The organism is Sphingomonas sp. SP1 (assembly GCF_058313395.1).
Genome location: NZ_JBZFLC010000001.1, coordinates 2,153,738 through 2,375,009, shown reverse-complemented (window position 1 = coordinate 2,375,009; position 221,272 = coordinate 2,153,738). Strand labels below are relative to the sequence as shown.

General features: G+C 65.5%; 225 protein-coding genes, 5 tRNA genes and 1 pseudogene (2 of these 231 cut by a window edge). 141 read left to right on the top strand and 90 right to left on the bottom strand.

From position 1 onward, the window contains the following. The 3 genes in view from AC4GYS_RS12035 to AC4GYS_RS12025 are tightly spaced (at most 39 nt apart) and all read right to left on the bottom strand, a layout consistent with a single transcriptional unit that may run on beyond the window. On the bottom strand, positions 1–317 hold the beginning of the coding sequence (locus AC4GYS_RS12035) for an NAD-dependent epimerase/dehydratase family protein (RefSeq protein WP_491109312.1). It extends 589 nt beyond the left edge of the window; only the first 317 of its 906 coding nucleotides appear in the window; its start codon is at positions 315–317; its stop codon lies off the left edge, out of view. Continuing rightward, positions 314–1,348 carry a GTPase ObgE gene (obgE, locus tag AC4GYS_RS12030; protein WP_491109311.1) on the bottom strand — a complete coding sequence of 345 codons (1,035 nt, stop codon included), beginning with the start codon at positions 1,346–1,348 and terminating at the stop codon, positions 314–316. The genes AC4GYS_RS12035 and obgE overlap by 4 nt, the downstream gene beginning before the upstream one ends. A gap of 39 nt (positions 1,349–1,387) precedes the next feature. Beyond that, the gene (locus AC4GYS_RS12025; RefSeq protein WP_491109418.1) at positions 1,388–2,149 is read right to left on the bottom strand and encodes a sulfite exporter TauE/SafE family protein; all 762 of its coding nucleotides are present in this window, start codon (positions 2,147–2,149) and stop codon (positions 1,388–1,390) included. A 208-nt stretch (positions 2,150–2,357) separates the two neighbouring features. Here AC4GYS_RS12025 and epsC point away from each other — a divergent pair, with 208 nt between their 5' ends. Both epsC and AC4GYS_RS12015 read left to right on the top strand, forming a co-directional pair. Further along, positions 2,358–3,011, top strand: a complete 654-nt coding sequence (epsC, locus tag AC4GYS_RS12020) for a serine O-acetyltransferase EpsC (protein WP_491109310.1) — start codon at positions 2,358–2,360, stop codon at positions 3,009–3,011. Then, the gene (locus tag AC4GYS_RS12015) at positions 3,008–3,355 is read left to right on the top strand and encodes a DUF2794 domain-containing protein (protein WP_491109309.1); all 348 of its coding nucleotides are present in this window, start codon (positions 3,008–3,010) and stop codon (positions 3,353–3,355) included. The genes epsC and AC4GYS_RS12015 overlap by 4 nt, the downstream gene beginning before the upstream one ends. Here AC4GYS_RS12015 and AC4GYS_RS12010 read toward each other — a convergent pair. From AC4GYS_RS12010 to lepB, 5 genes are all read right to left on the bottom strand, one after another. Beyond that, a complete protein-coding gene (locus AC4GYS_RS12010; RefSeq protein WP_491109308.1) occupies positions 3,333–4,469 on the bottom strand; it encodes a hypothetical protein in 1,137 nt (378 codons plus the stop codon). The genes AC4GYS_RS12015 and AC4GYS_RS12010 overlap by 23 nt on opposite strands. 167 nt (positions 4,470–4,636) lie before the next feature. Further along, the gene (locus tag AC4GYS_RS12005; protein WP_491109307.1) at positions 4,637–4,942 is read right to left on the bottom strand and encodes a glycine zipper 2TM domain-containing protein; all 306 of its coding nucleotides are present in this window, start codon (positions 4,940–4,942) and stop codon (positions 4,637–4,639) included. A gap of 158 nt (positions 4,943–5,100) precedes the next feature. Further along, positions 5,101–5,994 (bottom strand): GTPase Era, encoded by an 894-nt coding sequence (gene era / locus AC4GYS_RS12000; RefSeq protein ID WP_491109306.1) that lies wholly within the window; start codon positions 5,992–5,994, stop codon positions 5,101–5,103. Further along, positions 5,991–6,656 (bottom strand): ribonuclease III, encoded by a 666-nt coding sequence (gene rnc / locus AC4GYS_RS11995; RefSeq protein ID WP_491109305.1) that lies wholly within the window; start codon positions 6,654–6,656, stop codon positions 5,991–5,993. The genes era and rnc overlap by 4 nt, the downstream gene beginning before the upstream one ends. Beyond that, entirely contained in the window at positions 6,653–7,462 is an 810-nt protein-coding gene (lepB, locus tag AC4GYS_RS11990; RefSeq protein ID WP_491109304.1) for a signal peptidase I, read from the bottom strand. The genes rnc and lepB overlap by 4 nt, the downstream gene beginning before the upstream one ends. 89 nt (positions 7,463–7,551) lie before the next feature. Between lepB and pgi the strand changes: the two genes are divergently transcribed. The 5 genes from pgi to AC4GYS_RS11965 all read left to right on the top strand — a co-directional run bounded on the left by pgi (position 7,552) and on the right by AC4GYS_RS11965 (position 14,605). Continuing rightward, complete coding sequence (gene pgi, locus AC4GYS_RS11985) at positions 7,552–9,057, top strand: glucose-6-phosphate isomerase (RefSeq protein ID WP_491109303.1); 1,506 nt, start codon at positions 7,552–7,554, stop codon at positions 9,055–9,057. Further along, complete coding sequence (gene gorA, locus AC4GYS_RS11980) at positions 9,054–10,400, top strand: glutathione-disulfide reductase (protein ID WP_491109302.1); 1,347 nt, start codon at positions 9,054–9,056, stop codon at positions 10,398–10,400. Before pgi ends, gorA begins: the two co-directional genes overlap by 4 nt. 19 nt (positions 10,401–10,419) lie before the next feature. Then, positions 10,420–12,006, top strand: coding sequence for a phytoene desaturase family protein (locus AC4GYS_RS11975; protein ID WP_491109301.1), 1,587 nt, complete (start codon positions 10,420–10,422; stop codon positions 12,004–12,006). Then, positions 12,003–13,199, top strand: a complete 1,197-nt coding sequence (locus AC4GYS_RS11970) for a CaiB/BaiF CoA transferase family protein (protein WP_491109300.1) — start codon at positions 12,003–12,005, stop codon at positions 13,197–13,199. The genes AC4GYS_RS11975 and AC4GYS_RS11970 overlap by 4 nt, the downstream gene beginning before the upstream one ends. 83 nt (positions 13,200–13,282) lie before the next feature. Then, a complete protein-coding gene (locus AC4GYS_RS11965) occupies positions 13,283–14,605 on the top strand; it encodes a hypothetical protein (protein ID WP_491109299.1) in 1,323 nt (440 codons plus the stop codon). On the opposite strand, the gene AC4GYS_RS11960 is transcribed toward AC4GYS_RS11965, so the two are convergent. Beyond that, a complete protein-coding gene (locus AC4GYS_RS11960; RefSeq protein WP_491109298.1) occupies positions 14,602–15,339 on the bottom strand; it encodes a hypothetical protein in 738 nt (245 codons plus the stop codon). The two genes, AC4GYS_RS11965 and AC4GYS_RS11960, sit on opposite strands and share 4 nt — an antisense overlap. Further along, positions 15,336–16,538, bottom strand: a complete 1,203-nt coding sequence (locus AC4GYS_RS11955; protein WP_491109417.1) for a toxic anion resistance protein — start codon at positions 16,536–16,538, stop codon at positions 15,336–15,338. Before AC4GYS_RS11955 ends, AC4GYS_RS11960 begins: the two co-directional genes overlap by 4 nt. Before the next feature lie 222 nt (positions 16,539–16,760). Between AC4GYS_RS11955 and AC4GYS_RS11950 the strand changes: the two genes are divergently transcribed. From AC4GYS_RS11950 to AC4GYS_RS11940, 3 genes are read left to right on the top strand one after another with little or no spacing between them, the layout of a single operon-like run. Further along, positions 16,761–18,092 carry a pilus assembly protein TadG-related protein gene (locus tag AC4GYS_RS11950; protein ID WP_491109297.1) on the top strand — a complete coding sequence of 444 codons (1,332 nt, stop codon included), beginning with the start codon at positions 16,761–16,763 and terminating at the stop codon, positions 18,090–18,092. Further along, positions 18,089–18,583 (top strand): TadE/TadG family type IV pilus assembly protein, encoded by a 495-nt coding sequence (locus AC4GYS_RS11945; protein ID WP_491109296.1) that lies wholly within the window; start codon positions 18,089–18,091, stop codon positions 18,581–18,583. The genes AC4GYS_RS11950 and AC4GYS_RS11945 overlap by 4 nt, the downstream gene beginning before the upstream one ends. Beyond that, the gene (locus AC4GYS_RS11940) at positions 18,580–19,341 is read left to right on the top strand and encodes a TadE/TadG family type IV pilus assembly protein (RefSeq protein WP_491109295.1); all 762 of its coding nucleotides are present in this window, start codon (positions 18,580–18,582) and stop codon (positions 19,339–19,341) included. The genes AC4GYS_RS11945 and AC4GYS_RS11940 overlap by 4 nt, the downstream gene beginning before the upstream one ends. On the opposite strand, the gene AC4GYS_RS11935 is transcribed toward AC4GYS_RS11940, so the two are convergent. Next, positions 19,338–20,099, bottom strand: a complete 762-nt coding sequence (locus tag AC4GYS_RS11935; protein ID WP_491109294.1) for an enoyl-CoA hydratase-related protein — start codon at positions 20,097–20,099, stop codon at positions 19,338–19,340. The genes AC4GYS_RS11940 and AC4GYS_RS11935 overlap by 4 nt on opposite strands. Positions 20,100–20,160: 61 nt before the next feature. Between AC4GYS_RS11935 and fsa the strand changes: the two genes are divergently transcribed. From fsa to AC4GYS_RS11920, 3 genes are read left to right on the top strand one after another with little or no spacing between them, the layout of a single operon-like run. Further along, positions 20,161–20,814: a fructose-6-phosphate aldolase gene (fsa, locus tag AC4GYS_RS11930; RefSeq protein ID WP_491109293.1), complete on the top strand. Its 654-nt coding sequence runs from the start codon at positions 20,161–20,163 to the stop codon at positions 20,812–20,814. Between the two features lie 52 nt (positions 20,815–20,866). Then, positions 20,867–21,424, top strand: coding sequence for a DUF484 family protein (locus tag AC4GYS_RS11925; protein ID WP_491109292.1), 558 nt, complete (start codon positions 20,867–20,869; stop codon positions 21,422–21,424). Then, positions 21,406–22,332 carry a tyrosine recombinase XerC gene (locus tag AC4GYS_RS11920; protein WP_491109291.1) on the top strand — a complete coding sequence of 309 codons (927 nt, stop codon included), beginning with the start codon at positions 21,406–21,408 and terminating at the stop codon, positions 22,330–22,332. The genes AC4GYS_RS11925 and AC4GYS_RS11920 overlap by 19 nt, the downstream gene beginning before the upstream one ends. A gap of 4 nt (positions 22,333–22,336) precedes the next feature. Here the strand turns inward: AC4GYS_RS11920 and AC4GYS_RS11915 are convergent, their stop codons facing one another. The 3 genes from AC4GYS_RS11915 to rsmI form a co-directional block, all read right to left on the bottom strand. Next, positions 22,337–22,939 carry a DedA family protein gene (locus AC4GYS_RS11915; protein WP_491109290.1) on the bottom strand — a complete coding sequence of 201 codons (603 nt, stop codon included), beginning with the start codon at positions 22,937–22,939 and terminating at the stop codon, positions 22,337–22,339. Positions 22,940–22,942: 3 nt separating this feature from the next. Then, the gene (gene gshB, locus AC4GYS_RS11910) at positions 22,943–23,893 is read right to left on the bottom strand and encodes a glutathione synthase (protein ID WP_491109289.1); all 951 of its coding nucleotides are present in this window, start codon (positions 23,891–23,893) and stop codon (positions 22,943–22,945) included. 84 nt (positions 23,894–23,977) lie between these two features. Then, a complete protein-coding gene (gene rsmI, locus AC4GYS_RS11905) occupies positions 23,978–24,829 on the bottom strand; it encodes a 16S rRNA (cytidine(1402)-2'-O)-methyltransferase (RefSeq protein ID WP_491109288.1) in 852 nt (283 codons plus the stop codon). A 12-nt stretch (positions 24,830–24,841) separates the two neighbouring features. On the opposite strand from rsmI, the gene AC4GYS_RS11900 reads away from it, so the two are divergent. Next, on the top strand, positions 24,842–25,960 hold the full coding sequence (locus tag AC4GYS_RS11900) for a penicillin-binding protein activator (RefSeq protein WP_491109287.1): 1,119 nt from the start codon (positions 24,842–24,844) through the stop codon (positions 25,958–25,960). Positions 25,961–26,069: 109 nt separating this feature from the next. Beyond that, positions 26,070–28,694 (top strand): valine--tRNA ligase, encoded by a 2,625-nt coding sequence (locus AC4GYS_RS11895; RefSeq protein ID WP_491109286.1) that lies wholly within the window; start codon positions 26,070–26,072, stop codon positions 28,692–28,694. On the opposite strand, the gene AC4GYS_RS11890 is transcribed toward AC4GYS_RS11895, so the two are convergent. Genes AC4GYS_RS11890 through AC4GYS_RS11880 form a run of 3 tightly spaced genes read right to left on the bottom strand, consistent with a single transcriptional unit; the run spans position 28,677 to position 30,275 of the window. Further along, complete coding sequence (locus tag AC4GYS_RS11890; RefSeq protein WP_491109285.1) at positions 28,677–28,985, bottom strand: DUF1622 domain-containing protein; 309 nt, start codon at positions 28,983–28,985, stop codon at positions 28,677–28,679. The two genes, AC4GYS_RS11895 and AC4GYS_RS11890, sit on opposite strands and share 18 nt — an antisense overlap. Beyond that, positions 28,985–29,365, bottom strand: coding sequence for a DUF1622 domain-containing protein (locus tag AC4GYS_RS11885; protein ID WP_491109284.1), 381 nt, complete (start codon positions 29,363–29,365; stop codon positions 28,985–28,987). Before AC4GYS_RS11885 ends, AC4GYS_RS11890 begins: the two co-directional genes overlap by 1 nt. A gap of 7 nt (positions 29,366–29,372) precedes the next feature. Beyond that, entirely contained in the window at positions 29,373–30,275 is a 903-nt protein-coding gene (locus tag AC4GYS_RS11880; protein ID WP_491109283.1) for a diacylglycerol/lipid kinase family protein, read from the bottom strand. Between the two features lie 50 nt (positions 30,276–30,325). On the opposite strand from AC4GYS_RS11880, the gene hemB reads away from it, so the two are divergent. Together hemB and AC4GYS_RS11870 are read left to right on the top strand one after the other, a co-directional pair. Further along, positions 30,326–31,321 (top strand): porphobilinogen synthase, encoded by a 996-nt coding sequence (gene hemB / locus AC4GYS_RS11875; RefSeq protein ID WP_491109282.1) that lies wholly within the window; start codon positions 30,326–30,328, stop codon positions 31,319–31,321. Further along, positions 31,314–31,889, top strand: a complete 576-nt coding sequence (locus tag AC4GYS_RS11870) for a GNAT family N-acetyltransferase (protein WP_491109281.1) — start codon at positions 31,314–31,316, stop codon at positions 31,887–31,889. Before hemB ends, AC4GYS_RS11870 begins: the two co-directional genes overlap by 8 nt. Here AC4GYS_RS11870 and AC4GYS_RS11865 read toward each other — a convergent pair. Beyond that, the gene (locus tag AC4GYS_RS11865) at positions 31,886–32,389 is read right to left on the bottom strand and encodes a hypothetical protein (protein ID WP_491109280.1); all 504 of its coding nucleotides are present in this window, start codon (positions 32,387–32,389) and stop codon (positions 31,886–31,888) included. The two genes, AC4GYS_RS11870 and AC4GYS_RS11865, sit on opposite strands and share 4 nt — an antisense overlap. Before the next feature lie 94 nt (positions 32,390–32,483). Here AC4GYS_RS11865 and AC4GYS_RS11860 point away from each other — a divergent pair. Next, positions 32,484–32,560 (top strand) — tRNA-Arg (locus tag AC4GYS_RS11860). A gap of 165 nt (positions 32,561–32,725) precedes the next feature. Here the strand turns inward: AC4GYS_RS11860 and AC4GYS_RS11855 are convergent. Further along, entirely contained in the window at positions 32,726–33,187 is a 462-nt protein-coding gene (locus AC4GYS_RS11855) for an OmpA family protein (RefSeq protein ID WP_491109279.1), read from the bottom strand. Positions 33,188–33,662: 475 nt separating this feature from the next. On the opposite strand from AC4GYS_RS11855, the gene AC4GYS_RS11850 reads away from it, so the two are divergent. The 3 genes from AC4GYS_RS11850 to AC4GYS_RS11840 are packed head-to-tail and all read left to right on the top strand — an operon-like array spanning position 33,663 to position 34,414. Then, complete coding sequence (locus tag AC4GYS_RS11850; RefSeq protein WP_491109278.1) at positions 33,663–33,905, top strand: hypothetical protein; 243 nt, start codon at positions 33,663–33,665, stop codon at positions 33,903–33,905. Positions 33,906–33,941: 36 nt separating this feature from the next. After that, positions 33,942–34,274, top strand: a complete 333-nt coding sequence (locus tag AC4GYS_RS11845; protein WP_491109277.1) for a hypothetical protein — start codon at positions 33,942–33,944, stop codon at positions 34,272–34,274. Positions 34,275–34,291: 17 nt separating this feature from the next. Beyond that, on the top strand, positions 34,292–34,414 hold the full coding sequence (locus AC4GYS_RS11840) for a hypothetical protein (RefSeq protein WP_491109276.1): 123 nt from the start codon (positions 34,292–34,294) through the stop codon (positions 34,412–34,414). A gap of 191 nt (positions 34,415–34,605) precedes the next feature. On the opposite strand, the gene AC4GYS_RS11835 is transcribed toward AC4GYS_RS11840, so the two are convergent. From AC4GYS_RS11835 to AC4GYS_RS11815, 5 genes are read right to left on the bottom strand one after another with little or no spacing between them, the layout of a single operon-like run. Beyond that, entirely contained in the window at positions 34,606–35,862 is a 1,257-nt protein-coding gene (locus tag AC4GYS_RS11835; RefSeq protein WP_491109275.1) for an N-succinylarginine dihydrolase, read from the bottom strand. Further along, positions 35,862–36,875, bottom strand: coding sequence for an arginine N-succinyltransferase (locus tag AC4GYS_RS11830; RefSeq protein WP_491109274.1), 1,014 nt, complete (start codon positions 36,873–36,875; stop codon positions 35,862–35,864). Before AC4GYS_RS11830 ends, AC4GYS_RS11835 begins: the two co-directional genes overlap by 1 nt. After that, positions 36,872–38,080, bottom strand: a complete 1,209-nt coding sequence (locus AC4GYS_RS11825) for a hydrolase (RefSeq protein ID WP_491109416.1) — start codon at positions 38,078–38,080, stop codon at positions 36,872–36,874. The genes AC4GYS_RS11830 and AC4GYS_RS11825 overlap by 4 nt, the downstream gene beginning before the upstream one ends. Positions 38,081–38,129: 49 nt before the next feature. Further along, positions 38,130–38,588, bottom strand: coding sequence for an RNA pyrophosphohydrolase (locus AC4GYS_RS11820; RefSeq protein ID WP_491109415.1), 459 nt, complete (start codon positions 38,586–38,588; stop codon positions 38,130–38,132). A gap of 8 nt (positions 38,589–38,596) precedes the next feature. After that, positions 38,597–39,373 (bottom strand): hypothetical protein, encoded by a 777-nt coding sequence (locus tag AC4GYS_RS11815; RefSeq protein ID WP_491109273.1) that lies wholly within the window; start codon positions 39,371–39,373, stop codon positions 38,597–38,599. A 238-nt stretch (positions 39,374–39,611) separates the two neighbouring features. On the opposite strand from AC4GYS_RS11815, the gene AC4GYS_RS11810 reads away from it, so the two are divergent. From AC4GYS_RS11810 to AC4GYS_RS11780, 7 genes are all read left to right on the top strand, one after another. Further along, complete coding sequence (locus AC4GYS_RS11810; RefSeq protein WP_491109272.1) at positions 39,612–41,585, top strand: 2-oxoacid:acceptor oxidoreductase subunit alpha; 1,974 nt, start codon at positions 39,612–39,614, stop codon at positions 41,583–41,585. 73 nt (positions 41,586–41,658) lie between these two features. Continuing rightward, positions 41,659–42,672 (top strand): 2-oxoacid:ferredoxin oxidoreductase subunit beta, encoded by a 1,014-nt coding sequence (locus AC4GYS_RS11805; protein WP_491109271.1) that lies wholly within the window; start codon positions 41,659–41,661, stop codon positions 42,670–42,672. Between the two features lie 16 nt (positions 42,673–42,688). Next, complete coding sequence (locus AC4GYS_RS11800) at positions 42,689–43,354, top strand: spermidine synthase (protein WP_491109270.1); 666 nt, start codon at positions 42,689–42,691, stop codon at positions 43,352–43,354. After that, positions 43,354–44,382, top strand: coding sequence for a metal-dependent hydrolase (locus AC4GYS_RS11795; protein ID WP_491109269.1), 1,029 nt, complete (start codon positions 43,354–43,356; stop codon positions 44,380–44,382). Before AC4GYS_RS11800 ends, AC4GYS_RS11795 begins: the two co-directional genes overlap by 1 nt. A gap of 16 nt (positions 44,383–44,398) precedes the next feature. Continuing rightward, positions 44,399–45,760, top strand: a complete 1,362-nt coding sequence (locus AC4GYS_RS11790; protein ID WP_491109268.1) for a cryptochrome/photolyase family protein — start codon at positions 44,399–44,401, stop codon at positions 45,758–45,760. 8 nt (positions 45,761–45,768) lie between these two features. Beyond that, positions 45,769–47,019 carry a class I SAM-dependent methyltransferase gene (locus AC4GYS_RS11785; protein ID WP_491109267.1) on the top strand — a complete coding sequence of 417 codons (1,251 nt, stop codon included), beginning with the start codon at positions 45,769–45,771 and terminating at the stop codon, positions 47,017–47,019. Next, positions 47,019–48,167, top strand: coding sequence for a serine hydrolase domain-containing protein (locus tag AC4GYS_RS11780; RefSeq protein ID WP_491109266.1), 1,149 nt, complete (start codon positions 47,019–47,021; stop codon positions 48,165–48,167). The genes AC4GYS_RS11785 and AC4GYS_RS11780 overlap by 1 nt, the downstream gene beginning before the upstream one ends. Here the strand turns inward: AC4GYS_RS11780 and AC4GYS_RS11775 are convergent. Further along, positions 48,164–48,868, bottom strand: a complete 705-nt coding sequence (locus tag AC4GYS_RS11775; protein ID WP_491109265.1) for an SDR family NAD(P)-dependent oxidoreductase — start codon at positions 48,866–48,868, stop codon at positions 48,164–48,166. The genes AC4GYS_RS11780 and AC4GYS_RS11775 overlap by 4 nt on opposite strands. Positions 48,869–48,913: 45 nt before the next feature. Next, the gene (gene purF, locus AC4GYS_RS11770) at positions 48,914–50,365 is read right to left on the bottom strand and encodes an amidophosphoribosyltransferase (protein ID WP_491109264.1); all 1,452 of its coding nucleotides are present in this window, start codon (positions 50,363–50,365) and stop codon (positions 48,914–48,916) included. Positions 50,366–50,600: 235 nt separating this feature from the next. On the opposite strand from purF, the gene AC4GYS_RS11765 reads away from it, so the two are divergent. Next, positions 50,601–51,032, top strand: a complete 432-nt coding sequence (locus AC4GYS_RS11765; RefSeq protein ID WP_491109263.1) for a hypothetical protein — start codon at positions 50,601–50,603, stop codon at positions 51,030–51,032. 71 nt (positions 51,033–51,103) lie between these two features. Beyond that, positions 51,104–52,900 carry an acyl-CoA dehydrogenase C-terminal domain-containing protein gene (locus tag AC4GYS_RS11760; protein ID WP_491109262.1) on the top strand — a complete coding sequence of 599 codons (1,797 nt, stop codon included), beginning with the start codon at positions 51,104–51,106 and terminating at the stop codon, positions 52,898–52,900. A gap of 16 nt (positions 52,901–52,916) precedes the next feature. On the opposite strand, the gene AC4GYS_RS11755 is transcribed toward AC4GYS_RS11760, so the two are convergent. From AC4GYS_RS11755 to AC4GYS_RS11735, 5 genes are all read right to left on the bottom strand, one after another. Next, positions 52,917–55,604, bottom strand: coding sequence for a putative bifunctional diguanylate cyclase/phosphodiesterase (locus AC4GYS_RS11755; RefSeq protein ID WP_491109261.1), 2,688 nt, complete (start codon positions 55,602–55,604; stop codon positions 52,917–52,919). A gap of 77 nt (positions 55,605–55,681) precedes the next feature. Further along, the gene (gene cysK, locus AC4GYS_RS11750; RefSeq protein WP_491109260.1) at positions 55,682–56,614 is read right to left on the bottom strand and encodes a cysteine synthase A; all 933 of its coding nucleotides are present in this window, start codon (positions 56,612–56,614) and stop codon (positions 55,682–55,684) included. Next, positions 56,611–57,909 carry an MFS transporter gene (locus AC4GYS_RS11745; RefSeq protein WP_491109259.1) on the bottom strand — a complete coding sequence of 433 codons (1,299 nt, stop codon included), beginning with the start codon at positions 57,907–57,909 and terminating at the stop codon, positions 56,611–56,613. The genes cysK and AC4GYS_RS11745 overlap by 4 nt, the downstream gene beginning before the upstream one ends. Before the next feature lie 160 nt (positions 57,910–58,069). Continuing rightward, positions 58,070–58,735: a hypothetical protein gene (locus AC4GYS_RS11740; RefSeq protein WP_491109258.1), complete on the bottom strand. Its 666-nt coding sequence runs from the start codon at positions 58,733–58,735 to the stop codon at positions 58,070–58,072. Between the two features lie 84 nt (positions 58,736–58,819). After that, positions 58,820–60,145: a S8 family serine peptidase gene (locus AC4GYS_RS11735; protein ID WP_491109257.1), complete on the bottom strand. Its 1,326-nt coding sequence runs from the start codon at positions 60,143–60,145 to the stop codon at positions 58,820–58,822. Positions 60,146–60,215: 70 nt separating this feature from the next. Here AC4GYS_RS11735 and AC4GYS_RS11730 point away from each other — a divergent pair, with 70 nt between their 5' ends. Further along, positions 60,216–60,716: an RNA polymerase sigma factor gene (locus AC4GYS_RS11730; RefSeq protein WP_491109256.1), complete on the top strand. Its 501-nt coding sequence runs from the start codon at positions 60,216–60,218 to the stop codon at positions 60,714–60,716. Between the two features lies 1 nt (position 60,717). Then, on the top strand, positions 60,718–61,431 hold the full coding sequence (locus AC4GYS_RS11725) for an anti-sigma factor family protein (RefSeq protein WP_491109255.1): 714 nt from the start codon (positions 60,718–60,720) through the stop codon (positions 61,429–61,431). Positions 61,432–61,452: 21 nt separating this feature from the next. Here the strand turns inward: AC4GYS_RS11725 and AC4GYS_RS11720 are convergent, their stop codons facing one another. Next, on the bottom strand, positions 61,453–62,337 hold the full coding sequence (locus AC4GYS_RS11720; RefSeq protein WP_491109254.1) for an alpha/beta fold hydrolase: 885 nt from the start codon (positions 62,335–62,337) through the stop codon (positions 61,453–61,455). Between the two features lie 78 nt (positions 62,338–62,415). Here AC4GYS_RS11720 and radA point away from each other — a divergent pair, with 78 nt between their 5' ends. The 5 genes from radA to AC4GYS_RS11695 all read left to right on the top strand — a co-directional run bounded on the left by radA (position 62,416) and on the right by AC4GYS_RS11695 (position 68,037). Continuing rightward, positions 62,416–63,780, top strand: a complete 1,365-nt coding sequence (gene radA, locus AC4GYS_RS11715; RefSeq protein ID WP_491109253.1) for a DNA repair protein RadA — start codon at positions 62,416–62,418, stop codon at positions 63,778–63,780. An 11-nt stretch (positions 63,781–63,791) separates the two neighbouring features. Further along, entirely contained in the window at positions 63,792–64,301 is a 510-nt protein-coding gene (locus tag AC4GYS_RS11710) for a CvpA family protein (protein ID WP_491109252.1), read from the top strand. After that, positions 64,298–65,605, top strand: a complete 1,308-nt coding sequence (gene cysS / locus AC4GYS_RS11705; RefSeq protein WP_491109251.1) for a cysteine--tRNA ligase — start codon at positions 64,298–64,300, stop codon at positions 65,603–65,605. The genes AC4GYS_RS11710 and cysS overlap by 4 nt, the downstream gene beginning before the upstream one ends. A 160-nt stretch (positions 65,606–65,765) precedes the next feature. Then, complete coding sequence (locus AC4GYS_RS11700; protein ID WP_491109250.1) at positions 65,766–66,182, top strand: iron-sulfur cluster assembly scaffold protein; 417 nt, start codon at positions 65,766–65,768, stop codon at positions 66,180–66,182. 97 nt (positions 66,183–66,279) lie between these two features. After that, positions 66,280–68,037, top strand: a complete 1,758-nt coding sequence (locus tag AC4GYS_RS11695; protein WP_491109249.1) for a monovalent cation:proton antiporter-2 (CPA2) family protein — start codon at positions 66,280–66,282, stop codon at positions 68,035–68,037. On the opposite strand, the gene AC4GYS_RS11690 is transcribed toward AC4GYS_RS11695, so the two are convergent. Both AC4GYS_RS11690 and AC4GYS_RS11685 read right to left on the bottom strand, forming a co-directional pair. Then, positions 68,034–69,104, bottom strand: a complete 1,071-nt coding sequence (locus AC4GYS_RS11690) for a 3-dehydroquinate synthase family protein (RefSeq protein ID WP_491109248.1) — start codon at positions 69,102–69,104, stop codon at positions 68,034–68,036. The two genes, AC4GYS_RS11695 and AC4GYS_RS11690, sit on opposite strands and share 4 nt — an antisense overlap. Next, positions 69,101–69,664: a shikimate kinase gene (locus AC4GYS_RS11685; RefSeq protein WP_491109247.1), complete on the bottom strand. Its 564-nt coding sequence runs from the start codon at positions 69,662–69,664 to the stop codon at positions 69,101–69,103. Before AC4GYS_RS11685 ends, AC4GYS_RS11690 begins: the two co-directional genes overlap by 4 nt. Positions 69,665–69,712: 48 nt before the next feature. On the opposite strand from AC4GYS_RS11685, the gene AC4GYS_RS11680 reads away from it, so the two are divergent. The 5 genes from AC4GYS_RS11680 to AC4GYS_RS11660 all read left to right on the top strand — a co-directional run bounded on the left by AC4GYS_RS11680 (position 69,713) and on the right by AC4GYS_RS11660 (position 75,025). After that, the gene (locus AC4GYS_RS11680; protein WP_491109246.1) at positions 69,713–69,874 is read left to right on the top strand and encodes a hypothetical protein; all 162 of its coding nucleotides are present in this window, start codon (positions 69,713–69,715) and stop codon (positions 69,872–69,874) included. Next, a complete protein-coding gene (locus AC4GYS_RS11675) occupies positions 69,858–71,651 on the top strand; it encodes a hypothetical protein (RefSeq protein ID WP_491109245.1) in 1,794 nt (597 codons plus the stop codon). Before AC4GYS_RS11680 ends, AC4GYS_RS11675 begins: the two co-directional genes overlap by 17 nt. A gap of 38 nt (positions 71,652–71,689) precedes the next feature. Beyond that, entirely contained in the window at positions 71,690–72,538 is an 849-nt protein-coding gene (locus AC4GYS_RS11670; RefSeq protein WP_491109414.1) for a tyrosine-type recombinase/integrase, read from the top strand. A 13-nt stretch (positions 72,539–72,551) separates the two neighbouring features. Beyond that, positions 72,552–73,493, top strand: coding sequence for an acetyl-CoA carboxylase carboxyltransferase subunit alpha (locus tag AC4GYS_RS11665; RefSeq protein WP_491109244.1), 942 nt, complete (start codon positions 72,552–72,554; stop codon positions 73,491–73,493). A 65-nt stretch (positions 73,494–73,558) separates the two neighbouring features. Continuing rightward, positions 73,559–75,025, top strand: a complete 1,467-nt coding sequence (locus AC4GYS_RS11660; protein ID WP_491109243.1) for a M48 family metalloprotease — start codon at positions 73,559–73,561, stop codon at positions 75,023–75,025. Between the two features lie 65 nt (positions 75,026–75,090). Here AC4GYS_RS11660 and AC4GYS_RS11655 read toward each other — a convergent pair whose 3' ends face one another. Both AC4GYS_RS11655 and AC4GYS_RS11650 read right to left on the bottom strand, forming a co-directional pair. Then, positions 75,091–75,279 carry a Flp family type IVb pilin gene (locus tag AC4GYS_RS11655; protein ID WP_491109242.1) on the bottom strand — a complete coding sequence of 63 codons (189 nt, stop codon included), beginning with the start codon at positions 75,277–75,279 and terminating at the stop codon, positions 75,091–75,093. A gap of 96 nt (positions 75,280–75,375) precedes the next feature. Further along, positions 75,376–76,113, bottom strand: a complete 738-nt coding sequence (locus tag AC4GYS_RS11650; protein WP_491109241.1) for a hypothetical protein — start codon at positions 76,111–76,113, stop codon at positions 75,376–75,378. Between the two features lie 47 nt (positions 76,114–76,160). Here AC4GYS_RS11650 and AC4GYS_RS11645 point away from each other — a divergent pair, with 47 nt between their 5' ends. From AC4GYS_RS11645 to AC4GYS_RS11605, 9 genes are all read left to right on the top strand, one after another. Further along, on the top strand, positions 76,161–76,883 hold the full coding sequence (locus AC4GYS_RS11645; protein WP_491109240.1) for a ComF family protein: 723 nt from the start codon (positions 76,161–76,163) through the stop codon (positions 76,881–76,883). 49 nt (positions 76,884–76,932) lie between these two features. Then, positions 76,933–77,187 (top strand): glutaredoxin 3, encoded by a 255-nt coding sequence (grxC, locus tag AC4GYS_RS11640; RefSeq protein WP_491109239.1) that lies wholly within the window; start codon positions 76,933–76,935, stop codon positions 77,185–77,187. After that, complete coding sequence (locus AC4GYS_RS11635) at positions 77,184–78,020, top strand: carbon-nitrogen hydrolase family protein (protein WP_491109238.1); 837 nt, start codon at positions 77,184–77,186, stop codon at positions 78,018–78,020. The genes grxC and AC4GYS_RS11635 overlap by 4 nt, the downstream gene beginning before the upstream one ends. 36 nt (positions 78,021–78,056) lie before the next feature. Continuing rightward, positions 78,057–78,133 (top strand) — tRNA-Arg (locus AC4GYS_RS11630). Positions 78,134–78,151: 18 nt separating this feature from the next. Next, complete coding sequence (locus tag AC4GYS_RS11625) at positions 78,152–78,394, top strand: DUF6356 family protein (protein ID WP_491109237.1); 243 nt, start codon at positions 78,152–78,154, stop codon at positions 78,392–78,394. After that, positions 78,384–79,691 carry an FAD/NAD(P)-binding protein gene (locus tag AC4GYS_RS11620; RefSeq protein WP_491109236.1) on the top strand — a complete coding sequence of 436 codons (1,308 nt, stop codon included), beginning with the start codon at positions 78,384–78,386 and terminating at the stop codon, positions 79,689–79,691. The genes AC4GYS_RS11625 and AC4GYS_RS11620 overlap by 11 nt, the downstream gene beginning before the upstream one ends. Continuing rightward, on the top strand, positions 79,688–80,311 hold the full coding sequence (gene folE, locus AC4GYS_RS11615; protein ID WP_491109235.1) for a GTP cyclohydrolase I FolE: 624 nt from the start codon (positions 79,688–79,690) through the stop codon (positions 80,309–80,311). Before AC4GYS_RS11620 ends, folE begins: the two co-directional genes overlap by 4 nt. A gap of 17 nt (positions 80,312–80,328) precedes the next feature. After that, entirely contained in the window at positions 80,329–80,850 is a 522-nt protein-coding gene (locus tag AC4GYS_RS11610) for a hypothetical protein (protein ID WP_491109234.1), read from the top strand. A 36-nt stretch (positions 80,851–80,886) separates the two neighbouring features. Beyond that, positions 80,887–82,047, top strand: a complete 1,161-nt coding sequence (locus tag AC4GYS_RS11605) for an aromatic ring-hydroxylating oxygenase subunit alpha (protein ID WP_491109233.1) — start codon at positions 80,887–80,889, stop codon at positions 82,045–82,047. On the opposite strand, the gene AC4GYS_RS11600 is transcribed toward AC4GYS_RS11605, so the two are convergent. Next, positions 82,001–83,320: an APC family permease gene (locus tag AC4GYS_RS11600; RefSeq protein WP_491109232.1), complete on the bottom strand. Its 1,320-nt coding sequence runs from the start codon at positions 83,318–83,320 to the stop codon at positions 82,001–82,003. The two genes, AC4GYS_RS11605 and AC4GYS_RS11600, sit on opposite strands and share 47 nt — an antisense overlap. An 83-nt stretch (positions 83,321–83,403) precedes the next feature. On the opposite strand from AC4GYS_RS11600, the gene fabD reads away from it, so the two are divergent. From fabD to AC4GYS_RS11575, 5 genes are all read left to right on the top strand, one after another. Next, on the top strand, positions 83,404–84,342 hold the full coding sequence (fabD, locus tag AC4GYS_RS11595) for an ACP S-malonyltransferase (protein WP_491109231.1): 939 nt from the start codon (positions 83,404–83,406) through the stop codon (positions 84,340–84,342). 104 nt (positions 84,343–84,446) lie between these two features. Then, on the top strand, positions 84,447–85,187 hold the full coding sequence (fabG, locus tag AC4GYS_RS11590) for a 3-oxoacyl-[acyl-carrier-protein] reductase (protein WP_491109230.1): 741 nt from the start codon (positions 84,447–84,449) through the stop codon (positions 85,185–85,187). A 164-nt stretch (positions 85,188–85,351) separates the two neighbouring features. Continuing rightward, a complete protein-coding gene (gene dnaK / locus AC4GYS_RS11585) occupies positions 85,352–87,289 on the top strand; it encodes a molecular chaperone DnaK (RefSeq protein ID WP_491109229.1) in 1,938 nt (645 codons plus the stop codon). A 60-nt stretch (positions 87,290–87,349) separates the two neighbouring features. After that, the gene (dnaJ, locus tag AC4GYS_RS11580; protein ID WP_491109228.1) at positions 87,350–88,468 is read left to right on the top strand and encodes a molecular chaperone DnaJ; all 1,119 of its coding nucleotides are present in this window, start codon (positions 87,350–87,352) and stop codon (positions 88,466–88,468) included. A 59-nt stretch (positions 88,469–88,527) separates the two neighbouring features. Next, on the top strand, positions 88,528–89,415 hold the full coding sequence (locus tag AC4GYS_RS11575; RefSeq protein WP_491109227.1) for an MBL fold metallo-hydrolase: 888 nt from the start codon (positions 88,528–88,530) through the stop codon (positions 89,413–89,415). Here the strand turns inward: AC4GYS_RS11575 and purB are convergent. Beyond that, the gene (gene purB / locus AC4GYS_RS11570; protein WP_491109226.1) at positions 89,412–90,734 is read right to left on the bottom strand and encodes an adenylosuccinate lyase; all 1,323 of its coding nucleotides are present in this window, start codon (positions 90,732–90,734) and stop codon (positions 89,412–89,414) included. The two genes, AC4GYS_RS11575 and purB, sit on opposite strands and share 4 nt — an antisense overlap. Positions 90,735–90,827: 93 nt before the next feature. Further along, entirely contained in the window at positions 90,828–91,538 is a 711-nt protein-coding gene (radC, locus tag AC4GYS_RS11565; RefSeq protein WP_491109225.1) for a RadC family protein, read from the bottom strand. 79 nt (positions 91,539–91,617) lie between these two features. On the opposite strand from radC, the gene AC4GYS_RS11560 reads away from it, so the two are divergent. From AC4GYS_RS11560 to AC4GYS_RS11550, 3 genes are read left to right on the top strand one after another with little or no spacing between them, the layout of a single operon-like run. Further along, positions 91,618–94,842 carry an intermembrane phospholipid transport protein YdbH family protein gene (locus AC4GYS_RS11560; RefSeq protein ID WP_491109224.1) on the top strand — a complete coding sequence of 1,075 codons (3,225 nt, stop codon included), beginning with the start codon at positions 91,618–91,620 and terminating at the stop codon, positions 94,840–94,842. A gap of 6 nt (positions 94,843–94,848) precedes the next feature. Beyond that, positions 94,849–95,067 (top strand): YnbE family lipoprotein, encoded by a 219-nt coding sequence (locus AC4GYS_RS11555; protein WP_491109223.1) that lies wholly within the window; start codon positions 94,849–94,851, stop codon positions 95,065–95,067. Further along, positions 95,064–95,450: a YdbL family probable chaperone protein gene (locus tag AC4GYS_RS11550; RefSeq protein WP_491109222.1), complete on the top strand. Its 387-nt coding sequence runs from the start codon at positions 95,064–95,066 to the stop codon at positions 95,448–95,450. The genes AC4GYS_RS11555 and AC4GYS_RS11550 overlap by 4 nt, the downstream gene beginning before the upstream one ends. Here the strand turns inward: AC4GYS_RS11550 and AC4GYS_RS11545 are convergent. Continuing rightward, positions 95,432–96,145 (bottom strand): polysaccharide deacetylase family protein, encoded by a 714-nt coding sequence (locus tag AC4GYS_RS11545; RefSeq protein WP_491109221.1) that lies wholly within the window; start codon positions 96,143–96,145, stop codon positions 95,432–95,434. The genes AC4GYS_RS11550 and AC4GYS_RS11545 overlap by 19 nt on opposite strands. A 175-nt stretch (positions 96,146–96,320) precedes the next feature. On the opposite strand from AC4GYS_RS11545, the gene AC4GYS_RS11540 reads away from it, so the two are divergent. The 5 genes from AC4GYS_RS11540 to AC4GYS_RS11520 all read left to right on the top strand — a co-directional run bounded on the left by AC4GYS_RS11540 (position 96,321) and on the right by AC4GYS_RS11520 (position 98,856). Further along, on the top strand, positions 96,321–96,647 hold the full coding sequence (locus AC4GYS_RS11540; protein WP_491109220.1) for an AtpZ/AtpI family protein: 327 nt from the start codon (positions 96,321–96,323) through the stop codon (positions 96,645–96,647). Next, on the top strand, positions 96,648–97,439 hold the full coding sequence (locus AC4GYS_RS11535) for a F0F1 ATP synthase subunit A (RefSeq protein WP_491109219.1): 792 nt from the start codon (positions 96,648–96,650) through the stop codon (positions 97,437–97,439). It begins immediately after the preceding gene. Positions 97,440–97,466: 27 nt separating this feature from the next. After that, positions 97,467–97,694 (top strand): F0F1 ATP synthase subunit C, encoded by a 228-nt coding sequence (locus AC4GYS_RS11530; RefSeq protein ID WP_129383163.1) that lies wholly within the window; start codon positions 97,467–97,469, stop codon positions 97,692–97,694. Positions 97,695–97,808: 114 nt separating this feature from the next. Then, positions 97,809–98,303, top strand: a complete 495-nt coding sequence (locus AC4GYS_RS11525) for a F0F1 ATP synthase subunit B family protein (protein WP_491109218.1) — start codon at positions 97,809–97,811, stop codon at positions 98,301–98,303. Continuing rightward, positions 98,296–98,856: a F0F1 ATP synthase subunit B gene (locus AC4GYS_RS11520; protein ID WP_491109217.1), complete on the top strand. Its 561-nt coding sequence runs from the start codon at positions 98,296–98,298 to the stop codon at positions 98,854–98,856. The genes AC4GYS_RS11525 and AC4GYS_RS11520 overlap by 8 nt, the downstream gene beginning before the upstream one ends. A gap of 16 nt (positions 98,857–98,872) precedes the next feature. On the opposite strand, the gene AC4GYS_RS11515 is transcribed toward AC4GYS_RS11520, so the two are convergent. The 5 genes from AC4GYS_RS11515 to AC4GYS_RS11495 all read right to left on the bottom strand — a co-directional run bounded on the left by AC4GYS_RS11515 (position 98,873) and on the right by AC4GYS_RS11495 (position 104,232). Then, positions 98,873–99,676, bottom strand: a complete 804-nt coding sequence (locus AC4GYS_RS11515; protein ID WP_491109216.1) for a hypothetical protein — start codon at positions 99,674–99,676, stop codon at positions 98,873–98,875. 1 nt (position 99,677) lies between these two features. After that, the gene (gene paaZ / locus AC4GYS_RS11510; protein WP_491109215.1) at positions 99,678–101,702 is read right to left on the bottom strand and encodes a phenylacetic acid degradation bifunctional protein PaaZ; all 2,025 of its coding nucleotides are present in this window, start codon (positions 101,700–101,702) and stop codon (positions 99,678–99,680) included. Positions 101,703–101,895: 193 nt separating this feature from the next. Beyond that, positions 101,896–102,273 (bottom strand): hypothetical protein, encoded by a 378-nt coding sequence (locus tag AC4GYS_RS11505; protein WP_491109214.1) that lies wholly within the window; start codon positions 102,271–102,273, stop codon positions 101,896–101,898. 86 nt (positions 102,274–102,359) lie between these two features. Then, positions 102,360–103,139, bottom strand: coding sequence for a 2-(1,2-epoxy-1,2-dihydrophenyl)acetyl-CoA isomerase PaaG (paaG, locus tag AC4GYS_RS11500; protein ID WP_491109213.1), 780 nt, complete (start codon positions 103,137–103,139; stop codon positions 102,360–102,362). A 103-nt stretch (positions 103,140–103,242) separates the two neighbouring features. After that, positions 103,243–104,232 (bottom strand): LLM class flavin-dependent oxidoreductase, encoded by a 990-nt coding sequence (locus AC4GYS_RS11495; protein WP_491109212.1) that lies wholly within the window; start codon positions 104,230–104,232, stop codon positions 103,243–103,245. Between the two features lie 55 nt (positions 104,233–104,287). Between AC4GYS_RS11495 and paaA the strand changes: the two genes are divergently transcribed. From paaA to AC4GYS_RS11435, 12 genes are read left to right on the top strand one after another with little or no spacing between them, the layout of a single operon-like run. Then, the gene (gene paaA / locus AC4GYS_RS11490; RefSeq protein ID WP_491109211.1) at positions 104,288–105,301 is read left to right on the top strand and encodes a 1,2-phenylacetyl-CoA epoxidase subunit PaaA; all 1,014 of its coding nucleotides are present in this window, start codon (positions 104,288–104,290) and stop codon (positions 105,299–105,301) included. 45 nt (positions 105,302–105,346) lie between these two features. Next, on the top strand, positions 105,347–105,628 hold the full coding sequence (gene paaB, locus AC4GYS_RS11485) for a 1,2-phenylacetyl-CoA epoxidase subunit PaaB (RefSeq protein WP_491109210.1): 282 nt from the start codon (positions 105,347–105,349) through the stop codon (positions 105,626–105,628). Beyond that, positions 105,628–106,455 (top strand): 1,2-phenylacetyl-CoA epoxidase subunit PaaC, encoded by an 828-nt coding sequence (gene paaC / locus AC4GYS_RS11480; RefSeq protein ID WP_491109209.1) that lies wholly within the window; start codon positions 105,628–105,630, stop codon positions 106,453–106,455. The genes paaB and paaC overlap by 1 nt, the downstream gene beginning before the upstream one ends. Beyond that, the gene (locus AC4GYS_RS11475) at positions 106,455–107,528 is read left to right on the top strand and encodes a 2Fe-2S iron-sulfur cluster-binding protein (RefSeq protein WP_491109208.1); all 1,074 of its coding nucleotides are present in this window, start codon (positions 106,455–106,457) and stop codon (positions 107,526–107,528) included. Before paaC ends, AC4GYS_RS11475 begins: the two co-directional genes overlap by 1 nt. Positions 107,529–107,547: 19 nt before the next feature. After that, positions 107,548–108,741: an amino acid aminotransferase gene (locus tag AC4GYS_RS11470; RefSeq protein ID WP_491109207.1), complete on the top strand. Its 1,194-nt coding sequence runs from the start codon at positions 107,548–107,550 to the stop codon at positions 108,739–108,741. Next, on the top strand, positions 108,734–110,776 hold the full coding sequence (locus AC4GYS_RS11465; RefSeq protein ID WP_491109206.1) for a transketolase C-terminal domain-containing protein: 2,043 nt from the start codon (positions 108,734–108,736) through the stop codon (positions 110,774–110,776). Before AC4GYS_RS11470 ends, AC4GYS_RS11465 begins: the two co-directional genes overlap by 8 nt. Further along, entirely contained in the window at positions 110,776–110,946 is a 171-nt protein-coding gene (locus AC4GYS_RS11460) for a hypothetical protein (protein WP_491109205.1), read from the top strand. Before AC4GYS_RS11465 ends, AC4GYS_RS11460 begins: the two co-directional genes overlap by 1 nt. Continuing rightward, positions 110,943–112,160, top strand: coding sequence for a dihydrolipoamide acetyltransferase family protein (locus tag AC4GYS_RS11455; protein WP_491109204.1), 1,218 nt, complete (start codon positions 110,943–110,945; stop codon positions 112,158–112,160). Before AC4GYS_RS11460 ends, AC4GYS_RS11455 begins: the two co-directional genes overlap by 4 nt. Before the next feature lie 56 nt (positions 112,161–112,216). Continuing rightward, positions 112,217–113,032, top strand: a complete 816-nt coding sequence (locus tag AC4GYS_RS11450) for an SRPBCC family protein (protein ID WP_491109203.1) — start codon at positions 112,217–112,219, stop codon at positions 113,030–113,032. 11 nt (positions 113,033–113,043) lie between these two features. Then, a complete protein-coding gene (locus AC4GYS_RS11445) occupies positions 113,044–114,270 on the top strand; it encodes a zinc-dependent alcohol dehydrogenase (RefSeq protein WP_491109202.1) in 1,227 nt (408 codons plus the stop codon). 14 nt (positions 114,271–114,284) lie between these two features. Beyond that, on the top strand, positions 114,285–115,058 hold the full coding sequence (locus AC4GYS_RS11440; protein WP_491109201.1) for an SDR family NAD(P)-dependent oxidoreductase: 774 nt from the start codon (positions 114,285–114,287) through the stop codon (positions 115,056–115,058). Positions 115,059–115,112: 54 nt separating this feature from the next. Further along, positions 115,113–116,174, top strand: coding sequence for an AI-2E family transporter (locus AC4GYS_RS11435; RefSeq protein ID WP_491109200.1), 1,062 nt, complete (start codon positions 115,113–115,115; stop codon positions 116,172–116,174). Here the strand turns inward: AC4GYS_RS11435 and chrA are convergent. Together chrA and AC4GYS_RS11425 are read right to left on the bottom strand one after the other, a co-directional pair. Then, complete coding sequence (chrA, locus tag AC4GYS_RS11430; RefSeq protein ID WP_491109413.1) at positions 116,147–117,412, bottom strand: chromate efflux transporter; 1,266 nt, start codon at positions 117,410–117,412, stop codon at positions 116,147–116,149. The two genes, AC4GYS_RS11435 and chrA, sit on opposite strands and share 28 nt — an antisense overlap. Before the next feature lie 37 nt (positions 117,413–117,449). Further along, entirely contained in the window at positions 117,450–119,867 is a 2,418-nt protein-coding gene (locus AC4GYS_RS11425) for a DUF305 domain-containing protein (protein ID WP_491109199.1), read from the bottom strand. A gap of 212 nt (positions 119,868–120,079) precedes the next feature. Between AC4GYS_RS11425 and AC4GYS_RS11420 the strand changes: the two genes are divergently transcribed. The 6 genes from AC4GYS_RS11420 to AC4GYS_RS11395 all read left to right on the top strand — a co-directional run bounded on the left by AC4GYS_RS11420 (position 120,080) and on the right by AC4GYS_RS11395 (position 126,386). Continuing rightward, the gene (locus AC4GYS_RS11420; RefSeq protein WP_491109198.1) at positions 120,080–120,949 is read left to right on the top strand and encodes a hypothetical protein; all 870 of its coding nucleotides are present in this window, start codon (positions 120,080–120,082) and stop codon (positions 120,947–120,949) included. Between the two features lie 61 nt (positions 120,950–121,010). Continuing rightward, positions 121,011–121,895 carry a hypothetical protein gene (locus tag AC4GYS_RS11415; RefSeq protein ID WP_491109197.1) on the top strand — a complete coding sequence of 295 codons (885 nt, stop codon included), beginning with the start codon at positions 121,011–121,013 and terminating at the stop codon, positions 121,893–121,895. Further along, positions 121,892–123,223, top strand: a complete 1,332-nt coding sequence (locus AC4GYS_RS11410) for a hypothetical protein (RefSeq protein WP_491109196.1) — start codon at positions 121,892–121,894, stop codon at positions 123,221–123,223. Before AC4GYS_RS11415 ends, AC4GYS_RS11410 begins: the two co-directional genes overlap by 4 nt. Positions 123,224–123,227: 4 nt before the next feature. Then, positions 123,228–124,862, top strand: coding sequence for a hypothetical protein (locus AC4GYS_RS11405; RefSeq protein WP_491109195.1), 1,635 nt, complete (start codon positions 123,228–123,230; stop codon positions 124,860–124,862). A gap of 46 nt (positions 124,863–124,908) precedes the next feature. Further along, entirely contained in the window at positions 124,909–126,036 is a 1,128-nt protein-coding gene (locus tag AC4GYS_RS11400) for a hypothetical protein (protein ID WP_491109194.1), read from the top strand. Positions 126,037–126,059: 23 nt separating this feature from the next. After that, positions 126,060–126,386 carry a response regulator transcription factor gene (locus tag AC4GYS_RS11395; protein ID WP_491109193.1) on the top strand — a complete coding sequence of 109 codons (327 nt, stop codon included), beginning with the start codon at positions 126,060–126,062 and terminating at the stop codon, positions 126,384–126,386. A gap of 42 nt (positions 126,387–126,428) precedes the next feature. Here the strand turns inward: AC4GYS_RS11395 and AC4GYS_RS11390 are convergent, their stop codons facing one another. After that, positions 126,429–128,027, bottom strand: coding sequence for a hypothetical protein (locus AC4GYS_RS11390; protein WP_491109191.1), 1,599 nt, complete (start codon positions 128,025–128,027; stop codon positions 126,429–126,431). A 53-nt stretch (positions 128,028–128,080) separates the two neighbouring features. Between AC4GYS_RS11390 and AC4GYS_RS11385 the strand changes: the two genes are divergently transcribed. Next, positions 128,081–128,473, top strand: a complete 393-nt coding sequence (locus AC4GYS_RS11385) for a hypothetical protein (protein WP_491109190.1) — start codon at positions 128,081–128,083, stop codon at positions 128,471–128,473. 172 nt (positions 128,474–128,645) lie between these two features. Here AC4GYS_RS11385 and AC4GYS_RS11380 read toward each other — a convergent pair. Beyond that, positions 128,646–128,722, bottom strand: a tRNA-Arg gene (locus AC4GYS_RS11380). A gap of 11 nt (positions 128,723–128,733) precedes the next feature. Beyond that, positions 128,734–129,786 carry an alpha/beta hydrolase gene (locus AC4GYS_RS11375; protein ID WP_491109189.1) on the bottom strand — a complete coding sequence of 351 codons (1,053 nt, stop codon included), beginning with the start codon at positions 129,784–129,786 and terminating at the stop codon, positions 128,734–128,736. Between the two features lie 18 nt (positions 129,787–129,804). Here AC4GYS_RS11375 and phaR point away from each other — a divergent pair, with 18 nt between their 5' ends. The 5 genes from phaR to glmS all read left to right on the top strand — a co-directional run bounded on the left by phaR (position 129,805) and on the right by glmS (position 135,095). Next, on the top strand, positions 129,805–130,341 hold the full coding sequence (gene phaR / locus AC4GYS_RS11370; RefSeq protein ID WP_491109188.1) for a polyhydroxyalkanoate synthesis repressor PhaR: 537 nt from the start codon (positions 129,805–129,807) through the stop codon (positions 130,339–130,341). A 20-nt stretch (positions 130,342–130,361) separates the two neighbouring features. Next, positions 130,362–130,769 (top strand): hypothetical protein, encoded by a 408-nt coding sequence (locus AC4GYS_RS11365; protein WP_491109187.1) that lies wholly within the window; start codon positions 130,362–130,364, stop codon positions 130,767–130,769. A 303-nt stretch (positions 130,770–131,072) separates the two neighbouring features. Further along, positions 131,073–131,819: a hypothetical protein gene (locus AC4GYS_RS11360; RefSeq protein ID WP_491109186.1), complete on the top strand. Its 747-nt coding sequence runs from the start codon at positions 131,073–131,075 to the stop codon at positions 131,817–131,819. A 104-nt stretch (positions 131,820–131,923) separates the two neighbouring features. Then, positions 131,924–133,270 carry a bifunctional UDP-N-acetylglucosamine diphosphorylase/glucosamine-1-phosphate N-acetyltransferase GlmU gene (gene glmU / locus AC4GYS_RS11355; RefSeq protein ID WP_491109185.1) on the top strand — a complete coding sequence of 449 codons (1,347 nt, stop codon included), beginning with the start codon at positions 131,924–131,926 and terminating at the stop codon, positions 133,268–133,270. Between the two features lies 1 nt (position 133,271). After that, complete coding sequence (glmS, locus tag AC4GYS_RS11350) at positions 133,272–135,095, top strand: glutamine--fructose-6-phosphate transaminase (isomerizing) (protein ID WP_491109184.1); 1,824 nt, start codon at positions 133,272–133,274, stop codon at positions 135,093–135,095. 4 nt (positions 135,096–135,099) lie between these two features. On the opposite strand, the gene AC4GYS_RS11345 is transcribed toward glmS, so the two are convergent. Next, entirely contained in the window at positions 135,100–136,020 is a 921-nt protein-coding gene (locus tag AC4GYS_RS11345; RefSeq protein WP_491109183.1) for a LysR family transcriptional regulator, read from the bottom strand. Between the two features lie 121 nt (positions 136,021–136,141). Between AC4GYS_RS11345 and AC4GYS_RS11340 the strand changes: the two genes are divergently transcribed. The 3 genes from AC4GYS_RS11340 (at position 136,142) to AC4GYS_RS11330 (ending at position 138,936) form a co-directional block, all read left to right on the top strand. Next, complete coding sequence (locus AC4GYS_RS11340) at positions 136,142–137,785, top strand: AbgT family transporter (protein ID WP_491109182.1); 1,644 nt, start codon at positions 136,142–136,144, stop codon at positions 137,783–137,785. A 52-nt stretch (positions 137,786–137,837) separates the two neighbouring features. Continuing rightward, positions 137,838–138,488 (top strand): superoxide dismutase family protein, encoded by a 651-nt coding sequence (locus AC4GYS_RS11335; RefSeq protein WP_491109181.1) that lies wholly within the window; start codon positions 137,838–137,840, stop codon positions 138,486–138,488. A gap of 124 nt (positions 138,489–138,612) precedes the next feature. Further along, positions 138,613–138,936, top strand: a complete 324-nt coding sequence (locus AC4GYS_RS11330) for a hypothetical protein (protein ID WP_491109180.1) — start codon at positions 138,613–138,615, stop codon at positions 138,934–138,936. A gap of 2 nt (positions 138,937–138,938) precedes the next feature. On the opposite strand, the gene AC4GYS_RS11325 is transcribed toward AC4GYS_RS11330, so the two are convergent. Beyond that, positions 138,939–139,553: an SOS response-associated peptidase gene (locus AC4GYS_RS11325; RefSeq protein WP_491109179.1), complete on the bottom strand. Its 615-nt coding sequence runs from the start codon at positions 139,551–139,553 to the stop codon at positions 138,939–138,941. A 289-nt stretch (positions 139,554–139,842) separates the two neighbouring features. Beyond that, the gene (locus AC4GYS_RS11320) at positions 139,843–140,400 is read right to left on the bottom strand and encodes a hypothetical protein (protein ID WP_491109178.1); all 558 of its coding nucleotides are present in this window, start codon (positions 140,398–140,400) and stop codon (positions 139,843–139,845) included. 198 nt (positions 140,401–140,598) lie between these two features. Between AC4GYS_RS11320 and AC4GYS_RS11315 the strand changes: the two genes are divergently transcribed. Further along, entirely contained in the window at positions 140,599–141,345 is a 747-nt protein-coding gene (locus AC4GYS_RS11315) for a DUF2726 domain-containing protein (RefSeq protein WP_491109177.1), read from the top strand. 201 nt (positions 141,346–141,546) lie between these two features. On the opposite strand, the gene AC4GYS_RS11310 is transcribed toward AC4GYS_RS11315, so the two are convergent. Continuing rightward, positions 141,547–142,098: a hypothetical protein gene (locus AC4GYS_RS11310; protein WP_491109176.1), complete on the bottom strand. Its 552-nt coding sequence runs from the start codon at positions 142,096–142,098 to the stop codon at positions 141,547–141,549. An 89-nt stretch (positions 142,099–142,187) separates the two neighbouring features. On the opposite strand from AC4GYS_RS11310, the gene AC4GYS_RS11305 reads away from it, so the two are divergent. Together AC4GYS_RS11305 and AC4GYS_RS11300 are read left to right on the top strand one after the other, a co-directional pair. Next, on the top strand, positions 142,188–142,670 hold the full coding sequence (locus AC4GYS_RS11305; protein WP_491109175.1) for a toll/interleukin-1 receptor domain-containing protein: 483 nt from the start codon (positions 142,188–142,190) through the stop codon (positions 142,668–142,670). A gap of 23 nt (positions 142,671–142,693) precedes the next feature. Next, positions 142,694–143,068, top strand: coding sequence for a TIR domain-containing protein (locus AC4GYS_RS11300; protein WP_491109174.1), 375 nt, complete (start codon positions 142,694–142,696; stop codon positions 143,066–143,068). On the opposite strand, the gene AC4GYS_RS11295 is transcribed toward AC4GYS_RS11300, so the two are convergent. From AC4GYS_RS11295 to thpR, 8 genes and pseudogenes are all read right to left on the bottom strand, one after another. Further along, on the bottom strand, positions 143,063–143,533 hold the full coding sequence (locus tag AC4GYS_RS11295; protein ID WP_491109173.1) for a RipA family octameric membrane protein: 471 nt from the start codon (positions 143,531–143,533) through the stop codon (positions 143,063–143,065). The two genes, AC4GYS_RS11300 and AC4GYS_RS11295, sit on opposite strands and share 6 nt — an antisense overlap. A gap of 34 nt (positions 143,534–143,567) precedes the next feature. Continuing rightward, entirely contained in the window at positions 143,568–143,867 is a 300-nt protein-coding gene (locus AC4GYS_RS11290) for a hypothetical protein (protein WP_491109172.1), read from the bottom strand. Positions 143,868–144,054: 187 nt separating this feature from the next. Beyond that, positions 144,055–147,072: pseudogene (uvrA, locus tag AC4GYS_RS11285) on the bottom strand (excinuclease ABC subunit UvrA); the annotation flags it as partial. Positions 147,073–147,150: 78 nt separating this feature from the next. Next, positions 147,151–150,231: a class I SAM-dependent DNA methyltransferase gene (locus AC4GYS_RS11280; protein WP_491109171.1), complete on the bottom strand. Its 3,081-nt coding sequence runs from the start codon at positions 150,229–150,231 to the stop codon at positions 147,151–147,153. A 41-nt stretch (positions 150,232–150,272) separates the two neighbouring features. Beyond that, positions 150,273–151,307 (bottom strand): sensor histidine kinase, encoded by a 1,035-nt coding sequence (locus AC4GYS_RS11275; RefSeq protein ID WP_491109170.1) that lies wholly within the window; start codon positions 151,305–151,307, stop codon positions 150,273–150,275. After that, positions 151,307–151,717, bottom strand: coding sequence for a response regulator (locus AC4GYS_RS11270; protein WP_491109412.1), 411 nt, complete (start codon positions 151,715–151,717; stop codon positions 151,307–151,309). The genes AC4GYS_RS11275 and AC4GYS_RS11270 overlap by 1 nt, the downstream gene beginning before the upstream one ends. A 26-nt stretch (positions 151,718–151,743) precedes the next feature. After that, complete coding sequence (locus tag AC4GYS_RS11265) at positions 151,744–153,231, bottom strand: sensor histidine kinase (protein WP_491109169.1); 1,488 nt, start codon at positions 153,229–153,231, stop codon at positions 151,744–151,746. Positions 153,232–153,382: 151 nt separating this feature from the next. Continuing rightward, positions 153,383–153,937, bottom strand: coding sequence for an RNA 2',3'-cyclic phosphodiesterase (gene thpR, locus AC4GYS_RS11260; RefSeq protein ID WP_491109168.1), 555 nt, complete (start codon positions 153,935–153,937; stop codon positions 153,383–153,385). Between the two features lie 170 nt (positions 153,938–154,107). Between thpR and AC4GYS_RS11255 the strand changes: the two genes are divergently transcribed. Next, the gene (locus AC4GYS_RS11255; RefSeq protein ID WP_491109167.1) at positions 154,108–154,836 is read left to right on the top strand and encodes a Bax inhibitor-1/YccA family protein; all 729 of its coding nucleotides are present in this window, start codon (positions 154,108–154,110) and stop codon (positions 154,834–154,836) included. Between the two features lie 109 nt (positions 154,837–154,945). Here AC4GYS_RS11255 and AC4GYS_RS11250 read toward each other — a convergent pair whose 3' ends face one another. Beyond that, on the bottom strand, positions 154,946–155,485 hold the full coding sequence (locus AC4GYS_RS11250; protein WP_491109166.1) for a hypothetical protein: 540 nt from the start codon (positions 155,483–155,485) through the stop codon (positions 154,946–154,948). A gap of 87 nt (positions 155,486–155,572) precedes the next feature. Here AC4GYS_RS11250 and AC4GYS_RS11245 point away from each other — a divergent pair, with 87 nt between their 5' ends. Continuing rightward, positions 155,573–156,610, top strand: coding sequence for a winged helix-turn-helix domain-containing protein (locus tag AC4GYS_RS11245; RefSeq protein ID WP_491109165.1), 1,038 nt, complete (start codon positions 155,573–155,575; stop codon positions 156,608–156,610). Here AC4GYS_RS11245 and AC4GYS_RS11240 read toward each other — a convergent pair. The 7 genes from AC4GYS_RS11240 to secB all read right to left on the bottom strand — a co-directional run bounded on the left by AC4GYS_RS11240 (position 156,591) and on the right by secB (position 163,996). Beyond that, positions 156,591–157,451, bottom strand: coding sequence for a dienelactone hydrolase family protein (locus AC4GYS_RS11240; RefSeq protein WP_491109164.1), 861 nt, complete (start codon positions 157,449–157,451; stop codon positions 156,591–156,593). The genes AC4GYS_RS11245 and AC4GYS_RS11240 overlap by 20 nt on opposite strands. A 14-nt stretch (positions 157,452–157,465) precedes the next feature. Then, a complete protein-coding gene (locus AC4GYS_RS11235; RefSeq protein WP_491109163.1) occupies positions 157,466–158,098 on the bottom strand; it encodes a glutathione S-transferase family protein in 633 nt (210 codons plus the stop codon). 117 nt (positions 158,099–158,215) lie between these two features. Continuing rightward, entirely contained in the window at positions 158,216–159,919 is a 1,704-nt protein-coding gene (locus AC4GYS_RS11230; protein ID WP_491109162.1) for a M28 family metallopeptidase, read from the bottom strand. 139 nt (positions 159,920–160,058) lie between these two features. Further along, positions 160,059–160,772 carry a DUF4136 domain-containing protein gene (locus AC4GYS_RS11225; RefSeq protein ID WP_491109161.1) on the bottom strand — a complete coding sequence of 238 codons (714 nt, stop codon included), beginning with the start codon at positions 160,770–160,772 and terminating at the stop codon, positions 160,059–160,061. 105 nt (positions 160,773–160,877) lie between these two features. Beyond that, on the bottom strand, positions 160,878–161,888 hold the full coding sequence (trpS, locus tag AC4GYS_RS11220) for a tryptophan--tRNA ligase (protein ID WP_491109160.1): 1,011 nt from the start codon (positions 161,886–161,888) through the stop codon (positions 160,878–160,880). Continuing rightward, on the bottom strand, positions 161,888–163,441 hold the full coding sequence (gene murJ, locus AC4GYS_RS11215; RefSeq protein ID WP_491109159.1) for a murein biosynthesis integral membrane protein MurJ: 1,554 nt from the start codon (positions 163,439–163,441) through the stop codon (positions 161,888–161,890). Before murJ ends, trpS begins: the two co-directional genes overlap by 1 nt. 27 nt (positions 163,442–163,468) lie before the next feature. Continuing rightward, positions 163,469–163,996 carry a protein-export chaperone SecB gene (secB, locus tag AC4GYS_RS11210; RefSeq protein ID WP_491109158.1) on the bottom strand — a complete coding sequence of 176 codons (528 nt, stop codon included), beginning with the start codon at positions 163,994–163,996 and terminating at the stop codon, positions 163,469–163,471. Between the two features lie 201 nt (positions 163,997–164,197). Between secB and AC4GYS_RS11205 the strand changes: the two genes are divergently transcribed. The 4 genes from AC4GYS_RS11205 (at position 164,198) to AC4GYS_RS11190 (ending at position 168,370) form a co-directional block, all read left to right on the top strand. Next, positions 164,198–164,851 (top strand): Tim44/TimA family putative adaptor protein, encoded by a 654-nt coding sequence (locus AC4GYS_RS11205; protein ID WP_491109157.1) that lies wholly within the window; start codon positions 164,198–164,200, stop codon positions 164,849–164,851. Beyond that, on the top strand, positions 164,848–166,074 hold the full coding sequence (gene mltA / locus AC4GYS_RS11200; protein ID WP_491109156.1) for a murein transglycosylase A: 1,227 nt from the start codon (positions 164,848–164,850) through the stop codon (positions 166,072–166,074). The genes AC4GYS_RS11205 and mltA overlap by 4 nt, the downstream gene beginning before the upstream one ends. A 139-nt stretch (positions 166,075–166,213) precedes the next feature. Next, positions 166,214–166,597, top strand: coding sequence for a Smr/MutS family protein (locus tag AC4GYS_RS11195; protein ID WP_491109155.1), 384 nt, complete (start codon positions 166,214–166,216; stop codon positions 166,595–166,597). Positions 166,598–166,684: 87 nt separating this feature from the next. Beyond that, positions 166,685–168,370 (top strand): putative bifunctional diguanylate cyclase/phosphodiesterase, encoded by a 1,686-nt coding sequence (locus tag AC4GYS_RS11190; RefSeq protein WP_491109154.1) that lies wholly within the window; start codon positions 166,685–166,687, stop codon positions 168,368–168,370. Here AC4GYS_RS11190 and dapE read toward each other — a convergent pair. Further along, entirely contained in the window at positions 168,367–169,503 is a 1,137-nt protein-coding gene (gene dapE / locus AC4GYS_RS11185; protein WP_491109153.1) for a succinyl-diaminopimelate desuccinylase, read from the bottom strand. The genes AC4GYS_RS11190 and dapE overlap by 4 nt on opposite strands. Before the next feature lie 29 nt (positions 169,504–169,532). Between dapE and AC4GYS_RS11180 the strand changes: the two genes are divergently transcribed. Further along, positions 169,533–170,000, top strand: coding sequence for a cupin domain-containing protein (locus AC4GYS_RS11180; RefSeq protein ID WP_491109152.1), 468 nt, complete (start codon positions 169,533–169,535; stop codon positions 169,998–170,000). On the opposite strand, the gene AC4GYS_RS11175 is transcribed toward AC4GYS_RS11180, so the two are convergent. From AC4GYS_RS11175 to AC4GYS_RS11140, 8 genes are all read right to left on the bottom strand, one after another. Then, positions 170,001–170,339, bottom strand: a complete 339-nt coding sequence (locus AC4GYS_RS11175) for a hypothetical protein (RefSeq protein WP_491109151.1) — start codon at positions 170,337–170,339, stop codon at positions 170,001–170,003. Positions 170,340–170,406: 67 nt separating this feature from the next. Next, the gene (locus AC4GYS_RS11170; protein ID WP_491109150.1) at positions 170,407–171,081 is read right to left on the bottom strand and encodes a glutathione S-transferase family protein; all 675 of its coding nucleotides are present in this window, start codon (positions 171,079–171,081) and stop codon (positions 170,407–170,409) included. A 15-nt stretch (positions 171,082–171,096) separates the two neighbouring features. Beyond that, positions 171,097–171,732: a ribosome biogenesis GTP-binding protein YihA/YsxC gene (gene yihA, locus AC4GYS_RS11165; RefSeq protein ID WP_491109149.1), complete on the bottom strand. Its 636-nt coding sequence runs from the start codon at positions 171,730–171,732 to the stop codon at positions 171,097–171,099. Next, complete coding sequence (gene yidC, locus AC4GYS_RS11160; RefSeq protein ID WP_491109148.1) at positions 171,732–173,435, bottom strand: membrane protein insertase YidC; 1,704 nt, start codon at positions 173,433–173,435, stop codon at positions 171,732–171,734. The genes yihA and yidC overlap by 1 nt, the downstream gene beginning before the upstream one ends. Then, positions 173,432–173,668 (bottom strand): membrane protein insertion efficiency factor YidD, encoded by a 237-nt coding sequence (gene yidD / locus AC4GYS_RS11155; protein WP_491109147.1) that lies wholly within the window; start codon positions 173,666–173,668, stop codon positions 173,432–173,434. The genes yidC and yidD overlap by 4 nt, the downstream gene beginning before the upstream one ends. Further along, complete coding sequence (gene rnpA, locus AC4GYS_RS11150) at positions 173,665–173,982, bottom strand: ribonuclease P protein component (protein ID WP_491109411.1); 318 nt, start codon at positions 173,980–173,982, stop codon at positions 173,665–173,667. The genes yidD and rnpA overlap by 4 nt, the downstream gene beginning before the upstream one ends. 14 nt (positions 173,983–173,996) lie before the next feature. Next, positions 173,997–174,131 carry a 50S ribosomal protein L34 gene (gene rpmH, locus AC4GYS_RS11145; RefSeq protein ID WP_029942004.1) on the bottom strand — a complete coding sequence of 45 codons (135 nt, stop codon included), beginning with the start codon at positions 174,129–174,131 and terminating at the stop codon, positions 173,997–173,999. A gap of 91 nt (positions 174,132–174,222) precedes the next feature. Further along, positions 174,223–174,657: a hypothetical protein gene (locus AC4GYS_RS11140; protein WP_491109146.1), complete on the bottom strand. Its 435-nt coding sequence runs from the start codon at positions 174,655–174,657 to the stop codon at positions 174,223–174,225. A gap of 146 nt (positions 174,658–174,803) precedes the next feature. Between AC4GYS_RS11140 and AC4GYS_RS11135 the strand changes: the two genes are divergently transcribed. The 6 genes from AC4GYS_RS11135 (at position 174,804) to AC4GYS_RS11110 (ending at position 178,418) form a co-directional block, all read left to right on the top strand. Next, the gene (locus tag AC4GYS_RS11135; RefSeq protein WP_491109145.1) at positions 174,804–176,312 is read left to right on the top strand and encodes a YifB family Mg chelatase-like AAA ATPase; all 1,509 of its coding nucleotides are present in this window, start codon (positions 174,804–174,806) and stop codon (positions 176,310–176,312) included. Between the two features lie 62 nt (positions 176,313–176,374). Then, on the top strand, positions 176,375–176,554 hold the full coding sequence (locus AC4GYS_RS11130; RefSeq protein ID WP_491109144.1) for a hypothetical protein: 180 nt from the start codon (positions 176,375–176,377) through the stop codon (positions 176,552–176,554). 13 nt (positions 176,555–176,567) lie between these two features. Beyond that, positions 176,568–176,651: transfer RNA gene (locus AC4GYS_RS11125), tRNA-Leu, on the top strand. Between the two features lie 43 nt (positions 176,652–176,694). Continuing rightward, positions 176,695–177,033 (top strand): Mpo1-like protein, encoded by a 339-nt coding sequence (locus AC4GYS_RS11120; protein WP_491109143.1) that lies wholly within the window; start codon positions 176,695–176,697, stop codon positions 177,031–177,033. Positions 177,034–177,071: 38 nt separating this feature from the next. Then, entirely contained in the window at positions 177,072–178,277 is a 1,206-nt protein-coding gene (locus AC4GYS_RS11115; protein ID WP_491109142.1) for an AI-2E family transporter, read from the top strand. A 64-nt stretch (positions 178,278–178,341) separates the two neighbouring features. Beyond that, a tRNA-Asp gene (locus tag AC4GYS_RS11110) sits at positions 178,342–178,418 on the top strand. A 58-nt stretch (positions 178,419–178,476) separates the two neighbouring features. On the opposite strand, the gene AC4GYS_RS11105 is transcribed toward AC4GYS_RS11110, so the two are convergent. The 5 genes from AC4GYS_RS11105 to AC4GYS_RS11085 all read right to left on the bottom strand — a co-directional run bounded on the left by AC4GYS_RS11105 (position 178,477) and on the right by AC4GYS_RS11085 (position 181,160). Then, complete coding sequence (locus AC4GYS_RS11105) at positions 178,477–179,643, bottom strand: cell wall hydrolase (RefSeq protein WP_491109141.1); 1,167 nt, start codon at positions 179,641–179,643, stop codon at positions 178,477–178,479. Between the two features lie 50 nt (positions 179,644–179,693). Next, positions 179,694–179,912, bottom strand: coding sequence for a DUF2842 domain-containing protein (locus AC4GYS_RS11100; RefSeq protein ID WP_491109140.1), 219 nt, complete (start codon positions 179,910–179,912; stop codon positions 179,694–179,696). Beyond that, on the bottom strand, positions 179,909–180,499 hold the full coding sequence (locus tag AC4GYS_RS11095) for a 5-formyltetrahydrofolate cyclo-ligase (RefSeq protein ID WP_491109139.1): 591 nt from the start codon (positions 180,497–180,499) through the stop codon (positions 179,909–179,911). The genes AC4GYS_RS11100 and AC4GYS_RS11095 overlap by 4 nt, the downstream gene beginning before the upstream one ends. A gap of 155 nt (positions 180,500–180,654) precedes the next feature. Next, entirely contained in the window at positions 180,655–180,981 is a 327-nt protein-coding gene (locus AC4GYS_RS11090) for a cell division protein ZapA (RefSeq protein WP_491109138.1), read from the bottom strand. A 5-nt stretch (positions 180,982–180,986) separates the two neighbouring features. Further along, positions 180,987–181,160 carry a hypothetical protein gene (locus AC4GYS_RS11085; RefSeq protein WP_491109137.1) on the bottom strand — a complete coding sequence of 58 codons (174 nt, stop codon included), beginning with the start codon at positions 181,158–181,160 and terminating at the stop codon, positions 180,987–180,989. A gap of 126 nt (positions 181,161–181,286) precedes the next feature. Between AC4GYS_RS11085 and tkt the strand changes: the two genes are divergently transcribed. The 30 genes from tkt to AC4GYS_RS10935 all read left to right on the top strand — a co-directional run bounded on the left by tkt (position 181,287) and on the right by AC4GYS_RS10935 (position 209,171). Beyond that, complete coding sequence (gene tkt / locus AC4GYS_RS11080; protein ID WP_491109136.1) at positions 181,287–183,263, top strand: transketolase; 1,977 nt, start codon at positions 181,287–181,289, stop codon at positions 183,261–183,263. After that, positions 183,260–184,267 (top strand): type I glyceraldehyde-3-phosphate dehydrogenase, encoded by a 1,008-nt coding sequence (gene gap, locus AC4GYS_RS11075; RefSeq protein ID WP_491109135.1) that lies wholly within the window; start codon positions 183,260–183,262, stop codon positions 184,265–184,267. The genes tkt and gap overlap by 4 nt, the downstream gene beginning before the upstream one ends. Before the next feature lie 147 nt (positions 184,268–184,414). After that, the gene (locus tag AC4GYS_RS11070; RefSeq protein ID WP_491109134.1) at positions 184,415–185,617 is read left to right on the top strand and encodes a phosphoglycerate kinase; all 1,203 of its coding nucleotides are present in this window, start codon (positions 184,415–184,417) and stop codon (positions 185,615–185,617) included. Positions 185,618–185,634: 17 nt separating this feature from the next. Further along, entirely contained in the window at positions 185,635–186,534 is a 900-nt protein-coding gene (locus AC4GYS_RS11065; RefSeq protein WP_491109133.1) for a fructose bisphosphate aldolase, read from the top strand. 8 nt (positions 186,535–186,542) lie between these two features. Further along, a complete protein-coding gene (gene thiE / locus AC4GYS_RS11060) occupies positions 186,543–187,223 on the top strand; it encodes a thiamine phosphate synthase (protein WP_491109132.1) in 681 nt (226 codons plus the stop codon). A gap of 102 nt (positions 187,224–187,325) precedes the next feature. Next, positions 187,326–188,465, top strand: a complete 1,140-nt coding sequence (locus AC4GYS_RS11055) for a L,D-transpeptidase family protein (RefSeq protein ID WP_491109131.1) — start codon at positions 187,326–187,328, stop codon at positions 188,463–188,465. Between the two features lie 19 nt (positions 188,466–188,484). Then, positions 188,485–189,144, top strand: a complete 660-nt coding sequence (locus AC4GYS_RS11050; RefSeq protein ID WP_491109130.1) for a M23 family metallopeptidase — start codon at positions 188,485–188,487, stop codon at positions 189,142–189,144. Between the two features lie 68 nt (positions 189,145–189,212). Continuing rightward, positions 189,213–189,776 carry an elongation factor P gene (gene efp / locus AC4GYS_RS11045; protein ID WP_491109129.1) on the top strand — a complete coding sequence of 188 codons (564 nt, stop codon included), beginning with the start codon at positions 189,213–189,215 and terminating at the stop codon, positions 189,774–189,776. Next, a complete protein-coding gene (locus AC4GYS_RS11040) occupies positions 189,776–190,588 on the top strand; it encodes an inositol monophosphatase family protein (RefSeq protein WP_491109128.1) in 813 nt (270 codons plus the stop codon). Before efp ends, AC4GYS_RS11040 begins: the two co-directional genes overlap by 1 nt. A gap of 106 nt (positions 190,589–190,694) precedes the next feature. Continuing rightward, positions 190,695–191,072 carry an NADH-quinone oxidoreductase subunit A gene (ndhC, locus tag AC4GYS_RS11035; RefSeq protein ID WP_491109127.1) on the top strand — a complete coding sequence of 126 codons (378 nt, stop codon included), beginning with the start codon at positions 190,695–190,697 and terminating at the stop codon, positions 191,070–191,072. Continuing rightward, on the top strand, positions 191,063–191,644 hold the full coding sequence (locus tag AC4GYS_RS11030) for a NuoB/complex I 20 kDa subunit family protein (protein ID WP_491109126.1): 582 nt from the start codon (positions 191,063–191,065) through the stop codon (positions 191,642–191,644). The genes ndhC and AC4GYS_RS11030 overlap by 10 nt, the downstream gene beginning before the upstream one ends. 1 nt (position 191,645) lies before the next feature. Beyond that, positions 191,646–192,527, top strand: a complete 882-nt coding sequence (locus AC4GYS_RS11025; RefSeq protein WP_491109125.1) for an NADH-quinone oxidoreductase subunit C — start codon at positions 191,646–191,648, stop codon at positions 192,525–192,527. Beyond that, positions 192,527–193,801, top strand: a complete 1,275-nt coding sequence (locus AC4GYS_RS11020) for an NADH-quinone oxidoreductase subunit D (protein WP_491109124.1) — start codon at positions 192,527–192,529, stop codon at positions 193,799–193,801. The genes AC4GYS_RS11025 and AC4GYS_RS11020 overlap by 1 nt, the downstream gene beginning before the upstream one ends. Next, positions 193,798–193,977, top strand: a complete 180-nt coding sequence (locus AC4GYS_RS11015) for a hypothetical protein (protein WP_491109123.1) — start codon at positions 193,798–193,800, stop codon at positions 193,975–193,977. The genes AC4GYS_RS11020 and AC4GYS_RS11015 overlap by 4 nt, the downstream gene beginning before the upstream one ends. Further along, positions 193,970–194,659 (top strand): complex I 24 kDa subunit family protein, encoded by a 690-nt coding sequence (locus AC4GYS_RS11010; protein WP_491109122.1) that lies wholly within the window; start codon positions 193,970–193,972, stop codon positions 194,657–194,659. The genes AC4GYS_RS11015 and AC4GYS_RS11010 overlap by 8 nt, the downstream gene beginning before the upstream one ends. After that, a complete protein-coding gene (locus AC4GYS_RS11005; RefSeq protein WP_491109121.1) occupies positions 194,659–194,826 on the top strand; it encodes a hypothetical protein in 168 nt (55 codons plus the stop codon). The genes AC4GYS_RS11010 and AC4GYS_RS11005 overlap by 1 nt, the downstream gene beginning before the upstream one ends. Then, a complete protein-coding gene (locus tag AC4GYS_RS11000) occupies positions 194,826–194,963 on the top strand; it encodes a hypothetical protein (protein WP_491109120.1) in 138 nt (45 codons plus the stop codon). Before AC4GYS_RS11005 ends, AC4GYS_RS11000 begins: the two co-directional genes overlap by 1 nt. Continuing rightward, a complete protein-coding gene (gene nuoF, locus AC4GYS_RS10995) occupies positions 194,963–196,273 on the top strand; it encodes an NADH-quinone oxidoreductase subunit NuoF (RefSeq protein ID WP_491109119.1) in 1,311 nt (436 codons plus the stop codon). The genes AC4GYS_RS11000 and nuoF overlap by 1 nt, the downstream gene beginning before the upstream one ends. Beyond that, positions 196,273–198,285 carry an NADH-quinone oxidoreductase subunit NuoG gene (nuoG, locus tag AC4GYS_RS10990; protein WP_491109118.1) on the top strand — a complete coding sequence of 671 codons (2,013 nt, stop codon included), beginning with the start codon at positions 196,273–196,275 and terminating at the stop codon, positions 198,283–198,285. Before nuoF ends, nuoG begins: the two co-directional genes overlap by 1 nt. Continuing rightward, entirely contained in the window at positions 198,282–199,328 is a 1,047-nt protein-coding gene (nuoH, locus tag AC4GYS_RS10985) for an NADH-quinone oxidoreductase subunit NuoH (RefSeq protein ID WP_491109117.1), read from the top strand. The genes nuoG and nuoH overlap by 4 nt, the downstream gene beginning before the upstream one ends. A 5-nt stretch (positions 199,329–199,333) precedes the next feature. Beyond that, the gene (nuoI, locus tag AC4GYS_RS10980) at positions 199,334–199,819 is read left to right on the top strand and encodes an NADH-quinone oxidoreductase subunit NuoI (protein ID WP_491109116.1); all 486 of its coding nucleotides are present in this window, start codon (positions 199,334–199,336) and stop codon (positions 199,817–199,819) included. Positions 199,820–199,837: 18 nt separating this feature from the next. Next, on the top strand, positions 199,838–200,449 hold the full coding sequence (locus AC4GYS_RS10975; RefSeq protein WP_491109115.1) for an NADH-quinone oxidoreductase subunit J: 612 nt from the start codon (positions 199,838–199,840) through the stop codon (positions 200,447–200,449). Beyond that, the gene (gene nuoK, locus AC4GYS_RS10970) at positions 200,446–200,751 is read left to right on the top strand and encodes an NADH-quinone oxidoreductase subunit NuoK (protein WP_491109114.1); all 306 of its coding nucleotides are present in this window, start codon (positions 200,446–200,448) and stop codon (positions 200,749–200,751) included. The genes AC4GYS_RS10975 and nuoK overlap by 4 nt, the downstream gene beginning before the upstream one ends. A gap of 2 nt (positions 200,752–200,753) precedes the next feature. Further along, positions 200,754–202,796, top strand: coding sequence for an NADH-quinone oxidoreductase subunit L (gene nuoL, locus AC4GYS_RS10965; protein WP_491109113.1), 2,043 nt, complete (start codon positions 200,754–200,756; stop codon positions 202,794–202,796). Further along, on the top strand, positions 202,796–204,343 hold the full coding sequence (locus tag AC4GYS_RS10960) for an NADH-quinone oxidoreductase subunit M (protein ID WP_491109112.1): 1,548 nt from the start codon (positions 202,796–202,798) through the stop codon (positions 204,341–204,343). The genes nuoL and AC4GYS_RS10960 overlap by 1 nt, the downstream gene beginning before the upstream one ends. After that, positions 204,343–205,773, top strand: coding sequence for an NADH-quinone oxidoreductase subunit NuoN (gene nuoN / locus AC4GYS_RS10955; RefSeq protein ID WP_491109111.1), 1,431 nt, complete (start codon positions 204,343–204,345; stop codon positions 205,771–205,773). Before AC4GYS_RS10960 ends, nuoN begins: the two co-directional genes overlap by 1 nt. Then, positions 205,689–206,471: a biotin--[acetyl-CoA-carboxylase] ligase gene (locus AC4GYS_RS10950; protein WP_491109410.1), complete on the top strand. Its 783-nt coding sequence runs from the start codon at positions 205,689–205,691 to the stop codon at positions 206,469–206,471. Before nuoN ends, AC4GYS_RS10950 begins: the two co-directional genes overlap by 85 nt. Then, positions 206,471–207,253: a type III pantothenate kinase gene (locus AC4GYS_RS10945; protein ID WP_491109110.1), complete on the top strand. Its 783-nt coding sequence runs from the start codon at positions 206,471–206,473 to the stop codon at positions 207,251–207,253. The genes AC4GYS_RS10950 and AC4GYS_RS10945 overlap by 1 nt, the downstream gene beginning before the upstream one ends. A gap of 26 nt (positions 207,254–207,279) precedes the next feature. After that, positions 207,280–208,914, top strand: a complete 1,635-nt coding sequence (locus tag AC4GYS_RS10940) for a ribonuclease J (protein ID WP_491109109.1) — start codon at positions 207,280–207,282, stop codon at positions 208,912–208,914. Continuing rightward, positions 208,911–209,171, top strand: a complete 261-nt coding sequence (locus AC4GYS_RS10935) for a DUF1467 family protein (RefSeq protein WP_491109108.1) — start codon at positions 208,911–208,913, stop codon at positions 209,169–209,171. Before AC4GYS_RS10940 ends, AC4GYS_RS10935 begins: the two co-directional genes overlap by 4 nt. 2 nt (positions 209,172–209,173) lie before the next feature. Here the strand turns inward: AC4GYS_RS10935 and AC4GYS_RS10930 are convergent, their stop codons facing one another. Then, positions 209,174–211,462, bottom strand: a complete 2,289-nt coding sequence (locus AC4GYS_RS10930) for a coiled-coil domain-containing protein (RefSeq protein ID WP_491109107.1) — start codon at positions 211,460–211,462, stop codon at positions 209,174–209,176. 70 nt (positions 211,463–211,532) lie between these two features. Between AC4GYS_RS10930 and AC4GYS_RS10925 the strand changes: the two genes are divergently transcribed. The 3 genes from AC4GYS_RS10925 to AC4GYS_RS10915 all read left to right on the top strand — a co-directional run bounded on the left by AC4GYS_RS10925 (position 211,533) and on the right by AC4GYS_RS10915 (position 215,072). Next, positions 211,533–212,720: a hypothetical protein gene (locus tag AC4GYS_RS10925; RefSeq protein ID WP_491109106.1), complete on the top strand. Its 1,188-nt coding sequence runs from the start codon at positions 211,533–211,535 to the stop codon at positions 212,718–212,720. 125 nt (positions 212,721–212,845) lie between these two features. Beyond that, positions 212,846–213,772 carry a hypothetical protein gene (locus AC4GYS_RS10920; RefSeq protein ID WP_491109105.1) on the top strand — a complete coding sequence of 309 codons (927 nt, stop codon included), beginning with the start codon at positions 212,846–212,848 and terminating at the stop codon, positions 213,770–213,772. Next, the gene (locus AC4GYS_RS10915; RefSeq protein WP_491109104.1) at positions 213,765–215,072 is read left to right on the top strand and encodes a sensor histidine kinase; all 1,308 of its coding nucleotides are present in this window, start codon (positions 213,765–213,767) and stop codon (positions 215,070–215,072) included. Before AC4GYS_RS10920 ends, AC4GYS_RS10915 begins: the two co-directional genes overlap by 8 nt. Positions 215,073–215,108: 36 nt before the next feature. Here the strand turns inward: AC4GYS_RS10915 and AC4GYS_RS10910 are convergent, their stop codons facing one another. Continuing rightward, positions 215,109–216,395: a citrate synthase gene (locus AC4GYS_RS10910; RefSeq protein WP_491109103.1), complete on the bottom strand. Its 1,287-nt coding sequence runs from the start codon at positions 216,393–216,395 to the stop codon at positions 215,109–215,111. Then, positions 216,395–217,798 (bottom strand): glutamate--tRNA ligase, encoded by a 1,404-nt coding sequence (gltX, locus tag AC4GYS_RS10905; RefSeq protein WP_491109102.1) that lies wholly within the window; start codon positions 217,796–217,798, stop codon positions 216,395–216,397. Before gltX ends, AC4GYS_RS10910 begins: the two co-directional genes overlap by 1 nt. A 57-nt stretch (positions 217,799–217,855) precedes the next feature. Between gltX and AC4GYS_RS10900 the strand changes: the two genes are divergently transcribed. After that, positions 217,856–220,057, top strand: coding sequence for a ComEC/Rec2 family competence protein (locus AC4GYS_RS10900; protein WP_491109101.1), 2,202 nt, complete (start codon positions 217,856–217,858; stop codon positions 220,055–220,057). Here AC4GYS_RS10900 and AC4GYS_RS10895 read toward each other — a convergent pair. The 3 genes in view from AC4GYS_RS10895 to lexA are tightly spaced (at most 1 nt apart) and all read right to left on the bottom strand, a layout consistent with a single transcriptional unit that may run on beyond the window. Further along, positions 220,006–220,356 carry a VOC family protein gene (locus AC4GYS_RS10895; RefSeq protein WP_491109100.1) on the bottom strand — a complete coding sequence of 117 codons (351 nt, stop codon included), beginning with the start codon at positions 220,354–220,356 and terminating at the stop codon, positions 220,006–220,008. The genes AC4GYS_RS10900 and AC4GYS_RS10895 overlap by 52 nt on opposite strands. Further along, a complete protein-coding gene (locus AC4GYS_RS10890; RefSeq protein WP_491109099.1) occupies positions 220,349–220,726 on the bottom strand; it encodes a YraN family protein in 378 nt (125 codons plus the stop codon). Before AC4GYS_RS10890 ends, AC4GYS_RS10895 begins: the two co-directional genes overlap by 8 nt. Before the next feature lies 1 nt (position 220,727). After that, positions 220,728–221,272, bottom strand: partial view of a transcriptional repressor LexA gene (gene lexA, locus AC4GYS_RS10885; protein WP_491109098.1) — the 3' portion only. It continues 112 nt past the right edge of the window; 545 of the gene's 657 nt are visible here — the last part of the coding sequence; its start codon lies off the right edge, out of view; its stop codon occupies positions 220,728–220,730.

Sequence of the window (221,272 nt, the reverse complement as noted above, 5' to 3'; positions counted from 1 at the left end):
GAAACATGGATGAAGCGCTGGACGCCGGCCGCGGTGGCAGCGGCCAGCAACTGCAGGGTTCCGGTGACATTGCCGGCGGTGAATTCCGCCTCGTCGGGTGCATTCACCACGCCCGCCACATGAATGATCGCGTCGGCTGCGCGGACCAGCCGATGGACCGCCTCACGGTCGTCGAGTGCACCGTCCACCCAGGTCACCCGGGTCATCTGGGGTTGGGGACGTCGCGTCAGCGCGGTGATTGCAATGCCTTCGCCAATCGCCTGCTTCAGCAGCCGGCCGCCGACGAAGCCGGTCCCTCCGGTGATCGCCAGCTTCACAGGGGCGACCAGGCCTTTTCGGTCACCCGTTCGTCCGCCGGCGCCGCGCCGAGGGTCTCGGCGATCCGATCGAGCAGCGCCTCGAGCCCGTCGCCCGTCGCCGCCGAAATCACCAGGGGCTCCTGACCGAGCTCATCGGCCAGTTCTGCGCGAAGCTCTTCCAACCGCTCGCCGTCGACCAGATCGGCGCGGCTGAGCGCCACGATCTCTGGCTTTCCTTCCAGCCCTGCGCCGTAATTGTCGAGCTCGCCCCGAACCACCCGATAGGCCTCGGCCGGATCCTCACCCTCGGCATCCACCAGGTGCAGCAGCAGCTTGCAGCGTTCCACATGGCCCAGGAACCGGTCGCCGATCCCCGCACCCTCCGCTGCGCCCTCGATCAGCCCGGGAATGTCCGCGACAACGAATTCAACGCCCTTGTGCCGCACCACCCCCAACTGCGGCCGCAGGGTGGTGAAGGGATAGGCGCCGACCTTTGCTACGGCGTTGGTGGTGCGGTTGAGGAAGGTCGATTTGCCCGCGTTTGGCAGTCCCACCAGCCCCACGTCGGCCAGCAGCTTCAGGCGGAGCCAGACCCATGCCTCCTCGCCGGGCCAGCCCGTGCCATGCTGGCGCGGCGCCCGATTGGTGGAGCTTTTGTAGCTGGCATTGCCCCGCCCGCCGTCGCCGCCGCGGAGGAAGACGATCCGCTGTCCCTCTTCCGTCAGGTCGGCGAGCAAGGTCCGCTCCTCGTCGTCGGCGAGGATCTGGGTGCCGACCGGGACCTTGATGACCAGGTCCTCACCGCCGGCGCCGGTACGATTGCTGCCCGCCCCACCTTTGCCGCGAGGCGCACGGAAATGCTGCGTGTAGCGGAAATCGATCAACGTATTGAGGCCGGGCACCGCTTCGAAGATGATGTCGGCGCCCTTGCCGCCGTCGCCGCCGTCGGGACCGCCATATTCGATGAACTTTTCGCGCCGGAAGCTGACCGCGCCCGGTCCGCCCGCGCCCGACCGGACGAAGATCTTTGCTTGATCGAGAAAATGCATGGGCCGGCCTCTACCCGCTCCGGCGCAGGAAGGCCAACTTCAGGCCAGGAGGTTCCACACGCCCCAACCGCTGGTCAGTGTCAGGACCACTCCGACCAGTACCAGCAGCTTGTCCGCTTCCACGCGCTTGGCGATGACCGCGCCGAGGGGGGCGGCGACGATGCCGCCGATCAGAAGGCCCACGATGGCCGTCGTGAAGGCTTCCAGACCGATCGTCGCCAGGAACGTGGCGCTGATTGTCAGCGTAAGGAAGAACTCGGCGGTATTGACGGTGCCGATGGTCGTTCGCGGCGTGGCGCCCTGGACCATGAGGTTGGAGGTGACGATCGGACCCCAGCCGCCGCCGCCCGCGGCGTCGAGGAAGCCGCCGATGAGACCGAGCGGTTCAACCACCTTGGGCTCGCGCTCCGTATGCTTGTGCATCGCGCCCCGGTAGAGAAGGTAAAGGCCAATGCCCATCAGGTACGCGAGGACGACGGGCCGGGCGACGTCCGCATGGATGTTGCTGATGACATAGGCGCCAAGCACGCCCCCGATCACGCCGGGGATGACGATCCGGAAGAACAACCGCCAATTTACGTTGCGATGCGCCACATGGCTGATCGCCGACACGCCGGTCGTAAAGGTTTCGACGGTATGGACCCCGGCAGAGGCGGCGGCGGGCGGGACGCCCATGCTCACAAGCAGGGTCGAACTGATCGCGCCGTAGGCCATGCCCAACGCTCCGTCGACCAGTTGCGCTGCGAACCCAATCAGAACGAAAGGAATGAGCACGGCCGGATCGGCAAGAAAGTCGAAAATGGCGGCTAACCCCTTGTTGCCTGTCTTCGCGCCTTTGCCGGAGGCACAAGCCCGCTGCAAGAGTCGCGAAACCGGGCTGGCGTAAGCGCGCAGCTAACCGCCGCACGACCGCGGACTTTCATTCGAGGCCGGCAGAACCTAAATTACCGCCCCGGAACAACAGGACTGCCAGGACTCGCTTTTGTCGCTGCTAAGCTATCTAGACTCGGTGCAGACGCGGGACCCCGCGGCGCGTACCCGCTGGGACGTCCTGTTTTATCCTGGAGCGTGGGCCATCGCCCTGCACCGGGTGGCGCACTGGCTGTGGATGGGCCGGCTCTATTTCCTTGCCCGGATGGTGAACCACCTTGCGCGCTTCCTGACCGCGATCGATATTCATCCGGGGGCGAGGATCGGGCGGCATTTCTTCATCGATCATGGCTTCACCGTCATCGGTGAAACGGCCGAAATCGGAGACAATGTCACCATCTATCAGAATGTCACCCTTGGCGGCACCAATCCGTCCACCGGGGTCGGCGGCAAGCGGCATCCCACCTTGCGCGACAATGTGGTGATCGGATCGGGCGCCCAGGTCCTCGGCCCGATCGAGGTGGGCGAGGGCGGCCGGGTCGGGGCCAACGCGGTGGTAACCAAGGACGTGTTGCCGAACACGACGGTGGTGGGGATTCCGGCGCGGCCTGTTCCGATCGACCTCGTGCACTATAGCCCGGGCTTCATTCCCTATGGGACGCCATGCGGGGAAGACGTGGACCCGGTTCGCGCCCGTCTGGCAGAAATGGAAGGTGAGCTGCAGGCTCTCCGGCAAGAAGTGCAGGCGTTGAGGGCGCAGACCCAGTCAGCCCCGGAGGCCAAGAGCGCGTGAGCGTCGTCCACCCTTTTCCGGGTGCTGCGGCCCGGAAAGCCGCAGTGACCGCGTTCGAACGATCGGAACTCCAACGGATCCTCGACCTCTATGGCCGAATGGTCGCCGCCGGTCATTGGCGTGACTATGCGATGCACTTCGGCCCCGAGGTCGCAAGCTTCGCTGCCTTCCGGCGCGCCGCCGAACGGCCGGAAGTGCGGATCGAGAAACGCCCCTCGCTTCGGCTGAAGCAAGGGGCGTGGGCATTGATCTCGGAACATGGCGCGGTGCTGAAGCGGGGGCACGAGCTTCAGCCCGTACTCGCCCCGCTGGAGCGCCGGCTTATGCGGCTGGTTGAGGAATAAGCCGCTCCCCGAGTGATGGCAGGCGCGCCTGCAAGCCTTCCGGTAGCTTGGTGACGATCGCCGCGCGGGCCTGGTGCCAGAAGGCGGACAGCAACAGCAGCGCCGAACCAATGACCAGCGCGGTCAAAGCAATGTTGAGCTCCACCGCGCCGAAGGTCTCGAACAGCCGATTGAGTGCGAACAGCACATAGGCGAGCGCCGAAACCAGCAGGGCACGACGGTCGATCGCCAGCGCGGTCAGGCCAAGCGCCACATAAAGGGCGATCACGACCAGCCCCTCTCCCACCGACGCGGTCCCATCGTTCAGGTCGAGCAAAGTGAAAACGGGATGCACGATCATCGGCGCCGCCAGCAGGTGCAGCCAGAAGGCCACGTCCGACCGGCGCGTCAGCCGCTGCGGATCGCTTGAGTCCCAACGCATGGCAAACAGGAACACGCCGATGCCGAGCGCAAGGACGAAGCCCAGGATCAGCTTGTCAATGTTTTCGACCGGACCAAGCAGCGCCACCAGCAGGCCGACGGCGACCGCCGCCGCCGCCGCGGCACCCGCGGCGATGGTGATCGGAACACGGAACCGACGCCAATGAAGGTAAGTGGCACTCACGGTGATTGCCGCTGCCAATGCTCCGGCAATTCCGGCGACGGCCGTGCCGAGCCGCTCATTGTCGTTGAAGGCGTCGGGCCCGAAGATGCTCATGACCCCCATCGCGAGCAGGAAGCCGCCGGCGGCGAGCACGCCGCCGGCAAACGCGAGTAGGAGCAGGATGGAGGGAAGGGCCATCCGCCGCTTGGCGGTGAAAAACTCAGCCAGGCCCCATGCAACCGCGGCAACCAGCGCGGGCGCGAGCGGGGAAGGGCCGGCGGTCCCGCCATCCGACACGATAAAGCCGACCGCCTGGCCGATGCTCTGCCCGATCCAGCCGACCGCAAATAGCAAAATGGCGGCCGCGATCGAAACGAAGATGTCGTTGAAGCCGGTGATCAGGCGAAACTGTTCTTCATCGACCGCCGGCGAGGAGCGCTGACGCTCCATGTGTGCGCGCAACGCCGCCGCGGAATCCGGGCTTAGCGCCCCTGCCGCGACAGCATCGTCGATATCTGCTTGTGAGTACATGACTCCACCTCCCTGTCGGCCGCGAGCCTAGGTGCGGTGTATTGCCATGTCAACACAGTCGCCGGCGGCCGTCCGTTGTCGCCGTCAGGGGACCACAGCGAAGGAAAGGGAAGCTAGGATGGCCGGCGTTCGACTGGGGGTGGGGTCGGGAACGCCGGCCAAGCCGATTAGCGGCAGCGGTAGCGCTTGCGGCCTCGATCGACTTCGCGACCGATCAGCGCGCCGGCAGCGGCGCCAAGAATGGTGCCCGTGGCGCGTTCGCCGCGGGTATCGATCGCCCGGCCCACCAGTGCGCCGCCGGCCGCGCCGACGATGAGGCCAGTGGTCCCGTTGGAGCGCTTGCAGCGCAGGCGGCCCTTGCCGTCGTACCAGGTCTTGCCGCTGTAATAACGGCTGTGCGCCTCGGCCGGGACGGCCATGGCGACGGGAACGGTCATGCTCGTGGCGGCCAGCGCCAACATCATCTTCCGCATTGGGATCTCCTCTTCTCGTTGCGGTGTGCGGATAAGCTGGTGGGGGCCTCAGCATGAACCCGCAGCAACGACGAGGGTCCGGTTAACGGCGAACGCGCCCGTTAACGGCGAGTCGTTGGTCGGCAGATGGTGAGGAGGCGGAGGCGGTTTGCCGGATGTTACTCCGTCCACTCCAGGCCGATCTCACGATACAGGCCGCGGTCTTCGTCCCAGCGGGGATTAACCTTCACGTGAAGGAAGAGGTGAACCTTGCGGTCCAGATGCTCGCCGATCGCCTCGCGTGCGGCAGCCCCGATCGCTTTCAGCCTCGTCCCGCCTTTGCCCAGCACGATTGCCTTCTGGCTGTCCCGCTCCACCAGAATCTGCTGGTGGATGACGGTCGAGCCGTCCTTGCGATCCTCCCACTTCTCGGTTTCGACTGCCGATGAATAGGGCAGTTCCGCATGGAGCTGCAGGTAGAGCTGCTCGCGGGTCAGTTCCGCCGCGACCATCCGGTCGGTCGCGTCCGACAGCTGGTCCTCGGGATAATGCCACGGGCTGTCCGGCATCGCGGATGCGAGATGGGCCTTGAGGTCGGCCACGCCATCTCCGACAGTTGCCGAGATCATGAAGATGGCCTCGGGCTGCAGCCGTTCGGACAGGCGGGCTGCGAGAGGGAGCAGCTCTTCCTTCGACGCGAGGTCGACCTTGTTCAGCACCAGGATCCGGGGCTCGGGCCGCTGCTCGACGCCGGTCAGGACTTCCTCGACCCGCGCGCCAAGCTTCGCGGCGGCATCGATCACCAGCAGCACACGATCGGCGCTCTCGGCGCCTTCCCAGGCCGCTTGGACCATCGCCCGGTCGAGCCGCCGGCGGGGAGCGAAGATGCCGGGCGTGTCGACCAGCAGGATCTGCGCGTCGCCGGCGATCGCAATGCCCATCAGCCGGGCGCGCGTGGTCTGCGCCTTCGGACTGACGATCGCGACCTTCTGCCCGACCAGCGCATTGACCAGCGTCGACTTACCCGCATTGGGCGCACCCAGCACAGCCACCAGTCCACAGCGTTTCGTCACCCGATCTTCTCCAGTAAGGCGGCCGCTGCCGCCGTTTCCGCTTCCTGCTTGCTTGAACCCTCCGCTTCGGCGTCGCCGCTGCCGGCCACGCTGACCCGCACGGTGAAGGTTGGGGCGTGCGGCGGCCCTCGGCGTCCAACGACCTCGTACAGCGGGGGCCTACGGCCCCGACCCTCGGCCCACTCATGCAACAGGGACTTGGGGTGGCGCGGGGCAGCGGAATCGAGCTTGGCGACATGATCTTCCCACGCGGAACGAACGAAGGCTCGGGCAAGCTCGAGGCCGCCCTCCGCGTAAAGGGCGGCGATCAGCGCCTCGACTGCATCCCCGACGACGTTTTCGCTTCGCTTGGCACCATCTTCCCGGGCCTGTTTGCCCAGTCGAAGCTGGCTTGGCACACCCAGCTCGGCACCGACCTCCGCACACATTGAGCGTGACACCAGGTTGGTCAGGCGATGGGATAATTGACCTTCGGGATCGCTGGGAAAGCGTTCGCTCAGCCACTCGGCAATCACCAGGCCGAGCACTCGGTCGCCCAAGAACTCAAGCCGCTGATAATTGTCGCGGCTGAAACTGGGGTGGGTCAGCGCTCGCTCGAACAGCTGCAAATCGCGTGGCCGATGACCCAGCTTCTCCTCCGCCCAGGCGGCAAGGCGGCTCATCGATGGGTGTCCCCGATCCGCTCGGGACGCAGAGCGGTAAACCAGGTCCAGGGCAACAGCCACGAAGAACTGCCGTCGGTCGACCAGAACGTGATCATCGCCCGTCCTACCAGCGCCTCGACAGGGACGAAGCCCATGCCCCCCAGCGCCGGGGAAAAGCGGCTGTCCGCGCTGTCGTCGCGATTGTCGCCCATCACGAAGACCGAACCTTCCGGGACGGTGACGGGCCCGAAGTCGTCGGCCACTGGGTTGTCGACCTGATCGAGCACGACGTAGCTGACACCATTGGGCAGCGTTTCCCGGAAAGCCGGATAAGCGCAGGCAGGACCGTTTGGTCCGCCGCGTATTTCGGGCTGGGAAGGTGGTACCCGCCTACAGGGGCTGTTTTCGGATACCGGCATCAGATGATCGCCGATTGCCGCTCGTTCCACCGGCCGGCCGTTCAGGACAAGCCGGCCATCGCGCGTCGCGACCGTATCGCCGGGCAGGCCGATGACGCGTTTGATGACGTCAACCCCGGTCGGACCGCGGAAGACCGCGACGTCGCCGCGCTCGGGCAGGCGGCTGAAAATCCGGCCGTCGAGCGGCGGAAAGCCGAACAGGAAACTCGCCCGGCTATAGCCGTACGGCCATTTGGCGACGATCAGATAGTCGCCGATGTACAGGCCGGGAAGCATGGAGCCGGACGGGATGCTGAAGGGTGCTACGATCAGGCTTCGCAGCAGCCAGGCGAACAGCGCCAGCCCGAGCAGCGATTTCCAGAAACTGCCGGCTTTTTCCTCTCGGGGCTTGTGTTGCTCGTCCATGCGCCCGCTTCTTTAGACCCGGCCCCGCAAGGTCAAGGGCGGTGCCGGGGCAGGGTGGCTTTTGCGGTTCCGGTGGCTATGTAGCCGCAATGCCTTCTCACCCGACTGTTCAGGAGGTGCTCGGCGCCGCCGAGATCCGGCCTCTGTCCCGCCTGTTCGCCGACGATCCCGACCGGACCGCCAGGCTGAGCCACGATCTGGCCGGCATCCATTTCGACTTCAGCAAAACCCATCTGACGCCGGCCCTGCTCGAAGCGCTCCCTGAGCTTGCCGAGGGATGTGGCCTGGCGGAAGCGTTCGAGCGCCTGTTCGGGGGGGAGGTGGTCAATCCCACCGAAGGCCGCGCCGCCGAACATCCGGCCGAGCGTGGGCACGGGTCGGCCGAAGCAGTTGCGTTGGCGACCAGCCGCCGGACACGGATGCGTGGCCTGATCGACGCCATCGAAGCCGGCGCGTTCGGAGACGTGACCGGCGTCCTTCACATCGGCATCGGGGGCTCGGCCCTCGGTCCGGCCCTGCTCGTCGATGCGCTCGGCCGGCGGGAGCGGCGGTACAAGGTCGCGGTGCTGTCCAACATCGACGGACAAGCGTTCGACTCTGCCGTCGCCGACCTCGATCCGGCGACCACCCTCGTCGCGGTCGCGTCCAAGACGTTCACTACCGCCGAAACCCTTCGAAACGCGCAGGCTGCGCTGGAATGGCTGGGCGAGGGCGGGGTCGAGGATCCCTACGGTCGCCTGATCGGCATCACCGCCGCGCCGGACCGGGCGGTTGAATTCGGGATCGACGAGACCCGGATCCTGCCCTTCGCCGAAAGCGTCGGCGGGCGCTATTCGCTCTGGTCGGCGATCGGATTCCCGGCCGCCCTGGCGCTCGGTTTCGAAGCCTTCGAACATCTGCTGGATGGCGCCGCAGCCGTCGATGCGCACGTCCGCGAGGCGCCCCCGGCCTCGAACGTCGCCTTGATCGCCGCCCTGGCCGACCGGCTTTATGCGGAGTCCTTCGGCGCCGGCACGCGCGCTATTTTCGCCTATGACGAGCGCCTGCGCCTGCTGCCGTCCTATCTTCAGCAGCTGGTGATGGAGTCCAACGGAAAGTCGGTCACGGCCCACGGCCGCCCGCTCGAGCGTGCAAGCTCCGCCATTCTGTGGGGCGGCACCGGGACCGATGCCCAACATGCGGTATTCCAGCTACTTCACCAGGGCACGCATCTGTCGCCGGTCGAGTTTGTCACCGTTGCGGACGCCGATGACGATCAGGATCCGCTGCACCATCGCGAATTGCTGCTCAATGCCTTCGCGCAGGGAGCCGCGTTGATGAGCGGCCGCGCCAGCGACGATCCGGCGCGCCATTATGAAGGCAACAAACCTTCGACGACGATCCTGCTCGACGAACTGGATGCACGCACCCTTGGCGCGTTGCTCGCCTTCTACGAACACCGTACCTTTGCCGAGGCGATCCTGCTGGACATCAATCCGTTCGATCAGTTTGGCGTTGAGCTTGGCAAGGACATCGCCCGGGCGATCGACGATCCCGAGCAGCGCGAGACCTTCGACCCTTCCACCCGCGCCCTGATCGAAAAGGCTGGCTTGTGAGCGACTTCGACTTCGACCTTTTTGTTATCGGTGCCGGATCTGGCGGGGTCCGCGCTGCGCGGATCGCCGGCGGTCATGGCGCGCGGGTCGCCATTGCCGAAGAATATCGGGTCGGCGGGACGTGCGTGATCCGGGGCTGCGTTCCCAAGAAGCTGCTGGTCTATGGCGCGCACTTTGCCGAGGATCTCAACGACGCGGCGATGTTCGGCTGGGACGTCGGCAATTGTCGCTTCGACTGGCCGGTACTGCGCGACAATGTGCAGGCCGAGGTGTCACGGATCGAGGGCGCGTATGGCGACACGCTGCGCAACAACAAGGTTGAGCTGATTGCCGAGCGTGCCACCATCAGCGGAGCCAACGAGATCCGGCTTGCCTCTGGCCGGACTGTTACTGCCGGCAAGATCCTGATCGCCGTCGGGGCGCGGCCCTCGCTGCCGGAGATCGAGGGTGTGGAGCACGTCATCACCTCCAATGAGGTGTTCGGGCTGGAGCGCATGCCCAAGCGGGTGGTGATCGCAGGCGGCGGCTACATCGCGAACGAATTCGCCGGCATCTTCCACCAGTTCGGCTCGCACGTCACAATCGTCAATCGGTCGGACACGATCCTGCGCGGCTATGACGAGCAGATCGTCGACCGGCTGGTGAAGATCAGCCTCGCGAAGGGTATCGACTTCCGCTTCAACGCCGGCTTCGACCGGGTCGAGAAGCAGGCAGACGGCAGCCTTCGGTGCGTGATGAAGGGCTGCGACGATATCGAGGCGGACGAGGTGCTGTTCGCCATCGGGCGCCAGCCCAATATCGAAGGGCTTGGGCTCGAGGGCGTCGGAGTGGCGCTGGGCGAACGCGGCGCGATCAAGGTCGACGCGGACAACCGGACCAGCGTGCCCACCATCTTTGCGGTCGGCGATGTGACCGACCGGGTTCAGCTTACTCCCGTCGCGATCCGCGAAGGCCACGCCTTCGCCGACACTTTCTTCGGCAACAAGCCGCACAGGGTCGACTACGGTTGCATCCCGAGCGCCGTCTTCTCACACCCGCCGATCGGCGCCGTTGGCCTTACGGAAAGCCAGGCCAAGAACAGGCTCGGCGGCGTTCGCACCTTCACCTCCGATTTCCGGGCGATGAAGAACGTGCTGGCCGGCCGCAATGAACGGTCGCTCTACAAGCTGGTGGTGGACGGCGCATCCGACGAGGTGGTCGGTCTCCACATGATCGGACCGGACGCACCGGAAATTCTTCAGGCCGCCGCGATTGCGGTCAAGGCCCGCTTGAAGAAGGCCGACTTCGACGCCACGGTGGCCCTGCATCCAAGCATGGCCGAAGAACTGGTGCTGATGCGCTAACCTGGGTCCGGGGGGACGATTGACGTACGACGCGATCATTATCGGCGGCGGCCACAATGGCCTGACCTGCGGTTACTATCTGGCCCGGCGCGGCCTGAAGGTCGCGATCCTGGAAGCGCAGGACACGGTCGGCGGCGCGGCAGTCACCGACGAGTTCCTGCCCGGCTTTCGGAATTCCGCGGCCAGCTACACGGTCAGCCTGCTGCAGCCCAAGGTCATCCGCGACATGGAACTGGAGCGGCATGGCCTGAAGGTCGTGCTGCGCAAGATCGACAATTTTCTCCCCGGCGAGAACGACTATCTGCTCGGTGGCCGCAATGGGCTGACCCGCGCCGAGATCGTGCGCCATCACCCCGAGGACGGTGCCGGCTTCGACCGCTACATGGCCGAACTCGAAACCGTCGTCCCGTTGATCCAGAAGTGGATCCTCAAAAGCCCGCCGCAGGCCGGGGCGGGGGTCCGCGGGATACCGTCACTCCTCAGCTTGGCCAACGACATGCGCGGCCTGTCGACCGACCAGATCCGCATCGTCCATGAATATGCCACCAAGTCGGCAGGCGACATTCTCGACCAACACTTCCGGGGCGATCTGGCCAAGGCGTTGTTCGGCTTTGACGGAGTGGTCGGCAATTTCGCCTCGCCCTACACGCCAGGCACTGCCTACGTGCTTCTTCACCATCTGTTCGGCGAAGCGGCCGGCGTGCCCGGGGCGTGGGGCCATGCCATCGGCGGCATGGGCGCAATCACCCAAGCGATGGCCAAGGCCGCCCGCGAGGCCGGGGTCGACATCGTGCTCGGAACGCCCGTCGAGGAAGTCATCGTCGAGCGGGGCCGAGCGGCGGGCGTGGTCGCTGGCGGCAAGGCCTGGCGCGCCACCCAGACGATCGCCGGCGTCAACCCGCGCCTGTTGTTCGACCACCTCGTTCCAAAGGGCTCGATGCCGGAAGCGGCCGAGCGGCACCTTGCGGGCTGGTCCTGCGAAAGCGCCACCTTCCGAATGAACGTTGCGCTCAGCGAGCTGCCCAAATTCACGGTGCTTCCGAAAAAGGGCGATCACCTGACCGCCGGCATCATCATGGCGCCCAGCCTCGATTATATGGACCGCGCCTTCACCGACGCAAAGCAAGGCGGATGGAGCAAGCAGCCGATCATTGAGATGCTGCTGCCGACCACCCTCGATTCGAGCCTCGCGCCCAAGGGCAAGCACGTCGCCTCCCTGTTTTGCCAGCATTTCCGCTATCGGCTCCCTGCCGGCAAGAGCTGGGACAAGGTCCGCGACAAGGTGGCCGACCATGTCGTCGCCACGGTGGAGCAGCATGCGCCGGGTTTCGCGGCGTCCATCATCGGTCGGCAAATCCACTCGCCGCTGGACCTCGAGCGTCGGTTCGGCCTCATCGGAGGGGATATTTTTCACGGCAAGATGGGCCTCGACCAGCTCTTCAGCGCAAGACCGATGATCGGTCATGCCGACTACCGCATGCCGCTTCCCGGCCTTTATCTTTGTGGTTCCGGCGCGCACCCGGGCGGCGGGGTCACCGGCGCGCCCGGCCACAATGCCGCCCAGGCCGTCCTGGCCGACCGCAAGCCGTGGCGCCGCCGGGCGTGAAGCCGCTTGAAGGGATTCGCGTCCTCGATCTCAGCCGGGTCCTGGCCGGGCCCTGGTGCACCCAACTGCTCGCCGATCTGGGCGCCGAGGTCATCAAGGTCGAGCGGCCGGGGCAGGGCGACGATACCCGTCACTGGGGGCCGCCGTGGCACGGCGCGGGGGAGGAACGGGTGGCCGCCTATTTCCTCGCTGCCAATCGCGGGAAGCGCTCCGCCGCAATCGATTTTGCTCGCCCCGAAGGCGCCGAGCTAATTCGCCGTCTCGCCGCGACAAGCGATATTGTGGTGGAGAACTTCAAGGTCGGCGGGTTGAAGCGATTTGGGCTGGACGCCCACAGCCTGCGCGACGCGTACCCGCGGCTGGTCTATGCCAGCATTACCGGCTTCGGGCAGGGTGGTCCCTACAAGGACCGCGCTGGATACGATTTCATGATTCAGGGCCAGGCCGGACTGATGAGCATCACCGGGCAGCCCGACGGCGACCCGGGCGGCGGCCCGCTACGCGCCGGGGTGGCGGTGATCGATCTGTTCACCGGGATGTACACGGCAAGTGCGATCCTGGCAGCGCTGGTCCGGCGCGGCGTGACAGGGGAGGGCGCGCACATCGACAGCGCCTTGTTCGACGTGGGCGTGGCCGTCCTCGCCAATCAGGCGAGTAATTACCTTGTGTCGGGCAAAGAACCGCCTCGGCAGGGCAATACGCACCCGAACCTGGTGCCGTATCAGCCCTTCGATTGCGCGGACCAGCCGCTGATCGTCGCTGTGGGCAATGACCGGCAGTTCGCGCGATTGGCCACCATCCTTGGCGCATCCGAGTGGGCCGACGACGATCGCTTCGCCACCAACGCTGCGCGGGTCGCCAACCGGGACGCGCTCGTTCCCTTGATGCAAGAGCGGTTCGCCCGGCGGCCGGCCAGCGAATGGTTCGCCGAGCTGGAAGCGTCTGGCATTCCCGCCGGTCCGATCAACAGCGTTGGCCAGGCGCTTTCCGACCCGCAGGCCGCCTATCGCGAGCTGGTGCGGGAAATGGCCGGATTCCGCTTGGTCGGCTCGCCACTGCGAATGGACGACAACGCGCTGAATGCCGATCTCCCTCCGCCGCGGCTCGGCGAACATACGTCCGCCGTATTGGAGGAAGCTGGGATCGACCGCCAAGCGCTCGAGGTGCTTCGCAATGCCGGTGTGATTTCTTGATCGGTCCTACCGACGCGGAACCGACGAGCATCCGGACCCATCGGCGCCAATGGTTGATCGGTCGCAAAAAACGTATCGCCGACATGCCCGCTCACTTTCAGGTCTGCCAAATCGGCGCAGACCTGTTTTTGCACCACGACCCGGAATTGCTTGTCGCCGAGGACGCTTCGGGCGTGCTCACGCTGGGCGTGCTGATCGGCGATGCCCGGGATACGCCGGCCGAACACCGGCACCATCATTCCGGTCGGTTCGTGACCATCGCCAAGGGACGGCTCCATCTCGACGCGACCGGATCGATGGCCGTTTTCTATGCGGAACAGGCCGGGCCTGTGATTTGCAGTTCCAGCGTTGCGCTGATTGTGAAGACGACTGGCGCGGCAACCCGAAATCGCAAGCTCGAATGGATTGGCAAGTCCATGAATTGGGACCCTAGCCCGTCCTGTCGTGCTGTCGGTTTTTCGCGCCTGTATACCGACCAGGCGCTTGAGCTGGAGCGCGGCACGCCTCACCATCTGCCCCGTGCGTTGCTGCCGCTCGCCGGCGATCCCGCTAAGCGGCTGGCCGACTATCTCGCCGGTTACATCCGGGACCTCAAAAAGCTTTCCGTGCCCGTTTTCCTTCCTTTAACCGGCGGGCAGGATTCACGCACCCTGCTCGCCGCCGCGTTGGCTGAGGGGCTGGAATTCACCGCCTACACCGATCTTCGCGGCAAGCGGAGCAAGGTCGACGATCATGTCGCCCGTCGGCTGGCGCGTCGTTACGGCTTCCGCCACCGTTCTCACTGGCCGGGTGGGTGGGATGAACCGGGCACTGGACTATACGCTCGGCATACCGCGGGCTGCGAGGGCGACAGTATCGGAACGCAAGTCGCTCATCGCTTCTACGACGCCTTCCCGCCGGGCGCCGTATCGTTGAGTGGCGGTGTGTTCGAAGTCGGCAGGGTCTTCTACGGCAAACGGCTCGGCTCGATCGATTTCTCGGCGCCCGCGACGGCCGCGCGGCAGATCGCCGCCGTCTTCCTCAGTGACGACCAGGCGGTCATCGAAGCCGTCGAACAATGGGTTCGATACCGCCAGACGCACCCGGTTGACGGCATGGATCTCGTCGAGATGTTCTACCTCGATCAGCGTCTTGGCGCCTGGGCTTCGGCCAATCGCCAGGCCGAGGACTCGACCGGCCTCGTCCGCCTGACCCCGATGAACAGTTGGGTTGCGATCTCGATCCTGTTGTCGGTTTCACGCAAGCGCCGCGTTCACACCGATCTGCAGGCGACCGCGATGGACCTGTTGGTGCCCGGCATCAGCACGGCCGAGCCCATCAATCCCAAATTCCCGCACAACGTTGCGGCCAGGCTGGAATTCAGACTTAGGGCCGCACTCAAGGGCCGACCTTTCCTGAAGATCTAGGCCGGCGACTCGGGCTCGCCATATTTCGATTGGATGAAGCGGCCTTGCGTCTGGAACGCGTCCATATCGCGCCGGGCCAGCCGCTCGCCGACCTCGTTCAAGGCGGATCGCGCAGCGCCGAGCCCTTCCACCAGCCGTTCGTCCACCGTCTTGCCTTCCGCGTCCGGCTGCGTGCGATAGGCCGGGGGGACGTTGGCGTAGCGGTCCACCAGTCCCGGCAGGTGCACGCTCATCAGTCGCCGGGCATCCTGCGCGTCCGGGTCGAGCGGGTCTACTCGCTCCAGGGTCGCCTTGAGTGTGCCCAGATGGGCGCTGATATCGTCGACCACCTCCTGCGCCGGGCGGGGGAGGGACCGGCGGCTTTGGAACAGATAGCTGTCGAAACGCTGCACCATCTCGCCGTTGGGAACATCCTTCGGCACCGACGCGGCCTTGGCTTCGCCGAACACGTCGTAGAAGAAGATCAGTGCCGCAATCCCGCCCGCCAAAGCAACCGCGGCAAGGAACCCGATCATTCCGATCGGCGTGATCAGCCCGACGATGATGGTGATGATGCTGACCAGCAGCACCACCATGGCGGCGCGGCTCAACGCGCGACCATAGCGTTCCAGCGTGCGCTGCCGCTCGCGGCGAGCGGCTGAGGCGACGGAGCCCTGCTTCTCGTCGAGCGTGCGGTTGACCCGTTCGACGATTTCGAGGGTGCGGGCGACCTTGTTGGAGGTGTCTGTGCTCACTTCACCTCGAGCGGTACAAAGGCGGCCGGTCCCTCGAGCTTGGCCTGACTCGCACCCTCGGCCCGGGCGATATAGCCGCGCGACTTCTCGACCTCGTTGCCGAGCGTATTGACCGTCTGCTTCATGTTCTCGAGCGCCTTCAACTTGAAGCTGTCGATCGAATCCATCGTATCGTAGATGTTCTGGAACGCGCGCTGCAGCGTTTCCAGGGGGATGGTCGACGAAGCCGCCTGCTCGTGGATCGCCGCCGACTGCGTCTTCAGCATCGACCCCGTGCTTTCGATCATGCCGGCCGTGGTCGTGTTGAGTGCGCCGATCTGCTCCAGGACCAGCCGCTGGTTGGTCAGCGCCTGCGCCACTGTCACCGCCGTCCGCAGCGCTGACACGGTGGTGGTCGAGGCGCGGTCCACACCTTTCACCAATTCGACATTGTTCTTCTTGACGAGGTCCAGGGCGAGATAGCCCTGCACAGTGACCGCCATCTGCGTCAGCAAGTCGGTGGTCCGCTGCCGCGTATAGAACAGTGCGGTCTCGCGGATTGCCTTGGCCTTGGCCGGCTCGGTCGCGTCGAGCTCGTTGGCCTTGTCCTCCAGCTTCGCATCGAGCGCCTTGGAGATGTGGATCATCTGTTCCAGCCGGTGCATCGTCTTCCACAGGTTGGCGCGCTCGGTGTCGATGGCCGCATTATCCATCAGCAGTTCGTCCTTCCCGGACTGCAGCCGCGCCAGGATCTGCGAGATATGGGTCTGCGATGACTGATACTGCCGGAAATAGTTGGTTAGCTTGTTGCCGAATGGGATCAGACCAAACAGCTTGCGCCCCGGGGACATGGCGCCGTTGCGCTTCGGGTCGAGCGCCTCAACCGTGCGCCGAAGCTCGGTCAGGTCGGCGCCAATGCCGGTATCCGCGTCGATCGCCTTGACCGGCCGGTCGAGAAAGCGGTTGGAAGCGCCGGCCGCTTCCGCGATCTCCTTGCGACCCATGGCCGTAAGCTGATCGACCTTTCGGCCGAAATCGGGGCTATTCGCATCCAGCGAGACCAATTCACCGACGAACTGGTCGACCTTCTGTTCAAGCTGGCTCTGCTCGGCCTCCTTGAGCGGGACCAGACCCGCGGCCTCGGCCGGCGCAACCGTTTGCAGCACGGCCGGGGGCTCGAGGTTCAGTTTGGTCTCGGTCTTGGTCGTCGTGCTCGCCATCATCTTCCCCTTGTCCGGATGCCCACCATGAAGGGGCCAATCCACCCGCGCAAGCGCAGTTGCTGTGTTATAGGGATGGGACACCGCGGCTTCAACAGATGTCCCGGATCGAGGCTTTTCGCTCGTTAACCTTCTCTCTTTGCACTTCGCTCACCCTGTTGCGGCTAGCTGAGGGCCAGAAAACCGCCAAGCGCGGCCGAACAGGTGGGAGCGAGAGCTGACATGATTGGCTTTCTGAAGCGATTGAAGAAAAATCAGCGCGGCAACGTGCTGGTCATCATGGCCGCCGCCATGCCGATGCTGGTCGGCATGACCGGTCTTGCCACCGACACCATTCAGTGGGCCTTGTGGAAGCGCCAGTTGCAGCGTGCCGCCGACTCCGCTGCGATCGCCGGCGTTTACGAACGCAACGCGACCGCCCTCGGCGCCACGGATGGGGTCGAGGGCGCGGTCGAGCGCGACCTGGCGCTGAACCAGCATGCGGGAACGCTGCTCGGCGAACCCATCCTGGGCTATCCGGCCGACACGTCCGTTCCCGACAAGCGAATGAACCAGGTCAGCGTGACCCTGCGGGTGCAGCACAAGCTTGCCTTCAGTTCCTTCTTCATCGATACCCCCGCGATCGAGGTCAGGGCAACGGCGGCCAGCGTGCCTGGCGCCGGCGAATATTGCGTCATCGCGCTTGATCCGCGCGACGTGACCGGGGCCGACATCGGCGGCAGCACCAGTGTCGACCTTGGTGATTGCTGCCTGATCGCCAATTCGACTCACTCCAATCAGGCGTTCAAGAACACCGGCAGCGGATCGTCGGTGAAGGCCGGTTGCATCGCGGCGGCCGGAGGCGTGGATTATTCCAGTTCGTCCAATTGGGTGGTTGGCGGCTACTTCCCCTACAGCGAGCCCGCGGCCGATCCTTATGCCGACCTCCCGATCCCGACCCAGCCGACGGAATGCAGCAAGACCTGGAACATCGGCAATCAGCTCAAGGACGATACCGATCGCCGGACGGTCGACAGTCCCGGAGAGATCGTCTGCATCTCCAGCGGGTTCACGATCAATGCGAAGCTGACGTTGGGTTCAGCGACCTATGTCATCGATACCCAGAACAGCAACGACGACCTGACGATGAACTCGACCGGATCGAGCCTCAATTGCGTCAGCTGCACGATCATCCTGACCAACTTCGGTGATCGGGCCAATACGGGGAACGTTCGGCTGACCGGCGGCACCGTGAATATCTCGGCTCCGACCGACGCGGCCAATCCGTATCGCACCGTGGTCCTGTACCAGGACCGGCTGGCGACGGACGATAACAAGCGCAACACCAACCACGTGAACGGCAACAATACGTCGGGCGTTGAGGGGGTCATCTACATGCCCAACCGTTCCCTGCTCTATAACGGCGGCGGCGGTGTTGCTCAGGGCAAATGCATGCAGCTCATCGCCAAGCGGCTGGACTTCAGCGGCAACAGCAAATTCAAGATGGCGAACACCTGCGGCGGGATGCTCAATCCCCATAGCGGCGGCGGCTGGCTCGTCAGGCTGGTGGCATGATGACCGGGCGCTTCATCCAGCGGCTGCGCAGCGATCAGCAAGGCGCCGCAATCATCGAGCTTGCGATGGCCGCCCCGATCCTGGCGCTGCTCGTCATGGCCGCAGCCGACGTCGGCTCCGTCTTCAGCCGGAAACTCGCGCTGGAGCAAGGCGCTCAACGTGCGGTCGAGAAGGTCATGCAGACGACCGAGCTCGACAGGGTTCAGGACAATATTTCCGACGAGGTCGCGATCCAGGCCAACGTCGACCCCAGCCAGGCGGTCGTGACCTTTCCGCGCTACTGCAACGATCGGTTGATGACCGACACCGCGCGCGATGCCGACGGGTTCGCGATGGGCACCAACTGCGACGCCGGCGAGGTCCCTCGCCACTACATTCTGGTCACCGTCACCGAGGAATATGACCCGATCTTCCCGTTCCTCAGCATGGGCACCAAGCTGGCGAACGGCAAATACAAGATCGAGGCCAAGGCAGGGATGCGCACAAAATGAGCAAACATTTCCTCATCCGCGACGATCGCGGCGCCACCGTGGTAGAGCTCGCCTTCGCGCTGCCGGTGTTCATTGTTCTCGTCTGGAGCATGGTCCAGCTGGGCCTGGTCTACCGGGCCAACTCGGGCATCCAGCATTCGCTCGGGCAGGGCGCGCGCTTCGCAACCCTGTTTCCGACGCCCACCGACGAACTGATCGATCAGAAGATGGACGAAGCGGTCTACGGGATCGGGCCGGGCACGTTCCAGACGTTCGTAAGCAACCCGGTCGATGATCCAGCGACCGAGGACGTCAACGAAAGCAGGGCCGGCTACAAGGATCTGCGCGTCACCTACACGCAGCCGACCGACTTTCTGCTGTTCGAAGGCCCGACCATCAACATCACCAAAGCCAAGCGGGTGTGGGTGGCAGGTGCTGCCGCAGCGAGCAGCAGTGGTAGCGGGACAGGCGGCACGGGCGGCACGGGCGGCGCTGGCGGGACTGGCGGGACACCATCACCGGCCCCTGAACCGGCACCAGCGCCGGCCCCAGCACCGGCGCCAGCGCCAGCGCCAGCTCCGGCGCCAGCTCCGGCACCAGCACCTGCGCCGGCCCCCCAACCGGATCCGACGCCGACGCCAACGCCCACGCCGACCCCCACAGTGACGCCAACACCGTCGCCAACGCCCGCGCCTGCGCCTGCTCCGTCACCGACCCCAGGCAACGGCAACGGCAATGGCAATGGCTGCAAGAAGGCGAACGGGAAGAACTGCGTCTAGCGCTTCGCCTTCGCCGAGAAGAAGGCGGTGATCGCCGCCTTCACCTCGTCGGAGGTGAGACGTTCGGAGAAGTGGCCGTTTTCCCACTCCATCCGCTCAAGCACGGCATCGTGCGACGGGCCGCGAAGCAGGCGCTGGGTCAACCTCAGCGCCTGTTCGGGTTTGGCGAGCAACGCCTGGACCACGCGCTCCAGTTCCCCGGATAGGGTGCCGCGGTCGGCGCGATGGCTCACGAGACCATAGCGCTCGGCCTCCGCCACTCCGAACGGCTCACCCAACAAAAGATGCTTTGCTGCCACCCGCCGTCCGGCAAGCTGCGGCAGGATGAGTGAGCTGGCCGCTTCCGGCACCAACCCCAGGTCGGTAAACGGCATGACGAAGCGGCTGCCTTCCTCGGCGATCACGAGGTCGCAGTGGAACAGCATGGTGGTCCCGATGCCGACGGCGTTGCCATGCACCGCCGCGACCAGCGGTGTCATGTTCCTGGCGAGCGCGCGAAGCAGCCGCCACACCGGGATGTCGGTCTGTCCGTCCTGTGGCATCTCCTGCAGAAAATCGCCGAGATCGTTGCCGCCGGTGAAGTCCTCGCCCGCGCCTTCCAGCGTGATGATCCGGATGGTTTCGTCCGCCGCCGCACTTTCGATCGCGTCGGCCAGGGCAGCGTACATTGCGACCGTGATCGCATTGCGCCGTTCCGGCCGGTTCATGGTGAGGGCGAGGCGCGGCCCGCGACGGTCGATCAGCACATGGTCGGTCATGGACGCCCTTGTGCCGAGCGGCTAACGCCCGTGCAACCATCCCCGCCGTTCAGGAGCGATCATGAAGTTCTTCGCCGACACCGCAGACATCGCAGAAATCCGAGAATTAGCGGAAACGGGCCTGTTGGACGGCGTCACCACCAACCCGTCGCTGGTCCACAAGGCCGGGGGCAATTTCATCGAAACGGTGCGGGAGATCACGCAGGTGGTGACTGGCCCCGTCAGCGCCGAGGTGGTCGCGCTCGATCACGAAGAGATGATGCGCGAAGCCGAGGTGCTGCGGAAGATTGCCGATAATGTCGCGATCAAGGTGCCGCTGACCCCTGCCGGCCTTAAGACCTGCGCAAAGCTGACCGCCGACGGTACGATGGTGAACGTCACCTTGTGCTTCTCGGCTGCCCAGGCACTGCTTGCCGCCAAGGCCGGAGCGACTTTTATCTCGCCTTTTGTCGGACGACATGACGATGTCGGCTTCAACGGCATGGAGCTGATTGCGGACATCCGCCTCATCTACGACAACTACGACTTCGCGACGCAGATCCTGGTCGCGTCGGTTCGTCATCCGATGCACGTGGTCGACGCGGCAAAGCTTGGGGCGGACGTAATGACGGCCCCGCCCAAGATCATCCACCAGCTGTTCAAGCACCCGCTGACCGACAACGGCATTGCGGCGTTCCTCAAGGATTGGGAAGCGACCGGGCAGGCGATCGCCTAGCTTCTGGCGCTGGCCACTGGAAATTAACTCCTTCCTGCGACATCCTGTCAGCATGGCACGGGTGATCCGCTTCGAAGACCATGCGCTTGCCCGCCTGCGCGAGCGCGTTGCCGCGGCGGAAGAAGCCAATCAGGACCTGATTGCGTTCGCGCGCGGTCATTCTGGCGCGGTTTCGTCCATTCATGCGGCCGTCATTGCGGCGATGGATGCACCGACGCTGGACGATCTGCTCCACGTGGTGGCGCAGGAATGGCCCTTGATGCTCGGACTGGACGCCGTGGCGCTCGCGCTGATCGTCTGCGATCGTGGCTTCAGGGTCGATTCGTCCGGCGTGCAACTGGTCGACGCAGCCCTGCTTCGGCGTTCGCTGGATCAGGTCGACAGTGTGGTGCTGCGAACCGTCGAACGCGGCCATCCGCTGTTCGGGCCGGCCTGCGATCTTATCCGGGCAGAGGCCCTGATCCGGCTCGAAGGCGATACTCCCGCCGGCCTGATCGCACTGGGCCAGCGCACGCCGCAGGCGCTCGATGGGCGGCACGGTTCCGAACTGCTGCTGTTCCTCGGGCGCAGCCTGTCGTCTATGATCGCCCGGTGGATGAGGGACGAGTAGAAGGGTCGGGGGCCGCCGCGCTGGCAGTGCGCTTCGCCGAGCATCTGGCGCACGACCGCCGACGCAGCCCGCATACCGTGCGGGCATATCTTGCCACGGCGCACCGTTTCATCGACTTCATGAACCGCCATCGGGGGGAGGAGATCGGCCGCTATGCGTTGCTCGCCATCCAGCCGCCCGATCTGCGCGCCTTTCTGGCCGACCGCCGGATGAGCGGCCTCGGGCCGTCCTCCGCCGCCCGCGAACTATCGGCGGTACGTTCCTTCCTGGGCTTCGCGGCGGAGGAACTGGGCGAACAGGCTCAACTTCCCCGAACCCGCGCGCCGCGCCGCCCGCGCACCCTGCCGCGCCCGGCGTCGCCCGACGATGCCATGGCGCTGGCGGAAGACGCCGGCGAATGGGGAAGCCAGCCGTGGATCGGTGCCCGCGACCTGGCCATCCTGTTGCTGCTTTACGGCTCCGGCCTGCGGATTGCCGAAGCCATGTCATTGACGGCCCGCTCGTTGCCACTCGGCCCCGCGCTGCGAGTCGTGGGAAAGCGCAGCAAACCACGGGTGGTGCCGCTGATCCCCGCCGTGCGGGAAGCGATCGAGGCCTACCTCAAGCTATGTCCCTATCCGATCAGCGGCGATGCGCGGCTTTTTCTCGGGGCCAAGGGCGGCCCACTCAACCCCGACCTGGTACGGCGCGCGGTGGCTGCGGCACGCAAGCGGCTGAACCTGCCGGACACGCTGACGCCGCACGCGCTGCGGCACAGCTTTGCCACCCATTTGCTCGCTCGCGGCGCCGACCTGCGCTCGCTTCAGGAATTGCTGGGCCACGCCAGCCTGTCGTCGACCCAAATCTACACTGGCGTCGACGCGGCGCATTTGCTGGACGTCTACCGCACCGCCCACCCACGGGCTTGAACATCTATTTTTCCGCCGGCTTGTAGGTCCACAGCCGCCACAGATAGCCGGCGGCAAGAGTGATCAAAATCGCGTTGCTGACCGGGCCAAGCCATTCGTCGACTTCGCCGAAGTTCTCGCGCAGCTTGAAGCCGGCATAGGCCAGCATGCTGGTCCAGCCCGCCGTCCCGATGGTCGATGCTACCAGGAACGTCTTGAATCGCATCTTCAGCAACCCCGCCGGGACCGAGACCAGGCTGCGGACTGTGGGCAGCATGCGGCCGAGGAACACGAAGAAGCTGCCGTAGTCGCGAAACCAGCGTTCGGCCCGCTCCACTTCCTTCCAGCTCATGGTCAGCCAGCGGCCGTGCTTGTCGATGAATGGCCGCAGCCGGATGATTCCAAGGGCGCGCGCCGCGAGATACCACACCGTGTTGCCAAGCATTGCGCCGGCCGTTCCGCTGGCGATGACCCCCGCCAGGGACATCTGGCCCTTGGCAGCCGAGATGCCAGCGACCGGCATGATCACTTCCGAAGGGATCGGCGGAAAAATCGTCTCGACGAACATCAGGAATGCGACGCCGAGATATCCGCTCTGCTCGATCAGCCTGACGACCCAGTCGGCCATGGCTCAGGCAGCCTGCAACTTGCGGTCGATGGCGTTCCAGATCAGGCTGGCGCTGTTGATCTCGTTGAAGCGGTCGAGGGCTATGAGGCCGGTGGGTGAGGTCACGTTAATCTCGGTGAGGCGGCCGGCGATTACGTCGATGCCGACGAACAGCAGGCCGCGAGCCTTGAGTTCGGGGCCGAGCGCGGCGCAGATTTCATGCTCGCGCGGGGTCAGTTCGGTCCGGACGGCCGTTCCGCCCGCGGCGAGGTTGGAACGAATCTCACCCTTGCCCGGCACGCGGTTGATCGCGCCGATCGGCTCCCCGTCCACCAGGATGATGCGCTTGTCGCCTTCGCTCACCTCGCGAAGAAAGGCCTGCGCGATAAACGGTTCCTTCCAGGTATCGCTGAACAGCTCGGCCAGCGCGCGCAGGTTGGTGCCGGCCGCGTCGATCCGGAACACGGCCGCCCCAGCGTTGCCGTGCAGCGGCTTCAGCACGATCTCGCCGTGCCGGGCATGGAACGCGGTCAATTCGTCCATGTCGCGCGTGATCAGCGTCGGCGGCATGAATTCGGCAAAGTCCAGGACGAACAATTTCTCGGGCGCGTCCCGGACGGAGCGGGGGTCGTTCAACACCAGGGTTTCGCCCCGCAGCCGCTCCAGCAGGTGGGCCGCCGTGATGTAGGCGATGTCGAACGGCGGATCCTGCCGCATCAGCACCACATCCGCGTCCCGGCCCAGATCGATGCTGACCGGCTCGGCGGCGCGGAAATGGTCGCCCTCGACTCGCTGGACACTGACTTCGCGAGCCTTGGCCCGAACCCGCCCGTCTTCGTAGGTCAAGTCTTCCGCGAGATAGTGAAACAGCCGATGACCACGCGCCTGGGCTTCCAGCATCAGGGCGAAGGTCGAATCGCCGGCAATGGCGATGCTTTCCAGCGGATCCATCTGGACGGCGACCGTAAGTGGCAATCTACTCTCCGCTGCCCTGAGCCTGTCGAAGGGCTGTCCTGCCTTCTGGAGGGCCGCTAGGGGATGGGCAGGCCTTCGACAAGCTCAGGCCGGCGGTTTTCCTTTGCCAGCCAGAAGCAGTGCGCGGGCATAGACCTGCTTTCTGGGAAGCTTCAATTGCTCCGCCACCTGCGCCGCTGCCCGCGACGGCGACAGTTCCGCCAGTGCCTCGCCTAGCGCCCGGTCCAGCTCCTCCTCCCCGGCTGGCCCAGGCGGCGCAGGCGGCGCGACCACCACGACAATTTCACCTTTCGGGGCGACGTCGGCATAGCGCGCCGCCAATTCGGGCAGGGGGCCGGTGACGGTTTCCTCGTGCAGCTTGCTGATTTCCCGCGACACGGCCGCGTCCCGCTCGCCAAGCACGTCGGCCATCGCCGCTAGCGACGCCCCCAACCGCGGCCCGCTTTCGCAGAACACCAGTGTCGCGCGGATCGCGGCCACCTCGGCCAGCACCTCGGCCCGCGCACCTGCCTTCGAGGGCAGGAATCCCATGAACAGGAAGCGGTCGGTCGCGAGCCCGGACAGGGTGAGCGCCGCAATCGCCGCGCAGGGGCCGGGCAGGGTGTGCACTGCCAGCCCGGCGGCCCGCGCCGCGCGCACCAGCTTGAAGCCGGGGTCGGAGATCAGCGGCGTGCCCGCGTCGCTGACCAGCGCGACCGCTTCGCCGCCCAGCCGCGCCAGCACCGCCAGCCGGTCCGCCTCACTCGAATGGTCGTGATAAGCCTGCATCCGCGCCTTCGACCCGACATGTGCCAGCAGCTTGGCCGACACCCGCTTGTCCTCCGCCAGCACGAGGTCCGCCCGGCGCAGCACGTCGGCCGCCCGGGCGGTCAGGTCGCCGAGATTGCCGATCGGGGTCGCCACGATGTACAGACCGGGAGGCAGTTGTTCGCTCATCAAGGAGCCGGCATGACACCACCCGCCCGCAATCCGCAAGCGCGTCGCCTGTTTCTGCTCTCCGCCATCTCCATCTCGGTCCTGGCCGGCTGCTCGGCGGGACAGCGACAGGTGCGTCCGCTCCCGCCGGGACTTGAGCCGCAGAATGAGGTCGCGCTGCTCGCGCCGCTGACCGGCGAAGACGCGGCGGTCGGCCAGGCACTGGCCAATGCGGCGCGGCTCGCGCTGGCCGACATGAACAATCGTTCGATCCAGCTGACGATCTACAACACGGCCGAAGGGGGTGCGGCGGCGGCCGCCAACCGAGCGATCGGCAATGGCGCGCGCCTGATCCTTGGGCCGCTGCTGTCCGATCAGGTGCGTGCCGTCGCTCCGATCGCCCGGCAAGCGCGGGTGCCCGTGCTCGCGTTCTCCAATGACGAGATGGCTGCGGGAGGGGGGACCTATATCCTGGGCTTCGTGCCCGGTCAGGCGGTCGACCGCGTGGTCCGGCACGCTCGCGCGGCCGGCGCCGTCAACTTCGCGGCCCTGGCACCCGACAATGTCTATGGCCGGCGCGCCGAGCAGGCGCTGTTATTCGCGGCCCAGCGCGCCGGCGGCCAAGTGCTTGCCACGGCAACCTATGACAGCCTGGAGCAGGGCCGCACGATCGCCGCTCGGCTGGCGGATCGGCCAGGCCTGCAAGCCGTGCTGCTGGTGGAGGGCGGGCGGACCGGCGCAATCCTCGCCCGCCAATTCAGGCCCGCGGTTCGCATCCTCGGTCCCGACCTTTGGGCGAACGATCGCACGCTGGGCCGGACACCGCGACTGCGTGGCGCCTGGTATGCCGCGCCGTCCGACGCCCGCTTCGGCCAGTTCGCGACCCGTTACCGCGCGCGCTTCGGCGGCACCGCTCCGCCGCGGTTGGCGAGCATCGGCTATGACGCCATGCTGCTGACCATCCGCGCCTCTCGCGAATGGCGACCGGGCCGGCGTTTCCCGGTGCGGGCGCTCAGCGACGATGAAGGGTTTCTGGGCGTGGACGGCGTGTTCCGCTTCAATCGCCAGGGCATCGCGGAGCGCGGGCTGGAGGTGCGGCAGGTGACGGCCGCCGGCTATTCGGTGGTCTCGCCCGCCCCGACGAGCTTCTAATCCTCCGTCATTGCGAGCGTAGCGAAGCAATCCAGCAGCCTGCAACAAGAACACTGGATCGCTTCGCTACGCTCGCAATGACGGCGAGTACTCGCTAACGGCGCTCTTCATGAGCGAACTGCCGAAGACGTTTGAACCGGGCCCGATCGAGGCTCGCTGGTACAGCCATTGGGAAGGACAGAATCTGTTCCGGCCCGACCGCTCCGATCGTGAGCCCTTCACCATCGTGATCCCGCCGCCGAACGTCACCGGTTCGCTGCACATCGGCCACGCGCTGGACAACACGCTGCAGGACATCCTCATCCGCCACGCCCGGATGCACGGCAAGGACGCGCTGTGGGTGGTGGGCATGGACCACGCCGGCATCGCCACCCAGATGGTGGTCGAGCGGCAGCTTGGCGAGACGCAGCAGAAGCGCACCGACTTCAGCCGTGACGAGTTCGTCGCCAAGGTGTGGGAGTGGAAGCAGGAAAGCGGCGGGCAGATCACCCGCCAGCTCCGCCGCCTGGGCGCCTCGTGCGATTGGAAAAACGAGCGCTTCACGATGGACGAGGGCTTTTCGAAAGCCGTCACCCACGTCTTCGTCGAGCTGCACAAGCGCGGGCTGCTCTACCGCGACAAAAGGCTGGTGAACTGGGACCCGAAGTTTCAGACCGCCATCTCCGACCTTGAGGTCGAGACCAACGAGGTGCCGGGCAAGTTCTGGACCTTGCGCTATCCGCTGGCCGATGGCTCCGGCCATGTCGAGGTCGCGACCACGCGGCCCGAGACGATGCTGGCCGATATGGCGGTCGCGGTGCACCCGGACGACGAGCGCTACCGCGCACTCGTCGGCAAGCAGGTCAAGCTGCCGATCACCGGGCGGCTCATTCCGATCATCACCGACGAACATGCCGATCCGGAGCTTGGCAGCGGCGCGGTGAAGATCACGCCGGGGCATGACTTCAACGACTTCGAGGTCGGCAAGCGGGCCGGGATCAAGCCCGCCGACATGCTCAACATGCTCGATGCCTCCGCCCGCATCTGCCAGACGCAGGACGGCTTGGTTCCGGAGGAGTTGCTGGGCCGCGAGCGCTTCGACGCACGCAAGCGGGTGGTCGAGCTGCTGGAAGCCGAAGGCGCGCTGGTCAAGGTCGAGGACCGCGTGATCGCAACCCCGTTCGGCGACCGCTCGGGCGTGGTGATCGAACCGTGGCTGACCGACCAATGGTATGTCGATGCGGCCAAGCTGGTCGGCCCGGTGATGGAGGCGACCCGCTCGGGCAAGATCAGGATCGTGCCGGAAAGCTGGTCCAAGACCTGGTTCAACTGGCTGGAGAATATCCAGCCGTGGTGTGTGTCACGCCAGCTGTGGTGGGGGCATCGGATACCGGCTTGGTTCGACGATCAGGGGAACGTGTTCGTCGCGGAGACGGAGCAAGAGGCGCGCGCGCAAGCCGGCGACGATCGCCCGCTAAAGCAGGACGAAGACGTCCTCGACACCTGGTTCTCTTCCGCGCTGTGGCCCTTCGCCACCCTCGGCTGGCCCGAGCAGACGGAGGACCTCGCCCGCCATTATCCCAACGACGTGCTCGTCTCCGGCTTCGACATCCTGTTCTTCTGGGACGCCCGCATGGCGATGCAGGGGATCGAGTTCATGGGGGAGGCGCCGTGGAAGACGCTCTATCTCCACGGGCTGGTCCGCGATGCGCAGGGCCAGAAAATGTCCAAGTCCAAGGGCAACACGGTCGATCCGCTCGGCCTCATCGACCAATACGGCGCCGATGCGCTGCGCTTCACGCTGGCGGCGATGGAAAGCCAGGGCCGCGACATCAAGCTCGATGAGAAGCGGGTCGAAGGCTATCGCAACTTCGCCACCAAGCTGTGGAATGCCGCGCGCTTCCTGCAGATGAACGGCGTCGGCGCGAGCACCAGCATCGCCGCGCCGGAGGCCACGCTGCCGGTCAACCGCTGGATCATCGGCGAGGTGGTCGAGACTTTGGACAAGCTCAACAAGGCGTTCGACGACCTCCGCTTCGACGGCATGGCCGACGCCATATACCACTTCACCTGGGGCACCTTCTGCGACTGGTATGTGGAGCTGGTGAAAGGCGGCTTCGACGAGGAAACCAAGGCGGTCGCGGCCTGGGCATTCGACCAGATCCTGGTGATGCTCCACCCCTTCATGCCCTTCGTCACCGAAGAGCTGTGGCATGCGATGGGCGAGCGGCCCTACGATCTGATCGTGGCGAAGTGGCCGGAGCCCGGGATGCAGGCGGATCAGTCCGCGAGGGCGGAGATCGGTGGACTGGTGGAAGTGATCGACGGTGCCCGTGCAATGCGGGCCGAGCTCAACATTCCATGGACGGCGACCCTGACGCCCCACCTGATTGGTGCTGACGAAGAAACGCTGACCCGGCTCTCGGCCAATGCGCCGACCTTGGCGCGGATGGCCAAATTAGGTGCGCCTGTCCTGGCCGAGGTCCCGCCGGAGAACTCGGCACAGATCAGTGCCGCTGGAGCCACCATCGCCTTTCCGCTTGGCGACGCCATCGACCTCGACGCCGAACGCGCTCGCCTCGCCAAGGCCATCGCCGCCGCCGAAAAGGACCGCGACAGCCTCGCTGCTCGCCTCGCCAACCCCAGCTTCACCGAGCGGGCGAAACCCGAAGCGGTGGAGAAAGCCCGCGCCGACCACGAGGCGCGGGCGGCCGAGGCGGAGCGGCTCGGGGCGGCTCTAGTGCGACTCGGCTGACGCCATCTCCGCCGTCAGCGCTCGCTTCACCATGGTGCGAAGGGCAAGCACGACCGCGAACATTCCGATCGCACTCCAGCTTGCCAGAGTAACGGTCTTCAGCAGCGTCGCCGCCGTCATCAGACCGAGCGCGCCGACCACTCCGTTGGCCAGCCGCAACCGGGCCCGGGTCAAGGCCGCGTCCGACCATCCCGCGCGCAGCGCGCCGAGCGCCCGGAAGCTCGCTCCTGCGATTGCCAAGGCGCCCACGAACTCGATCCACCGCGCCAGCAGCAGGACTACCGACGCCATCAGGCGGCCTGCTCTTCCTTGGACGAGCGCCGCTGTTCGGCCCGATCGATCTCCTTCTGCAGAAAATAGTTGAGCAGGGTCCGCAAAGCAGCGATCGCCGCCAGCTTGCCGATCTCGTCCCATGTCGGCGCCACGGCCGTTCGCAGGATGTCCGCCGCGAGCAGGAATTCTAGCGCCACTGCAAGCCAACGGCCAAGCCGAAGCCGGACATCCTCCTTTTCCGCGAGATGATGGCGGACGGAATTGCGCCAACCGGCCGGCAGGAACAGGAACAGCGCGCCCACCACCGCTTCCAGCACAGCGATGGCGATCACCAGCGCCGCGGCTCCTTCCGCGACGCTTGCCATGGTCAGGGTGGCGGTCTTGAGCAGCTCTTCCATGTGAACTCTACTTCGATCCGACCGGCTGCGGCGCCGCGACCCACACCGCCGCCCGAGCGACCGTCACCGTGACGGGCGTCTTGGCGCTCAGCTCGCCATCGATGGAGATCTTCTGACGCGGACGGGTGACGATCTTCAGCTCGCGCCCGCTATATTCGGTAGTGGTCAGCTTGCGCGAACGCAGCTTGAACAGCGTCGCGAACCAGCTCCATGCCAGCCCGAACACGCTGCGGCCAGTCACGGCCTGGACGATGATTTCGCCGGACTGAAGGCAGGCGTCCTCCACCAGCTCGACCCCGCCATGATAACGCCCGTTGGCGATCCGCGCCTCGGTCGCCCAGGTCTTGTGCAGCTGCTTTCCGTCATCGACATGCAGGCGGAACGGGCGGAATTTGACCGCCACCCGCAGCGCCCACAGCATGTAGCCGACCATGCCCAGATAGCGCTTGAGATTATGCGGGACGGTTTCGGCGATCAGCGGTGACAGGCCCATGGCCGCCGCGTTGGCGAAATAATCGCCGTCGATCGCGCCAAGATCGATCCGCAGCTTGCGGCCCTCGGCGATGGTTTCGACCGCGGCCGCGATGTCGGTTCCTATGCCCAACGTCTTGGCGAAGCTGTTGGCCGTCCCCAGCGGCAGCAGGGCAAAGACCGTCTCCGTGCCGAGAAAATCGTCGATGGTGGATGACAGCGAGCCGTCGCCGCCGCCGACGATGATCATCGGTGCCTTCGCCGTCAGCGCTCGCTGGACCGTCGGCCGCATCTCGTCGGGGTCGGTGATCGCGTGCGCTTCGATCAGTTCGACCCCGCGCTGTTCCAGCAATTCCTTGGCCTTGTCGAACGCGTCCGCGCCGTTGCGGCTCATGGCGTTGACGACCAGCACGGCCTGTTTCGGTAGCGTATCGCTCATGGAAGGCTGAATGCTTGGGAGGCGGCTTCTTTCCCGCTAGGAGGCGGACCATGTCTCAACCCGCCTTTCCAGCGCTCCGGATGCGGCGCGGCCGAACCGCACCCTGGATGCGGTCCATGCTGGCCGAACACCGGCTTCATCCCAGCGACCTGATCCTGCCGCTGTTCGTCTGCGCCGGGCAGGGCTGTGAGGAGCCGATCCCGTCCTTGCCGGGCGTGAGCCGCTGGACCGTCGATCGAATCGGCGAACAGGCGAGAAACGCCGCCGCGCTTGGCATCCCTTGCGTCGCCCTGTTCCCCAACACGCCGGGCGAACTGCGTAGCGAGCGTGGGGAGGAGGCGCTCAATCCCGACAACCTCATCTGCCGCGCGGTGAAGGCGGTAAAGGATGCCTGCCCCGACATCGGCGTGCTGACGGACGTGGCGCTCGACCCCTACACCGCGCACGGCCACGACGGTCTGGTCGACGAGCGCGGCTGCGTCCTCAACGACGAAACCACCGCCATTCTGGTCGAGCAGGCGCTGGTCCAGGCCGAGGCGGGTGCGGACATCGTGGCGCCGTCCGACATGATGGACGGCCGGGTCGGCGCAATCCGACATGGACTTGAACAGGCCGGAAGGTGCCACACCGCCATCATGGCTTATGCCGCGAAATATGCTTCGGCATTCTACGGCCCGTTTCGCGACGCGGTCGGATCGCGCGGCCTGCTGAAAGGTGACAAGCGCGGCTACCAGATGGACCCCGCCAACTCCGACGAGGCGATGCGGGAAGTGGCGCTCGACATTTCGGAAGGCGCCGACATGGTGATGGTGAAGCCGGGGCTGCCGTATCTCGACATCGTCCGCGCCGTTCGCGACGAATTCCGCGTGCCGGTCTTCGCCTACCAGGTCAGCGGCGAGTATGCGATGGTCGAATATGCCGCCGCAGCCGGGGCAGGGGAGCGGGACGCGTTGATTCTGGAGACGCTTTTGTCCTTTAAGCGAGCCGGCGCGACCGGAATCCTCAGCTATCACGCTGTCCATGCCGCCCGGCTGATCAATGGCTGAAGTGGTCGCACAGACCGGTCGGCTGCGCCTGCGCACGTGGGACGAGGCCGATCGGGTGTCCTTTTACCAGCGCATGAACGTGCCCGAAGTGATGCGGCATCTCGGCGGCGTGCAGGACTTCTCCACATGGTCCGCCGCCCTCGACCGAATCCTTGGATTCCAGGCCGATCATGGCCACACATTCTGGATCGTCGAGGATCGGGCCAGCGGGGAATTGTTCGGCTTTTGCGGATTGAAGCGAGTGAACGCACCCGGCGGTGAGGCGCTGCATGGCCAATATGAGATCGGCTGGCGGCTGCATCACAGCAGCTGGGGCAGGGGCATCGCCAAGGAGGCGGCAATTGCCAGCCTGGACCTCGCCTTCGGACGGTTCGGCGCGCCGCACGTCGTTGCTTTCACCGTTGCCGCGAACGAGGCAAGCTGGGGCTTGATGCAGCGCCTGGGGATGCAGCGGCGCCCAGACCTCGACTTCGAGGACAACCGGTTCGGGCCTGAACTCAACCCGACGATCGTCTACCGCATCGATGCTGCCGACTGGCCCGCCGCCCGCGCGAAAGCCCTGAGCTAGCGGGTCAAACGCGCCTGGATCGCGGCAATCCGCCCGGCCTGCGCACGATCGATCGCGGCGATTTCGGCGGCGGTCGCCTGCACAGTCTCGATGTCGGCGGGCACCAGTCCGCCGCGATCCCGAACGGCCCGGGCCGCGATCTCGTCGATGTCGCCCAGCGCCCTTGTCACCGGATAGCGAGCCGCCACCGCGGCGGACAGCAGTTGCTGCGCTGCGACCCAGCTTTCGCTGTCGCGCGGGCCGGCACTGGCTGCGGCGCGTTCGGCGGCATCGGCTGCCCGATCAAAACCGTCGGTTGCCCCCCGCGCCTGGGCCAGCAAGCCTGCCGCAATCCCGCGCAACTCGTCGCTTGCGGGGATCTGCGCGCTGGTATCGGGTACCGGCACCCGCGGATCGATCGCCTCGGCGGCGCGGGGCGCCAGCGACGGCTCGCGCGGGTTCTGCACGCTTGCGCAGCCGACAAGCAGCATCGGGATCAGCAGGGTAGCCAAACGCTTCATACCGCTTCGTCTAGGGTGCGCTCACCGGCCGCGCAACACGGGCGACATAGGGGTTGCGCGCCGGGCACCATCCCCCTAGATGCGCCCTCGGCACGCGCCCGTAGCTCAGCTGGATAGAGCATCAGACTACGAATCTGAGGGTCGGACGTTCGAATCGTTCCGGGCGCGCCATAACCGCAAACGGGGTTCTCCTAGCGGAGAGCCCCGTTTGTGTTTCTCAGTCGGTCACGGCTGACCCGCACCATTTGAGCGCAGCGGAAACAGCTCCGAGTTGGCTTGAGCGAAGTGGCCTCCGGATCCTTGCTAAGAGCCCTTGGTACCTTGGCTGTGCCAGCCTCAGCGCGGGATGAAGCTGATTTCCACTCGCCGGTTCTGCGGCTCGCGCACGCCGTCGGGCGTCGTGATGAAGGGGCGGCTCTCCCCGTAGGCGTCAATCTCCAACGCGGTCGCCTCGACACCTGCCTTGACCAGCGCGTCCCGCACCGCTCGAGCCCGCGCTTCGGAGGATCGGCGGTTCGCACCGAGCGGTCCCGACCGGTCGCTGTGCCCAGCGATCAGCAATCGCGCGACCCGCCCCCGACGCCAGATCGAGACGGCCTCGTCGATGACGGCCTGACCGTCGCGACTGATTTCCGCCTCACCGCTGTCGAAGAAGACCCGCAACAAGGGTGGCTTCGGACAGGCCGCAGTGGCGGCGACCTTCGCCCCATCCGGACAGGTCACGTCGCCGGTCGGCGGAGGCGGCGGTCCGGGGGGAGGCGGAGCCGCCTGCATCAACGCGGCAAGGAATAGGATCATGGGCGGCTGCTCTATGCGAAAAGGCCGCCGGAGCAAGTCCTGCGGCACTCTGGGCGCTGCGGCCCGCGTCCGAGTAAATCGGCGCCTGCGGTCAAGCGGTCAGTGCGACACCCTGGGACTCGGCTGCTCTAGCCGCGAATTGCTGGGCTAGTTTCGCATGCCAGTCGCGCGCGTTTTCCGTGATCGCGCGTTGCGCTGCGAGCCGTTCCTCCGCTGCCCGGCGGAAGTAGTAACGATGGTTCGATTCCACAGCCAATCTCCAACGCAAGCACTATTGGTCCACGGGCCGCACCATGCGGGATGTTTCCTACCGAATGGTAAATATCCACAGGGTTCCCGCGGAGATCCGATGCGTCCTTGAGCGGGACACTGCTGTGGCAGGGGGGTGACACCCGTAACAATCTGCGGCTTGTCTACGAAACCGAACGACTCGTCCCTCGTTCATGCAGGCAAAACACGGATGGAAGGACATCCCATGCTCAACACCGTCAACGCCAGCAGCCGCCAATTCAATCCGCACTTGCGCGGGTACCACGCCGTTTATCGGGAAAATGCGGTCAACCATTGCCCTGGCTGCGGACGCACGCACTGGCTGATCGGCCGGATGCTCGCCGAATGCGGATTCTGCGGGACCGCGCTTCCGCTCAGCGAATCATACCTCCGCGGGTCGTCGGCGCCGATCCATAGCCATGGCCGCCGCGCGCCACTCGCCGCCTGATTGTCGGCGAGGGGGTAAACGCGCTATAAACAGGGCGTGCTACGATTGCTCGTTCTGGGCCTGTTTGCAGCCTGGTCGGTGACCGCTTCGGCGGGGCCGGGCACGGTGGCGTTCGTGAATGGCACAGGCTCATCCTTGACCAACGTTGAAATCCGTCAGTTCGGCAAGGCATGGAAGCCGTTGACGCCGGGTCTTTCCCCGGGGGCCCGGACTGCAAGCGACCTGTCGGGCGACGAGTGTGCCTTCGATGTTCGTGCCGATGTGTCCGGCAGTGGCCGCGTCGAATGGGCCCGGCTCAACCTTTGCGAAGTGAAGTCGGTAACGTTGAACCGCCGGGCCGACGGAATGAGCTGGGCCGACTACGACTGATCCGCCGCGGCGGGGTCTTGGCAAGCTTCACCGGCGCAGTGGCGGGGACCGTCCGGACGCTGTCCAGCAGCTTTGGTCCCGCGATGAAGACGACCGCCGAACAGGCGAAGAAGAACATCCACCCCATCCAACCCGGATAGACCTCGAGATAGTGTTTGCCGCGTTCGACCGCGCCCAGCGAAATCGCCCAGATCACCGCCCACGCTTCCCAGCGGGTCTTGATCGTGAACAGGCGGCCCAGGCGTTTCAGCATCGTCATTGGTTAAGCAACGGCCATGCCAGCGGCGGAGTTCCGCCGATTCTGCGTTAACCAAAACTGTTAAAGTGTAAGCTATTCCGACAATTCGGACAGTTCGAGTTGGTCCAGGAGTGCGTTCCGCGCCTGCTCCATGTCCGCAATCAGAGTGGCGGACCGAAGCTCGTCCGGCGCGATCGTCTCCGGCCACGCGGCCTGAACCAGCGCCGACAGCCGATCGAGCTTCCGCTCGTCCACCATGAAGCGCGGGTCCACCGTCGCTGGATCCGCGACCACGCGCAGCCGCAGGCAGGCGGGGCCGCCGCCGTTGGCCATCGATTGGCGCACGTCGACGACCTCGACTCGGCGAACAGCCCCGTTGCCGGCCAGATGCCGTTGCAACCATTCCCAGACGCTCGGCGTCTCGCGCGCTTCTTGCGGAACGACCAGGGTCGGCTCACCGTTCAGCGGGGTCACCAGCTGCGCGTTGAACAAGTAGGATCGGATGGCATCTTCCAGACTGACCTCCGCCGCCGCCACCTCCACATACTCCAAGTCTGGGAAGCGGGATGAGAGGTCGGCGACGAACCCATCGCGGTCGGCAAAGGCCTGCTCATGTGCGAACAGCACGCGCTCATTGGCGACCGCCACCACGTCATTGTGGAACGCGCCGGCGGCAATCGCTTCTTCCGACTGCTGCACAAACAGGGTGCGGTCCGGCGCGAGGCGGTGGAGTCGCGCGATGGCGCGAAATGCCTCCGGATGCTGCCGGGCCGGGTAGGGACCGCCCGAAAGGCCGTAAACGAACACTTCCACGCCCGGCTGATCATGAGCCGTGGTCAGCCGCATGAAATTGGCAGCGCCTTCGTCGCCAAAGGCCGTGGGTACCGGTCCATGGACGGCGAAGTGCCGTTCGTCGGCAAACGCCAGGCGGAGCTGCTTCAGCGTCGCTGGCCATTCGTGGCTGCGATGCGGCATCGTGCGAAGATTGGCGACCGTCAGATGCGTGCGCCCGTCGCCGGTGTCCGGGGCCGGGGAGACCGTCGCGGCATTGGCCGCCCACATGGACGACGCGGACATGGCGTTGGCCAGCAACGGCAAGTCTGCCTGTTCGGGACTGGTGCCAAGCTCAGCCAGCCACCGCCGGGCCGGTCGCGGCTGCGGCACGAACAGTCCTTGCGCGAGGCCCAGCGCCAGGTTGGCGCGCATCTTGTCCAGGCCCTGCAGGGCCGCGGCCCGCGGATAGCTGACTTCCCCGGCGTTACGCATCGCCGCCAGATTGCCCAGACTCAAGCCGGCATAATTGTGGCTGGGGCCGACCAGCCCATCGAAATTGATCTCCCGCAGCGGCATCAGCGGCTCACCGCCAGGATTTTGTCGCCCTCGCCGACTTCCAGCAGTTCCGCAGTCTCGCGGCTGATCTGCAGGCCGTCGCCGACCCGCGCCACTTCGCCCATGCAGGCCCGGAACTGCTTGAGCCGCCCGGCTGCCAACAGCATTTTCAGCGGTCCGCCATCGCCGATCGCAGCGACCCGCTCCTCCGTCGACTCGCGCACGGTCCTGACCTGGTCGGTACGCGCCACAACCGTCGGCCCACCGTCGAAGATGTCGATGTAGCGATCATAGCTGAAGCCTTCCGCCTCGAGCATGCGCAAGGCGGCGCGGCCGGTCGGGTGCGGCTGTCCCATGACGGCCCGCGCGCTGTCGGGCAGCAGCGAGACGTAGATCGGCGACTTCGGCATCAGCTCGGCAATGAACTGGGTGCCGTGCATGGCATTGAACTGGTCCGCTTCGGGAAAGCTCATGTCGAAGAACTTGCCCGCCAGCGCATCCCAGAAGGGCGAATTGCCCCCTTCGTCCATCACTCCGCGCAATTCGGCCAGCAGGCGGTCGCCGAAGCGTTCGCGATGCTGGCGGATGAACATGTAGCGGCTGCGCGCCAGCAGCAGTCCCAGCCCGCCCGCGCGCATGGCCGGATGAAGGAAAAGGCCACCGACCTCGCTGGCGTCCTCAAGATCGGTGGTCAGCGTCAGCAGCTGATTCTTGAACGTCTTGCCAAGCTCAGGCGACCACTGGGTCAGGGTCGAAATGTGATAGCTGTAGAAGGCCTGTGTGACGCCGACCTGGCCGAACACCTGGCAGGTGCCGCGGATCGTGCCTGCCTTCGGGTCCTCCAGCATGAAGATGAAGCAATCGTTGCACTGCTGCTCCTCGGCCCGTGCGAACGCTTCATCCGACCGTGCGAGCTTCGCCACCAGCGTGCCCTTGTCGGCCGGCAGGTTGGTGAACCCGCCGCCGGTCAGCTTGGCCATTTCATACATGGCATCGAAGTCTTCCGGTCTGGCCGGCCGCACGCGAAAGCTCATGCGCGCGCCTCGGCAAGGCGCATCACGGTGAGGGCCGACAGCGCGGCGCGCTCGGCCAGGGACTCGACGATCAGATATTCCTCCGCTGAATGGATCTTGCCGCCGCGTACGCCCATCGTGTCGACGACCGGGACGCCGCAGGCAGCGATGTTGTTGCCGTCGCATACACCGCCGGACGGGGCCCAGGCGATGTGCTGGCCAAGGTCCTCGCCGGCGCGCTTGACCAGGCCGAACAGCCGCACCGAATCGGTCGTCATCGGTTTGGGCGGCCGTCCGAAGCCACCGTGGGTGTGGATGCCCACATCATGCTCGGTGGCCACGGCAGCCACTGCCGCGGCGATACCCGCCTGCGCCTCGTCCTGCAGTTCCGGCGTGACGGGCCGAAGGTTCACCCGCAGGACGGCGTGATCGGGGACGACATTGTTCGGTCCGCCGCCGTCCATGCGGGCGACATTGACGCTCAGCCCATGGCGCATCAGCTGCCGAAGCCGTAGCGCGAGGTCGGCCGCCGCAATGATCGCGTTGCGTCCATCTTCCGGGTTGCGCCCCGCGTGGGCCGAGCGGCCGGTGATGATGAAGCTGAAATTCCCGCTGCCCGGACGTGCTCCGGCCAGCGTTCCGTCGGGCAGTGCCGCGGGTTCGTAGGTCAGCGCCGCCCGCTTGCCCCGTGCCGCTTCAGCCAGCAAGGTGGCGGACGATGGGGAGCCCACCTCCTCGTCGGAATTAATCAGGATTTCATAACCGAGCAACGCCGCCACGGGGCTGGCTTCGACCGCCTTCAGCGCCGCCAGCATGACGGCCAGCCCACCCTTCATGTCGGCGACGCCCGGCCCGCCAAGCACGCCGTCCTCCCGCCAGGCGATGTGCTGAAACGGGTGATCGACCGGATACACCGTGTCCATATGGCCGGTGAACAGCAGTTGCACTGGCGCCTGGGGACGAACCGCCAGGTGCAGATGTCGACCGTGAGGTACGTCCATCTCGCGGCCGCCGGGATCGATGGCGGTTACGGGAGCGGGGTTGCGCAGGGTGAGATCGCCCGGAAGCGCGGAGAAGCAATCCGCAAGTGCGCCGGCCATCAGTTCCAACCCGCGCATATTGCCCGAACCGGAGTTGATTTCGCTCCACAACTCCACCTGCCGCAGCATCGGCTCCGCGCCCGCCCGTTCGACGGCGTCCTGCTCGGCGCTGGTCAAGTCCCCCATCATGGCGGCTCGCTCTAGCCGTGAGCGAGCCGGAACGCCACACCGGCCGCTACAGATACTCTGCCCAGTGATCGATCAGGCAGCGATAAAGGTCGCGCTTGAACGGCACGATGATGTCGGGAAGGTGATGCGCCTCGATCCATTTCCAGTCGCAGAATTCGGGATGCTTGGTCGCGATGTCGATGTCGCTTTGCCGGCCCAGAAAGCGGCACAGGAACCAGTCCTGCTCCTGGCCCCGCCACTTGCCGCCCCACAACTTCGGCTGCAGTTCCTCGGGAAGGTCGTAGCGCAGCCGCTCGGGATGATCGGCCACCCGCTCGACGAGAAACGGAGGGATGCCCGTTTCCTCCTCCAGTTCGCGCAGGGCGGTCGCCCACGGCTCCTCGCCTTCGTCGATCCCGCCTTGCGGCATCTGCCAGGCTTCGTCCGTATTATCGATGCGCCGGCCGACCCAGACCATCTTGTCCTGGTTCAGTAGCATCACGCCGACCCCGCGGCGGTATCCCATCGTCTTCGTCACTGCGCTCTTCCGATCTCTCCCGGCCCGATGCGGCTGGAAAGTTGCACGACCTGATTATTCAGTGCCCTCATGTTGGCAAGCTGGTTTGCAGTCGCGGCCTGGTGCCAGTTCAGTTCGGCCGGAAGATCGGTCCTCGCCCGCAGTGCCGCTGCGGTTCGCGCCGCCAGTGCCGGGTCGATGTCCACCGCGCAGGTTTCCGGCAAGATCAGGAAACCTTTGGGAGTCGGCCGGTCGCCGCAGCGCTCCACGATCGCCGCCTGAACCGCCGCTGGAATAACCTTGCGGACTTCCTCCCGATAGCGGGTCGCCACCACCCGGAGATCGACCAGTCCGTAGTCGAAGGTCATGACCCGGGCGACGCCTTCCCGAGTGGTCCGATCAGCGATGTCACGCATGTTCTCCGCACCGAAAATGGTGCTCCAGACCGAGAAATCCGTGACCACGCCTGTGATTTGGCTCGCCTGATAGGCCGCGATGATGAAATCGAGGTCGCTGACGGAAGAGTCGTTTCGCCAGCCCCGCTCCGCGGTCGCCACAAAGCTAGAGACGATCCGATAATATTGCTCGAAGTTGCTCAACTCCTCGCTGAATGCGCCCAATTCCGTATCGAGTTGTCCAAGCAGCCGTTGGGTTTCGCGTTGCTGGACACGTTCCTGGTTCCAGTTGGCGACCAGGGTACCGATGAAGACCCCGACGATGACGATCGCCAGCTCGATGGCGATCGCGGCCCAGTCCTGCGCCCGCAGCTTGGCCATCATGCGTTTATAGATCACCGCCGCCCCCCTGCCGCGCCTGACCTACGCGGGTCAGTCCGGCTGGAAAATAGCATGGCGGAGCGATCTCGTCCTTATCTGACCGCAGCGCCGTCGAAGCGGAAGCGATGCCGCTGCCATTACGGGGCTCGATCGCGGCGATCATCGTCTCCGCCGCACTGCCGTACGCACACGCTCGCAAACTTGCCACAAAGGGTCTAGATAACCTCTTAACACCCCAGATCTTCAGGTATGCTTCATGGCTACGGCCACCCATTTCCTCACCCCCGAAGAAGCTTCGCGCGGCGACGCTCCCGAATCCGTCGTAGTCCGTTTTGCTGGAGACAGCGGCGATGGCATGCAGCTGACGGGCGGGCAGTTCACACTGTCCACCGCGCTGGCCGGCAACGACCTTGCGACCTTCCCCGACTTCCCCGCGGAAATTCGCGCGCCGCAGGGCACGACGTTCGGCGTCTCCGCCTTCCAGATCAATTTCGGTTCGGCCGACATCGAGACCGCTGGCGACCAGCCGGACGTATTGGTGGCGATGAACCCCGCGGCGCTGAAGGTGAACGTCGAAAGCCTGCGTGACGGCGGCATGATCATTGCCGACGAGGGCGAATTCACCGCCCGCAACCTGGCCAAGGCGGGCTACGCCGAAAACCCGCTGGAGGACGGCAGCCTCCATCGCTGGCAGCTGATCAAGTTCAATATCTCCCAGCTAACCCTCGACGCCGTGAAACCGTTCGGGCTCGGCAACAAGGAAGCGCTGCGCTGCAAGAACATGTGGACGCTGGGCCTGGCGCTATGGATGTTCGACCGCGAACGCGGGCCGATCACGGACTGGCTCAAGACAAAATTCGCCAAGGCGCCGCAGCTTGCCGAGGCCAACATCGCGGCGCTGAACGCCGGCCACGCCTATGGCGAGACGATCGAGATGGGCGCTGCTTTCAAGCCGCGCCACATCGGTCCGGCGCCGGCCGAACCAGGGCTCTATCGCACCGTGACCGGCGCGGAATCGCTCGGGCTGGGGCTCGTTGCCGGCGCTCAACTGGCCGGCCTGCCGATGTTCTTCGGCTCCTACCCGATCACCCCGGCCTCGCCGTTGCTGCACCATCTGTCGCGGCTGAAGGAATTCGGCATCACCACCTTCCAGGCGGAAGATGAGATCGCCGCCATCTGCGCGGCGATCGGTGCTTCCTATGCCGGGCAGCTGGGGGTGACCTCCTCGTCGGGACCGGGCATTGCCCTGAAGACCGAGGCGATCGGCCTTGCCGTCATGACCGAGCTGCCGCTGGTGATCGTTAATTCCCAGCGTGGCGGCCCATCGACCGGCCTGCCGACCAAGACCGAGCAGTCCGATCTGTACCAGGCGGTCTATGGCCGAAACGGCGATGCGCCGCTGCCGGTGATCGCCGCCCGCTCGCCGGCGGACGCGTTCGACTGCGCGATCGAGGCCTGCCGCATCGCCGCCCACTACATGACCCCCGTCATGCTGTTGACCGATGGCTATATCGCCAACGCCGCCGAGCCGTGGCGCGTGCCGGACATGAGCGCCTACGAGCCGTTCCCGGTGACCTTCTTCGATACGCGGCCCGGCGAGGGCGAAAAGCCGCTGCCTTACGCCCGCAACGACAATCTCGCGCGGCCGTGGATCAAGCCCGGAACGCCCGGACTCACCCACCGCATCGGCGGGATCGAGAAGAATCCGTCCACCGGCGACATCGATTATTCGCCTGCCGCCCATGCCGAGATGACCCGCGTTCGTCATGCCAAGGTGGCCGGCATCGCGGACAGCATCCCGGACCAGGAGGTGTGCCTCGGGACGGAGGGCGGCAAGCTCGCCGTGGTCGGCTGGGGTTCGACGTTCGGCCCGATCCACCAGGCGGTTCGCCGCCTGCGCGATCGTGGCCATGACGTCAGCCACATTCATCTGCGCCACATCGCACCGATGCCGAGGAATCTGGGCGACCTCCTTCGTTCCTACGAGCATATCCTGGTTCCAGAGATGAACTCGGGGCAGCTCAAGACCATCCTTCGCGACCTGTTCCTGGTCGATGCGCGCAGCCTTACGAAAGTGTCGGGTCAACCGTTCCGGATCGTTGAGATCGAGGCCGCGATCGAGGAAGCGCTGAGGGGCCACGTCGGGGGCGCCATGTCCGCCGATCGGACCCAGTTGCCGGAGGCGGAATCTGGTCACGATCCGGGTGCTCCGGGGAAAGCGCTGGTATGAAACAGATCAATGCCTTCCCGCTGATCATGATGCTGATCGTCGTGCTTCTCCTCATCTATTGGCTGCTGTTCTGATGAACGATCTTTCCACCATCGAAAAAACCACTGCCAAGGACTGGGCGTCGGACCAGGAAGTCCGCTGGTGTCCGGGGTGCGGGGATTATGCGGTGCTGAAGGCCGTTCAGCGGACCATGCCCGATCTCGGCGTGGCGCGGGAAAAGACCGTATTCGTTTCCGGCATCGGCTGCTCCAGCCGGTTCCCCTATTACATGGAGACCTACGGCTTCCACACCATCCATGGCCGCGCGCCCGCGGTGGCTACGGGCGTCAAACTCGCCAATCCGGAACTCGACGTGTGGATTATCACTGGCGACGGCGACGCGCTGTCGATCGGCGGCAACCACACAATGCATGTTCTTCGCCGCAATCTCGATTGCCAGATCCTTCTGTTCAACAACGAGATCTACGGGCTGACCAAGGGACAATATTCCCCCACCTCAAGGATCGGGACGCGTTCGCCGTCCACGCCGTTCGGCTCGGTCGATCGTCCGGCGCGGCCCTGCGCCTTTGCACTTGGCTCGGGCGCCCGCTTCGTCGCGCGGGGGATCGACGTTCACAAGAACCTGCCCGAGGTCCTGAAGGCCGCTCACGCCCACAAGGGCGCGGCGTTTGTCGAGATCTTCCAGAATTGCGTGGTCTACAACGACGACGTGTTTGCGCCCTTCACGGCCAAGGAATTCGCCGCCGACATGCAGCTGTGGCTCAGGCCCGGCGAGAAAATGCTGTTCGCCAACGGCACGAAGGGGATCGCACTCGACCTCGAGACGCTGTCGCTGAAGGTGGTCGCGGGCGATGATCCTTCCGTCATCGTGCACAACCCGCGCAATCGCTCGATCGCGCATATGCTGGTCGAAATGCCGGGCCAGGGCTTTCCGGTGGCGCTCGGCGTCATTTACGATGACCCCGCACCGACCTTTGAAAGCGCCGTGCTCGAACAGAACAGCGCTGCAGCGGCGGGCAAGAAGCCCGACCTCCAGGCCCTGGTCGCGAAGGGTCAAAGCTGGATGGTGGAAAAGGAGCCGCGCTGAATAGTCCGGCGCGCGCATGATCCCCCGCACCCTCGTCGCCACTGCCAGGATCCCGGGCGGCGCGGAGATGCGCCTCTACCAGCGGGGGGGTGACCATATGATCCTGGTCGACCGGGACGAGCTCATGTCGACCCGGATGAGCGGGTCGGAGGAGGCTCTCGCCGACCTGACCGCGCAGCGGCTGGGTGGCGGCAAGAACCAGCGCTGGCTGATCGGCGGCTACGGCATGGGCTTCACCCTCCGCGCCGCGCTTCGGCTTCTCCCGCGCGACGCGAAGGTCACGGTGGCCGAACTGGTCCCCGAAATCCTCGATTGGGCGCGCGGGCCCATGGCGGACCTCACCGCCGGTTGTCTCGACGATCCGCGGGTATCGATCCGCCTTGGCGATGTTGCACAGGCGATGGCCCCGGCATCGTGGGACGCAATCCTGCTCGATGTGGACAATGGACCCGACGCGCTGGTGCGGCCGGAAAACGATCGGCTCTACTCTCCCGCTGGACTGCACGCCGCACAACAGGCGCTGAAGCCGGGTGGCCTTCTGGCCATCTGGTCCGCCGGTCCCGATCCGCGATTTACGCGCACCCTCCAGACGGCCGGCTTTCGCGTCGAGGAAGAGGTTGTCCGCGCCCGCGCCAACGGCAAGGGGCCGCGCCATCACATCTGGTTCGCGAAGGCTCGCTGATGGACAATCTGACGCACAGCATGGCCGGCGCGTTGCTGGGGCAGATGGGATTGAAGAAGCTTACAGGCCGCGCGATGCCGACCCTGATCATTGCGGCCAATATTCCGGACATCGATGCGATCGCTTCCGTTCTCGGGACACAAAGCCTGGCAATTCGCCGGGGGGTTACCCATGGTCCGATCGCGCTCGTCCTGCTGCCGCTGCTGCTCACCGGGCTCATGCTGCTCTACAATCGCTGGCGCCCGACGGAGCAGCCGGTCCGCCCGGCCATGTTGTTGCTGCTCGCCTACATCGGCACCCTCAGCCACCCGGCGCTTGACTGGCTGAACAGCTACGGCATTCGGCTGCTGGAGCCCTTCAGCAGCCGCTGGTACGCCGGCGACACGCTGTTCATCATCGATGTCTGGGTCTGGGCCGCTCTCATCGCCTGCTTCGTCTGGAGCCGGTTGCGCGAAAAGCGCGGCGGCGATTGGCGGCGCCCGGCCTGGATCGGATTCGCGGCGATCTGCGCCTACATCGTCGCCAACGGATTGATCACCGCCAAGGCCGAGGCGCTCGGCGCTGCGGCGGTGGCGGCCCGCGTTCAGCACCAGCCCACCGAATCTTTGCGGCGAGCCGCCTGGCGGGCGGGGCAGCCTTCCTCGCCGCCGCCGGTGGGCTATGGGCCGACCGTTTCGCCCGAACTGGTGGTCGCGAATCCGCAGCCCGTCGCCTTCTGGCGGCGGCAGGTGCTGTGGCGCGGGGAGGGGCTGTTCGGCAGTCTTGATTATGACGGCTGGCGGGACTGGAATGGCGTGATCTTCGAAGACGGTGGAGCCCGGACCAACCTCGACAGTCCGGCCCTGGCCGTGGCCCGTGGCCGCAAGGATGTCGCAGCCTTTCTGTTCTGGTCCCGCATGCCGATCGTCATCGAGCGCGATGGCCGGACCTATCTCGGCGATCAGCGCTTCAACTCCTCCCTGACGCGCGACACCTTTCTCGTCCCGCTCGATACGGCCGAAGGGCCGCGTAGCCGAACTGCCGGGTAAGGCGTTCAAGCCAGCTATGGCCGAACCGCAACTTATCTGGCTCCGACAGGACCTTCGCCTCGCCGACCAGCCGGCCTTCGCCGCCGCCGCCAAGGCAGGGCCGGTGCTTGCGCTCTACGTCCTCGACGACGAAACGCCCGGGGTGTGGAAGATTGGCGGTGCCCAGCGCTGGTGGCTTCATCATAGCCTGGCGTCGCTGACTCGTGAGATCGAGCGGCGTGGAGGCGCTCTCGTCCTCCGCCGCGGTCGCTCAGCCGAGGTCGTTCGCCAGGTGGCGGAGGAAGGCGGGGCCGCTGCGGTCCATGCAACCCGTCACTACGAACCCTGGTGGCGCAGGGCCGAAGCGGAGCTTGGCGACCGGCTGACGCTGCACGAAGGAGACGTGCTGCACGAGCCGTCCGATATTCGCAGCGGGTCGGGTGGCGCATTCAAAATCTATGGACCCTTTTATCGCGCCCTGTCCCGGCACCTCCCGCCATCGGCGCCGCAGCCTGCGCCGGCGAAGATGACGACGCCCGACAAGCTGCCCCGGTCGGACAAGCTCGCTGACTGGGATCTGCTGCCCACCAAGCCGGATTGGGCGAGCGGGTTCGACGTGTGGACGCCGGGCGAGGAGGGTGCGCAAAGGCACCTGCGTCGTTTCGCCAGTGAAGCGGGAAGCTACGCCAGGCGCCGTGATCTGCCGGCCGAGGTCGGGACCTCGAACCTTTCCCCGCATCTTCACTTCGGTGAGCTAAGTCCCCGCCAGGTCTGGCACGGCCTGCCGGAAGATGCCGGGGACAAGTTTCGCCGGGAGCTTGCGTGGCGCGATTTTTCCCGGTCGGTCATCCTCGCCGACCCGGACATCGGTACCCGCGAGCAGCGCTCGTTAGGGCTACGATACCGTACCGGCAAAAAGGCAGACGCGCAGTTCCGGGCGTGGAGCATAGGCCGCACCGGCTACCCGCTGGTGGACGCCGGCATGCGGCAATTGTGGGCAACCGGCTGGATGCACAATCGGGCCCGGCTGGTGACCGCCAGCTTTCTCGTCAAGCACCTGCTGATCGACTGGCGACGCGGCGCGCGGTGGTTCTGGGACACGCTGGTGGATGCGGACTACGCCAACAACAGCCAGAACTGGCAGTGGATCGCGGGCACCGGCTTCGACAGCCAGCCCTTTTACCGGGTCATGGCCCCGCTCACGCAGTCCGAGAAATTCGCCGCCGCCGACTACATCCGCCGCTGGGTGCCGGAGCTTGCCGATCTTTCCGACGCGCAAATCCACGATCCCTGGGGCAAGGACATGGCGCCCGCCGACTACCCCGAACCCCTGATCGGTCAGCGCGAAGCGCGTGAGCGTGCACTTGAGGCCTTCCGTGAGGCGCGTGCCCGCGGTTAAGAGATCTTGTGGCAAGCAGGGGCGAGCATTTACTCAACGCGGATCGTGGCTTCGCTACCGGCGGGGGCATTTTCGGCCGGCTGGTTGCGCCGGCCTTCGCGCGGGTGGTCGACCAGCTTCACGGACGCCTGCGCGAAGGCGGCATTCACGCGACCCTTCCGTCCGGGGAGCGCCGCCGTGTCGGCTTCTACGCACCCGGACCCGAACCGGTTGTCCACCTCCATAGGTGGATGGCGCTCGTCCGGCTGGCCACCTCTGGCAGCGTTGGTTGGTACAAGGCGTGGGAGCGGGGCGAGTGGTCCTCGCCCGACCCCGTGCCCCTGTTCGACCTCTTCATGCGCAATGCCGCGAGCCTTGGCGGCGTGGCCAGGGCCAAGGGCCCGTTCCGCGTGATGAGCTGGCTCGCCCACCAGTGGCGCGACAACGGCCCCGGCCAGGCCCGCGACAATATCGCCGCGCACTACGACCTCGGCAACGACTTCTACGCCGCCTGGCTCGACGAAAGCATGACCTACTCATCGGCGATTTTCGCCGGCGGCGATGACCTCGCAGCCGCGCAACTGCGCAAGGTCCAGGCATTGTTGGACCGCCTCGACCTCAAGGCCGGCGACCGCTTGCTGGAGATCGGATGCGGCTGGGGCACGCTGGCGATCGAAGCGGCGCGGCGCGGCGCCCATGTGACGGGCCTCACCCTGTCGACCGAGCAAAAGGCCTGGGCCGAGCAGCGCATTGCAGAAGCGGGCCTCTTGGACCGCATCACCATCCGCCTCCAGGATTACCGCGACGTCCGCGACACCTTCGACTCCGTCGCATCGGTGGAGATGGTCGAGGCGGTGGGTCAGCGCTGGTGGCCGGCTTACCTGGACACCATTGCCCGCGCTTTGAAGCCCGGCGGCCGGGCGGCGTTGCAGCTCATCTCGATCCAGCCCGCGCTGTTCGACCGATATGCCGCCTCCGCCGACTTCATCCAGGCCTATATCTTTCCCGGCGGCATGCTGCTGCACGAGCCGCGCTTCGCAGCGCTTGCGGCCGAGCGGGGACTCGACTGGCAGGACCGCGTCGGCTTCGGACTCGATTATGCCGAAACCCTCCGCCTGTGGCGCGAACGCTATGATCGTGCAGTGGCCGAAGGACGACTGCCGGATTTCGGCGAGCGCTTTCACCAGCTCTGGCGCTATTACCTCATGTACTGCGAAGGCGGTTTTCGTGGGCGGGGGATCGACGTCGCCCAGGTCACCCTGATCAAGAAGGATCATTGATGTTCAAGCGTTTGGCTGCCTGTGTCCTCCTGCTGTCGGCACCCGCCGCGGCCCAATCGCCCGTGCCGCAAGACCCGCGCAGCCGTGCGGCGCTGCGCCAGGCCGGTGCGGAGGTGCTGTTCTGGAACCAGGCGCAACGTGACCGCAACTTCCGGGCGATGGAGACCATCTTCCCGACGGTCACCGTCAAGGCGGGCCGGCATGTCCGCATGCTCCCCCGCGGGCGCCCGCTTCCCCTTCGCAATGCGGAGGTCGCGCGGTTCATTGCCGACCAGAACATCGCGGGCCTGATCGTCCTGCAGGACGGCCGGGTGCGGTTGGAGCGTTACGCGCGGGGCTTCTCGCCCGCCCAACGCTGGACCAGTTTCTCAGTCGCCAAGTCGCTGACGGCAACCTTGTTCGGCGCTGCCGTCGAGGATGGAAAGCTCAGTCTGGACGACCAGGTGGCCCGCTTCATTCCGGAAATGAAAGGCAGCGCCTACGACGGGGTAACCGTTCGGCAGGTGCTGACCATGTCATCCGGAGCGCGCTGGAACGAGGATTACACGGACCCCAAAAGCGACGTTGCCCGGATGTTCTCACAGCCGGTCGGGCCGGGCCAGGACGTTATCGTCTCCTACATGAAGACTCTCGGCCGGGCTGCGCAGCCGGGAAGCAAGTTCAACTACAACACGGGCGAGACCAATCTTGCCGGCACCATCCTGTCGCGCGCAGTCGGCATGCCGATCGGCCGCTACGCCTCCCAGCGGATTTGGCAGCGCTACGGCATGGAAGCGGACGCGTATTGGCAGGTGGACGAGAACGGTCGGGAAATCGCGGGCTGCTGCATTTCGATGCGGCTGCGCGATTATGCCCGGCTGGGTCAGCTGATGGTCGAAGGCGGACACGGCCTGCTGGCGCGCGACTGGGTCACGGACGCCACCCGCATCCATCAGCCGTTCCAGCAAGCAGGCCGCGGCTATGGCTATTTCTGGTGGATCGAACCGACCGGCTATCGTGCCAGCGGAATCTTCGGACAAAGCATCTGGATCGATCCGAAGCGCAGGCTGGTGATCGCCGCCGTCAGTGCCTGGCCTTCGGCACTCGACGATCGGCTCGGCCAGCAGCGGACCGCCTTTTTCCAGCGGATCGCCGCAGCTGCTCGCTAGTCGACGCGGACCCGCGCGCCGCTTTCGCGGTCTTCCGTAAGGAGGGCCAGGAGCCGCTCGGCGACGACCTCGGGGGGCTTGACGTCGGACGGCTCCTCGCCCGGGAAGGCGAGGGCGCGCATGCGGGTGCGCGTGGCGCCGGGGTCCAGGATCGTGACCCGCAGCTTGCCGGTGTAGGCGGTCTCGTCGGCATAGGCGCCAAGCAGCGTTTCGAGCGCGGCCTTGCTCGACCCGTAAGCACCCCAGAAAGCGCGCGGCTCACGCCCGACGGAACTGGTCACGCCGATCACCTCCGCCTTGTCCGAACGCTTCAGCAGGGGATCGAAAGCCGCCAGCATCGCCTGCGGTGCCAGCAGGTTCAGCGACAGGATGCGGCCATATTCCTTGGCGTCGATATGTTCGACCGGTGTCAGGCTGCCCAGCATGGCGGCGTTCAACACCATCAGGTCCAGTCGGCCCCAGCGCTCGGCCACCGCGGAGGCAAGCTTCGCGATGTTCGTGCCGTCGGTGATATCGAGCGGCGCGATGGTAGCGGTGCCGCCGGCTTCGTGAATCCGGTCCTCGACCTCTTCCAGGCCGTTGGTCGATCGGGCCACCAGAATGACGTGCGCGCCGGCCTTGGCGAGCGCCTCGGCGGTCGCCGCACCGATTCCGCGTGAGGCACCGGTGACGAGGGCGATCTTGTTTGAAAGGTCGGTCATGGCCGCGCCCTAAAGCGGGACCCCGCCGCTGTCACCATCGGCGGATCAGCGTGATGCCACCAGCTGCAGCCCCGCCTTGCCCGTTTCCTTCTCGGTCAGGTCGGTCAGGCGCGTCGGGTAATCGCCGGTGAAGCAGGCATCGCAGCGCTGCGGAGTTTCCGCGTTCCGTGTGTCGCCCAACGCCCGATAAAGTCCGTCGATCGAGATGAAGGCGAGGGAGTCCGCGTTGATGTACTTGGCCATTGCCTCGACATCCATCTGGGCTGCGAGCAGCTTCGCCCGTTCGGGCGTGTCGACGCCATAAAAGCAACTGTGCCGCGTCGGCGGCGAGGCGATCCGCATATGGACCTCCGCCGCGCCGGCATCGCGCATCATCTGCATGATTTTGAGACTGGTCGTCCCGCGCACGATCGAATCGTCGATCAGCACGACCCGCTTGCCCTTGATCAGGGCCGAGTTGGCGTTGTGCTTCAGCTTGACGCCCAGGTGCCGCACTTCCTGGTTCGGCTGAATGAATGTCCGTCCGACGTAGTGCGAGCGGATGATGCCCAGCTCGAAGGGCTGACCGCTGGCCTGGCTGTAGCCGATCGCTGCTGGAACGCCGCTGTCCGGTACCGGCACGACGATGTCGGCCTCGACCGGCGCTTCGCGGGCCAGTTCGGCCCCGATATTCTTGCGGCTCTCGTAGACCGAAATGCCGTCGACCACGCTGTCCGGACGGCTGAAATACACATGTTCGAAAATGCAGGGTCGCGGGGAAGCCGCTGCGAAGGGGCGGAAGCTGCGGATGCCCTGGTCGTTGACCAGCAGCATCTCGCCCGGGCCGACCTCCCGCTCATAGCGTGCGCCGATGACGTCCAGCGCCACGGTTTCGGACGCGAAGATGATCGAGTCGCCGATGCGGCCCATCACGAGGGGCCGAATGCCGAGCGGATCGCGACAGGCAATCAGGCCTGCTTCGGTCAGCATCAGCAGCGAATACGCGCCCTCCACCTGGCCCAGCGCATCGACAATCTTGTCGAGCAGCTGTGTGTGGTGGGATGTCGCCACAAGATGAATGATGACCTCGGTGTCGCTGGTGGACTGGAAGATCGATCCGCGGCGGTTCAGCGTGCGGCGAAGCTTCATCGCGTTGGACAGGTTGCCGTTGTGCGCGACGGCGAAGCCGCCTTCCGCGAGTTCGGCGAACAGCGGCTGGACGTTGCGCAGCGCCGAAGATCCGGTCGTCGAGTAACGCACATGCCCGATGGCGGTCCGGCCGGGGAGGGCGCGGATCACTTCGTCCCTGTCGAAATTACCCGCCACATGGCCCTGCGCACGATGCGAGTGAAAGCCGGTCGCATCCATGCTCGTGACACCGGCGGCTTCCTGGCCTCGGTGCTGCAGGGCATGAAGCCCAAGCGCGACGAAGCTGGCCGCCACATCGGCGTTCCAGATGCCGAACACGCCGCACTCCTCGCGTAGCTTGTCGTCGTCGAAGGGATTGGTCGTCAGCATGATTGCCCGCCGCCTGCCGGTTGGAGAAGGTCGCCTATAGGGGAAGGCGGACGCTTTGTCGCGGGCCCCATGAACAGGCCTTTAAGCTTGCTGAATAGCATCGGGCTTGCCATCTGCCGCTGGTGCTTATTCCGTCGAACCCGCTTGCTCCTATCCGGCTCGCGCTCACCGGCACCCGCATTTCGAGCCCGCGTAGGTGTTACCTTTGTCGCCTCTAGGTCGATCCGCAGCGATTTTGACCCTGCTTCTGGCTGCCTGTGGCGGATCGGAGGCCGACCAACAAAACCGGACCAACACGGGTGGGTCGGCGGGCGTCGCTGCGGCAGAAGCAGTGACTGCGAACGCCACCTATGCCACGGGGGCACGGGATCGCCTCTGCCTGTCACAAGGCGGCGGCGCCGGCCTTATCGTTTACGGGAATGGCGATGCGAACTGCACCGTTTCCGGCACCGCGGAGCGTTCGGGTTCACGATTTGCCATCATTCCAACAGGTGACCAGACCTGCCGGATTGAGGCTACGGTGCAAGGCGACCGCCTGACCTTGGGCGAGGTGAGTGAGGCCTGTGCCTATTATTGTGGTCCAACGGCCAGCTTTGCCGGCAAGGAATTTACCCGCACACCTGCGCCAGAACCGGTGACCGATGTCGCCGGGGATCCGCTTTGCTGACATTTTTGTTGATTACGGTGGGGTTGCCCACCTAGAGCCGACATCAACCGACCAAGCTGGAGACGCTTCGCATGCCCGTCTACACCGCTCCCGTCCGCGACACGCGCTACGTTCTCGATCATATCGTCGAGGTCGGCAATTACGGCAATCTCCCCGGATTTGCCGACGCAACTCCGGATCTGGTCGAGGCGATCCTGGAGGAGGGCGCGCGCTTTACCCAAGACGTGCTCGCGCCACTCAATCGGGTCGGGGACGAGGAAGGTTGCACCCGCCATGCCGATGGCAGCGTGACCACGCCCAAGGGCTTCAAGGACGCCTACAAGCAATTTTGTGAGCTTGGGTTCACCAGCCTCGCCGCGCCGACCGAATATGGCGGGCAGGGGCTGCCGCATGTGCTGGCGACCGCGATGAGCGAATATGTGCTGTCCGCGAACCAGAGCTTCGAGATGTATCATGGCCTCACCGCCGGCGCGATCGCCGCGATCTTGGTGAAGGGCTCGGACGAGCAGAAGTCGACCTATCTCCCCAAGATGGTGAGCGGTACCTGGACCGGCACCATGAACCTGACCGAACCGCATTGCGGTACCGACCTTGGCCTGCTCAAGACCCGGGCCGAGCCGCAGGCCGACGGCAGCTACAAGATCAGCGGGACCAAGATCTTCATCTCGTCGGGCGAACATGACATGTCCGACAACATCATCCATCTGGTGCTGGCCAAGATCACGGGCGCCCCGGACAATGTGAAGGGCATCTCGCTCTTCATCGTGCCCAAATTCCTCGTCAACGACGACGGCTCCGTGGGTGAGCGCAACAGCCTGTCGTGCGGTTCGATCGAGCACAAGATGGGGATCCACGGCAATTCGACGTGCGTCATGAACTATGACGGCGCGACGGGTTACCTGATCGGTGAGCCGGAAAAGGGTCTGGCCGCCATGTTCATCATGATGAATGCTGCGCGGCTCGGCGTGGGCCTGCAGGGTCTGGCACAGGGCGAGGTCGCCTATCAGAATGCCGTCGCCTACGCGAAGGACCGCCGGCAGGGCCGCGCGCTCAAGCCCGAGGAGCGCGACCCGAATGCAAAGGCGGACACGCTGTTCGTTCACCCGGACGTGCGCCGGATGCTGCTCGAGGCAAAGGCGTTCAACGAGGCGGCGCGCGCGCTGGTGCTATGGGGCTCGCTCCAGGTCGATCTCAGCCACAAGGGCGCGACCGAGGAGGAACGGCAGAAGGCCGACGACCTCATCAGCCTGCTGACCCCGGTCATCAAGGGCTATCTGACGGACAAGGGCTTCGAGGCCGCGGTCAACATGCAGCAGGTGTTCGGCGGGCACGGCTATGTCCGTGAATGGGGCATGGAGCAATTCGTGCGCGATGCCCGGATCGCCCAGATCTACGAAGGCACCAACGGCGTCCAGGCGATGGACCTGGTCGGTCGCAAGCTGGCGAAGGACGGCGGTCGCGGCGTCCGGACCTTCTTCGAAGTCGTGGCAGCCGAGATTGCGGAAGCGCGTGCGGCGGGTGATCCGGCCGGCGTCGCGGCGCCGCTGGAAAAGGCACTTGGCGATCTTCAGGCCGCGACCATGTGGCTGGCGCAGCACGGCATGGCCGACCCGAACAACGCAGGCGCCGGCGCTTATGCCTACATGAACCTGATGGGTGTCGTGACGCTGGGCTGGATGTGGCTGAAGATGGCCGCGGTCAGCGCTCGCCTTGCCGACCAGCCGGGCGAGGACAGGGCCTTCCACGACGCCAAGCTGGCGACGGCCCGATTTTATGCAGCGCGGGAACTGGTGAAGAGCCCGGCCCTGCGCTCCCAGGTCGAAGCTGGGGCGGAGACGCTGATGGCGATCCCGGTCGAAGCCTTCTGATCGGTATCCGGGCGGCTCAAGCCTGGGCGGCCCGGTCCATGTACCAGGGCCTGAGCATCGTGACCTCGTTGGCCCGCTCCCGCCTGATGGCGAGCCGGCCAAGGTCGAATTGCTCGTCGAAGTTCAGCCCGAATCGACCGGACTGTGCCCAGCGCACGGTCCCGATCACGGGGCCAACACCCACGATGTCGAGCGTAAGGCGGGTCCCGGGCGCGACCGGTTCGGGACACTCGACCAGCGTGCCCATGACCGAGATGTTGCGCAGCCGGACCTCCTGAACCTCGCCGGCGATGGCGATCAATGCACGCCGCATCAACCGTTGCCGGGGTTCACGGGTGCACTGATGACCGTCGGCCTCGACCGATTGCGACGTGGCCAGCTCCAGCGCCTGTTCGCTGGAGGCCGGCTTGCCGAAGATATAGCCCTGCACCTGGCTTACTCCGAGCTCTCGGATCAGCGCCAGGTCGTCATGGGTTTCAACACCCTCGGCGACCGTGTCCATCTGCAGACTATCGGCGAGCGTGACGATTGCGCGAATGATCGCCGCGTTCCGGTTCGACACGGAGGCCGCGCCGCGAACAAAGCTCTGGTCGATCTTGATCTTGTCGAACGGCGCCTTCTTCAGATAGCCGAGCGAGGAATAGCCTGTTCCGAAATCGTCGAGGGCCAGCCGGACGCCCAGCTTCTTCAGCCGCGCGAAAGTGCCGTCGGTCGCGTCGCTATCGGCCAGGAACACGCCTTCGGTGATCTCCAGCTCAAGCCGACTTGGGTTGATCCCGCTTTTGGCCAAGGCACGCTCGATCGTGTCGACGATGCTTGGATCGTTGAACTGGATAGGCGACAGATTGACCGCGACCCGGACATGGTCCGGCCAGCGAGCCGCCTCCGCAAGCGACTGGTTGAGCACCCATTCGCCGATCTTGCCGATCATGCCGCATTCTTCGGCAAGCGGAATGAATTTGTCAGGCGAGATCGGGCCGCGGACAGGGTGCTGCCAGCGGACCAGCGCTTCGAAGCCCGCAATCTCCTCGCCAGCGGTGCGCACGATCGGCTGGAACTTGACGGCCAACTCCTCCCGCTCAAGCACCTGCCGCAAGTCGTTCTCCAGCAATTGCCGATCGCTTGCTTCGGAATGCATTGCCGCTTCGTAGAAGCAATGCTTGCCGCGGCCGGCCGCCTTTGCCGCATAGAGGGCAAGGTCGGCATTGCGGATCAGGCTATCCGCGCAAGCCCGGCCCGGATCGCCGATCGCGATTCCGACCGAAGCGCCGATCGAGATGCGGTGACCTTCGATCTCATAGGGTTGCGACACGCTGCTGATCAGGGTCTTGGCGATCGATTCCAGTAGCCCGATGTCGACCGTGCCGGGAAGGACGGCCTTGAATTCGTCGCCGCCCAGCCGGCCGATCTGGCCCTGCTCACCCATTACCGCCGTCAGCCGCTGCGCCACCTGTTTCAGCAAAGCGTCGCCGACCGGGTGACCGAGCGTGTCGTTGACGTTCTTGAACCGATCGAGATCGATGAGGAACAGGCTGCAGCCCTTTTGACGGCGAGCGGCGTTGCGCAGCGCTTCGTCGAGGGTCTGACGCATCATTGCGCGGTTCGGAAGGCTGGTCAGGGAATCAAAGCGGGCGAGGCGGCTGATCTCCTGTTCGGAGCGTCGCTGCTCGGTCAAGTCGGTGCCGATACCGCGGAAACCCAGGAAACGGCCGTTCTCGTCGAACAGGGGATTGCCCGACAAGGACCAATGGACGTCCTCGTCGCTGGCCGGCCGGACCACCACGTCCGAAAAGGGAAAGCGGGCGGACAGGTGGAAGCCGAGCGTGCGCTCTTCGCGCATGCTGTCGCCTTGGGCGCTGTCGACGGAGAGAAGGTCGGTGAACTGCCGGCCCAGCAGCGCTTCCGGAGTTGTCTTGAAGTCGTCGGCCAGCTGCTGGCTGACATAGGACAGGGTGCCGGCATGATTGGTTTCCCAGAACCAGCCACGCCCGGAAGCCTCGAACTCCGCTACGAAGTTGAGCGCTTTCTTCGCAAGGTAGTCGAGTTGCAGCCGCCGGCGTGAGCTTGACAGCATGTTGCGTGTGATGGCGATGCTGTAGGCGACGGTCAGCAGAGACAAGCAGGCGATCGTGGCCGTAACCACGTCGTCGCCGGAGAACAGCGCCGCTCCGATGGTTCCGGCAAGGGCGTTGGTGACTGCCAGCGGCGGGGAGCCGACCGAAGTCAGGCTGCGCATGCTGACGCCGGCCCCCAGGACCAGCGGGAGGAAGCTGGCATGGTCGATACCGGTGAAGCCATGCGCACCGTTGGCGAACAGCATCCACAGCACGCCGGAGGCGCCGAGGTAGCCGATCAGCAGGCGCGCGACGTGATGCGGTGCAAAACCGAGTTTCCGGTGGGTGGCGAGCAGTACGCCGGCGCATGCGTCCAGCACCATTGCCAGCAACAGCGGCAGAACGGCCGTGAAAATCGCGTTCCAGCTCGACGAACCGACCCCCTGAATGAGGAGGGTCATGCCGACCACCGCGTGGGTCGCCGCCAGCAGCATCGGCGCGAACGAGAACATGGTCAGGCGCCGCAGGGCAAGCGAGGTATCGTCGTCGTTGTCGGGCAGGGACACGTCGAACAGCAATGCCTCTCGCACCGTTGCGCGAGGCAGGCTGTGCCGCTCTTCGATTCCAACGCCCAGACGAGTACGCCGCATAGGTCCCCACTTCGGTGTGCGGGGACCATAGGGCGCAAGCATTAACGCATCCGCTAAGTGTCGTGCTTGATCAGGCGTTAACCCTGTTCGGGAAGGAAGTCCGGTACCGAGAGGTAGCGTTCGCCCGTATCGTAATTGAACCCCAGCACCCGCGGCCGTTCACCAAGTTCGGGAAGTTTCTGCTGAATTGCGGCCAGCGTCGCGCCCGAGGAAATCCCGACCAGCAGGCCTTCCTCGCTGGCGGAGCGACGCGCCATTTCCTTGGCGTCCGCAGGATCGACTTGGATCGTCCCGTCGAGCACCGAAGTGTCGAGGTTCACCGGGATGAAGCCGGCGCCGATGCCCTGGATCGGATGCGGCGCCGGTTGGCCGCCGGAAATCACGGGCGACAGCGTCGGTTCGACAGCGAAGGCTTTGAGATTCGGCCAGCGTTCCTTGAGCACCCGGGCGACGGCGGTGATGTGGCCGCCGGTGCCGACTCCGGTAATCAGCGCATCGAACCCGCGGTCGTCGTCGCCGAAGTCGGCGATGATCTCACGAGCGGTGGTTTCGAGGTGGACCTGGATATTGGCCGGATTGTCGAACTGCTGCGGCATCCAGCTGTTCGGCGTTTCGGCGACGATCTCCTCGGCCCGGGCGATGGCTCCCTTCATGCCCTTTTCGCGCGGGGTAAGGTCGAAGGTCGCGCCATAGGCCAGCATCAGGCGGCGGCGCTCAAGGCTCATGCTTTCGGGCATGACCAGGACGAGCTTGTAGCCCTTCACGGCGGCGACCATCGCCAGGCCAACGCCGGTGTTGCCGCTGGTCGGCTCGACGATCACGCCGCCGGGCCTGAGCTTGCCCGACCGTTCCGCCTCCTCGATCATCGACAGCGCGATGCGGTCCTTGATCGAGCCGCCCGGGTTGGCGCGCTCGGACTTGATCCAGACCTCGGCGCGGTCGCCGAACAGGCGCTGGATCCGGATGTGCGGCGTATTGCCGATGGTATCGAGAACAGTGTCGGCCTTCATGCGGGTTTCTCCTCTTCGAGGGCCTGGGGGAGCATTTCGGGTGGCGGGTCGAAGGTTCGGGCCCGCCGGAGTTCGGGGAATAGATAGGTCCATGCGGCCGCGACTACCACCGCCAGGCCCCCGCCAATAACCACTGCGGCCACCGGCCCGACCAGCGCGGCGGCCGTTCCGGCGCGAAGTTCGCCCAATTCGTTGGAGGCGGAGATGGCGAGCCCCGAAACGGCCGACACGCGGCCGCGCATCCGGTCGGGGGTGTGGAGCTGGACCAGGCTGGAGCGGACATAGACCGACAGCATGTCCGCCGCGCCCAGCAACGTCAGCGCTGCAATCGACAGTGGCAGCGAGCGGGACCAGCCGAAGACCATGGTCATCAGCCCGAATACGCCGACCGCGACCAGCATCTTGACCCCGACATTGTTACGCAAGGGCCTGACGGCGAACCACAGGGCGACGATCGATGCCCCGACCGCCGGGGCGGCGCGGAGCAGGCCGAGGCCCTCCGTCCCGACCTCGAGGATGTCGCGGGCGAAGACCGGCAGCATGGCAGTCGCGCCGCCCAGCAACACCGCAAACAGATCGAGCGTGACCGCGCCGAGCAGGAACCGGTGACCCCGGACGTAGGTCAGCCCGTCCGCCATCTGGCGGATCGGGTGGGCGTGACCGGCGATCGGCGGCGGCTGCACCCGGCGGACGGGGGTCAGCGCGATGATGGCGAGCAGCATCAGCCCGGCCGCGACCCAATAGGGGAGGGCGGCCCCGGCATCGAACAGGAAGCCGCCGATCGCCGGGCCGAGGATGGTCCCGGCCTGCCAGGCGATGGACGACATGGCGATGGCGTTGGGCAGCAGCCGGGGCGGGACGATGTTCGGGGCGATGGCGGAAAGGGACGGACCGGTGAAGACCCGCGCCACGCCATGCAGCGCGCCAAGCGTGAACAGCAGCGGCAGGGTCAGCTGGTCGCTGACCGTGGCATAGCCGAGCGCCAGGGCGATCCCCATGTCCACCGCATTGGCCAGTCGCGCCACCGTGCGCCGTTCGAACCGGTCCGCCGTCCAGCCGGCGACCGGCGTCAGCAGCGCCAGGGGCACGAACTGCACAGCGCCCAGCAGCCCCAACTGGAAGGAGGCGTCGCGGATCGACATGCCATAGTCGGTGCGGGCGACGTCGTAGACCTGGAAGCCGAGGATCACGACCATCCCCATGGTCGCCAGCACGGCACAGAAACGCGCGATCAGGAACAGCTGGAAATCGCGGATCGCGAGTGGGGAGGAAGGCGCGCTGGGCAATGGGGGCACCGGCGGCGGTTAGCGGGCGCGGATAGGAGGAGCAAGCGAGCGGCGGCTGCAATGCCCTTGGTAAGCCGAGTCAGGACTTGCCAGAGACGGTGGAATAAGTCTGCAAAAGGGTGTGGCCCGCCGGGAGAATGGCGGGCCACGGGGGGAGACAAGAAAGAGTTTAGTCTTCGTTGCTCGAAACGGTTGCCTGGCCGGAGCCCTGGGCCGATGCGCTGCCGTTGGCCGCGGTGCTGCCGGTCAGGCTCTGGCCAAGGCCGCCTGCCGTCGCTGCCGCTCCATTCAGCGCGCCGGTGGCCTGGCTGCGGACCTGCTGAAGCTGTCCTCGCGCCGTACCCACAGTCCCGCGTGCGGTGCCCGCCAGCTGGCCGGCGGTCGAGCGGAGCTGATCGGTGCCGACACCCTGGATGCCAAAGCTTGCGCTCTTCTCACCAGAAGCACTGCCGGATGCAGCGGCCGCGAGGTTCGCAGCCTGGCCAAGGCCGCTGGCGCTGGTCGCAGAGCTCAGGGCCCCGGTGACGGTACCCGCCAGGCCGACCTCGCCGCTGGCCGACCCGTTGCGGGTATCCACCGAACGGCTGCTGCGGGCGCTGGCGCTGCCATCAACGCTGCCCGTGACGCTGTTGGTTACGCCCCCGGTCGCACGTCCCAGCGTTCCGCCAAGGCTGCCAGTGCCGCCCAAAACGCCGCCGAGCGAGCCGCCACCGCCAACTGTACCGTTGACGACGCCGCCGACCGCTCCACCAAGGTTGCCGAGGAGTTGTGCCGAGGCAGGAGCCGTGGCCGTCGTGGCAGCCAGTGCGGCGATGATCAGGGTCGTACTCTTCATGATCTTCTCCTTGAAGTCCGTGCGGCTCATGAAGCCAGCATGAGGAGAACGACGCCGGGGAACGGCTTCATCCCGGACCTGAAATTATTTTGCTCCGACCGTCTTGGGATCGACCCGACACGGCTTGCACAGAATGCCGCGGCCGACCCTGCCACGCCCGGGGACCGCCTCCCGAAGGAGCGCGGTGGCGTTGCCGGCTGAGGCCAGTCGCGCCGCCACTAAAGGAGTCGCGAAGCTGGTGCCCCGGACTTTGGCGTAGCCTTGGCCTGGCAGTGCCGCGGCCATGTCGGCGCCGGGCGCCGCGAAATCGAGGCGAGCGGCGCGCCCGGCCTCGGGCAGGGCACGATCGCGCGCATCGACGGCGGTCACCGCAACCACCTGCGGGTAGCCGGCCGGATACTGGACCGGTGCCGCTGGCCCATCGTTGCCGACGGCCGCGACCATCCGCACGCCACGCGCGCCGAGGATCTGAATTGCGCGCCGCAGGAGGGCGTTCGAGGGGCCGACCAGGCTGATGCTGATGACGTCCGGGCGCTTTGATGCGGCCCAGCCGAGCGCGCGCACGATGGCGGTGGCGGAGCCGGCCGCACGGCTTCCGCCATAGACATCGGCAACGAACAGCTGTGCGCCCGTGGCCGCGCCTCGGAATCGACCCTGTGCGCCGACCAGCAAGGACGCCACTGCAGTCCCGTGGCCGGTTGCCTTGGCATTGCCGGCGAAGGCACGCTGTTCGATCGCGCTATTGCGCAGGCTGGGGTGCGCGGCCACGCCGCCGTCGATCATCGCGATCGTCCGGCCCGCGCCCAGGCGCGCGTTGCCTGCGAGGGCGGCGGTAAGGGGCATCAACGCCGCGCCGGCAGGCTCATAGACATGGTCGAAGTCCGCCTCGATGGACGGCGCCGCCTGGCGCAAGCGCTTCAGCGCTTCACGCGCCGACATGCGTTGGGGGCTCGCAAGGGTCACTACGCGGGTGCCGAGGGTTTCGCTGACCTCGCTTCCGGTGATGCGGAATCCCGCCTTCGCCGCCTGCGCAAGGGCGGCATCGCTGGGATCGATGGCAACAATGACGCCGCGGCGGATCGGCTGACCATCGCCGTCCATTTCCAGCTCGCGCGGGTGACTGCGGACCATCTCCACCAGGCGCAACCGCCGCAGGTCCAATAGAGTGCTGGCAGGAAGACTGGAAACGGCAGGCGGAACCCCAAGGCTGTCCAACGTGGGCGCGATCGCGCGGGCCCGCTGCTCCGCGGGGATGACCTGCTCGACAATTGAACCAAGCACAGGCGTACGCATAAGCGGTCCCGTAACGCCGCCGACCGGCAGCGACGGCAGGAGCTGCGCGGTGGCACCGGTCGCAAGCAGCGCCAGCACGACGGCAGTGGTGAACAGGCGGGAGGGGCGGCTGGACATTTTTACCTTTCCTAATCAGTTCTCCAGGATGAAACGACGCGGCCCGGTCGTTTCATCCCCATGAGGATTGATGCCAAACACCGCAACGTTCGAACAACAGCTCGGCGAGCTGCTCCCAAAGCTGCGACGCTTTGCCTTTGCGCTGTCGCGGCACCCTGCGGACGCGGACGATCTCGCGGCCCAGACGGTCGAACGCGCACTCAAGTCCCGGTCGCAATGGCAGGAGGGCAGCAGGCTCGATTCATGGCTGTACCGGATCGCCCGCAACCTTTGGATAGACGAGGCTCGCAGCAGGGCGCGCAAGTCGCGTTGGGAAGCGCCGCCCGAAGCAGCGGAGCTGGCCGGGCACGATCCACGCGACGAACTGGAACGCAACCTGGAACTGCAGCGCGTCATGTCGGCGATGGGGCAGCTACCGGACGAGCAACGCGAAGTGGTGGCGCTGATCCTGGTGGAAGGGTTCGGCTATCGCGAGGCGGCGGAGCTGCTGGACCTGCCGATCGGAACCGTCTCCAGCCGCCTTGTGCGCGGGCGCACTGCGTTGCTGGCGCTGTTGGGCGAGGAAGGTTGAGATGAGCGACGATCCGAATTTCTACGCTTGGCTCGACGGAGAACTGAGCCCTGCGGAAAGTGCCGAGATGGAGCGACGGGTGGCCGCTGACCCGGCGCTTGCCGCGCTCGCCGAGCAGCATCGTGCATTGCACAAAAGGCTTGGCCACGCTTTTCAGGCCGTGGTCGCTGTGCCTGTACCGAAACAACTGGCCGCAGCCGCTAAGCCAACTGCCGAGATTATCGACCTGGCAGCTCAGCGGGAGCGCCGCCGCTGGTCATGGGGTGTCCAGGCAGCGGCGATGGCGGCCAGCCTTGCGGTCGGACTGGTGGGAGGAGCCGCGCTTCTTTCACCAGACAGTTCGGTGCGAACCAGTGATGGAGCCCTAGTCGCCGGGGGGAAGCTGGAACAGGCCCTATCGACGCAACTGGCAAGTGCGGGCGGCACCGGTCAGACGAGGATCGGTCTTACCTTTCAGACGAAAAACGGCAGCTATTGCCGCAGCTTCAGTGATGCAGGGAGCGCCGGCCTTGCTTGCCGCGAAGGGGAGGCGTGGCGCATCCGCGCCTTGTTTGGCTCGAGCGGTGAGACGTCGGACTACCGCATGGCGGCGGGAGAGGACGTAAAGCTCATGGAACTGATCGACGCGACGATGGAGGGCGTACCGCTTGGTCCTGCGGCAGAAGCTGAGGTCGTCCGCCGCGGCTGGAAGGGTGGAGGGTCAGGACGAACCTAGCCCTCCCACCTTTCCTCGAGGTTATCGTGCCGTCAGTGGGATTGCGCTTTGGCCCTGGTCGGACATTGTGCCGCGAATGTCCCGGCTGAGAAATTCGACCATGTCCTTCGCCAGACGGTCCTTGTCGGTTTCCAGGATGCCGTGCGGGCTTCCGTCATATTCGATGAAGGTGGCGTGGGGCAGGGCCTCCGCCGCCTTTCGGCCGGTGGCGTCGATCGGGACGTTGGCGTCGCTGGTTCCGTGGATGATGAGGGTTGGCACGCCCTCGAACGCTGCCAGGTCGGGGCGGAAGTCGGTGGTGGCCCAGGCCTGTGCCGCAGCGTAGGTCGAGCGGGCGCCGGCCATCATTGCCTGGTTGAAGCTGGCGTCCAGCACCGCTTCGCTGACCGGGCGGGCGAGAACACCCCAGCCGTAGAACTGCTGCAGGAAGGTTTTCATGAAGCCGGCACGATCGGACGTCATCTGGGCGGTGAGCTGGTCGAGATCATTTTGCGGAACGCCGTCCTCCCAGTCGTCGCTTTGCGCAACCTTGGGCACGACCGAGCTCAACAGGATGGCATGGCTGACGCGGCGCTTGCCCTGCTTGGACAGGAAGCGCGCAACCTCGCCCCCACCCATGGAGAAGCCGGCGATGGCGACCGGCTGCTGGATTCGCGCGTCTTCCAGCACGGCGGCGACGTCATCGGCGAAGGTGTCGTAGTCGTAGCCGTCCCACGGCTGATCCGAGCGCCCGAACCCGCGGCGGTCGGGAATGATGCAGCGCTTGCCGGCCTCGACCAGCTTGATCGCCAGATCATCGAAGGTGTCGCCGGTGAGCGGCCAGCCGTGCATCAGGACGACCGGATCGCCGCGACCCCAATCCTTGTAGTAGAGCATCGTGCCGTCTTTGGCCTTGGCGTAGGGCATGGGGGATCTCCGGTGAGTGGGTGCGGGGTGAACGCGCCGTTGCGCGCCAAGTGCCGCCTGGCCTAGACGAAGCGCCCGATGGCCAAGCTCAAAACCCGATACGTCTGCCAGGCCTGCGGGTCGGTGCAGCCCCGCTGGCAGGGGCAATGCCCCGACTGCGCGGAATGGAACACGCTGGTTCAGGAGGCGAGCAACGTGACCGTCTTCTCCGCCAAGCACGACCTGCAGACCGGCGGGCGGGCGGTGGAGCTGGTCGGGCTGGATACGAATGTGCCCCTGCCCGAGCGGGTCCCGAGTGGTGTGCGCGAGTTCGATCGGGCGGTCGGCGGCGGGATCGTGCCGGGCAGCGCGATGCTGCTGGCCGGCGATCCGGGCATCGGCAAGTCGACGCTGCTGCTGCAGATCGCCGCACGGGTGGCGGCGAGCGGCAAGGGCGCGGTGTATATCTCGGGCGAGGAGGCGGTCGATCAGGTGCGGCTGCGGGCGCTCCGGCTGGGCCTTGGCGGGGCGCCGGTACAGCTGGCGAGCGTGACCTCCGTTCGGGATATCCTGACCACCGTCGGGAACGGCCCCGCGCCGGCCCTGCTGGTGATCGATTCGGTGCAGACCATGCATTCTGACCTGATCGAGGGGGCGCCGGGGACGGTCAGTCAGGTGCGGGCAAGCGCGCAGGAGCTGATCCGCTTTGCCAAGGAGCGAGGCACAGCGCTGATCCTGGTCGGGCATGTGACCAAGGACGGCAGCATCGCCGGACCGCGCGTGCTGGAACATATGGTCGACGCGGTGCTGAACGTCGAAGGGGAGCGGAGCCACCAGTATCGTATCCTGCGGGCGGTCAAGAACCGCTTTGGCGGGACGGACGAGATCGGCGTGTTCGCGATGGAGGGCGCCGGGCTGGCGGAGGTGCCGAACCCGAGCGCGCTGTTCCTGACCAAGCGCGACGATCCGGTCAGCGGGACAGCGATCTTCCCCGCGCTGGAAGGGACGCGGCCGGTGCTGGTCGAAATCCAGGCCCTGGTGATGCGGCTGGCAAGTGGGGCGACCCCGCGGCGGTCGGCGGTCGGCTGGGACGGCGGGCGGCTGGCGATGCTGCTGGCGGTGCTGGAAGCGCGCTGCGGGATGAGCTTCGCCTCAGCCGAAGTCTATCTCAACGTGGCGGGCGGGTACCGGCTGCAGGATCCGGCGGCGGATCTGGCGGTGGCGGCGGCACTGGTGTCGGCGCTGACCGAGCGACCGGTTCCGGCGGAAGCGGTCGTGCTGGGCGAAGTCGCGCTGTCGGGTGAGGTTCGGCCGGTGGCGCACACGGCGCTCAGGCTCAAGGAAGCAGCCAAGCTGGGGTTCGAGGAGGCATGGGTGCCGGGCGGGGTGGAATCGCCCAAAGGGATCAGGGTGGCGCGGTTCGGACAACTGCGTCAGCTTGTCGAACGCATCATGGGCCGGTAGCGCCGGCGCCCGTGACCGCCCTCGATATCTTCGTCATCCTCCTGCTCGGCGGCGGTGCGCTGGTCGGCTTCGTGCGCGGGTTCGTTCATGAGGTGCTGGCGCTGGGGGCGTGGCTGGGGGCGATCGTCGCGCTGAAGCTGTTTCACGAGCCGGTGACCCGGGCCGTGGAAAGCTGGACCGGCGGCCCTGCGGCGGCGGCGGCACTGGCGTTCGGGCTGATCTTCCTGCCGGTTTATTTCGCCGTCCGCTTCGTCGCGGGCAAGGCTGGCCGGGTCAGCCGGCGGTCGGTGCTTGGGCCGGTCGACCGGTTTCTTGGCGGCGGGTTCGGGATGCTGAAGGGTTTGGTCGGCGCGACTCTGTTCTTCCTACTGGCGAACCTTGCCACCGACATGGTCTATGGCCCCGACGAGGAACGTCCGGAGTGGATGACGGAAAGCCGCACCTTCCCACTGCTGAATGCCAGCGGGCGGGCGATCATCGACTGGGTCGAGACCTACAGACATTCCGGAAGAGTGAATTGATTCGCCTTTACGACACCGCCACGCGCGAGAAGCGCCTGTTCCAGCCCGCCGACGAAAATCGGGTCACCATGTATGTCTGCGGGCCGACGGTGTACGGCCGCGCGCATATCGGCAATGCGCGGCCGGCGGTGGTGTTCGACACGCTGCGGCGGCTGCTGCGGCACCAGTATGGCGCGGACAGCGTCGTCTATGCGCGCAACATCACGGACGTGGATGACAAGATCATCGACGCGGCGCGCCATGAAGGCGTCGCGCCCGAAGTTATTACCGAGCGCTTCGAGCAGGCCTATCTCGACGACATGCGGGCGCTGGGGGTCGAGGACCCCGACATCGCGCCGCATGCGACGGCCGAGATCGAACCGATGGTGGCAATGATCGGTGATCTGATCGCCAAGGGCCATGCCTATGCGGCGGAACGCCATGTGCTGTTCGACGTGGCCTCGGACCCCGATTACGGCGTCCTGTCGCGGCGGGATCTGGAGGCGATGCTGGCTGGGGCCCGGGTCGAGGTGGCGCCCTACAAGCGGGCTCCGGGCGATTTCGTACTGTGGAAGCCAAGCGCTCCGGACGTGATCGGCTGGGACTCGCCCTGGGGACGCGGACGGCCGGGGTGGCATATCGAGTGCTCGGCGATGATCGGTGCGCATCTGGGCGAGACGATCGACATCCACGGGGGCGGGATCGACCTCGTCTTCCCACATCATGAGAACGAGGCGGCGCAAAGTCGCTGCGCGCATGGCGGGGCTCCGCTGGCGAACTACTGGCTGCACAACGGCTTCGTGGATTTCGGCTCGGAGAAGATGAGCAAGAGCCTGGGCAACACGGTGCTGGTCAACGAGTTGCTGGAGCAGGGGCATCGTGGCGAAGTGCTGCGGCTTGCGCTGTTGAGCGGGCATTACCGATCGCCCTTGCCGTGGACGGAGAGCTTGATCGCGCAGAGCAAGGCGACTTTGGACGGCTTGTATCGTCGGGTCGGGGATGAGGCCGCTTCGACGCCGGACGCCGGAGTGATCGAGGCGCTGGACGACGATCTCAACACCCCGCTGGCGGTGGCACGGCTTGGTCAGCTCGACGATCCGGGGATTTTGCGCACAAGCGGCATGCTTCTGGGGCTTTTTGAGCAGTCGACCGATCAGTGGTTCCGGGGCGAGGGCGACGGAGCGGTCGACGCTCTTATTGCCGAACGCACTGCGGCAAAGCAGGCGCGCGACTTCGCTGCGGCTGACCGCATCCGGGACGAGCTCAAGGCCGAGGGCATTCTGCTCGAGGACGGGCCGCAGGGGACGACGTGGCGGCGGGCCTAAGCTCCGTCACTCCCGCGACGGCGGGAGCCCATCTCCCGAATCGCTCGCGTGAGGAGTGGATGGGAGATGGATCCCCGCCTTCGCGGGGATGACGTGGGTGTCAGACACTGATCTTGCGCCGCCTTCGCGGGGATGATGGAATGTGCGATGGGGCACTCTGATGAACGCTCCCCTCTACACCACCGACATCCTGCGCCTGGCAGCCTCGCTTCCGCTGGAGACCAGCCTCGCCGCCCCGCACGGCCGGGCAGAGCGGCGGTCGCGGGCTTGCGGGAGCGTGATAATGGCGGAGGTAGCGGTCGATGCCGAGGGTCGGATCAAGCAGCTGGCTCAGAGAGTTCAGGCCTGTGCCTTCGGGCAGGCGAGTGCAGCGCTGGTGCAACAATTTGCGGTTGGTCGTTCGTTGGCGGAGATGAGGGCGGCTCGAGCGCAATTGGCGGATTGGTTGAGCGACGGCGGAGCGGCTCCGAAGGGCTTTGAGGTGCTAATCCCTGCGCGGAGCAAGACCGGGCGGCACGGCGCCATGCTGCTGCCATTCGATGCGCTGATTGCAGCGCTGGAGGAAGTCGGGTCGTGAGATGCCATTACGCACTCGTCCCCGCTGGTCCTGAGCGAAGCGCAAACCTTCGGTCTTCCGCTCAGGACGAGCGGGTTTCTCGCCAAGATCGGTTCAGATGACCCAGCTGCTTACCGGCGGGGCGGTGATGCTGGGCGCGGCGTTGCTGTTCGTGATGATCTTCCGGCGGCTCGGCCTCGGCGCGACCCTCGGCTACATCGTCGCGGGCGCATTGGTCGGACCGCAACTGCTGGGGCTGGTCGGCAATGCCCAGGGCATCATGCAGGTGTCCGAGATCGGAATTGCGCTGCTGCTGTTCCTGGTGGGGCTGGAGCTTCGGCCGAGCCGACTGTGGCGGCTGCGCAAAGATATCTTCGGGCTGGGCCTCGCCCAAGTGGTGCTCTGCGGCGTTGTGCTGGCCGTGCTGATCCGACTGGTGCTTGGGCTTAGCTGGGAGGCGAGCCTGGCTGTGGGGTTGCCGCTGGGGCTGTCGTCCACCGCCCAGGTGCTTCCGATGCTGAGATCGTCGGGCGAGCTCAACACGCCGTTCGGTGAACGCGCTTTTTCGATCCTGTTGTTCCAGGATTTAAGCCTGATCCCGCTGATCACGATCGTGGCGGTCATGTCGCGCGTACCCGATCCGGACGCGCCGGGCGGTTGGTTGCTGGGTCTCTACACAGTCGGCGCGATCATCGGGCTCGTGCTGGTCGGACGCTATCTCATCAATCCGCTGTTCCGGCTGATCGGGCGGTTGTCGGAACGCGAACTGTTCGTGGTCGCCGGCTTGTTCTGCGTCATCGCCGCCGCGGCGCTGATGCATGCGCTGCACCTGTCGGTCGCGCTGGGGGCGTTCGTGGCCGGCGTGATGCTGGCCGAGTCGCCCTACCGTCACGAGCTGGAAAGCGATGTGGAGCCGTTCCGCTCGATCCTGCTCGGCCTGTTCTTCATGTCGGTCGGCATGCTGCTGGACCTGACGGTGATCGCCGAGCGGCCACTCACGGTGATCGGCCTCGCCGCCGGGGTGATCGTCGTCAAGGCCGCGCTGCTCTATCCCTTGGCTCGATTGTTCGGGCAGACGCCGGGACGAGCGATCACTCTGGCACTGCTGCTGAGCCAGGCGGGCGAGTTCGGTTTCGTGCTGTTTGCGCAGGCAACGGGCGCTTTGTTGATCGCGCCCGAAACCGCCAGCCTGTTTGGTGCGGTGGTGACGCTGAGCATGGTGGCGACGCCGTTCCTGATGCGGCTTGTCGACCGGGTGCAGGCCCGCCGGCCCGACGCGGACCCCGGCCTGCAGGGACCGGAATTCTCACCTGAAACCAATGTCATCGTGGTCGGATACGGCCGCTTCGGGCAAACGGTCGCACAAATGCTTCAGGCCAAGCGGATCCCGGTCACGCTGATCGACATCAAGGCCCGGCAGATCGAGCTCGCCGGCGAATTCGGGACGAAAGTCTATTACGGCGATGGAACGCGGGTCGACCTGCTGCGCACGGCGGGGGCGGAGACGGCCGAGGCGATCCTGTTCTGTCAGGACGGCACGATCGCTCGCGACAGGCTGCAGCCCGTGCTGGAAGCGTTTCCGCAGGCCCTGGTGATGGTGCGCGCATTCGACCGGCGGCAGATGATCGCGCTCGACGGCCTCGATATTCCGCTGATCCAGCGCGAGCTATTCGAAAGCGCGGTCGTGATGGGGCGCGAAGCGCTGCGCCGATTGGGCGTCGCGGAGCGGGACGTGGGCCGGATTGAACGCGAATATCGCCAGCGCGACAGCGAGCGGCTCCAGCTGCAGAGCGAGAGCGGGGATCTGCACTCCGGCATCGAGCGGAGTTTTTCGGCCGACCGGAGCCTACCGGACGAGCCGGCCACGCAGATTTAGGGCGCGCGCTCGAGGAAGCCGGCCAGCTGAGCGGTTTGGATGCCGTCGCTCAGGAACGCCCTGCCAATTCCGCGAGTCAGGACCAGCTTCAGCTTCCCGGCATCGTTCTTCTTGTCGGCGCCCATGAGGGGGAGAAGCGCGGCGCGGTCGATGCCAGCTTGGGCAAGGGCCGTCGGCAACTTCACCCCATCCAAATGCGTGCGGACGCGCTCGGCCCCTGCCGGGAGGCACAACCCGAGCTCGACCGAGAAATCATGCGCCAGGCACATGCCGATGGCGACCGCTTCGCCGTGGAGGATCGTGCCGAGGCCCGCCGCGGATTCGATCGCATGGCCAAAGGTGTGTCCGAGGTTCAGCAGGGCGCGAGTGCCGGACTTGTCCTCGACGTCATGCTCGACCGTGCGAGCCTTGGCGCGGATGCAGGTGGTGATGGCGTGCTCACGCGCCTCTGGATCGCCGGCAAGGAGGGCAGAACCGTTCGCTTCGCACCATGCGAAGAATTCGGGATCGTCGATCAGGCCATATTTGACGATTTCGGCATAGCCGGCACGGAGCTGGCGCTGGTCGAGCGTGTCGAGCAGCGCGGGGTCGGCAAGCACCAGGGAGGGCTGGTGGAACATGCCGACGAGGTTTTTCTGGCCTTCTGCATCGATTGCCGTCTTGCCGCCCACGGCGCTGTCGGCCTGGGCCAGCAGGGTCGTGGGGATATGCACCACCGGGCAGCCGCGCTTGAACAGCCCGGCAGCGAGGCCCGTCAGGTCGCCGACCGACCCTCCGCCCAGCGCCAGCACTGGGGTTGAGCGGTCCAGGTTCAGGTCAGCGAAGCGGGTGATCAGCCCCTGCAGATTAGGCCACCGCTTGGCTTCTTCACCTTCTGGTACCAGAACCGGCTCCACCGACACCAGTTCAGCCAGCATAGAACCGTGCAGGCCCCAGACGCGAGCATCGCTGACGACGGGCAGGGTTCGACCGCGAGCAAGCGCGCGGAGACGCTCGGCGGATGCGGCAAGAGGGCCGACGACGACGGGATAGTGGTCGCCGCCGGCGCGGACGTCGATGATGGTCATTTCAGGCCCAGATGCCCCTCGAGCGAATGGATGATGGCCTCCACCACTTCGCCATGCCCGCCGGTGCTGGACGGAATGCGGATGTGGGCCTCGGCATATTTGGGGCCGCGCTGCTCGATCAGGCCGGACAGGATTTGCGCGCGGTCGCCCTTGTTCAGCATCGGGCGCGTCTCGGGCCGGCGGGCTGTGCGCTCGGCCAGCAGGGTGACGGGCGCATCGAGCCAAACGGTAATGGCGCGTTCGTTGAGCAATTGGCGGGTCGCCTCGTTGACATAGGCGCCGCCGCCGGTGGCGATGACGCCTACGCCGCCGTCGTCGATCAGGCGTGCGACCAACCGACGTTCGCCGTCGCGGAAATCGGCCTCGCCGTAGCGTTCGAACACTTCGCCGGCGGGGAGGCCGGCCGCGTCCTCGATCGCTGCGTCGCTATCGACGAACGGCAGGCCGAGGCGGCGCGCCAGGCGGCGGCCAACGGTCGACTTGCCCGCCCCCATCAAGCCGACGAGTACGATTGGCCGGTCGAGGACGTCCAGCAAGGAGGGGCCTTCGCGCGAGGACATGACGCGAGGGCTATACAGGGCCTTGCCGCCTCGGCAAAAGGCCGCCCCATGGCCATCCACAGACGACCGCCGCACCCGGCGCGCGGACCGATCATCCTTCTTGTTCTACTGGTGCTGCTGATCGGCGCGGTAGTTCTTATCGCCCGCAGCGCTGGTGAAGTGCCGCAACGTCCGATCGAGGTGGACGTCCAGCGTGACCAGGCGAGCTAAGCTTTTCCTGACGGGCGGCGCGCTGGCGTTCGCGCTGCCGGCGCTGGCGCAGGAAGTGCTGTTGCCGCCGGGCTTCGGCAACGAGCAGGCGACGCCGCAGCCGACCCCGGCCGAGACGAATCAACAGGCACCGACCCCACGGTCGGAGGCTCCGCGCCCACGCCCGCGGCCGAGTCCCGCGGTGGAAGGGGGCGATGTCGTCGAGGGCGAACTGACGGAAGCCGACCTGCTGGTGGCGCCACCGCCGCCGATCGAAATTCCCGAAAGCTCCCGCCGCGATCCGCGGGTGGTGGGCGCGATCGATCCGGTAAAGCACGGCTTCGGGGCCGAACCGTGGGGCAGCGCCAACGGCAGCTTCCTGTCGCAACTGATGCGGCGGCAGGCGACTCCGCTGCCCTCGCGCTGGCTGCACATTACCTTGCGCAACGCCCTGCTGGCCCGGGCGCCGGCACCGATGATGGTCAATCCGGCCGACTGGACGGCCGAGCGTGCCTGGCTGCTGCTGCGGATGGGCGAGGCCGACGCGGCGGCGATGCTGGTCGCGGGCACGGACGTGGCGGACTATTCGCCCAAGCTGGCTCAGGTTGGCGTGCAGAGCGCGCTGGCGAGTGCCGATCCGGCCGCGCTCTGCCGGCTGCGGGGGAACCTGCGTGAGGTCGAGCCGAAAATCGTCCCGCTGACGGACGCGATGTGCGCGGCGCTGGAGGGCGAGGGGGCGAGCGCGGCATCGCAGATCGAGCAGGCTCGGCGACGGGGGCGGATCGGCGGCATCGATTTGACGCTGGCCGACAAAGTGGTGGGCGCGGGCGAGAATACCGGCCGCGCCACGACGGTCGAATGGGAACCGGTAGAGCAACTGACCGCCTGGCGCTTCGGGTTGGCGACGGCGACCGGTCTGCTCCCACCCGACCGGTTGATGAACGCGGCAGCGCCTCGACTTCGGGCCTGGCAGGCAAGGGCGCCATTGCTCTCGGCCGAGCAGCGGCTGCCTTCCGCGCGATTGGCGACAGGGCTTGGCGTCTTCTCTTCCGTAGCGCTGGTCGACGTTTACTCGTCGATCTACGACGCGACCGATCCGTCGGACCTGCCCGGCACCGATGCCTGGCGGGTGCGAACGGCGTTTGTCGGCCGTGGCCTCGATGCGCGGCTGGATGCGATGCGCGCCCTGTGGCGTGACGGCGATGACGAACTCGACCGGCAAGCGTCGCGGGCGTTGCTGGCGCTGGCGGCGACGCGCATCCGGCCCAATGCCGAGCTGCAGCGGGACGCGCCCGACCTGATCGCTTCGATGCTGGCGGGCGGGTATGACGCGCAGGCGGCCGAATGGGCGAGTGCGGTCGGCCAAATGGACGATGAGCCGGCGGATCGGGCCTGGGCGATGCTGGCGCTGGGGACGACGGCGACCGGGGTGGACGTCAGCTTCGGCCGGATCGATGCCTTCGTCGGTCGCGACGAAAGCCGCGACAAGCAGCGCAGCAAGTTGCTCGTCGCCGGGCTTGCCGGGACCGGCCGGATCGATGCGGAAACCGCGTCGCGTCTGAACCGGCGGCATGAGCTGGGGCTGGAACGTGCCAGCGTATGGACCCGCCTAGCCGAACAGGCGGGGCAGCGTCGGCAAGCCGGGTCCGCCGTACTCCTGACGGCGATCGGGTTGCAGGCGCCAAGCTTTGAGCAGGTGCCGGCAGCACAGCTTTATCGCGGGCTGACGGCCATGCGGCTGGCAGGGTTGGACTATGCCGCGCGGATGATCGCCGCCGAGGCGCTGGCGCGGACGTGACCCCCGACGACCGGGCGTTGGTCGATCGATTCCTCGACATGCTGGCGGCCGAGGCGGGTGCAGCTCGCAACACACTTCTGGCCTATCGTGCCGACCTGGAAGCGGCGGCGGCAACCGTGCATCCGCTCGGGGCTGCCGGCAGTGACGAGTTGGCCAAACTGGGTGCGGCATGGGCCGAACTTGCACCATCAACCGTGGCCCGGCGGTCGGCGGCGCTGAGGCGATTCTACGGCTTTCTTCACGACGAAGGACTGCGCGCGGACGATCCCTCGAGCGCTCTGCCGCGACCGGCGACCGAACGCCCGCTGCCGCGAATACTCGACCCGTATGAGGTCGAGGCGATGTTCCGGGAGGCGGAGGATCGCGCGGCGAGCGGCCAGCCGACGGCCTTGCGCAATCTTGCCTTGCTGGAACTGCTTTATGGGTCGGGATTACGCGCGACGGAGTTGGTCAGCCTGCCCCGGGGCGCGCTTCGGGAGGGGCAGCCCTTCCTGATCCTGCGCGGCAAAGGCGCCAAGGAGCGGCTGGTCCCGATCTCCGAACGGTCGCACGCGGCGGTGGCCAACTGGCTGCCGTATGTCCCCAAGGGGGGCGCCTGGCTGTTCCCCGGTGGCAAGTCCCACCTCAGCCGGGTGCGACTGTTCCAGCTAGTCCGGGAGATGGCGTCCTTGGCGGGCATCGCGCCCGATCGCGTCAGCCCGCATGTGTTGCGGCACGCCTTCGCAACCCACCTGCTGAGCAACGGCGCGGACCTTCGTGTGCTTCAGGCGCTGCTGGGACATGCCGATATCGCGACCACCCAGATCTACACGCACGTGGACAGCGCCCGGCTGGTCGAGCTGGTCAACCAGCGCCATCCGCTTGCCACCGACCGCCGGGGCGTCTAGCCGCGCCACCCATATGTTGAACTTCCTGGACTTCGAAAAGCCGATCGCCGAACTGGAGGCGCGGGTCGCCGAACTTCGCGAAACCGCAAGCAACGGCGAGATCGATATCGATCCGGAGATCGAGCGGCTTCAAGCCAAGGCCGAGCGGCTTCTGAAAGAAACCTATGGACGGTTGACGCCTTGGCAGAAGGCGCAGGTTGCCCGCCATCCCGACCGGCCGCACTTCAAGGATTATGTCGCCGGCCTCACGGATGAGTTTATTCCGCTGGCCGGTGACCGGGCGTTTGCCAATGACGAGGCGATCGTCGGTGGACTGGCCCGTATCGACGGGCGCCGGGTCGTCCTGATCGGCCATGAAAAGGGCGACGACACGGCCAGCCGCCTCAAGCATAATTTCGGCATGGCCAAGCCCGAGGGCTATCGCAAGGCGATCCGCCTGATGCAGTTGGCCGACCGCTTCGGGCTGCCGCTGGTCAGCCTGGTCGATACGTCCGGCGCCTTCCCGGGCGTTCAGGCCGAAGAGCGCGGCCAGGCCGAAGCGATTGCCCGTTCGACGGAGGCCGGCCTGCAGCTGCGCGTCCCGTTCATTGCCGCGGTCGTGGGCGAAGGCGGTTCAGGCGGCGCGATCGCGATTGCTGCCGCAAATCGCGTGATGATGTTCGAGCATGCAGTCTATTCTGTTATTTCGCCGGAGGGCTGCGCCTCCATCCTGTGGCGCACCGCGGACAAGGCGGCGGATGCGGCCGAAGCGATGCGGATCACCGCTTCCGACCTTCAGTCCCTGGGTGTCGTGGACCGGGTCATTCCGGAACCCCTGGGCGGGGCCCACCGCGATCCGGCCGCGGCGATTGCCAACCTCAAGGATGCGGTCACGGATGAGCTGGATCGGACTGCATCCATGAGCGGGGATGAGCTGCTCAAGGCGCGGCGGGAGAAGTTCCTGGCCATCGGCTGATCGGAACCGCCGTCGGTCAAACCCGTTCAGGGTGGCGAAAACGAGCCATTCGTAACGGGAACAACATGATCAAGACCATTCTCATGCTTTCGGCGGCCGCGACGGCGGTGGTGCCGGTCGCCGCCTCCGCCCAGGCTGTCCGCAATCTTCCGGCCCGTTACGTGCAGGAGGCGCAGCAGCAGCACCCGGCGCTGATCCAGGAATTCGGCGGGGCGGAAACCGGCCCGCGCGCGGCTTATGTCGATCAGGTCGGTCGCCGGATGGCGAACTACTCCGGCGTTAATCCGCAGGCATTCCGCTTCACGGCGTTGAACTCAGCCGTTGAGAACGCGTTCGCGGTGCCGGGCGGTTACATCTACATCACCCGGCAGCTGATGGGATTGATGAACAACGAGGCGGAGCTGGCCTTCGTCGTCGGGCATGAGGTCGGCCACGTCGCGGCCAATCATGCGCAGGCCCGCCAGTCGGCCAGCCGCACCAATTCGATCGGCAGCGTCCTGGGTGCGATCCTGGGTAGCGTAGTCGGCGGCGGGATCGGCAGCGCGCTTGGCCAGCTGCTCCAGACGGGGTCGCAGTTGCGCACGCTGCAATTCACCCGCGCACAGGAATATGACGCCGACCGGCTCGGGATCGGATATCTTGCCCGCGCCGGCTATGATCCGGCGGCGTCCGCCACCATGCTTGCGGCGCTCGGGCGCGCCGACGCGCTGCAGCTTCGCGTCCAGGGCCGCGACCAGCGCGAAACGCCGGAATGGGCGCAGACCCACCCCAACTCGGCCAACCGCGTGGCGCAGGCCTCCGCCCTCGCCCGCCAGACCGGACGAGCGGGGACTGGCCTGACCAATCGCGATCAGTTCCTGAACCAGCTGGACGGGATAACGGTCGACGACGACCCGGCCCAGGGTATCATCGATGGTCGGACCTTCACGCATCCGGACCTGAGACTGCAATTCACGGTGCCGACCGGGTACCTGATGCAGAACAGCACGGATGCGGTGACCGTGTCGGGTGGAACGGCGGGCAAGGCGCAGTTTTCGACCGGCCGGTACAATGGTAATCTCCAGGCCTATATCGCGCAGGAGCTGAATCAGCTGACCGGCGGACGGGTCCAGGTGCAAGTGGTCGATCGCGGGCGGACCACGGTGAATGGGCTTCCGACCGAATATTTCATCGGCCGTGCCAACACCTCGTCCGGATTGGTCGATGTCAGTTTCTTCGCCTACGAATTCGCTCGTGATCGGGCGTATCACTTCGTCACGCTGACCCGCGGTGGGCAGGGTGTCGGGCAGTTTACACCGATGGTGAATTCGGTTCGTCGCATCAGCCCGGCGGAAGCGGCGGCGATTCGGCCGCGGGTGATCGACGTCGTGACGGTGCGGCCGGGCGACACGGTTCAGTCTCTCGGCAACCGGATGGCCTACCGTGATTATCGGGTCGAGCGCTTCGCATCGCTGAACGGCCTGGCTGCGAACAGCCGGCTGGTACCCGGTCAGCGGGTCAAGCTCGTGGTCTATGGGACGCGGTCCCGCTAAGCTTCCGCGCTGATCGAAGTCCACCTATGCGGCGCACCTTCCGGCTGGAAAGTGCGCCGCTTCGCTTAATTGTCCATCGCGTTAGTGACTTCGTTGCTGATCTTGGTCCACATGCCGTCGGACCCGCCGCCGAGCGCCTGAAAGGCGCCGATGCAAGCCACCGCAAGCAGCGAAACAATCAATCCATATTCAATTGCCGTCGCACCCTGCTCCGACCGGAGCAGCTTGCGCAGCGTTGTTCGGATAGCGTCCACGCCACCCTCCTCTGGTCCACGTCCACGCGACGAGAATTAGTTACGTCAGGTTAACAAGTCGTAGGCGGAGCGGAGTTAGCCTCTTGCTAACCATCTTTATTGTCCGGGCACCCATGCCGCGAAGTGAATGAGTTCCACCGTCTCGACGGTCCCGCGTTCGTCACCGGCGGCGGCAAAGGCCTGGCTGGCGGCGTCTTTCTGGGTGCGGGTCAGCGGCCGTCGATTGCGTTGTGACAGGACGTTGGTCGCGCCCATGCCGCGCAGGTCGGCGACAAGGTCGTCCACTCGGCGATAGCGCAGGCGCACTCGATCGATATCGACCACTGGCTCAACAAACCCGCTGCTTCCCAGCAGCCCCGCCAGGGCCGCCGCCTCCAGCCGCGGGTGGGCTCGCGGGGAGGCGCCGCCGGCGAGCCGGTCGGCCGCGAGCAGGGCGCTGCGCAGGACGGGCAGGGTGTCGCCACCCGGAACCACCCCGGCGAGCAGCGCGCCGGGAGCAAGCCAATGACGGAGCACCTGCAACACGCCGGGCGGATCCTCGACCGTGTCGAGCTGACCGAGAACAAGGAGCAGGTCGACGCTTCCGGGCTCGATCGCGGCGATGGCATCAAGATCGGGGACGGAGCGCAGGCCCGAACCCAGGCCGAGCGGTTCCGCGAGCGCCGAGTCTGGCAGGCCGACGACGAGCGGCCGGTCGAACTGGCGGCGGACGAGCGAGAGCCGCTCGGCGATATCGTCCAGCGCGCGCTCGGCAAGGAACAGACGGGGGCCGGTCGCCAATGCCCGGCGGCGGCGCTGCTCCAGTGCTGAGCGGTCGAACAGGGGTTCGGTCATCGGGCAGGGCTTGTGCGTCGCGCGAGGCTGGCGGACAAGCCCGCTCGATGAAGATTGTCACTGCCGTTCGCTGGGCCGGGAGCCAAGCACTGGACTTCGCGCTGCCGCCGCGGTGCGCGGGCTGCGGAATGATCACGGCCGAGGTCGGGCTGTTCTGCGCCGGCTGTTGGCCGGAGGTCCAGTTCCAGCAGGCGAAACCGGACGGCTGCGACCGCTGCGGCGGTGCGCTTGGCCCGGACGAGCGCTGCGCCGATTGTCCGGAAGGGCGGCAGCCAGTGGACCGGCTTCGAGCGGCCGTCGCCTATGGCGATATTGCGCGGCGGATGGCCATTCGCCTGAAGTATGGACGCAAGACGGCGCTGGCGCGAACCATGGCCGGCTATATGCGGCGACCGCTGGGTGAACTGACGCCGGGCGCGATGCTGATCCCGGTCCCGCTGCACCGCTGGCGCTTGTGGAATCGAGGCTTCAATCAGGCCGCGCTGATCGCCGCCGCCTTGGCGAGGATGAGCGGGCATGCTTTCGACGCGACGCTGCTCAGACGGACGCGCGGGACGGCCAAGCTGAAGGGCATGAGTCCCCGCCAGCGCCGGGCCGCCGTGAAGGACGCCTTTGCCCTGCGCCGAGGAGCGGACGTCAACGGTCTCGATTTCATCCTGGTCGACGACGTGGTGACGACCGGCAGCACGGCCGACGAATGCGCCCGGCTGTTGAAGCGGAACGGTGCGCGGCGGGTGGAGCTCATCGCCTGGGCAAGGGTGGCCCGGTAGAGCGGCTTGCGCTAGAGCTACCCGCAACCTGCATGATGGAGACAAATTCTTGGCTCGCGTTGAAATGTATAGCAAATCCACCTGTCCCTACTGCTTTCGCGCCTCAGATTTGCTGCGGCAGAAAGGCGCGGAGGTCGAGGTAATCAGCCTTGATGCCGGCGGGCCCCGGCGCGACGAGATGATCGAGCGCTCCGGCCGCACCACCGTACCGCAGATCTTCATCGACGGGCGGCATATCGGCGGGTGCGACGACCTTTACGCACTGGATAGCGCGGGCAAACTGGATCAGCTGCTGGCGGCATGAGCCGAATCGCACTTCTTCAGGCGCAGACCGGGATCGACCCGGAGCGTAACGCCACGGCGCTGGTGGAAGCTGTCGAGCAGGCGAGGGCGGGCGGTGCGGCGATGCTGTTCACGCCAGAAATGTCCGGCCTGCTCGACAAGGAACGGGAGCGGGCGGGCCCGAAGCTGCGGAGCGAAGCGGATGACGGCGTGCTTGCCGCCGTTCGCGATGCGGCTGCCCGGGCGGGCCTGTGGGTCCACCTCGGCAGCCTGGCGCTGAAGGGGGAGGGTGGCAAGCTCGCCAACCGCGGTTTCGTGATCGATCGGGACGGCGAGGTGCGGGCTCGCTACGACAAGCTGCACCTGTTCGACGTCGACCTGCCCACCGGCGAGAGCTGGCGCGAGTCGGCGGTCTATGGAGCAGGCCAACGGGCGGTAGTCGTCGAAGGCACACCGGTCGGCAGACTGGGACTCACCATCTGCTACGACCTTCGCTTTCCGGCGCTGTTCGCAGCGCTGGCGGAGTCGGGCGCCGACACCATTGCCGTGCCCGCCGCCTTTACCGTTCCGACCGGGCAGGCCCACTGGCAGATCCTTCTGCGGGCGCGGGCGATCGAGGCCGGGCTGTTCGTGGTGGCAGCCGCTCAGGCCGGCCGGCACGAAGACGGCCGCGAGACCTATGGCCACAGCCTGGTCGCCGGACCGTGGGGCGAATTGCTGCTGGAGATGGACAGCGCGCCGGGGCTGGGATTTGCCGACATGGACTTGCACCGCATCGCCGACGTTCGCTCCCGCGTACCGGCCCTGCACCACCGCCGGTCGGTGCCATCGGTCGAGATCGTTCCCGCGCGTTGATTTTGGGCGCTTCAGTCCTGTAGGGCGGTCGGCCACGGCCCCGTAGCTCAGCAGGATAGAGCGGCAGATTCCTAATCTGTAGGCCACAGGTTCGAATCCTGTCGGGGTCACCATTATTCTAAGGACGAGCAATGCTCCGCCTGTTCACCGATCATCCGCGCAAGCTTGGCATGGGCTGGGCCGAACACGGCGTCGGCGCGGTGCGGATCGGGCTGCAGATGATCGGCGCCGGGGCGGCCTGTATCGTTCACGCGCTGGTGCCGGGCTGGTTCACGGAGACGGCCGGACGCACGGTCGTACGCCTGCACCATCATATGCAGCAGCGCCGGGCGGGCGCCAACGATCCGCAGCAGTGGCCCGATTATGAGATCTGACGCCTCGGCGCTGCCGGTGGTGATCGTCGGGGGTGGGTTTTCCGGAACAATGACCGCGGCGCAGCTGGCCCGGCGCGGCGTGGCGAGCGTGCTGGTCGACGGTTCGGGACGGATGGGGCGGGGCGTGGCATATTCCACGACCGAAAACGTGCACCTGCTGAACGTTCCGAGCGGCAAGATGAGCGCCTGGCCGGAGGCTCCGGGCCATTTTGCCGATTGGCTTCAAGATGACGGAACCAGCTTCGCGGAGCGCCGCGCGTTCGGACGGTATCTCGCCTCCATCCTGGACGCTTCGAATGGAGTGGAGCGCACAAACAGCGCTGCGGTCGCGGCCGAGCGGGACGGGGAAGGCTGGCGGCTGCGGCTGGCGGACGATCGCCTGATAAAGGCCTCGGCACTAATCCTCGCGAACGGCAACCAGCCACCGGTGCCGCTGAAGGTCGCGGAGGGACTGCCGGCCGACCTGTTCGTGAATAATCCCTGGGCAGATAGGGCGAAGCAGGCGATTTCCCGGGTGGCTGCGGACGGCCGCGACGTCCTGATCCTGGGCACCGGGCTGACCATGATCGACACGGTTCTGTCGCTGGTTGCGGCCGGGCATCGAGGACGGGTCACCGCCTTGTCGCGGCGCGGACTGATCCCAAAAGCGCATGCCCCGCATGAACCGATCGCCGTGGAGTGGGGCGAGTTGCCGGCGGGCGACCTCAATGCGCTGTGGCGCTGGGTCCGGCGATGCAGTGAGGATATGGATTTCCGCGCCGCGGTCGATTCGCTTCGGCCACACAGCCAGCGCTTGTGGCAGGATCTCGATGACCGCCAGCAGCGCCGGTTCCTTCGCCACGCTCGACCATGGTGGGACGTGCACCGTCACCGCATCGCGCCCCAGATCGGCCGCCAGCTGGAGCAGCTGATCGAGAGCGGCCAATTGACGATCGTCGCTGGCCGACTGCAGTCGCTGACGGAAGACCAGGGCGAGTTGGCGGCCGCCATCCAGCAGCGCGGCACGGGGTCGGTTCGGGTCGAACGGTTCGCCGCCGCCTTCAATTGCACCGGTCCCCTGGGCGAGTTGCGCCGAACGAGCGACCCGCTGCTTCGCCAACTGCTCGACGCGGGTGCGGTTAAGGTCGATCGGCTCGGCATGGGGCTGGAGGTCGACGCCCGCAACAAGGCGGGTGACGGGGTTTGGGCGGTCGGTCCGCTGACCAAAGGGCGGCACTGGGAGATTGTTGCGGTTCCCGATATTCGCGGGCAGGTGGCAGCGGTGGCTGACGAACTCGCGCGGGAGCTGGTGGCATGACGGTAGTGAGTGGCGGAACTCCGGACGATGGCGACCTGGTGGCTGCCGCTCCGAAGGTCCCGGTACCGAACGAAGTGGCGGACGCGGTTCGAACCCTGATCCGCTGGGCCGGCGACGATCCGGAGCGTGAGGGCTTGCTCGACACGCCGCAGCGGGTGGCGCGGGCCTGGAAGGAATATGCCCGCGGATACCGAGAAGACCCGGGCGAGCACCTGTCCCGCACTTTCGAGGAAGTCGGGGGTTACGACGAGATCGTGATCCTGAAGGACATCCCGTTCCAGTCGCATTGCGAACACCACATGGCGCCGATCATCGGCAAGGCGCATATCGCCTATTTACCCGACACGCGGGTCGTCGGCATTTCGAAGCTTGCCCGGGTACTGCATGGCTTTGCCCGCAGGCTACAGGTCCAGGAGCGACTGACGGCGGAGGTCGCGGATTGCATCTGCGAGCATCTGCATCCGAAGGGCGTAGCGGTGGTGATCGAGGCCAGCCACGCCTGCATGACCGCGCGCGGAGTGAACACGCCGGGCGTCATGATGACGACCAGCCGGATGATGGGCACCTTCCGCAAGGACGAACGCAGCCGCCGCGAAGTCTTGGCGCTGATGGGGTATTGATCATCGGGCGGGCACTCGTGTCCGTGATCATCGCGGTCGGGCTGGCCGCCTGCCAATCGGAACCCGTCACGGAGCCGCTTGCGAGCAATCAGATCCGGAGTGGAGACGCGAGCGCGCTCCCAGCCCCAGGGCCTGTGCCGCCGGGCACGCCTCTTCCCGATCCGCCCAAGCCGCCGCCCGCTCCCGCCATCGGGGGTCTGGAGCCGTTGGCTCAAGCGGACATCCAACGCGAGCTGGAGCCTGGGGCCGGATGCGGACTGGATGAGAACGGGCGGTCGGGGCCGCTGTTGTACGCCGTGAACAACGACGCCATCGTCAAGGTGAAGGGTCGGATCGTCCACCTTCGGCCAGCAGCCGCGAATCTGGACGAGTTGTTTGCGGGCGGACGCTTCGTCGGCGACAGCTTTGCGGTCGAAATCGAGCGCGAGCAGATGATCGAGGAGGGCGTGGGGTCGGCCACTTGGCAAGCGACGCTGCGGATCACCAGCGGCAAGACCGGATTTACCAGCTTCCACCATCGCTGGAGCTGCGGCTCCTGATTGAAGCGACAGTGGTGCCGTGGCACTGTCGATCGAATGGCAACCCAACTCCGCCCCGTTCCCGATCCGCTCGATGGCATGAGCCTGCCGGGCTGGCTGTATCACGACGCCGAGTTCTTTGCGGCTGAGAGAAAGGCCTTTCTTCGCGCGGCGCCGCAGGTGGTGTGTCACGAAAGCGAGATCGGGCACGCCGGCGACTGGCGCACGCTGGAATATTTGGGCGAGAGCGTGATCGTGATCCGGGGCGACGATGGGCAGGTGCGGGCATTCACCAACTTCTGCCGCCATCGCGGATCGCGGCTGGTCGACGGGGAAGCCGGGTGCGCCAGGGTGCTGACCTGCCCTTATCACGGCTGGAGCTATGCCCGTGACGGCCGCTTGGTCGGGGTGCCGCACCGGTCGGAATATCCCGGCCTGAACACGGATCGGCTAGGCCTCGTGCCGGTGGCGCTGGAGCGGTGGCACGGCTTCCTGTTTGTGACCCTTGCGCCCGGAGCCCCATCGGTTGCGCAGATGATGGCGCCCCACGAGGCGGAGGTGGCGCCCTACCGCTTTGAAGAGCTGCGGGCGATCGGGCGAGTGACGCTTCGGCCGCGCGCGCTCAATTGGAAGACGATCGCCGACAATTATTCGGACGGCCTGCACATTCCGGTAGGACACCCGGGCCTCACCCGCTTGTTCGGGCGCGGTTACCGGGTCGAGGCGGGCGAGCATGTCGACCGGATGGAGGGCGACCTGGTCGAGCAACCCTCGGCCAACCCATCCGAACGCGCCTATCAGAAGTATCTGCCCAAGGCCGAGCATCTGCCTGAGAGCCACCGGCGCAAGTGGCTCTACTACAAGCTGTGGCCGAACGTCGCGTTCGACATCTATCCCGACCAGGTCGATTTCATGCAGTTCCTTCCGGTCAGCGGGACCGAGACCGTCATCCGTGAGATCAGCTACGCGCTGCCGGATGGGCGACGCGAGATGCAGGCGGTGCGCTACCTCAATTGGCGCATCAACCGGCGCGTGAACGCCGAGGACACGGAACTCATCGCGCGCGTGCAGCAGGGGATGGCGTCGCCGACGTACGAGCCGGGGCCGCTTGGCACGAGCGAAGTCTGTTTGCGCAGTTTCGCGCAGAAGCTGCGACGGCTGGTGCCGGAGGCTAGGTTGCCGGCTCCGCCGCCGAGCGGTTGGAGTAGCGCCGGCTGAGCCAGCGGACGGGCAACCCGGCCAGCGCCAGCGCCAGACCCCATAGGCTCGCTTCGAGGCCTGCCCCGACGAACATCGCGAGCGCGTAGAGGAGCGCGAGGACGGTCACCAGCAGCAGGCCGCGGGTGACCTTCAGCTTCAACGTGGCAGCGGCGCAGACCGCGTAAAGGACCAGGCTTGCAACCGTCGAGACCAGCGCGATGAACACATAGACGCTGACAAAGCTGTCAGAGGTCGAGGCGATCACCAGCACAGCGGCGACGATCGCTCCGACCAGCAGCGATCCTACCGGAACGCCGGCGGAATTGGTCTGGCGGAACATCGGCGGCAAGTCGTTGGCGCCCGCGATGGAGCGCCCGACCTCGGCCGACAGCAGCAACAGGGCGTTGCACGTGCCGAACGCGCTGATGGCCGCGATCACCGCCACGATCGAACCCGCTGCTCCGCCCAGGATGGGGGAAATGGCGTCGGCGAAGGGCGCCGTGCTGTTTGCGGCCAGCGCGCTCGGCAGGAGGAGCAGGGCCGAAACGGTTGCCGTCAGGTAGATGAGGCCCGTGATGCCAGTGCCGATGATGGTCGCCTTGGGCACGGTTTGCTCAGATGCTTCCGTGACGTTCGCAGTCACGGTCGCCGCTTCGAACCCTGTCAGTGAGAAAAGCATGAGAGCCGCTGCAGCAGCGACGCCTGCCAGGGTCACCGGGACGGGCGCGAGGGGCTCGACGGGCTGGCCCGAGCCAAAGCGGGCCGCCACCAGCAGGACGACCGCGATGAGCGGAATGATCTTGATGAGGGTCGCGACCACCTGCACCCAGCCGGCCGAACGAGCGCCAGTAAGGTTGACGACCGTCAGAACGAGGATTGAGCCGAGCGCAACGATGGTCAGCCCGATGCCGGAGGAGGCCTGCGGAAGGACGAACCCGATCGCTCCAGCGACAGCGACGGCGACGGCCGCGACGCCGGTCCATTGAGAGACGAGATAGCTCCACAGCGTCAAGAACGCCGGCGTTTCTCCGAAAGCCGCCTCGACATAAGCGAACGGTCCGCCGGGAAGGCGAGCCGCGAGGCGGGCGAAGACCAGCGCAAGGCACATGGTCCCGGTGATCGTCACCGCGAATGCGACAACAAGATTGGGGCCGTAGGGCGCAAGGGTCGTCGGCAACAGGTAGATACCCGACCCGATCATGGTGCCGATCACCATCGCCAGGCTCATTCCTCGATTGAGGCGCTTGGCGGGCGGTGGCGGCGGGGGCGGTGCGTGGATCGGTTCGGACATGAAAGCGCGCTTTGCATCCGGGTGCCGGCTTGGCAACCGGCGCGGCCCGGCCTAACCGGCCGGGCAGTCACCAGGGGAGTCTGATGCGCGCATTTCTGTTTCCGGGTCAGGGCAGCCAATCCGTCGGCATGGGCGCGGCGTTGGCCGATGCCAGCCGCACTGCCCGCGATGTCTTCGACGAGGTCGACGAGGCTCTGGGCCAGAGCTTGTCGCGGTTGATGCGCGAAGGGCCCGAAGATCAGCTGATGCTGACGGAAAACGCTCAGCCGGCGATCATGGCGAACGCGTTAGCCGTCTTCCGGGTGCTTACGGTCGACGGCGGCGTGTCGCTGGAAAAGGCGGCGGGCTTCGTCGCGGGACACTCACTGGGCGAATATTCGGCGCTGTGCGCGGCCGGCTCCTTCGATCTGTCCACGACAGCTAGGCTGTTGAAGCTGCGCGGGCGGGCGATGCAGGCGGCGGTGCCGGTCGGGCAGGGCGCGATGGCGGCGTTGCTCGGGGCGGACCTGGAAAAGGCCGAGGCCATTGCCGCTGCTGCGGCCGAGGGCGAAATCTGCACCGTGGCCAACGACAATGACCCGTCGCAGGTGGTGATCTCCGGTCACAAGAGCGCGATCGAGCGGGCCGTTGGGCTGGCAAAGGATCACGGGGCCAAGCGCGCCGTGCTGCTGCCGGTCTCCGCCCCCTTCCACTGCCCGCTGATGCAGCCGGCCGCCGACCGGATGGCGGAAGCGCTGGCGGGAACGACGATCGCGATTCCGGACGTGCCGGTGTTCGCCAACGTCATTGCCGCTCCGGTCAGCGATCCGGATCGCATTCGCGAGCTGCTGGTCGAGCAGGTCACCGGAATGGTCCGCTGGCGCGAGAGCGTTGCCGAGATGGCCCGCGCAGGCGTGGAGGAATTCATCGAGCTGGGCGGCAAGGTCCTCGGCCCGATGGTCAAGCGCATCGTTCCGGATGCCCGGGTCACTAGCGTGGTCACGATCGACGATATCGAGACTTTGGCGAAAGAGTTGGCTTGAGCCGTCATCCCCGCGCAGGCGGGGATCCAGGTCCCGTGAAATTCAAATGTGCGAAGAGCGGGAAACGGCTTCCCGCCTTCGCGGGAATGACGAAGAGGTAACACATGTTCGAGCTTTCAGGGATGGCCGCGCTGGTGACCGGCGCTTCGGGTGGGCTGGGTTCGGCCATTGCGAAGGCGTTGGTGGCGCAGGGCGCGCGGCTGGCGATCAGCGGCAGCAATGAAAGCAAGCTCCAGGCCTTCCGCGACGAGCTCGGCGGCGAGCACGTGGCACTTGCGTGCAACCTGTCGGACGGCGCTGCGGTGGATGGCCTCGTGCCCCGGGCGGTCGAAGCACTTGGAGGCAAACTCGACATACTGGTGAACAACGCCGGCGTAACCCGCGACAACCTCCTCATGCGGATGAAAGACGAGGAGTTCGATCAGGTCATCGCGATCAATCTGGAAGCCGCCTTTCGCCTGATGCGCGCTGCCGCCAAGCCGATGATGAAGGCGCGGTTCGGTCGGATCATCTCCGTCACTTCGGTGGTGGGCACGACCGGCAACCCGGGACAGGCCAACTATGTGGCCTCGAAAGCTGGTCTTGCGGGCATGACCAAGGCCGTCGCGCAGGAGCTTGCGAGCCGAAACATCACGGTGAACTGCGTCGCACCCGGGTTCATGACTTCGGCCATGACCGATGCACTGAATGAGCAGCAGCGCGCCGCGATCCTCGCCAAGATCCCGTCCGGAGCGATGGGCACGGGCGAGGATATCGGCGCCGCGATCGTTTATCTCGCCAGCCGCGAGTCCGGCTACGTCACCGGGCAGACCCTGCACGTCAACGGCGGGATGGCGATGCTGTGACCCGTGGCGGTGTTGCATTCGGACACCGCCCCAAAACCGTATTGCAACATCTGCTTGCTTGAATCCTTGTCGCCGCTTTCCGCGCACCTATATCGCCGCCGAAACATCAAGTGACGGGCGTGCCTGACGGGGCGCCCGGGGGCGAGTGAAAGGTACTGGAAACTATGGCAAAAGTGATCGGGATCGACCTCGGCACGACCAACAGCTGCGTGGCTGTGATGGAGGGCGGCAAGCCCAAGGTTATCGAGAATTCGGAAGGCGCGCGCACCACGCCGTCGGTGGTGGCGTTCACCAAGGACGGCGAGCGCCTGATCGGGCAGCCGGCGAAGCGCCAGGCGGTAACCAACCCCGACAACACCATCTTCGCTGTGAAGCGCCTGATCGGCCGGCGCTTCGACGACCCGATCACCAAGAAGGACACCGAGCTGGTGCCCTACAAGATCGTCAAGGGTCCGAACGGCGACGCGTGGGTTAATGCGGGCGGCAAGGATTACAGCCCGTCGCAGATCAGTGCGTTCACGCTGCAGAAGATGAAGGAATCGGCCGAGGCCTATCTCGGCGAAACGGTGACCCAGGCGGTGATCACCGTCCCGGCCTACTTCAACGACGCGCAGCGCCAGGCGACCAAGGACGCGGGCCAGATCGCGGGTCTTGAAGTCCTGCGCATCATCAACGAACCGACGGCGGCCGCACTGGCCTATGGCCTCGAGAAGAACGACGGCAAGACGATTGCGGTCTACGACCTTGGCGGCGGCACGTTCGACGTGTCGGTGCTCGAAATTGGCGACGGCGTGTTCGAGGTGAAGTCCACCAACGGCGACACCTTCCTTGGCGGCGAGGACTTCGACGCCAAGATCGTGGAATACCTGGCCGACAAGTTCAAGGCGAAGGAGAATATCGACCTTCGCACGGACCGGCTTGCCCTCCAGCGGCTGAAGGAAGCGGCGGAGAAGGCCAAGATCGAGTTGTCCTCGGCCGCGACGACCGAGATCAACCAGCCGTTCATCACTGCGCGCATGGAGGGTGGCGCAACCACGCCCCTGCACCTGGTGGAGACCATCACTCGTGCGGACCTGGAGAAGCTGGTCGGTCCGCTGATCGACCGGACGCTGGAACCGTGCCGCAAGGCGCTGAAGGACGCCGGCATCGACGCCAATGCGATCGACGAAGTGGTGCTGGTGGGTGGCATGACCCGCATGCCGCGCGTGCGTGAAGTGGTAAAGGAGTTCTTCGGCAAGGAACCGCACACCGGCGTGAACCCGGACGAGGTGGTGGCGATCGGTGCGGCAATCCAGGCTGGCGTGCTGCAGGGCGACGTCAAGGACGTGCTGCTGCTGGACGTCACTCCATTGTCGCTGGGAATTGAGACCCTTGGCGGCGTGTTCACCCGCATGATCGACCGCAACACGACCATTCCGACCAAGAAGAGCCAGGTCTTCTCGACGGCCGACGACAACCAGAATGCGGTCACCATCCGGGTGTTCCAGGGTGAGCGCGAGATGGCGGCCGACAACAAGGCGCTTGGTCAGTTCGACCTGGTCGGCATTCCGCCGGCACCGCGCGGTGTGCCGCAGATCGAGGTCACGTTCGATATCGACGCCAACGGGATCGTCAACGTGTCGGCCAAGGACAAGGGCACCGGCAAGGAACAGCAGATCCGGATCCAGGCATCCGGCGGTCTCAGCGACTCCGACATCGACCAGATGGTCAAGCAGGCCGAGCAGTTTGCCGAGGAAGACAAGCAGCGGCGCGCTGCGGCCGAGGCCAAGAACAATGCCGAAAGCCTGATCCATTCGACCGAGCGGCAGCTGGCCGAGCATGGCGACAAGGTCTCGCCAGACGTGAAGAGTGAGATCGAGACGGCGCTTGCCGAAGCCAAGACTGCGGTCGAGAGCGGCGATGCGGACCAGATGAACCAGAAGGTCCAGGCGCTGACCCAGTCGGCAATGAAGCTGGGCCAGGCCATCTATGAATCGCAGCAGGGTGCCGCCGGCGGCGCCGAGACCGCGAGCGCCGAGACCGCCGACGCCGGCACTTCCCCGAATGAGGAGGAAGTGGTCGACGCGGAGTTTTCCGAAGTCGACGACGAGAAGAAGGCGTAATTACGGTGGGATGCGTCATCGTCACGACGGTGGCGCATTCCGCTGGCGTGGTGCTGCGTCATGGTTGAAACCGATTATTACGAACTGCTCGGGGTCGAGCGGACCGCGGACGATCGCGCGATCAAGGCCGCGTTCCGGAAAATGGCGATGGAGTGCCATCCGGACCGCCACGGCGGCTGCTCCGAACGCGAGCAGAAATTCAAGGCGATCAATGAAGCCTATGATTGCCTGAAGGACCCGCAGAAGCGGGCAGCCTACGACCGGTTCGGCAAGGCTGCGTTCCAGAATGGCGGAAGCGGGCCGTTCGGTGGAAACGGCCAGGGTTTCGATGGCTTTTCGGACATCTTCTCGTCGATCTTTGGCGAGTTCATGGACCCCCGCGGGCAGCGTCAGAACGCCGCGCGCGGAGCCGACCTTCGCTACGACCTGGAGCTGACGCTGGAGGAAGCGTTCGCGGGCAAGTCGGCGACGATCGAGATCGAAACGCTCCAGCCGTGCGAGCCGTGCGGAGCGGACGGAGCGCGGGGCGAGGCAGTGCCGCAGCGGTGCCAGACCTGCGGCGGCGCCGGCAAGGTCCGCGCGCAGCAGGGCTTTTTCGTGGTCGAGCGCGGGTGTCCGACCTGTTACGGTCATGGCGTCACCATCGCCGACCCCTGTCCCACCTGTCAGGGAGAGGGTCGTCTGCTCAAGCGTCGTTCGCTCAACATCCAGGTGCCGGCCGGGGTCGACGAGGGAACGCGAATCCGCGTTGCGGGGGAGGGCGAAGCGGGCGTTCGCGGCGCGCCCAACGGTGATCTCTACCTGTTCGTCCACCTGAAGCGGCATCCCATCTTCCAGCGCGAGGGAACGACGCTGGTCGCGGACTGCCCGGTGAGCTTCACGACGGCGGCGCTCGGCGGCGTGATCACCCTGTGCGGCATCGACGGCAAGCCGATTGAGGTGAAGATCCCGGTCGGAATGCAGTCGGGCGAAACCCTGCGTCAGCGCGGCGCGGGCATGAGCGTGCTGAATGGACGCGGCCGGGGCGACCTGGTGGTGCGCGTGCTTGTCGAAACGCCGACCAAGCTCAGCGCCAGGCAGAAGGAACTGCTCTGCCAGTTTCGCGAAACCGAGACTGGCGAGGAATGCCCCGCCAGCAAGAGCTTCTTCTCCCGCATAAAGGACGCGCTAGGTCACTAGGCCGGGTTGATAAGCCTCGCGGTACGGCTAGTCTTCCGACCAAACACGGGAGACGAACCATGCGCCGCCAACTGCTTGCCGCCACCATCCTTCTTGCAACCCCTGCCGCCGCTCAGCAGGACCTGTCGAAGGTCGAGATCAAGGTGGAGCAGGTTGCGCCGGGAGTGGCAGTCCTGTTTGGCGCCGGCGGTAACATCGGCCTCAGCTACGGCGAAGACGGCAATGTGCTGATCGACGATCAATTCGCGCCGCTGGTGCCCAGGATCGTCGCGGCGGTGAAAACGCTTGATCCCGACCCGGTGCGGTTCGTCATCAATACGCACTGGCATGGCGATCACACGGGTGGGAACGAGGCGCTTGGCGGGCAGGGCAGCGTGATCGTGGCGCAAGATAATGTTCGCAAGCGCATGTCGGTCGACAATATCAGTGCCCGTTTCAAGACGACGATCAAGGCGTCGCCCAAGGCCGCGCTGCCGGTGATTACTTTCGACCAGGGCGTCAGCTTTCACCTCAACGGCGACACGCTGCAGGTGGTGCACGTCGCCAATGCGCATACCGACGGCGACGCGATGATCTATTGGCAGAAGGCGAACGCGCTTCACGCCGGGGATACGTTTTTCCACAAGGCGACATTCCCCTTCATCGACCTGGAGAGCGGCGGGTCGATCGACGGCATGATCGCGGCCGCCGATCGCGGATTGGCGCTGGTCAAGGCTGGCGGCAGGATCATTCCCGGCCACGGTCCGGTCGCGACCCGGGAGGAGTATGAGGCTTATCGCGCGATGCTGGTCGATGTGCGGGGCAAGGTGGCTGCTGCCAAGGCTGCCGGCCGGACCAAGGCGCAGGTCGTCGCGAGTAAGCCTGCCGGACCCTATATCGGCAGGGTGCAGGAGGGCTTCATCAAGGCCGACGATTTCGCAGCCGCAGTGTACGACAGCTTGCGTTAGGCGCGGCCGAACACGCGTCGGAAAATCGTGTCCATGTGCTTAAGATGATAGCCGAGGTCGAAGCTTTCCTCGAGCTTTTCGGGTGGAATTGCGGCGGTGACCTCAGGGTCGGCCTTGAGCAGGTCGAGCAGGCTTAGCTGGCCGTCCGATTCCCACACTTTCATCGCGTTGCGCTGGACCAGCGCATAGCTGTCCTCGCGGCTGAGCCCGGCCTGGGTCAGGGCGAGGAGCACGCGCTGGGAATGGACGAGGCCGCCCATCCGATCGAGATTCTTCTGCATCCGCTCGGGATAGACCAGGAGCTTGTCGATCACGCCGGTCAGCCGCGCCAGTGCGAAGTCCAGGGTGATCGTCGCGTCGGGGCCGATGAAGCGCTCGACCGATGAGTGGCTGATGTCCCGCTCATGCCAAAGCGCGACATTCTCCAGCGCGGGAACGACGGCGCTGCGGACCATTCGGGCTAGGCCGGTGAGGTTCTCCGTCAGAACCGGGTTGCGCTTGTGCGGCATGGCCGAGCTGCCCTTCTGGCCCGGCGAGAAATATTCCTCCGCCTCCAGTACCTCGGTACGTTGGAGGTGGCGGACCTCGACCGCAAGGCGCTCGATCGACGAGGCGATCACGCCCAGAGTCGCGAAGAAGATGGCGTGACGGTCGCGGGGGATGACCTGGGTGGAGGTCGGCTCCGGAGTAAGGCCGAGGCGCTGGGCGACATGCTCCTCCACCCGCGGATCGATATTGGCGAAGGTGCCAACCGCGCCGGAAATGGCGCAGGTGGCGATCTCTTCGCGCGCATGCTGGAGCCGCGTCTTGCAGCGGGCGAACTCGGCATGGGCCTGCGCGAGCTTGAGGCCGAAGGTGACCGGCTCGGCATGGATGCCGTGGCTGCGGCCGATGGTGGGGGTCAGCTTGTGCTCGAAGGCGCGGCGTTCCAGCACCGCGAGCAGGGCGTCGAGGTCGTCGAGCAGAATATCGGCGGCCTGGGTCAACTGTACGTTCAGCGCGGTGTCGAGCACGTCCGAGCTTGTCATGCCCTGGTGGAGGTAGCGCTTCTCAGGCCCCATGCGCTCGCCGATCCAGGTCAGGAAGGCGATCACGTCATGCTTTGTGACCGCCTCGATCGCGTCGATCGCGGGCACATCGACCGGATCAATCACGCCGCGCGCGTGGGCATCGACGATCTTCTGCGCATCCTCCCGCGGGATCATCCCGATCTCGCCCATCGCCTCGGCGGCGAAGACCTCGATGTCGAACCAGATGCGGAAGCGGTTCTCGGGCTCCCAGATGGAAGCCATGGCGGGACGGGAATAGCGGGGGACCATGGCCAGCGCGGCTAGCAGGAGCGGGCGCTAGCTGCAACGAACGGGGCGCGAGTGTCTGCTTCGGGTCGAGAGCGGACAATACGCCCCACCGGCCTAAATCAATCCCTGCGCTCGCATGCTGGTCCGTCCGCCCGCGCCGACGATGACATGGTCGTGCACCGTCACCTTCATGTGCCTTCCGGCGTCGATTAGGTCGCGGGTGAGGCGGATGTCGGCCTGGCTGGGGGTGGGGTCGCCGCTCGGGTGATTGTGGACGATGATGATGGCGGTGGCGCCGAGCGCGATGGCGCGGGCGATGACTTCGCGGACGTGGACGGCCGCTTCGTCGACCGACCCCTGCCACATCGCCTCGTTGGCAATCAGGATGTTCCTGGCGTTGAGGAACAGCACGCGGACCTCTTCGATCAGCTTGTGGCCCATCGTCGCCTGGAGGTAGTCGCCAAGCGCGACCCAGCTGGACAGCAGGGGCCGCTGCTCGATCCGGGTTTCCAGCAGCCGTTGCGCAGTCGCGCGGGCAATGGCGAGGGCCCCGATCATGCCATCGGTCAGCCCTTCGCGACGAAGCACCTCGGCCGGCTTTTCTAGCAGTGGACCAAGCCCGCCCGCGTCCGAAATAAGCCGCTTTGCCAACGGCTTGGTGTCGCGCCGGGGAACCGCGAGAGTCAGGAGATATTCAACCAGCTCATGGTCAAGCAGCGCTTCGCCGCCACCGTCGAGCAGGCGTTGGCGGAGCCGGGAGCGGTGGCCTTCCGCCCCGGTCGGCTTGTTGTCGGCGGGCAACAGGCTAGGCTGAGAGTGTGGCACGCAACTTCACTCCTGGTACGACGCCGGAACGACAAAGGACGATCGAGGTTATCTGGGCGACAATGGTTCGGCACGCGTAATGGACGAGCACTCGGTTGAGCAAGCTCCCGAGGAGGCCGTCGTCGCGCGCCGACGCTGGCCACGGCTGCTCGGCTATGTGCTGCTGGGCTTTCTTGCCCTTCTGATCGTCGCCCTGATCGTGCTGTGGACCCAGCGCCGCCCGATTGCGTCCGACATCCTGGCGCGCGAGTTCGAAAAGCGGGGGGTTGAGGCCACCTATCGCCTCGACCGCGTGGGATTGCGCACCCAGCAGGTCAGCAACCTCGTCATCGGCGATCCTCGGCGGCCCGACCTGACGGCGCGGGTCGCGCAGATGCAGATGCGGATCCTGTGGAACGGCCGGGTCGAGATTTATCGCGTGGTAGCGCGCGGAGTTCGGCTGAACGGGCGGTTCGTGGGCAATCGGGTAAACTGGGGCCAGATCGACCGGCTGTTGCCGCCGCCGAGCGGCAAGCCGTTCACCTTGCCCGACATCACTGTGGATCTGGCGGATACGTCGATCTCGCTTGCGACCCCCTTTGGCCCGCTGGGCGTCGCCGTCGAGGGGGCGGGTAATTTGACCGGCGGTTTCCGAGGCAGGCTGGCGGCAGCATCTCCGCGTCTGGCCCCGGGCCGCTGCGAGCTGAATGGCCTGCGCGCGACGGTCGGTGTCGCGATCACGGCGCGGCGACCGCGGGTTAGCGGCCCGCTGTCGGCGGCAAGCTTCGGCTGTCCGGCCAGCAATGTCGCGATCGCCAATCCGCGCTTCGACGTGGATGTCCGGTTTACGGAGGCGTTCGAGAACTTCACTGGGCGCGGGCGGATGAGCGCCAATGCCTTGCAGGCCGGGGAGAATGGCTTGGCAGCGATCAATGGGGCGCTGACGTTCGGCGGCGATCCGACGCGGGTGCTGGGCACGATCCGGCTGGCAGCGGCCGGCGCGCGGCTGGCGCAGATCAGGGCGGAGCGGACGTTGCTTGACGGCAGTTATCTGCTGGATGCCCGAAAGGGGAATGTCGCGCTGGTTGCCGACTATGCGGCGCGTAACGCCGACATGGACGCGAACCTGACCGCCGGCTTCACCTCAGCCTTCGAGGGCATGAACGACACGCCCCTCGAGCCGATTGGGGCCGCCCTGTCGCGCGCGATCAGCGGCGCAACGCGGGGAATGGATGCGCGGGGATCGCTGCGTTTGGTGAATTTCGCCGGGGGCGGCGCGGTGAGGATCGAAACGGCCGATGTGCGGAGCCGGTCGGGTGCGAGGATCCAGGTCGCGGGCGGCGACGGCATCACTTACTATTGGCCGACCGGGCGCCTCCGGGTGGACGGCAACATCGCAACCGATGGCGGGGGGCTGCCGACCGCGAGGGTCGCGCTCAGCCAGCCGAGAAGCGGCGCGGCGATGAGCGGCATTGCCGAGATCGCGCCCTATGCGGCGGGTGGCGCACGGCTGGCGCTGGCGCCGATCCGCTTCGCCGCGCAGCCCAACGGGTTGACGTCCGTGACGACGGTGGCACTGCTGGACGGGCCGCTTTCGGGCGGTGCCGTGCGTGGCTTGCGCGTGCCGATCAGCGGCAGTTTCGGGCGCGGTGGAGCGATTGAATTCGGCCGCGGTTGCACCCCGATTAGCTTCGCGTCGTTACAGCTGGGCGGCTTGCGGCTTGGCCAGACCAGCATCCCTATTTGCGCGGCAGGCCGGGCGGTGATCGTGCGCAATCCCAATGGCGCGCTGCAACTTGGCGCGACGACCACCGACCTCCGCCTGAACGGGCGGCTTGGATCATCTCCCTTCAACCTGCTGGCCGGTCGAGCAGCCTTCGACCAGAGCCGCAGCTTCGACCTCGATGCGGTTCGCGCACGGCTGGGTCAGTCTGACGCGCCGGTCTTGATCAACGCGGATGACCTGAAAGGCAGCTTCCGCGGCAGCGGCATCCGCGGCACCTTTAGCGGCGCGGACGCGGTGATCGGTCGGGTTCCGATCCGGCTGTCGGAAGCAAATGGCAACTGGCTCTTCTATCGATCCCGGCTGACACTGGACGGGGCGCTGATCGCCAGCGATATGGCGGAGAACCCACGTTTCTACCCGTTACGCAGCGAAAACGTGAGCTTCACTTTGGCCGATAACCGGATCAGCGCCGGCGGCACGCTTAATCATCCAGCCTCCGGGACGCAGGTCACCGATGTGTCGATTGCCCACAATCTGTCGACCGGTACCGGCAATGCGGTTCTCGATGTGCCCGGACTGCGCTTTACGCCCGGGGGTTTCCAGCCGGACCAGCTAACCCGCCTGACCGAAGGCGTGGTCGCGCTGGTCAACGGCCCGGTCTACGGCCAGGGGCGGATCAATTGGACGGGCAGCGCGCCGGTCACGTCGACCGGGGAGTTTTCGACCGACAATCTCGACCTGGCGGCCGCCTTTGGCCCGGTCACCGGAATGCGCGGCACTATTCGCTTCAGCGACCTGCTGGCGCTGGAGACGGCTCCCGGGCAAGTGATGAACATCGCCGGCATCAACCCCGGTATTCTGGTCGAGAACGGGGTCATCCGCTACCAATTGCTGCCCGGTCAGCTGGTCAAGATCGAAAGCGGACGCTGGCCGTTCATGGGCGGCGAGCTGGTGTTGCAGGAGACGATCCTCAATCTCGGCCGGCCAAGCGCCAAACGTCTGACGTTCCAGGTCATCGGCCTGGACGCCAATCAGTTCGTGCAAAGTTTTGGCTTCGAGGAGCTTACGGCGGAAGGAATTTTCGACGGCGTCCTGCCGATGATCTTCGACGAAAACGGGGGTCGGGTGGTCGGCGGTCGGCTGGAATCGCGGGCGCCGGGTGGACGGCTGGCTTACAATGGCGTGGTCAACAAGGCGAACCTCGGCACCATGGGTAACATCGCGTTCGAGGCCCTGCGCGACCTCAAGTTCGGCAATATGGTGATCCGCCTCGACGGCGACCTGGCCGGCGAATTCGGCACCCGGCTGACCATCGACGCGGTCTCGCTGGCCGGCACGACCCGAACGCAGCGCTTTATCCGTGGCATCATCAACGTACCACTGAAGTTCAACGTTTCCATCCGCGGTCCCTTCCGGGCCTTGATCGCGATGGCCAAGGCCGTGCGTGATCCGCGAGACCTTATCTCGACGACGCTCGAGGTTCCGCTGCAGGACATCCCGGGGATAACCACCGAAGTCCGCCGCCGCGAAGAGGAAGCGACACAGACCCAGACACCTGTCGAAGAGCAGGTCACCACCGAACCCCCGACGACGAGGTAATCCCGAATGAAGACGCTCCCCCGCCTGGTTCTGGCCGCAGCGCTGACGCCCGCGCTGGCCGGCTGCATCTCGGTCAAGACTCCGGAAAAGCCAATCGAGATCAACCTCAACGTGGCCATTCGCCAGGAAGTCCTGGTGCGGATGCAGCGCGACGTGGAGCAGCTGATTAATCAAAATCCCGAGGCTTTCCCGCAGGCGCCGCAGCAGCCGGGTCCGAATCAGTGAGCTGGCGGGGTTGGCTTGGTGCGGCCGCGCTCGCCATAGCCGTGCCGGCTGCGGCGCAGAGCGGGCAGGCGGTGAACCAGGCGCGCGCCGCGGGGCAGGTCGGTGAACGGTTCGACGGCTACCTTGGCTATGCATCGCCGTCCGCAGCGATTCCCGGTGCTGCGCGGAGCCAGACCGAGGCGGTGAATATCAGGCGGCGCGCGCTTTATACGGGCTTGGCGCAGCGGCGCGGCGTGAGCCCGGGGGAAGTCGGGATCACGGCCGGCTGTACTTTGCTCGGGCGGGTCGCGGTCGGCGAGGCATACTTACTCAGCGACGGCGTGTGGCGACGGCGCGGGCCGGGGCAGCGGGCACCCGTTCCGGATTATTGCACGGGCGGCTGAGCTTCGAAAGACGCGCGATATTCCGGCTTCACGCGGGCCAGCATGGCGGTCGTGATGGGCAGCGAAACAACGTAATCACCCTCGGCATATGCCCCGGCGACATAGGGATCGGCGGTGATCCGGACGTGGTCCAGACGCCCGTTGCGGTCGCGGTCCTCAAGCGTTCGGGTGACCTCCCGGAGCTCCGGGCAGTTCCAGAACGGGTCCCCTGTCTGCACCGGTTCCTGGCGGCGCTTGGACCGCTCACGATTCAGCAGCGTGCAGAAAGGCTGGCGAATTGCGCCGTTCCACCAGTTGGCCCGAAGCAGCACTGCATCCCATCCGATCTCTCGCCCGCGCCGACGATCCCACAGCAGGGTCGAGGTGCCCCGATTGCCGTGCGCGCCGCCGGTGTAGGCGCCAGTCTCCGCTTCCAGCGATAGCAGGCGCGGCGTGGAACCGGCCGTCGTCCAGGAGCGCGAAAACATATGGCCCGTCCAGTCGCGCCGTGCACCGCCAGATCGAAGCCGCGCTTCGCGATCCGCCCGAGCTATCGCCAATCCCTTGGCTTTTTGCCGCGCCGCGTCAGCCCGGAACCGGCGGCGCAGCGCCGGGACGCTGTTCACCTCGGCCGACCAACGATACTCGAAGTCGAGCAAGTCGGTCTTGCTGCTGAGGGCAACGGGCGCGGCGGTGAGGAGGAGGAGCGTCAGCATGGCGCGGATATTATCCCGGATTCGCCTTGCCGGATATCCGGCACCGGTTGACGCGCCGCGCCGCCCTTCCTAAAGGGGCCGCGCCTTGGCGGGCTTTGCCAGCCGCCATGTTCCTTGCCCTTCGCGGACCGGCGCTCACTTTCCGAGCGTCGCCGCGCACATGGAGATGAGAAGCATGGCGGAAGACGAGCCCGCGCAGGATCCGAAGCTTCCCCCGGATGCGCGGCTGGACCGTCTCGAACAGAGGCTGGAACGGGCGCAGCGCCAGGAAGCGATCAGGACCGGCAAGGGGCCCGCACCGGATGCCAATGAGCAGCTCGGGCAGCGGGTTCTGGCCACCCTGATCGGCGGCCTGCTGGGTGGTACGCTCATCGGCTGGCTGCTTGACCGCCTGCTGGGAACGTGGCCGATGCTATTCATCACGCTGATGGTGCTTGGCACCGCCAGCGGGTTTTGGAGCATCATCAAGATGTCGAGCGCGAAGACGAAGAAGGACCGTTGAGTGGCCGCTGAATCGGGCAAGATCGATCCGATGCACCAGTTCCAGGTCGAACCACTGTTCGGCCAGGATTGGACCATTGCGGGCCAATCGATCGCTTTCACCAACAGCTCCTTGTGGATGCTGTTCACGCTGGCCGTGATCTGGATCTTCATGCTGGGCGGGATGAAGCGTCAGCTGGTTCCCGGCCGCTGGCAGGCTGCGGTCGAAGGCGTGACGGGATTCGTCACCAACATGATGGAAGCGAATATCGGCCCGGCCGGCCGCAAGTTCGTTCCTTATGTCTTCACGCTGTTCATGTTCATCCTGGTCGCCAATCTGATCGGCCTTTTGCCGTTCGGGATCATTCCGGGTGTCCATCCCTTCACCGTGACCAGCCACCTGACCGTAACCGCGGTGCTGGCTGTGGTGAGTTTCTCGATCGTGCTGATCGTCGGCTTCGCCAAGCATGGTCTGCATTTCTTCAGCCTGTTCGTGCCGCACGGCGCGCCGTGGTGGATGATGCCGATCCTGGTGCCGGTCGAGTTCGTTTCGTTCATGGTCCGCCCCTTCAGCCTCGCGCTGCGACTGTTCGTTGCAATGACTGCGGGTCATATCTTGCTGAAGGTGCTGGCGGGTTTCGTCATCAACGGCCTGAACGCCGAGGCGCTGTGGGTGGCGCCGGTGGTCAGTCTTCCTTCGCTCATCCTGATGATCGGCATTTCCGCACTCGAGCTGCTGGTTGCCGCCATCCAGGCCTACGTCTTCGCGCTGCTGACGAGCCTTTACCTCAACGACGCGATCAACCTTCACTAAGAACAGATACAAAGGGAGTAAGAAAACATGGACGCAGAAGCCGCAAAGCTGCTCGGTGCCGGTCTGGCCGCCATCGGTGTCGGCATGGCCGCGCTGGGCGTGGGTAACGTGTTCGGCTCGTTCCTCGAGTCCGCGCTGCGTAACCCGGCCGCCGCCGACAGCCAGCAGGGCCGCCTCTTCATCGGCTTCGCCGCTGCCGAGCTTCTTGGTCTGCTGGCGTTCGTCGTAGCGATGATCCTGCTGTTCGTCGCGTAATCAACGGCACATCCCTCCCCCCGCCCGTGCTGAGCTTGTCGAAGCACTGCTGTTCTTGAAGTAAGGGCAGCCCTTCGACAGGCGCAGGGCAGCGGAACAAGCCAAGCGAGACCAATGCCTCAAATCGCGCAAATTGGTGAGATTTACGCATCGCAGCTATTCTGGCTGGCGGTCGTGTTCGGCCTGCTGTTCGTATTCGTGGGTCTGGGCATGGTGCCCAAGATCCAAGGTACGGTGGATGCGCGCGATGCCCGGATCGCCGCCGACCTTGCGGAAGCGGCGACGGCTCGTGAAAATGCGGACAGGCTGGAGGAGCAATATCGTGCGGCGATGGACCGGAGCCGGGCCGAGGCGATGAAGCTGTCGGCGGAAGCAAAGGCCGCCGCGTCACGGGCGACCGAAGCTCGAGTAGCGGAAGCCGACGCGGCGATGAATGTCAGGTTGGACGAAGCCTCTACCCGGATCGCGGCTGCGAGACATGCCGCACAGGCGGAAATCGAGCAGGTCGCCGCCGACGCCGCGGCGGCGATGGTCGAGCGCGTCGCCGGTGTGTCCGTCGATCCGGCGACCGCACAGCGCGCCGTTCAGCAGGAGCTGATTCGTGGCTAATCCGCCGATCACCGATGAACTGAACACCGAGGTTCACGCGGGGTCGGAGGAATACTCCACGCCCAAAGCGCTCGGTTTCGACGCGACCATGCTGGTCGGTCTGGCTATGCTGGTCGTCGTGCTGCTGATGCTTTGGAAAAAGGTCCCGGCGGCGATTGGCAAGGCGCTGGATGGGAAGATCGCCACGATTCGTGCCCAGCTTGATGAGGCGGCTGCTTTGCGGGCCGAGGCTGAGGCGCTGAAGGCGGAGTACCAGAACAAGTTCGCGTCGGCCGATGCCGAGGCAGCGACCATGATCGAGCGGGCAAGGCACGAAGCCGAAGCCATTCGCGCCAAGGCCGAAGCCGACGCCCAGGCGCTGGTCGAGCGCCGCACCCGGATGGCCGAGGACAAGATCGCGGCTGAGGAGCGGAGCGCCGTGCAGCAGCTACGAGCAACCGCTGCGGAAGCGGCCGCGCGTGCCGCCGCGAAGATCATTGCCGAGCGTCATGACGGCGCTTCTGACAAGGCACTTGTCGATCAGGCCATCGCGGGCCTCGGGCGGGTGCAGTAACCCGCGTCGATCAGGGTCAGCGGTCCGGTCGGTTCGAATAGTCTATCCGGATCCGGACCCATTCCCCAACCAGCATGCGTCCACCAACCTGCGGAGGTCGGACGCGGAACTGCCATGCGGCGGCGAGCACCGCGCGAGCGAGGCGCGAGCCGCTGGGATATTCGTCCAGACCCACGCAATCGTCGACGCGGAAGTCGGCAACGGTCCGGCAGGCGATCATCGCCCAGCCGGGGCCCTGCGCAGTCGCGAGATAGCCGCGCAATTCGTTATCGTACGGTTCACGGTACCAGGCGGCGGCATAGAGGCGCTCGCCGTTTGGCCCACTTCCAACGACGGGTGTATCGCCCGACCCGCCGGACGGTGCGGCGGGACCGATCGGGCCGCGCCGCCTGGCAGGGCTGGCGGGACGGGCGCGCAGGTCGGATGCCACAAGGCCGTCGCGCGGAACTTCGACGATTGGCGTCGGGGCCTTCACCGGAACATCCGGGTCGGGGGCCGCAGCAACGGGCTGGGTGACCGGTCGCATCTCGGGCGACGGCGCGGGCTGCTGTTGCGGCGGCGCCAGCCGGTCGGGTTCAGCGGGAGCCGCTGGTGGAGCCTGAGGCTCCTGTGCGGGAATGGTAACATCGAAACTGACGATTGCGGGCGTGTCAGGATGGCTGTCCGGCCTTCCCCTGCCCAATGTCAGCAGCGCGAGGATCAGCAGGGCCTCCAGCGCCAAGGCCAGCAATAATCCCCAGGCGCGGCGACCGGCGGGTAGCTGAAGTGCGAGTGCCGAAGAGGGGCGCGGCCCGTCCTCGTGGCGTCGGTAACTGCTCACCTCAGGGCACATTCTCCGTCAGCAGATCATATGTGGCGACCAGTTCGTCCTTCTGGTTGAAGACCTCGACGGCCCAGCGAACCACGCCGGTTTCCTCGCTCTTGAGGCTCTTGGATCGGACGGTCAGTTCCACCCGCATGCTGTCTCCAGGATACAGGGGTGTCAGGAAGCGGAGGTTCTCGAGACCGGTGTTGGCAAGGACGGGGCCGGGATCGGGATCGACGAACAGGCCGGCGGCGAAGCTGAGGATCAGGTAGCCGTGTGCGACCCGGCCTTCGAAGATCGGCGAGGCCTTGGCCGCTTCCTCATCCATATGGGCGTAGAATGTGTCGCCGGTGAAGTGAGCGAAATGCTCGATATCCTCGATGCTGACGGTGCGGCTCGCCGTATTGAGCGTGTCGCCGATGGTGAGTTCGCTCATCCGCCGCCGGAAGGGGTGAGTGGCGATGACGTGCTTGGGTCCGCCGGGGATGTATTGACCGGTGATCGCCGCGATCATCGCGGGCGAGGACTGGACGGCGGTGCGCTGCATGTAGTGCATGACGCCGCGGATGCCGCCCATTTCCTCTCCGCCGCCTGCGCGGCCAGGTCCGCCGTGGGTCAGGACAGGCAGGGGCGAGCCGTGGCCGGTAGAGTCTTTCGCGTTCGTGCGGTCGATGACCAGCATGCGACCATGGAAACTCGCCGCGCCCAGCACGAAGTCGCGCGCGGCCTTGGGCGAGTGAGTGAAAAGCGACAGCGCCAGGCTGCCCCGGCCGCGATTGGCGAGGCGCACCGCATCATCGAGATCGGAGTAGGGCATGACCGTGCTGACCGGGCCGAAGGGCTCCACGTCGTGGGCAGCATCGCAGCTCCAGGGATCGTCGGTCCGGAGCAGGACCGGCTGGAGGAAGGCTCCGCCGTTGGGCCCGACACTGGCGTCCGGGTCGCCCGCGACAACGCGCGCACCAGCGGCGGTGATCTCCGTGATCCGCTGGCGCACGTCCTCACGCTGCGCGCGGTTGACGAGCGCGCCCATGCGGGTGGCCTCATCGCGCGGGTCGCCGACAATGGTGTTCGCCAGCCGATCGCGGATGGCGGCCTCGACCGCGTCGATGTGATCGGCGGGCGCAATCGCCCGGCGGATGGCGGTGCACTTCTGGCCCGCCTTGACCGTCATCTCGGTGACGACCTCCTCCACGAACAGCTCGAACTCGGGCGTGCCGGGCGCGGCGTCGGGGCCGAGGACGGAGGCGTTGAGGCTGTCACGCTCGGCAATGAAGCGAACCGATTCCCGTGCCATGACCGGATGGGTCTGCAGCTTCATCGCGGTCTGGGCGGAGCCGGTGAAACTGACCACGTCCTGAAGGGAGAGATGGTCCATCAGGTCGCCGACACCGCCGACGATCAGCTGGACCGCGCCGGGCGGGAGGACGCCGGCCTCGATCATCACCCGGAAGGCGGCTTCGGCCAGCCAGGCGGTTGCGCTGGCCGGCTTTACGATGGCGGGGACCCCTGCAAGCAGCGTCGGCGCGAGCTTTTCCAGCATGCCCCAGACCGGGAAGTTGAAGGCGTTGATATGGACCGCGACGCCCTGGAGCGAAGTGAAGATGTGCTGGCCCTGGAACAGGCCCGATTTGCTCAACGGCTCCAGCTGACCGTCGAGCAGCACTTGGGCGTCCGGCAACTCGCGCCGGCCCTTGGACGAGAAGGACAGAAGGGTGCCCGCCCCGCCTTCAATGTCGATCCAGCCGTCCTTCCGCGTTGCGCCGGTCGCGTAGTTAAGCGCGTAAAGCTCTTCCTTGTGGGCGAGAATGGCGAGGCCGAGCGCTTTCAGCATGCGGGCCCGCTCATGAAAGGTCATCCGACGCAGCGCCGGGCCGCCGACGTCGCGGGCATAGGTCGCCATGCCTGCGAAATCGAGCCCGCCGGAGCCTGTCAGCGCAACGGGCGAGCCATCGATGGCGGACGGCAATTCGGCGAGGGTGCCGGCGTCGCCGGGAAGCCACCGATCGCGGGCGTAGTTGAGGAGCTGGGGAGTCTTCATGCGACCTCCATGCGGAGCGCGGCAGTCGAGCGCAAGCGCGCCATGATCAAGTTCAACTTGGACAACATGGACGCTACGTCCCCACCATGTTCGCCCTCCCGTGCTTAAGGTGGAGGCGTCGGCGGGGTGGGGGAGGGCGGCATGGCAGCGCGCATGGGCGCGACTAAGTAGAGTTGGACTGTGTAGGACAGGTTTATGGTCCGTCGGCTATGTCTGCTTCCGACCCATTGCGGACATTACGGCGCGGGGGTTGGCCAGCTGGCCAGCACATGAATCGCGCGTTCTCGGTCGAGTTCATGCCCCGCACGTCAAAGCCGGGTAGTCGTTGCAACCGTGCAAGTGCGGCATCCTCGCCCGTCGCCATTTGTGGGAAGGCCACCTTCGTCCGACCGGCCTTGTCATCAAGCAGCCACCAGACGTCCGCTCCGCAAGGCCCGCCGTCGTTTGTCTCGACATAAACCGCCCCAAGGTCGGCCATCCTGAGGCGCTGCTCCGCTTTTTTGGGTGCTCGGCAGACAATCTCATCATCAGCCGTTACTTCTACGATGAACCGGGCTTCTGGATGCTTCATGCGGCTAAGCTGCCTTGATAGCTCATCTGGCGCAACGTCTGCTTCCCACCCAAAGCAGACCTTCCAAACCTCGCCCTGCGGATCGGTCAGCGTCCGCGGAACACTGCCGGCCGTTTCTCAAGAAACGCGGCGACGCCCTCCCGATAATCCTCGGTGAAGCCGAGGCGGCGCATTTCGTCGCGTTGCAGGTCGAGTTCCTGGTCGAGGGTGCGCTCCCCGGTGGTTCGGATGATTTGCTTGATGGCGGCGAGGCCCAGCGGGGGCAGGCTTGCGAGCCTGGCGGCGAGGGCGTCGACTTCGGCGTCGAGGGCTTCGTCGTCGACGCACCTCCAGATCAGACCCCATTCGGAGGCGCGTTCGGCCGGCAGCGGCTCTCCGGTCAGTGCAAGCCCGAGGGCGCGGGCCTGGCCGACGAGGCGGGGAAGATGCCAGCTGCCGCCGCTGTCGGGGATCAGGCCGAGGGCGGAGAAGCTTTGGATGAACCTGGCCGAACGGGCGGCGACGACCAGGTCGCAAGCCAGCGCGATATTTGCGCCGGCACCGGCCGCGACGCCATTCACGCGGGCGATCACCGGTTGCGGCATGCTCGCGAGTCTGCGGATCAGCGGGTTCCAGCTTTCCTCGACCGTGTCGCCGAGGTCCACCGCTTCGCCGGGTGCAACGGCGCGGTCGTTGAGGTCCTGGCCCGCGCAAAAGCCGCGCCCGGAGCCGGTCAGGATGATCACCCGGGCCTCCGCGCACCGATCGAGCGCATCGCGCAGTTCCGCGTGCATCTGGCGGGTGAAGCTGTTGAGGCGGTCGGGCCGGTTCAACGTGATCCGAGCGACGTGATCGGACTGATTGAGGATGATGGTTTCGTAGGTCATCGCGAACTCCCGTAACCCCGGATTCGAACGGGGCTGCGCCTTGTGACGGGTTGGCAGAAGAAGGAATGCCGATGCCGGGTCAAGTCCGGCAGGGCGCGCGGGGTCAGGCGGCGACCCGCTCCATCGCCTCGGCAAGCAAGCTGTAGGAGTGCAGCCGCGCCTCGGGGTCGAAGATTTGGGAAGTCACCATCAACTCGTCGGCTCCCGTGCGCTCCGCGAAGGCGTTCACAGCCCTCCTAACGGTAGCTGGACTGCCGATAGCCGAGCAGGACAGGACCTGTTCGAGGATCAGGCGCGAATTCATCGGTAAGCTGTCGCCGAAGCCTGGGCTGGGCGGCGGAAGCTTGCCTGGGTTGCCCGTCCGAAGTCTCACGAACGCCTGCTGCACCGAGGTTGCAAGCAGCTCGGCCTCTTTATCTGTGTCGGCAGCGATCACGTTGAAGCCCAGCATGACATAGGGCTTGTCGAGCTGAGCCGACGGTTGGAAGCGCTCGCGATAGATACGGATGGCCTCGTCCATCTGGGCCGGCGCGAAGTGCGAAGCGAAGGCGTAGGGCAGTCCAAGCGTGGCCGCGAGCTGCGCGCCGAATGTGCTGGAACCGAGGATCCACACCGGAATATCGAGACCCTCGCCCGGGATGGCGCGGACCCGCCCGCCCTCCCCGCGGAAATAGCCCATCAGCTCGACGACATCGCGCGGGAACTGGTTCTCGTCGGCGGCGAGGTTGCGGCGGAGCGCGAAGGCGGCGGCTTGATCCGTGCCCGGGGCGCGGCCAAGCCCAAGGTCGACCCGGCCGGGAAACAGCGATTCAAGCGTGCCGAACTGTTCGGCAATCGTCAGCGGAGCATGATTGGGCAGCATGATTCCGCCGGCCCCGATGCGGATGGTGGAGGTGCGCGTGCCGACATAGGCTAGTGCGACGGCGGTCGCCGCGCTGGCGATGCCGGGCATGCTGTGATGCTCAGCCATCCAGAACCGCTTGAAGCCCAATTGCTCGGCATGGGCCGCAAGGTCGCCCGACTGGCGGAGGGAATCACCCGGAGTGGAGCCTTCCGGCACAGGCGACAGGTCGAGGACGGAAAGGACAGCCATGGCGGAAACATGGGGGCGATCGACCGTATTTGAAGCGGGTGCCCGCAATCGCTACATGAGGACCATGTATACGACCGATCTTTCCAAGCCCGGCGCCAAGGTGCAGCCGATCGGCCCCGCCGAGGACCCGGCACTGCTCGAAGCGTTTGAAGCGCGCGTGGCGGCGGACGAGTTCATCGAGCCAAAGGACTGGATGCCCGAGGCCTATCGGCGGACGCTGACGCGGCAGATCAGCCAGCACGCCCATTCGGAGATCGTCGGCATGCTGCCGGAGGGTAATTGGATCACCCGCGCGCCGTCGCTTCGGCGCAAGGCAATCCTGCTCGCCAAGGTGCAGGACGAGGCCGGGCACGGGCTGTATCTTTATTGCGCCGCCGAGACGCTGGGCATGAGCCGCGAGGAAATGATCGAGGCGCTGCATTCCGGCAAGGCGAAGTATTCCACGATTTTCAACTATCCGACGCTCACCTGGGCTGACATTGCGGCGATCGGCTGGCTGGTGGACGGCGCGGCAATCATGAACCAGGTGCCGCTGCAGCGCACGAGCTACGGCCCCTACGCACGGGCGATGGTGCGGGTCTGCAAGGAAGAGAGCTTTCACCAGCGCCAGGGCTATGAGGCGATGACCGAGCTGTGCCGCGGCACGGCCGAGCAGAAGCGGATGGCGCAGGATGCGTTCAACCGCTGGTGGTGGCCGTCGCTGATGATGTTTGGGCCGCCGGACGAGAATTCGCCCAACACTGCGCAGAGCATGCGCTGGCGGATCAAGCGCGAAACCAATGACGAGCTTCGGCAGAAGTTCGTCGACATCACCGTGCCGCAGGCCGAGTTCCTCGGGCTGACGGTGCCCGACGCCGCGCTCAAGTGGAACGAGAGCAAGAACGAGGGCCAGGGCGGCTATGACTTCGGCGAGGTCGACTGGGACGAGTTCTACGCGGTGGTGAAGGGCGAGGGCCCGGTGGCGCGCGAACGGATCACGGCGCGGCGCGAGGCCTGGGAAAGCAACGCCTGGGTGCGCGAGGCCGCGGCAGCCCACGAGGCGAAGCGGCGGAGCCGGGCGGCGGCTTGATTTTGACCGTCACCCCGGCGAAGGCCGGCCTTCATTGGAGGTGACATGTCCGACTGGCCGTTGTGGGAAGTTTTCGTTCGCGCCAAGGGTGGCCTTGCGCACCGGCATGTCGGAAGCGTGCATGCGCCCGACGCCGAACTGGCGCTGAGACACGCGCGCGATACCTATACCCGTCGGCAGGAGGGGGTCAGCATGTGGGTTGTGCCGTCCGCTTCGATCATCGCCAGCGATCCCGATGAGGCTGGGCAGATGTTCGAACCGGCCGCCGACAAGGTCTATCGCCATCCGACCTTCTACGACATTCCCGACGAGGTGAAGCACATCTGATGGCGCCCTCGCTTCCCCCCATCCGGCCGGAAGACGAGGCCGTTGCCGAACGGCTGCGTCCTTCCGGCGCTTTCGATGCTCCCGCTGAGGAGGCGCACGATCCGCTGCGCCGCGTCTATCTGTTGCGGCTGGGCGACGATGCGCTGATCCTCGGGCAGCGCCTGTCCGAATGGTGCGGCCATGCGCCGAGTGTCGAGGTCGACCTGAGCCTGGCGAACATGGCGCTGGATTTGATCGGGCAGGCGACGTTGTTCCTGGCCGAAGCGGGCGATGCGGACGAATTGGCGTTCAAGCGCGACGTGCTCGATTTCCATAATTGTCTGCTGGTCGAGCAGCCGAACGGCGACTTCGCCCGAACGATGGTGCGCCAGCTGTTGTTCTCGACCTGGCAGCACATGCTTTACCAGCGGCTGGCGCAGAGCAACGACGCAGCCATTGCGGCGGTGGCGGCGAAGGCGGTGAAGGAAGTCGCCTATCACCGCGAACTTGCGGCCGAATGGGTCGTCCGGCTTGGCGACGGCACGGCGGAGAGCGCCGAGCGGACGCTCGATGGCCTAGGCTGGTGCTGGCGTTTCGTACCGGAACTGTTCGAGGTAGACGACCAGCTGGCCGAAGCGATCGCGCGCGGGCTGGCCGCCGATCCGCGCGAGTTCGAAGGTGAATATCGGTCGGCCGTCGCAGCGGTGCTGCAAGAGGCGACCCTTCCGGTTCCCGCGGACCAGCGGCCGATCCTGGGCGGACGGCGCGGACATCATAGCGAGCACCTGGGCCATCTGCTGGCGATCATGCAGTATCTTCCGCGAACCTATCCGGACGCGCGCTGGTAATGGCCGAGCATTTCCATGCGCTCCGGGTGGCCGAAGTGGTGCCGGAGACGGACGAGGCGCGCTCCATCCGTTTCGAGGTTCCGCCCGAACTGGCGCCGGCCTTCCGCTACCGGGCGGGACAGCATCTGACCTTGCGGGCCGAGATCGGCGGAGAAGAGGTGCGGCGTAATTATTCGCTGTGCACGGCGCCGGATGACGGTGCGCTGATGGTCACCGTCAAGCAGATTGCGGGCGGGGTCTTCAGCAATTGGGTGGCAAGCGAACTCACGGCTGGCGACGTGCTGGACGTGATGACGCCGCACGGCTCGTTCACCATCGACTTCGATCCGGCCCGGGCGGGGCGGTACGTCGGGTTCGCGGGCGGGTCGGGGATCACGCCGATCATGAGCCTGGTCCGGACGGCGCTGAGGACCGAGCCCGAGAGCCGCTTCACGCTGTTCTATGGCAATCGCGATGCCAGCTCGATCATCTTCCTCGAGCAACTCGCGACGCTGAAGGACCGCTATCTCGGGCGTCTGGAACTGTTTCACTTCCTGTCCGATGAGGAGGGCGATGTCGAGTTGCTGAACGGCATGCTCGACCGGGCGAAGTGCGACGAGGCGGTCGCGGCGTTCGTGACGGATCCGGACGAGGTCGACGCCTGGTTCATTTGCGGTCCGGGGCCGATGATGGATTCGGCCGAGGCGGCGTTGCTGGAGCGGGGCATCTCGCCCGATCGCATTCACATCGAGCGATTCACGGCCGGGCGACCCTCGGCGGCGCTGGCGGCGGAGATGGCGCAGCTGCAAAGCCAGGCGTCCGGCACGACGATGAGCGTGACGCTGGACGGGCGGACCCGGAAGGTGGCGTTCGATGGCAGCAACATCCTGGACAGTGCGCGGGCAAGCGGACTGCCGGCGCCGTTCGCCTGCAAGGCGGGCGTCTGCGCCACCTGCCGCGCACGGGTGATCGCGGGCGAAGTGTCGATGGCGGCACGCTATGGCCTGACCGACGAAGAGATCGCGGCCGGTTATGTGCTGACCTGCCAGTCGGTGCCCAAGGGGGCGGGCGTGGCGGTGGATTACGACGCCTAGTCGCGCTAAGCGGCCTGTCATGCTGACCAAGATTGCCGCGCTGGGGCTCTCCGATCTGCCACCGGTGCAGAGCGACTCGCTGCTCGCGCTCATCGCCATGGCCAATGCCGACCAGCGGCCCGAGAAGATCGACGTGGGGGTCGGGGTTTATCGCGACGGCGAGGGTCGGACGCCGGTTATGCGGTCGATCAAGGAAGCTGAGCGGCGGCTGCTGAACGATCAGCACAGCAAGGCCTATCTGGGCGGCGCGGGCGACAAGCTGTTCCCGGAGCTGTTGAAGCCAATCCTGCTGGGGACGCATGCGGGCGACAAACGGATCGCCGGGCTGCAGACGCCGGGAGGGTGCGGCGCAATCTATCTGGCGATGCACCTCATTCACCTCGCGAACCCTGAAGCGCGGGTGTTTGTGGGTGTCCCCACCTGGCCCAACCATCCGCCCATGATCCGTGGGGCGGGGCTGGAGATCGTCGAATTCCCGCACCTGGACCGCGACACCGGTGGAGTGCGGTTCGATGCACTGCTCGCCAAGCTGGACGAGGCGCGGCCCGGCGATGTCGTATTGCTGCATGGCTGTTGTCACAACCCGACCGGCGCCGACCTGTCGCCGGCGGAATGGGACCGGGTCGCTGACGAGCTCGCGCGGCGCGAGCTGCTGCCGCTGGTCGACATTGCCTATCAGGGGCTTGGACGCGGTCTGGAAGAGGACGCTTATGGCGTCCGCCGTATCCTCGACATCTGCGAGGAGGCCTTGATCGCGCAAAGCTGCGACAAGAATTTCGGCGTTTATCGGGACCGCGTCGGTTGCCTGTTCGTCAAGACCCGATCCGAAGACGCGACCGCCACGGCCTTTGCCCACCTGCTGCAACTGGCGCGTGAAGCCTGGTCGATGCCGCCCGACCATGGCGCGGCGGCGGTGCGGATCGTGCTGCAGGACGAGGCGCAGACCGCCGACTGGAAGGTCGAGCTGGAGGAGATGCGGCAGCGGATCGTCACTGTCCGCGCGCGCATCGCGGCGTCGGACGAGCGGCTGGCGTTCGTCGCGGACCAATATGGCATGTTCTCGATGCTGCCTCTCACCCGCGAACAAGTGGTGTCTTTACGGGAACGAAGCGCGATCTACATGGCGGACAGCGGGCGCATCAACATCGTGGGCATAGCCGACGAGGCGATCGACCGGTTCTGCGAGGCGGTGAAAGACGCGCTCGATGGCTGAGGCCGACCCGCAATTCACGACGGACACGGATTGGCGCGAAGTGGCGCGGCTGGTGCTGACCAGCCGGGAGCTCGACCGATTGGAGGAAGAGCAGCTCGTTCCGGAAAAGAAGGTGCTCTACCAGTTCAGCGCGCGCGGCCATGATATGGCGCAAGTGTTGCTGGGCCTGAGGTTGCTCGATGGCGACGCGGTGTGCGGCTATTATCGCTCGCGGCCGCTGTTGCTGGCGCTGGATGTGCCGCTGGCCGACGCGCTCGGCTCCGGCATGGGGCGCTCGGGCGGTTATTCCGGCGGGCGGGACATCGGCGTCGTGTTCAACTATCCCAATCCGGGCGGGGCCCATGCGCTGCCCATGTGCGGCGGGGTTGGCGCGCAATACACCCCGGCGGCTGGCTGGGCCCAGTCGATCAAGTATAAGAGTGCGGTTTTGGGCGAGGGGCCAGCGGACGCCATCGCCGTTGTCCTGGGCGGCGACGCGAGCTGCGCGACTGGTGGTTTCTGGTCTGCGCTGACCATCGCGACGACGCAGCAACTGCCGCTGCTGATCTATATCGAGGACAATGGGTACGGCATTTCCGTGCCGTCGACTTATCAGACGCCGGGGCAGGACATTGCTGCCAATCTGGCGAGCTTCAGAGGCCTGACGATCTTCAATGGCGACGGGACCAACCCCGTCGAGGCCGCCCGACTGGTGGACGAGGCGGTGGCGCATGTGCGCAGCGGCAAGCCGGCTTTGCTGCGGCTGACCGTGCCGCGGCTGGAGGGTCACAGCTACCAGGACACGCAGACCTACAAATCGGAGGCAGTGATCGCGGCTGAATGGGCGCGCGATCCGCTACCCAAGTTGAAGGCGCATTGCGCCAAGCTGCAAATCGGTGATGAGGCTTGGGTGTCCCTCGGCGAGGAGGTCCGCTGGCAGGTGGAGCAGGCGCGATCCGAGGCCGAGGACCGGCCGGTGTTGCCGGTGGAGAAGGTCGCCGACCATGTCTTCTTTTCCGGCGAGCATGCGGTCGTCGGCGGACGCGCCGGGCTCAACGTCGAGACCACCGACACGCCCCGCCCCGAGGGCCAGCGCATCAACATGGTCACCGCCATCCGCCGGGTGCTGGACCAGGAGCTGGAAGCCAATCCGCGAGTGATGGTCTTTGGCGAAGACGTGGGACCCAAGGGCGGCGTCCATGCGGTGACGCTTGGTCTTCAGGAGAAGTTCGGTCACGACCGGGTATTCGATACCTCGCTGAACGAAGAAGGCATTGTCGGTCGCGCCGTGGGCATGGCGCTGGCTGGTCTGGTGCCCGTACCGGAAATTCAGTTCCGCAAATATGCCGAGCCCGCGACCGAGCAGATCAACGATTGCGGAACCATGCGCTGGCGGACCGCGAACCGCTTTGCTGCGCCGATGGTGCTGCGGGTGCCGGGCGGCTTCTTCAAGTGCGGCGATCCATGGCACAGCCAGACCAACGAGGTGCAGTTCGTGCACAATCCGGGCTGGAAGGTCGCAGTGCCATCGAACGCCGAGGATGCCGTCGGTTTGTTGCGCGGCGCGCTGCGCGGACATGATCCAGTGCTGTTCTTCGAACATCGCGCGATGCTGGACGACAGCTGGGCGCGCCGGCCGTGGCCTGGCGATGCTTATGTGCTGCCGTTCGGCCGAGCGAAGAAGACGCGCGAAGGGGACCAGATCACGATCGTCACCTGGGGGGCGATGGTGCCGCGTTGCGAAGCCGCGGCTGAGGGCGTAAGCGCGGATGTGATCGACCTGCGGACCCTGATGCCGTGGGATCGGGAAATGGTGCTGGAGAGCGTGCAGCGGACCCGGCGCTGCCTGATCGTTCATGAGGATCTTCGCACCGGCGGCTTCGGGGCCGAAATCGCTGCGGTGGTGGTTGACGAGGCCTTTCTCGATCTCGACGCGCCGGTCGCCCGAGTGACCATGCCCGACATCCCGTCGCCCCATCATCCCGCACTGCTCGAGGCAGCCGTGCCCAGCGTGGCGCGCATCCGCGCAGAGATCGAGCGGCTGGTCGGGTTCTGATGAGCTGGTGGAAGGCCAACGCCTGGTGGCTTACGCTCGCGCTGACCCTGGCCGTGTGCGTCGCCGGCCTGGCCTTTGGAGTGCCGCCGGTGGAGGTGATGGGAGTGTTCCTGTTCGGTCTGGTCCTGACCACGATCAACAGGCTGGGACAAAGAGGTAAGGACAGTTGATCGAGGTTCGCGTTCCCGATGAGCAGGAGGGCACCAAGGCGGTTGTTCGCGCCTGGCTGAAGCAGGTCGGCGATACGGTGGCGGAGAATGATCCGCTGGTGGAACTGGAGACCGACAAGGTAACTCAGGAGGTTCCGGCCCCGGCTGCCGGAGTACTCACCGAAATCCTGCTCGTGACCGACGCGGAGGCCGTGCCCGGCGCAGTGCTTGGTCGGATCTCGGCTGGCGCGCAGAACGCTTCCGCTCCGCTTTTGTCGACCGAAATCGAGACACCTTCGCCTGAGCCGAGCCAGCGTCCCTCGACGTCGTTCGGGACGAACGGGGGTGTGGAAACAAGGCTTTCGCCGTCCGTCCGGCGCGCCCTGCAACAGCATGGGATCGACCCGGCCCGACTCACGGGCACCGGTCGTGACGGGCGAATTACGCGGGAAGATGTGGACCGGGCGGCCGAGCTGGCGACGGTTAGCCACGTCGACGGCGGGGCGAAGCAGATTGCGCAACCCCGCATCGCCGAGCCCTTCGCAGCGTCGGACATCCCGCATGATCGCATGCGGCGGACAATTGCCGAGAATATGGTCCGCGCGGTCGGCGACGCCCCGCATGTCACGGCGTTGTTCGAGGCCGATTTTTCGGCGATCACCGCGCACAAGAAGGCGTTTGGCGAACGCGGTGTGAAGCTCAGTTACACAGCCTACCTCATCAAGGCGGCCGCAGAGGCGATGGCGGTCGCGCCCGCCATCAACGGCAAGTGGCTGGACGACCGGATCGCCATCTCGCCGACGGTCGACGTCGGCGTCGGAACCGCGCTGGGCGAGAAGGGCCTGGTCGTTCCCGTGGTCAGGGACGCAGGGGCGCTCGGTCTTGAGGACATCGGTCGAAAGCTCGACCACCTCACCAGCCGGGCGCGCGAAGGGCGGCTGGAGCGGTCCGACGTTGCAGGCGGCAGCTTTACCATCTCCAACCACGGCGTGTCGGGATCGCTGCTGGCGGCCCCGATCATCCTGCATCAGGGTCAGGCGGCGATTCTGGGGGTCGGCAAATTGCAGAAGCGTGTGGTCGTGCGAGAGGTCGACGGCCAGGACGTGATCGCGATCCGGCCGATGGCCTATGTCACGCTGACCATCGACCACCGGGTGGTCGACGGGCACCAGACCAACGCGTGGCTGACGCGCTTTGTCGAGATCATCGAAGGCTGGCCGCACGCGCAGCCGTAACGACCGGAACGCCGCTGTAGAAGGACCGTTGGGCAGGCAGAACAGGAGCCTGTCCAATGCCCCACGAAATTCATGACAGTCCGCAGCATCGACGCGATGCGACGGCAAAAGTCGATAGCGACATCGCAAAGGATGTCGGGAAGCGTAACCGCCGCGCAGTGAAGGATGCCGCCAAGGAAAGCCGCGGCAGCAACGGCGGCAATCGCACGTTGATCGGCCTTGGCCTTGGTCTCGCCACTGCCGGCGCGGCAGCCTTTTTCTTTGCCAAGGCGAAGAATGAGGACGACGAACCCAGCGGGCCGCTGCTGAGCGATGCGCCGGACCATGTGCTTCGTGGGCGTGCGCGCGAGCGGGCCGGCAATGTCGAGAACGGTCGGACCCTGGTCGGCCGAACGGTAACCGTCAACAAGCCGCGGCAGGAGTTGTACGAGCGCTGGCGCGACTTCACCCGCTTTCCCGAATTCATGGATAATGTTCGTGAGATCGTGCGGCTGGACGATAAGCGGTCCAAATGGACGATTGAAGCGCCCATGGGTGCGACGGTGGAGGTCATCACCCGGATCGTCGAGGACAAGCCGGGCGAGACGATCGCTTGGGTATCGGAGCCCGATAGCCAGATCGCGACGGAAGGGCGGGTCGAATTCGCCGACGCTCCCCCGGGTCGCGGCACCTATGTTCGATTGGTGATGCGCTATACGCCGCCGGCCGGCACGATCGGAAGGCTTGCCGCCAAGGTGCTGCAGCGCGAGCCGCAGGTTCAGGCGCGCCGCGACCTGCGACGTTTCAAACAGCTGCTCGAAACCGGTGAAATCCCCGTCAACGCCTCACCATCGGCCCGCAAGAGCGAGAGCCCGACCGAAGCCCGGATTTAAGGAGTAGCAATATGCGCGCAGTCACATGGCACGGTCGCCACGACGTTCGCGTCGACACGGTTCCCGATCCCGAAATCGTCAATCCGCGCGATGCGATTATCAAGGTCACTTCGACCGCGATCTGCGGCTCGGACCTTCACCTTTACGATGGCTATATCCCGACCATGCGGGCCGGGGATATCCTGGGCCACGAAAACATGGGTGAGGTCGTCGAGGTGGGCGCCAAATCGCCGCTGAAGAAGGGACAGCGCGTGGTGATCCCCTTCACCATCAGCTGCGGCAGCTGCTTTTTCTGCAACAAGCAGCAGTTCAGCGCGTGCGACAACAGCAATCCGGCGGAGACGAGCGACGCTTCGGAAACGCTGATGGGCCACCCGATGGGTGCGGCGTTCGGCTATGCTCATCTGACTGGCGGTTATGCCGGTGGACAAGCCGAGTATCTGCGCGTGCCATTCAGCGACGTCGGTCCGATCGTCATCCCGGACGGGCTTGAGGACGATAAGGTCTTGTTCCTGTCCGACATCCTGCCGACCGGTTGGATGGCGGCGGAAAATGCCGACATCGAGGAAGGCGACACCGTTGCCGTCTGGGGCTGCGGCCCGGTCGGGTTGTTCGCGATTCAGAGCGCGTTCGTGATGGGCGCACACCGTGTCATCGCGATCGACCATTATCCCAACCGCCTGAAACTAGCGAAGCAGATGGGCGCGGACATCCTCGATTACCGCGAGGTCGAGGTGTTGGAGGCCCTGAAGGAAATGACCGGCGGGATCGGGCCGGACGCCGTGATCGATTGCGTCGGGATGGAGAGCCATGGCCTGGCCATCGACAACCTCATCGACACGGTTAAGGCCCACACCTTCCTTGGAACAGAGCGGCCGCATGCGCTGCGCCAAGCGATTATCGCCTGCCGCAAGGGCGGGCGCGTATCGGTCCCCGGAGTCTATGGCGGCTTTGCGGACAAGTTCCCGCTCGGCCAGTTCATGGAGAAGGGCCTGACCATGAAGACCGGTCAGACCCATGTGCAGAAATACGGCAAGAAGCTGCTGGAGATGATCGGGGAAGGGAAGCTGGATACGACCTTCCTGATCTCGCACCATGCCAGCCTGGAGAAGGCGCCGGAAATGTACCGGCACTGGCACGACGAGCAGGACTCCTACACCAAGATCGTCCTCAAGCCCGAAATGGCAAAGCAGCAGTCGCAATCCACCGGCCGTATTCCGGTCGAGGCCGGCGCGTAGGAACGGAGAAGAGAATGGCGAACAAGCTTGCAATCGTTACCGGTGCGTCGAGCGGCATCGGGCTTGAGATCGCGCGGCTGGCGGCCGGCGAGGGCTATGATCTGATCGTCGCCGCCGATACCCCGTTCGTGGATGCGGCGTCGGGCCTCGAGGAGCTTGGCGTCGACGTTCGGCAGGTCGAAGCCGACCTTGCGACCGAGCAGGGTGTGAAGCAGCTACTCGACATGGTCGGTGATCGGCCGGTCGACGTGCTGGTGGCCAACGCCGGACACGGCCTCGGCCAAGCCTTTCTCGACCAGCAGACGCGCGACTGGCGGCACGTGATCGACACCAATATCACAGGTACCCTGCTGCTGATCCAGCCGATTGCCAACAAGATGGTCGCGCGTGGCGAGGGCAAGATCCTGATCACGGGCTCGATCGCCGGTCATCTCGCGGGTGCGTTTCATGCTGTTTACAACGCCACCAAGGCGTTCATCGACAGTTTCTCGGCGGCGCTTGCCAACGAGTTGCAGGACACGGGTGTGACCGTGACTTGCCTAAAGCCCGGAGCGACCGAGACCGAATTTTTCGAGCGCGCAGGGCTTGAAGAAACCAAAGTCGGCCAGGCCAAGAAGGACGATCCGGCCGAGGTCGCAAAGACTGGCTGGAACGCGATGAAGAACGGCGATGAAAGCGTCGTCTATGGCCTCAAGAACAAGGCCCAGGTGCTGGTATCGGGAATCCTGCCCGAGAAGGCGACCGCGGCATTGCACCGCGCGCAGGCCCACCCCGGCAGCGGCGAGTAGCGAGCTTCGTTCCTGCGGCGGAACAGTTTCGCTCCGCCGTGGGTTCGCGCCGTCATGCAGTCCAATTCAGAGCCGCTCAGCGAAGCGCAGTTCATCCGCCGCACCCTCATCGTCATTGCATTGGTCGCGCTGGCGATGTTCCTGTGGATGTTGCGCGACGTCTTGCTGATGGTGTTCGGCGCGGTGGTGATCGCCACGCTGTTCCAGTCGTTGGCGAGCCAGTTTCAACGGTTACGAGTGCCAGCCGGGCTGTCGCTTTTCCTGTCCGTACTGACGGTCTTCGCAGTGGTCGGAGGCGCCCTGGCGCTGTTCGGCCAGCAACTCTTCGCGCAAACCGAAGCGTTGACGCAAACGCTTCCCAAGGCGTGGCAATCCTTTCAGCAACGGGTCGAGGGCTGGGGGCTGCCGATCGATGTTTCCCAGTTGCAGCCATCGGGCGCAACGAGCGGACTTGCGGCCAGCGCGGGCCGGTTCGTGATGTCGCTCGGCGGTGGCTTGGCCGATGCATTGCTGATCATCGTCGGCGGCATCTTCATCGCTGCGAGCACGCGTTTCTATTCCGCCGGGCTGGTCAAGCTCGTGCCGCCGACGAAGCGCGAATTGACCGAGGAAACGCTGAATGACAGCGGCAAGGCGTTGCGCCTGTGGCTGAAGGCCCAATTGGTGGCGATGGTGCTGATCGGCCTGCTGACCGGAATCGGCTTGTGGATCCTAGGTGTTCCAAGTGCCCTTGCGCTGGGGCTGATCGCCGGCCTGCTGGAATTTGTCCCGTTCGTCGGGCCGATCATCGCGGCCATTCCCGCGATTCTCATCGCGCTCGCCATCGATCCGCAACTCGCCCTGTGGACGGTGCTGCTCTACGTCCTCATTCAGAACATCGAGGGCTACGCGGTGCAGCCGATCATTCAGAGCTGGGCGGTCGAGGTGCCGGGTGCCGTGTTGCTCTTCGCGCTGCTGGCCTGCGGTGGGCTGTTCGGCCCCCTGGGCATCATCTTCGCAGCGCCGCTGACAGTGGTGGTGTATGTGCTGATCAAGCGGCTTTACGTGCGCGAGGCGCTGGACACGCACACGCCGATCCCGGGCGAAGATCAGCCGGAGACGGCGCCCGCGACATAAAGCGTCACGCCGCCCGCCGCGCATAGCAGGACGGTCCAGCCCACCCCGAGGCCAAAGCGGAAGATCGCCACGGCTGCCATTATGGCGAGACCGGCCGCTGGAAGATTGAGGCTGTCGAGGAATGGCAGCTCGGCGGCGAGGAATGGCACTCGCGCCGCGAACAGATTGTGGATCGCGAACCACAAGGCGAGGCTGGCAATTACTCCGACGACTGCGGCGGTGATGCCGGATAGTGCACCCGACAGCCGAACCGATCCGCGCAGCCGCTCGATGTGCGGCGCACCTGCAAAAATCCACAGAAAGCAGGGCGCGAAGGTAACAAAGGTTGCCAGCAGCCCACCAAGCGTGCCCGCAAGTAGCGGGTCGAGCGCGCCCGGATCGCGATAGGCAGCGAGGAAGCCGACGAATTGGAGAACCATGATCAACGGCCCCGGCGTCGTTTCCGCAAGCCCTAGCCCGTCCAGCATCTCGCCGGGACGCAGCCAGCCATAATGCTCTACCGCCTGTTGCCCGACATAGGCGAGCACCGCATAGGCGCCGCCGAAGGTGACGAGTGCAGCGCCGGAGAAGAAGCCGGCGATATCGGCATAGGGGGGCGGAGCGAAGGCGACGACCAGGCCTGCGGGAACCAGCCAGATTAGCAGCCATGGAACGGCGAGCCGAATTGAGCGCGCAAAGTCGACGCGCGGCGCCTCGTATCGCTCGCTCGGGCCGGAACTCAACCACCCGCCGATAAGCGCCGCACCGAGGACGACGACCGGAAAGGGAGCGCCAGCGAAGAACAACAGCAGGAAGGCGACAATTGCGACCACGGCTTTCCAGCGCTGCTTGAGGGCCCTTCGTCCGATCCGCAGCAGGGCCTCGGCGACAATGGCCAGTACCGCCGCCTTCAGCCCAAACAAAGCTGCGCTGATCGCGCCGACCCCACCGAACAGCACGTAAATCCAGCTCAATGCCATGATTGCCAAGATGCCCGGCAGAATGAACAGGAGGCCGGCTACCAGCCCGCCCCGTATGCCGTGCATCAGCCAGCCGATGTAGGTTGCAAGTTGCTGCGCCTCAGGCCCGGGCAAAAGCGTGCAGAAGTTGAGCGCATGGAGGAAGCGCTCTTCCTCCAGCCACCCTCTTTCGTCGACGACCACCCGATGCATGAGGGCGATCTGCGCGGCCGGCCCCCCGAACGAGAGCAGGGCAATGCGGGCCCAGACGGGCGCGGCCTCGCGGAGCGTGGGCTCCATCCGCTGGGCGCCGTCGGCCGTCACCGCGCAGGTCGGGCTAGCGGAGCTGTGAACCGATTCCGCTCACCGTTCGGCGAAGCGCCGTGATGCGATCGCTGGCGATCTGATCCGACGCGGGCGCCGTCAACCGCTCGGCCAACGTATTGAGCTGTCCGGCCAGCGCCGCGTCCTTGCGGCGGCCATCAAGGACGGTCCTGGCCTGCGCCAGTCCTGCGCGAAGGCCGGCCGTGCTGGTGGCGGGGAGGCTGCCGCCACGCTCCAGCTGATCGAGGTAGGCGAGGGCCACCACGGGATGGTCGGGCCATGTGACAGGGAATTGCTGCTGCGGGTTGAAGCGACCGCCATAGTCGGCAAGCGATGCAGCCGCGATCTCATTGGCGCTCAATTGGTCGCCGGGGGTCAGCGCCAGGACATCAAGACCGCGCACGATCTCCGTCGCGTAGATGCGCCCGCGGTACCAATAGGCCGACCAGAAACCGCCGAGGACCAGGTCTTCGCCGCTTAACGGACCGCGATCGAAATAAGCGATCTCTCGCGGGCGGCTCGAGTCGGTGAAGTCGGTCACCGAGATGCCGCCCTGATACCAGGCCTGCACGAACAGATCGCGGCCGGGGACGGGGACGATAGAGCCATTGTGCGCGACGCAGTTTTCCATCTCTCCCTGCGCGGCGGGAAGCTTGTTGTGCGAGCGGAAGCGCAGGCGGCTGTCGACGATGTCGTAGATCGCGTTGGCGCCCCAATTCTGCGGGTCCTGCACGCGGCAGCGCGGACGCGATCCGCCGCCCCATTCGTCGGTGAACAGAACCTTGGTGCCATCATTGTTGAAGGTCGCCGAGTGCCAATAGGCAAAGGTGGGGTCGACCACCGCGTCGATCCTGCGAGGCTTTCGAGGATTGGCGATGTCGAGGATGATGCCGTTGCCGGAGCATGCGCCCGCCGCCAGCTTGCGCGTGGGAAAGACGGTGATGTCGTGGCACTGATCGGTGCGATTGGTGTCTTGGGTGCCGTCGCCGTGATCACCGCCGCGCCACAAGCCGGCGACATTGCCGGTGGCGGTATCGGCAAACACCCGCGGGCTGTCGATGATGCGCGATTTCGATGGGTCGGCGACGGGGATTTCGACGACGTCGATGCGGAACAGCGCGGTGCGCGGATCGCCGGGGACGTCGCCGACGCATCCTGCCAGTTCACGCTCGTCCCGGACGCCGGAGGTCCCGGACACATAGACGATCACGGACCCGGTGCGTCCGTCGCCGGAGACAATCGAATGGGTATGGGACCCGCGGCAGGTCTGGACCTGGCCGACTTGGCGCGGCTGAGCAGGATTGCTGATATCGAAGATGCGCAGGCCGCGAAAACGCTCCGCGCTGACGTCTTCGCTGACGCCCTGCCGACCGCAATCGACCCGACCGCGGCGCTGCTCGACCGACATGACGAGAAGGTTGCCGATCACGGAAAGATCTCCCTGGCCGCCCGGGCAGATGACGGAGCTTACCAGTTGGGGCGTGCCGCCGCCCTGCATGCGATAAAGGTTGAAGCCGTGATAGTTGCCGACTGCCAGCAGGTCGCCCTGGAAGGCCATGTCGGTCTGCGCGAAGCTGAGCAGGGGGGAGCGGGATTCACCGCCCCCGCCGCCACCACCGGCCGCGGGCGCGCCCTTGCCCTTGGCGGCCGGCTTCTTCAATGGCAGGTCGCCCGGGTTGGCCGGGTCGAAAAAGCCGGTCGGCCTTGGCAGCGACGCCACCAGCTGCAGCCCACGGATCGCTTGTCCGGCATCGCGGACCCCCGGCTTCAGGCTTGTGCGCGGATCATCGGCGATGGTGCCGAGCAATTCCGTCATTCGCTTGATTTCGGCTTTTTGCTCGGTGATCACGTCGTTGACGAATTCGAACAGCGTCGGATCGTACGCCGAGCCGCCGCGGTCGAGCAGTTCGTTCGCCATCCGGACGGCGCCTTCGTGGTGGGTGATCATCAACCGGAGGAACAGACGGTCGAAGGCCGGGCCGCGGGCGGCCGCCAGCGAAGCGAGTTGCTGGGGCGTTGCCATACCCCACATTTCATGACCGCCGTGCCCGGCATGATGGCTCATTGCCGCACCCGCTTGAGCGACGGGTTGGCCGCGATCGCGCAGCCAGCGCTGCATGAAGGCGATCTCGTCCGCCTGGCTGGCGTCTATGCGCCGGGCCGCAGTCACGACCGCTGGTCGGTTGGTGCGTTCGCGCACCAGGGCCGTCATGGCAGTCGCCTGGGCGTGGTGCGGGATCATGTCGTTCATGAACCGCACGTCGTCCGGCGAAAAGCGGGTGTCCGCGATCCGTACCGCTTCCTGCGGGGTTAACGCACGCACCGGTTGCCCCGGAGCGCCGGGTTGCACGATGGGCACGATCTGGGCCGGGGCGGCCTGGGTCAGCGCAAGCAGGGAGGAACCGAGAAACATGGGCAGGAGTCGCGGCATCGGGCAGCCTTTTTCGAGGGAACGGGGACAACGCTAACACAGGCTGTGAAGCAGGGAAAAGTGGCTTGGTGAAACCAGTGGCACGCGGAGTAATCCGAACATGCTAGTCCGAACGAGGGAGCATGCCGCCAACCCTTGCTGCTGCTTGCGGCGAGGCAGACAATCCGTCTTCGATCTCATGGCGCGAACGGGCGTCTTTCCAGGAGGCGACGATGGACAATTACCTCTACGAGAACGAGACCATGGTCGGCGAAGCGCCACTCGGCATGTACGAGCAGGGCTCGTTCGAGGATTTTGCGAGTGATCAGTTCGGCGATCAATACTCGGACGGCTTCGGTGAGGGTTTCGGCGAAGGGGAGGAAGAGTTCAGCTTCGAGACCGACAGCTTCGACCAATATAGTTTCGAGGGCGAAGGCGAGGGCGACCCGTTCCTGGGTGGACTCTTCAAGGGCCTGAAGAATGTCGTCGCGAAGGTTGCGCCCATCGCCAAGAATTTCGCGCCGCAGATCGGCACGGTGATCGGAGGGGCGCTGGGCGGACCGGCCGGCGCCGCGTTGGGCGGCAAGCTGGGATCCATCGCCAAGTCGCTCGAGGGCGAGGAAGAAGGTGAAAGCGAAGACGAGCTGAATGCGCCTGCATCGGTTCCGCCGATCGACGAATCCTTGTCCGAGTCGATGGCCGACAGCGCGACCCGCCTTGCCGCGCCGTTGGCGCAAAGCATGGGATCAGCGATCACGGTGACACTTGCCAGCCGCGCGCCATTGCCGGTGAAGGCGGTAGTGCCGATCCTTGCTCGCGCGGGCGGCGACGTGGCGCGGCAACTGGCGGCGAGTCCCGATCCGCGGGCCCGGGTCCTCATTCGGACATTACCAACCATCCAGAAACGCACGCTGGCGACATTGTCGGCGAAAGCCCGGGGGGGCCGGCCGATCACGCCTCGCACCGCCGTTCGCGTGATGCGCACGCAGGCCAAGCGCGTGCTTGGCAATCCCCAGGCGCTCGGCCGGGCCCTGTCGAACAATGCGCGAAAGAAAGGGCAGATCAATCGCGCCGCCATCGCGCGGGCAGAGCGCTTCATGTAAATGGATTGGGTTCCGGCGGTCAGCATCAGCGCCGCCGGCCCAGTCGGATGCGAGGCATGCCATGCATGGACCGACCATCATCCGCGGCGACGCCGACCAGCAGCTTCGCAAGACCTGGCTAGCGGCAAAGGCCCTGCGCGAGCAGCCGCGCCCGTTGAGCGATGCCGCAAGGAATCGTTTCGGTTGGCAGGCCGGAAGGCTTGCGCAGGAAGCCCGCGACAAGCTGGCGATCGTCGACCGTCTAGCCAATCGCGCAGGCGCTGATGCGTCCGCCGACTTCCCAGGGGCGATCGCCTATGCCCGGCGGCAGCTGGCGGCGGCGTTGCAATATGCGCTGCATATCGGGCGCATGGCAGCGCTGCGGCGCCGGCCGGGCGTATCCGAGGCGGACGACATGGCCTGGCAGGGCAAGCCCAACCGAACCAAGACCGTCCACCTCGCCCAGCGCTCCAAACGGATGGTGCGACGTCTCGATCAGCGGAAGGCACTCGCGACACGCCGGTACAGCGAGCGGCAACGGCAAGCTCTAGCGGCGGCACAAGGCAAGCTTGCGGCGGATCTTGCGGTCGTCCTCGCCGGGCTGATGCGCAGATCCGGTACGCGGCGCGCTATCCCGCCGCAGGAAATCCGGATCGTGGCGGCACAGCTTGCGCGGGACGTGGCGGCGGAAGCGCTCAGCCTGGTTGCTGCCGGCAACGCGTCCGGCGTTCCGCCGACGTTGGGCGGCGTGGTGGGGCGTGGCTTCATCCTGCTGGCGCGGCGGCGTGGCTGGCCGGAAGGAGACATCGCGGTGACTGCGGAAGGGATTGCCCAGGCGTTCGATGCGGCGGCATTGCCTGCGATGAAGGCGATGATCGTCGCCGTGGCGGCCATTCTGCCGTTCACGCGAGGCGGCGGTGACAAATTCTCCGATGTCGAACTGCAGGACATGGAGCTGGCGGCATGAGCGCTGCACTGCTTCTAGAACGTCCGCAGGCACAGCGCGCGCGGCCGGTTGCTCCGAAATCCCAAGCCGGCAAGGTGCCTGCCCTCGGCTTTTTTGCCTTGCGCACGCAGGTCAATGCCCAGCGCCACGCCAACGCGCTGCGCTGCTTTCACAGGGAAGAGTTTGGACGTGGGCCCGAGTCGCCAAGCCCGGCGCACATCGCGGCCGTCAATGATATGCTGCGCGCCGCGCGGCGATCGGAACTGGCGGAGGATCGCCGGCTCGCGGTGGCATGCCGGGCCGTGGCAGCGACGGGAGACGATGCGGCCTGCAATGCGATGCTGCAATCGAAGCAGCGGCACCAGGCCTTGTCGGGCGAGATCGAGAAGTTGTGGGAGTTCTACTTCAATCTCTTCACCCAGCGCCGGGGGCCGTTTGCCCACCTGCTGCGCGGCATGGATCGGGTTGCACTGGATTGTTATCAGGCGACCTACCTCGGCCTTGGGCGAGCCCGCTCGATCCCCAGCCCGTCGCCATTCACCTATGTTGAAACCGGCTTCGGCCCGGCGACCTTCCGCCGCGGTGTGAAGCTGTCCCTGATCGGGGCCAAGCCGAACCCGTTTCCGCTGGTCAAGGTGCCCTATCACCGGCTGGTGAACCCGTGGTCGCTTGGCGCCATTCCGCACGAGGTGGCGCACAACCTGCAAAGCGACCTCGGACTATGGGACGTCATGCCGCGGCGGATCGCGGAGACGTTTGCAAAGGCAGGGCTGCCTCGCCGCAATGCAGCGGTATGGGCAAGGTGGCACAAGGAGAGCTTCGCCGATCTGGCCGGCACGCTGCTGATCGGGCCGGCCTATGTCGGTTCGTTGATGGACGTGGTCGGGCGATCGCGTGCGGCGACCTCGGCTTATTCGGACGACGCGGTGCATCCGTCTCCGATCATCCGGGTTCCGCTCAATATCCATTTGCTCGAGCGGGTCGGTTTTGCCGATGATGCGCAGCAGTTCCGAGCAGCCTGGGACAGGCTGTATCCCGCCTCTTCGTGGGCACAAATTCCGAAATGGGTGCGCGACAAATTGCCGCAACAGCTGGCGGCCATGGTGCAGGCGGTCTGCTTCACGCCGATGCCCGAATATGGCGGCAAGCGCCTTGTCGACGTGGTCCGCTTCGAACCGAAGCACGCGCTGCTCGTACAGGAAGCGGCGACGCGACTGGAGAGCGGCGATTCCACGGGAGTGTTGCCGGAGCGGTTCCTGATCGGCGCCGTCCGGCTCGCGCTTGCTCGGCGCAAGGTCAGTCCGGAAGTTCTGTACCGCGCCCTTTACGCCACCCTGGCAAGGAGCTGAGCCAATGCCGAACCCTCTGGCGAAAGCTTCTTCGGACAATCTCGAAAGCATACGAAAGATGCTGGACGGCCAGCGCGCGCAGCTGGCCACGGCGCTGCGGCGATTGAAGGCGGTCATCCCGCCGGTCGGCACCGCCGTCGGTGAATTGAAGAGTGTCGACCTTCTGCGCCGCAAGCTGGAGGCGAGTGGGACCGAACCGCTTCCGAAAGCCGATGACCCGCTGACCTTCGCGGCCGTGACCCAAGGCCTGCTCTGGCTGCAGGAACTCAAAGACGGCGTGCTTGAGCCCGGCATTGCCGAGGATTGCCAGTGCGAAGTCGAGGAAACCCATTCCGCGGCGGCCGAAAGGGTCGTCGCCCAGCTAAAGCAGGTCGAGAACAAGGCCGCCGCCTATCACACAGCCTTGGCCGATCTGGCCGACCAATTGCCACAGGAGGAGCCCGTCATGAACGAAGCAGATCGGGGCAGGATCGATCGCCCAATCCAGGTCCGGGTGAGCTCTGTGGGCCAATCGGCGACCGCGGGCGGAAGCAAGATCCAGGCGCAGCTGGTGGCGACACTCGACAGCTTTGGGCTCCCGCATCGCGACGGCATTCTCGATCCGCGGCGCCCCGATGCGTCGCGAATGGCGGACCGGTTAATCGAAGTGCTCGACCGGCGATTCGAGGTGAGCGACGATCCCATCAGCGGCTTGCGCGCGGTACCTCGCCGCTATTCGCTGACCGAGCGGTCCGGCAGTTCGGATGGTGAGCTGGTCGGACGGCTGGCGCTCGGCGCGGAACTGGGAACTGCACTGGCGACGCGGGTCGGCATGACCCTGGACGACCTGTTGGCTGTGGCCGATACGCTGGAAGACTGGCCGATCAACGACCCGGTGCGTGTGGAAAGTGCGCGCAGACGGTTCGGGCGCCAGCTCGACGCGGTGCGCGACCTTGCGTCGCGGCCCGGCGGACCGCCGGCACAGCGCGCTTCCTACGAGGTGGAAATGCTGAAGGACGCCCTCATCCAGCAGCTCTTCGCGCTCGGATTGCGCCCCAAAGGGTCGGCCAAGGACCCGAATTGGGAAAAGGTGGGCCAAGCGTTCCAAGCTGGCGCCAGTTCCCGGTTCAACAAATGGCCCGGCAGCGCGGTCGAAGAGGTCACCGGACTTATCGCGCAATTGTTCGAGCAGACTGGGAACCTGTTCAAGCAACTGACGGACCAGTGGAACACCGCGCAACGCAGCGAGCAGGCCTATCACCTGCGCCGCATCATGGAGGCGATCGCCACGCAGGTCGAAGCGACACGCGCGGACATCGACGGTAGCCGTGCCACCGCGACCTGGGTGGGGGCCACGGTAACGGGAGAGGATCGCAGGGATCGCTATCTCGCCGACGAGCTGAACGAGGCGCTCGACTGGCTGGAGGACCTCGCTGCCACCTACGGCTTGTCGGACCGGGCCTATGACGAAATGCGGCCGGGGACGATGGACGACCTTGGAGTCGCGTGCTCAACATTGAAAGGAACGCTGCAGCGTTGCCGATCCGTGCTCGCAGATCTCGACGTCCCCGACGACGACGATGTCATCGAACGCATCCTTGGCCTCGAGAAGTTGGTGGAATCAGCCGGCAACCTCGCGGCCGGGCTGCACAAGGTCTGACCGCGCCATCCAATCGAACCCGGCATCCCAGAAGGGGAGCATGATCATGTCCGACCATAAGGTACCGTATATCACCCGCCGCGAGTATGATGAGTTGCTCGCCAGGCTGGAGGCGCTACGCACGACAGTGGTCGGCGCCGCGCGGGACGAGTTGTCGGCCGGGCCGTCATCCGGCGCCGAGCTGCTCAACAGCTATGTCGATGCTGCACACGAGATGATCGACGAGGCTGTAGTCGAGAAGCTGCCCGAAGATGGGGGTCTGTCCAACCTCATCGGCCTCGGCAGCACGGTTGCCCGCAACGTCGGCGAAGCGCCGTCGCCGACCAGCGTTCCCGGCTATGACAATGATGTCCGGCGCGAACGGCTGCTGGCCGTCGGGGACCTGTATTACATCTATCAGCACGAGCGCGCGGGCGTCTTCCGGGCGATCTTGAAGCTGCAATCGCTGTTCCGCTCCGGCGAGGTGCGCCTGTCCGACGGCCCGGGCGCGATGTCGCTCTATCAATACGATCGCAAGAAAGTGCTGCGCTTTACCGCCAGCGAGCGCCATTCCGCCTATCGCAAGGTGTTCGGCTACACGAGCGCGCCAACGCCCACAGGATCGGAGCCTAACAATGCCTTCCATGGCCTGCTGAGCAATTTCTGCGAACATGTCAGCCGCTATTTCAGCGACAAGCGGGTGTCCGAGGTGCTGCGGCCCGACGGGACGCGCGAGACCTTTGGCAGCATGGCGGTGGTGCGGCGTTCCGGCCTGGACCTGCGGCACAACCTGAAGCAGGTCTCCTACGGCCATATCGCGGTGCTTCGCAGCGAAGTGCTGATCCTGCTGCGTGAGGCGTTCAACATCCTAGGCTCGGGCGACGTGCGGAGTCTGTTCGGCGCCGACAGCGCCTGGGATGTGCTGGAGGAAATCATGCAGCGGTACTTCGTCGAGGTCCCGCTGACGTCCCAGCGCAGCCGCATGGCAAGTTCCGGCCGGACCATCCTCAACTGGCTGGCACAGGACTATCTTCTGTCCAGCGTGCGGATCGATTTCGAGGCCTTCCTTGAGGCGATCGTAGATGCGTGCGATGATTGGCGCACAAGTGCCGAGTCGATTGGCTTAAGCCAGGAAGGGCCGGTTTCGGGGGCTAATGTGGTGCCGTTCCGCACCGCTGTTCCAAGATCTGCCTGACCATCGGTGCGGGGAGCCCAACCATGGTCACTCGCAGTGTTTTGTTCGCCTTTGACCGTCGGAACCCGGCGCCGAGCCCAGTCTATGGGGGCGCACCTGCGGTCGACGACTGGCTGGCAACGGTCCGGCCGACGGACCCGTTCGCCTGCCTGTCCGTTCGGGAATGCGAGATCGCGGGGCAGGTGGCGCGCGGACGATCGAACAAGGAAATCGCCCGGGCGCTGGATATCTCGCCAAACACGGTGTCCAGCCACCTGCGGCAGATCTTCGCCAAGCTGGGGCTGGTCCGCCGGGCCGAGCTTTGCCGGCTGTGGTACCGGGCGGAGCAATTGGAGCGCGAGCATGGGTGAAGCAGTGTCTCGCGAGACAAATACGTCGCCCGTTCCGATCAGCTAAGCGCGTACTTCCTCATCTTCTCGATCGGGCACAACGTCCACATTCCGCCATCCGGCCTTGCCCACATCTTTGAAATCTCTTTCGGCGCGCAGGTGTTCATCGTGGACACGCTCGGGGTCAATGTCGCTTACGGCGATATCCGGGTCGGGAACACGAAGGTGCTTGGTGCGCGCGGCGCCGCGATTGCCGACGTGCCGATGGCCGCAGCCGCTCCCACGAAAGCGGAGTATGACGCGCTCGCCACCGCTTTCAACACGCTTCTGGCCCGGCTTCGCCCCACCGCCGGGCACGGGATCATTGCGGCGTGACCCTAGTAGGTCGGCCTCCAGCGATAACCGCTTGGGCCGGTGCCCCGGATCGAGCGCAACCCGAAGTAGCGGGCCTGGCAGCGGTTGATGAGGTACGAGGCGTTGAAGTCGATTGCGCGGTTCGGTTGCATCGAGGGATACCGCGTGAAGTCGGACACCACCACGTCCTGCCCAGCCCTGCTCCGCAGATCGGCGTAGAGCCGCTTGTTGGCCGGGTTCCATTCGCTGAATACCATCGGCAGATCGTGCAGGTTGTTGCCGACGACCGGAGCGGTCAGGATCGCGACGGCAAGGGCGAAACCTGGGACTGCCGTTCCGACTTTCAGGGTTCCGCGCCACATCCATGCCGTCGCGATCCAGCCAATAAGGCCCAAGGCATACATGAAGCCGAGCACCCGCAAGCTCGGAGTGCTTCCCGAGGCGATGATAAAGGCGGCATTGCACAAGACGACGGCGGCAACGGTGGCGAGCGGAACAAGCCAAGCGGGCGGGCCGGCTCATGGCTCCCGGCAGGCAGGCAACGAACAAAGCCAAGACGAGCAATCGCGGGTCGGTCAGCACCGACACGGCGGACTCGTAGGGCCGAACGAGGCTGTAGGCGAGGCGGGGAAGGTCGAGGTTGAGATGTCCGCCCCGGGCGGCATTGCCGGGGGAAAAGGCGACCAGGGCAAAGCCGATTGCCGCTCCGATCAATGGCAGGGCGGCGCGGCGTTCGGACAGCATCAGGGCAGCGAATGCGACGATCAGGGCGATACCGGCCAGCTCGTTCATCCACGCCGCCACCAGCGCCGGAATAAGCGCCAGGGCGCAGCGACCCGTCGAAATGAGCAAAGCGGCTCCGGCGCCAAGCATGAAGCTGACCCCGTAAACTGCTGTGCCGGGCATCCAATAGAACAACTCGACCGTTCCGGGAGCCGCGCCCCACATCAGGGCGAGCATGGCGCCGCCCACCAGCAGGGCGGTGCGCCACGTCGCGCCGGTCAGAATTGCCTTGGCGGCGAACACGAAGCCAGCACCCCAGATGGGCAGCGACCAAAGCAGGTAGAGCGGCAGTTCGTCGGTGAGGTCGCGGCCATGCAGCGAAGCGGCCATCAACAGCATGGCGGGCCAGCGTCCGGACCATTCCATGTAGAGTGCGTTTGCCTGTTCGAGCGGGCTGCGCGGATCGATTGCGAAACACCAATCGTCCAGGAACGGCTGTGCGTAGGTGACGCTGAACGCGGCGAACAGCAAAACGAGGGTGATCGCGCCCCACAGGGCTGCGCGGGACAGGCTTTCTACGCTCACCGGGTCAAGCATAGCCCGGTCGGAGCGCCCCTAGCAACACTGGCGAGGGCGGCATGACAAGCCTCCCCGCCTCCCGCTTCCCGCCAAGCTTCGATGACAGCGCATGGGCCTATGGCTTTGCCCTGTTCGGCCTCACCCTGTTGTGCGGCATGGCCATTGCCTTGCTCGTGGTTAATCTCATGGAGGGGCGCACCAACCGCGAAATCAGCCTGCGCCTGGCCAACCCGGTCAGGCAGCCGTGGAACGAGGGCACCACCATCCTCTCGCTCTACCGGTTCAAGATCAACTGCCTGTTGTCCGTCATCATCATGGGGGCGGTGCCCGACGTCATCTTCCTGCTCAGTGGGGGAGAGGCCGGGCATCGCACCATCGAAGTCCTGTTCATGGTCGACCGGGTTGGCGACGGGATGGCCGTGATCCCGTTCCTGATGTTCGTCGCCACCTAAGCCATGCCGCCAGCGCGATCAGGCCAAGCCGGTCGCGGGTGAGGGATTGCGCGTCAGTCATGCTGGTTCCTTGTACGGGATTTGAACGCGTTTTCCCGGTCTGTTCCGGAATCTACCTGCAAGATTGTGCAAGGATTGGCGGCGGTAATGGGCGCGCACGGAGAGGGGAAAATGGCGCACCCGACACGATTCGAACGTGTGGCCTTTGCCTTCGGAGGGCAACGCTCTATCCAGCTGAGCTACGGGTGCGTGGGGACCGCTTAGCGGGGCATGCGATGGGCTTCAAGCCATTGGCGCAGGGGCCGATGCAGCTTTTCCGATGCTGAGCGGCCGACGATCATACCGACATGACCGGCCGGAGAAGCCAGATGTTCGCCGATCGGGGGGGCGGTGCCGGCGGGAACGATGAGGTCGTCGCTGGCCGAAAAGTGTAGCGTGGGGCATGCCGGTAGGCCATGGCCGATCCATTCGGCCCGGCCGGGGAGGTCCCGTCCGAACAGGTCCTCGATCAATTCCCGGGCAGCCGGCAGCGGCATGGGCTCACCCGTGTTGGCCCAGTCTTCCAGGGCAACGAACCGACGACATTCATCACCGTTCGGATTGAGCCGGGTCAACCGCGCGAACTTTGATACGACACGCACCGGAGCGATCGACCAGAACGCAGCCTGGAGCACTTCCAGCGGAAGAACCCCAAGTTGCTCGGCCGCCACCACGGATTGTTGCCAGAGGGTCAACAGCCGCCGGCGAGCCTCGGGCGGGTAGGCGTCAAACACCCAAGGCGCGGCAAGGGTGACCACCGCCGGGATCGCTGGGCGGAGGGCGGCAGCGGCCAGGGCCATGGACCCGCCAAGGCAATAACCTATCAGGATCGGTTGCTCGCCGAGCTGATCGAGCAGCGGCAGCAGTCTGCGGACGACGTGGGCGCCGACATCGAGGTCGAGGCGGTTGTTGGCACTGCCCCAATCGAGCAGCAGGATGCGGCCAACCGATGTCAATGCCTCGGCCAGCGATGATCCTGCGTCGAGGTCCAGGATCGCGGGCGGATTGATCAGCGACGGGACCAGGACAATGGGCGCGCCCGAGCCGCCGCAGTCGCGCAGCCTTGTTCCATCAAGATCGTGAAAAATCGGTCGCTTCCGACCGACGGGGCGGCGTTTGGCGCGCTGGTAGATGGAAAGACCGGCCAGCGCATCCCGACGAAGCGCCGGATCGCGCTCGCTGACCTGTCGGACCAGTTCGAGAAACAATGGCAGCGGCCTGGGACCGTACCTTTGTTGCAGTGCATCAGAAGCGGGTGCTAGATCGTCGCCCATGTCATTCAGGAGCCTAGCATGCCCAAGTCGCCCACCGACAAGGTGACGATCAAGAAATACGCGAACCGCCGGCTCTACGACACGGAAAGCAGCGCCTACGTCACTCTCGACCGACTTGCCCAGATGATCCGAGAAGGCCGTGACTTCGAAGTGGTCGATGCACGGACGGGGGAGGATATCACCCGGCAGGTGCTGACCCAAATCATCGTGGAGGAGGAATCCCGCAGCGGCGCGACCTTGTTGCCGGTGAACTTCCTGCGGCAGATCATCGGCCTGTACGGCAATTCGATGCAGGGTCTGGTTCCGCAATACCTCGACAGTGCTATGGCAAGTTTTCACAAGAACCAGGCTGCCTTCGCCGATGCCTTCGGGGCAAACATCTTCACCGATATCGCCAAGCGTAACATGGCCATGTTCGAGCAGTTCACCACTCGTTCGGGTACGCGCGGGCAGGAGGCTGCAGTTCCAGTGGACCCCATTGAGGGCGGCGATGTTGACGCGCTTCGGGCCGAATTGGAAGCTTTGAAGGCAAAGGTGGACAAGCTCGGCAAATGACAGCTCTTTCCGTGTTAATAATGGCCGCGGCGCAGGCGGTGGCCACCCCTCAGTTTATCCCCCCTCAGGCCGATTGGAGAGTGGCGCCCGTCTCGGCAGGAGCGTGGGTATGGCGTTCAATTCCGGGCGGCAGCGAGGCGCTGTTCCAGGGCACTGGTGGCGTGCAATTGATCCTGCGCTGCAATCTGCAGTCGCGGTTGTTGACCATTGTCCGGCCCGGCGCCGTCCCTGGCGCCAGCCTGACGGTACGCACGACCAGTCTTGAGCGCGTTCTTCCTATCAGTGGAACCTTGGGCGCGCGTGATCAACTGCTCGACGCGATCGCATTCAGCCGGGGCCGGTTCGCCGTTGATGGAGGAGGGGCAGTGCGCCTGATCTTGCCGGCTTGGCCGGAAGCGGCGCGAAGCATCGAAGATTGCCGAAAGTAAAAATCAAAACAAGACTTGATCGAACCTTTATTTCGCGCATTCATATGCATGGCGACAACGCAGCGAAAGGAGGTGATCCGATGTCTCATGGTTCAGCAGAGGGGTCGGTGAAGTTCGTTCGGGAGGCGCAGCTCTAAACAGGCTGCCCATGGTCTCCCGGGCTGGAGCTCTCCGGCCGCTGACCATGTTCGGAGGCGACCGTCACAGCAAAGTGGCGGTCGCCTTTGACTGGTCCGCCGTTTGACAAACGGAACCGTTTCGCGCCTGCATCGCTTGTCCCAACCAAACAGGAGGGAGTCGATCGTGGCGAAAGCGAAAACCACCGGTAAATCGAACAACGATGGAGGCAACGCGTCCTTCACCAGTCAGAACAGCAGCTTGCCGAGCGGCGGCGCCGGCGGCACCAAATCTCAGGCGGGTTCGAGTTCTTCCGATACTTCGGGTAGCCGGAAGGCGAAGACCGGGCCGGTCAGCCAGGAAACACTCGACAAGCTGGCCAAGGCGGCCATGAGCAAGGAGATGCTCGCCGCCGGCCTTGCCGCGGCGGCCGCAGCAATCAGCGCCTCGCCGAGTGCGCGCAAGAAGATCCGCGATGCGGGCCTCGACGCCGCCGATACGGCGAGCAAGGCCACCAGTTCGGTCGTTGGCAGCGCGGCGAAGCTTGGCTCGCTGATCGCGGACGCGGTGGCCGATGCTGCGCAGCGCGTTCTTTCGGGTGAGATTTTCGGGGCCGACAACGACCGGAGAAGCTCCACTTCCAGGTCGCAAGCCGCCTCGTCGGGAAGGACCTCGGCGAACCGTAGCACCTCGCGTGCCCGTTCGACGGGAAGCACTGCCAAGAGTGGCGCTGCGCGTACGGCCAAGCCGCGCGCCGCCGCAGCGGCCAGGACGGTCGAACCCGAGACCAAGAGCGGCGCGCGAAACGCTCCGGCTTCGTCGACGCGAAAGCGCGCGTCGTCGGCGACTGCCAAGCCCCGTTCGGCCGCTGCACGTCGCGGCAGCACTACCCGCGGTCGGGGCGGCAAGACGGGCCCCGGCACCGAAGGCTGAAATGCACGGACGGCCGAGCGTCCGTCGTCATCGCGGGGCGTCGCTGAAAAGCGGCGCCCCGCTTGCATCTGGCGCCGCGCTCACGGTCATGCCAAGGGACCGCCATGAACGCGTTTTCCGTTGTCATTCTCGCCGCCGGACAAGGCACCCGCATGCGGTCGGATACCCACAAGGTCCTGCACCCGGTCGCCGGCCGCCCGATGCTCGAGCATTTGCTCGATACCGTCGACCGTCTGGGGGCGGATCGGCGCGTGGTCGTGGTGGGCAAGGGCCGGGAGCAGGTCGAGGCGGCGCTGCAGAGCCATGATACCCGGATCGCGGTTCAGGAAGAGCAGAAGGGTACCGCCCACGCCGTGCAGCAGGCCGCAGAAGCGCTGGACGGCTTCGACGGGACCGTCATCATTCTGTACGGAGATACGCCATTCGTGGCGGCGGAAACGCTGGACGCCATGCGCGAGCGGCTGGACGGGGCGGATAAGCCCGGCGTGGTCGTGCTCGCGTCGTCGCCGGCCAACCCTGGGGCCTATGGCCGGGTGATCCTGGGAGATCAGGACCGCATTGCCCGGATGGTCGAATTCAAGGACGCCAATCCGGCGGAGCGCGCAGTCCGCCTGTGCAATTCCGGCATGATGGCGGTGCGATCCAAGGACCTGTTCCGCTGGCTGGGCAAAGTCGGCAATGCCAACGCGGCGGGCGAATATTATCTTCCAGACGTGGTCATGGTGGCGGCGGAAGAGGGGCGTCATTCGGTGGCGATCGAATGCGATCCCTGGCAGACTGCCGGGGTCAACAGCCGCGCCGAGCTGGCCGCGCTGGAGCGGGATTGGCAGGCTCGGCGCCGCTTGCAGGCGCTTGAGGAAGGCGCGACCCTGATCGACCCGGAAAGTGTCTGGTTCAGCTATGACACACAGTTGGGCCGAGATGTGACGGTCGAGCCGCATGTGGTCTTTGGGCCCGGCGTCCGGGTCGGCGACGACTCCGCGATCCGCGCCTTTTCGCATATCGACGGAGCCAATGTCGGGGAAGGTTGCGAGGTCGGTCCGTTCGCTCGCCTCCGTCCGGGAGCAGTGCTGGAGAAAGGCGCGAAGGTCGGTAACTTCGTGGAAATCAAGCAGGCGCGCCTTGGTGCTGGCGCCAAGGCCAATCATCTCAGTTATATCGGTGACGCCGAGGTTGGCGCGAAGGCGAATATCGGGGCGGGCACCATCACCTGCAACTATGACGGTTTCTTCAAGTACAAGACGGTGATCGGGGAGGGCGCCTTCATAGGGTCCAACTCGGCGCTCGTCGCGCCGGTGACCATCGGCCGGGGCGCGATTGTAGGCGCAGGATCCACCGTGACTCGCGATGTCGAGCCGGACGCGCTGGGGGTCACGCGCGCGGACCAGAAAGGCCTGTCCGGGTGGGCGGCGCGCTTCCGCGAACGGCAACTCGCCAAGAAGGGCAAGTAACATGTGCGGAATTGTGGCGATCGTCGGCAGGAGCGCTGTTGCGCAGCGCTTGTTCGAAGGGCTGAAACGGCTGGAGTACCGGGGTTACGATTCGGCCGGGATCTGCACGGTCCGGGATCATGCGTTCGAGCGGCAACGGGCCGAGGGCAAGCTGGACAATCTGGCGGCCAAACTGGCCCAGGATCAGCCGGAGGGCACGATCGGCATTGCGCACACTCGCTGGGCGACTCACGGGGCGCCGACCGAAGGAAACGCGCATCCCCATATCGTTGGCCCAGTCGCCCTGGTGCACAACGGGATTATCGAGAACTTCAAGCCGCTCCGCGACGAATTGATCGCGGAGGGACGCAGGTTCGGGAGCGAGACCGACAGCGAGGTCGTCGCCCATCTGGTCGCCCGCGAGATCGAGGCAGGGAAGGCCCCGCAGGAGGCAGTGGCAGCAGTGCTACCGCGGCTTCACGGAGCATTCGCCATGGCGTTCCTGTTCCGGGATCATCCCGACCTGGTGATTGGCGCGCGCATGGGTGCGCCGCTGACCGTCGGCTATGGCGATGGCGAGAACTTCCTTGGATCGGACGCGATAGCGCTGGCTCCCTGGACCCGCCGGATCGCCTATCTCGACGAGGGCGACTGGGTCGTCGTCAGACGCGAGGGCGTGCAGATTTTCGATCGTGCTAACCAGCCGGTCGAGCGGCAACGGGTCGACAGCGGCGCATCCGCCGAAACGATTTCCAAAGGTAATCACGCGCACTTCATGCGCAAGGAGATCTTCGAGCAGCCGATCGTCGTCGCGCAAACGCTGCAAAGCTATGTCCGCGCCTACGAAGGCGAGGTCGCCATCCCCGCATTCGATTTCGACCTGTCCACGATCGAGCGCGTGACGATCGTTGCCTGCGGCACCAGCTACTACGCCGGCATGGTCGCGAAATACTGGTTCGAACGGTTCGCCCGAGTGCCGGTCGACATCGATGTGGCGAGCGAATTCCGCTACCGCGATCCCGTGCTTGACGAGGGCGGCCTCGCCCTTTTCATCTCGCAAAGCGGCGAAACGGCCGACACGCTGGCGGCCCTGCGGCATGCGCGCGAAAAAGGACAGACCATCGCGGTGGTGGTCAACGTCCCGACCAGCTCAATGGCGCGCGAGGCCGATCTGCTGCTCCCGACGCGGGCCGGACCGGAGATCGGGGTCGCCTCCACCAAGGCATTCACTTGTCAGCTTGCGGTGCTGGCTTCGTTTGCAACGAACCTTGCCCGGGCCAAGGGTCGGATGACCCAAGACGAGGAACGGGAGATCGTCGCCCATCTGCAGGAAGCGCCTGAGGCGTTGAGCCGAGCGATCGATCATGACGCGGACATCGCCGCCATGGCCCACCTGATCGTACCGGCTCGCGACGTGCTCTATCTTGGTCGCGGCCCGGACTATCCCATGGCGCTCGAGGGAGCGCTGAAGCTTAAGGAAATCAGCTACATCCATGCCGAGGGCTATGCCGCGGGCGAGATGAAGCATGGGCCGATCGCCCTGATCGACGACCAGGTTCCAGTGATCGTACTCGCGCCCTCCGGCCCGCTGTTCGACAAGACCGTCAGCAATATGCAGGAGGTTCGCGCGCGCGGCGGGCAAATTGTCCTGATCAGCGATGCTGTCGGCATCGCGGCGGCAGGTGAGGGGTGCATCGCCACCATTGAAATGCCGCAGGTGCATCCGTTGATCGCACCGCTCGTCTATGCCGTGCCCGTCCAGCTACTCGCCTATCATGTGGCGGTGCTGAAAGGCACCGATGTCGACCAGCCACGCAACTTGGCGAAGAGCGTCACCGTCGAATAGCCGGTCAGGCGGCTTCGGCCGGCTCCTCGATCCGGTGAACATGGGCGATCAGCCGTTCGTAGAGGAAGTCGATCACCGCCCGGACGGCAGGATTATGCCGGACCCGCTCGTGCGTACAAAGCCATAGGTGCCGTTCTTCGTCCCGCGGCGGCGGTGCGCAGCGGATAAGGTCGGGTTCAGCGTCCGCGACGATGCACGGCAGAACCGCGATTCCGAGTCCGGTACGGACGCTGGTCAGCAGACCCGTTGCCGATCCCTGTTCCATCGTCACCCGATGCGACAGGCCGGCCTGCTCCAGCCACTCACCATATTCCTGGGCGAGATGACCCCCGCCGCCCCCGATGATAGCGTGATGCTGCAGGTTGGGAATGGACGTCGGCACCCCGTTGCGGGCGGCGTAATCCCGGCTGCAGTAGAGCGTCCAGCCGTCCCAGCAAATGATCCGGCCGACCAGCCCTGCCGGCTGCTGCCGGCTGGTGCTGCGAAGCGCAATGTCGGCTTCGCCGTTACCCAGGTCGCGGAGCAGCGGGGTTGTGTCGATTTCCAGCCGGATGTTGGGAAAACGGTCGTGAAGATCGCGAAGGTGCGGCGCGATGAGGCAACTTGCGAACACTTCTTCGGTCGTGAGCCGAACGGTTCCGACCGCCTCGCGCCCCTGTGCCCGGGCTTTCTGCTCAAGGCCGATCGCACTTTGTTCCAGCTGCTGCGCCTGCTCGACCAGCGCGGCGCCGGCCGACGTGGTCGCGTAACCGGCGCTGCGGCGTTCGAACAGCACGAGGCCGACCGCCTCCTCCAGCGCGGCGATACGGCGGGCCACGGTCGTTTGGCTAACGTGCAATGCCCGCGCCGCCGACAGCGTGCTGCCGCTCCGCGCCACTTCCAGGAAATAGCGCCAATCGTTCCAGTCAGCCGCCCGTTCCGTCATAGCTCATCCTTGTGCCGGATTGTTCAGCTTAGCGCATCCTGCGCTTTTGCAGAACCGTTCTGCATTGCTGCTCGCTTGCGGGCATGTCACATTATCACTTGAACCAAAGACGGAGCCGACCATGGCCGACCCCGCCAATCCCACCACCGACGATCTTCCAACCACCGATCCCGAAGTCCGGCCAGCCAGGCAGCGAGGGTTCCTCGGTTTCGTGGAACGGGCCGGCAATCTGCTGCCGGACCCGGTGATGATCTTCGTCTACATGATCGCGATCCTGATGGTGGTGAGCGCGATCGGATCATGGCTCGGGTGGTCGGCCTCGATTACCTATGACGGGGACGAGGCGCCGGACTGGGCTACGCTGGAAGGTGGGGTGCTGACCTATCAGGCCAGCAGCCTGTTCGCAGAAGACAATGTCGCGCGGCTCCTGACGGAAATGCCGCGAACCCTCACCGGCTTTGCCCCCCTCGGGCTGATCCTGGTGGTGATCTTCGGTGCGGCGGTGGCCGATCGGTCAGGACTATTCAGTGCGCTTATTCGCAAGAGCCTTCGCGGCGCACCTCGCGCAGTACTGACGCCGATCGTCGCGGTAATCGGCATGATTTCGCATCACGCGTCCGACGCCGCCTATGTCGTATTCATCCCGCTCGCCGGGCTGACCTACGCGGCGGTAGGGCGGCATCCGCTCGCCGGCATCGCCGCAGCGTTCGCGGCGGTGTCGGGAGGATTTGCGGGCAACGTCACGCCTGGGCAACTCGACGTGCTGCTGTTCGGCTTCACTCAGGAAGCAGCACGGATCGTGGAGCCGGGGTGGGCGATGAATCCGCTTGGGAACTGGTGGTTCATCCTGTCGATCGTGGTGATTTTCACGCCGTTCATCTGGTTTATCACCGACCGCATCATCGAGCCTCGCCTTGGTCAATGGGGAGGGACGCCGGACGAGGAGTTGAAAGCCGAACTGGCGAAATCGGCGCTCACCGCCGACGAGAATCGCGGTTTGCGCCGGGCCGGCCTGGTGGCGCTCGCGATCGTCGGAGCATGGGCGGCGCTGTCGCTGTGGCCCGGCTATACCCCGCTGATCGATGAGACGCGGCCTGGCACCGCGGGGCTGCAGCCCTTCTACCAGTCGCTCATTGCTGGCTTCTTCCTGCTGTTTCTGACCACCGGCATCGCCTTCGGGACCGGTGTCGGCAAAATCAAAGGGGCGAACGATGTCATCGCCATGATGGTGGAGGGCGTCCGAACCATGGCGCCCTACATCCTGTTTGCCTTTTTCGCGGCGCACTTCGTCGCGATGTTCAACTGGTCGCGACTGGGGCCGATCGCGGCGATCGACGGCGCGGAATTGCTAAAGGGCCTTAATCTCCCCGCCCCGGTGCTGCTGGTCAGCGTTCAGGCATTTTCCTCGATCCTGGACCTGTTCATCGGTTCGGCCAGCGCGAAGTGGAGCGCAATGGCGCCGGTCGTGGTTCCGATGTTCATGCTACTGGGCATCAGCCCGGAAATGACCACTGCCGCATACCGGATGGGAGACAGCTACACCAACATCATGACCCCGCTGATGAGCTACTTTCCGCTGATCCTCGGTTTTGCTCGGCGCTGGGACGGAACCGTCGGTGTGGGCAGTCTGTTGGCGCTAATGCTTCCCTATGCGCTGACCTTCATGGTGATTGGCTTCACCATAGTCGGGATGTGGGTAGCGCTGGATCTCCCGCTGGGGCCCGGGGCGGAAGTTCATTACCGACCCAAGGCGCGGCTCGATTGAACCAAGCGCCTCGTCGGGCCGTTGTTCGGGGACCCGACGGAGGAGGAATAGAATGCAAGCGAAGACCCTTGCGCTGCTTGGTGGTGCGGCTCTGCTGGCGGCGTGCCAGGCCCAGACGCAGCAGGATGCTAACGACGTGCTGGAAATGGAAAATGCGACGTCCGGCGCCGTGCCGGTGAATGGTGCGACCGAGACTCTCGGCACCAGCACGACGGGAAGCGGAGCGCTTCAGCAGGCGGTTCTTCGGACTGCGGACGGCCGTAATGTCGGCGAGGTGTCGATGCGGGAAGAGGCCGGCGCGACGATCTTGTCGGTGGGCGTCACGGGAATGCCGCAAGGCGAATATGGGATGCACATCCATGCGGTCGGCCGGTGCGAGGGACCCAAGTTCGAGAGTGCCGGAGCGCACTGGAACCCGGACAACAAGCAGCATGGCAAGAGCAATCCGCAAGGGCCGCATGCCGGAGACCTCGACAATTTGACGGTCGGCGCCACCGGAAGCGGTGGAGCGACGATCAACTTGCCGTCCGTAGCCTTGACCGGCGGTTTGGCGCCGTTGCTTGACGCGGACGGTGCATCCCTCCTGATCCACGCCAAGGCGGACGATTATCGGACCGATCCGAGCGGCAATAGCGGCGACCGGATCGCCTGCGCCGTGCTTCGCGGCCCGGCGAGCAGCGGGAGCGACGCGGCGACGCGCTGACGACCGTTACGGCACAATCCGACTGTTCCAAATCCGAGGCGAGCGGAGTCGCCACTTCGCTCGCTTCCGCGTTCTGGCGATTGGGTCGGACGCGCTGTCCGGACCCGGTGTCAAGGAGCAGAACATGCCGCAGCGATTTACCGCGACCGAGAATGCGTTCGAGAAGGGGATTGAGAAGACCAGTCCCAAGCAGGGTGCCAAGCTGGCGGGTGACTGGGTGGACGAGCTTCGCAAGGCCGATTTCCCGGGCGCCAAGGGCCTGGCGAGTGAGCTGGAGCGGTTGGAGAAATTGCTGAACGAGGACGAGCCGGACGGCCGGAAGGTGCAGGACCTGCTCGAGAAGATCGGCGAAACCACTGCCAAGGCGGCGGAGCGGGCCGAGGATGAGCGGATCGCCGACAAGGTCCGCAAGCTGGCCGCGGCGATGGGCGCCAAGACCACCGCCTGAAGCTACACCGTCGTAGCGGGTAAGCCGGCGGCGTCGTCCGTCGCCGGCTCCACTTTCAAGGTGCCGGGCGGCAAGGGCCTGATCAGCTCGGTCGCGGGCGCCGTGCCATCCAGCCACGGCTGCCAATATTGCGGCGGCAGCACCGCCACGCCGCGATGGTGATAGGGCGCCACGTCCTGGTTGGGCGGCGTGGTCAGCATGGTGAAGGCCTCGATGCCAAGATCAGGCGCATCGCGAACCAGGCCGGCAATGCCGAGCAGCCCGCCGTCGGAATCCGAAAAGCGCCAGCGGTCCTTGCGCTTCTGCTTGGGGTCCTTCGGCGTGGTGAACTCGTAGAAGGCGTCGGCGACGATCAGGCAGCGCCCGGTCGCAAATTCGCGCCCGTCGGAGCGAAAATTATAGACCGGCTTGCCATTGGGACCGGGCCAGCTCCAGCGGCGGACCACCAATTCATGGCCGGTCGATGACGCGCGGACGATCGGGGCCGGATCAGTGATGCGGATATCGGTCGGGCGAAGATTGGGCACGCCTTCCGGAAAGGCGAGCAGGATGCCCCGGTCGCGAAACAGCTGGCGGATCGCTTCCGGCGCCTTGGTCTGGGAGTAGAGGTTACACATGCCCCGCGCGCCGATTCAGGGTTGAAAGCGACGGCATTCCCCTTCCCATCGGGGGGTTGTCGGAGTTGTCGGAGTCGCTTCCCATCGGGGGGTTGTCGGAGTTGTCGGAGTCGCTTCGTTGCGGGTATGGAATGATCAGGCCGGAGCGAGTGCGAAACATGGTCGGCAGACTAGACCCACCACGCCCCTGTAGGACAGGATTTTCGCATCCGCGCCAAACAGGTCGCCTGCCAAAAGCAAGCCGGGCGCGCGGCAGGGGTCGGCCACGCGCCCGGCAGGAGCCGCGCCGTTAGACGCGGTTGAAGCGGAGGTTGGTCACCCGGCCCGCATAATCCACGTTGCAGCGGAAGCGCAGGTCGGCGCGGTTGTAGCCCTGATTATAGCGGCCGGTGTCGATGTAGCCGGTCACTCGCAGGGTGGAATTGTTGCGCCGTTCGACGTTGCTGATCTGCGTCACCCGGGCATAGCCGGCCGGGTACTGGTTATAATAGCCATAGGCGTTGCCATAGGGCGCGCCGTAATTGCCGCGGTAACGGGCAGGGTAGCGGCGGGCGGCCTCCTGCGAGGCGACGCTGGCGCACTGGGTGATCGCCTGCCGATCGTTCACGGCGTAACGGTTGCCGAGCAGCGCGCCGATGATGCCGCCGATCCCGCCCTGCGGATAGCCATAGCCGGGCGCCGGATAGGCCTGGTTCGGATAACCGTACCCCTGATTGGGATAATAGCCGTACCCCGGCTGACCCGGAGCCGGCTGGGGCACGCCCTGCGGCGGGTAATATTGCGCCGCGGCGGGCACGGCGACGCCGCCCATCGCGGTGGCGGCGGCAAGAAGAATGAGCTTGCGCATGATGTCTGTCCCTCAGGTTCTTCGCCCGGGAAGTGCCGGGGAAGTTCACACGGGGTCTAAACGAACAGGTGCAGCGCGAGATGCATGAACCGAAAACTACAGCCTGGTCATCGACAGGAAAGATAGGTTTCGCGCGCAGGACCGGAATGGATGCGCGGCTAACCGCCTGGTAAGATTGGCGCGGCAGAATAGGCCGTCATGGAAAGTGACAATCCCTATTTCGGCATCCTGACCGGCGGCCTGGCGAATGCGGCGGAATATGCGCCCTACCTGCTTGCCATGCTGGTGTTCGTCGTTCTTGTGAACCTGATCGAGGGCAAGGCCAAGGCGAAGCGCCGGGGCCGGCCACGGGGGCGCGGAGGCTGGCGGGAGCGGGCGCCGCGGTCCGGCGCTCCGCATGGCTGGCGTGGTGCGTGGACGCCGTCGAGCGGTGCGGCGGCGCCGGGCGGAGCTCCGCAATCACGCATTCCCGACGCCGCCGACCAGTTGCGCACGGTGATGGGCGGGCAGTTCAAGGCCAAGCGCCTGCTGAACCGGGGCGAGGAGCGGGTGTTCATCGCGCTGGAGCAGATCGTCGGCGAGCTGGCCCCCGGCTGGCACGTCATGGCGCAGGTCAGCCTGGGCGAAGTGCTGGACGCGGACAGCACGGAAGCGTTCAACACCATCAACGCCAAGCGGGTCGACTTCCTGCTGGTCGACGCCGAGATGAAGCCGCGCCATGCGATCGAGTATCAGGGGCAGGGGCATCACCAGGGCATGGCGGCAGCGCGCGACGCGGTGAAGAAGGAGGCGCTACGCCGCGCCGGCGTCGGCTATGCCGAGGTATTCGCCGACGACACGCCGGCCGAGCTGCGGGTCACGGTGGCGCGGATCATCGGGACGGCGGCGCAGGTGCGGCCGTTCGGGCGGGCGCAGGTTGCGGTGGGCGTGCCGCGGGCGGGGTGAGCGCTACCAGCGCGTGCCGGTGGCCTCGATCGCCTTCAAGAGCGCCTTCTTACTGGATCGCGGGCCGTGCCGCTGGCGTACTGCCCCATGCGGTCGGCGATCATGTCTCCGACCGAGAGCCGTCATGCCGGGTCTGACAAGGCATCCGCCTTTCTTTGCCCGCGAAGACGTGAAGGCGCGAAAAGGCAGGCGGACCCTGGCTCAGGGCCGGGGTGACGTGGGTTTCAGCTTTGCCAGGCAGACGCTTACGACGGCATGCAGGTCGTCGAAGCCCACCCGTTCGGCGAGGGCGCGCAGGGCGGCGAGGCCTATGGTTTCCTGGGCCGGCAGCTTGCTGGCAGCGATGACGTAGAAGTCCCACTGCATGGGATCGCGATGGTCGGCGGAGTCATCGGTGACCGGGTGGTGCGCGAAGAGGTAGAGGGCGGCGGCTCGGCCGGGGGTGGCGATCCATTTGCTCTCGTCGGTCCAGTAGCCGGTGCGCTCGGCGATGTCGAAGCGGGCGGGGCAAGGCTTGGCGTCCGGGCGGTGCCAGTTCTGGCGGGCGGCGGATTGCTTGACCTCCAGCCCGATGCCGCCCGGACCTTCGAAGTCGAACGAAGCCCAGCCGTCCGCGCACCAGCGCCACTCCGGCGCCAGCGCCTCTGCCACCATCGCCTCCACTAGCGTGCCGCGAAAGGCATTGCCGACGAGCGGCTTGCCGAGAAGTTCGGAGATGAGGCGCTGGTGGATGCGGGTGGTGAGTTGGCTCATCTTGATTTTAGCCTTTCTCCCATTCCAGGATCTTCGTTGAAGATCTTGGCGTTCTGAGTATTGGTTCCGTTTTTTAGAAGGTTCGTCGCGTGATCAAAGTTTTCCTTTCACATCAGAGAGCAGATACTCAGCGTGCCAGCGAAATCGCATACAGATTGAAATACGACCACCAGATCGACTCATACCTTGATGTCATCGATCCTTATCTTGGGAGGCCTGGAGGTGATCTCGCCGCGCATATCCGAAGCGAAATGGATAAGTGCACACAATTGCTTGCAATAGTTTCAACGGCAACGCCAGCTTCACAGTGGGTGCCTTGGGAGGTTGGAGTGGCAACCGAGAAGGACTATCCACTCGCGACCTACGCGAGTCTTTCCTCGCTGATTCCCGAGTTTCTGAGGGCTTGGCCATACCTTACTAGCTTGACCGACGTTGACGCGTACGCACTCGCTTCAAAGGAGGCCGCTAGAGAGCGCGTTGTGAAGGAGTATCGAACGACCGCCTCCGTCGCACGACGCGAAACTACTCCATCCTTTTTTGTCGACTTACGCTCGCGACTTGGCCAACGATGAAGGCCAGCGAAAAGGAATAGCAGATGGCAACTCAGCGTAAGGTAGTCTTTGTAGCGTTTGCGATTGAGGATGAGCGCCAGCGCGATTTTTTGAAGGGTCAGGCTCTCAACACTCGAACTCCGTTCGATTACATCGACATGTCGGTTCGAGAGGCCTACGAATCCGATTGGAAAGCTAAAGTACGAACGCGCATCAAGCGGTCGGATGCAGTGATCGCACTCGTCAGCAAGAACTCTCTCACGTCTTCAGGTCAAAAATGGGAGATTGAATGCGCGAGAGAGGAAGGCAAGCCACTTTTGGCGATATGGGCCTATACCGATGACCGCACCCGTCCCCAGGGCCTTAGCGTGTCGGAATGGAATTGGGCAGTGATTACCGCATTCATCAATGGTCTATGAGTTGATATATCTGCAGATGGCGGCGGCGCCCTGCGCACCATAGGCCAAAATAAACACCCAAGGAACGAGCACTTCTACCTTGTGGAACGGTGTGTGCCGCTCTCCATCCTGCTCGGGATCAAGTCGCTTCCATTCATCCGTATAAGGCTGTGTCGGCAAACGCTTCTCTAGGTCTTGGATGACAGTGAACTTAGCTGCATTAAGCGTCTTGTAGCTTGCAATGTTGCGTATCCACAACATGGAGATTGCCAGTCCGGCAAGCGTAATGAGAAGAGAGTTCATGAGCTTATTGTCGCTTGGTAGTAAGTAAGCAGAACTTCCCAAAAGTAGCGTGTTGACAGAGAGGTAAAAACTATTGGCCGCCTGGCGACGCTGACTAACCCGATCTGCCATTTCCACCAAGAGTTTGTAAACCTCGAGAACTTGGTCTCGGTCTTTCTCATCGACCTTCAAAGTCGTCTCCATGGCGTAGCCACACCTGCAACGCGGAAATCAGATATTAGTCGGGTCCAAACGCCTTGTCGCACTGCAAGCAGCTACTCACGCCAGAGTTGTCCTCGTAAGCTGCCTTGATCGCGTCCGTCAGCCTCTTACGGTTCTCCGCAGTCGGCTCCCCATACTCGCCACGACTGATTTTCGCGTTAGCCAATTGGTAGGCTTGCTGCACGTCGGAGCCGCCGTCGTAGTAAGTGCCAGGATGGTTTTCACATTCGGAGATAGCTCCCGCTTCGATGCAAAACTGAAGACCTTCATTGTAGCGAGCCTCCTGCTCCTCCATCCGATGCTTCATGCCGCCCATGAACGAAATCCTTTGCTAGCGTTGAGTGAAGCTGGAACAATGTTGAGAAGGTAGCAAGGGCGCCTTCAAGCGGCTACTCGGCAGCCTCAGTCACCTTCCGTCGCCGCGTGCGCTTGGGGTCGGTCACCCCTCTGTCGGCTGGGCTGACATCTCCCCCAAGAGGGAGTAGCTGGGAGGCACCCCGCTCCAGCAACGGCCGCAGGTAGCTCCCCGTAAAGCTCGCCTCCTTCGCCGCGACGCTCTCCGGCGTGCCTTCCGCGACGATCTCGCCGCCCTTGACGCCGCCGCCCGGCCCCAGGTCCAGCACCCAGTCGGCGGTCTTGATGACGTCGAGGTTGTGTTCGATCACGACCACCGTGTTGCCCTGCTCAACCAGGGCGTGGAGGACCTCGAGGAGCTTGCGGACGTCTTCGAAGTGCAAGCCCGTGGTGGGCTCGTCGAGGATGTAGAGGGTGTTGCCGGTGGCGCGGCGGCTGAGTTCCTTGGCGAGCTTGACGCGCTGGGCCTCGCCGCCGGACAGGGTGGTCGCCTGCTGCCCGACCTTGACGTAGCCGAGGCCAACCTCGGCCAGCATCGCCATCTTGTCGCGGATGCCGGGGACGGCCTTGAAGAACTCGACCGCGTCCTCGACCGTCATGTCGAGCACGTCGGCGATGCTGCGGCCCTTGAACTTCACCTCCAGCGTTTCGCGGTTGTAGCGCTGGCCGTGGCAGACGTCGCAGGTGACGTAGACGTCAGGCAGGAAGTGCATCTCGATCTTCAGGAGGCCATCGCCGGTGCAGGCCTCGCAGCGGCCGCCCTTGACGTTGAAGGAGAAGCGGCCGGGCTTGTAGCCGCGGGCCTGGGCCTCGGGCAGGCCGGCGAACCAGTCGCGGATCTGGGTAAAGGCACCGGTGTAGGTCGCCGGGTTGGAGCGCGGGGTGCGGCCGATCGGCGACTGGTCGATATCGATGACCTTGTCGAGATGCTCGAGGCCGGTGACCTTGTCGTGCTTGCCGGCGAGGATGCGGGCGCCGTTCAGGGAGCGCGCGGCGGCGGCGTAGAGGGTGTCGATGGTGAAGCTCGACTTGCCCGAGCCGGAAACGCCGGTGACGCAGGTGAAGGTGCCGAGCGGGATTGATGCGGTGACGTTGCGGAGGTTGTTCTCGCGCGCGCCGTGGACGGTGAGCTTCTTGCCGGTGCCCTTGCGGCGCTTTGCCGGCACGGGGATGGAGCGGCGGCCGGAAAGGTAGTCGGCGGTCAGGCTGCCCTCGGTGGTCAGCAGCTGGTCGAGGGTGCCGGAGAAGACCACCTCGCCGCCGTGCACGCCGGCGCCGGGGCCCATGTCGATGACATGGTCGGCGGTGCGGATGGCGTCCTCGTCATGCTCCACCACCAGCACGGTGTTGCCGAGGCCGCGCAGCCGCTTGAGGGTTTCCAGCAGGCGGTCATTGTCCTTCTGGTGGAGGCCGATCGATGGCTCGTCGAGGACGTAGAGGACGCCGGACAGGCCGGAGCCGATCTGGCTGGCGAGGCGGATGCGCTGGCTCTCGCCGCCGGACAGGGTGCCGGAGGTGCGGTCGAGGTTGAGATAGTCGAGGCCGACGTTGTGGAGGAAGCCGAGGCGTTCGTTGATTTCCTTCAGGATCGCGCGGGCGATTTCCTGGTGCTGGGGGGTGAGCTTGGCCTCCAGCGTGGAGAAGAAGGCGAGGGCGTCGGCGACGGAGCGGCGGGTGGACTGGCTGATGTCCTCGCCGGCGATCTTGACGGAGAGCGGCTCGGCCTTGAGGCGCGCGCCGCCGCAGGTCTCGCACGGGTGGGAGGCCTGGTAGCGGCTGAGCTCCTCGCGCATCCACGCGCTTTCGGTCTGCATCATGCGGCGGTTCAAATTGCCGATGACGCCTTCGAACGGCTTCTTCACCTCGTAGGATTTCTTGCCGTCGATAAAGCGCAGGGTGACGGGCTTGCCGCCGGTACCGTGGAGGATGACGCGCTGCTGTTCCGGCGTCAGGTCGCGCCAGGGCGTGTCGAGGGTGAAGTCGTAGGCGCGGGCGAGGCTGGCCAGCACCTGCATGTAATAGGGTGAAGGCGGCTGGCTCTTGGCCCAGGGGACGACGGCGCCCTTCTTGAGGGTCAGTTCGTGGTTGGGGACCACCAGATCCTCGTCGAATTCCATCTTCTCGCCGAGGCCGTCGCAGGCCGGGCAGGCGCCTTGCGGGGCGTTGAAGGAGAACAGGCGCGGCTCGATCTCGGCGATGGTGAAGCCGCTGACGGGGCAGGCGAACTTCTCGGAGAAGCAGATGCGACCGGGGGGCGCGTTGGTGGCGAGGACCACGCGGTCGGCGGCCTTGTGCAGGGCGGCTGCAACTCCGACGTTGTCCATGGATTCTTCCCGCTCGTCCTGAGCGGAGGACCGCAGGTCCGTAGTCGAAGGGCGTTCGTGCGGGCCAGCGCCCTTCGACTGCGCTTCGCTCCGCTCAGGACGAGCGGAAGTATCCAGTGCCGGAGGGTCGGCCGGATCCAGATACGCCAGTCCTTCCGCCAGCTTCAGCGCGGTTTCGAAGCTGTCGGCCAGGCGGCTCTCGATGCCCTCGCGGACGACGATGCGATCGACGACGACTTCCAGGTCGTGCTTGTATTTCTTGTCGAGGGCGGGGGCCTCGTCGATCTCGTAGAACTGGCCGTCGATCCGGACGCGGGTGAAGCCGGCCTTCTGCCACTCGGCGAGCTCCTTGCGATACTCGCCCTTGCGGCCGCGGACGACGGGGGCGAGCAGGTAGTGGCGCGAACCTTCGGGCAGGGCCATGACCCGGTCGACCATCTGGCTGACCTGCTGCGCCTCGATCGGCAGGCCGGTGGCCGGCGAGTAGGGGACGCCGACGCGGGCCCAGAGCAGGCGCATATAGTCGTAGATTTCGGTCACGGTGGCGACCGTGGAGCGCGGGTTGCGCGACGTGGTCTTCTGCTCGATCGAGATGGCGGGGGACAGGCCGTCGATATGCTCGACGTCCGGCTTCTGCATCATCTCCAAGAACTGGCGCGCATAGGCGGACAGGGACTCGACGTAGCGGCGCTGCCCCTCGGCATAGATGGTGTCGAAGGCGAGGGAGGACTTGCCCGAGCCGGACAGGCCGGTGATCACCGTCAGGCTCTCACGCGGAATGTCGATATCCACGCCCTTGAGATTGTGCTCGCGCGCGCCGCGCACGGAGATATGAGTCAGCATGGAGGCAGTTTGTTCCGTTTTCGTTCTGGAGGCAAGCGCGGGGCTTGGCCCTACAGATAGGAACGCCGGGTCGGCTTGTCAGTGTCCGGCCGCTCGTTCCTGATTGAGGCGGAACAGGCGGGCAAGGATTTCGTCGTCGGTCAGTAAACCGGCGCGCCAATCGTCGCCCCAGCCATAAGCCTCCGCCACCGCCTCATCGAGCGCGGCGTGGGCGTTAGCGAGCCACTGCGGCCGAGCGTTGTAAAGGTTGGTGAGGGTGCGCTTCTTCAGCTCCTTCGCGGCCTCCTCGTCCTTTGGCAGGATGCGGTCGGGATAGCCGGGCACCACCTCCGGCTCACGCACGACAAGGTCGGGCGGGTTGAGCCAGTTCTCGCGCAACTCGTTGAGGCGAGAAGCGGCGGCGGCGATCCTCTGCGCGCGGGGGTCGTTGGCTTGAGTTGCGGCGGGGATGTTGGGGGTAAGGCCTTCGGGGAAGGGGAAGGTCTCGAACGTGGTGGAGGGCGTGTACGTGGGATCGTTGCCAACGCCTATAAATTGCCCAAGCTTCAAAGACCAAAGCTCATGAAGCTTCGAACTTAATATTCCTAAGCTCGTGAGATCGTCGCGCACGATGATAATGATCAAATTTGAAGGAAGGACAATCTTCTCTTCAAGGACGAAAAATCTGTGGCGAGAGACCTTGGGTGTAGCGATATATCGGCTGAGTGCGTCGATTCTCTTCCGCAATCCGGGTCTGGCTTCAGCGTGTATCCACCAACGGTTTCGATACGCATCGCGCCGAGCTACGGCACGCACCGGTTTCACAGTCTTTTCAACTAGCTCAAACGGAGCTTCGTAAAGGGCTGCATCATTCACCGGGGTGTTGGTGCCAAAGTCAACGATCCACTGATCTTCTCGCCTCTTTGCCAAGTCTGTTCCAGTAAGCCACGGCCTTACGACGTCAGAATTTAAGCGACCGTTGGGATTGGTTGGAGAGAGGAGAAGTCTCCTGGCCTCGTCACCCGTCAACTCAAACGGCCCTACCTTGCTAACTCCCATGAAACTAACGCCTGCGTTTTCTGTCAGGCGTGATGCGCACGTCAAATCTAAGTCAGATGTAATCTCCGCAAGATCAGGTCCGATGACTAGAACCGCTTGACCATTCAGGGCGGCTGGACCCGGATGCTCGGCAGCGAAGGAAAGAAGCGACACACGTACGGCGGCTCCATCCACTACCCAAGGTTCATCGGTCCAAGCATCGAAAAGCTTGCCACCCTTGACGATGGTGCGCAGAACGGTCTGACCGGCGCCGCCGCGAATGCTGTTGGTGGCGACCAGCCCGGCGCGCTTGAGCTTGCCTTCCCGCATCATCTCCCATGCCTTGGCGAACCAGTAGCAGACGAGATCGACGCCGCCCGGCACCTCCGGCCACGCCTTGCGCAAGCGCCTGGTGTAGTCCTCGCCAAGCTCACCGATCATCTTCTTGTTACCGAGGAAGGGCGGGTTGCCGATCAGCACGTCGGCTTCCGGCCATTCGGCGCGGGCGGGAGCGGCGTGGGTTTCGTCACCCCGGACTTGATCCGGGGTCTGCCTGCCTTCTTTGCAGTCGGCCGCGACTTCGGTTGCACCGGCGTCCAAGGAAGGCGGATGCCGGGTCGGGCCCGGCATGACGGGAGTGGTAACATGCGCCCCCTCTCCCTGAGCAGCTGCGCTGCTCTGTCCCTCTCCCGCGAGGGGAGAGGGGCTGGATAGCACCGCGTCTCGGCACTCGATCGTGTCGAGCGGGCGGAGAATTGGGTTGCGGGCGGCGTCGAAGCCGTTGCGGCGCATCCACTGGATTTCGCCGATCCACACCGATACGCGGGCAAGCTCGGCCGCATAGGGGTTGAGCTCGATGCCGAGCACATTTTCCGGGCCGACACGGGGGAAGCCGCGCGGCAGGCCAAGCGCCTCGGCGTCGAGATTGGCGCGATGCTCGATGTCCTTCAATGCGCGCAAGGCGACATAAAGGAAGTTGCCAGAGCCGCAGGCCGGGTCGAGCACGCGGAACCTGGCCAGCCGCTCGATAAAGGCGGAGTGGATGGCGGACGCCTCGGCCCGCAGCTTCTCCGCCTTGCGTTTCTCGGCGGGGCTGAGGAGGCGATCGGCGGTGCGCTTCGGCGCGCTTTCCACCAGTGCGGTCATCTTGGCCAGCGCTTCGGCCCACTCTGCCTCCAGCGGATCGATGATCACCGGCTGGACGATCAGCATGATCTTGGCCCGGTCGGTGTAGTGGGCGCCAAGCTGGCTGCGCTTGGCGGGGTCCAGGCCGCGCTCGAACAGGGTGCCGAGGATGGAGGGGTCGATCTGCGACCAGTCGCGCCGGGCGGCGGCTAGCAGGTCGTCGATGTCGGCGACGCTGACGGGAAGCGCATGGTCGTCGTTGAACAGGCCGCCGTTGAACCAGTCGATCTTCTTGAAATCGAGCTTCCCGCCGGTGGCCATTGCCCCGAACAGCCGGCTGGCATTGTCGGCGAACTCGGAGGGCGTGTCTCGGCTGGCCTCCAGCATCTGCGTGAACAGATTGTCGCGCAGCAGGCCGACGTCCTCGGCGAACATGCAGAAGACCAGCTGGTTGACGAAGTGGGCGACCCGATGGGCCTCGTGCCCGCGATCGCGCAGACGCTGGGCGATGGCGGCGAACTCGCGCGCGGTTTCCTCGGTCAGCGCCTGGCGGGTCTTGGAGGGACGGAACGCCTCCGGCTCGGTGAAGGCCTGCTTGAGCCTGGCGCGCGCCGCCCCGTCCAGCAGATCGTCGAGGGTGAATTCGTGCACCTCCTGCACCGTGTTGGTCCAGTTGGTGTGGATGCGGATGCGGTCCATGTCGGACACGATCAGCAGCGGCGGGTTCTCCAGCGCGACGCTGTATTGAAGGAGTTGGGAAAAGGCCTTGTCGAGGTCCTTGCGCGGACCCTTGTACTCCCACGCAAAGCAGCCGCGCCGCCACACGTCGGCCCAACCTTCGCCGCCGCTGGTCTTGGACGCGCCTTTTTCAAAGGCGAACCATTCGCCAGCACGGTCGGCGGTGATCGGGTCGGCGACGCCCAGCAGCGCGCACAGATCGTTGAAATGACTTTGAGAAGCCGAGCGTTCCTTCAGTTCAACGCCACGCCACTTGGCGACAAATTCATGCGGAGACATGGGGCCGGTGTGGCAGGATCAATGCGCGAACGGAAGCGAGCTTAAATCGCCGCCAGCAACGTCGCCCTGACGCCCTGGTGGCCGGGGTCGTAATCGACCTTGCTGGACAAAGATCGCGCCATGGCGGTGATCAGGCGGGTGCCGAGGCCGGTTCCGCGCGGGTCGGCGCCGGGGGACAGGCCGCAGCCGTCGTCTTCGACCTGCAGGCGGAAGTGGTGTTCGTCCACTCGGCGGAAATTGATGCGGATTTCGCCGGCGGCATCGGCGGGGTAGGCGTATTTGCAGGCGTTGCTGACCAGTTCGTTGACGATCACGCCCAGGCTGACGGCTTTTTCGGCCTGGACCTTGATCGGCTCGGCGTCGAGTTCGATCCGGCGGGGGGCGTGTTCGCTCGACCAGGTTTCGCGCAGCTCAGCGATCAGCGCGCCGAGATATTCGTCCATCGCGACGCTTTGCACGTCGTCGGACGCATAGAGCCGCCGGTGAACCTGCGCGATGGCCAGGATGCGGCGTTCCGTGTCCGCGAGCGCCTCGCGGGCGGGCCCTTCCTCCAGCAGGCGTGACTGCATGCCGACCATGTTGGACACGATCTGGAGAGAATTGGCGACCCGGTGATTGACCTCGTGCAGCAGCGTTTCCAGTCGGGCGTTCGACGCCCGAAGCGCTTCCTCGGCCTCGGCCTTGGCGCGTTGGAGACGAATATTCTCGAGCGCATGGGCGAAGGCCTGCTCCAGCAGATCGACGAAGTCAGGGCCGACGGATTTCACGACATAGTCGACCGCGCCCGCTTTCAAGGCGGCCACGGCGACGCTGCTTTCCTCCGAACCGGTGACGTACACGACCGGGGGCGCGTCGGGGAGTTGGCGGATCGCCGCAAGCGTCGCCACACCATCCATTTCCGGCATGTAATGGTCGACGGCAATGACGTCGAAGCCACCTTCGGCCGCCAGCGCCACGCCCTCTGCGCCGCTGGCCGCGCCGACCACGGTGTGACCCCGCCGCCCGAGCAGCTTCTCGACCAGCCGGCGAAGGCCGGCATCATCGTCGATGTAAAGGATGCGGCGAGGCTGATGCATCAGATCTCGACGTCTGGGACCTGAATTACGGACAGGAACAGGCCCAGCTGCCGGATCGCATCGGCGAAGCTTTCGTAATTCACCGGCTTGGTGATGTAGACGTTGCAGCCGAGGTCGTAGCAGCGCTGGATCTCGACCTTGTCGTCGGTGGTGGTCAGCACCACGACCGGCGTGCGCTTCAAATGATCGTCGCCCTTGATCTTGGCGAGGATGTCGGTGCCGCTCATGTCCGGCAGGTTGAGGTCGAGGAGGACCAGGGCCGGGCCGTTGCGGCCGGGTCCGTCCGGATGGTTGAACAGATAATCGAGCGCGTCCGACCCATTGAGGAAGTGGCACAGCTCGTTGGATATGCCGGCCCGCCGGATATTCTTCTCGATAAGCCGGGCGTGGCCCTCGTCGTCTTCGATCATCACGATGTTGACGGGCCGTTGATCGTTCACTGCGCTGCTCCGATGGTCAGGGTCTGGGGAAGGGTTACCCGGAAGGTGGTGCCGACGCCAACCGCCGAGTCCAGTTCGATCTGTCCGCCCAGGCGATAGATCAGCGCGCGGACGTGGGCGAGGCCGATGCCTTCACCGGGCTGATCCTGCCGGCCGGCCCGGCGGAACAGGTCGAACACGCGGTCCCTGTCGACCTCGCTGATCCCACGGCCATTGTCGCGCACCTCGAACACCGCGCGCGGACCGTCCTTCCAGCCAGCTATGCCGATCTCGCCGGGACGCGCGGGGTCGAGATATTTGACCGCATTGTCCATCAGGTTGGAGAAGATCTGCTCTATCGCCAGCCGGTCGGCGACGATGTCGGGCAGGGCGGGATCCACCGTCAGGGTCGCGCCCTTGTCGATCAGGGCATGCTCCAGCGATCGCCCGAGCTCGGTGAGCAAGGGGGACATCTTCAATTTTTCAGGGGCCAGCGTTCGTTGTCCCTGGCGCGAGAGCTTGAGGATGGCGTTGATCAGCCGATCCATCTTCTGGGTGGAAGATCGGATAAAGCCGATGGCCTCGGGCAGGTCCTCCCGCGCGTGGCGTGTCTCGGCGTCGATGATCTGCGGCGCTTCGGCTTCGGCGCGTTCGAGCAGCTTGCCGATCGTTGTGTTGGCGGTCTCCAGCTCGGCCGTGAAGCCCAGGATGTTGACCAGCGGTGAGCGCAGATCGTGACTGACGATATAGGCGAAGCGCTGAATCTCGGCATTGGCGCGGGTCAGATCGGCGGTTCGGGTACGGACCTGGCCTTCGAGGTCGGAATTGAGCACGGCGAGACGGTCGCGGGCCGCGGTCAGGTCGTGCGTGTAGCGCCGCACGAGCCAGAAGGCGGCGCCGGCGAAGACCAGCAGCAGGATCCCCATCGTCGCGAGCACGGCGTTGACGAGTTGCAGCGTCCGGCCTTCGGCAGCCGTGCGCTGGGCGAGCAACGCATCCTCTTGTTGCCGAAGCCGGCTCGTCAATTGGCGCATCCGGCGGATATTCGTGATCTGGCTCGCGGCGGCGAATTGCCGCCGCGCCTCCTCGGCTCGCCCGCTCGCCACCAACGCGACGGAAGCGCGTGTTTCCTGCAATTCCCGCTGGAGCAGCGGCCCCAAGTCGTCCCGGAGGATACGCAACTGTGAAGGATTGTCGCGCACCAGTTGTTCGATGCGCGCGAAGCTTTGCGGCACCAGCCGCGCGTTGGTTGCGTACACCTCGAGCCGGTACGGGTTCTGCGCAATCAGGTAGCCCCGCCGCCCGGTCTCCATGCGCTCCAGCTGCGTTTCGAAGGTCGCAATGGCCTGGACCACCCGGTAGGTGTGCCGGACACGATCCGTCGAGTCCCGGCTGAGGACGTAGGAATAAATGGCCGCGCCGAAGGCGGCGGCAAGAAGCAGCAGGCTGAGCGCCAGGCCGCCAAGCGCAAGGCGATTGAAGCGGCGGTCGTCGATCTCCAGCATAGATGTGATCAATTCCCCCGCAGTCGGCGCCGTCCCTCAGCCACCTTATTGAAAAGACGATAGTTTCGGAGCCGTGCCGGTCTCTAGCAGGGCAGCGGCGGGATGCAACATTGCCACCACTCGGCCGACCGTCACGTGAGAAAAAACAATCTTAGATCCCGATCCCTTCCAATGCCCCATCCGCCAGATATTCGCTCACCGGCTCGTAATGCGCGCCGTCCTTGCGCAAGTGGCTTTCGTAGAGCGTGAAACGGTCCACCGGCCAGGGCGGGGACGCTAACCCCACATGAACTTGCATCCAGCTATCGAGCAGCGGTTCGGGACCGGTCCAGCGCGCCAGCGTAATATGCGGGTGGTAGGTGCGATGCTCCGGTTCCACCCCGGCCGCCGTGCAGGCGCGGCTCACCTTTGTGGCGAGGGCGGCGAGGGGCTCGCGCGGGGCCGCTGCCGCCCAGAGAGTACCGTGACGCCGTTGTGCGAAGCGCCCAACGCCGGCGAGCCAGCAAGGAAATGGCCCGAACCGAACGGCAGCGAGGGCGGCGGCGATGTCCTCCGCCTGCGGACGTTCGACCTCGCCGATGAAGCGGAGGGTGAGGTGCAGCTGGTCCTCGTTTTGCCAGCGCAGCGGCCGGCCGTGGTCCATCACGTCCAATAATTGGTCACGGACGGTAGAGGGCGGCCGAAGGGCGACAAACAAGCGGTGCATCGACGGACCTGACGTTTTGGCAGGCAAAGCGTATGAGTTGGTTCCTTCGGGCAAGTAAAGCCGTACGCTTCCGGCAACATTTGTGTCCGGTTTCGCTTGAAAGGGTTCACGCCTTCCACGATATAGGATCACAAGGCAGGCCCATTGACCTGCCGAACATGGAGCTACTGATGCAGAACTGGTCTGACCCGCGCACGACGACCGCCGCCGCGCCCGACTATGTCGGCGTACCGCGTGCCGCCCGCGATGCGGGCCTGCGGTCCTACATGCTTTCCGTTTATAACTACATGGCGTCGGGCGTTTTGCTGACCGGCATCGTCGCCCTGCTGTTCGCCAACAGCGGAATGGCCGAGCAGGTGCTGGCCACCCCGCTGCGGTGGGTCATCATGCTGGCGCCGCTGGCGTTCGTGATGGTCATGAGCTTCGGCATGAACCGGCTTTCGACCGGTACGCTGCAGGCGCTCTACTGGGCCTTCGCGGTCGTGATGGGCCTGTCGATGAGCTCGATCTTCCTGGTCTTCACCGGCACCAGCATCGCGCAGACCTTCTTCGCGGTGGCCGCGGCCTTCGCCGGTCTTAGCCTTTGGGGCTATACCACCAAGAAGGATCTGTCGGGCTTCGGCACTTTCCTGATCATGGGTGTCGTTGGTCTGCTGGTCGCGATGGTGATCAACATCTTCCTGCAGTCCACGGTTCTGCAGCTAGCGATCAGCGCCATCGGCGTGCTGATCTTCGCCGGCCTGACCGCCTACGATACGCAGCGGATCAAGAGCATGTACGCCCACGTCGCCGGCACGGACATGATGGGCAAGGTCGTGATCATGGGCGCGCTGTCGCTTTATCTCGACTTCATCAACATGTTCACCTTCCTGCTGCAGTTCATGGGTAACCGCGAATAATGCAGTTGAGCCGCCTGGCGGCGCGCCTTGCGCGTGTCGCCGTGCGGCGGACGGTAACGAGACGAGGGCTCGGCGGGTGACCGCCGGGCCCTTTCTCTTTGTCCAGTCTTCACGGCGCTGCATTGCGGAAGAGGGCGGCCGAGAAGAGCCAAGGGACGACGAACATCATGCTGAACGTGCCCCCGCGCGGATCGCTGGGATAACCGAAGGCGGCGACCGTGAATTGCGCGGCGGCGGCGACGAGCATTGCGATCGCCATTCCCCGCGGCTGGAACCTGGCAAGGATTGCTCCGAGCAGCGCCAGCGCGAGTACGCCGCCAAACAGGAGGTTGTAGGGGTTGTCCTCCGATCGGATCATACCAACGGCGAGATTGGCCCAGACGGTGAGGAAGGCGACGCCGACCGCGATGATCGCCGCGATCCGGTAGGACCCGTTGTCCGACAGGCGGCTGGCGATTTCGACCGTACCGCACGCTACCGCGAGCATGATGCCGATGACGATGAAATCGGTTTCGTCCCAGTCAAAACCGGAGCCGGGGAACTGCATGGCGACCGCCGGCACCAGCAGCAAGGCGATGGCGCCACCCCACATCAGCACCCGCCAGCGGCTCCAGCGGCGACCTTCGAAATTGTTGGCGATCCCGGTCATTGCTTGCCTCCTTCATGTGTAACGGCTTTGCTGATGCCTCAGTTCGCCAGTGAGCGGCATGAGCAGAGCATGAGGAAGTACTGAGGAATGGCGGGGGCGGGTTTCAGGTTCGGCGATTACCGGCTCGACGCGGCCGAGCGGCAGTTGTGGCGAGGCACCGAGCCGGTAGATGTCAACGGACGCTATCTCGACGCGCTGCTCCTGCTGGTGCGCGAAGGGGGGCGACTGGTGTCCAAGGACCGCTTCATGGCGGAGGTCTGGCGCGGGGTGCCGGTCACGGACGAGGCGTTGACCCAGTGCATCCGTACCCTGCGCCGGTGCCTGGGCGATGAGGCGGCGCGGCCGCGTTTCATCGAAACGGTGCCGAAGCACGGTTATCGCTTCATCGCTTCGGTCGACGATGCCGGCAAATTGCCCGCTGCGCGCCCGAAGCTCAGCCGTCGCTGGTTGCCGATGGCCTTGGCTGGCGTCGGCGGCGGGGCCGCGGCGGGCTTAGCGGGCGGGCTGGTCTATGGTTTTGTGGCGGGGGGCCAGCCGGGGGTCGGGGCGGCATCGGTCCTTGCAGTCGTAGTAAGCGTCTGCCTGCTGGTCGGTGCGCTGGGAGCGAGCGGGGTGGCGGGCGGCATCGCGATGCTGGGAACCGGAAGGCCGCTGCAATGGAGTGCCGCTGGCGGAGCGCTGGGCGGGCTGGTCGTCGGGGCGCTGTTTCGGCTGGTCGGCCTGGATGCCTTTGCACTGTTGCTGGGACGCGCGCCGCTGGGGGTGGCGGGGCCATTCGAGGGCGTGTTGCTGGGCGGCGCCGTCGGGCTGGGTGCGGGGCTGGCGTTCGGCAAAGGTTGGAGCTTCCGGCGTGCTGTGCTGATCGCGACCGCCGCCGGCGGCATCGCGGGGCTCGTCATTCCATTGCTTGGCGGGCGCTTGATGGCCGGCAGCCTGCAATTGCTGTCGACCGCGTTTCCAAGCTCACGCATTCGAATGGATGGGATCGGCCAACTGCTCGGCGAGCAAGGTTTCGGGCCAGTGAGCCAAGCGGTCACTGGCGCGCTGGAGGGTGGTCTGTTCGCCGGCTGCATCGTCGCGGCGATGCTGGCGGCGGCGCGGCGGATCAGCCGAGGTGACGCTTGAAGAAGCGGATGGTCCGGCCCCAGGCGAGGTCGGACGCTGCCTTGTTGTAGCGTTCGGCCGAGGTGTCGTTGTTGAAGGCGTGATTGGCACCGTCATAGATCTGGAAGGTGACAGGCTTGCCCGCCTCGCGAAGGGCCGTGACCCACGGGAAGAGGGTCTGGGCGACGCGCTCGTCGAGGCTGGCGTGGTGAATCAGTAGCGGCGCCTGGACCCTGGTCGCCTCTGTCGGCGCTGGCGCTGGACCATAATAGACGACACCGGCGTCGAGCTTGTCACCAGCCGCAACGGCGAGGCGGTTCACATAGGCACCGCCCCAGCAGAAGCCGACTGCACCGACCTTGCCCCCGCGGCTTGAGCGGGCGAACTCGTTCAGCATGGCGACCCCCGTCTGCGTGGCGACGGCCAGGTCAAGCTTGCCGATGGCGTCGCGGGCCGCGTCCTCGTCAGCCGGGGTGCCACCGACGGGAGACAGGAAGTCTGGTGCGACAGCACGATAGCCAGCGAGCGCAGCGCGGCGCGCGACGTCACGGATGTGGTCATTGAGTCCGCGGTTTTCGTGAATGACGATCACCGTCGGCTTCAGGGAACGGCTGCGGGGCTCTGCCACATAGGCTTTGTAGCCGCCGGCTGTGGTGATGGTGCGGGTGACGAGACGTTTGTCGTCCGCCGGGACAACGGCGGCTGCGGCAGGACTGGCCGCGATGGAGCCGATCAGCGCTTCGGCTGCGGCGGCACTGCCGGCAAGGGCAACCATCCGCGTCATGAAGTCGCGGCGCGGCATCCCGTCGTGGGTGAAGCGATCGTAGAGCGCGATGGCCTTCTGCTTGAGTTGATCGTCCATCGCCTTACTCCTTGCTAGTTCGCGGCGCCGGCCTTCAGCGCTTCGGCGGCTTCTTCATCGATTCGCTTGGCGCGTCGATACGCCTCTCGTTCCGTACAGCGGGTCACGAACGCCCCGATTGCGGGGCGGGGTTCCAGCATGCCGAACATCATCATGAAGCCGAGTTGCGATGCGACATACAAATCCGCCGCGGTGAAATGGTCGCCACAGATGAACGTGCGGCCTTCCAGCAGTTGCTCGATCGTATCGATGGTAAGGTCGAAATTGCCGTAGCCGAACATGCGCTGGCGTTCGGGCGTGGGTTCGAAGCCGGCGGCCTTGTTGCTGAAGGCGTGCTCGATGGGGCCGGAAGCAAAGAAAAGAAAACGGTAATAGTCCGCCCGGTCGTCGGTCGGCGGGGCAAGGCCGGCGGCGGGAAACGCGTCGGCCAGGTAGGCGCAAATGGCCGCGACCTCCGTCACCACCCGATCGCCGTGACGGATGGCCGGGATCTTGCCCATCGGGTTCACCGCCAGATAATCGGGACCTTTCAGGGTTGTCGCATAGTCGAGGATCACCGTCTCATAGGGCGCGCCGACCTCTTCCAGCATCCACCGGACGATCTGCCCGCGCGATTGCGGATTGGTATAGAAGGTGAGGTCGGACATGGTCGCTCCTCCTTGCAGAACAAACGGCGAACCTATCGGTCTTTCGCAGCCGCTTCAAGCGTATCGGGCACCGCACCGGTCCCGCCCTTCGGAGCCGGACCGGTCGACGTGCCAGGCTCAGCCCCGCTCCCCGGCCGGGCTGACAGGGGGCGCTTCCTGCGGTGCGGAAGGAGCCTGGCCACGATCGGTGGACGTGCCATCGCGGACCGAGCGGAACTCGCTGTCCGGGCTCCAGTTCGGCCAAGCGGTCGAATTGGCGAGGTCACGCCCGACCAGATGCAGCAGTTGGGCATCCTGCACCATGCCCGAAAAGTCCCAGCCGGGCTGATATTCGTCATCCTGCTGATGATAGCGCTTGGCGGTGTAATCGGCCGCGATCGCGTCGCCGCGGGCGATGCCGCCGTTCACCAGATCATTGCCGGAGCGGAAGCTGATCGCCGGGACACCCTGCTTGGCGAAGGGGAAGTGATCGGAACGGAAGAAGCCGCCGGCTTCGGGCCGGGGATCGGGCGTGAAGGTCCGGCGCTGCGTCTGCGCGGCTGCGATCAGTCGGTCGAGCAATTCAAGCCGGGCGGTCCCCGAAATGGAGAAGTTACGGGCCGGCCCATTCACACCCATTGAGTCGGTATTCAGGACCCCAACCGTCTTGCTGAGCGGAAACAAAGGGTTGGCGACATAGTATTCGGAACCGAGCAGCCCCTTTTCCTCTGCGCCGACCGCGAGGAATACGACCGAGCGGTCGGTCCGAGGCGCGCGGGCAAACATGCGCCCCTGCTCGATCAGCTGCGCGATCCCGGTCGCGTTGTCGATCGCGCCGTTGTAGATGGTGTCGCCGTTCGCGTCCGGCGCGCCCACCCCGATATGGTCGTGGTGAGCGGTGTAGATGACCGTCTCGTCCGGGCGCCTTTTGCCGGGCAGCATGCCGACGACGTTGTAGCTGGTGATCACCTGGGTCCGCGCGTTGGCGGTGGCGCCAAGTGTCGCCTTGAGATCGATGGGCTGAAAGTCGCGCCGCCGGGCCGCTGCCTTGGCCTGCTCAAAATCTAGTCCGGCGTCGGCAAAGATGCGACGCGCGGTTTCCAGCGTGATCCAGCTTTCAAAAGGCGTGTGGCGTTGCGCCGGATTCTGCCGGACGATGTCGAACATGGTATTGGTGTTCGAATTCTTGACCGTGTTCCAGCCGTAGGAGGCGGGCTCGGTTTCGTGCACGATCATGACACCGGCGGCGCCGCGCTTTGCGGCCTCTTCATACTTGTAGGTCCAGCGGCCGTAATAGGTCATCGCCTTGCCGCCGAAATCGCCTTCCCCGCCCTCGAAATCCGGATCGTTGATCAGGACCACCAGAATCTTCCCGCGCACGTCCTGGTTCTTGAAATCGTCCCACTGCCGTTCCGGCGCACTGGTGCCATAGCCGGCAAAGACGAGCGGTGCGTTGGCGATGCGCAGCTGAGTCGTGCCGTTGAGCGGCGAACGGACGGCGATCTCGTTGCCCTGGGTCAGGCGAAGGCCGCTGCGAGCGGTCTGGACCGTAAACACGGGATCGCCCGCGAAGTCGGACTGAAGCAGGGGCACGGCCTGGGTCCACTGCCGCCGGCCGTCGCGAATGTCGCCACCGGGCTGCAAACCGGCGGCGCGGAACTGCTGCGTCAGGTAGGCGACGGTCTTGGTCTCACCCGGGGTCGCAGGAGCGCGGCCCTGGTAGCTGTCGTCACTGATGGTCTTGACCGTCTGCTCCATGCGCGCGGCAGCGCCCTGCTGGGCAGCGGCGGGAACGGCGGTTAGAGAGGTGGCGGCAAGCAGAAGGGCAAGGGGTCGGATCACGGTTGACGCTCCAGACTGTTGAACGATGCGAGCCGTTCATGCGCCGGAGACGGTCGCAGGGGAAGGGTTTCCGTGATCCATGAAAAAGGCCCGTCCGGAGGATACCTCCAGACGGGCCTGTCGAGCGGTGTCGTAGCGATCAGGCGCGCTTCTTGGCGGGCACCGTGATGCGAACCGTTTCGCCGCTGCGTCCCGGGAAGCCGGTAAACATGGCCTCTATCAGGTTCGGAACCAGCGTTTGCAGTTCGTCGGTCTGGGAGCGGGCCTGGGCGCGGCCTTCGAACAGCGGCTGGTTGGTCGCGCGGTCGCGGATGTCGAGTTCCAGCTTGCTGCGATACTCGGTGTAGGAGCTGATCCCGCCGCCGTACCAGAAGGGATCGTCCCAGCCATAGTAGAAGGGGGAGCGATAACCGGCGTAGCCAAAGCGGCTGTAGTAGGGCCGGCCGCGGTACACGCCCCAGAAGGGATCATAACCGAACCGGCTGCCATAATAACCGCGATAGAAGGGATCGTTGAGGCGGCTGCGGACAAACGGATCCTCGACGATCACCTGCCGGCCATCATCCACCCCATAACCGAGCTGGACGACGAACTGGGCCTGCTGGGGCGATGCCACCTGGCGATAGCCGCGGGCAGCCATCTGCTGCGCCACGAGCTGGGCATACTGATTGAACTCAAGACCGCCGCCACGGGCTGCGCCGAGGCCGGGAACGACCGCGAAGGTCTGCCCCTGGGCAACCGGCATCGCCTGGAAGCGGGTGACCTTGGTTGGGAGGGAGGCGGCACAGCCACTCACCGCCAGTGCCGACGCGCCGAGCAGGACAGCTGCGGCCAGCTTCTTCGAAATGTTCATGCAGGCAAGCCTTTCGACTCGGAGAAATTCCGTTCTACCAAAGGCTTATAACAGAACAGGGGGTGAACCGTCGATGAAGCGAGTGTCAGTGTCGACGGGCCGACTTTACTTGAGACCGACCGCCTGTTGCGCGGCAAGGAGGGTGGGGGCCGCCAGCTCGCGGGCCTTGGCGGCGCCGGACGCGAGGTGCGCGTCGAGCGCGGCGGGATCGGTGCGAAGGTCGATCAATCGGCCGCGGATGGGGGCGAGCAAGGCGATCAGGGCATCGGCGAGAGCGGGCTTGAATGCGCCGAAACCCTGGCCGGCGTGATCGGTCAGGATCTGTTCGACCGAGCGGCCCTGGACTGCAGCCATGATCCCGACGAGGTTGCGAGCCTCCGCCCGGCCTTCCAGGAGCGCGGGATCGTCTGGCAGCGGATCAGGGTCGGTCCGGGCCTTGCGAATTTTCTGCGCGATAAGATCGTCGTCGTCGGTCAGGTTGACCCGGCTCATGTCCGACGGGTCGGACTTGCTCATCTTGGCCGATCCATCGCGCAGCGACATGACGCGCGCTGCCGCCCCGCCGCCGATGAACGGTTCGGGCGGGGTGAAGACATCGCAGTCGTAATCCGTGTTGAACTTAAGCGCGATGTCGCGGGTCAGTTCGACGTGCTGCTTCTGGTCTTCGCCGACGGGCACGTGGCTGGCGCGATAGAGCAGGATATCGGCCGCCTGCAGGACCGGATAGTCGAACAGGGCGACCGAAGCGCCTTCGCGGTTCTTGCCCGACTTGTCCTTCCACTGCGTCATTCGATTGAGCCAACCCATGCGGGCGGTGCCGTTGAGGATCCAGCACAGCTCGGAATGGGCGGGAACATCGGTCTGGGTGAACAGCGCCGACCTGGCCGGGTCGATTCCGCTGGCGATCAGGGCCGCCGCCATTTCGCGGATCTGCGCACGGCGGAGCGCCGGGTCGATATAGTCCGAAAGAGAATGGAGATCGGCCAGGAAGAAGAGGCAAGGCGCCTCGTCCTGCATCTGGACCCAGCGGAGGATAGCGCCAAGCAGGTTGCCTATGTGCAGGCTGCCGGTCGGCTGGATGCCGGACACGACGCGGGTGACGGGAATATCGTTCATCAGGTAGCGGCCCGCTTGCGGCGCAGGCTGGCGATCGCTTCCCGGTCGACGCCGCCGATCAGGAAGGCGACCCCGAAATAGACGAGCGCGCCCGTGCCGACGAGGACCCCGAGGCCTACGACCCGCTCGACGAAGCTGCCCAGGAACCAGTCGGCGAGCACTTCACGCAGGACGAATAGTGCGACCGCCATGGCGAGGGCGGAGATAATCTGTCGGACCACCCTGCTGACCAGCCAGACCGGCATGCGGAACTGACCGCGGGCGTAAAGGATCGACAGCAGCGCCAAAAAATTGATCCACGCGCCCGCCGACGTGACCGTTGCGAGGCTGAAGATGCCGATCTGGGGGATCAGCAGGAAATTGGCAGGAATGCTGAGCGCCAGGATCGACATGGCGATGAAAACCGGTGTGCGGACGTCCTTGCGGGCGTAGAAGGCAGGCGTCAGCACCTTCACCAGCACATAGGCGGGCAGTCCGGTGACCAGGATCGCGAGAATGCTCGCCGTGGTCTGCGCCGCCTCCAGCGAATAATCGCCGGCACGGTAAAGGGCGCCGATGATCGGAAAGGCCGCGACCATCAGCGCGAGTGTGGCCGGTAGGGTCAACAGCATCGACAGGTCGAAGGCGCGGGCCTGAACGTCGCTGGCAGCGCTTTCATCATTGCGGGCGATGGCCTGGCTGATCGACGGCAGGATGGCGACGCCGAGGGCGGTGCCGATGATCGACAGCGGCAGCTGGTTCAACCGGTCGGCATAGCTGAGCATCGTCAGCGCGCCTTCGCCAAGACTGGACGAGAAGTAGGCATAGAATAATTGGCTGATCTGGTAGACGCCGGCCGCGATCGTGGCGGGCAGGATCAGGATCACCAGTTCCTTGACGGCCGGGGTCATGCGTGGCCGGCCGAAGTGAAGGTGGATGCCGGCCCGGCGCACCGCGACCCAGCACAGCGCGAACTGGACGATGCCGCCGACCAACACCGCGATCGCCATGGTGCGAACAACCGAGATATCGTCGCGGGGGGCGACCAACAGGCCAACGATGAGCGCGATGTTGAGCAGAGCCGGCGCAAACGCCGCGGCAACGAAGCGGGTCAGCGAATTAAGGACGCCGGACAGTAGCGCCACCATGCTAATGAACAGCAGGTAGGGGAAGGTCCAGCGCGACAGTTCGGTCGCAAGTTGAAGCTTGCCCGGCACGTCCGCATAGTCAGGCACGACCAGCAGCAGCACTGCCGGCATGAAGATGACGAACACCACCGTAACCAGCAGCAGCGCGGGCATGAATACGGAGAGGATTTCGTTGGAGAAACGCTCCGCTTCCTCCTGACCACCGCTTGCCAGCCTGCGGCTGAACAGGGGCACGAAGCCCGACGAGAAGGCGCCTTCCGCAAATAACCGGCGGAAGATGTTGGGCAGGAGGAAGGCGAGATTGAACGCGTCGTTGGCGTGACTGGCGCCAAGCACACGCGCGGCAATCATGTCGCGCACGAAACCCAGCACCCGGCTGACCATTGTCAGCCCGCCGATGGTTCCGGTCGTCTTGAGTAGATTCACTTCTGGGTCCCCCGCCCGAGCGTCCGGTTACTGGACGGACGGGGCCCCGTTTTCGCCCGCCTGATCATGCTGCGCCTGCATCTGCGCCATGTAGATCGCGCCGAAGTCGATCGGGTCGAGCATCAGCGGCGGGAAGCCGAGGTCCTGGGTCGCACTCGCGATCACCTGGCGCGCAAACGGGAACAGCAGTCGCGGCGCCTCCACCAGCAGGAAGGGGGCCAAGGCCTCTTCGGGGACGTTGCGGAGCGCGAACAGGCCGCCGTAACTGAGGTCGATCACGAAATGGACGCCACTCTGCGACTTGGCTGAGGCGTCGATCTTCAGCACCACCTCATGCACCTCGTCGGCGGCCTTGGTGAGGTTGATGTTGAACTGGACGTCGAGCTGCGGCTGTTCGCCCCACTGGTAGACCTGCGGCGACGACGGATTCTCGACCGACAGGTCCTTGATGTACTGGGCAATCGCCGCGACCTGCGGCTGGTCGTCGAGCGCCGGATCGCCATTGCCGTTACCAGCGGCGGTCGGAGTGATGGTGCTGTCCTGCTCGTCGGCCATGATCGTCTTTTCAAACCTTTGCGATGGGGCTGGGAAAAAGGGGCAATGCGCCCCTCCACCTTCAGCCGGGCGCGTAGCAGCAGGGTAAGGACGGCGCAACCGCGGGTCGGACTGCGCGATAGGCACAATGAAGGGGTTGGACGGGTGCATCCCTGCGCCTATGTTGCGCGTTACATACGCAACCCCTTGTCAGGACGAGCCTTGGTTTCGATCATCATCCTTGCCCTCGTGGCCTTGTTCATCGGCCTGCGCCTTTACAGCGTGTTGGGCGAGCGCACCGGCCATGAGCAGCAATTGACTCTGAAGCCGGCGGAGCAGGATGCCGCGGTCGGCCCGCGTCCTGCGACCTCCCCCCTGGCGCCGGCGAACCCGGCGGATCCCGGCGGCGATGCCTACCTGCCGACGGCGGGACCGGGTGTGCGCGCTTTGCTGGCATCCGATCCGCAGTTTGACGTGGCCCGCTTCCTGGAAGGTGCGCAGGCGGCGTACCGGATGATCCTGGAAGCTTTCTGGAAGGGCGAGCTGGAGTCGGTTCGTGAATTCCTCGATCCGGAAGTCTATGACACGTTCGCCACTGCTCTGGCGGATCGGGAGGCGGCGGGGCATAGCCTGGACAACCGCCTGGTGGCCATTGAACAGGCGCTGATCGCCGCGGCCCAAGTCGACGGCAAGGTCGCGACCCTGGCGGTTCGGTTCGAAGCCGACATCGCCGCGGTGACCCGCAATGCCGAGGGCGAGGTGATCGCCGGCTCGTTGAGCGATGCGGTTCAGACTCGGGACAAGTGGACCTTCCGCCGCGACCTTGGCTCGGCCGATCCGAACTGGATCCTGATCGAAACCGACGAAGAAGAGTGAGCCGTTCCTTTCGTTTGGTCGCGGCCGCCGGCGCGGCATTGCTAGCCGCGGCCTGCACAACCGTCCGTACGCCGGCTCCAGTGCCTCCCGTCGTGCCGCCGGTGGTGACACCGGTGCCGGCGCCGCCTCCGGTCGTTGAGGCGCCCAAGCCCCGTACCGCCGTCGAGGCAGGGGTCGCGCTGGCGTCGCCGCGCACCTTCACGCACGCCCATGCCGAGCGCGCGCTGAATGCCTTTCGTCGCAGCTGTCCGGTGCTGGTCCGTCGCCGGGACGCGTCCGGCCTGACCGCTGGCGCTGATTGGCAGGCCCTCTGCGCCGAGGCCGCGACCGTCCAGCCGGCAACCGCAAGCGCCTTTTTCCGGGATCGTTTCGAGTGGGTCCGGGTCGGGGCCGAGCCGGCCTTTGCAACCGGCTATTACGAGCCGGAGATCGTGGGGTCCCGCACTCCGCAGCCAGGCTACACGCCAATCTATCGAACCCCGCCCGATCTCATCCGCTGTACGCGTGCCGACGGCCAGACCGGCCGCGGGCGCTATGATGAAACCGGGCAATGCGTCCTGTACCCGACCCGGGCGGAGATCGAGGACGGAGCGCTTGCGGGCAAGGGCCTGGAGCTTGCATGGGCGGCTGATCCGGTCGAACTGTTCTTTCTGGAGATCCAAGGCTCCGGGCGTCTCCGCCTGCCGGACGGGTCCGTGATGCGGCTGGGTTATGACAACCAGAACGGCCGGGAATACGTCGCCATCGGGCGGTTGCTGCGCGAGCGCAACATCCTTCCGCCGGGTGGTGCCAACATGGCCGCAATTCGGGCCTGGATGAAGAGTCAGCCCGATGGCGGGCGATCGCTCATGCGAGAGAATCTGAGCTACATCTTTTTCCGGGAATTGACCGGGCCCGGACCGCTTGGTGCGATGAATGTCCCGGTGACGGCGCAGGCGACGGTTGCAGCCGATCCGCTGTTCGTTCCGCTGGGCGCTCCGGTTTGGCTGGACGTCGACCGGCCGGAGGCGGACGGCCTCTGGGTAGCGCAGGATACCGGGGGCGCGATCAAGGGCACCAACCGCTTCGACACTTTCTGGGGCGCAGGCGATTATGCCACCGTTGTCGCCGGTGGAATGGCGGCAAAGGGCGAGGCGTTGCTGCTGTTGCCGCGCGGCAGCGTCAGCCGGGCGCTGGCCGCGCGAGCGACAGCGGCGGCGAGCGGTGCGGCCACTCAGCGCTGAGGAGCAGGCGCTTTGGGCCAAAGTCACCGCGACAATCACGCCGCTTAGCCGCGAGCCGGTCCCGCGCAGTGCTGTTACACATGAAGCTGTCGCTTTAGCGGCCGCCAAACCGCCCCCGCCCGTCAAGGTGAAGGGGAGGGTGCCCCCGCCGCGCCTTGCGCCGCAACCCCCTCCAGCCCCGATTCGGATTGAAGGCAATCTCGACGGGCATTGGGACCGGCGCCTTCGTGCCGGTACGGTCACCCCGGACCGCATCCTCGACCTTCACGGCCATTCGCTGAATGGCGCCTGGGAAGCGATCGACGGGGTATTGGAGCGGGCAATCGCCGGCGGCGACCGGCTGGTGTTGCTGATCACCGGACACCATCGGCCGGGCGAAGCACCGGTTCAGCGGGACAAGATCCGCGCGGCCGTGCACGACTGGCTGGCGGTCTCACGCCACGCTCCGAGGATCGCGGCGGTCCGCAACGCGCACCGACGGCATGGGGGCGGCGGGAGCCTGTACATCATCCTTCGCCGGTGAGCGTTCCTACCAGCCGTCACGCTTTCTTAACTGGCTTTCATTAACCCTGATGAAGCGCGGACCCTTGCCTCCGCGCAAAGGGAAGCGATGAAGGACGGCGAAGCGCAGAAGCTCAGCAACGTCATCCTGTCCGGTGTGGCAGGGGTGGCGTCGTTCGTCTTCAGCCTTGGCGCGTTCCTGACCCTGACGCAACTGAACCAGCAAATCCTCGCCAGCGTGCTGGCCGGCGCGTTCTGCCTGCTGATCTGCTACATCGCGGCCGAACGGCCCAACAGCGAAAGTGCCCGGGCGCTTGCAGCCCTGGGGGAGCGGCTGCTGGCGGTGGAGGAGGGCGATCTGACCAGCCCTACTCCGCCGATCGTCGGCCGGACGCACCCAAAGCTTGCCGCCGCGGTCGACAGCCTGTTTGCCGAGGTGCGTTCGTCGATCGACAATGCCCAGGCCCTGGGAATGTTCGATTCCGTCACCTCGCTTCCGAACCGATTGAACTTCCGCGCCGAGGCCGAACGGCTTTTGACGGGCTCCGACGAACCCCGGGGCGGCGCACTGATGTTCGTCGATCTCGACCGGTTCAAGGCGGTCAACGACAGCCTTGGCCATGCCCGTGGGGACCAGTTGCTGGTGATGGTCGCCAACCGGCTGCGAGTGGTGGTGAACGGGGAAAGCGGTCAAAGCCCGCTGCGTCCGCTGCTTGCGAGGCTGGCAGGCGACGAGTTCACACTGTTCTTCCCGGGGCTCACCGATGTGGGCGAGATCGACCGGATTGCCCGGCGCGTAGTCCTGGCGATCGGCGAGCCGTTCGAACTGCACGGACACAGCATCGATATCGGTGCGTCCGTAGGCGTTGCCCTGGCGCCGAGCCAGGCGGCGGGCATCGAGAATCTGATGAAATCGGCCGACATCGCCATGTATCAGGCGAAGCGGCGCGGCGGCGGGCAGCATTGCCTGTTCAGCGAAGCGCTGGCGGCCGAGCATATCCGCAAAGTAGAAACCGAAAAGGCTTTGACCGAAGCCGTGCAACGAGGCGAGTTCCTGCTCGCCCTGCAACCGCAGCTGAGCCTTTCGACGGGAGAGATCACCGGGGCGGAAGCGCTGCTGCGCTGGAACCACCCCCGGGAAGGAATGCGCGCGCCTGCGACGTTCATTCCAGTCGCCGAGCAGACCGGGATCATCGGCGAGATTGGCGACTGGGTGATTGCGGAGGTCGCGGCGTTGCTTGCCAACTGGAACGACGCAGGGACAGTAGGGCGGCGCATCGCATTCAACGTCAGCCCCCGCCAGCTTGACCGCGCGGACTTCTTCGCCAGGCTTCGGCAGGCGCTGGCGGATCAGCGGGTTCCGTTGAGACAGGTCGAGCTGGAGTTCACCGAAAGCTGCGCGATGGAATGTTCGACGGCGGTCCTGAAGGAGATTGCCGCGCTACGGGCCGACGGCGCGACCATCGCTTTGGACGATTTCGGTACTGGCTATTCCAACATCTCGCGCTTGCGGACGCTGCCGATTGACCGGGTCAAGCTGGACCCGACGCTGATCGCTGACATCGAGAGCTGCGACAAGGCGCGGGTCATGGTGCAGGCGATCATCCACCTGGTGAAAGGTGTCGGCTGCGAAGTGGTTGCGGAAGCGGTCGAGAGCGTGGACCAGGCGGACATCCTGCGCGCAATGGGTTGCGATACTGTCCAGGGGTTCGTTTTCGCCCAGCCGATGTTCGAGGTCGAGTTCGACAGATGGACGAGCAACGCCGCGCGCGGATCCGGGCGGAACGTCGCCTAAGCGACCACCTGCGTCAGGATGCGCCGGTAGACGCGCATCAACGCGCGGATATCCTCGACCCCGGCGCTTTCATCGACTTTGTGCATCGTCGCATTGGGAAGGCCGAAATCGACCACCGGACATAGTTGGATGAGAAAGCGGCCGTCGGAAGTGCCGCCACTGGTCGAGAGTGCCGGCGTGATTCCGCATTCGGCCTCGATGGCGCTCACCACCAGATCATAAAGTTGGCCTGGCGGGGTCAGAAAGGCCTCCCCCGAAATACGGGAGCGAACGGAGGCGCGAGGTTCGACCTCCTGCGCGATGCGCTCCACCGTTCGGATCAGATCCTCGCCGCGCTGCAGATTGTTGAAGCGAATGTTCAGCTGCGCCGTGGCCGAGGCGGGAATGACGTTGCTGGCATGGGTCGGCGTGTCCACGCCGGTAAATTCCAGGTTGGACGGCGGAAAGGCATCGGTGCCGTCGTCCAGCTCCAGCGCGGACAGGGCCTCGATGATGCGACCGAGCTTCGGGACGGGGTTGTCGGCCTTGTGCGGATAGGCAACATGGCCCTGGGTTCCGGGCACGTCGATCCACATGTTGACCGAGCCGCGGCGGCCGATCTTGACCGTGTCGCCCAGTTGTCCCTCGGACGTGGGTTCACCGATCAGGATCATGTCGGGTCGGATGCCGCGCTCTTTCAGCCAGTTGATGATGCGCGGCGTGCCGTAGGTGGCATAGCCTTCCTCATCTCCGGTGATCAGGAAGGACAGAGTGCCGCGCTGATGGGGGGTGGAGGCAACCGCCCCGACCATCGCCGCGATGGCGCTTTTCATGTCGTTCGAGCCCCGGCCGACCAGGCGCCCGTCCTCAATCCGCGCGGCAAACGGGTCGCCGCTCCAGCCCGCGCCCGCCGGAACGACGTCGAGATGACCGGCAAAGCCGAAATGGGGGCCTGGCCCGGCCTCTCGAATTGCAACCATGTTTTCGGTGGGACCGTCCGGGGCCTCCCCAAGGACGAAGCGGTGGACGGCGAAACCAAGGCTCGTCAAAGCCTGGTCCAGCACGTCGAATACGGCTCCGCTCGCGGGCGTGACGGACGGAACGGAAATCAGCTTGGCGGCGAGCTCGACCGGGTCGATGATGGGCATGGGCATGGGCGCAGGCGCTAGCACAGGGGAGAGGTATGCCGAAACTGGACCTTGAGAGCATCCCCCAGGTCAATCGGACGGGCTATCCCGCGCCTTTCGACCGGGAAGTGCAGGGCCGTTGGTACCGGCGACTGGCGCCGGCATCCGGCCTCTTGGATTTTGCGGCCAGCCATGTGGTGCTGAAGCCCGGTGCCTGGTCGTCGCAGCGCCACTGGCACGACGCCGAGGACGAGATGCTGATCGTGATCGCGGGCGAGGCGGTGATGGTCGAGGACGATGGTCGGACAACACTTTATCCGGGCGACATCGCGGTCTGGCCCAAGGGGACCGGCGTCGGGCATCACCTTCGCAACGTGGGCGACGCAGACTGCGTTTTCGTGGTGATCGGCGGCGGAGACGCGCGCAACAGCGGCGGCGGGTACAGCGACATCGACATTTTGTTCAGCGCGGACGGCAGCTACACGCACAAGGACGGAACGCCTTATCCCGCCAAGGAGGGGTGATCAGCGCCCGGACAAGACCCCCAACATGCCGAGGGGACCCGCCGGGAACACTCCGCAATTCGCAGCTGCCTTGCCGACCTCGATTGGCACTCGGGCATCCTGGACCTGGCTGGCAACCCGAAGCAGGTCGTTGGCGGTCAAGGCCTGCGGGTCGGGATCATTCTCTTTGTAGGCACGCGCCAGAGCGGAAAGTTGCTGCAACTGATTGAGGGTCAGCCGGTCTTCCAGCCGGGCGCCGACGCACTGCGCATCGGCGGGCGCGATGCCATAGGAGACGAGCGCGTCCGCGATCCGCTCCCGCGGGCTTGCGCAGGCGGACAGGGCAAGGGCGGCGATCACGGAAGAAATAATGCGCATACAAGCGCTTAACGAACGTTAGCGCCGCGAAGTTGCGGAAAGTTTGACGTCAGCCAGGGTTTTTTTCCGTGGGCTCGTATTCCTCGATCACCCACGGCTCGTCCTGCGCCTGTTCGATCCAGTCGCGCACGTCCGGATGACGAAAGACCGCTTCCATATAGGCGCGCGCAAAGGGCGGGACGGGGACCGAGTAGGTGACGAAGCGGGTCACCACGGGGGCGAACATGATGTCGGCCGCGCACCAATCACCGAACAGGAAGGGGCCGGTGCCGCCGAAGCGGGCACGGGCCTGGGCCCACAGAGTGAGGATGCGATTGATCTCCGCCTTCACCTCTTCCGAAAGCTTTTGCGGACCCGACAATGTCCGGACGTTCATCGGCAGGTCGCGGCGCAGGTTGGAGAAGCCCGAATGCATCTCGGCGGCCATCGATCGGGCTATGCCGCGGGCAGCATCGTCTTCCGGCCAGAACCGGTTGCGGCCCGTCAGGTCGGCGCAGTACTCGATGATCGCCAGACTGTCCCAGACGACGATGTCCTCACCCCACAGGATCGGCACCTTGCCGAGGGAGGGCGCGAATTCATCACCTTCGCGACGGTCGTTCCATTCTTGGTTATAGAGCGGGACGACTAGCTCTTCGAACTCCAGCCCGCTGTGCCTGAGCGCCAGCCAGCCACGCATCGACCAGCTGGAATAGGCGCGATTGCCGATGATGAGCTTGAGCATGGGTGTCCCTTGCCGTCAGGTCAGTGCCGCGTCCAGCACCGCCGTCCGCAATTCGGCAATGCCCATCCCGGTCTCGCTGGAGGTGACGAGCAGCAAAGGGTGAGCGGCGGGGCGCTTGGTGGCCTCGGCGGCAGTGGCACGCCGGACCTCCTCCAGCGCACTCGCCTTCACCTTGTCGGCCTTGGTCAGCACCAGATGGTAGGAGACGGCCGCCGCATCGAGCATGTCCATCACGTCGCGATCGACCGGCTTGATGCCGTGCCGACTGTCGATCAGCACGAGCGCCCGCTTCAGGACCTGCCGGCCGCGCAGATAATCGTTCACCAGGAAGCGCCAGCGCTTGACCAGGTCGCGGGGCGCTTCGGCGAATCCATAGCCCGGCATGTCGACCAGCCGCAGGAACAGGGGCTGCCCAACGTCGAAGAAGTTCAGTTCCTGCGTGCGGCCCGGCGTGTTGGACGTGCGCGCAAGCTTGTTGCGGTTGGTCAGCGCATTAAGCAGCGACGACTTGCCGACGTTGGAGCGGCCGGCAAAGGCGATTTCCGGAACGTCGGGCGAGGGCAGGAACTGCAGCCCGGGCGCCGACTTCAGGAACTCGATCGGCCCCGCGAAGAGCTTGCGCGCGCGCTCTGGGAAATCTTCGTCCTCCACTAGCCTTTCGCCGCCGCGGCCTTGGCGCCACCGGCCTGACGCTCGGTGTCGTACTTGTAGTAGAGCCACTTCTGCTGGGCGATGCCCAGGATGTTCGATACGACCCAGTACAGCTGCAAGCCTGCCGCGAACGGCGCCATGACGAACATCAGCACCCACGGCATGATGGAAAAGACCTGCTTCTGGATGGGGTCCATCGGGGCCGGATTGAGCTTGAATTGCAGCCACATGGTGATGCCGAGCAGGATCGGCAGCACGCCCAGGTGCAGCAGCCCCGGCGGGTCGAAGTTGAGGAGGCCGAACAGGTTCACCGGGGTGAGCGGATCGGGTGCGGAAAGATCCTTGATCCACAGGAAGAACGGCTGGTGCCGCATCTCCACCGTGACGGTCAGCACCTTGTACAGCGCGTAGAACACCGGAATCTGCAGGAAGATGGGGAGGCAGCCGGCGGCGGGATTGATCTTCTCCCGCTTGTACAGGTCCATCATTTCCTGCTGCAGGCGCGGGCGGTCGTCCTTGTGCCGTTCCTGGAGCTCCTTCAGCTTGGGCTGCAGCGTCCGCATCGCCGCCATGGAGCGGAACTGCTTGTCGAAGATCGGGTACATCAGCAGGCGGACGATGAAGACCAGCGCGATGATCGCGAGGCCGAAATTGCCGAGCGTGTGGAACAGCCACAGCAGCAACGCGAAAATCGGCCGCATGAACCATTCGAACCAGCCCCAGTCGATCGACTTGGAGAGCTTCGGAATGCCGGCGTCCTCATAACGGTCGAGCCACGCCTTTTCCTTGGCGCCCGCGAATAGACGGGTTTCGGTGGTCAGCGCCTGCCCAGGCTGAATAATAGACGGGGCAAGGGCGAAGTCTGCCTGGTAAGCGCCGGTCGGCGCCTGGCGGAACGACCCGGAAAAACTTGGTCCCTGTTGCGGGACCAATGCGGTCAGCCAATATTTGTCGGTGAAGCCGAGCCAACCACTGGTCGCGCTGAAGCTTTCGCCATTGCTTCCGGCTTCCGCCAATTCGTCATAATCGATGCCGTAGTTGGCAGCACCGTTCAGCAGCGTCATCGGGCCGACATGGTGGGTCCAGGCGTCTGGATCGACGGCAGCCTGCGCCCGGCTGAGCAAGGCGTAGGGACGGGCGGCGACCGCGCCGCTGCCACCGTTCACCACGCGCTGCTGAACCGTGAACAGATAGCCGTCGTCGACCGACAGCTTCATCTCGAACCGCTGACCCGTCGGGTTGATCCAGCTCAGGGTTACGGGGCGCTCGGGCGTCAAGACCGTGCCGCTGGCCTGCCATACCGTGCTGGCATCCGGCAGCTGCACGCCTTCGCCCAGCCAGCCGAAGCTGGCGAAGTACGCGCCGCGAGTCCCGGCCGGGGCCAGCAACCGGGTCGGTTCCGGGTCGCGCCGAAGGTCGCCGGTATGACGGACCAGGCTCAGGTCGTCGAGCCGCGGCCCCGCCGTGCTGATCGATCCGCGGAGCGACGGCGTCTCGATCCGGATGCGGGGGGCGTTCACCCTCTGCGGTTGCGCTGCCGCCGGCTGCGTCGGCTGCGCCGATGCGGTCGGACGTTGGGCGGGGGCGGTCCGGGTCGCCGGGGTCGCCGGCTGCGGAAAGAAGCGGTCGCTGATTGCCGTCCATCCGAGCAGGACCAGTGCCGACAGCACCACCGCGAGGATCATGTTGCGCGTTTCGTTCACTTGGGTGTCGATCCTCGTATCTCAGGAACCGGGTCATGGCCGGAGCCGCCCCAGGGATGGCAACGGCCGATGCGTTTTAGCGCCAGCCAACTGCCTTTGGCGGCCCCATAGCGCGTCCAGGCGGTGATCGCATAGGCCGAGCAGCTGGGCTGAAAGCGGCACGACGGCGGAAGGATCGCCGAAGGACCTTTCTGCCAGCCTTTGGCAAGCAGAATAAGCGCTCGGGCGATCATCTGGCGGCCTTTGCCAGCGCGCGCTGGAGGTCGTTGCGCAGGTCGGCAAAGGGGCGCTCGATCCCGCTCTGGCGACCGATCATGACATGATCTGCCCCCGGCACCCCTGACACGGGCAAGATTTCTCGCGCCAGGGCGCGGAAGCGGCGCTTCATGCGGTTGCGCACCACGGCGTTGCCGACCTTGCGACTGACCGTGTAGCCGATCCGCATGGTGTCGGAGCCATCCGCCCGCGGACGGACCAGCAGCACGAATCCAGAAGTAGGCGCACGCCGTCCGGCGTTGCAGCGAAGAAAGTCGGCGCGCTTGGTCAGCGTCGCCGGAGGAACTAGGCGCTCAGCTTCTTGCGGCCGCGCGCACGGCGCGCCGCCAGCACCTTGCGGCCGCCCACGGTCGCCGACCGGCTGCGGAACCCGTGCCGCCGCTTGCGGACCAGATTGCTCGGCTGAAAGGTGCGCTTCATCGCTCATTGCCCTAAAACTGAAAATGAAAAGGGCTGCCGTCGGAGGCAGCCGCTCGTTGCCGTGGGCCGTTAGTGGAGCGGGGCGCGCAAGTCAACGCTTTGCCGAGTCCCCGGGGAGGCTGGCCGGAGTGAGTTCCGCAGGCGTGGGATCGACCGGTGATACCTCCATCCCCGCGTGGGGAAGCGGATCGTCGATGCGCTCGACGCAATGCGGCGGTGGCGTGTCGCGCCGCTCCTGTTCCTTTCGCAGGGCCTCCCGGCGCTGGTGGCTCTTGCGCCGCAGCCCCCAATCGGTCCAGCGTCCCGCCTTGGGCTGCCACCGCTTGAAGCGGACATAGTGACGCCGCGCCCACAGGCTGGTCCTCAGCACCAGCGTCAACCCGCCCGCGAACAGCAGGATTCCGCCAGGACCGGGCAGCGGGCTGGCGATTGGGGCGGCAATGATTAGCAGCACGCCCAACAGCAGCTGCGCCAGCTGCATCGGCCGGCTGTTCATGAAGTAGTGCCATCGGGCGCGGGTGACCATGATTGGGGTGATGTAGGGGGGCAACACGGACCCAACAAGAAGCTGTCGGATGGGCTTGAGCAGGCGGGGGCGCTCGCTTAACACCGCGGCGCCGAGCCAGGGGGTATTTTGCGTATCGAGATTGCTGTTGCCGGGGTGCGGGCCTGATGGTCGCGACCGTGGCAACCTGTGCCTACCTTGGGCTGGAGGCGCGCGCCGTGGAGGTGCAGGTCCAGCTGTCCACCAACGTCCCGGCGTTCATCGTGGTCGGGCTGCCTGACAAGGCGGTGGCGGAAAGCCGCGAACGGGTGCGGGCCGCGCTGTCGGCGATCGGGCTGGCGCTTCCGCCCAAGCGGATCACCGTCAACCTTTCCCCGGCGGACTTGCCCAAGGAGGGCAGCCACTTCGACCTGCCGATCGCGCTGGGTCTGCTGGCGGCGATCGGCGCGATCGATGCGGAAAGCCTGTCACACTTCGTTGCGGTCGGCGAGCTGGGCCTCGACGGACGGATCGCGGCTAGCCCGGGCGTCCTGCTGGCGGCCCTGCACGCAAGCGGGCAAGGCAAGGGGCTGATCTGTCCCGCAGCGCAGGGCGGAGAGGCGGCGTGGGCCGGCGAAGTGGAGGTGCTTGCGGCGCCCGATCTGCTGGCGCTGTTGGCTCACCTGCGCGGAACATCCCTGCTGCCGACGCCGGAACCGGGCGAGGTGACGGTGGTGGGCGGCGGGCCCGACCTGAAACAGGTCAAGGGACAGGAAACCGCAAAGCGCGCGCTGGAGATCGCCGCGGCGGGCGGACACAATCTGTTGATGAGCGGTCCGCCGGGCGCGGGCAAGTCGCTGCTGGCTGCCTGCCTGCCGGGCATCCTGCCGCCGCTGAGCCCATCCGAGGCGCTGGAAGTCTCGATGGTCGCGTCCGTTGCCGGGGACTTGAACGGCGGCAAGATGACCCGCGCGCGGCCCTTCCGGACTCCGCACCATAGCGCATCGATGCCGGCGCTGGTCGGTGGGGGATTGCGGGTCCGTCCGGGCGAGATCAGCCTGGCGCACCTCGGCGTCCTGTTTCTCGACGAATTGCCAGAGTTTCAGCGGGCCGTGCTCGATTCGCTGCGTCAGCCGCTCGAGACGGGGACGGTCAGCGTGGCGCGGGCGAACAGCCATGTGACGTTCCCGGCCCGGGTCCAGCTGGTCGCGGCGATGAACCCGTGCCGGTGCGGGCATTTGGGCGACCCGTCGCTCGCCTGCGCCAGGGCGCCGAGGTGCGCGGCGGATTATCAGGCGAAGGTGAGCGGCCCGCTGCTCGACCGGATCGATCTCCATATCGAAGTGCAGGGCGTCAGCGCCGCCGATCTTACCTTGCCCCCGCCGGCGGAGGGCAGCGCCGACGTGGCCGAACGCGTGCGGCAAGCGCGGGCGGTTCAGACGGAACGCTATAACGGCCACGGTCCCCGAACCAATGCCGAAGCCGACGGCGAACTGCTGGAGGAGGTCGCAACGCCGGACGACGCCGGTCGCAAGCTGCTGGCCGATGCGGCCGCTGCCATGCGATTAACTGCGCGCGGTTTCCACCGTGTGCTGCGGGTGGCGCGGACGGTGGCCGATCTCTCCGGGGCGGAGCAGGTCGGCCGCATCCACGTGGCCGAGGCGCTGAGCTATCGCCGGCAGGCGCCGCGAAACTGATTGCGATGGACAAGCCTGAGCATATGCTTGAGCATGGAGCGGGTGAGAGGGCCAAAGTCAGAATGTTGTCGATCCGCACCTACTTGCTCGCAGCGGCAGTGATCGCTTTGACAGCCTTTGGATTGGGCCAGATCTGGGCCGGATCTGGGGCAATGTTTGCACTGCTCGCATCGACGCTTTGGGTCGCTTATTCGCTCGCTCGCGCCAAGCAGGGCATTGCCCCCGATGCGGAGCGCCGCTAGCAGGCGCATCAGTGCCCCCGTGGCGGAATGGTAGACGCGATCGACTCAAAATCGATTGCCGAGAGGCGTGTCCGTTCGAGTCGGACCGGGGGCACCATTCCCTTCTTGCAGCAACGACGCGGTGGTGACAGGTTCGGGCGATGGCTGAACGTGCGTGCCGAACCTTTGCCGAATTCTGGCCCTATTACCTGCGCGAGCACGCCGGTTCCCGCACCCGGGCGCTGCATTATGTCGGTACCGCGCTGGTGCTCGTGCTCGGTGGACTGCTCGCCCTGACCGGTAGTTGGTGGCTGATCCCGGCCATGCTGTTTGCAGGTTACGGGTTCGCCTGGGCCGCCCACTTTTTCGTCGAGAAGAACCGGCCGGCGACGTTCACCTACCCGTTATGGTCGCTCATCAGCGACTTTCGGATGTTCTTCCTGGCGATTACCGGGCGGCTGGGACGGCATCTCGACGCTGCGGGGGTGACACCGCGCTGATGCTGGCGGGACGGGGCGCGCTGCCTTAAGACGGCGTCATGGAAGTACCCGCGCCGACCGTCGAGCCGACCAATCCACCGCCATCCCCGGCACCGCTCGACGTGCGCACCGACGATCCGGTGGAGCTGGCCGAGGGACTGACGATCAAGCGTGACCGGCTGCTCGCTTCCCTGACACTGATTGGCGGCATCGGCCTCATTATCGCCTTGCCGTTTGCGCTTCGGGCCGGAGCGGAGTTCTTCCTTCCGGTCACGGCGGCACTGGTGATCGCGATCGCGCTGGTGCCGCTGCTCGAATGGTTCGAGCGGCGCGGGGTACCGTCCGCCCTGGCGTCGGGTCTGTGCATTATCCTATTCCTGGCCGCCATGGCCTTTGCCATCTTGTCAATCGTCATTCCGGCCATCGATTGGGTCGCGCGACTGCCGGAGGGGCTGACCCGGATCCGTGCGACGCTGGAACCCGTCCTCGACCTGTACAAGAATCTTGACCGCTTCATGGACCGCATCTGGAACCAGATGCCGGCAACCGACACCGCCGCGGGCCGCACGGTCAGGCTGGAAACTCCCAACAGCATGCTGGACCTGCTAACGACATCGGCGCCGCATGCGCTGATCCAGCTGTTCTTCGCCTTGCTGGTGATCTACTTCTTCCTCGCAGGCTGGACCGGCATGCGGAAGCAGACGATCACCGGCCGGTCGAGCTTCGAGGGCGCCCTCACAACCGCGCGCGTCATTCAGCAGGTGGTGGACGCGACTTCCACCTATATCGGGACAATCACGCTCATCAACGTGACGCTTGGCGCAACCACCGCTCTGATCCTCTGGTGGCTGGGGATGGATTCGCCCCTGATGTGGGGCGGCATCGTCGCCGTGCTGAATTACGTGCCCTACCTTGGTCCGATCGCGGCAGCACTGCTGCTCGGCGTCGGCGGCCTGATGACCTTCAGCGATCCCTGGACTGCGCTCCTGCCGCCGGCGATCTTCGTCGGGCTTCACATGATCGAGGCCAACGTCATCACCCCGTTGATCGTCGGCAAGCGGGTGAAGATCAATCCGTTGCTCATCCTGATCTCATTGAGTTTCTGGGCCTGGGTGTGGGGAACGACCGGCGCACTGCTGGCCATTCCGCTGCTCATCATCATGAAGACCGTCTTCGCGGCGGCCGGTACGCCGGACATCGCGGGCTTCCTGTTCGAGCAAGGGACGCTGACCCATGCCGGCGAGGAAGATGAGGAAAAGGACTGATCGGGGCATTAAGCCGGTTGACGGGTCCGGACGGCTCCCTTAGTTGGCCGCCCACACCCAGAGCGCGGGTGTAGCTCAGTTGGTTAGAGCGCCGGCCTGTCACGCCGGAGGTCGCGGGTTCGAGCCCCGTCACTCGCGCCATTTTCCCCACATGATTGGATAACCCGTCGTCCGACGGGCAGCCGGCGTGAAGGCACGGCTATTGCTGGCCGGTGCTGCTTAGCGGCTTGGCTTGAGCGGTCGCGGACGGCTGCAAAGGCGCGGCGTCGCTGCGTCCGAGCGGTTTTTCCGACGAGGGCGGGGCATTGCCCGACAGGGTCCACTGAAGATCGGACGACAATGGCGCGCGGCCGGTGACCTTGCCGCGCTCGGCGGCTTCGGCGTCGGCCAGCTTGCCGGCAGGAATGCGCATGGTCACCCGTCCACCCTTGCCTTTGGCACCGACCTCGCTGTCGACCAGTTTCGCCAGTTCGGGCGGCAGGTTCTGCTTCGCCTCGGCAATCGCTTCCGGCGCCTTGTCCGGGGTGGCCCGGTCCCGGGCTTCGGCGGCGAGGCTGGCGGCGCGAAGCACGTAGGGATCGCCCTCCCTGCCCGAATAACGCTGAGCGAAAGCCGCGGGCTGCCCCCAGGCACCGCGCCAGCGGTAGAAGATGTGCTGACCGACGACCGCGTTCTTCGTCAATGTCGAGGCCCAATAGGGGACGACATAGTTCGCATGATAATGGGTAGCGTTGCCGGCAGGCGCATAGACATAGCCTTGCAGAGCCGCATGGGCGACCTTGCGCGCCTTGTCCCAATAGGACCGGACGGGCTGCCGGGCCAGCGACCCATCGCAAGTGAAAGTGAATTGGCAGCCGGTGTCCCGCTCATGACCCTGATAGACCACGCCGCAGACACTGGCGGGATAGGCGGGGTGACGCGCGCGATTAAGGACAACCTGTGCCACGGCGCGCTGACCGTCTTCCGGCTCCAACGCCGCCTCGTAATAAACCGCCTGCGTGAGACATTCGAGAGCGCGCCGATAGGCGAGGCTGTTCGCAGCCGGCGCCTTGAAGGAGCGTGCGGCCGGATTCGGGCCGCCGGCGACCGGCAAGGCGGCATTGAGTTCGAGCGCCTTGTCGGGCGCGAGCGCGCGGACCTGAAAGGGATTGACCGCCGCCGCGGCCGGCGCGCGAACCAGCGCGCGTTCGTCCGGAGACAGCAGGCGCGGAGTCGACCCGGCCTCGCCGCCGATCATGGTGAAACCGCCCAGCACGGCAGCAGCTACCGCTACGCTGCCGGCGATCTCGTGCGGACGACGGCGCAGCCAGCGCAAGGCCGGGTGCTGTGCCGATGAGGGCGCGGGAGAGAGAGCAACGGCTGTCATGGATGTGTGTTACTTAGGCAACTCACCACAAAAAATCAAGGTGGAACAGTTTACTCCCGCCAGCGCCCGGTCTCGCTCCATCGTAAAATCGGCTTGAGCGGAACAATCCAGACAATGCCAGCGACAGTATAGAAAAGTGCCTGAACCGGCCATGGCCAAGCCGTTACGATGTCGGACAGGCTGGCGATCAACAGAGCCCAGACGACGATGATGCCCAGGATCATGAAGATGGCGATGGTCGGGCGGGGCCGCGGCTGTTCTTCGTTCATTGCCTGGCGAGCTCCAGCAAGCCGTCCGGAGACGCAAAACCATCCAGCGGAATATCCCACGGGTCGGAATCGATCGGCCCATCCACCAGCTGGAAAGCCCACCCGACGCCGATCAGCCTGGCTCCAGCGTCGCGAAGACCTGGCAGGGCGCGGTCATAGTGGCCCTTTCCCATGCCGATCCGGTTGCCGCTGCGATCGATCGCGATCAGTGGGATCAGCAGCAGGTCGGGAGAGACGATCGGCGCGTCGGCGTCCGGCTGGAGGATGCCCCACGGGCCCGGATCGACCGGATCGCCATCACGAAAGGTCATTCGGCTGTCGCGGTCGGCGAAGAAGGGGAGGGCCGTGCGCTTGCCCATGCTTCGCGCGCGGATCAGCGCCGAGAGGGCGCTCACCTCGTCCTTCATCGGGAAATAGGCGGCTACCGCGGTGGCTGCGAACAGCAGCGGGTCGAGATGCTCGGCCAACTGCGCTTCCATCCGCTTGCGCGTGTCCGGATCGAGGCTCGCAGCGAACGCACGGCGCTCGGCCCGCATCGAATCACGCAGGTCGGACTTGCTTGTCGGAAGGGGTGACGGGACCGCCATAAGGTCGTTTGCTCGCAAATCCTCTGACGCCATAAGCATCAGGTGGGAACCATATGTTCCGGACCAGGGTCCGGGCAGGGACAGCTCCCTTGGATCGGGAATAGCCTCAGGGATGTGTAGGAACTCGTACCTGGCAGTACCCGTCGGCAATCAACTTAGGACGTCGCGGCCGTCTTCTCAAGGTCGCCGGCAAGCCGCTCCAGCCGGTCGGCCAGCGCATCGACGCGGCGGACCACCTGCGGGTCGGCCTGGCTCGGCGATGCTGGAGCTTCCGTCGAGCCCTGGCGCTCGACCAGTTGGTCGGCCACCAGCAGCGACGCGAACAACAGCGTCCGTGCCTCGCTGAGCGCGCCCATGCCGGCCAGCGCCTCGCGCGCACGGTCATCGACGATCGCAGCGGCGGAGCGAAGATTGTCCTCCTCGCCGTCGCGGCAGGCGACCCGATAGTCCCGGCCGGCGATATTCAGGGTGACTTCGGCCATGTGCGTCAGGCCTCCGCCCGCTGGATGAGATGGTCGAGTTCGGCGATGACCTCACGAACCTGAGTGCGCAGCGACTCGTCCCGGCTGTCCCGGCGGGACAAGGCGTCGGCGGCACGCTCGGCGCGGGCCAGGGCGCGCTCGGCGCGGACAAGAGCGTGTTCGAGGGCCTGTTCATCCATGTTCCTTGAGCTAGGCCTCCCGCAACCGGCCCGCAAGGTTGACGCCCAACCGCTCACCGCCCAAAGGGTCCATCCCATCGGCCCCGCCGAATCCGGTGAAGGGCTGCTTGTCTATGACGGAGCCTTATGCAGCCGACCCAGCGCCGCCTTGCCAACGCCATCCGCGCGTTGGCCATGGACGCGGTGGAAACCGCCAACAGCGGCCATCCGGGCATGCCGATGGGCATGGCGGACGCCGCGACGGCGCTGTTCACGCGCCACCTGCGGTTCGATCCGGCCGATCCCCACTGGCCCGACCGCGATCGCTTCGTGCTGTCGGCCGGGCATGGCTCCATGCTGATCTACGCGCTGCTGTACCTGTGCGGTTACGAGCGGCCGACGATGGACGATATCCGCCGCTTCCGGCAGCTGGGTTCGCCCTGCGCCGGACACCCTGAGAATTTCGAGTTGGCTGGTGTCGAGACCACGACAGGCCCACTTGGCCAGGGGCTGGCAACGGCGGTCGGCATGGCCATCGCGGAGCGGCACCTCAACGCCCTCTACGGCGACGATCTGGTCGACCACCGAACCTTTGTCATCGCCGGCGACGGCTGCCTGATGGAAGGCATCCACCATGAGGCTGCGGGGCTCGCCGGCAACCTGAAGCTCGGCCGGCTGATCGTTCTGTGGGACGACAACCAAATCACGATCGACGGTTCGACCGACCTCAGCCGCAACGAGGACGTGATGGCCCGTCACGCGGCGATGGGTTGGCACACGGTCGAATGCGACGGAATGGACGCCGGCAAGGTCGCGGCGGCGATCGAGAAGGCGAAGGCCGATCTTCGTCCAAGCCTGATCCGCTGCAAGACGATCATCGGCTATGGCGCACCCAACAAGCAGGGCACGGCCGCGACCCACGGTGCTGCACTGGGCAAGGACGAGGTCGAAGCGGCCCGCGCCGAGCTTGGTCTGGCCCCGGAGGAGTTCACCGTTCCCGACGACGTGCTTGCCGCCTGGCGGCAGGTGGGCAGTCGTGGCGCTGCCGATCGGGCGGCATGGGAGAAGCGGCTGCGGGCCAGCGGAAAGGCCGACGAGTTTCATGCTCGTATGGCCGGCAAGCCGGACGAGCGCTGGCTTGCACCCTATCTCGACGCGCTGATCGCCAGCCCGCCGACGGTCGCCACGCGCAAGGCGTCGGAAATGGCGCTGGAGGTGATCAACACCGCCGTGCCCGCGACGATCGGCGGGTCGGCTGACCTTACCGGATCGAACAACACCAAGACCAAGACGCTGCAACCGCTGACGGCCGAGGACTATTCCGGCCGCTATCTCTACTACGGAATCCGGGAATTCGGGATGGCCGCCGCCATGAACGGGATGGCCTTGCACGGCGGCGTCATCCCCTATGGCGGCACGTTTCTCGTTTTCTCCGACTATTGCCGGCCGGCCATTCGCCTAAGCGCGCTCCAGAACGCGCGCGTCGTCTACGTGATGACGCATGACTCGATCGGTCTTGGCGAGGATGGGCCGACGCACCAGCCGGTCGAACATCTGATGAGCCTTCGGGTTATTCCGAACCTGGAGGTCTGGCGCCCGGCCGATGCGGTGGAGACCGCCGAATGCTGGGCCGAGGCATTGAAGCAGGACGGTCCGAGCGTGCTTGCGCTATCGCGGCAGAACCTGAAGCCGGTGCGGACCGAGGCTGCGGCCGAGAACCGGTCGGCGCGCGGCGGCTACACGCTCCGCAAGGCCGACGGCGAGCGCAAGGTGATCATCATCGCCACGGGGTCGGAGGTCGAGATCGCGCTGGACGTCGCGGACCGGCTGGCAGGTGAGGGGATCGGCGCGGACGTCGTCTCCCTTCCCAACTGGCGCCGCTTCGAAGCGCAGGACGAGGCGTATCGCGAAAGCGTCTTGCCGAGCGTCGATCCGGAACAGATCCTGCGCGTCTCGATCGAGGCGGGAACCACTTTCGGCTGGGAGCGGCTGACCATGGCCAAGGGCTTGCGCTTCGGCCTCGACGGCTTCGGGGCGAGCGCTCCCGCCAGCGACCTTTACCGGCACTTCGGCCTGACCGCCGATGCCATCACACCCAAGATCATGGAGGCTCTTCGAGCATGACCAAAGTTGCAATCAACGGCTTCGGCCGCATCGGCCGGCTGGTCGCCCGCGCCATTCTCGAGCGGCCGGATTGCGGGCTGGAACTGGTTGCGATCAACGACCTGGCCGACGCCAAGGCCAATGCGCTGCTGTTCAAGCGCGACAGCGTCCACGGGCCGTTCCCGGGCGAGGTCAGCGCCGAGGGCGAGGAGCTGGTCATCAACGGCAAGCGGATCAAGGTCACGGCCGAGCGCGATCCGGCCAACCTGCCGCACCGCGAACTCGGCGTCGAACTGGCCTTGGAATGCACCGGCTTCTTCACTGACAAGGCCGGTGGGCAGAAGCACATCGATGCGGGCGCCAAGCGCGTGCTCATCTCTGCCCCGGCCAAAGGTGCGGACCTGACCGTCGTCTACGGCGTCAACCACGACAAGCTGACGGCCGAGCACACGATCGTCTCCAACGCCAGCTGCACGACGAACTGCCTGGCGCCGGTCGCCAAGGTGCTCAACGACGTGATCGGCATCGAGCGCGGCCTGATGACCACCATCCATGCCTACACCAACGATCAGAAGATCCTGGACCAGATCCACGGTGACATGCGCAGGGCCCGCGCGGCGGGAATGTCGATCATTCCGACGACGACCGGAGCTGCCCGCGCCGTGGGCGAAGTGCTGCCCGAACTGAAGGGCAAGCTCGACGGCTCGGCGGTGCGCGTACCGACTCCGAACGTTAGCCTCGTCGACCTTACCTTCACCCCGAAGCGGGACACGACGCTCGAAGAGGTGAACGGCGCCCTCAAGGCCGCCTCCGAAAGCGGCCCGCTCAAGGGCATTCTCGCCTACACCGACGAACCGCTGGTCTCGATCGACCTCAACCACGACCCCGCCAGTTCGACCGTGGATAGCCTCGAGACCGCGGTGCTGGAAGGCAAGCTGGTCAGGGTGGTCAGCTGGTACGACAATGAATGGGGCTTCTCCAACCGCATGGTCGACACGGCGGCGGCGATGGCGAAGCTTGGCTGAGCGGACTGTCCTACAGCCTGCCAGGGGAGCTAGGGAGACAGGCATAACTCGCTCTTCGCTCTTTCCCCCCCGACCGGCACAAGTCCGCGGAAGGACGACATATTTCATGCACGTACCTGTTATCTTTGTAACCTTTGGGATCGGTGAGTGAGCGGCTTCAAGACCCTCGACGACCTTCCCTCGGACCTGACCGCCAAGCGCGTCCTGGTCCGGGTGGACCTGAACGTGCCGATGCAGGACGGCGCAGTCTCGGATGCGACCCGACTCAAGGCCGCGTTGCCGACGGTCCTTGAACTGGCCGACCGCGGGGCGATCGTGCTGCTGCTCAGCCACTTCGGCCGCCCGAAGGGGCAGAATCGTCCGGACATGAGCACGGCCCTGCTGGTCAAGCCGCTGACCGATCTCACCGGCCGCTCGGTGCGGTTCATCGAGGACTGCCAGGGACCCCAGGCCGAGCGGGCGATCACGACCATGACGCCGGGTTCGATCGGGGTGCTGGAAAATACTCGCTTTCACCCGGGCGAAGAAAAGAACGATCCCGCGCTGAGCCAGGCAATGGCGGCGCTGGGAGATTATTACGTCAACGATGCCTTCTCCGCGGCACACCGGGCGCACTGTTCGACCGAAGGCGTGGCGCACCTGCTGCCGAGTTTTGCCGGGCGAGCAATGGAAGCCGAGCTCAAAGCGCTCGAACAAGCATTGGGCTCGCCCGAGCGGCCGGTCGCGGCTGTGGTCGGCGGGGCCAAGGTCTCGTCCAAGCTCGCAGTGCTCGGCCATCTGGTCGACAAGGTGGATCACCTCATCATTGGCGGAGGGATGGCCAACACCTTCCTAGCCGCGCGCGGCGTGAATGTCGGCAAGTCCCTGTGCGAACATGACCTGACCGGCGAGGCGGAGGCTATCCTGGCGCGCGCCGACGAGGCCGGCTGTACGGTTCACCTCCCTTATGACGTGGTGGTCGCCACCGAGTTCGCCGCCAATCCGCCCAGCATGCGGACGGTCAACGTGCATGAAGTCGGACCGCAGGAGATGATCCTCGATGTCGGTCCGGCGGCGGTGGAAGCGCTTGCCGACGCGCTGAAGACCTGCCGGACGCTGGTCTGGAACGGGCCGCTCGGGGCGTTCGAAACCCCGCCGTTCGATGCCGCTACGGTGGCGCTTGCCAAGACGGCTGCGGCGCTGACCCAGGACGGCAGCCTCGTCTCGGTCGCCGGGGGCGGGGACACGGTCGCGGCGCTAAATCATGCCGGGGTGGCAGACGAGTTCACCTTCGTGTCCACGGCCGGAGGGGCATTTCTCGAGTGGATGGAGGGCCGCACGCTTCCGGGCGTCGCCGCTCTCATGCGTTAGACAGGAAAGACGAACAGATGCAGCAGCAGGACATGCGCGAGAAGATCAAGGCAGGGCACGGGTTCATTGCCGCGCTCGACCAGAGCGGCGGTTCGACGCCCAAGGCGCTGAAGGGGTATGGCATCGACGACGACGCCTGGTCGAGCGACGAGGAGATGTTCGGCCTCATCCACGACATGCGCAGCCGGATCATCACCTCGCCGTGCTTCTCGGGCGACAAGGTCATTGGCGCCATCCTGTTCGAACGGACGATGGACGGCCAGGTGGACGGCGAGCCGACCCCCCAGGCCCTGATCGAGCGCGGCGTCGTTCCCTTCATCAAAATCGACAAGGGCCTGGAAGACGAGGCAAATGGCGTCCAGCTGATGAAGCCGATGCCGGAGCTCGACGCCCTGCTGACCCGCGCCAAGGGACTTGGCGTGTTCGGGACCAAGGAGCGGTCGGTCATCAACCAGGCGAACGAAGCGGGGATCGCGGCCGTGGTCGGCCAGCAGTTTGAAGTGGCGACGCAGGTCCTGCGGCATGGCCTCGTCCCGATCATCGAGCCGGAGGTTAACATCAAGAGTGCCGACCGCGCGGCGTCCGATCAGCTTTTGCGCGATGAAATTCTGCGGCACCTCGACCGCCTGTCGGAAGGCGAAGAGGTCATGCTGAAGCTTTCGATCCCGTCCGAGCCGGGCCTGTTTCAACCATTGATCGACCATCCGCGCGTGCTTCGTGTCGTCGCACTGTCGGGCGGCTTCACCCGGGAAGAGGCCTGCCGCGAGCTGGCCCGCAACCCCGGCATGATCGCCAGCTTCTCCCGCGCCCTGTTGTCGGACCTTCGCCACGGCATGACCGACGAGGAATTCGACCGCTCGCTGGGGACGGCAATCGACGAGATCCATGCGGCGAGCACGGAAAAGGTGTCGGCGTAAGCAGCCTCATGACAGAAGATGAGGAGCTGAGCGTCGAGGGCTTCGCCGAGGGCTTCGACCATGATGGGCGCAGCGATGCTGAGCTTTACCTGATCAGCCCGCAGGAGGTTGGTGGCGGTTTCCCCGATCGGCTGCGCGCGGCACTGGACGGCGGCCCGGTGGCGGCATTCCAGTTGCGGGTGAAAGGTGTCGATCAACATCAGCTCGCGCGGCTGGCCGAGCCGTTGCAGATCATCTGCGCAGAGCGCGAAGTCGCGTTCATCGTCAATGACGACATGGGACTGGCCAAGCGCATCGGCGCCGACGGCGTGCACCTTGGGCAAAGCGACGGCGATGTCCGGGATGCGCGGGAATTGCTCGGCCCATCCGCACAGATCGGGGTTACCTGCCACGATAGCCGTCATCTGGCGATGGAAGCGGGTGAAGCGGGGGCGGATTATGTCGCCTTTGGCGCCTTCTACCCGACCACGACCAAGCCGAGCGAACACCGCCCGGACCCTTCGATCCTGGGCTGGTGGTCGACCCTGTTCACCATTCCGAGCGTCGCGATCGGCGGCATCACGCCGACCAACGCCAGGCCGCTGGTCGATGCCGGCGCCGACTTCATCGCGGTGTGCCAAGCGGTATGGGGCGAAGACGACGCCGCGGCTGCGGTGGCTGCCTTCACCCAGGTGCTTCGGCGCAGCTGACCGCCGCCGAGGAGCCGCGTCAACGCGCGGCGCTCGACCAATGGAAACTCCGCGTCGTTTGGTCGTTTCGCTCCTGAATGTTTTGATCATTGGAGAGTTGCGTTGTCGAAGAATCGCATTGCCCCGATCGGCCTCGGGCTGTCGCTTGTTGCAGCCCTGGGCGTGGTGGCCGTCAGCGCCACTGCTCAACCGGCGGCAAATTCCAATACCACTTCCGCGGCACGCGATAAGCCGTGGGTGAAGCCAGGGACGCCAGGGTCCGAGATCGGCGGCACGGTCTTCCACGCGCAGGTGCTGCTGGACCTCGCCGGCTTCCCCACCGGCGTGATCGACGGCAAGCAGGGCATGGTCTACGAGCAGGCGCTGCGCGGTTTCCAGCAGGCCCGTGGCCTTCCCGTCACCGGCGAACTCGATGCGCGTACCCGCGCCGCCCTGCTGCAGGACAAACGGCCTCCGGTACGGCGCCTCCGCCTGACGGAGACGGACGTCGGCGGGCCGTTCGTCTACCCCTTCCCCGAAAAGGCGGATGCCCAGGCGAAGCTCGACGGCCTGCACTATCGAAACATGCTGGAAAAGGTGGCGGAGAGGTTTCACACCACGCCCCGGACCATCGTTGCGCTGAATGGTCCCGACAAGCTGATCGGCCCTGGGCAGGTGCTGATCCTGCCGAACGTGCTGCCGGCCTCGCGGGAATATGCCGGCGCGATCAACGATCAGCAGCAGCAATTGCTGAACCAGTTCAACATCAATGCCGACCAGCCGCGAGGCGACTTCATCGTCGTGGACAAGTCCGAAGGCGTCATGCGGGTCTATCAGGGACAAGTCCCCAAGGGGCAGGAAAGCACCAACGAGCGGGCTGGCCCTGCGCCGCGTCTTGGCGACGACGCCGGCAAGCTGATCGCACAGTTCCCGGTCACCATGGGGTCGGACGAATATCCGCTGCCGATCGGCCGGTGGCGGGTCACCAACTATGCCTTCATGCCGGAGTTCAAATATCAGCCCGAATTGCTCAACGGGGGTGACGAGAGCATCGGCGAGCAGATGCTTCCGCCCGGCCCCAACGGTCCGGTCGGGGTCGCGTGGCTCGACCTTACCAAGGAGCATTACGGTATTCACGGGACCGACGAGCCGAGCACCATCGGTCGCGCAGAATCGAGCGGCTGTATCCGCCTCGCCAACTGGGACGTCATCCGTCTGTCGCGCATCATGAAGCCGGGCTTCACGGCTATCTTCCAGGCCTGAAGCGCGGCATGATGCTCACATGGTGAGCAAGCTGGGAGTGATCGGCAACGGGGTCGTTCTGGCGATCCTTGCCGGCGGTGGATATCTGGTCTGGACGAATGCACGAGGGTCCGGACCGCCATCGCCAATGGTGGCCGAGCTGTCCACGGCGGCAGAGCGGGTCGGGTTCGGCGATACGAACCGGGCGCCGCGGTCCGGGACGATCAGCACCCGTTCCGTGTCGGTGGCGCCAAGCGGCCTGGCAATCCCGGTCGATGGCATTCGTCCGGCCGAGCTGGTCGACACTTACACTCAGAGCCGATCTGGCGGAGCGCGGGTGCACAATGCGATCGACATCATGGCCCCGACCGGCCGCCCCGTCGTGGCCGCCGCCCCCGGAGTGGTAGAAAAACTGTTCTACAGTCGCGGCGGCGGCGGGGTCACGGCTTACGTCCGCAGCCTGGATGGGCAGTGGATGCACTATTACGCCCACCTTAACGCCTATGCGCCGGGCCTGCGCGAAGGCCAGCGCATCGACCGCGGCGATCCGATCGGGACGGTCGGCTACAGCGGCAATGCCAATCCATCCGGTCCGCACCTGCATTACGCAATCAACCGGATGGCGCCAGGCGAGAAGTGGTACGATGGCCGCCCGATCAATCCCTATCCGCTGCTTGCCGGAAAGCTGGCTTCGCGCTAGGGGCGCGCCGTATTCCGGGCTTTTGCTCGGGCGCTCTTTCAACCTCGTGAAGCGGAAGCAGGCGATCCATGAAGATCAGCGGCGTGGACATCCGTCCCGGCAACATCATCGAATATGAAGGCGGCATCTGGCGCGCGGTCAAGATCCAGCACACCCAGCCAGGCAAGGGCGGCGCCTACATGCAGGTGGAGCTGAAGAACCTGATCGACGGGCGAAAGAACAACGTCCGCTTCCGTTCCGCCGAGACCGTCGAGCGCATTCGCCTCGACACCAAGGACTTTCAGTATCTCTACGCCGAGGGCGACGACCTCGTCTTCATGGACAAGGACAGCTACGAGCAGATCACCCTGCCGCGCGACCTTCTCGGTGACGCCGCCGCCTTCCTGCAGGACGGCATGGACGTGCTGATGGAGCTTCATGAAGAGCGTCCGATCTCCGTCCAGCTGCCGGACACGGTCGAGGCGACGATCGTCGACGCCGACGCGGTGGTGAAGGGGCAGACGGCGTCGTCGTCCTACAAGCCCGCAGTGCTCGACAATGGCGTCCGCATCATGGTCCCGCCGCATATCGCTTCGGGCACGAAGATCGTGGTCGACGTCTACGAACAGACGTACGTCCGCCGGGCGGACTAATGGCTTCCCATTCCGGCCTCATCACCGTCATGCAGCGGGCCGCCCGAAAGGCCGCGCCGCGCCTGCGCCGCGACTTTGGCGAGGTGGAGCAGCTGCAGGTTTCCAAGAAGGGGCCGGGCGACTTTGTTTCGATGGCCGACAAGCGCGCCGAGCAGACGCTGGTCGAGGAACTGCGTAACGCGCGGCCGGACTGGGGCATGCTGCTGGAAGAAGGTGGTGAGATCGCCGGCGATCCGGCCAAGCCGCGCTGGATCGTCGATCCACTCGATGGCACCACCAACTTTCTTCACGGCATCCCACATTTTGCCATCTCGATCGCAGTCGAGGAGAAGAAGCCGGACGGCCGCGGCGAGGTCACCCAGGGACTGGTTTATCAACCTCTGACCGACGAGAGCTTCTGGGCGGAAAAGGGCCGCGGGGCCTGGCTTCACGACCGCCGCCTGCGGGTGTCGGCGCGCCGTTATCTCGACGAGGCTTTGATCGGCAGCGGAATTCCGCATCTTGGCCGCTCCGACGCGCCGAGATGGACCAGGATCTATGCGGCCCTGGCGCCGGAAGTCGCCGGCATCCGCCGCCTCGGCGCTGCGAGCCTTGATTTTGCCTGGCTCGCGGCGGGTCGCTTCGACGGTTTCTGGGAAGACGATCTGGACCTGTGGGACACTGCGGCGGGCATGCTGCTGGTCAGGGAGGCCGGGGGCTTCGTCTCCGACTTCCGCGGGCAGGACCGCATGACCGACCGGCGCGAGTATCTGGCCGCGAACGGTGAGCTGCACAGCCGCCTTCACAAGCTGGTTGCAGGAGCGCTGCGCTAACGTCAGCTGCCCGAAGAAAAGGGGGAACGTTGGCCCTTCGTCCCTGTTGCCCCTCAGCCGGCCCTGTTCTAGAGGGCCGCCAAGCCTTTTTCCGGAGAGTCTTTCCGTGGCCGCAACTGCTGCCGGTTACCTGCCAATCCTGTTGTTCCTGGGCATCGCACTGGGACTGTCGGTCGCGTTTGTATTTCTGCCGATGATCGCGGCGAAGTTCACGGGCGCGGCCAAGCCTTATGCCGAGAAGCTGACGGAGTATGAGTGCGGTTTTCCCGCCTTCGAAGACAGCCGGTCGCAGTTCGATGTCCGTTTCTATCTGGTTGCCATCCTGTTCATTGTCTTCGATCTCGAGGCGGCATTCCTTTTCCCGTGGGCAGTGACGCTGGATGAAACCGGCTGGGTCGGCTGGGCGGCGATGATGGTATTCCTCGCCGAACTTGGCCTTGGCCTCGCCTACGCCTGGAAGAAGGGGGCGCTCGAATGGGAGTGATGCTCGACCCCCTGGCCAATCCTTATCCCACGGAGGAGGAGCTGGCCCGTGCCGTTGGGCTGGTGCCCGGCTCGCCCCAGCACCAGAACCTTGAGCAGATGCGCAAGGACCTGGACGAGAAGGGGTTCCTGGTCACCTCCACCGAGGACCTGTTTAACTGGGCCCGTACGGGCTCCCTGTGGTGGATGACCTTCGGCCTCGCCTGCTGCGCGGTGGAAATGATCCATGTGAACATGCCGCGCTACGACCTGGAACGCTTTGGTGTCGCGCCGCGTGCCTCGCCGCGCCAATCGGACGTGATGATCGTCGCCGGCACGCTGTGCAACAAGATGGCCCCGGCCTTGCGCCGCGTCTACGACCAGATGGCCGAACCGCGGTACGTCATCTCGATGGGCTCATGCGCCAATGGCGGCGGCTATTATCACTACAGCTATTCCGTAGTGCGCGGCTGCGACCGGATTGTCCCGGTGGACATCTATGTCCCGGGTTGCCCGCCGACCGCCGAGGCGCTGCTCTACGGGATCTTGCAGCTGCAACGGAAAATCCGCCGCGAAGGGACGATCGAGCGTTAACATGGCGAGCAGCGCACCCCGCATGGCCTCCGATGAGGGCGTGATCGAGGCCGCAAGGTCGGCGCTCGGTTCGCTGATCCTCGACGTCAAGGATCAGGCCGACGAGATCACGCTGACGGTGCAGCGCGAAGGCGTTGCGGAGGCCTGCCGCCTGCTCCGTGACACGCCCGGCCTTGAATATCAGCAGCTCGTCGAGATCGCAGGCGTCGACTACCCAGAGCGGCCCGAACGCTTCGAGGTCAATTACCACCTGCTCTCGCTGACGCAGAACCGGCGCATTCGCGTCAAGGTGCTGACCGACGAGGCAACGCCAGTGCCCACGGTCACCACGCTGTGGCCCGTCGCCGGATGGCTCGAGCGCGAGGTGTTCGACCTCTACGGCGTGACGTTCGCGGGCAACCCCGACCTGCGCCGCATCCTCACCGACTATGGGTTCGAGGGGCATCCGCTGCGCAAGGATTTCCCGCTGACCGGTCACGTCGAGATGCGTTATTCGGAGGCGGAGAAGCGCGTCGTTTACGAACCGGTGAAGCTGGCTCAGGACTTTCGCGCGTTCGACTTCCTCACGACCTGGAATGGGCCGGAGTACCGGTTGCCGGGCGATGAGAAGGCGGAGCCGGAGGCTGCCGGCGCGCCGTCACCCGCGCCCGCCAAGAACGAAGCGCCAAAGGTCGAGGCGGCGACCAAGACCGACCAGCGCAAGGACGACAAGCCCTACACGACCGATCACGAGGATCGGAAAACCAAGGGCGCCGACGAGGCTCAGGCCGAGGCGCGCAAGCCCAACGCCGAGAAGGCGGCGCAGGCCGGCGGCGTGAAGACGAATATCGATGAGCCCGCCCCCGGCGGCAATGTGACCCGCGACAGCGGGGAGGCGCAGTGATGAGCAGCACCGATAACGAGACGGCCGTGGCCGATCCGGTCCGCGAAACCCGCCGCGTCGAGGTTGGCGTCCTCGGCGAGGCCGGCGATACCAGCCTCGGCGACGAGGCGATCCGCAATTACACCATCAACTTTGGCCCCCAGCACCCGGCCGCGCACGGCGTGCTTCGGCTGATCATGGAGCTCGACGGCGAGATCGTCGAGCGGGTCGACCCGCACGTCGGCCTGCTTCATCGCGGCACCGAAAAGCTGATGGAGTACAAGACCTACGCGCAGGCGATCCCCTATCTCGATCGGCTCGATTACTGCTCGCCGATGTGCATGGAGCACAGCTTCGTGCTGGCGGCCGAGAAGCTGATGGGTCTCGAGATTCCGCTGCGCGCCCAGTACATCCGCGTGCTGATGGCGGAACTGACCCGCATCAAGAACCACATGCTGAACCTCGGCTCCCACGTCATGGACGTGGGCGCGATGACGCCCAACCTGTGGCTGTTCGAGCTGCGCGAAGACCTGATGCAGATCTACGAAGCGGTGTCCGGCGCCCGGATGCACGCCAACTATTTCCGCGTCGGCGGTGTGCATCAGGACATCCCGCCGCGCGCCTTCGCGATGATCGGCGACTTCCTCGACACCCGCCTGAAACTGTTCGAGGACGCGATCAGCCTGGTTGCCGACAATCGCATCTTCAAGCAGCGCAACGTGGACATCGCCGTCGTCTCCAAGGAAGACGCAATCGCCTGGGGCTTCTCCGGCCCGATGATCCGCGGCTCCGGTATTCCCTGGGACATCCGCCGCTCGCAGCCCTACGAGGTGTACGACCGGATGGACTTCGAGATCCCGGTTGGAACCCGCGGCGACTGCTACGACCGGTTCATGGTCCGGGTGGAAGAGGTCCGCCAGAGCTGGCGCATCGCCCGCCAGTGCCTGAAGGAAATGCCCGAAGGCCCGATCGGCACCGAGGATCGCAAGGTCTTCCCGCCCTCGCGCGCCGAGATGAAAACCTCGATGGAGGCGCTCATCCACCATTTCAAGCTCTACACCGAAGGCTATCACGTGCCCGCCGGCGAGGTCTATGTCGCCACCGAGAGCCCCAAGGGCGAGTTCGGCGTTTATCTGGTCGCGGACGGCACCAACAAGCCGTACCGCGTCAAGCTCCGCCCGACTGCGTTCAGCCACCTGCAGGCGATGGACTTCATGATGAAGGGGCACATGCTGGCCGACACCACGGCAGTGCTGGGCGCGATGGATATCGTGTTCGGGGAGTGTGACCGGTGAGGGCAAGTTGGTATGAGATCATCTGGCTCGCCGCTGTATTCGCCTTCATGGCCTATCCGGTCGGAGACATCCTGAACTTCTGGGACATTCAAGCTCCGGCGATCTTGCTCGCATCGAGCCTGTTGCTTCTGAGCGGGTGGAATGTTGGGAAGCGGAGACAGTCGCGTCATGGCTGAACGTCACTTCGCCCCCGACGTCCCCGAGCTGCGTGAGCGCTGGGGCAACTTCGCCTGGGCCGCCAAGCACAAGGCGCGCGTTGAGGAGATCCTTGCTCGCTATCCGGAGGGCCGCAAAGCCTCGGCCGTGATGCCGCTGCTCGACCTCGCCCAGCGGCAGGTCGGGGAGGAGACGGGCACGCAGGGCTGGCTGCCGATCCCGGTGATCGAGTTCGTCGCCGCCGAATGCGCAATGCCCGCCATGCGGGCGATGGAGGTCGCCAGCTTCTACACCATGTACAATCTGGTGCCGGTCGGGAAGTTCCACATCCAGCTCTGCGGCACCACGCCGTGCATGCTGCGCGGCTCCGACGACGTGCTCGCGGCGTGCGAGAAGCGCGGGATCAAGAAGGGCTATACCACCGCCGACGGCCTGTTCACGCTGACCGAGGTCGAGTGCCTCGGCGCCTGCGCCAACGCGCCGATGGTGCAGATCAACGACGACAATTTCGAAGACCTGACCGAGGACAAGATGGGCGCCGTGCTCGACGCCCTGGCTCGCGGCGAGACGCCCAGGCCCGGCCCGCAGGTCGATCGCCAGACCAGCTGCCCGGAAGGCGGTCCGACCACGCTCAAGAAGATGGCCGAGCGCAACTACGACTATCGCCCGCAGTGGACCGCGACGGCAGGAGAGGGCGCGTGATGGCCAATGCTCCGCAAAAAGCATCGGGTGTCGTCGGCGCGATCTTCCTCGTGCTCGCGCTCGTGCAGATGCTCAAGGGTGATGATTGGGTCGTCTGGGCGATCCTCGGCGTGCTGTTTGGCGGGCTGACGTTCTTGCGGGGCAAGTCCGGCGGGGGCGCGGCCTGATGGAAATCGCCGTCATCCTCGTCGCGGTGGTCGCCGCATTCCTGGCCTTTCGTTTCATCGCGGGCATGATCAAGTTCGCCGTGCTTCTGCTGATCGCAGGGGCGGCCTTCTACTTCCTCACTCAGGGTAGTTTCTGATGGGCTACACCGGACCTCTTGCGGACAAGGACCGCATCTTCACCAATCTTTACGGCTTCCAGTCGCCCGACCTGAAGGCGGCGCAGGCGCGTGGGGATTGGGACAATACCGCCAAATTGATGCAGGTCGGCCCCGACCAGATCATCGAGGAAGTGAAGGCCTCGGGCCTGCGCGGGCGCGGCGGGGCGGGGTTCCCGACCGGCATGAAGTGGAGCTTCATGCCCAAGGAGCCCAAGCCCGGTAAGCCCAACTTCCTGGTCATCAACGCCGACGAATCCGAGCCGGGCAGCTGCAAGGACCGCGAAATCCTGCGCCATGATCCGCACAAGCTGATTGAAGGCGCGCTGATCGCCGGCTTCGCGATGCGCGCTCGGGCAGGCTACGTCTATGTCCGCGGCGAGTTCATCGTCGAGGCGGCGGCGCTGGAGAAGGCGGTCAAGGAAGCCTATGCCGCCGGTTTGCTCGGCAAGAATGCGGCGGGCTCCGGCTACGACTTCGATCTGTTCGTCCATCGCGGCGCGGGCGCCTACATCTGCGGCGAAGAGACCGCGATGCTGGAAAGCCTGGAAGGCAAGATGGGCCGTCCGCGCCTCAAGCCGCCGTTCCCGGCCGGCGCCGGCCTCTACGGTTGCCCGACCACGGTCAACAACGTGGAGTCGATCGCGGTCGTGCCGACAATCCTCCGGCGCGGTGCGGCCTGGTTCGCTGGGTTCGGCAACCCCAAGAACGAAGGCACCAAGCTGTTCCAGATCAGCGGCCATGTGAACCAGCCGTGCGTGGTCGAGGAAAGCATGTCGATCCCCTTCCGCGAGCTGATCGATCGCCATTGCGGCGGCATCCGCGGCGGATGGGACAATCTGCTCGCCGTGATCCCCGGCGGCTCGTCCGTGCCGCTGGTTCCGGCCGAGCAGATCATGGACGCGCCGATGGACTTCGACGGACTGAAGGCGCTCGGGAGCGGCCTCGGCACCGCCGCGGTGATCGTCATGGACAAGTCCACCGACATCGTCCGCGCGATCAGCCGCATCAGCTATTTCTACAAGCACGAAAGCTGCGGCCAGTGCACGCCGTGCCGCGAGGGCACCGGCTGGATGTGGCGCATCATGGAACGCCTCCGCGAAGGCGAGGCCGCGCCTGAGATGATCGACCGCCTCTACGACGTCACCAAGCAGGTCGAAGGCCACACCATCTGCGCCCTCGGCGACGCTGCCGCCTGGCCGATCCAGGGCCTCATCCGCCACTTCCGCCCCGAACTCGAACGCCGCATCGCCGAGCGGTCGGGTCGTGAAATGCTCGAGGCTGCCGAGTAATGCCCAAGGTCACCGTCGACGGTCAGGAAATCGAGGTCCCCGCGGGCGCGACCGTGCTGCAGGCTTGCGAGCTTGCCGGCAAGGAGATTCCCCGCTTCTGCTATCATGAGCGGCTGAGCATCGCCGGCAACTGCCGCATGTGCCTGGTCGAGGTGGCGCCCGGACCGCCCAAGCCGCAGGCGAGCTGCGCGCTGCCCGCCGCCGACGGGCAGACGATCCGCACGGACACCGCGATGGTGAAAAAGGCGCGCGAGGGGGTGATGGAGTTCCTGCTCATCAACCACCCGCTCGACTGCCCGATCTGCGACCAGGGGGGCGAGTGCGACCTGCAGGACCAGGCGATGGCCTATGGCCGCAGCGCGTCGCGTTTCGATGAGAACAAGCGCTCGGTCGACGACAAATATATGGGGCCGATCATCAAGACGGCCATGACCCGCTGCATTCAGTGCACCCGCTGCGTCCGCTTCGCCGAGGAAGTCGCGGGGACGCCGGAGCTTGGCATGCTCTACCGCGGCGAGGACGCGCAGATCACGGCGTATCTGGAGCGGGCACTGACCAGCGAGCTGTCCGGCAACCTCGCCGACCTTTGCCCGGTCGGAGCGCTGCTGCAGGCGCCGCAGAGCTTCGAGGCGCGGCCGTGGGAGCTGCGCAGGGTGCCCTTGATCGACGTGATGGATGCGGTCGGCTCCAACATCCGCCTCGACCTGCGCGGCCCGCAGGTGATGCGGGTGCTGCCGCGCATCAACGAGGACGTGAACGAGGAGTGGATCAGCGACAAGACGCGCCACCACGCCGACGCGCTGGTCCGTAATCGGCTCGACCGCCCGTGGGTGAGCGAGAACGGCAAGCTGCGCGCGGCCGACTGGGCCGAAGCGCTGGAAGTCTTCTCAAGTAAGCTCAAGAGCGCTGGCGCGAAAGTCGCAGCCGTTGCGGGCGACCTGCTCGACGCCGAAACGATGTTCGCGGCGAAGAAGCTGCTGGACGGACAGGGATCGGCGCTGCTCGAGGGTCGTCAGACTGGCCTTGACTACGATACGTCGTCGCTGAGCGCGGTGGCGTTCAACTCGACGATTGCCGGCATCGAGACGGCGGACGTCATCCTGCTGGTCGGCACCAACCCGCGCTGGGAAGCGCCGCTGGTCAACACCCGCATCCGCAAGGCCGTGCGCCGCGGCGGCGCGACCGTATTCAGTGTCGGCCCGCTGGTCGACCTGGCCTATCCGGTGACGAACATCGGCGATGACCTGGCGCTGCTCGGCAAGCTGCCAAGCAACGTCGCTGAGGCATTCGCCAAGGCGGAGCGTCCGGCGGTGATCCTCGGGCCCGGCGCCTTGGCAGCCGGTGCACTTGGTGCCGGTCTTGCGCTGGTCGACAGTCTCGGCCTGATCAAAGGCGACTGGAACGGCTTCAACGTCATCCACACCGCCGCCAGCCGCATGGCCGGTATCCTGCTCGGCTATGCGCAAAAAGGCGGCATTGCCGACCTGGAGGCGGCCGCACCGGAACTGGTGCTGCTGCTCGGCGCGGACGAGGTAGCCGCCGACCGCTTCCCGGGCGCTTTCAAAGTCTACATCGGCCACCATGGCGACGCCGGTGCGCGGCAAGCAGATCTGGTGCTGCCTGCCGCCGCCTACAGCGAGAAGCATGGGACGTATGTGAATCTTGAGGGCCGGGTGCAGCGCGCGGAAAAGGCAAGCTTTCCCCCCGGCGAGGCGCGTGAAGATTGGACGATCTTCCGTGCGGTGTCCGATCTGATCGGCAGCCCGCTGCCGTTCGATCGTTTCGACCAGCTTCATGCGGCGATGATCGCCGAAGTGCCGGCGCTCGGATCGCAAGGCCTGATCGACATGCCTTGGGTGCCGCCACGGCTTTCCGCCGACGTCAGCGGTTCCGTGAAGTTGCCGATCGCCGACTTCTATCTCACCAACGCCGTAACCCGGGCAAGCCCGACCATGAACCGCTGCAGCGAAGAGCTGATCCACGGCCGCACCTTTGCGGAGGCCGCGCAGTGACCGCCACGTTCCAGAATTGGGGTCTGACCTATGAATGGTCGTGGTTTACCGCGACCGTGCTTGGCATCCTGCTGATCGCCCTGCCGCTGATGCTGGCGGTGGCGATGATTATTTATGCCGAGCGCAAGATCTGGGCGGCGATTGCATTGCGCCGCGGGCCCAACGTCGTGGGTCCGTTCGGTCTGCTGCAGAGCTTCGCCGATGGCCTCAAGGTCTTCCTGAAAGAGACCATCATCCCGACCAGCGCGAACAAGGGATTGTTCCTGGTCGCGCCGATCATCAGCTTCACGGTTGCGCTGATCGTGTGGGCGGTGGTTCCGTTCGACGTCGGCGTGGTGTTGGCCGACATCAACGTCGGGCTGCTCTACGTCCTCGCGGCGAGCTCGCTCGGCGTTTACGGCGTGATTATCGCCGGCTGGGCATCCAACTCAAAATATCCGTTTTTCTCCGCCCTTCGCGCCGCCGCGCAGATGGTGAGCTATGAGGTGTCGATCGGCTTCGTGCTGATCTGTGTCGTGCTCTACGCCGGCACCTTCAACATGACGCAGATCGTCATGCAGCAGCAGGGTCATATTTTTGGCCTGCTGAATGGCTTCGGCTTCAACCCGCTGCTGTTCCCGATGGCGGTAGTGTTCCTGATCTCGTCCATGGCCGAGACGTTCCGCACGCCCTTCGACCTGACCGAGGCGGAGAGCGAGCTCGTCGCCGGCTTCCAGACCGAATATAGCTCAATGAGCTTCGCGCTGTTCTGGCTGGGCGAATACGGCAACGTCATCCTGATGTGTGCGCTCAACGCCATTCTGTTCTGGGGCGGGTTCCTGCCGCCGATCGACTGGGCTCCGCTTTATTATATCCCCGGCATCATCTGGCTGTTCGCCAAGATGTTGCTGTTTTTCTTCATCTTCGGCTGGGTCCGCGCGACCGTGCCGCGGTATCGCTACGACCAGCTGATGCGGCTGGGCTGGAAGATCTTCCTGCCCATGAGCCTGGTCTTCGTTGTCCTGATTTCCGGGTGGCTGATGCTCACCCGCTATGGAGCCTGACGGCCATGAATGCCGCGCAGTGGATCAAGTCGTTCACCCTGTGGGAATTCGTGAAGGCGCACGCCCTCACCTTGAAGTATTTCTTCAAGCCCAAGGCGACGATCAACTACCCGTACGAGAAGACTCCGCAGGGCCCGCGCTTTCGCGGTGAGCATGCGTTGCGTCGCTACCCCAACGGGGAAGAGCGCTGCATTGCCTGCAAGCTGTGCGAGGCGGTGTGTCCGGCGCTGGCGATCACCATCGAGGCCGAACCGCGCGAGGACGGCAGCCGCCGCACGACCCGCTACGACATCGACATGGTCAAGTGCATCTATTGCGGCCTGTGTCAGGAAGCCTGTCCGGTCGACGCCATCGTTGAGACGCCGAACCTCGAGTTTTCCACAGAAACTCGCGAGGAATTGCTCTACGACAAGGCGAAACTGCTCGCCAACGGCGATCGGTGGGAGGCAGCCATCGCGGCGAACCTTGCCGCCGATGCGCCCTACCGTTAAGCGGCCCGCCAACCCCTCATGATCGCCCTTCTCGCCTTTTACCTGTTCGCGACCGTAACCATCACCTCGGCGGTGCTGGTGATCTTCGCGCGCAACCCGGTCCACTCCGTGCTGTGGCTGATCCTGGCCTTCTTCAACGCGGCGGGACTGATGCTGCTGGTTGGCGCCGAGTTCATCGCGATGCTGCTCGTCATCGTCTACGTCGGTGCCGTCGCAGTTCTGTTCCTGTTCGTGGTGATGATGCTCGACATCGATTTCTCGCAGTTGCGCAGCGGCTTCAATCGCAACCTGCCGTTCGGATTGCTGATCGCCATCGTCCTGCTGGCCGAGATCGTGATCGCGATCAGTGCACGCCAGGCCGGTCCGGTACTGGCGGGGCCGGGCGGGGCCCCCGCTGCCAACCCAGTGCCCAATATCGAAGCGTTGGGGGTCGAGCTTTATAGTCGCTACCTGCTTCCATTCGAATTGGCCGGCCTGATCCTGCTGGTCGCCATGATCGGCGCAATCGTCCTCACGCACCGCAGCCGGGGCGATGCTCGCGGTCAGAACGCGAGCCGGCAGATCGGACGCCGTCCGGAGGATGCGACGCGCAACGCGAATCCGGCAGTTGGCGAGGGGATGACGCTATGATCGGTCTTGCCCACCTCCTGACCGTCGCCGCGATCCTGTTCGTGATTGGCGTACTCGGCATCTTCCTCAATCGCCGCAACGTGATTCTGATGCTGATGGCGATCGAGCTGTTGCTCTTGTCGGTAAACATCAACCTCGTCGCCTTCTCCGCCTACCTCGGTGACATGAAGGGGCAGGTGTTCGCCATGTTCGTGCTGACCGTGGCCGCCGCCGAGGCGGCGATCGGCCTGGCCATCATGGTCATCTTCTTCCGCCGGCGCGGCAGCATCGCCATCGACGCCGCCGACCAGATGCGCGGGTAAGCATGAATTCCATCATCCTCATCGTTTTCCTGCCTTTGCTGGCGGCCATGGTCGCCGGCCTCGGCGGGCGCGTCATCGGCAGTTTCGCCGCCAAGATCATCACGACCGGCGCCCTGTTCGTTTCGGCGGCGCTGAGCTGGCCGATCTTTCTTGCGTTTCTCAGCTGCGATGCCCAGGCGACCGTGGTCCCGGTGCTCGACTGGATCCGCTCGGGCGATCTGCAGGTCGACTGGACGCTGCGGGTCGATGCGCTGACGGCGGTCATGCTGGTGGTGGTGACCACTGTGTCCAGCCTCGTCCACCTCTACAGCTGGGGCTATATGGAGGAGGACCCGAGCCAGTCGCGGTTCTTCGCCTATCTTTCGCTGTTCACCTTCGCCATGCTGATGCTGGTCACGGCCGACAGCCTCATCCAGATGTTCTTCGGCTGGGAGGGAGTCGGCCTCGCCTCCTACCTTCTGATCGGCTTCTGGTACCACAAGCCGAGCGCCAACGCGGCGGCGATGAAGGCGTTCGTGGTCAACCGGGTCGGCGACTTCGGCTTTTCGCTCGGGATCTTTGGCACCTTCCTGGTGTTCGGCACCGTGTCGATCCCGGCGATCCTCGCCGCGGCGCCCGGCATGGCGGGATCGACCATCGGCTTTGCGGGTCTGCGGGTCGACACGATGACGCTGCTCTGCATCCTGTTATTCATCGGCGCGATGGGCAAGTCGGCACAGCTTGGCCTGCATACCTGGTTGCCAGACGCGATGGAGGGGCCGACCCCGGTGTCGGCGTTGATTCACGCAGCGACGATGGTGACCGCGGGCGTCTTCATGGTCTGCCGCCTGTCGCCGATGTTCGAAACCAGCGAGACGGCGCTGAATCTCGTCACCTACATCGGCCTTGCAACTGCACTGTTCGCGGCAACGGTCGGACTGGTGCAGAACGACATCAAGCGGGTGATCGCTTACTCCACCTGTTCGCAGCTTGGCTTCATGTTCTTCGCCGCCGGCGTGGGTGCTTACGGCGCAGCGATGTTCCATCTGTTCACGCACGCCTTCTTCAAGGCGCTGCTGTTCCTGGGCGCGGGCTCGGTGATCCACGCCATGCACCATGAGCAGGACATGCGCTACTACGGTGCGCTTCGGAAGGAGATTCCGCTGACGTTCTGGGCGATGGTGATCGGCACGCTGGCGATTACCGGAGTTGGTATCCCGCTCACCTATTTCGGTTTCGCTGGCTTTTTCTCGAAAGACGCCATTCTGGAAAGTGCCTTCGCAGCGGGAACGGTACCGGGCACGATCGCCTTCTGGGTCGGCGCTTTCACCGCTTTGCTGACGAGCTTCTATTCCTGGCGGCTGATCTTCCTGACCTTCTTCGGCCAGGCGCGCTGGGCCGGCAGCGAGCACATCCAGCATGCGGTGCACGGTCACCACGACCATCCTGACGAGGAGCACGGCGATAGCTCGCACGCGGTCGCTTCTCCGCAGGTCGGCACCGCCGGCTACCATCCGCACGAGAGTCCCTGGTCCATGCTGGTGCCTCTCGGCGTGCTCAGCCTTGGTGCGGTGTTTGCCGGGTTCGCCTTCTACTATCCGTTCTTTGGTGTCGAAGAGGGCGCTCGCTTCTGGGCCGGGAGCCTGGTGCACGACGAACACCTGGTTCACGAGGCTCATGAAGTTGCGACCTGGGTCAAGCTCACGCCATTCGTCGTGATGCTGATCGGTCTGTCGCTAGCCTGGATTAGCTACATCCGGTCACCGGGTACCCCCGCGCGGATCGTCGCAGCGACCGGCGGTCTCCACACCTTCCTGATGAAGAAGTGGTATTTCGACGAACTGTACGATCGCATCTTCGTTCGCCCGTCATTGTGGCTGGGCCGACTGTTCTGGAAGCGCGGTGACGAACAGACGATCGACCGCTTCGGCCCGCACGGCGCGGCTTATGCTGTCGGCGTCGGCAACCGCATCACGGCGCGGCTGCAGTCCGGCTACCTCAACTCCTATGCATTGATCATGCTGCTTGGCCTCGTCGCCGCGGCGACCTGGGCGATGACGCGGTAATGGACGGCTTTCCCATTCTTTCGGTGATGATCGCGTTGCCGCTGTTGGCGGCACTCGCCTGCATGTTCGTGCGCGCTGACGGAGCGCGCTGGATTGCGTTGGGGGCGACCCTGGCCGAGCTCGCGCTCGGCATCGTGCTTTGGTCGGCCTATGTCCCTGGCGGACCGCAGTGGCAGTTCGTGGAAAGCGTCCCGCTGGGCGGTCAATACCTCAACTGGGCGCTCGGCATCGACGGCATCGCCTTGATGCTAATCATGCTCAGCGTGTTCCTGATGCCGATCTGCATCGGCGCAAGCTGGCGAGCGATCGAGAAGCGGGTGCCGGAGTATATGGCAGCCTTCCTGTTGATGGAGGCGCTGATGATCGGCGTTTTCGCGGCGCAGGATCTGCTGCTGTTCTACATCTTCTTCGAGGGCGGCCTGATCCCGATGTATCTGATCATCGGCATCTGGGGCGGGGCCGAGCGGATCAAGGCCAGCTACAAGTTCTTCCTTTACACGCTGCTCGGCTCGGTCCTGATGCTGATTGCCATGCTGGTGATGATCGCCGAGGCGGGTACCGGCGATATCCCGACGCTGATGGCGACCGATTTCGCGCCCAGCCTGCAATACTGGCTGTGGCTCGCCTTCTTCGCATCCTTTGCGGTGAAGATGCCAATGTGGCCGGTGCATACCTGGCTGCCCGACGCCCACGTCCAGGCGCCGACAGCAGGCTCGGTGATCCTTGCCGGGGTGCTGTTGAAGATGGGCGGCTATGGTTTCATTCGCTTCAGCCTGCCGATGTTTCCGGAGGCGAGCGCGACCTTCCTGCCGCTGGTGTTTGGGTTGAGTTCGGTGGCGGTGGTCTACACCAGTCTCGTTGCGCTGGTGCAGCAGGACATGAAGAAGCTGATCGCTTACTCGTCCGTGGCGCATATGGCCTTCGTCACCTTCGGCCTGTTTGCCTTCAATCGCCAGGGGATCGAAGGCGCGCTGATCGTCATGCTCAGCCACGGCCTCGTTTCCGGTGCGCTTTTCCTGTGCGTCGGCGTGATCTACGACCGGATGCACACCCGTGAGATCGCCAGATATGGTGGACTTGCCAACAACATGCCGGGCTATGCGCTGTTGTTCCTACTCTTTACCATGGCCGCGGTTGGGCTTCCGGGGACCAGCGGCTTCGTCGGCGAATTCCTGGCCATGATGGGCACCTATGCCGTGTCGACCTGGGGCGCGATCTTCGCGACCACCGGAATCATCCTCGGCGCGGCCTACATGCTCTACCTGTACTGGCGCATCGCCTATGGCGAGGCCCGCACTGCCGAGGCGAAGGCGATGGTCGATCTCGACCGCCGCGAATGGGCGCTGCTTGCGCCGATTGCCGCAGTGGTGCTGTGGATGGGCGTCTATCCCGAAAGCTTCATGGCGCCCATGCGCGACGATGTCGGGCGGATTCTCGCCCGGATTGAGCGGGCCGCGCCTGCCGGTGACAGCCGGCCCACGGCCGGCAATCCCGCTGCCGCAGCCGAGGCCCAAGCTTCCCATGGCGGCGCGGAGGCCGCGCACTGATGTCCTATCTTGCTCCGATCCTGCCCGAAGTGATCGTCGGTGCTGCCGCCATAATCCTGATGATGGTCGCGGCCTTCGCCCGCCGCGGCTCGACGATCACGCACTGGGGCGCCATCGCCGCCCTTATCGCTGCCTCGGTTGCGCTGATCGGGGCGCCGCAGGAAAGCGGGCCGGTATTCGGCGGCATGTTCGCCGCGGACGGCTTTGCCGCTTTCGGCAAGCTGCTCATCTTCCTGTCGGCAGCAGTGGCCATCGTCATGGCGCAGGGCTGGTTCGACCGCGACTTCGAGCACAGCGGCGAGTATCCCGTGCTGATCCTGTTGAGCAGCGTCGGTGCGTCGGTGATGGTCAGCGCGACCGACTTGATGATGCTGTACGTTGGCCTCGAGTTGCAGAGCCTGTCGGCCTATGTCCTCGCCTCCTATCGTCGCCATGACGAGCGGTCGGCTGAAGCGGGCCTCAAATATTTCGTCCTTGGCGGTCTGGCCTCGGGCATTCTGCTTTATGGCATCTCGTTGCTGTACGGTTTTGCCGGGACAACCTATTTCACCGGCATTGCCGTGGCTTTCGGGGGTGAGAACGCCGGTTCCATCGGCCTGATCTTCGGCCTCGTCTTCACGCTTGCCGGGATTGCCTTCAAGATTTCGGCCGTGCCATTCCATATGTGGACGCCGGACGTCTATGAAGGCGCGCCGACGCCCGTCACCGCCTTCTTCGCTTCCGGCCCCAAGATTGCTGCCATCCTGCTGGGGACCCGCGTCTGCCTTGACGCGATGGGGCCGGCGACGGATTCCTGGCGGCAAATCGTGATCTTCGCGGCACTGGCCTCGATCATCCTGGGCGCGGTCGCGGCTTACGGACAGACCAACATCAAGCGGCTGCTGGCCTACTCCTCGATCAACAACGTCGGCTTTGCACTGGTCGGCCTGGCTGCCGGCGGGCAGGGCGGGGCGCAGGCAGTGCTGTTCTACAGCCTGGTTTATGTCGTGATGACGCTGGGTGCGTTTCTGTGCGTCATGCGCATGCGCGACATGGACGGACGACCGGTCGAAAGCCTCGCGTCCTTGAGCGGCCTGTCGCAGACGCGGCCGTTGCTGGCGCTCGGCATGGCCATGTTCATGTTCAGCCTCGCCGGCATCCCGCCGCTGTTCGGGTTCTGGCCCAAGCTGATGGTCTTCAACGCCGCTGTCGATGCTGGTCTGCAGCTGCTGGCGCTCGCGGCGGCTGCGCTGACTGTGATCGGCGCTTACTATTACCTCAAGGTCGTCAAGATCATGTATTTCGACGAGCCCGCTGCGCCGTTCGTGAAGGCCCGCGCTCCCCTGGAGACGACACTCATTGCTGCCTGCGCTATATTCATCAGTCCGTTGGGCTATCTGCTGATCCAGCCGATCGGGCGGATGGCCGCCAACGCCGCGAGCGTGTTCTGAGCCGACTGCACTTCGTCGAGCGGACCGGGTCGACCAACAGCGACCTGCTTGGCGGCGAGACGGCGGCGGAAGGCGAGTGGCTGATCGCCGCCGTTCAGGATCATGGCCGGGGGCGCCAGGGTCGTGAGTGGTCTAGCCCGACCGGCAACTTTCATGGATCCACGGTTGTTCGGCTGCGCGAAACGGATCCTCCCGCACCCAGCCTGGCCCTGGTTTGCGGCGTTGCGCTGATCCGCGCGGTCGAAACGGCGGCACCGGCGACCGGGCTGATGCTCAAGTGGCCGAACGATCTGCTACTCGGTCCAGGCAAGCTTGCCGGCATCCTGCTTGAGCGGGCGGGTGACAAGGTGGTCGCCGGCTTCGGAGTCAATCTGAAGGCCGCTCCTGATCTGCCGGATCGGCCGACCGCGGCGCTCTCGTCGGTCGCCCTGGTCAGTCCGCAGGCGTTTGCACCGTTGCTCGCCGCCGCCTTCGCTCGCGAACTCGATCGTTGGCGGAACGATTTGCCGGCGCTCACAGCACTTTGGCTGGAAAGCGCCCATAAGGTGGGTACCCCGCTCAGCGTCCACGCTGGAGCGGATGAGAAACTGGACGGCGTTTTTGCCGGTCTCGAAGCCGACGGCGCCCTGCGATTGGAATTGCCCTCGGGTGAGGTTCGCGTCATCCGCGCAGCGGACGTCACGGTAGGATCAAGCTGATGCTGCTCGCAATCGACGCCGGCAATACCAACCTGGTCTTCGCGCTGGTGGACGGCGCGGGGCAGATCCGCGCCCGTTGGCGCATCGCCACCGATCCGCGCCGCACCGCCGACCAATATTCCGTCTGGCTGCATCAACTGCTGGAACTTGAAGGCTTCAGCCGGGACCAGGTCGAAGGCGTGATCATCGGCACGGTGGTACCCCGCGCACTGCACAACCTTCAGGTGCTAAGCGAGAAATATTTCCGTCGCGAACCGTTGATCGCTGGGCAGGGGGCCGCTGCCTGGCCGATCGTGCTCGACGTCGACGAGCCGCATAATGTCGGTGCCGACCGTGCGCTGAACGCGATCGCCGCCCATGCGAAATACCAGGGCGACCTCATCGTCATCGATTTCGGGACCGCCACCACCTGGGACGTCGTCGCGGCCGACGGGGCGTACAAAGGGGGCATCATCGCGCCCGGCATCAATCTGTCCCTCGATGCGCTGGTTGCTGCCGCCGCCAAGCTCCCTCGCATCGCGATCGAGGCGCCGGAAGACACGACGGTGATCGGTCGCACCACGCAAAGCCAGATGCTTTCGGGCATATACTGGGGCTATGTGGCCATGCTGGAAGGGCTGACGACACGGGTGAAGGCCGAAATCGGCCGCCCGGCTACCGTCGTTGCAACCGGGGGCCTTGCTACTCTGTTTCAACAACACACCAGCGTATTCGATGCTGTCGAGCCTGACCTGACGATCCAGGGGCTGGCCCAGCTTTATCGCAGCGCATCCGCGGCCTGACCGGGCCGTGACCACGAAAGAAGACAATGACCCCAGGGGATGAACTGCTTTTCCTAGCGCTCGGCGGATCGGGCGAAATCGGGATGAACGTCAATCTGTACGGCTGCCAGGGCAAGTGGCTGATGGTCGATTGCGGCATGACGTTCGGCGAGCATGATTATCCCGGCATCGACCTTATCCTGCCCGATCTGGATTTTATCGAGCGGCGCCGCAAGGACCTGGTCGGCCTGGTCCTGACGCACGGCCATGAAGACCATATCGGCGCGATCCCCTACCTTGCCGCCGACCTTGGCGTACCGCTTTACGCCACCCCCTTCACGGCTGGCCTGATCGCACATAAGCTGGAGGAAGAGGGACTGACCGGCCAGGTTTCGGTCAAACTCATCCAGCCAAACGACGTCCTGGAACTGGGGCCGTTCCGTGTCACTCCGGTTCCGCTGGCCCACTCCATTCCAGAAGCCAACGCGCTGCTGATCGAGACGGCCGTCGGCCGTGTGTTCCATACCGGCGACTGGAAGCTGGACCCGACCCCGGTCATCGGCAATCCGACCTCGCCGGACATGCTGAAGGCGATCGGCGACCGCGGCATCCTGGCGATGGTGTGCGATTCGACCAACGCCTTCACCGACAAGGAGTCGGGCTCCGAAGCGGAGGTTCACGCCGGCCTGCTGGCGGCATCCGTCGAGGCGCCGGGGCGCGTATTGGTTACGACATTCGCGTCCAACGCGGCCCGGCTGCACACCATCGGCCAGGTCGCGGAAGAATCCGGCCGGCGGGTCGCGATCGCGGGCCGCTCGATCGAACGCTACATCAAGGTGGCAAAGGCGACCGGCTACCTCCGCAATTTCCCCGAACCTGTCCGGTACGACGAAGCGATGCGGCTGCCGCGCAAGGAATTGCTGGTCGTGGCCACCGGCGGGCAGGGCGAGCCGCGCGCAGCCCTTGGCCGCATCGCGACGGGTCAGCATGAGTTGAAGCTGGGTGAGGGGGACACGGTGATCTTCTCGTCCCGCCAGATACCCGGCAATGAAGTCGCGGTGGGGCGGGTGATGAACGCTCTGGCGGAACTGGGCGTTCGCACCGTGACGGAGCGGCAGGCGCATGTTCATGTCTCGGGCCATCCCGGACGGCCAGAACTCGTGAAAATGTATCATTGGATTCGCCCGGAGTTGCTGGTCCCGGTCCATGGAGAGCGCCGCCACATGCTTGAACAGGCGCGGCTGGCACTTGCCAACGGAGTCCCGGCATCGCTGGTGCAGGAAAACGGCGACCTCATTCGCCTCGCTCCGGGAATTCCAAAGAAGCTCGGCGAGGAACGGGTCGGGCGGTTGGTGCTCGACGGCGATGTGATCCTCCCGGCGGACGGCTCGACCATGAACGAGCGCCGCAAGCTCGCATTTCAGGGCGTGATCGCCGTTAGCATTGCGCTTGATCAACGCGGCAAGCTGCTCGGACAGCCGGTCGTGAAGCCAGTTGGAGTTCCGGTGGAAGCGGATCGGGATGATTTCATTCGCGATGCCGTTGCCACCGCGGCCCGAGCCGTGGAGCCCGGTCTCGCCGAGGACAAGTTGCGCGAAACCGTTCGCCTGGCAGTCCGGCGTTGCGCCACGCTGTGGACGGGCAAGAAGCCAATGGTGGAAGTGTTGGTGATCCGCCCGTGAATTGGGGATCAGCGCTCGCCATCTATTTCCTGTTCTTCGTCGGGGTGGCGTTCCTCATGCTGCCGTTCGGGGTGAGGACGGACGAAGAGGTCGGCGCATCGCGTGTGGCGGGGCAAGCGGACAGCGCGCCGCATCGCTTCGACCTCAAGCGCCACCTGCTTCGCGCGGCGGTGATCGCGCTCGGCGTATTCGCCTTATATTACCTCAACTTCATTTTTGGCTGGATCACCGCTGAAGACCTGGACTTCTACCACTAGTGTTAGCGGCGCTTCTCCACGATTTGCGCCAGCGCCGCATAAAGCTTGCCCATGTCGCTGGACATCAGGGTGACCGCCATCGGTCCACCGTCCCGCTCCGCCAAGACCCTGCGCAGCATGGCTTCGAAGTCATGCACGAAGCGATTGGAGGCGGCCTGGAATTCACCGTCCTGCTCATAGTGCGCCGACAACGCGCGTGATTCGCTGTTACCGAGCAGGCGCACCGCGCGACGAGTGAATACGCCGCGATCGCCCTTCAGATAGCTGGTCCAGGCCCGTTCATCGACCTCGTCGGACAGGATCTTGCCGACGTCGATCGCGGCCGAGTTCATCGAATCGATCAGCATGGCCGTGCGCCGTGCGAAGGCCTCGCTGTCAGCCGCCTGGCTGGCCTGCTCACGCCGCTCGATATGCGTCTCGAGCGCGGTTGCCGTCTGGCCGATGGTAAGTAGCTGGGCGGTGAGGCGGTCCGAAGCAGTCCGGGCGGCTTCAACGGCCCGGGAGGCGGCGGCCTCCACTTCGGTGAGTTGGTCGCGCACCGTGTCGCGCACGACCTGCTCCAGGACCGCACGGGTCTGGGCCGAGAATTGTTCGGCGCTGTCGGGGATAACGGCCGCGATAGCCTCCCGCGCCCGGTCGGCAGCATGGGCCGACGCTTCGCGTACCTGAACCATGGCCTGGACGAGTGCAGGCGCGGTTTCGGCCTGCAGCCGGGCCGCGTCCGCCTCCGCGCTGGCGATAGCTTGGGACAGCGCGGCAAGCCGCTTTTCCGCGGTCCCGACGCCCTCGTCCAGTCCGGACAACAGCGCGGCGAGACGCTCCTGCTGATCGGCCAGGTCCGATGCAGAACCGGACAGGACTGTCGTTGCCTGGCCAACCGCTTCGTGCATCCAGTCGACCTGGGGCCGGGCGGCCTGAACGGCTGCAAGCAGGCGCTCCGCCCCGCCTTCCGCATCGCCGAGAGCAGTCGACAGCCGGTCGCCCAGATCGCTGTGGAGCGTGCCAAGCGCATTCCGTAGCGTTTCGGTGCGCTTGCTGAGATTTTCCAGGGAGCCGTCGCTGGAGGCTGCCTGTTGCGCCAGATTGTCGAGCTCGCCGCGTACCCGGCCGATCGATGTTGCAATGCTGGCGGCTCGCAGGTCTCCTTCGGCGGCAAGATCGACGAACCGCTGGTCCAGATCGGCCAGGCTGCGCTCGATGCCCGCGACCAGCGACTGGGCGGCCCGATCCTGCTCCGCCAGGCGAGATGACAGCTGGTCCAGCGAGGTTCCGGCCGCGCCGAGCCGCTCGCCCAGCGCTTGGGCGGTATCGACGCCCGCCCGGCTCATTCCAGCGGCGGCCTGATCCACCAGCGCGGCGACGGCGGCCGACTGGACATCGATACCCTGGCGGATCTCACCGAGGGCGTGCGAGGCCCGTTCCAGCAAGGCGTCGACGTCCGCCGAGCTCGCCGAGGCTGCCTCGGATACGCGAATGGCGGCGGCGCCGCCGGCGCTCTCGATCTGGGTAAGGTGGGCGACCAGCCGTTGTGCAGCGCCGCCGACGCTTTCGTCTGCCTCGCGCGCCCGGACCGCGATGTTGTGAAGCTGTGCTTCCAGCTGCGAGGCCTGGCTGCTGGCCTGCAGACCCGATCCGCGCAGTTCCTCCGCCATGGCCCGTGCGCTCGCTTCGGCGCGCGGCAAATCCTGGAGCAGGACGCCGATGTCGCTCCGCGCATTCTCCGCTGCCCGGTCGAGCGCAATTCCTTGCCTTGCAAGCACCTCTGCACCGCCCTCGAATTCGCGCGTAATGCCATGCAATCGGTGGCTCGTCTCGTCACCAAGGCGCATCATTCGCTCGGCCATCTTGGCCAGCGCGGACTGTTCCTCGTCGATCCGCTGCCGAAGAACGCTGAGCAGGCCTTCCAGCCCGCGCGCTTCGGTCTGCATGCGTTGAACGGCGTGCGTGAAACGCTCCGCCTCCCGCCGGCGGGTGCGCCCGAACAGCAGCCAGCCCAGGCCCAGCAGCGCCAGCGGGCCGGCGGCGACGGCCAGCCACTGTGCGATCACTGCTGCGCTGATTGCCTGGCCCCCCAGGGACGTGCCCGCAGACCATGCCACGAACCCGATCCACAGCAGCGCCAGCGCGGAAAGCGACCAGCCGAGAACCTGCCTGCCCCCGGCACCCGTTTCACTTTCGCTCTCATAGCCGGCGTCGGCGGCAGCGTAGCCGTCGTCAGGCACGAACTCCTGTGCCGGCGTGAGCTCCAGGGGTTCAAGCACCGGTTCGGCGCGCTGCGGCTGAGCGATCATGGGAGGGAGTTTACCATCTTTGCCCGCCAGCGGAAGCATGCAAGAGAGCAACGGTGGGGAGGGTTTTTGCATGACGCTTGGCGCCCTGATCGGGGCCTACCAGGAGGATTCGGCTGGCAGTCTTGCCGCCCTGCAGCCGCTCGCCGGCCGAACCCTGATCGAATATCAGGCGCGCTGCGCGGCCGCCGCCGGTGCGGCACCGATCGTCGTATTGGTCGAAAAAGTGCCCGTGGCGCTCGCCGCCGCCATGGAACGCCTTCGCGCCGAGGGAATCTCGGTCGTGCCGGTCAGCGATGCCGCGGAAGCAGCCTCGCGCTTCGAGGCGCATTCCCTGTTGCTGCAGATGGGGGACGGCGTTGCGCCGGCGATGGGATTGGTTGAGCGCGTGGTCGCAGTGGGAGAGCGGGCCGTCGCGACCGTTCCGGACAATGAGGCGCACGCCGCGTTCGAACGCATCGACAACACGCATCGCTGGGCCGGCCTCGCGCTGGTCGACGCGGTCACCCTGTCGTCGACCGCCGCGATGCTGGGCGACTGGGACCTGCAATCGACGCTGCTGCGGCGGACGATCCAGGCCGGCGCGACGCAGGTTACGGCCGATGAGGCATTGGCGCCATTCCTCGCCTCGTCCGCGTCCGACCCGCAGGCCTTTGATCGACATCTGCTGGTCGCATCGCGGCAGGCCCGGCGCGACTGGCCGAGCCGCTATCTGCTTCCGATCGTCGAAGAATTTGCGACCGAGAAGTTGATGCGTTCGCCTGTACGGCCGGCGTGGCTGGTGCTGGCCGCGCTCGGCATGACGCTTCTCGCCGCGCTTTGCTTCAGCCGGGGGTGGCATTGGCCGGGACTTGCGCTGCTCCTGCTCGCGAGCCCGCTCGACCTGATCGCCGAGCGCTTGGGTCAGCTTCGTCTGCAGCCGCTTCCGACCGGTCTGATGGCGCGGCGCCTGCTGTGGCCCGCCGGCGGTCTTGCTCTGCTTGCGCTGGGATGGTGGGAGTCGCGGCATGGTGGAGGGTGGGGCGCATTCGCTTCGGCGCTGGCCGCCATCGCCTTCGCCGAGGCGCAGCGGATCGAACTGGCCGGCTGCCCGTCCCCACCATTCGAAACCTGGCTGTTTGGCTGGCGGCCCGCAGTGGTCGCGTCCTTGCCCTTCGCCGCGTTTGGTTGGTGGACCGGCCTCATCGCCTTCCTGGCGCTGTATGCCACCATCAGCTTTTTCCTCAGCCAGCACTGGGTCCACCGTATTCAGCGGGATTGAGGACGCGTTAACTTAAATCATCTAACGCTGGCCGCATGGCGCCTAACAGGCCGAATGCTGCTCCGGCGGCCGTCCGGGTAAACGACCACGCGCGTGCGGGCGATGGCGGACGACGCCTCGCGACCGTGACCACCGATTTCCTTCTCGATCCCGACGAGCGACTGACGGAGCAGGCACGGGCCCTGATGAGCGCCATGCTGCTTGGCCTCGTCGAGACCCTCGCGGACGAAATTCGCGTGCGCCTGCCACCGGAGATTGCGGACCGGACCGATGCGTCGCCGGCACAGATCGTCGACCGACTGCGCCGCGCCCGGCTGCTTCACGCTCCCAAGCTGATCGAACTGCTGCTGCGGCGCGCGGAGGAGGTCCGGGTTCGAGATTCGATCCATGCGGCGGAGGGTCCGCTGCAAGCGTTCACCGCCGATGCGGTCCCGGCCGTGGCCGCCGCGGCGATGGCGGTCGTCCTCGCCCGTGCTGGTGCCACCGACCGGTTTGGCCGGTCGGGACTGGAAATCAACGACTGCGAGGCGGAAACGGCCGTCCATCTCAGCTATGCGATCGCCGCCGAACTCGCGACGCGCGTGCCCGGGCACGACGAAAGCATGATTGCCGCGGCTGTCGACGTCCTCAGCCGGCACGACGAGGGTCAGCGTCTTCATGCCTTGGAGACGCGCCTTGTGATTGCCTTGGAAAGCGCTGGCCGGCTGAATGGCCAACTGCTCACTCAGCTTGCGAGCGCGGGTGAGGTCGGGTTGCTGGCGGAGGCCCTGGCGAGGCTGGCGGGGATCGGAGGACAGGCCGCCTGGACGATGCTCATGCCACCGTTCCGGCCAGGTGACATGGGGGTCCTTCTTCGGCTGGCGGGGCAGCCGCGGGAGGTGGCGGCGGCAGTCATGGCCGCATTGGCGGTCACCGCGGGCGCCCTGGACCCAGCGACGGAGATCGACGCGTTCGGAGACCTCGCGGAAGCCGACCTCCCGCTGTGGCGCGGGGTCCTGCGGCAGCCGCCCGACTTTGCGCAGGCACTCCAGGCTCTGACGGATCATGGCTGAGGCGATCGTCCTGCCGGTTCGGGGATCGGTCGATCGGGACGGGCGGTTAGCCAGTGCCGACCCGCCGCTCGCGCGGCTCCAGCAGGAAGCCGGCGGCTCCGTCGGCAGCCCGCTCGCGGTTCCGCAACTTGCCGCGCTCGTACGGCTGGCACGCAAGCTCGATATCAAACTATCGCGCCCGGCCCTCGCCGGAACAGCCAATGCGGAGCTTGATTTGTGGGTCCGCGTCGAACCTGACGCCGACCAGGTTCGTCTCATCATCGAGCGCTGGGCAGAACGGCCGGCACCGTCCCTGCGTTGGGGTCAGCTTCCTGCCGCCCGGCCCGATTCGGTTGGCGAAGAGGCCTCTGCTTTCGAATTGGACGCGCAATTGCGGATCGTGCGGTTGGCTCCCGGCGTTGCCCGTCAACTCGGGGCTGGGGCCGACGGGAGTGTGGGAATACCTCTCACCCGGCTGCTCCATCTGCAGGCAGACGACCACGGCGAGCTTCCGCTGCTTACAGCCCTCGCCTCGCGCATCAGCTTCGAGGGTCAGCTTGCCACCACTCGCGACGGGACGGTTTTCATCCTGTCCGCTGACCCGCTGGAGACGGACGGCGCCTTCGCCGGTTATCGGGGGAGCGCCGTCGCCCGGGTCGGCAAGCCCGGAGCAGCATTACCGGCCGACGCCGAGTGGGGCGATCTGCTCCGCGAGCCGATCGACATCATCATGTCGGAGGCGGGCCGTATCTCCGACAAGGCGGAAGGCCCGCTCCGCAGCGACTATGCAGGTTATGCGGCCGACATCGCGGCTGCCGCGCGTCATTTGCTCGACGTGCTCGGTAACATGAACCGCGAGGCCGAAGTCACATCGAAGGAGGTCGAACCTATCGACCTTGCGGCACTTGCGGCCGAAGCGGCAGGGCTGGTGCAACCGCAGGCCGCTGAAGCGGGGGTCACGCTGGAACTGGAGGGCGTCACCAGCCTGCCGGCGATCGGGCAGCCCCGCGCGGTCACGCAGATTTTGGTCAATCTCATCGGCAATGCGGTCCGCTACTCGCCGAAAGGCAGCTTGGTGCGGATCGAGGCGGAAGCCGGCTCACGGGCGTCGGTTACCATTTCCGACCAGGGCCCGGGCATTGCCGCCAAGGACCGCGACCGGATTTTCGAACCCTTTGAGCAGGCCGGCGCCAAGAAGGAAGGTGCAGGCTTGGGCCTCGCCATCTCCCGCCGCCTTGCGCGCTCCATGGGGGGCGACATCAGTCTCGACAGCGCGCCCGGCAAAGGCGCGCGCTTCACCCTGGCCCTTCCGCCACGCTGAGGGTGCGGCCGGACGCCAGTGAGCGTCCTTAAGACCTCAGCGCTGCGTCACTGGCACATAGTCGCGGTGCGCCGCGCCGGTGTAGAGCTGGCGCGGACGGCCGATCTTCTGCTCGGGGTCCGAGATCATCTCGTTCCACTGCGCGACCCATCCGACCGTGCGGGCCAGAGCGAACAGCGCCGTGAACATCTCGGTCGGAAAGCCGATCGCGTTGAGGATCACGCCCGAATAGAAATCGACGTTCGGGTAGAGCTTCTTCTCGATGAAGTACGGGTCGTTGAGTGCGATCTGTTCCAGCTCGCGGGCCGTATCCAGCACCGGGTCGGAGATGTTGAGCTCCTTCAGCACCTCCTCGGCGGTCTGCTGCATGACCTTCGCGCGCGGGTCATAGTTCTTGTAGACCCGGTGCCCGAAGCCCATCAGGCGGAAAGGATCGTCCTTGTCCTTGGCCCGGTCGATGTATTCCGGGATGCGCTCCGGACGACCAATCTCGCGCAGCATGTTGAGCGCCGCTTCATTGGCGCCACCGTGGGCCGGACCCCACAGGCAGGCGATGCCGGCCGCGATGCACGCGAAAGGATTGGCGCCGGAAGATCCCGCCAGACGAACGGTGGAGGTCGACGCATTCTGCTCATGGTCGGCATGGAGGATGAAGATCCGGTCCATCGCCCGCTCGATGATCGGGTTGACGACATATTTCTCGGCCGGAACGCCGAACGTCATCCGCAGGAAATTGCCGGTGTAGCTGAGCGTGTTGTCCGGATAGAGGAACGGCTGCCCGATGCTGTATTTGTGCGCCATCGCCGCGATGGTCGGCATCTTGGCGATCAACCGGTGGGACGCGATTTCGCGCTGCTTGGGATCGGTGATGTCCGTGCTGTCGTGATAGAATGCAGACAGGGCGCCGACCACGCCGCACATGATCGCCATCGGATGGGCGTCCCGGCGGAACCCACGGAAGAACATCGCCAACTGCTCGTGCAGCATGGTGTGGCGCGTGATCGTGTAGGTGAACTTGTCCAGCTCGGCCTGGGTCGGCAGCTCGCCATGCAGCAGCAGATAGCTCACTTCGGGGAAGCTCGACTGCTCCGCCAGCTGGTCGATCGGATAGCCGCGGTGCAGGAGAATGCCCTCCTCGCCGTCGATATAGGTAATCGCGCTGCGGCAGCTGGCGGTCGAGGTGAAGCCCGGATCATAGGTGAAGGCGCCGGTCTGACCGTACAGCTTCCTGATATCGAGCACGTCCGGACCAACGCTGCCGGACAGGACGGGAAGGTCGACCTGTTTGTCGGCAAATGTCAGGTTGGCGTTCACGTCGGACATCAAGCTTGCTCCATCATCTGATCTTGAATGCGGGCCAGGCTCTCGCCCTGCCCCAGAAGCACGAGCACGTCAAAGATGCCCGGGCTGGTAGTCCTGCCGGTCAGGGCGGCGCGAAGCGGCTGGGCCAGCTTGCCAAGCTTCAGGTCCAGTTGGGCCGCCACCTGCTTCACCGCGGCTTCGGTGCCGTCGTGCGTCCAGTCGCCCAAAGCCGCCAGGGCCGCATGGACGAGGTTGAGGTTGCGCCGCGCATCATCGGTCAGCAATGCAGCGGCGGCGGGTTCCATCGCCAGCGGCCTCGTCGCGAACAGGAATTCCGACGCGCCGGCGAGTTCGTTGAGGTCCTTGGCCCGGGCCTTCAGCTCCGGCATCGCCCGCTCGAGCAGCTCGAGCTCAGCGGGCGCCAACCCGCCGCGGCGCTCGGCGACCATCGCGGCCAGCCGGGAGTCCTCCGCCTGCCGGAGATAATGCCCGTTGAGGTTCTCCAGCTTCTTCGTGTCGAACCGGCTGGGAGACCGGCCGACATGGTCCAGGTCGAACCATTCGGTCGCCTGTTCGCGGCTGATGATCTCATCGTCTCCATGCCCCCAACCGAGCCGCAGCAAGTAATTCGACAGGGCTTCGGGCAAGATGCCGAGCTCGTCGCGGTAGGCGTCGACGCCGAGCGCACCGTGGCGCTTGGATAGCTTGGCTCCGTCCTGACCGTGGATCAGGGGGACATGGGCATAGGTCGGCTCCGGCCACCCCATTGCGTGAATGATCGCCCGCTGGCGGAAGGCGTTGTTGAGATGGTCGTCGCCGCGAATGACGTGGGTGACGCCCATGTCGTGGTCGTCGACGACCACAGCGAGCATATAGGTCGGCGTTCCGTCGGACCGGAGCAGGATGAAGTCGTCGAGTTCGCTGTTCTGGACGGTGACCCGGCCTTGCACCTTGTCCGCGATGACGGACTCGCCATCGCGCGGTGCTTTGAGGCGGATCACATATTGGGCGTCGGACGCCGGGCCATCCGGGCGGTCTCGCCACGGACTGTTGATACGGAACGGCCGCCGCTCCGCCTGCGCCTTCTCGCGCTCGGCACGCAACTCCTCTGGGGTCATGTAACAGCGATAGGCCTGACCGCGCTCCAGCAACTCGTGCGCGACCTCCGCGTGCCGTGCCCAGAATTGCGACTGGTAATATTCGTGCCCGTCCCAGTCGAGATTGAGCCAGCGCATGCCGTCGAGGATCGCGTCGATCGCCTCGGCCGTGGACCGCGCCTTGTCGGTGTCCTCGATCCGCAGCAGGAACTTGCCACCGTGGCGGCGGGCGAAGAGCCAGTTGAACAAGGCGGTTCGGGCGCCGCCGATGTGCAAGAAGCCAGTCGGGCTCGGCGCGAAGCGGGTTACAACGGTGCTTGCGCTCACGCGCGCTTTCCTCTTTGACTGTGCGCGCCGGATTGCGCGAGGCCGGGGGCCCGTAACATGACTATTGCCACGCTTCCACGCCGCTTGCCGGCGTTTGCGCAGTGGCGCGTCCCGGCGCTCTTCGCAAGTGCGGAATCCTTTCTTGAGCGAGAGCGCGAGCAGCTGGCGCTCTGGTGGGTGGTCGGTCTTGGCCTTGGGATCGCGACCTGGTTCGCCTTGCCGACCCCTCGCACCTGGACCGCAGCCCTCTGCTTTGCCGTAGGGATCGCCGGCCTTGCCGCCGCCGGCGGATCCGGCCGCATCGCGCGGTCCATAGCCGGGTTTGCGATTGCTGCCGCGCTTGGCCTCGCGCTAATCTGGGTCCGGAGCGAGTGGGTCGCGGCGCCCCGGCTGGAACAACCATTGATTGCCCGCTTCTCGGCTCGGGTCGTCGACCTGCAGCCGCTCGCGGCCCGGGACAGCATCCGGCTGACCCTTGCGCCCGACGACGCCGCGTTGCCGCCCCTGGTGCGCGTCAATATCGACGATGACGAGGTCCCGGCCGGATTGGCCATCGACGCCCATGTCCGGCTTCGCGCCCGCCTGATGCCTCCCATGGCGATGCCCTTGCCCGGCGCCCACGATTATGCCCGCGACGCCTGGTTCCGTGGCTTCGGCGGTACGGGGCGAGCGCTTGGGCCCGTGGAAGTGCTAAAAGCGGGCAAGGCGACGGGCCTGGCCGGCGTTCGCGACCGGCTGGACCGACATATACGTGAACAACTGCCAAGCCCCGAAGGCGCCATCGCCACCGCGCTCGCTACCGGCGACCAGGGCGCCATCCCGGATGACGATGCGGACGCCATGCGTCGGTCCGGACTGGCGCACCTTCTGTCGGTGAGCGGCCTGCACATCGCGGCCGTCGTCGGCGCGGCCTTTCTCCTGACTCTTCGGCTGCTGGCGCTGTCCGAACGCCTCGCGCTGCGCGTCAATCTGGTCCTCGCTGCCGCCGCCGCAGGTGCGGCGGCGGGTGTCGCGTACACGGTGCTGACGGGAATGCAGGTGCCGACCGTTCGGAGCTGTATCGCGGCGTTGCTCGTACTGGCCGGGATCGCGCTTGGCCGGGAAGCGCTCAGCCTGCGGCTGATTGCGACCGGCGCAGTGATCGTCATGCTGATACGACCGGAGTCGCTTGCTGGACCAAGCTTTCAGCTCAGCTTCGCTGCCGTTACCAGCATCGTGACCCTCTACAGCCTGCCATGGTTCAAACGTCACTTCGAACGCCGCGACGAGGGCTGGGCGATCGGCGGAGCGCGCAGCTTTGGCGTCATGCTGCTCACTGGCCTGGCGGTGGAATTCGCGCTGCTTCCGTTTGCCTTGTATCACTTCCATAAAGCCGGCCTGTATGGCGTCCTGGCGAACCTGGTCGCCATTCCGATGACGACCTTCGTGATCATGCCGCTGAAGGCAGGGGCGCTGCTTCTCGACGGTGTGGGCCTGGGCGCACCCCTGTGGACCTTGACCGGCTGGGCGCTATCCTGGCTGCTGGCCCTGGCGCATGCCGTCGCTGGGGCGAAAGGGGCCGTTGCGCTTCTGCCCGCCATGCCGACCTGGGCCTTTGGGTGCATCGTTGCTGGTGGACTATGGCTGTGCTTGTGGAACAGCAAACCTCGCCTTTTTGGGGCGGTACCGATCATGATCGGCATCGCCGGCGCCGCTGCAGAGCCACGGCCGGACCTGCTCATCACTGGGGATGGCCGACACCTCGCAATCGTCGGCGAGGACGGCACCCCGTTCTTGCTAAGGGGTCGAGCAGGCGATTTCGTCCGTGACATGGTCGGTGAAAACAGCGGCTTCGATGGCGAGGCACTCGAACTGGCGGAAGCGCACGGCGCTCATTGTTCACGTGACGCCTGCATTGCGGACTTCAGCCGCGGCGGCCGAGTGTGGCGGGTTCTCGCCCTGAAATCGAACCAGCGCCTTGAATGGTCTGAACTTACCGCCGCCTGCGCGCGGAGCGACATCGTGGTCGCCGAACGGAGGCTGCCAAAGGGCTGCGCTCCCCGCTGGTTGAAACTCGACCGAGCCGCGCTGCGGGAGACCGGTGGGCTTGCCGTCACCTTGAGTAAGGATCCTGAGATCAGGACCGTTGCCGAGAGGGTCGGAGAGCATCCCTGGGGTCAGTTTGAGCGAACCAGGTTGCCTACGATGCCAGTGGCCGCGCGCCTCGATTATTCTTCCGACCAGACGGCAAGTTCGCTGCCGGCGGGATCGATGAAGTGAAAGCGCCGACCCCCGGGGAAGCTGAAGATCTCTCGCGCCACGGTGCCGCCGGCGGACACCACTGCCCGAAGCGCAGCTTCGAGATCGTGCACCCGGATGACCGGCAAGGGGGCAGATAGTGCCTCGTCGGTCATGCCGTTCAGGCCGACATCGACGTCACCTGTCGTGGTCGACGCATAATCGGGACCATAGCTGGTAAATGTCGAGCCGAACGCCCTGCTGTAAAAAACACGGGTGAGCTCATGGGCCGTAAGGCTCGGCAGCTCGATATAATTGATCCGCGCCATGGGGTCAGCCATACCACACGTCCGGTAAATGCCGTGGCAGATGGCCGGGAACAATCAGCATGGCGTCAATTCGTACGGTGTCGCATCCGTCCATATAGCGCGGAGCAAGCCGTTCAGCCGCAACGGCGACACGCTGCAAACGATGCCGGTCGAGCGCCCAGGCTGCTGCTTCCTCGGTCGCTCGCTGTTTGACTTCCACGAAAGCCAGGGTGCGGCCGCGGCGAACAATCAGGTCAACCTCTCCCCCGGCGACGCGCATCCGTTGCGCAAGAATAGTCCAGCCACGCATTCGAAACCACCAGGCGGCAAGAGCTTCCGCCCTTCGCCCGCGCTGTTCGGCCTGCTGCCGCCGCGGGCTCGGTTTCGCCGACGCGGTGGACAATTCAATAACGCCGAATCAGCCCGGCCAATCGGCCCTGGATAGCGACCCGTCGAGACTCGTAACGTTGCGGTTCGTAGGAACGGTTCGCCGGGTCCAGCCGGACCATCGCGCCTTCCCGGTGGAACGTCTTGAGTGTCGCCTCCTCTCCATCGATCAGAGCAACAACGATATCGCCTTCGCGCGCATCCTCGACCTTGCGGATGAGCGCATAATCACCGTTCAGGATACCCTCTTCGACCATCGAGTCACCGGATACCTCGAGTGCGTAATGCTCGCCCGGACCCAGTAAGGCAGCCGGGACCGCGAGCGCCTCCGTGCCTTGAAGCGCCTCGATCGGAGTACCCGCGGCAATCTTGCCGTGAAGCGGGATCTCGATTGTGTCGTTGGCAGCGGCAAGCGCCGGCCGAACGGAAGCCGCTGCGATCACGCCCTGATTTCCCGATGCGTCAGGCATGCGCAATACCTCGAGCGCCCGGGCGCGATTGGGAAGACGCCGGATGAACTGGCGCTCCTCCAACGCCGAGATCAGCCGGTGCACGCCGGACT

What these genes read in the sequence shown, in the direction of transcription:
- obgE (WP_491109311.1), bottom strand. Translation starts at nt 1,348, where the DNA reads ATGCATTTTCTCGATCAAGCAAAGATCTTCGTCCGGTCGGGCGCGGGC.
- AC4GYS_RS12010 (WP_491109308.1), bottom strand. Translation starts at nt 4,469, where the DNA reads ATGTACTCACAAGCAGATATCGACGATGCTGTCGCGGCAGGGGCGCTA.
- AC4GYS_RS12005 (WP_491109307.1), bottom strand. Translation starts at nt 4,942, where the DNA reads ATGCGGAAGATGATGTTGGCGCTGGCCGCCACGAGCATGACCGTTCCC.
- rnc (WP_491109305.1), bottom strand. Translation starts at nt 6,656, where the DNA reads ATGAGCCGCCTTGCCGCCTGGGCGGAGGAGAAGCTGGGTCATCGGCCA.
- lepB (WP_491109304.1), bottom strand. Translation starts at nt 7,462, where the DNA reads ATGGACGAGCAACACAAGCCCCGAGAGGAAAAAGCCGGCAGTTTCTGG.
- pgi (WP_491109303.1), top strand. Translation starts at nt 7,552, where the DNA reads ATGCCTTCTCACCCGACTGTTCAGGAGGTGCTCGGCGCCGCCGAGATC.
- AC4GYS_RS11965 (WP_491109299.1), top strand. Translation starts at nt 13,283, where the DNA reads ATGCCCGCTCACTTTCAGGTCTGCCAAATCGGCGCAGACCTGTTTTTG.
- AC4GYS_RS11955 (WP_491109417.1), bottom strand. Translation starts at nt 16,538, where the DNA reads ATGGCGAGCACGACGACCAAGACCGAGACCAAACTGAACCTCGAGCCC.
- AC4GYS_RS11950 (WP_491109297.1), top strand. Translation starts at nt 16,761, where the DNA reads ATGATTGGCTTTCTGAAGCGATTGAAGAAAAATCAGCGCGGCAACGTG.
- AC4GYS_RS11945 (WP_491109296.1), top strand. Translation starts at nt 18,089, where the DNA reads ATGATGACCGGGCGCTTCATCCAGCGGCTGCGCAGCGATCAGCAAGGC.
- AC4GYS_RS11940 (WP_491109295.1), top strand. Translation starts at nt 18,580, where the DNA reads ATGAGCAAACATTTCCTCATCCGCGACGATCGCGGCGCCACCGTGGTA.
- AC4GYS_RS11935 (WP_491109294.1), bottom strand. Translation starts at nt 20,099, where the DNA reads ATGACCGACCATGTGCTGATCGACCGTCGCGGGCCGCGCCTCGCCCTC.
- fsa (WP_491109293.1), top strand. Translation starts at nt 20,161, where the DNA reads ATGAAGTTCTTCGCCGACACCGCAGACATCGCAGAAATCCGAGAATTA.
- AC4GYS_RS11925 (WP_491109292.1), top strand. Translation starts at nt 20,867, where the DNA reads ATGGCACGGGTGATCCGCTTCGAAGACCATGCGCTTGCCCGCCTGCGC.
- AC4GYS_RS11915 (WP_491109290.1), bottom strand. Translation starts at nt 22,939, where the DNA reads ATGGCCGACTGGGTCGTCAGGCTGATCGAGCAGAGCGGATATCTCGGC.
- rsmI (WP_491109288.1), bottom strand. Translation starts at nt 24,829, where the DNA reads ATGAGCGAACAACTGCCTCCCGGTCTGTACATCGTGGCGACCCCGATC.
- AC4GYS_RS11900 (WP_491109287.1), top strand. Translation starts at nt 24,842, where the DNA reads ATGACACCACCCGCCCGCAATCCGCAAGCGCGTCGCCTGTTTCTGCTC.
- AC4GYS_RS11895 (WP_491109286.1), top strand. Translation starts at nt 26,070, where the DNA reads ATGAGCGAACTGCCGAAGACGTTTGAACCGGGCCCGATCGAGGCTCGC.
- AC4GYS_RS11890 (WP_491109285.1), bottom strand. Translation starts at nt 28,985, where the DNA reads ATGGCGTCGGTAGTCCTGCTGCTGGCGCGGTGGATCGAGTTCGTGGGC.
- AC4GYS_RS11885 (WP_491109284.1), bottom strand. Translation starts at nt 29,365, where the DNA reads ATGGAAGAGCTGCTCAAGACCGCCACCCTGACCATGGCAAGCGTCGCG.
- AC4GYS_RS11880 (WP_491109283.1), bottom strand. Translation starts at nt 30,275, where the DNA reads ATGAGCGATACGCTACCGAAACAGGCCGTGCTGGTCGTCAACGCCATG.
- hemB (WP_491109282.1), top strand. Translation starts at nt 30,326, where the DNA reads ATGTCTCAACCCGCCTTTCCAGCGCTCCGGATGCGGCGCGGCCGAACC.
- AC4GYS_RS11870 (WP_491109281.1), top strand. Translation starts at nt 31,314, where the DNA reads ATGGCTGAAGTGGTCGCACAGACCGGTCGGCTGCGCCTGCGCACGTGG.
- AC4GYS_RS11865 (WP_491109280.1), bottom strand. Translation starts at nt 32,389, where the DNA reads ATGAAGCGTTTGGCTACCCTGCTGATCCCGATGCTGCTTGTCGGCTGC.
- AC4GYS_RS11855 (WP_491109279.1), bottom strand. Translation starts at nt 33,187, where the DNA reads ATGATCCTATTCCTTGCCGCGTTGATGCAGGCGGCTCCGCCTCCCCCC.
- AC4GYS_RS11850 (WP_491109278.1), top strand. Translation starts at nt 33,663, where the DNA reads ATGCTCAACACCGTCAACGCCAGCAGCCGCCAATTCAATCCGCACTTG.
- AC4GYS_RS11835 (WP_491109275.1), bottom strand. Translation starts at nt 35,862, where the DNA reads ATGCCGCTGCGGGAGATCAATTTCGATGGGCTGGTCGGCCCCAGCCAC.
- AC4GYS_RS11830 (WP_491109274.1), bottom strand. Translation starts at nt 36,875, where the DNA reads ATGAGCTTTCGCGTGCGGCCGGCCAGACCGGAAGACTTCGATGCCATG.
- AC4GYS_RS11825 (WP_491109416.1), bottom strand. Translation starts at nt 38,080, where the DNA reads ATGGGGGACTTGACCAGCGCCGAGCAGGACGCCGTCGAACGGGCGGGC.
- AC4GYS_RS11820 (WP_491109415.1), bottom strand. Translation starts at nt 38,588, where the DNA reads ATGGGATACCGCCGCGGGGTCGGCGTGATGCTACTGAACCAGGACAAG.
- AC4GYS_RS11810 (WP_491109272.1), top strand. Translation starts at nt 39,612, where the DNA reads ATGGCTACGGCCACCCATTTCCTCACCCCCGAAGAAGCTTCGCGCGGC.
- AC4GYS_RS11805 (WP_491109271.1), top strand. Translation starts at nt 41,659, where the DNA reads ATGAACGATCTTTCCACCATCGAAAAAACCACTGCCAAGGACTGGGCG.
- AC4GYS_RS11800 (WP_491109270.1), top strand. Translation starts at nt 42,689, where the DNA reads ATGATCCCCCGCACCCTCGTCGCCACTGCCAGGATCCCGGGCGGCGCG.
- AC4GYS_RS11795 (WP_491109269.1), top strand. Translation starts at nt 43,354, where the DNA reads ATGGACAATCTGACGCACAGCATGGCCGGCGCGTTGCTGGGGCAGATG.
- AC4GYS_RS11790 (WP_491109268.1), top strand. Translation starts at nt 44,399, where the DNA reads ATGGCCGAACCGCAACTTATCTGGCTCCGACAGGACCTTCGCCTCGCC.
- AC4GYS_RS11780 (WP_491109266.1), top strand. Translation starts at nt 47,019, where the DNA reads ATGTTCAAGCGTTTGGCTGCCTGTGTCCTCCTGCTGTCGGCACCCGCC.
- AC4GYS_RS11775 (WP_491109265.1), bottom strand. Translation starts at nt 48,868, where the DNA reads ATGACCGACCTTTCAAACAAGATCGCCCTCGTCACCGGTGCCTCACGC.
- purF (WP_491109264.1), bottom strand. Translation starts at nt 50,365, where the DNA reads ATGCTGACGACCAATCCCTTCGACGACGACAAGCTACGCGAGGAGTGC.
- AC4GYS_RS11760 (WP_491109262.1), top strand. Translation starts at nt 51,104, where the DNA reads ATGCCCGTCTACACCGCTCCCGTCCGCGACACGCGCTACGTTCTCGAT.
- AC4GYS_RS11755 (WP_491109261.1), bottom strand. Translation starts at nt 55,604, where the DNA reads ATGCGGCGTACTCGTCTGGGCGTTGGAATCGAAGAGCGGCACAGCCTG.
- cysK (WP_491109260.1), bottom strand. Translation starts at nt 56,614, where the DNA reads ATGAAGGCCGACACTGTTCTCGATACCATCGGCAATACGCCGCACATC.
- AC4GYS_RS11740 (WP_491109258.1), bottom strand. Translation starts at nt 58,735, where the DNA reads ATGAAGAGTACGACCCTGATCATCGCCGCACTGGCTGCCACGACGGCC.
- AC4GYS_RS11735 (WP_491109257.1), bottom strand. Translation starts at nt 60,145, where the DNA reads ATGTCCAGCCGCCCCTCCCGCCTGTTCACCACTGCCGTCGTGCTGGCG.
- AC4GYS_RS11730 (WP_491109256.1), top strand. Translation starts at nt 60,216, where the DNA reads ATGCCAAACACCGCAACGTTCGAACAACAGCTCGGCGAGCTGCTCCCA.
- AC4GYS_RS11725 (WP_491109255.1), top strand. Translation starts at nt 60,718, where the DNA reads ATGAGCGACGATCCGAATTTCTACGCTTGGCTCGACGGAGAACTGAGC.
- AC4GYS_RS11720 (WP_491109254.1), bottom strand. Translation starts at nt 62,337, where the DNA reads ATGCCCTACGCCAAGGCCAAAGACGGCACGATGCTCTACTACAAGGAT.
- radA (WP_491109253.1), top strand. Translation starts at nt 62,416, where the DNA reads ATGGCCAAGCTCAAAACCCGATACGTCTGCCAGGCCTGCGGGTCGGTG.
- AC4GYS_RS11700 (WP_491109250.1), top strand. Translation starts at nt 65,766, where the DNA reads ATGAACGCTCCCCTCTACACCACCGACATCCTGCGCCTGGCAGCCTCG.
- AC4GYS_RS11695 (WP_491109249.1), top strand. Translation starts at nt 66,280, where the DNA reads ATGACCCAGCTGCTTACCGGCGGGGCGGTGATGCTGGGCGCGGCGTTG.
- AC4GYS_RS11690 (WP_491109248.1), bottom strand. Translation starts at nt 69,104, where the DNA reads ATGACCATCATCGACGTCCGCGCCGGCGGCGACCACTATCCCGTCGTC.
- AC4GYS_RS11685 (WP_491109247.1), bottom strand. Translation starts at nt 69,664, where the DNA reads ATGTCCTCGCGCGAAGGCCCCTCCTTGCTGGACGTCCTCGACCGGCCA.
- AC4GYS_RS11680 (WP_491109246.1), top strand. Translation starts at nt 69,713, where the DNA reads ATGGCCATCCACAGACGACCGCCGCACCCGGCGCGCGGACCGATCATC.
- AC4GYS_RS11670 (WP_491109414.1), top strand. Translation starts at nt 71,690, where the DNA reads ATGCTGGCGGCCGAGGCGGGTGCAGCTCGCAACACACTTCTGGCCTAT.
- AC4GYS_RS11665 (WP_491109244.1), top strand. Translation starts at nt 72,552, where the DNA reads ATGTTGAACTTCCTGGACTTCGAAAAGCCGATCGCCGAACTGGAGGCG.
- AC4GYS_RS11660 (WP_491109243.1), top strand. Translation starts at nt 73,559, where the DNA reads ATGATCAAGACCATTCTCATGCTTTCGGCGGCCGCGACGGCGGTGGTG.
- AC4GYS_RS11650 (WP_491109241.1), bottom strand. Translation starts at nt 76,113, where the DNA reads ATGACCGAACCCCTGTTCGACCGCTCAGCACTGGAGCAGCGCCGCCGC.
- AC4GYS_RS11645 (WP_491109240.1), top strand. Translation starts at nt 76,161, where the DNA reads ATGAAGATTGTCACTGCCGTTCGCTGGGCCGGGAGCCAAGCACTGGAC.
- AC4GYS_RS11635 (WP_491109238.1), top strand. Translation starts at nt 77,184, where the DNA reads ATGAGCCGAATCGCACTTCTTCAGGCGCAGACCGGGATCGACCCGGAG.
- AC4GYS_RS11625 (WP_491109237.1), top strand. Translation starts at nt 78,152, where the DNA reads ATGCTCCGCCTGTTCACCGATCATCCGCGCAAGCTTGGCATGGGCTGG.
- AC4GYS_RS11620 (WP_491109236.1), top strand. Translation starts at nt 78,384, where the DNA reads ATGAGATCTGACGCCTCGGCGCTGCCGGTGGTGATCGTCGGGGGTGGG.
- folE (WP_491109235.1), top strand. Translation starts at nt 79,688, where the DNA reads ATGACGGTAGTGAGTGGCGGAACTCCGGACGATGGCGACCTGGTGGCT.
- AC4GYS_RS11605 (WP_491109233.1), top strand. Translation starts at nt 80,887, where the DNA reads ATGGCAACCCAACTCCGCCCCGTTCCCGATCCGCTCGATGGCATGAGC.
- AC4GYS_RS11600 (WP_491109232.1), bottom strand. Translation starts at nt 83,320, where the DNA reads ATGTCCGAACCGATCCACGCACCGCCCCCGCCGCCACCGCCCGCCAAG.
- fabD (WP_491109231.1), top strand. Translation starts at nt 83,404, where the DNA reads ATGCGCGCATTTCTGTTTCCGGGTCAGGGCAGCCAATCCGTCGGCATG.
- fabG (WP_491109230.1), top strand. Translation starts at nt 84,447, where the DNA reads ATGTTCGAGCTTTCAGGGATGGCCGCGCTGGTGACCGGCGCTTCGGGT.
- dnaK (WP_491109229.1), top strand. Translation starts at nt 85,352, where the DNA reads ATGGCAAAAGTGATCGGGATCGACCTCGGCACGACCAACAGCTGCGTG.
- dnaJ (WP_491109228.1), top strand. Translation starts at nt 87,350, where the DNA reads ATGGTTGAAACCGATTATTACGAACTGCTCGGGGTCGAGCGGACCGCG.
- AC4GYS_RS11575 (WP_491109227.1), top strand. Translation starts at nt 88,528, where the DNA reads ATGCGCCGCCAACTGCTTGCCGCCACCATCCTTCTTGCAACCCCTGCC.
- purB (WP_491109226.1), bottom strand. Translation starts at nt 90,734, where the DNA reads ATGGTCCCCCGCTATTCCCGTCCCGCCATGGCTTCCATCTGGGAGCCC.
- AC4GYS_RS11560 (WP_491109224.1), top strand. Translation starts at nt 91,618, where the DNA reads ATGGACGAGCACTCGGTTGAGCAAGCTCCCGAGGAGGCCGTCGTCGCG.
- AC4GYS_RS11555 (WP_491109223.1), top strand. Translation starts at nt 94,849, where the DNA reads ATGAAGACGCTCCCCCGCCTGGTTCTGGCCGCAGCGCTGACGCCCGCG.
- AC4GYS_RS11545 (WP_491109221.1), bottom strand. Translation starts at nt 96,145, where the DNA reads ATGCTGACGCTCCTCCTCCTCACCGCCGCGCCCGTTGCCCTCAGCAGC.
- AC4GYS_RS11540 (WP_491109220.1), top strand. Translation starts at nt 96,321, where the DNA reads ATGGCGGAAGACGAGCCCGCGCAGGATCCGAAGCTTCCCCCGGATGCG.
- AC4GYS_RS11530 (WP_129383163.1), top strand. Translation starts at nt 97,467, where the DNA reads ATGGACGCAGAAGCCGCAAAGCTGCTCGGTGCCGGTCTGGCCGCCATC.
- AC4GYS_RS11525 (WP_491109218.1), top strand. Translation starts at nt 97,809, where the DNA reads ATGCCTCAAATCGCGCAAATTGGTGAGATTTACGCATCGCAGCTATTC.
- paaZ (WP_491109215.1), bottom strand. Translation starts at nt 101,702, where the DNA reads ATGAAGACTCCCCAGCTCCTCAACTACGCCCGCGATCGGTGGCTTCCC.
- AC4GYS_RS11505 (WP_491109214.1), bottom strand. Translation starts at nt 102,273, where the DNA reads ATGAAGCATCCAGAAGCCCGGTTCATCGTAGAAGTAACGGCTGATGAT.
- paaG (WP_491109213.1), bottom strand. Translation starts at nt 103,139, where the DNA reads ATGACCTACGAAACCATCATCCTCAATCAGTCCGATCACGTCGCTCGG.
- AC4GYS_RS11495 (WP_491109212.1), bottom strand. Translation starts at nt 104,232, where the DNA reads ATGGCTGTCCTTTCCGTCCTCGACCTGTCGCCTGTGCCGGAAGGCTCC.
- paaA (WP_491109211.1), top strand. Translation starts at nt 104,288, where the DNA reads ATGAGGACCATGTATACGACCGATCTTTCCAAGCCCGGCGCCAAGGTG.
- paaB (WP_491109210.1), top strand. Translation starts at nt 105,347, where the DNA reads ATGTCCGACTGGCCGTTGTGGGAAGTTTTCGTTCGCGCCAAGGGTGGC.
- paaC (WP_491109209.1), top strand. Translation starts at nt 105,628, where the DNA reads ATGGCGCCCTCGCTTCCCCCCATCCGGCCGGAAGACGAGGCCGTTGCC.
- AC4GYS_RS11475 (WP_491109208.1), top strand. Translation starts at nt 106,455, where the DNA reads ATGGCCGAGCATTTCCATGCGCTCCGGGTGGCCGAAGTGGTGCCGGAG.
- AC4GYS_RS11470 (WP_491109207.1), top strand. Translation starts at nt 107,548, where the DNA reads ATGCTGACCAAGATTGCCGCGCTGGGGCTCTCCGATCTGCCACCGGTG.
- AC4GYS_RS11465 (WP_491109206.1), top strand. Translation starts at nt 108,734, where the DNA reads ATGGCTGAGGCCGACCCGCAATTCACGACGGACACGGATTGGCGCGAA.
- AC4GYS_RS11460 (WP_491109205.1), top strand. Translation starts at nt 110,776, where the DNA reads ATGAGCTGGTGGAAGGCCAACGCCTGGTGGCTTACGCTCGCGCTGACC.
- AC4GYS_RS11450 (WP_491109203.1), top strand. Translation starts at nt 112,217, where the DNA reads ATGCCCCACGAAATTCATGACAGTCCGCAGCATCGACGCGATGCGACG.
- AC4GYS_RS11445 (WP_491109202.1), top strand. Translation starts at nt 113,044, where the DNA reads ATGCGCGCAGTCACATGGCACGGTCGCCACGACGTTCGCGTCGACACG.
- AC4GYS_RS11440 (WP_491109201.1), top strand. Translation starts at nt 114,285, where the DNA reads ATGGCGAACAAGCTTGCAATCGTTACCGGTGCGTCGAGCGGCATCGGG.
- AC4GYS_RS11435 (WP_491109200.1), top strand. Translation starts at nt 115,113, where the DNA reads ATGCAGTCCAATTCAGAGCCGCTCAGCGAAGCGCAGTTCATCCGCCGC.
- chrA (WP_491109413.1), bottom strand. Translation starts at nt 117,412, where the DNA reads ATGGAGCCCACGCTCCGCGAGGCCGCGCCCGTCTGGGCCCGCATTGCC.
- AC4GYS_RS11425 (WP_491109199.1), bottom strand. Translation starts at nt 119,867, where the DNA reads ATGCCGCGACTCCTGCCCATGTTTCTCGGTTCCTCCCTGCTTGCGCTG.
- AC4GYS_RS11420 (WP_491109198.1), top strand. Translation starts at nt 120,080, where the DNA reads ATGGACAATTACCTCTACGAGAACGAGACCATGGTCGGCGAAGCGCCA.
- AC4GYS_RS11415 (WP_491109197.1), top strand. Translation starts at nt 121,011, where the DNA reads ATGCATGGACCGACCATCATCCGCGGCGACGCCGACCAGCAGCTTCGC.
- AC4GYS_RS11410 (WP_491109196.1), top strand. Translation starts at nt 121,892, where the DNA reads ATGAGCGCTGCACTGCTTCTAGAACGTCCGCAGGCACAGCGCGCGCGG.
- AC4GYS_RS11405 (WP_491109195.1), top strand. Translation starts at nt 123,228, where the DNA reads ATGCCGAACCCTCTGGCGAAAGCTTCTTCGGACAATCTCGAAAGCATA.
- AC4GYS_RS11400 (WP_491109194.1), top strand. Translation starts at nt 124,909, where the DNA reads ATGTCCGACCATAAGGTACCGTATATCACCCGCCGCGAGTATGATGAG.
- AC4GYS_RS11395 (WP_491109193.1), top strand. Translation starts at nt 126,060, where the DNA reads ATGGTCACTCGCAGTGTTTTGTTCGCCTTTGACCGTCGGAACCCGGCG.
- AC4GYS_RS11385 (WP_491109190.1), top strand. Translation starts at nt 128,081, where the DNA reads ATGACAAGCCTCCCCGCCTCCCGCTTCCCGCCAAGCTTCGATGACAGC.
- AC4GYS_RS11375 (WP_491109189.1), bottom strand. Translation starts at nt 129,786, where the DNA reads ATGGGCGACGATCTAGCACCCGCTTCTGATGCACTGCAACAAAGGTAC.
- phaR (WP_491109188.1), top strand. Translation starts at nt 129,805, where the DNA reads ATGCCCAAGTCGCCCACCGACAAGGTGACGATCAAGAAATACGCGAAC.
- AC4GYS_RS11365 (WP_491109187.1), top strand. Translation starts at nt 130,362, where the DNA reads ATGGCCGCGGCGCAGGCGGTGGCCACCCCTCAGTTTATCCCCCCTCAG.
- glmU (WP_491109185.1), top strand. Translation starts at nt 131,924, where the DNA reads ATGAACGCGTTTTCCGTTGTCATTCTCGCCGCCGGACAAGGCACCCGC.
- glmS (WP_491109184.1), top strand. Translation starts at nt 133,272, where the DNA reads ATGTGCGGAATTGTGGCGATCGTCGGCAGGAGCGCTGTTGCGCAGCGC.
- AC4GYS_RS11345 (WP_491109183.1), bottom strand. Translation starts at nt 136,020, where the DNA reads ATGACGGAACGGGCGGCTGACTGGAACGATTGGCGCTATTTCCTGGAA.
- AC4GYS_RS11340 (WP_491109182.1), top strand. Translation starts at nt 136,142, where the DNA reads ATGGCCGACCCCGCCAATCCCACCACCGACGATCTTCCAACCACCGAT.
- AC4GYS_RS11335 (WP_491109181.1), top strand. Translation starts at nt 137,838, where the DNA reads ATGCAAGCGAAGACCCTTGCGCTGCTTGGTGGTGCGGCTCTGCTGGCG.
- AC4GYS_RS11330 (WP_491109180.1), top strand. Translation starts at nt 138,613, where the DNA reads ATGCCGCAGCGATTTACCGCGACCGAGAATGCGTTCGAGAAGGGGATT.
- AC4GYS_RS11325 (WP_491109179.1), bottom strand. Translation starts at nt 139,553, where the DNA reads ATGTGTAACCTCTACTCCCAGACCAAGGCGCCGGAAGCGATCCGCCAG.
- AC4GYS_RS11320 (WP_491109178.1), bottom strand. Translation starts at nt 140,400, where the DNA reads ATGCGCAAGCTCATTCTTCTTGCCGCCGCCACCGCGATGGGCGGCGTC.
- AC4GYS_RS11315 (WP_491109177.1), top strand. Translation starts at nt 140,599, where the DNA reads ATGGAAAGTGACAATCCCTATTTCGGCATCCTGACCGGCGGCCTGGCG.
- AC4GYS_RS11310 (WP_491109176.1), bottom strand. Translation starts at nt 142,098, where the DNA reads ATGAGCCAACTCACCACCCGCATCCACCAGCGCCTCATCTCCGAACTT.
- AC4GYS_RS11300 (WP_491109174.1), top strand. Translation starts at nt 142,694, where the DNA reads ATGGCAACTCAGCGTAAGGTAGTCTTTGTAGCGTTTGCGATTGAGGAT.
- AC4GYS_RS11295 (WP_491109173.1), bottom strand. Translation starts at nt 143,533, where the DNA reads ATGGAGACGACTTTGAAGGTCGATGAGAAAGACCGAGACCAAGTTCTC.
- AC4GYS_RS11290 (WP_491109172.1), bottom strand. Translation starts at nt 143,867, where the DNA reads ATGGGCGGCATGAAGCATCGGATGGAGGAGCAGGAGGCTCGCTACAAT.
- AC4GYS_RS11280 (WP_491109171.1), bottom strand. Translation starts at nt 150,231, where the DNA reads ATGTCTCCGCATGAATTTGTCGCCAAGTGGCGTGGCGTTGAACTGAAG.
- AC4GYS_RS11275 (WP_491109170.1), bottom strand. Translation starts at nt 151,307, where the DNA reads ATGCATCAGCCTCGCCGCATCCTTTACATCGACGATGATGCCGGCCTT.
- AC4GYS_RS11270 (WP_491109412.1), bottom strand. Translation starts at nt 151,717, where the DNA reads ATGATCGAAGACGACGAGGGCCACGCCCGGCTTATCGAGAAGAATATC.
- AC4GYS_RS11265 (WP_491109169.1), bottom strand. Translation starts at nt 153,231, where the DNA reads ATGCTGGAGATCGACGACCGCCGCTTCAATCGCCTTGCGCTTGGCGGC.
- thpR (WP_491109168.1), bottom strand. Translation starts at nt 153,937, where the DNA reads ATGCACCGCTTGTTTGTCGCCCTTCGGCCGCCCTCTACCGTCCGTGAC.
- AC4GYS_RS11255 (WP_491109167.1), top strand. Translation starts at nt 154,108, where the DNA reads ATGCAGAACTGGTCTGACCCGCGCACGACGACCGCCGCCGCGCCCGAC.
- AC4GYS_RS11250 (WP_491109166.1), bottom strand. Translation starts at nt 155,485, where the DNA reads ATGACCGGGATCGCCAACAATTTCGAAGGTCGCCGCTGGAGCCGCTGG.
- AC4GYS_RS11245 (WP_491109165.1), top strand. Translation starts at nt 155,573, where the DNA reads ATGGCGGGGGCGGGTTTCAGGTTCGGCGATTACCGGCTCGACGCGGCC.
- AC4GYS_RS11240 (WP_491109164.1), bottom strand. Translation starts at nt 157,451, where the DNA reads ATGGACGATCAACTCAAGCAGAAGGCCATCGCGCTCTACGATCGCTTC.
- AC4GYS_RS11235 (WP_491109163.1), bottom strand. Translation starts at nt 158,098, where the DNA reads ATGTCCGACCTCACCTTCTATACCAATCCGCAATCGCGCGGGCAGATC.
- AC4GYS_RS11225 (WP_491109161.1), bottom strand. Translation starts at nt 160,772, where the DNA reads ATGAACATTTCGAAGAAGCTGGCCGCAGCTGTCCTGCTCGGCGCGTCG.
- trpS (WP_491109160.1), bottom strand. Translation starts at nt 161,888, where the DNA reads ATGAACGATATTCCCGTCACCCGCGTCGTGTCCGGCATCCAGCCGACC.
- secB (WP_491109158.1), bottom strand. Translation starts at nt 163,996, where the DNA reads ATGGCCGACGAGCAGGACAGCACCATCACTCCGACCGCCGCTGGTAAC.
- AC4GYS_RS11190 (WP_491109154.1), top strand. Translation starts at nt 166,685, where the DNA reads ATGAAGGACGGCGAAGCGCAGAAGCTCAGCAACGTCATCCTGTCCGGT.
- dapE (WP_491109153.1), bottom strand. Translation starts at nt 169,503, where the DNA reads ATGCCCATGCCCATCATCGACCCGGTCGAGCTCGCCGCCAAGCTGATT.
- AC4GYS_RS11180 (WP_491109152.1), top strand. Translation starts at nt 169,533, where the DNA reads ATGCCGAAACTGGACCTTGAGAGCATCCCCCAGGTCAATCGGACGGGC.
- AC4GYS_RS11170 (WP_491109150.1), bottom strand. Translation starts at nt 171,081, where the DNA reads ATGCTCAAGCTCATCATCGGCAATCGCGCCTATTCCAGCTGGTCGATG.
- yidD (WP_491109147.1), bottom strand. Translation starts at nt 173,668, where the DNA reads ATGATCGCCCGAGCGCTTATTCTGCTTGCCAAAGGCTGGCAGAAAGGT.
- rpmH (WP_029942004.1), bottom strand. Translation starts at nt 174,131, where the DNA reads ATGAAGCGCACCTTTCAGCCGAGCAATCTGGTCCGCAAGCGGCGGCAC.
- AC4GYS_RS11140 (WP_491109146.1), bottom strand. Translation starts at nt 174,657, where the DNA reads ATGGTCACCCGCGCCCGATGGCACTACTTCATGAACAGCCGGCCGATG.
- AC4GYS_RS11135 (WP_491109145.1), top strand. Translation starts at nt 174,804, where the DNA reads ATGGTCGCGACCGTGGCAACCTGTGCCTACCTTGGGCTGGAGGCGCGC.
- AC4GYS_RS11130 (WP_491109144.1), top strand. Translation starts at nt 176,375, where the DNA reads ATGTTGTCGATCCGCACCTACTTGCTCGCAGCGGCAGTGATCGCTTTG.
- AC4GYS_RS11120 (WP_491109143.1), top strand. Translation starts at nt 176,695, where the DNA reads ATGGCTGAACGTGCGTGCCGAACCTTTGCCGAATTCTGGCCCTATTAC.
- AC4GYS_RS11115 (WP_491109142.1), top strand. Translation starts at nt 177,072, where the DNA reads ATGGAAGTACCCGCGCCGACCGTCGAGCCGACCAATCCACCGCCATCC.
- AC4GYS_RS11105 (WP_491109141.1), bottom strand. Translation starts at nt 179,643, where the DNA reads ATGACAGCCGTTGCTCTCTCTCCCGCGCCCTCATCGGCACAGCACCCG.
- AC4GYS_RS11100 (WP_491109140.1), bottom strand. Translation starts at nt 179,912, where the DNA reads ATGAACGAAGAACAGCCGCGGCCCCGCCCGACCATCGCCATCTTCATG.
- AC4GYS_RS11095 (WP_491109139.1), bottom strand. Translation starts at nt 180,499, where the DNA reads ATGGCGGTCCCGTCACCCCTTCCGACAAGCAAGTCCGACCTGCGTGAT.
- AC4GYS_RS11090 (WP_491109138.1), bottom strand. Translation starts at nt 180,981, where the DNA reads ATGGCCGAAGTCACCCTGAATATCGCCGGCCGGGACTATCGGGTCGCC.
- AC4GYS_RS11085 (WP_491109137.1), bottom strand. Translation starts at nt 181,160, where the DNA reads ATGGATGAACAGGCCCTCGAACACGCTCTTGTCCGCGCCGAGCGCGCC.
- tkt (WP_491109136.1), top strand. Translation starts at nt 181,287, where the DNA reads ATGCAGCCGACCCAGCGCCGCCTTGCCAACGCCATCCGCGCGTTGGCC.
- gap (WP_491109135.1), top strand. Translation starts at nt 183,260, where the DNA reads ATGACCAAAGTTGCAATCAACGGCTTCGGCCGCATCGGCCGGCTGGTC.
- AC4GYS_RS11065 (WP_491109133.1), top strand. Translation starts at nt 185,635, where the DNA reads ATGCAGCAGCAGGACATGCGCGAGAAGATCAAGGCAGGGCACGGGTTC.
- thiE (WP_491109132.1), top strand. Translation starts at nt 186,543, where the DNA reads ATGACAGAAGATGAGGAGCTGAGCGTCGAGGGCTTCGCCGAGGGCTTC.
- AC4GYS_RS11050 (WP_491109130.1), top strand. Translation starts at nt 188,485, where the DNA reads ATGGTGAGCAAGCTGGGAGTGATCGGCAACGGGGTCGTTCTGGCGATC.
- efp (WP_491109129.1), top strand. Translation starts at nt 189,213, where the DNA reads ATGAAGATCAGCGGCGTGGACATCCGTCCCGGCAACATCATCGAATAT.
- AC4GYS_RS11040 (WP_491109128.1), top strand. Translation starts at nt 189,776, where the DNA reads ATGGCTTCCCATTCCGGCCTCATCACCGTCATGCAGCGGGCCGCCCGA.
- AC4GYS_RS11030 (WP_491109126.1), top strand. Translation starts at nt 191,063, where the DNA reads ATGGGAGTGATGCTCGACCCCCTGGCCAATCCTTATCCCACGGAGGAG.
- AC4GYS_RS11025 (WP_491109125.1), top strand. Translation starts at nt 191,646, where the DNA reads ATGGCGAGCAGCGCACCCCGCATGGCCTCCGATGAGGGCGTGATCGAG.
- AC4GYS_RS11020 (WP_491109124.1), top strand. Translation starts at nt 192,527, where the DNA reads ATGAGCAGCACCGATAACGAGACGGCCGTGGCCGATCCGGTCCGCGAA.
- AC4GYS_RS11010 (WP_491109122.1), top strand. Translation starts at nt 193,970, where the DNA reads ATGGCTGAACGTCACTTCGCCCCCGACGTCCCCGAGCTGCGTGAGCGC.
- AC4GYS_RS11005 (WP_491109121.1), top strand. Translation starts at nt 194,659, where the DNA reads ATGGCCAATGCTCCGCAAAAAGCATCGGGTGTCGTCGGCGCGATCTTC.
- AC4GYS_RS11000 (WP_491109120.1), top strand. Translation starts at nt 194,826, where the DNA reads ATGGAAATCGCCGTCATCCTCGTCGCGGTGGTCGCCGCATTCCTGGCC.
- nuoF (WP_491109119.1), top strand. Translation starts at nt 194,963, where the DNA reads ATGGGCTACACCGGACCTCTTGCGGACAAGGACCGCATCTTCACCAAT.
- nuoG (WP_491109118.1), top strand. Translation starts at nt 196,273, where the DNA reads ATGCCCAAGGTCACCGTCGACGGTCAGGAAATCGAGGTCCCCGCGGGC.
- nuoI (WP_491109116.1), top strand. Translation starts at nt 199,334, where the DNA reads ATGAATGCCGCGCAGTGGATCAAGTCGTTCACCCTGTGGGAATTCGTG.
- AC4GYS_RS10975 (WP_491109115.1), top strand. Translation starts at nt 199,838, where the DNA reads ATGATCGCCCTTCTCGCCTTTTACCTGTTCGCGACCGTAACCATCACC.
- nuoK (WP_491109114.1), top strand. Translation starts at nt 200,446, where the DNA reads ATGATCGGTCTTGCCCACCTCCTGACCGTCGCCGCGATCCTGTTCGTG.
- nuoL (WP_491109113.1), top strand. Translation starts at nt 200,754, where the DNA reads ATGAATTCCATCATCCTCATCGTTTTCCTGCCTTTGCTGGCGGCCATG.
- AC4GYS_RS10960 (WP_491109112.1), top strand. Translation starts at nt 202,796, where the DNA reads ATGGACGGCTTTCCCATTCTTTCGGTGATGATCGCGTTGCCGCTGTTG.
- nuoN (WP_491109111.1), top strand. Translation starts at nt 204,343, where the DNA reads ATGTCCTATCTTGCTCCGATCCTGCCCGAAGTGATCGTCGGTGCTGCC.
- AC4GYS_RS10945 (WP_491109110.1), top strand. Translation starts at nt 206,471, where the DNA reads ATGCTGCTCGCAATCGACGCCGGCAATACCAACCTGGTCTTCGCGCTG.
- AC4GYS_RS10940 (WP_491109109.1), top strand. Translation starts at nt 207,280, where the DNA reads ATGACCCCAGGGGATGAACTGCTTTTCCTAGCGCTCGGCGGATCGGGC.
- AC4GYS_RS10930 (WP_491109107.1), bottom strand. Translation starts at nt 211,462, where the DNA reads ATGATCGCTCAGCCGCAGCGCGCCGAACCGGTGCTTGAACCCCTGGAG.
- AC4GYS_RS10925 (WP_491109106.1), top strand. Translation starts at nt 211,533, where the DNA reads ATGACGCTTGGCGCCCTGATCGGGGCCTACCAGGAGGATTCGGCTGGC.
- AC4GYS_RS10915 (WP_491109104.1), top strand. Translation starts at nt 213,765, where the DNA reads ATGGCTGAGGCGATCGTCCTGCCGGTTCGGGGATCGGTCGATCGGGAC.
- AC4GYS_RS10910 (WP_491109103.1), bottom strand. Translation starts at nt 216,395, where the DNA reads ATGTCCGACGTGAACGCCAACCTGACATTTGCCGACAAACAGGTCGAC.
- AC4GYS_RS10900 (WP_491109101.1), top strand. Translation starts at nt 217,856, where the DNA reads ATGACTATTGCCACGCTTCCACGCCGCTTGCCGGCGTTTGCGCAGTGG.
- AC4GYS_RS10895 (WP_491109100.1), bottom strand. Translation starts at nt 220,356, where the DNA reads ATGGCTGACCCCATGGCGCGGATCAATTATATCGAGCTGCCGAGCCTT.